Source organism: Pantoea sp. NPDC088449, from assembly GCF_044753225.1.
GTDB lineage: Bacteria > Pseudomonadota > Gammaproteobacteria > Enterobacterales > Enterobacteriaceae > Pantoea > Pantoea floridensis.
Genome location: NZ_JBIVMT010000001.1, coordinates 173,015 through 403,700 on the forward strand (window position 1 = coordinate 173,015; position 230,686 = coordinate 403,700).

Annotated in this window: 216 protein-coding genes, 11 tRNA genes, 1 other RNA gene, 2 pseudogenes and 1 other annotated feature (2 of these 231 cut by a window edge); of the genes and pseudogenes, 120 read left to right on the top strand and 110 right to left on the bottom strand. The window is 52.3% G+C overall.

What is annotated here, in order from left to right:
- Together ampG and ACIP6T_RS00820 are read right to left on the bottom strand one after the other, a co-directional pair.
- A protein-coding gene (gene ampG, locus ACIP6T_RS00815) for a muropeptide MFS transporter AmpG (protein ID WP_400454837.1) crosses the window boundary here: on the bottom strand, positions 1-856 show its 5' portion. Its footprint begins 620 nt before the window's first position; only the first 856 of its 1,476 coding nucleotides appear in the window; the start codon lies at positions 854-856; its stop codon lies beyond the left edge, outside the window.
- Between the two features lie 54 nt (positions 857-910).
- Positions 911-1,489 (bottom strand): lipoprotein, encoded by a 579-nt coding sequence (locus ACIP6T_RS00820; RefSeq protein ID WP_097094715.1) that lies wholly within the window; start codon positions 1,487-1,489, stop codon positions 911-913.
- Positions 1,490-1,752: 263 nt separating this feature from the next.
- Between ACIP6T_RS00820 and bolA the strand changes: the two genes are divergently transcribed.
- From bolA to ACIP6T_RS00865, 9 genes are all read left to right on the top strand, one after another.
- Complete coding sequence (gene bolA, locus ACIP6T_RS00825) at positions 1,753-2,070, top strand: transcriptional regulator BolA (RefSeq protein WP_176519194.1); 318 nt, start codon at positions 1,753-1,755, stop codon at positions 2,068-2,070.
- Positions 2,071-2,371: 301 nt separating this feature from the next.
- Positions 2,372-3,676, top strand: a complete 1,305-nt coding sequence (gene tig, locus ACIP6T_RS00830; RefSeq protein ID WP_097094714.1) for a trigger factor — start codon at positions 2,372-2,374, stop codon at positions 3,674-3,676.
- 335 nt (positions 3,677-4,011) lie between these two features.
- Positions 4,012-4,635 carry an ATP-dependent Clp endopeptidase proteolytic subunit ClpP gene (clpP, locus tag ACIP6T_RS00835; RefSeq protein WP_007886971.1) on the top strand — a complete coding sequence of 208 codons (624 nt, stop codon included), beginning with the start codon at positions 4,012-4,014 and terminating at the stop codon, positions 4,633-4,635.
- Between the two features lie 129 nt (positions 4,636-4,764).
- The gene (gene clpX, locus ACIP6T_RS00840) at positions 4,765-6,036 is read left to right on the top strand and encodes an ATP-dependent protease ATP-binding subunit ClpX (RefSeq protein WP_097094713.1); all 1,272 of its coding nucleotides are present in this window, start codon (positions 4,765-4,767) and stop codon (positions 6,034-6,036) included.
- Between the two features lie 187 nt (positions 6,037-6,223).
- Positions 6,224-8,578, top strand: a complete 2,355-nt coding sequence (gene lon, locus ACIP6T_RS00845) for an endopeptidase La (RefSeq protein WP_097094712.1) — start codon at positions 6,224-6,226, stop codon at positions 8,576-8,578.
- A gap of 213 nt (positions 8,579-8,791) precedes the next feature.
- Positions 8,792-9,064, top strand: coding sequence for a nucleoid-associated protein HU-beta (gene hupB / locus ACIP6T_RS00850; protein WP_036648244.1), 273 nt, complete (start codon positions 8,792-8,794; stop codon positions 9,062-9,064).
- Between the two features lie 237 nt (positions 9,065-9,301).
- The gene (gene ppiD / locus ACIP6T_RS00855; RefSeq protein WP_400454844.1) at positions 9,302-11,170 is read left to right on the top strand and encodes a peptidylprolyl isomerase; all 1,869 of its coding nucleotides are present in this window, start codon (positions 9,302-9,304) and stop codon (positions 11,168-11,170) included.
- A gap of 139 nt (positions 11,171-11,309) precedes the next feature.
- Positions 11,310-11,633: a ComEA family DNA-binding protein gene (locus tag ACIP6T_RS00860; RefSeq protein ID WP_097094710.1), complete on the top strand. Its 324-nt coding sequence runs from the start codon at positions 11,310-11,312 to the stop codon at positions 11,631-11,633.
- Between the two features lie 101 nt (positions 11,634-11,734).
- A complete protein-coding gene (locus tag ACIP6T_RS00865; RefSeq protein WP_097094709.1) occupies positions 11,735-12,142 on the top strand; it encodes a thioesterase family protein in 408 nt (135 codons plus the stop codon).
- 32 nt (positions 12,143-12,174) lie between these two features.
- Here the strand turns inward: ACIP6T_RS00865 and queC are convergent, their stop codons facing one another.
- Positions 12,175-12,870 carry a 7-cyano-7-deazaguanine synthase QueC gene (gene queC, locus ACIP6T_RS00870; RefSeq protein ID WP_097094708.1) on the bottom strand — a complete coding sequence of 232 codons (696 nt, stop codon included), beginning with the start codon at positions 12,868-12,870 and terminating at the stop codon, positions 12,175-12,177.
- A 26-nt stretch (positions 12,871-12,896) separates the two neighbouring features.
- Positions 12,897-14,612 carry an SgrR family transcriptional regulator gene (locus ACIP6T_RS00875; RefSeq protein WP_400454847.1) on the bottom strand — a complete coding sequence of 572 codons (1,716 nt, stop codon included), beginning with the start codon at positions 14,610-14,612 and terminating at the stop codon, positions 12,897-12,899.
- Positions 14,613-14,705: 93 nt separating this feature from the next.
- On the opposite strand from ACIP6T_RS00875, the gene cof reads away from it, so the two are divergent.
- Complete coding sequence (gene cof, locus ACIP6T_RS00880; RefSeq protein WP_097094706.1) at positions 14,706-15,527, top strand: HMP-PP phosphatase; 822 nt, start codon at positions 14,706-14,708, stop codon at positions 15,525-15,527.
- A gap of 34 nt (positions 15,528-15,561) precedes the next feature.
- Here the strand turns inward: cof and ACIP6T_RS00885 are convergent, their stop codons facing one another.
- The gene (locus ACIP6T_RS00885) at positions 15,562-16,596 is read right to left on the bottom strand and encodes a PLP-dependent cysteine synthase family protein (protein WP_400454851.1); all 1,035 of its coding nucleotides are present in this window, start codon (positions 16,594-16,596) and stop codon (positions 15,562-15,564) included.
- Positions 16,597-16,711: 115 nt separating this feature from the next.
- Between ACIP6T_RS00885 and ACIP6T_RS00890 the strand changes: the two genes are divergently transcribed.
- From ACIP6T_RS00890 to amtB, 5 genes are all read left to right on the top strand, one after another.
- Complete coding sequence (locus ACIP6T_RS00890) at positions 16,712-17,173, top strand: Lrp/AsnC family transcriptional regulator (RefSeq protein ID WP_097094704.1); 462 nt, start codon at positions 16,712-16,714, stop codon at positions 17,171-17,173.
- 23 nt (positions 17,174-17,196) lie between these two features.
- Complete coding sequence (locus ACIP6T_RS00895) at positions 17,197-18,966, top strand: SmdA family multidrug ABC transporter permease/ATP-binding protein (RefSeq protein ID WP_400454854.1); 1,770 nt, start codon at positions 17,197-17,199, stop codon at positions 18,964-18,966.
- A complete protein-coding gene (locus ACIP6T_RS00900; protein WP_400454857.1) occupies positions 18,959-20,734 on the top strand; it encodes a SmdB family multidrug efflux ABC transporter permease/ATP-binding protein in 1,776 nt (591 codons plus the stop codon). Before ACIP6T_RS00895 ends, ACIP6T_RS00900 begins: the two co-directional genes overlap by 8 nt.
- 259 nt (positions 20,735-20,993) lie before the next feature.
- Positions 20,994-21,332: a P-II family nitrogen regulator gene (gene glnK, locus ACIP6T_RS00905; protein ID WP_007886947.1), complete on the top strand. Its 339-nt coding sequence runs from the start codon at positions 20,994-20,996 to the stop codon at positions 21,330-21,332.
- Between the two features lie 33 nt (positions 21,333-21,365).
- Positions 21,366-22,655: an ammonium transporter AmtB gene (gene amtB / locus ACIP6T_RS00910; RefSeq protein ID WP_097094701.1), complete on the top strand. Its 1,290-nt coding sequence runs from the start codon at positions 21,366-21,368 to the stop codon at positions 22,653-22,655.
- A 71-nt stretch (positions 22,656-22,726) separates the two neighbouring features.
- Here the strand turns inward: amtB and tesB are convergent, their stop codons facing one another.
- A complete protein-coding gene (gene tesB, locus ACIP6T_RS00915; protein ID WP_400454866.1) occupies positions 22,727-23,590 on the bottom strand; it encodes an acyl-CoA thioesterase II in 864 nt (287 codons plus the stop codon).
- Positions 23,591-23,793: 203 nt separating this feature from the next.
- Here tesB and ACIP6T_RS00920 point away from each other — a divergent pair, with 203 nt between their 5' ends.
- Positions 23,794-24,351, top strand: a complete 558-nt coding sequence (locus tag ACIP6T_RS00920) for a YbaY family lipoprotein (protein ID WP_097094699.1) — start codon at positions 23,794-23,796, stop codon at positions 24,349-24,351.
- 145 nt (positions 24,352-24,496) lie between these two features.
- Here ACIP6T_RS00920 and ACIP6T_RS00925 read toward each other — a convergent pair whose 3' ends face one another.
- Positions 24,497-24,808: an MGMT family protein gene (locus ACIP6T_RS00925; RefSeq protein WP_097094698.1), complete on the bottom strand. Its 312-nt coding sequence runs from the start codon at positions 24,806-24,808 to the stop codon at positions 24,497-24,499.
- Between the two features lie 179 nt (positions 24,809-24,987).
- Here ACIP6T_RS00925 and ffs point away from each other — a divergent pair.
- Positions 24,988-25,084, top strand: an RNA gene (gene ffs / locus ACIP6T_RS00930) — signal recognition particle sRNA small type.
- A gap of 130 nt (positions 25,085-25,214) precedes the next feature.
- Here the strand turns inward: ffs and ACIP6T_RS00935 are convergent.
- The 3 genes from ACIP6T_RS00935 to ACIP6T_RS00945 form a co-directional block, all read right to left on the bottom strand.
- Positions 25,215-25,433, bottom strand: coding sequence for an HHA domain-containing protein (locus ACIP6T_RS00935; RefSeq protein ID WP_007886938.1), 219 nt, complete (start codon positions 25,431-25,433; stop codon positions 25,215-25,217).
- A gap of 24 nt (positions 25,434-25,457) precedes the next feature.
- A complete protein-coding gene (gene tomB, locus ACIP6T_RS00940; protein ID WP_097094692.1) occupies positions 25,458-25,835 on the bottom strand; it encodes an Hha toxicity modulator TomB in 378 nt (125 codons plus the stop codon).
- 146 nt (positions 25,836-25,981) lie between these two features.
- The gene (locus ACIP6T_RS00945; RefSeq protein WP_400454869.1) at positions 25,982-26,335 is read right to left on the bottom strand and encodes a hypothetical protein; all 354 of its coding nucleotides are present in this window, start codon (positions 26,333-26,335) and stop codon (positions 25,982-25,984) included.
- Between the two features lie 339 nt (positions 26,336-26,674).
- Here ACIP6T_RS00945 and ACIP6T_RS00950 point away from each other — a divergent pair, with 339 nt between their 5' ends.
- From ACIP6T_RS00950 to ACIP6T_RS00960, 3 genes are read left to right on the top strand one after another with little or no spacing between them, the layout of a single operon-like run.
- Entirely contained in the window at positions 26,675-27,331 is a 657-nt protein-coding gene (locus ACIP6T_RS00950; protein ID WP_400454872.1) for a metal ABC transporter ATP-binding protein, read from the top strand.
- Positions 27,328-28,167: a metal ABC transporter permease gene (locus ACIP6T_RS00955; RefSeq protein ID WP_345827146.1), complete on the top strand. Its 840-nt coding sequence runs from the start codon at positions 27,328-27,330 to the stop codon at positions 28,165-28,167. The genes ACIP6T_RS00950 and ACIP6T_RS00955 overlap by 4 nt, the downstream gene beginning before the upstream one ends.
- Positions 28,168-28,188: 21 nt before the next feature.
- Positions 28,189-29,067, top strand: coding sequence for a metal ABC transporter substrate-binding protein (locus ACIP6T_RS00960; protein ID WP_097094688.1), 879 nt, complete (start codon positions 28,189-28,191; stop codon positions 29,065-29,067).
- Between the two features lie 43 nt (positions 29,068-29,110).
- On the opposite strand, the gene ykgO is transcribed toward ACIP6T_RS00960, so the two are convergent.
- The 4 genes from ykgO to ACIP6T_RS00980 form a co-directional block, all read right to left on the bottom strand.
- Positions 29,111-29,251 carry a type B 50S ribosomal protein L36 gene (gene ykgO / locus ACIP6T_RS00965; RefSeq protein WP_008103894.1) on the bottom strand — a complete coding sequence of 47 codons (141 nt, stop codon included), beginning with the start codon at positions 29,249-29,251 and terminating at the stop codon, positions 29,111-29,113.
- A gap of 15 nt (positions 29,252-29,266) precedes the next feature.
- Complete coding sequence (locus ACIP6T_RS00970; protein WP_097094687.1) at positions 29,267-29,524, bottom strand: type B 50S ribosomal protein L31; 258 nt, start codon at positions 29,522-29,524, stop codon at positions 29,267-29,269.
- Between the two features lie 147 nt (positions 29,525-29,671).
- Positions 29,672-32,821: an efflux RND transporter permease subunit gene (locus tag ACIP6T_RS00975; protein ID WP_345827143.1), complete on the bottom strand. Its 3,150-nt coding sequence runs from the start codon at positions 32,819-32,821 to the stop codon at positions 29,672-29,674.
- A 17-nt stretch (positions 32,822-32,838) separates the two neighbouring features.
- Entirely contained in the window at positions 32,839-34,029 is a 1,191-nt protein-coding gene (locus ACIP6T_RS00980; RefSeq protein WP_345827142.1) for an efflux RND transporter periplasmic adaptor subunit, read from the bottom strand.
- A 142-nt stretch (positions 34,030-34,171) separates the two neighbouring features.
- Between ACIP6T_RS00980 and acrR the strand changes: the two genes are divergently transcribed.
- On the top strand, positions 34,172-34,810 hold the full coding sequence (gene acrR, locus ACIP6T_RS00985) for a multidrug efflux transporter transcriptional repressor AcrR (RefSeq protein ID WP_097094684.1): 639 nt from the start codon (positions 34,172-34,174) through the stop codon (positions 34,808-34,810).
- Here acrR and rsmS read toward each other — a convergent pair.
- From rsmS to priC, 3 genes are read right to left on the bottom strand one after another with little or no spacing between them, the layout of a single operon-like run.
- Complete coding sequence (rsmS, locus tag ACIP6T_RS00990) at positions 34,797-34,955, bottom strand: pleiotropic regulatory protein RsmS (protein WP_097094683.1); 159 nt, start codon at positions 34,953-34,955, stop codon at positions 34,797-34,799. The genes acrR and rsmS overlap by 14 nt on opposite strands.
- An 8-nt stretch (positions 34,956-34,963) precedes the next feature.
- Positions 34,964-35,209 (bottom strand): GlsB/YeaQ/YmgE family stress response membrane protein, encoded by a 246-nt coding sequence (locus ACIP6T_RS00995; RefSeq protein ID WP_400454878.1) that lies wholly within the window; start codon positions 35,207-35,209, stop codon positions 34,964-34,966.
- 54 nt (positions 35,210-35,263) lie between these two features.
- Positions 35,264-35,776, bottom strand: a complete 513-nt coding sequence (priC, locus tag ACIP6T_RS01000; RefSeq protein WP_400454880.1) for a primosomal replication protein PriC — start codon at positions 35,774-35,776, stop codon at positions 35,264-35,266.
- A gap of 57 nt (positions 35,777-35,833) precedes the next feature.
- Here priC and ACIP6T_RS01005 point away from each other — a divergent pair, with 57 nt between their 5' ends.
- From ACIP6T_RS01005 to htpG, 6 genes are all read left to right on the top strand, one after another.
- Positions 35,834-36,217, top strand: coding sequence for a DUF454 family protein (locus tag ACIP6T_RS01005; RefSeq protein ID WP_345827139.1), 384 nt, complete (start codon positions 35,834-35,836; stop codon positions 36,215-36,217).
- A 149-nt stretch (positions 36,218-36,366) separates the two neighbouring features.
- Positions 36,367-36,918 carry an adenine phosphoribosyltransferase gene (apt, locus tag ACIP6T_RS01010; RefSeq protein ID WP_097094679.1) on the top strand — a complete coding sequence of 184 codons (552 nt, stop codon included), beginning with the start codon at positions 36,367-36,369 and terminating at the stop codon, positions 36,916-36,918.
- A gap of 151 nt (positions 36,919-37,069) precedes the next feature.
- On the top strand, positions 37,070-39,055 hold the full coding sequence (dnaX, locus tag ACIP6T_RS01015) for a DNA polymerase III subunit gamma/tau (protein WP_400454883.1): 1,986 nt from the start codon (positions 37,070-37,072) through the stop codon (positions 39,053-39,055).
- Positions 38,397-38,458 (top strand) — a sequence feature (DnaX frameshifting element). It overlaps the preceding gene by 62 nt.
- Positions 39,056-39,105: 50 nt before the next feature.
- Entirely contained in the window at positions 39,106-39,435 is a 330-nt protein-coding gene (locus ACIP6T_RS01020) for a YbaB/EbfC family nucleoid-associated protein (protein ID WP_097097583.1), read from the top strand.
- Entirely contained in the window at positions 39,435-40,040 is a 606-nt protein-coding gene (gene recR, locus ACIP6T_RS01025; protein WP_008103873.1) for a recombination mediator RecR, read from the top strand. The genes ACIP6T_RS01020 and recR overlap by 1 nt, the downstream gene beginning before the upstream one ends.
- Positions 40,041-40,145: 105 nt before the next feature.
- Positions 40,146-42,014 carry a molecular chaperone HtpG gene (gene htpG / locus ACIP6T_RS01030; protein WP_400454885.1) on the top strand — a complete coding sequence of 623 codons (1,869 nt, stop codon included), beginning with the start codon at positions 40,146-40,148 and terminating at the stop codon, positions 42,012-42,014.
- Positions 42,015-42,069: 55 nt separating this feature from the next.
- On the opposite strand, the gene ACIP6T_RS01035 is transcribed toward htpG, so the two are convergent.
- Positions 42,070-42,939, bottom strand: coding sequence for a LysR substrate-binding domain-containing protein (locus ACIP6T_RS01035; protein WP_400454887.1), 870 nt, complete (start codon positions 42,937-42,939; stop codon positions 42,070-42,072).
- A 187-nt stretch (positions 42,940-43,126) separates the two neighbouring features.
- Between ACIP6T_RS01035 and ACIP6T_RS01040 the strand changes: the two genes are divergently transcribed.
- The 4 genes from ACIP6T_RS01040 (at position 43,127) to ACIP6T_RS01055 (ending at position 47,193) form a co-directional block, all read left to right on the top strand.
- Positions 43,127-43,957, top strand: coding sequence for a DUF6024 family protein (locus tag ACIP6T_RS01040; protein ID WP_400454890.1), 831 nt, complete (start codon positions 43,127-43,129; stop codon positions 43,955-43,957).
- Between the two features lie 151 nt (positions 43,958-44,108).
- Positions 44,109-44,753: an adenylate kinase gene (gene adk, locus ACIP6T_RS01045; protein ID WP_097094673.1), complete on the top strand. Its 645-nt coding sequence runs from the start codon at positions 44,109-44,111 to the stop codon at positions 44,751-44,753.
- A gap of 120 nt (positions 44,754-44,873) precedes the next feature.
- Positions 44,874-45,833, top strand: a complete 960-nt coding sequence (gene hemH, locus ACIP6T_RS01050) for a ferrochelatase (RefSeq protein WP_400454892.1) — start codon at positions 44,874-44,876, stop codon at positions 45,831-45,833.
- A 58-nt stretch (positions 45,834-45,891) separates the two neighbouring features.
- The gene (locus ACIP6T_RS01055) at positions 45,892-47,193 is read left to right on the top strand and encodes an inosine/guanosine kinase (protein WP_097094671.1); all 1,302 of its coding nucleotides are present in this window, start codon (positions 45,892-45,894) and stop codon (positions 47,191-47,193) included.
- Between the two features lie 123 nt (positions 47,194-47,316).
- On the opposite strand, the gene ybaL is transcribed toward ACIP6T_RS01055, so the two are convergent.
- Both ybaL and ACIP6T_RS01065 read right to left on the bottom strand, forming a co-directional pair.
- Entirely contained in the window at positions 47,317-49,005 is a 1,689-nt protein-coding gene (ybaL, locus tag ACIP6T_RS01060) for a YbaL family putative K(+) efflux transporter (RefSeq protein ID WP_097094670.1), read from the bottom strand.
- 221 nt (positions 49,006-49,226) lie between these two features.
- Positions 49,227-50,423 carry an MFS transporter gene (locus ACIP6T_RS01065; RefSeq protein ID WP_400454895.1) on the bottom strand — a complete coding sequence of 399 codons (1,197 nt, stop codon included), beginning with the start codon at positions 50,421-50,423 and terminating at the stop codon, positions 49,227-49,229.
- A 163-nt stretch (positions 50,424-50,586) separates the two neighbouring features.
- On the opposite strand from ACIP6T_RS01065, the gene ushA reads away from it, so the two are divergent.
- Entirely contained in the window at positions 50,587-52,338 is a 1,752-nt protein-coding gene (ushA, locus tag ACIP6T_RS01070; RefSeq protein WP_400454897.1) for a bifunctional UDP-sugar hydrolase/5'-nucleotidase UshA, read from the top strand.
- 269 nt (positions 52,339-52,607) lie between these two features.
- On the opposite strand, the gene ACIP6T_RS01075 is transcribed toward ushA, so the two are convergent.
- On the bottom strand, positions 52,608-53,039 hold the full coding sequence (locus ACIP6T_RS01075) for a multidrug/biocide efflux PACE transporter (protein ID WP_097094667.1): 432 nt from the start codon (positions 53,037-53,039) through the stop codon (positions 52,608-52,610).
- 90 nt (positions 53,040-53,129) lie between these two features.
- On the opposite strand from ACIP6T_RS01075, the gene ACIP6T_RS01080 reads away from it, so the two are divergent.
- On the top strand, positions 53,130-53,999 hold the full coding sequence (locus ACIP6T_RS01080; RefSeq protein WP_400454901.1) for a LysR family transcriptional regulator: 870 nt from the start codon (positions 53,130-53,132) through the stop codon (positions 53,997-53,999).
- Here ACIP6T_RS01080 and ybaK read toward each other — a convergent pair.
- From ybaK to copA, 3 genes are all read right to left on the bottom strand, one after another.
- On the bottom strand, positions 53,996-54,475 hold the full coding sequence (gene ybaK, locus ACIP6T_RS01085; protein ID WP_097094665.1) for a Cys-tRNA(Pro)/Cys-tRNA(Cys) deacylase YbaK: 480 nt from the start codon (positions 54,473-54,475) through the stop codon (positions 53,996-53,998). The two genes, ACIP6T_RS01080 and ybaK, sit on opposite strands and share 4 nt — an antisense overlap.
- A 264-nt stretch (positions 54,476-54,739) precedes the next feature.
- Positions 54,740-55,540, bottom strand: coding sequence for a TraB/GumN family protein (locus ACIP6T_RS01090; protein ID WP_345827132.1), 801 nt, complete (start codon positions 55,538-55,540; stop codon positions 54,740-54,742).
- A 68-nt stretch (positions 55,541-55,608) separates the two neighbouring features.
- Positions 55,609-58,119 carry a copper-exporting P-type ATPase CopA gene (copA, locus tag ACIP6T_RS01095; protein ID WP_400454905.1) on the bottom strand — a complete coding sequence of 837 codons (2,511 nt, stop codon included), beginning with the start codon at positions 58,117-58,119 and terminating at the stop codon, positions 55,609-55,611.
- A 93-nt stretch (positions 58,120-58,212) separates the two neighbouring features.
- On the opposite strand from copA, the gene cueR reads away from it, so the two are divergent.
- Positions 58,213-58,629, top strand: a complete 417-nt coding sequence (cueR, locus tag ACIP6T_RS01100) for a Cu(I)-responsive transcriptional regulator (RefSeq protein WP_400454908.1) — start codon at positions 58,213-58,215, stop codon at positions 58,627-58,629.
- Here cueR and ACIP6T_RS01105 read toward each other — a convergent pair.
- The 6 genes from ACIP6T_RS01105 to tesA form a co-directional block, all read right to left on the bottom strand.
- The gene (locus ACIP6T_RS01105; protein ID WP_370659783.1) at positions 58,605-59,066 is read right to left on the bottom strand and encodes an NfeD family protein; all 462 of its coding nucleotides are present in this window, start codon (positions 59,064-59,066) and stop codon (positions 58,605-58,607) included. The two genes, cueR and ACIP6T_RS01105, sit on opposite strands and share 25 nt — an antisense overlap.
- Positions 59,063-59,977 (bottom strand): SPFH domain-containing protein, encoded by a 915-nt coding sequence (locus ACIP6T_RS01110; protein ID WP_097094661.1) that lies wholly within the window; start codon positions 59,975-59,977, stop codon positions 59,063-59,065. The genes ACIP6T_RS01105 and ACIP6T_RS01110 overlap by 4 nt, the downstream gene beginning before the upstream one ends.
- 64 nt (positions 59,978-60,041) lie before the next feature.
- A complete protein-coding gene (locus ACIP6T_RS01115; protein ID WP_097094660.1) occupies positions 60,042-60,896 on the bottom strand; it encodes a co-chaperone YbbN in 855 nt (284 codons plus the stop codon).
- A 79-nt stretch (positions 60,897-60,975) separates the two neighbouring features.
- Positions 60,976-61,749, bottom strand: coding sequence for an SDR family oxidoreductase (locus ACIP6T_RS01120; RefSeq protein ID WP_400454913.1), 774 nt, complete (start codon positions 61,747-61,749; stop codon positions 60,976-60,978).
- A gap of 71 nt (positions 61,750-61,820) precedes the next feature.
- Positions 61,821-62,897, bottom strand: a complete 1,077-nt coding sequence (locus ACIP6T_RS01125) for an acyltransferase family protein (RefSeq protein WP_400454915.1) — start codon at positions 62,895-62,897, stop codon at positions 61,821-61,823.
- A gap of 238 nt (positions 62,898-63,135) precedes the next feature.
- A complete protein-coding gene (tesA, locus tag ACIP6T_RS01130; protein ID WP_345827128.1) occupies positions 63,136-63,762 on the bottom strand; it encodes a multifunctional acyl-CoA thioesterase I/protease I/lysophospholipase L1 in 627 nt (208 codons plus the stop codon).
- On the opposite strand from tesA, the gene ybbA reads away from it, so the two are divergent.
- Together ybbA and ybbP are read left to right on the top strand one after the other, a co-directional pair.
- On the top strand, positions 63,730-64,416 hold the full coding sequence (gene ybbA, locus ACIP6T_RS01135; protein WP_400454919.1) for a putative ABC transporter ATP-binding protein YbbA: 687 nt from the start codon (positions 63,730-63,732) through the stop codon (positions 64,414-64,416). The two genes, tesA and ybbA, sit on opposite strands and share 33 nt — an antisense overlap.
- Positions 64,413-66,830, top strand: coding sequence for a putative ABC transporter permease subunit YbbP (gene ybbP, locus ACIP6T_RS01140; RefSeq protein WP_400454921.1), 2,418 nt, complete (start codon positions 64,413-64,415; stop codon positions 66,828-66,830). Before ybbA ends, ybbP begins: the two co-directional genes overlap by 4 nt.
- Positions 66,831-66,910: 80 nt before the next feature.
- Here the strand turns inward: ybbP and purK are convergent, their stop codons facing one another.
- From purK to ppiB, 4 genes are all read right to left on the bottom strand, one after another.
- Positions 66,911-67,975 carry a 5-(carboxyamino)imidazole ribonucleotide synthase gene (gene purK, locus ACIP6T_RS01145; RefSeq protein WP_097094656.1) on the bottom strand — a complete coding sequence of 355 codons (1,065 nt, stop codon included), beginning with the start codon at positions 67,973-67,975 and terminating at the stop codon, positions 66,911-66,913.
- The gene (gene purE / locus ACIP6T_RS01150; protein ID WP_400454924.1) at positions 67,972-68,481 is read right to left on the bottom strand and encodes a 5-(carboxyamino)imidazole ribonucleotide mutase; all 510 of its coding nucleotides are present in this window, start codon (positions 68,479-68,481) and stop codon (positions 67,972-67,974) included. Before purE ends, purK begins: the two co-directional genes overlap by 4 nt.
- A gap of 131 nt (positions 68,482-68,612) precedes the next feature.
- Entirely contained in the window at positions 68,613-69,329 is a 717-nt protein-coding gene (locus ACIP6T_RS01155; protein ID WP_345827125.1) for a UDP-2,3-diacylglucosamine diphosphatase, read from the bottom strand.
- Positions 69,329-69,823, bottom strand: coding sequence for a peptidylprolyl isomerase B (gene ppiB / locus ACIP6T_RS01160; RefSeq protein ID WP_097094653.1), 495 nt, complete (start codon positions 69,821-69,823; stop codon positions 69,329-69,331). Before ppiB ends, ACIP6T_RS01155 begins: the two co-directional genes overlap by 1 nt.
- Before the next feature lie 371 nt (positions 69,824-70,194).
- Here ppiB and cysS point away from each other — a divergent pair, with 371 nt between their 5' ends.
- Both cysS and ACIP6T_RS01170 read left to right on the top strand, forming a co-directional pair.
- On the top strand, positions 70,195-71,580 hold the full coding sequence (gene cysS / locus ACIP6T_RS01165) for a cysteine--tRNA ligase (RefSeq protein WP_097094652.1): 1,386 nt from the start codon (positions 70,195-70,197) through the stop codon (positions 71,578-71,580).
- 32 nt (positions 71,581-71,612) lie between these two features.
- Positions 71,613-72,722 carry an AAA family ATPase gene (locus tag ACIP6T_RS01170; RefSeq protein WP_400454929.1) on the top strand — a complete coding sequence of 370 codons (1,110 nt, stop codon included), beginning with the start codon at positions 71,613-71,615 and terminating at the stop codon, positions 72,720-72,722.
- A 145-nt stretch (positions 72,723-72,867) separates the two neighbouring features.
- Here the strand turns inward: ACIP6T_RS01170 and ybcJ are convergent, their stop codons facing one another.
- A complete protein-coding gene (gene ybcJ, locus ACIP6T_RS01175) occupies positions 72,868-73,080 on the bottom strand; it encodes a ribosome-associated protein YbcJ (protein ID WP_007890771.1) in 213 nt (70 codons plus the stop codon).
- Positions 73,080-73,946 carry a bifunctional methylenetetrahydrofolate dehydrogenase/methenyltetrahydrofolate cyclohydrolase FolD gene (gene folD / locus ACIP6T_RS01180; protein ID WP_400454931.1) on the bottom strand — a complete coding sequence of 289 codons (867 nt, stop codon included), beginning with the start codon at positions 73,944-73,946 and terminating at the stop codon, positions 73,080-73,082. The genes ybcJ and folD overlap by 1 nt, the downstream gene beginning before the upstream one ends.
- Before the next feature lie 175 nt (positions 73,947-74,121).
- On the opposite strand from folD, the gene ACIP6T_RS01185 reads away from it, so the two are divergent.
- A complete protein-coding gene (locus tag ACIP6T_RS01185) occupies positions 74,122-74,625 on the top strand; it encodes a DUF1198 family protein (protein WP_400454934.1) in 504 nt (167 codons plus the stop codon).
- Between the two features lie 95 nt (positions 74,626-74,720).
- A tRNA-Arg gene (locus ACIP6T_RS01190) sits at positions 74,721-74,797 on the top strand.
- Positions 74,798-74,920: 123 nt separating this feature from the next.
- Here the strand turns inward: ACIP6T_RS01190 and ACIP6T_RS01195 are convergent.
- The 11 genes from ACIP6T_RS01195 to tssF all read right to left on the bottom strand — a co-directional run bounded on the left by ACIP6T_RS01195 (position 74,921) and on the right by tssF (position 86,489).
- Positions 74,921-75,367, bottom strand: coding sequence for a contractile injection system protein, VgrG/Pvc8 family (locus tag ACIP6T_RS01195; protein ID WP_400454936.1), 447 nt, complete (start codon positions 75,365-75,367; stop codon positions 74,921-74,923).
- Between the two features lie 669 nt (positions 75,368-76,036).
- Positions 76,037-76,726, bottom strand: coding sequence for a glycosyltransferase family 25 protein (locus ACIP6T_RS01200; protein ID WP_400454938.1), 690 nt, complete (start codon positions 76,724-76,726; stop codon positions 76,037-76,039).
- Between the two features lie 13 nt (positions 76,727-76,739).
- The gene (locus tag ACIP6T_RS01205) at positions 76,740-77,339 is read right to left on the bottom strand and encodes a hypothetical protein (RefSeq protein ID WP_345827121.1); all 600 of its coding nucleotides are present in this window, start codon (positions 77,337-77,339) and stop codon (positions 76,740-76,742) included.
- A gap of 58 nt (positions 77,340-77,397) precedes the next feature.
- Positions 77,398-77,868, bottom strand: a complete 471-nt coding sequence (locus ACIP6T_RS01210; protein WP_097094647.1) for a DcrB-related protein — start codon at positions 77,866-77,868, stop codon at positions 77,398-77,400.
- On the bottom strand, positions 77,861-79,495 hold the full coding sequence (locus tag ACIP6T_RS01215) for an OmpA family protein (protein ID WP_345827120.1): 1,635 nt from the start codon (positions 79,493-79,495) through the stop codon (positions 77,861-77,863). Before ACIP6T_RS01215 ends, ACIP6T_RS01210 begins: the two co-directional genes overlap by 8 nt.
- A 1-nt stretch (position 79,496) precedes the next feature.
- Positions 79,497-80,096, bottom strand: a complete 600-nt coding sequence (locus ACIP6T_RS01220) for a DotU family type IV/VI secretion system protein (RefSeq protein ID WP_400454942.1) — start codon at positions 80,094-80,096, stop codon at positions 79,497-79,499.
- Complete coding sequence (locus ACIP6T_RS01225; protein ID WP_400454945.1) at positions 80,093-81,433, bottom strand: GlcNAc-transferase family protein; 1,341 nt, start codon at positions 81,431-81,433, stop codon at positions 80,093-80,095. Before ACIP6T_RS01225 ends, ACIP6T_RS01220 begins: the two co-directional genes overlap by 4 nt.
- Before the next feature lie 28 nt (positions 81,434-81,461).
- Positions 81,462-82,448, bottom strand: coding sequence for a fimbrial protein (locus ACIP6T_RS01230; protein ID WP_400454948.1), 987 nt, complete (start codon positions 82,446-82,448; stop codon positions 81,462-81,464).
- Between the two features lie 2 nt (positions 82,449-82,450).
- The gene (locus tag ACIP6T_RS01235; protein WP_400454950.1) at positions 82,451-83,533 is read right to left on the bottom strand and encodes an ImpA family type VI secretion system protein; all 1,083 of its coding nucleotides are present in this window, start codon (positions 83,531-83,533) and stop codon (positions 82,451-82,453) included.
- Between the two features lie 50 nt (positions 83,534-83,583).
- A complete protein-coding gene (gene tssG, locus ACIP6T_RS01240) occupies positions 83,584-84,609 on the bottom strand; it encodes a type VI secretion system baseplate subunit TssG (RefSeq protein ID WP_097094641.1) in 1,026 nt (341 codons plus the stop codon).
- Positions 84,609-86,489 carry a type VI secretion system baseplate subunit TssF gene (gene tssF / locus ACIP6T_RS01245; protein ID WP_400454952.1) on the bottom strand — a complete coding sequence of 627 codons (1,881 nt, stop codon included), beginning with the start codon at positions 86,487-86,489 and terminating at the stop codon, positions 84,609-84,611. Before tssF ends, tssG begins: the two co-directional genes overlap by 1 nt.
- Before the next feature lie 571 nt (positions 86,490-87,060).
- Between tssF and tssH the strand changes: the two genes are divergently transcribed.
- The 19 genes from tssH (at position 87,061) to ACIP6T_RS01340 (ending at position 111,382) form a co-directional block, all read left to right on the top strand.
- Positions 87,061-89,727, top strand: coding sequence for a type VI secretion system ATPase TssH (tssH, locus tag ACIP6T_RS01250; protein WP_400454954.1), 2,667 nt, complete (start codon positions 87,061-87,063; stop codon positions 89,725-89,727).
- 94 nt (positions 89,728-89,821) lie between these two features.
- Positions 89,822-90,370 carry a fimbrial protein gene (locus ACIP6T_RS01255; RefSeq protein WP_400454957.1) on the top strand — a complete coding sequence of 183 codons (549 nt, stop codon included), beginning with the start codon at positions 89,822-89,824 and terminating at the stop codon, positions 90,368-90,370.
- A gap of 105 nt (positions 90,371-90,475) precedes the next feature.
- Positions 90,476-91,228 carry a molecular chaperone gene (locus tag ACIP6T_RS01260; RefSeq protein ID WP_400454958.1) on the top strand — a complete coding sequence of 251 codons (753 nt, stop codon included), beginning with the start codon at positions 90,476-90,478 and terminating at the stop codon, positions 91,226-91,228.
- Positions 91,229-91,370: 142 nt separating this feature from the next.
- A complete protein-coding gene (locus tag ACIP6T_RS01265; protein WP_400454960.1) occupies positions 91,371-93,932 on the top strand; it encodes a fimbria/pilus outer membrane usher protein in 2,562 nt (853 codons plus the stop codon).
- Positions 93,917-94,513, top strand: a complete 597-nt coding sequence (locus ACIP6T_RS01270) for a fimbrial protein (protein WP_400454962.1) — start codon at positions 93,917-93,919, stop codon at positions 94,511-94,513. Before ACIP6T_RS01265 ends, ACIP6T_RS01270 begins: the two co-directional genes overlap by 16 nt.
- Before the next feature lie 79 nt (positions 94,514-94,592).
- Complete coding sequence (gene tssB, locus ACIP6T_RS01275) at positions 94,593-95,120, top strand: type VI secretion system contractile sheath small subunit (RefSeq protein WP_097094636.1); 528 nt, start codon at positions 94,593-94,595, stop codon at positions 95,118-95,120.
- Positions 95,121-95,138: 18 nt separating this feature from the next.
- Positions 95,139-96,644: a type VI secretion system contractile sheath large subunit gene (gene tssC, locus ACIP6T_RS01280; RefSeq protein ID WP_097094635.1), complete on the top strand. Its 1,506-nt coding sequence runs from the start codon at positions 95,139-95,141 to the stop codon at positions 96,642-96,644.
- Positions 96,645-96,831: 187 nt separating this feature from the next.
- On the top strand, positions 96,832-97,317 hold the full coding sequence (locus ACIP6T_RS01285; RefSeq protein ID WP_400454965.1) for an Hcp family type VI secretion system effector: 486 nt from the start codon (positions 96,832-96,834) through the stop codon (positions 97,315-97,317).
- A gap of 99 nt (positions 97,318-97,416) precedes the next feature.
- On the top strand, positions 97,417-97,977 hold the full coding sequence (gene tssJ, locus ACIP6T_RS01290) for a type VI secretion system lipoprotein TssJ (RefSeq protein ID WP_400454967.1): 561 nt from the start codon (positions 97,417-97,419) through the stop codon (positions 97,975-97,977).
- A gap of 2 nt (positions 97,978-97,979) precedes the next feature.
- The gene (tssK, locus tag ACIP6T_RS01295; RefSeq protein ID WP_097094632.1) at positions 97,980-99,326 is read left to right on the top strand and encodes a type VI secretion system baseplate subunit TssK; all 1,347 of its coding nucleotides are present in this window, start codon (positions 97,980-97,982) and stop codon (positions 99,324-99,326) included.
- Entirely contained in the window at positions 99,326-100,687 is a 1,362-nt protein-coding gene (tssL, locus tag ACIP6T_RS01300; protein WP_097094631.1) for a type VI secretion system protein TssL, long form, read from the top strand. The genes tssK and tssL overlap by 1 nt, the downstream gene beginning before the upstream one ends.
- A 10-nt stretch (positions 100,688-100,697) precedes the next feature.
- Positions 100,698-104,465, top strand: coding sequence for a type VI secretion system membrane subunit TssM (tssM, locus tag ACIP6T_RS01305; protein ID WP_097094630.1), 3,768 nt, complete (start codon positions 100,698-100,700; stop codon positions 104,463-104,465).
- Between the two features lie 19 nt (positions 104,466-104,484).
- Entirely contained in the window at positions 104,485-105,168 is a 684-nt protein-coding gene (locus ACIP6T_RS01310) for a hypothetical protein (RefSeq protein WP_400454970.1), read from the top strand.
- A gap of 76 nt (positions 105,169-105,244) precedes the next feature.
- On the top strand, positions 105,245-108,274 hold the full coding sequence (locus ACIP6T_RS01315) for a type VI secretion system Vgr family protein (RefSeq protein WP_400456999.1): 3,030 nt from the start codon (positions 105,245-105,247) through the stop codon (positions 108,272-108,274).
- Positions 108,275-108,352: 78 nt separating this feature from the next.
- The gene (locus tag ACIP6T_RS01320; RefSeq protein ID WP_097094628.1) at positions 108,353-108,616 is read left to right on the top strand and encodes a PAAR domain-containing protein; all 264 of its coding nucleotides are present in this window, start codon (positions 108,353-108,355) and stop codon (positions 108,614-108,616) included.
- Between the two features lies 1 nt (position 108,617).
- The gene (locus ACIP6T_RS01325; RefSeq protein WP_097094627.1) at positions 108,618-109,424 is read left to right on the top strand and encodes a TagK domain-containing protein; all 807 of its coding nucleotides are present in this window, start codon (positions 108,618-108,620) and stop codon (positions 109,422-109,424) included.
- A gap of 18 nt (positions 109,425-109,442) precedes the next feature.
- Positions 109,443-110,240 carry a type VI secretion system accessory protein TagJ gene (locus ACIP6T_RS01330; protein ID WP_400454972.1) on the top strand — a complete coding sequence of 266 codons (798 nt, stop codon included), beginning with the start codon at positions 109,443-109,445 and terminating at the stop codon, positions 110,238-110,240.
- A 15-nt stretch (positions 110,241-110,255) separates the two neighbouring features.
- Positions 110,256-110,747: a type VI secretion system baseplate subunit TssE gene (locus tag ACIP6T_RS01335; RefSeq protein ID WP_097094625.1), complete on the top strand. Its 492-nt coding sequence runs from the start codon at positions 110,256-110,258 to the stop codon at positions 110,745-110,747.
- A gap of 17 nt (positions 110,748-110,764) precedes the next feature.
- Positions 110,765-111,382 carry a hypothetical protein gene (locus ACIP6T_RS01340; protein ID WP_400454975.1) on the top strand — a complete coding sequence of 206 codons (618 nt, stop codon included), beginning with the start codon at positions 110,765-110,767 and terminating at the stop codon, positions 111,380-111,382.
- A gap of 116 nt (positions 111,383-111,498) precedes the next feature.
- Here ACIP6T_RS01340 and ACIP6T_RS01345 read toward each other — a convergent pair whose 3' ends face one another.
- Positions 111,499-111,669 (bottom strand): hypothetical protein, encoded by a 171-nt coding sequence (locus ACIP6T_RS01345; RefSeq protein ID WP_400454978.1) that lies wholly within the window; start codon positions 111,667-111,669, stop codon positions 111,499-111,501.
- Positions 111,670-112,207: 538 nt separating this feature from the next.
- On the opposite strand from ACIP6T_RS01345, the gene ACIP6T_RS01350 reads away from it, so the two are divergent.
- Positions 112,208-112,834 carry a response regulator transcription factor gene (locus tag ACIP6T_RS01350; protein WP_097094623.1) on the top strand — a complete coding sequence of 209 codons (627 nt, stop codon included), beginning with the start codon at positions 112,208-112,210 and terminating at the stop codon, positions 112,832-112,834.
- A gap of 11 nt (positions 112,835-112,845) precedes the next feature.
- Entirely contained in the window at positions 112,846-116,475 is a 3,630-nt protein-coding gene (locus ACIP6T_RS01355) for an ATP-binding protein (RefSeq protein ID WP_400454980.1), read from the top strand.
- 72 nt (positions 116,476-116,547) lie between these two features.
- Here the strand turns inward: ACIP6T_RS01355 and ACIP6T_RS01360 are convergent, their stop codons facing one another.
- Positions 116,548-117,168 carry a response regulator transcription factor gene (locus ACIP6T_RS01360; RefSeq protein WP_097094621.1) on the bottom strand — a complete coding sequence of 207 codons (621 nt, stop codon included), beginning with the start codon at positions 117,166-117,168 and terminating at the stop codon, positions 116,548-116,550.
- Between the two features lie 41 nt (positions 117,169-117,209).
- Positions 117,210-120,095 (bottom strand): response regulator, encoded by a 2,886-nt coding sequence (locus ACIP6T_RS01365; protein WP_400454983.1) that lies wholly within the window; start codon positions 120,093-120,095, stop codon positions 117,210-117,212.
- A gap of 142 nt (positions 120,096-120,237) precedes the next feature.
- Here ACIP6T_RS01365 and ACIP6T_RS01370 point away from each other — a divergent pair, with 142 nt between their 5' ends.
- Positions 120,238-121,008: a response regulator transcription factor gene (locus ACIP6T_RS01370; RefSeq protein ID WP_320204457.1), complete on the top strand. Its 771-nt coding sequence runs from the start codon at positions 120,238-120,240 to the stop codon at positions 121,006-121,008.
- Between the two features lie 305 nt (positions 121,009-121,313).
- The gene (locus ACIP6T_RS01375) at positions 121,314-122,351 is read left to right on the top strand and encodes a TerC/Alx family metal homeostasis membrane protein (RefSeq protein ID WP_400454986.1); all 1,038 of its coding nucleotides are present in this window, start codon (positions 121,314-121,316) and stop codon (positions 122,349-122,351) included.
- Positions 122,352-122,376: 25 nt separating this feature from the next.
- Here ACIP6T_RS01375 and ACIP6T_RS01380 read toward each other — a convergent pair whose 3' ends face one another.
- The 8 genes and pseudogenes from ACIP6T_RS01380 to yhfZ all read right to left on the bottom strand — a co-directional run bounded on the left by ACIP6T_RS01380 (position 122,377) and on the right by yhfZ (position 129,867).
- On the bottom strand, positions 122,377-123,057 hold the full coding sequence (locus tag ACIP6T_RS01380) for an HAD family hydrolase (protein WP_400454988.1): 681 nt from the start codon (positions 123,055-123,057) through the stop codon (positions 122,377-122,379).
- Between the two features lie 111 nt (positions 123,058-123,168).
- Positions 123,169-124,272 (bottom strand): AI-2E family transporter, encoded by a 1,104-nt coding sequence (locus tag ACIP6T_RS01385; protein ID WP_097094617.1) that lies wholly within the window; start codon positions 124,270-124,272, stop codon positions 123,169-123,171.
- Positions 124,273-124,401: 129 nt separating this feature from the next.
- Complete coding sequence (locus ACIP6T_RS01390) at positions 124,402-125,736, bottom strand: YhfT family protein (RefSeq protein WP_320204456.1); 1,335 nt, start codon at positions 125,734-125,736, stop codon at positions 124,402-124,404.
- 20 nt (positions 125,737-125,756) lie between these two features.
- Positions 125,757-126,119 (bottom strand): DUF2620 domain-containing protein, encoded by a 363-nt coding sequence (locus tag ACIP6T_RS01395; protein ID WP_097094616.1) that lies wholly within the window; start codon positions 126,117-126,119, stop codon positions 125,757-125,759.
- An 18-nt stretch (positions 126,120-126,137) separates the two neighbouring features.
- Positions 126,138-127,386: pseudogene (locus tag ACIP6T_RS01400) on the bottom strand (phosphopentomutase).
- The gene (locus ACIP6T_RS01405; protein WP_400454991.1) at positions 127,379-128,545 is read right to left on the bottom strand and encodes a YhfX family PLP-dependent enzyme; all 1,167 of its coding nucleotides are present in this window, start codon (positions 128,543-128,545) and stop codon (positions 127,379-127,381) included. Before ACIP6T_RS01405 ends, ACIP6T_RS01400 begins: the two are co-directional and overlap by 8 nt.
- A gap of 63 nt (positions 128,546-128,608) precedes the next feature.
- Positions 128,609-128,962 (bottom strand): PRD domain-containing protein, encoded by a 354-nt coding sequence (locus ACIP6T_RS01410; protein WP_400454994.1) that lies wholly within the window; start codon positions 128,960-128,962, stop codon positions 128,609-128,611.
- Between the two features lie 11 nt (positions 128,963-128,973).
- Positions 128,974-129,867: a GntR family transcriptional regulator YhfZ gene (gene yhfZ / locus ACIP6T_RS01415; RefSeq protein ID WP_400454996.1), complete on the bottom strand. Its 894-nt coding sequence runs from the start codon at positions 129,865-129,867 to the stop codon at positions 128,974-128,976.
- Positions 129,868-130,080: 213 nt separating this feature from the next.
- On the opposite strand from yhfZ, the gene ACIP6T_RS01420 reads away from it, so the two are divergent.
- On the top strand, positions 130,081-130,320 hold the full coding sequence (locus tag ACIP6T_RS01420; protein WP_097097575.1) for a DUF1272 domain-containing protein: 240 nt from the start codon (positions 130,081-130,083) through the stop codon (positions 130,318-130,320).
- Here the strand turns inward: ACIP6T_RS01420 and ACIP6T_RS01425 are convergent.
- Entirely contained in the window at positions 130,272-130,784 is a 513-nt protein-coding gene (locus ACIP6T_RS01425) for a DUF523 domain-containing protein (protein ID WP_345827098.1), read from the bottom strand. The two genes, ACIP6T_RS01420 and ACIP6T_RS01425, sit on opposite strands and share 49 nt — an antisense overlap.
- 747 nt (positions 130,785-131,531) lie before the next feature.
- Here ACIP6T_RS01425 and ACIP6T_RS01430 point away from each other — a divergent pair.
- Complete coding sequence (locus tag ACIP6T_RS01430) at positions 131,532-132,005, top strand: RcnB family protein (protein WP_097097574.1); 474 nt, start codon at positions 131,532-131,534, stop codon at positions 132,003-132,005.
- Positions 132,006-132,114: 109 nt separating this feature from the next.
- Positions 132,115-132,942: a Cof-type HAD-IIB family hydrolase gene (locus ACIP6T_RS01435; protein ID WP_400454998.1), complete on the top strand. Its 828-nt coding sequence runs from the start codon at positions 132,115-132,117 to the stop codon at positions 132,940-132,942.
- A gap of 35 nt (positions 132,943-132,977) precedes the next feature.
- Here ACIP6T_RS01435 and ACIP6T_RS01440 read toward each other — a convergent pair.
- A pseudogene (locus ACIP6T_RS01440) lies at positions 132,978-134,287 on the bottom strand (iron-containing alcohol dehydrogenase).
- A 124-nt stretch (positions 134,288-134,411) separates the two neighbouring features.
- On the opposite strand from ACIP6T_RS01440, the gene gntT reads away from it, so the two are divergent.
- Positions 134,412-135,728, top strand: coding sequence for a gluconate transporter (gntT, locus tag ACIP6T_RS01445; protein ID WP_400455001.1), 1,317 nt, complete (start codon positions 134,412-134,414; stop codon positions 135,726-135,728).
- A gap of 39 nt (positions 135,729-135,767) precedes the next feature.
- Here the strand turns inward: gntT and ACIP6T_RS01450 are convergent, their stop codons facing one another.
- The 3 genes from ACIP6T_RS01450 to ACIP6T_RS01460 all read right to left on the bottom strand — a co-directional run bounded on the left by ACIP6T_RS01450 (position 135,768) and on the right by ACIP6T_RS01460 (position 137,762).
- Positions 135,768-136,850: a malate/lactate/ureidoglycolate dehydrogenase gene (locus tag ACIP6T_RS01450; protein WP_400455003.1), complete on the bottom strand. Its 1,083-nt coding sequence runs from the start codon at positions 136,848-136,850 to the stop codon at positions 135,768-135,770.
- Between the two features lie 105 nt (positions 136,851-136,955).
- Complete coding sequence (locus ACIP6T_RS01455; RefSeq protein WP_007890717.1) at positions 136,956-137,201, bottom strand: hypothetical protein; 246 nt, start codon at positions 137,199-137,201, stop codon at positions 136,956-136,958.
- 375 nt (positions 137,202-137,576) lie between these two features.
- On the bottom strand, positions 137,577-137,762 hold the full coding sequence (locus ACIP6T_RS01460; RefSeq protein ID WP_097094607.1) for a hypothetical protein: 186 nt from the start codon (positions 137,760-137,762) through the stop codon (positions 137,577-137,579).
- Positions 137,763-138,161: 399 nt separating this feature from the next.
- Here ACIP6T_RS01460 and pagP point away from each other — a divergent pair, with 399 nt between their 5' ends.
- From pagP to ACIP6T_RS01475, 3 genes are all read left to right on the top strand, one after another.
- Complete coding sequence (gene pagP / locus ACIP6T_RS01465) at positions 138,162-138,734, top strand: lipid IV(A) palmitoyltransferase PagP (protein WP_097094606.1); 573 nt, start codon at positions 138,162-138,164, stop codon at positions 138,732-138,734.
- Positions 138,735-138,884: 150 nt separating this feature from the next.
- Positions 138,885-139,094 carry a transcription antiterminator/RNA stability regulator CspE gene (gene cspE / locus ACIP6T_RS01470; RefSeq protein ID WP_007890714.1) on the top strand — a complete coding sequence of 70 codons (210 nt, stop codon included), beginning with the start codon at positions 138,885-138,887 and terminating at the stop codon, positions 139,092-139,094.
- A 346-nt stretch (positions 139,095-139,440) separates the two neighbouring features.
- Positions 139,441-139,866: a GNAT family N-acetyltransferase gene (locus ACIP6T_RS01475; RefSeq protein ID WP_097094605.1), complete on the top strand. Its 426-nt coding sequence runs from the start codon at positions 139,441-139,443 to the stop codon at positions 139,864-139,866.
- On the opposite strand, the gene ACIP6T_RS01480 is transcribed toward ACIP6T_RS01475, so the two are convergent.
- Positions 139,850-141,205 (bottom strand): PLP-dependent aminotransferase family protein, encoded by a 1,356-nt coding sequence (locus tag ACIP6T_RS01480; protein WP_400455007.1) that lies wholly within the window; start codon positions 141,203-141,205, stop codon positions 139,850-139,852. The two genes, ACIP6T_RS01475 and ACIP6T_RS01480, sit on opposite strands and share 17 nt — an antisense overlap.
- Before the next feature lie 137 nt (positions 141,206-141,342).
- Here ACIP6T_RS01480 and ACIP6T_RS01485 point away from each other — a divergent pair, with 137 nt between their 5' ends.
- From ACIP6T_RS01485 to tatE, 6 genes are all read left to right on the top strand, one after another.
- Complete coding sequence (locus ACIP6T_RS01485; RefSeq protein WP_400455009.1) at positions 141,343-142,302, top strand: nitrate ABC transporter substrate-binding protein; 960 nt, start codon at positions 141,343-141,345, stop codon at positions 142,300-142,302.
- A gap of 2 nt (positions 142,303-142,304) precedes the next feature.
- Complete coding sequence (locus ACIP6T_RS01490; RefSeq protein WP_097094602.1) at positions 142,305-143,099, top strand: deaminated glutathione amidase; 795 nt, start codon at positions 142,305-142,307, stop codon at positions 143,097-143,099.
- An 18-nt stretch (positions 143,100-143,117) separates the two neighbouring features.
- Positions 143,118-144,005 carry an ABC transporter substrate-binding protein gene (locus ACIP6T_RS01495; protein ID WP_097097573.1) on the top strand — a complete coding sequence of 296 codons (888 nt, stop codon included), beginning with the start codon at positions 143,118-143,120 and terminating at the stop codon, positions 144,003-144,005.
- The gene (locus tag ACIP6T_RS01500) at positions 144,002-144,961 is read left to right on the top strand and encodes an amino acid ABC transporter permease (RefSeq protein ID WP_345827093.1); all 960 of its coding nucleotides are present in this window, start codon (positions 144,002-144,004) and stop codon (positions 144,959-144,961) included. Before ACIP6T_RS01495 ends, ACIP6T_RS01500 begins: the two co-directional genes overlap by 4 nt.
- Positions 144,958-145,728, top strand: a complete 771-nt coding sequence (locus ACIP6T_RS01505) for an amino acid ABC transporter ATP-binding protein (RefSeq protein ID WP_097094600.1) — start codon at positions 144,958-144,960, stop codon at positions 145,726-145,728. The genes ACIP6T_RS01500 and ACIP6T_RS01505 overlap by 4 nt, the downstream gene beginning before the upstream one ends.
- 97 nt (positions 145,729-145,825) lie before the next feature.
- A complete protein-coding gene (gene tatE, locus ACIP6T_RS01510) occupies positions 145,826-146,029 on the top strand; it encodes a twin-arginine translocase subunit TatE (RefSeq protein ID WP_345827092.1) in 204 nt (67 codons plus the stop codon).
- A 112-nt stretch (positions 146,030-146,141) separates the two neighbouring features.
- Here tatE and lipA read toward each other — a convergent pair whose 3' ends face one another.
- The 13 genes from lipA to leuS form a co-directional block, all read right to left on the bottom strand.
- Positions 146,142-147,107: a lipoyl synthase gene (lipA, locus tag ACIP6T_RS01515; protein WP_097094598.1), complete on the bottom strand. Its 966-nt coding sequence runs from the start codon at positions 147,105-147,107 to the stop codon at positions 146,142-146,144.
- 170 nt (positions 147,108-147,277) lie between these two features.
- Entirely contained in the window at positions 147,278-147,934 is a 657-nt protein-coding gene (gene lipB / locus ACIP6T_RS01520; protein WP_345827091.1) for a lipoyl(octanoyl) transferase LipB, read from the bottom strand.
- Positions 147,935-148,003: 69 nt separating this feature from the next.
- A complete protein-coding gene (gene ybeD / locus ACIP6T_RS01525) occupies positions 148,004-148,267 on the bottom strand; it encodes a DUF493 family protein YbeD (protein WP_097094596.1) in 264 nt (87 codons plus the stop codon).
- Between the two features lie 97 nt (positions 148,268-148,364).
- Entirely contained in the window at positions 148,365-149,576 is a 1,212-nt protein-coding gene (gene dacA, locus ACIP6T_RS01530) for a D-alanyl-D-alanine carboxypeptidase DacA (RefSeq protein WP_007890701.1), read from the bottom strand.
- A gap of 117 nt (positions 149,577-149,693) precedes the next feature.
- The gene (gene rlpA / locus ACIP6T_RS01535; protein ID WP_400455017.1) at positions 149,694-150,776 is read right to left on the bottom strand and encodes an endolytic peptidoglycan transglycosylase RlpA; all 1,083 of its coding nucleotides are present in this window, start codon (positions 150,774-150,776) and stop codon (positions 149,694-149,696) included.
- 10 nt (positions 150,777-150,786) lie between these two features.
- Complete coding sequence (gene mrdB / locus ACIP6T_RS01540; protein ID WP_097097572.1) at positions 150,787-151,899, bottom strand: peptidoglycan glycosyltransferase MrdB; 1,113 nt, start codon at positions 151,897-151,899, stop codon at positions 150,787-150,789.
- 8 nt (positions 151,900-151,907) lie between these two features.
- A complete protein-coding gene (mrdA, locus tag ACIP6T_RS01545) occupies positions 151,908-153,812 on the bottom strand; it encodes a peptidoglycan DD-transpeptidase MrdA (protein WP_097094594.1) in 1,905 nt (634 codons plus the stop codon).
- Positions 153,813-153,845: 33 nt separating this feature from the next.
- Positions 153,846-154,316, bottom strand: coding sequence for a 23S rRNA (pseudouridine(1915)-N(3))-methyltransferase RlmH (rlmH, locus tag ACIP6T_RS01550; protein ID WP_097094593.1), 471 nt, complete (start codon positions 154,314-154,316; stop codon positions 153,846-153,848).
- A 3-nt stretch (positions 154,317-154,319) separates the two neighbouring features.
- Positions 154,320-154,637: a ribosome silencing factor gene (gene rsfS, locus ACIP6T_RS01555; protein ID WP_097094592.1), complete on the bottom strand. Its 318-nt coding sequence runs from the start codon at positions 154,635-154,637 to the stop codon at positions 154,320-154,322.
- Between the two features lie 91 nt (positions 154,638-154,728).
- The gene (nadD, locus tag ACIP6T_RS01560; RefSeq protein WP_345827088.1) at positions 154,729-155,373 is read right to left on the bottom strand and encodes a nicotinate-nucleotide adenylyltransferase; all 645 of its coding nucleotides are present in this window, start codon (positions 155,371-155,373) and stop codon (positions 154,729-154,731) included.
- Positions 155,366-156,397, bottom strand: coding sequence for a DNA polymerase III subunit delta (gene holA, locus ACIP6T_RS01565; protein ID WP_400455021.1), 1,032 nt, complete (start codon positions 156,395-156,397; stop codon positions 155,366-155,368). Before holA ends, nadD begins: the two co-directional genes overlap by 8 nt.
- The gene (lptE, locus tag ACIP6T_RS01570; RefSeq protein WP_097094589.1) at positions 156,394-156,993 is read right to left on the bottom strand and encodes an LPS assembly lipoprotein LptE; all 600 of its coding nucleotides are present in this window, start codon (positions 156,991-156,993) and stop codon (positions 156,394-156,396) included. Before lptE ends, holA begins: the two co-directional genes overlap by 4 nt.
- Positions 156,994-157,007: 14 nt before the next feature.
- The gene (gene leuS, locus ACIP6T_RS01575) at positions 157,008-159,590 is read right to left on the bottom strand and encodes a leucine--tRNA ligase (RefSeq protein ID WP_400455024.1); all 2,583 of its coding nucleotides are present in this window, start codon (positions 159,588-159,590) and stop codon (positions 157,008-157,010) included.
- 222 nt (positions 159,591-159,812) lie between these two features.
- Here leuS and ACIP6T_RS01580 point away from each other — a divergent pair, with 222 nt between their 5' ends.
- Positions 159,813-160,295 carry a zinc ribbon-containing protein gene (locus tag ACIP6T_RS01580; RefSeq protein WP_097094588.1) on the top strand — a complete coding sequence of 161 codons (483 nt, stop codon included), beginning with the start codon at positions 159,813-159,815 and terminating at the stop codon, positions 160,293-160,295.
- Positions 160,296-160,380: 85 nt separating this feature from the next.
- On the opposite strand, the gene ACIP6T_RS01585 is transcribed toward ACIP6T_RS01580, so the two are convergent.
- The 9 genes from ACIP6T_RS01585 to miaB form a co-directional block, all read right to left on the bottom strand.
- Positions 160,381-161,106 (bottom strand): amino acid ABC transporter ATP-binding protein, encoded by a 726-nt coding sequence (locus ACIP6T_RS01585; protein ID WP_400455026.1) that lies wholly within the window; start codon positions 161,104-161,106, stop codon positions 160,381-160,383.
- On the bottom strand, positions 161,107-161,784 hold the full coding sequence (gltK, locus tag ACIP6T_RS01590; RefSeq protein WP_097094586.1) for a glutamate/aspartate ABC transporter permease GltK: 678 nt from the start codon (positions 161,782-161,784) through the stop codon (positions 161,107-161,109).
- The gene (locus ACIP6T_RS01595) at positions 161,784-162,524 is read right to left on the bottom strand and encodes an amino acid ABC transporter permease (protein WP_097094585.1); all 741 of its coding nucleotides are present in this window, start codon (positions 162,522-162,524) and stop codon (positions 161,784-161,786) included. Before ACIP6T_RS01595 ends, gltK begins: the two co-directional genes overlap by 1 nt.
- Before the next feature lie 161 nt (positions 162,525-162,685).
- The gene (locus ACIP6T_RS01600; protein WP_400455029.1) at positions 162,686-163,579 is read right to left on the bottom strand and encodes a glutamate/aspartate ABC transporter substrate-binding protein; all 894 of its coding nucleotides are present in this window, start codon (positions 163,577-163,579) and stop codon (positions 162,686-162,688) included.
- 437 nt (positions 163,580-164,016) lie between these two features.
- Positions 164,017-165,543, bottom strand: coding sequence for an apolipoprotein N-acyltransferase (gene lnt, locus ACIP6T_RS01605; protein WP_400455032.1), 1,527 nt, complete (start codon positions 165,541-165,543; stop codon positions 164,017-164,019).
- Between the two features lie 4 nt (positions 165,544-165,547).
- Positions 165,548-166,429 carry a CNNM family magnesium/cobalt transport protein CorC gene (corC, locus tag ACIP6T_RS01610; RefSeq protein WP_008103653.1) on the bottom strand — a complete coding sequence of 294 codons (882 nt, stop codon included), beginning with the start codon at positions 166,427-166,429 and terminating at the stop codon, positions 165,548-165,550.
- 82 nt (positions 166,430-166,511) lie between these two features.
- Positions 166,512-166,985, bottom strand: a complete 474-nt coding sequence (gene ybeY / locus ACIP6T_RS01615; RefSeq protein WP_097094582.1) for an rRNA maturation RNase YbeY — start codon at positions 166,983-166,985, stop codon at positions 166,512-166,514.
- Positions 166,982-168,055 carry a PhoH family protein gene (locus tag ACIP6T_RS01620; protein ID WP_345827084.1) on the bottom strand — a complete coding sequence of 358 codons (1,074 nt, stop codon included), beginning with the start codon at positions 168,053-168,055 and terminating at the stop codon, positions 166,982-166,984. The genes ybeY and ACIP6T_RS01620 overlap by 4 nt, the downstream gene beginning before the upstream one ends.
- A 207-nt stretch (positions 168,056-168,262) precedes the next feature.
- Positions 168,263-169,687, bottom strand: a complete 1,425-nt coding sequence (miaB, locus tag ACIP6T_RS01625) for a tRNA (N6-isopentenyl adenosine(37)-C2)-methylthiotransferase MiaB (protein ID WP_400455036.1) — start codon at positions 169,685-169,687, stop codon at positions 168,263-168,265.
- Between the two features lie 180 nt (positions 169,688-169,867).
- On the opposite strand from miaB, the gene ubiF reads away from it, so the two are divergent.
- Positions 169,868-171,040, top strand: coding sequence for a 3-demethoxyubiquinol 3-hydroxylase (gene ubiF / locus ACIP6T_RS01630; RefSeq protein ID WP_400455039.1), 1,173 nt, complete (start codon positions 169,868-169,870; stop codon positions 171,038-171,040).
- Between the two features lie 88 nt (positions 171,041-171,128).
- On the opposite strand, the gene ACIP6T_RS01635 is transcribed toward ubiF, so the two are convergent.
- From ACIP6T_RS01635 to nagB, 12 genes are all read right to left on the bottom strand, one after another.
- Positions 171,129-171,203 (bottom strand) — tRNA-Gln (locus tag ACIP6T_RS01635).
- Between the two features lie 28 nt (positions 171,204-171,231).
- Positions 171,232-171,306, bottom strand: a tRNA-Gln gene (locus ACIP6T_RS01640).
- Between the two features lie 6 nt (positions 171,307-171,312).
- A tRNA-Met gene (locus ACIP6T_RS01645) sits at positions 171,313-171,389 on the bottom strand.
- Between the two features lie 26 nt (positions 171,390-171,415).
- Positions 171,416-171,490, bottom strand: a tRNA-Gln gene (locus tag ACIP6T_RS01650).
- 34 nt (positions 171,491-171,524) lie between these two features.
- Positions 171,525-171,599, bottom strand: a tRNA-Gln gene (locus tag ACIP6T_RS01655).
- Between the two features lie 21 nt (positions 171,600-171,620).
- Positions 171,621-171,705: transfer RNA gene (locus ACIP6T_RS01660), tRNA-Leu, on the bottom strand.
- Positions 171,706-171,711: 6 nt separating this feature from the next.
- Positions 171,712-171,788, bottom strand: a tRNA-Met gene (locus ACIP6T_RS01665).
- 215 nt (positions 171,789-172,003) lie between these two features.
- Positions 172,004-173,671, bottom strand: a complete 1,668-nt coding sequence (asnB, locus tag ACIP6T_RS01670) for an asparagine synthase B (protein WP_097094578.1) — start codon at positions 173,669-173,671, stop codon at positions 172,004-172,006.
- A 315-nt stretch (positions 173,672-173,986) separates the two neighbouring features.
- A complete protein-coding gene (locus tag ACIP6T_RS01675) occupies positions 173,987-174,739 on the bottom strand; it encodes an HAD-IIA family hydrolase (RefSeq protein ID WP_097094577.1) in 753 nt (250 codons plus the stop codon).
- 41 nt (positions 174,740-174,780) lie between these two features.
- Positions 174,781-176,001, bottom strand: a complete 1,221-nt coding sequence (locus ACIP6T_RS01680) for an N-acetylglucosamine repressor (RefSeq protein ID WP_097094576.1) — start codon at positions 175,999-176,001, stop codon at positions 174,781-174,783.
- Between the two features lie 7 nt (positions 176,002-176,008).
- Positions 176,009-177,157, bottom strand: a complete 1,149-nt coding sequence (nagA, locus tag ACIP6T_RS01685; RefSeq protein ID WP_400455043.1) for an N-acetylglucosamine-6-phosphate deacetylase — start codon at positions 177,155-177,157, stop codon at positions 176,009-176,011.
- A 61-nt stretch (positions 177,158-177,218) separates the two neighbouring features.
- Positions 177,219-178,019, bottom strand: a complete 801-nt coding sequence (gene nagB, locus ACIP6T_RS01690) for a glucosamine-6-phosphate deaminase (RefSeq protein ID WP_097094574.1) — start codon at positions 178,017-178,019, stop codon at positions 177,219-177,221.
- 343 nt (positions 178,020-178,362) lie between these two features.
- Here nagB and nagE point away from each other — a divergent pair, with 343 nt between their 5' ends.
- The 3 genes from nagE to ACIP6T_RS01705 all read left to right on the top strand — a co-directional run bounded on the left by nagE (position 178,363) and on the right by ACIP6T_RS01705 (position 182,840).
- Positions 178,363-180,390 (top strand): N-acetylglucosamine-specific PTS transporter subunit IIBC, encoded by a 2,028-nt coding sequence (gene nagE / locus ACIP6T_RS01695; RefSeq protein ID WP_345829917.1) that lies wholly within the window; start codon positions 178,363-178,365, stop codon positions 180,388-180,390.
- Positions 180,391-180,541: 151 nt separating this feature from the next.
- Positions 180,542-182,209 carry a glutamine--tRNA ligase gene (glnS, locus tag ACIP6T_RS01700; RefSeq protein ID WP_345827082.1) on the top strand — a complete coding sequence of 556 codons (1,668 nt, stop codon included), beginning with the start codon at positions 180,542-180,544 and terminating at the stop codon, positions 182,207-182,209.
- Between the two features lie 235 nt (positions 182,210-182,444).
- Positions 182,445-182,840: a hypothetical protein gene (locus tag ACIP6T_RS01705; RefSeq protein ID WP_097094572.1), complete on the top strand. Its 396-nt coding sequence runs from the start codon at positions 182,445-182,447 to the stop codon at positions 182,838-182,840.
- Between the two features lie 60 nt (positions 182,841-182,900).
- Here the strand turns inward: ACIP6T_RS01705 and fur are convergent, their stop codons facing one another.
- From fur to ybfF, 4 genes are all read right to left on the bottom strand, one after another.
- A complete protein-coding gene (gene fur / locus ACIP6T_RS01710; RefSeq protein WP_058962149.1) occupies positions 182,901-183,350 on the bottom strand; it encodes a ferric iron uptake transcriptional regulator in 450 nt (149 codons plus the stop codon).
- Between the two features lie 354 nt (positions 183,351-183,704).
- A complete protein-coding gene (gene fldA / locus ACIP6T_RS01715; RefSeq protein WP_097094570.1) occupies positions 183,705-184,235 on the bottom strand; it encodes a flavodoxin FldA in 531 nt (176 codons plus the stop codon).
- A gap of 136 nt (positions 184,236-184,371) precedes the next feature.
- Positions 184,372-184,647, bottom strand: coding sequence for a LexA regulated protein (gene ybfE, locus ACIP6T_RS01720; RefSeq protein ID WP_007890670.1), 276 nt, complete (start codon positions 184,645-184,647; stop codon positions 184,372-184,374).
- Positions 184,648-184,812: 165 nt separating this feature from the next.
- The gene (gene ybfF, locus ACIP6T_RS01725) at positions 184,813-185,577 is read right to left on the bottom strand and encodes an esterase (RefSeq protein ID WP_345827081.1); all 765 of its coding nucleotides are present in this window, start codon (positions 185,575-185,577) and stop codon (positions 184,813-184,815) included.
- A 248-nt stretch (positions 185,578-185,825) separates the two neighbouring features.
- Here ybfF and seqA point away from each other — a divergent pair, with 248 nt between their 5' ends.
- On the top strand, positions 185,826-186,365 hold the full coding sequence (seqA, locus tag ACIP6T_RS01730) for a replication initiation negative regulator SeqA (protein WP_097094568.1): 540 nt from the start codon (positions 185,826-185,828) through the stop codon (positions 186,363-186,365).
- A 24-nt stretch (positions 186,366-186,389) separates the two neighbouring features.
- Positions 186,390-188,030, top strand: coding sequence for a phosphoglucomutase (alpha-D-glucose-1,6-bisphosphate-dependent) (gene pgm, locus ACIP6T_RS01735; RefSeq protein ID WP_345827080.1), 1,641 nt, complete (start codon positions 186,390-186,392; stop codon positions 188,028-188,030).
- A gap of 39 nt (positions 188,031-188,069) precedes the next feature.
- On the opposite strand, the gene kdpE is transcribed toward pgm, so the two are convergent.
- Positions 188,070-188,744: a two-component system response regulator KdpE gene (kdpE, locus tag ACIP6T_RS01740; RefSeq protein WP_097094566.1), complete on the bottom strand. Its 675-nt coding sequence runs from the start codon at positions 188,742-188,744 to the stop codon at positions 188,070-188,072.
- Positions 188,745-188,989: 245 nt separating this feature from the next.
- Between kdpE and ACIP6T_RS01745 the strand changes: the two genes are divergently transcribed.
- The 11 genes from ACIP6T_RS01745 (at position 188,990) to nei (ending at position 198,283) form a co-directional block, all read left to right on the top strand.
- A complete protein-coding gene (locus ACIP6T_RS01745; RefSeq protein WP_097094565.1) occupies positions 188,990-189,190 on the top strand; it encodes a YbfA family protein in 201 nt (66 codons plus the stop codon).
- Between the two features lie 151 nt (positions 189,191-189,341).
- Entirely contained in the window at positions 189,342-190,298 is a 957-nt protein-coding gene (locus ACIP6T_RS01750; protein ID WP_097094564.1) for a 2-thiouracil desulfurase family protein, read from the top strand.
- 12 nt (positions 190,299-190,310) lie between these two features.
- On the top strand, positions 190,311-191,738 hold the full coding sequence (gene phrB / locus ACIP6T_RS01755) for a deoxyribodipyrimidine photo-lyase (protein WP_345827079.1): 1,428 nt from the start codon (positions 190,311-190,313) through the stop codon (positions 191,736-191,738).
- Between the two features lie 18 nt (positions 191,739-191,756).
- Complete coding sequence (locus ACIP6T_RS01760; RefSeq protein WP_400455051.1) at positions 191,757-192,500, top strand: type 2 GTP cyclohydrolase I; 744 nt, start codon at positions 191,757-191,759, stop codon at positions 192,498-192,500.
- A 215-nt stretch (positions 192,501-192,715) separates the two neighbouring features.
- Positions 192,716-193,372 carry a 5-oxoprolinase subunit PxpB gene (pxpB, locus tag ACIP6T_RS01765; protein ID WP_345827077.1) on the top strand — a complete coding sequence of 219 codons (657 nt, stop codon included), beginning with the start codon at positions 192,716-192,718 and terminating at the stop codon, positions 193,370-193,372.
- Positions 193,366-194,298, top strand: coding sequence for a 5-oxoprolinase subunit PxpC (pxpC, locus tag ACIP6T_RS01770; protein ID WP_345827076.1), 933 nt, complete (start codon positions 193,366-193,368; stop codon positions 194,296-194,298). Before pxpB ends, pxpC begins: the two co-directional genes overlap by 7 nt.
- The gene (pxpA, locus tag ACIP6T_RS01775) at positions 194,288-195,025 is read left to right on the top strand and encodes a 5-oxoprolinase subunit PxpA (protein WP_345827075.1); all 738 of its coding nucleotides are present in this window, start codon (positions 194,288-194,290) and stop codon (positions 195,023-195,025) included. The genes pxpC and pxpA overlap by 11 nt, the downstream gene beginning before the upstream one ends.
- A 58-nt stretch (positions 195,026-195,083) precedes the next feature.
- Entirely contained in the window at positions 195,084-195,812 is a 729-nt protein-coding gene (locus tag ACIP6T_RS01780; protein WP_345827074.1) for a DUF969 domain-containing protein, read from the top strand.
- Positions 195,812-196,828 (top strand): DUF979 domain-containing protein, encoded by a 1,017-nt coding sequence (locus ACIP6T_RS01785; protein ID WP_345827073.1) that lies wholly within the window; start codon positions 195,812-195,814, stop codon positions 196,826-196,828. Before ACIP6T_RS01780 ends, ACIP6T_RS01785 begins: the two co-directional genes overlap by 1 nt.
- 7 nt (positions 196,829-196,835) lie before the next feature.
- Positions 196,836-197,483, top strand: a complete 648-nt coding sequence (gene pcp, locus ACIP6T_RS01790; RefSeq protein WP_345827072.1) for a pyroglutamyl-peptidase I — start codon at positions 196,836-196,838, stop codon at positions 197,481-197,483.
- Positions 197,484-197,494: 11 nt separating this feature from the next.
- A complete protein-coding gene (gene nei / locus ACIP6T_RS01795; RefSeq protein ID WP_345827071.1) occupies positions 197,495-198,283 on the top strand; it encodes an endonuclease VIII in 789 nt (262 codons plus the stop codon).
- A 51-nt stretch (positions 198,284-198,334) separates the two neighbouring features.
- Here the strand turns inward: nei and ACIP6T_RS01800 are convergent, their stop codons facing one another.
- The gene (locus ACIP6T_RS01800; protein ID WP_345827070.1) at positions 198,335-199,618 is read right to left on the bottom strand and encodes a citrate synthase; all 1,284 of its coding nucleotides are present in this window, start codon (positions 199,616-199,618) and stop codon (positions 198,335-198,337) included.
- Between the two features lie 596 nt (positions 199,619-200,214).
- Between ACIP6T_RS01800 and sdhC the strand changes: the two genes are divergently transcribed.
- From sdhC to ACIP6T_RS01910, 22 genes are all read left to right on the top strand, one after another.
- Entirely contained in the window at positions 200,215-200,646 is a 432-nt protein-coding gene (gene sdhC / locus ACIP6T_RS01805) for a succinate dehydrogenase cytochrome b556 subunit (RefSeq protein ID WP_176519120.1), read from the top strand.
- The gene (gene sdhD, locus ACIP6T_RS01810) at positions 200,640-200,987 is read left to right on the top strand and encodes a succinate dehydrogenase membrane anchor subunit (protein WP_049850912.1); all 348 of its coding nucleotides are present in this window, start codon (positions 200,640-200,642) and stop codon (positions 200,985-200,987) included. Before sdhC ends, sdhD begins: the two co-directional genes overlap by 7 nt.
- Positions 200,988-202,754, top strand: a complete 1,767-nt coding sequence (gene sdhA, locus ACIP6T_RS01815) for a succinate dehydrogenase flavoprotein subunit (protein ID WP_097094553.1) — start codon at positions 200,988-200,990, stop codon at positions 202,752-202,754. It abuts the gene before it with no gap.
- A 14-nt stretch (positions 202,755-202,768) separates the two neighbouring features.
- Entirely contained in the window at positions 202,769-203,485 is a 717-nt protein-coding gene (locus ACIP6T_RS01820) for a succinate dehydrogenase iron-sulfur subunit (protein ID WP_097094552.1), read from the top strand.
- Between the two features lie 205 nt (positions 203,486-203,690).
- A complete protein-coding gene (sucA, locus tag ACIP6T_RS01825; protein WP_400455058.1) occupies positions 203,691-206,498 on the top strand; it encodes a 2-oxoglutarate dehydrogenase E1 component in 2,808 nt (935 codons plus the stop codon).
- A 15-nt stretch (positions 206,499-206,513) separates the two neighbouring features.
- Complete coding sequence (odhB, locus tag ACIP6T_RS01830) at positions 206,514-207,737, top strand: 2-oxoglutarate dehydrogenase complex dihydrolipoyllysine-residue succinyltransferase (RefSeq protein ID WP_097094550.1); 1,224 nt, start codon at positions 206,514-206,516, stop codon at positions 207,735-207,737.
- A 61-nt stretch (positions 207,738-207,798) separates the two neighbouring features.
- Positions 207,799-208,965 (top strand): ADP-forming succinate--CoA ligase subunit beta, encoded by a 1,167-nt coding sequence (gene sucC / locus ACIP6T_RS01835; protein WP_345827068.1) that lies wholly within the window; start codon positions 207,799-207,801, stop codon positions 208,963-208,965.
- On the top strand, positions 208,965-209,840 hold the full coding sequence (gene sucD, locus ACIP6T_RS01840; RefSeq protein ID WP_101763214.1) for a succinate--CoA ligase subunit alpha: 876 nt from the start codon (positions 208,965-208,967) through the stop codon (positions 209,838-209,840). The genes sucC and sucD overlap by 1 nt, the downstream gene beginning before the upstream one ends.
- 660 nt (positions 209,841-210,500) lie before the next feature.
- The gene (gene cydA / locus ACIP6T_RS01845) at positions 210,501-212,072 is read left to right on the top strand and encodes a cytochrome ubiquinol oxidase subunit I (RefSeq protein WP_097094549.1); all 1,572 of its coding nucleotides are present in this window, start codon (positions 210,501-210,503) and stop codon (positions 212,070-212,072) included.
- 11 nt (positions 212,073-212,083) lie between these two features.
- Positions 212,084-213,223: a cytochrome d ubiquinol oxidase subunit II gene (cydB, locus tag ACIP6T_RS01850; RefSeq protein WP_097094548.1), complete on the top strand. Its 1,140-nt coding sequence runs from the start codon at positions 212,084-212,086 to the stop codon at positions 213,221-213,223.
- 15 nt (positions 213,224-213,238) lie between these two features.
- On the top strand, positions 213,239-213,352 hold the full coding sequence (cydX, locus tag ACIP6T_RS01855; RefSeq protein ID WP_097094547.1) for a cytochrome bd-I oxidase subunit CydX: 114 nt from the start codon (positions 213,239-213,241) through the stop codon (positions 213,350-213,352).
- Positions 213,352-213,645 (top strand): cyd operon protein YbgE, encoded by a 294-nt coding sequence (gene ybgE, locus ACIP6T_RS01860; RefSeq protein WP_345827067.1) that lies wholly within the window; start codon positions 213,352-213,354, stop codon positions 213,643-213,645. Before cydX ends, ybgE begins: the two co-directional genes overlap by 1 nt.
- Before the next feature lie 180 nt (positions 213,646-213,825).
- Positions 213,826-214,248 (top strand): tol-pal system-associated acyl-CoA thioesterase, encoded by a 423-nt coding sequence (ybgC, locus tag ACIP6T_RS01865; protein WP_370659782.1) that lies wholly within the window; start codon positions 213,826-213,828, stop codon positions 214,246-214,248.
- Positions 214,245-214,931, top strand: coding sequence for a Tol-Pal system protein TolQ (gene tolQ, locus ACIP6T_RS01870; protein ID WP_034829162.1), 687 nt, complete (start codon positions 214,245-214,247; stop codon positions 214,929-214,931). Before ybgC ends, tolQ begins: the two co-directional genes overlap by 4 nt.
- A 13-nt stretch (positions 214,932-214,944) precedes the next feature.
- Positions 214,945-215,376, top strand: coding sequence for a colicin uptake protein TolR (gene tolR, locus ACIP6T_RS01875; RefSeq protein ID WP_097094544.1), 432 nt, complete (start codon positions 214,945-214,947; stop codon positions 215,374-215,376).
- Between the two features lie 25 nt (positions 215,377-215,401).
- Complete coding sequence (gene tolA, locus ACIP6T_RS01880) at positions 215,402-216,643, top strand: cell envelope integrity protein TolA (RefSeq protein ID WP_345827066.1); 1,242 nt, start codon at positions 215,402-215,404, stop codon at positions 216,641-216,643.
- Between the two features lie 116 nt (positions 216,644-216,759).
- Positions 216,760-218,055 carry a Tol-Pal system beta propeller repeat protein TolB gene (gene tolB, locus ACIP6T_RS01885; RefSeq protein ID WP_097094542.1) on the top strand — a complete coding sequence of 432 codons (1,296 nt, stop codon included), beginning with the start codon at positions 216,760-216,762 and terminating at the stop codon, positions 218,053-218,055.
- Positions 218,056-218,119: 64 nt separating this feature from the next.
- Positions 218,120-218,641 (top strand): peptidoglycan-associated lipoprotein Pal, encoded by a 522-nt coding sequence (pal, locus tag ACIP6T_RS01890; RefSeq protein WP_097094541.1) that lies wholly within the window; start codon positions 218,120-218,122, stop codon positions 218,639-218,641.
- Between the two features lie 9 nt (positions 218,642-218,650).
- The gene (cpoB, locus tag ACIP6T_RS01895) at positions 218,651-219,442 is read left to right on the top strand and encodes a cell division protein CpoB (protein WP_097094540.1); all 792 of its coding nucleotides are present in this window, start codon (positions 218,651-218,653) and stop codon (positions 219,440-219,442) included.
- A 166-nt stretch (positions 219,443-219,608) separates the two neighbouring features.
- Positions 219,609-219,684, top strand: a tRNA-Lys gene (locus ACIP6T_RS01900).
- A 53-nt stretch (positions 219,685-219,737) separates the two neighbouring features.
- Positions 219,738-219,813, top strand: a tRNA-Lys gene (locus ACIP6T_RS01905).
- Between the two features lie 25 nt (positions 219,814-219,838).
- Positions 219,839-219,914 (top strand) — tRNA-Lys (locus ACIP6T_RS01910).
- Between the two features lie 83 nt (positions 219,915-219,997).
- On the opposite strand, the gene ACIP6T_RS01915 is transcribed toward ACIP6T_RS01910, so the two are convergent.
- Complete coding sequence (locus ACIP6T_RS01915) at positions 219,998-221,461, bottom strand: AlkA N-terminal domain-containing protein (RefSeq protein ID WP_400455065.1); 1,464 nt, start codon at positions 221,459-221,461, stop codon at positions 219,998-220,000.
- A gap of 158 nt (positions 221,462-221,619) precedes the next feature.
- On the opposite strand from ACIP6T_RS01915, the gene ACIP6T_RS01920 reads away from it, so the two are divergent.
- The 3 genes from ACIP6T_RS01920 (at position 221,620) to pnuC (ending at position 224,079) form a co-directional block, all read left to right on the top strand.
- Entirely contained in the window at positions 221,620-222,126 is a 507-nt protein-coding gene (locus ACIP6T_RS01920; RefSeq protein ID WP_097094538.1) for a methylated-DNA--[protein]-cysteine S-methyltransferase, read from the top strand.
- A 135-nt stretch (positions 222,127-222,261) separates the two neighbouring features.
- The gene (nadA, locus tag ACIP6T_RS01925) at positions 222,262-223,323 is read left to right on the top strand and encodes a quinolinate synthase NadA (protein ID WP_097094537.1); all 1,062 of its coding nucleotides are present in this window, start codon (positions 222,262-222,264) and stop codon (positions 223,321-223,323) included.
- Between the two features lie 36 nt (positions 223,324-223,359).
- Complete coding sequence (pnuC, locus tag ACIP6T_RS01930) at positions 223,360-224,079, top strand: nicotinamide riboside transporter PnuC (RefSeq protein ID WP_400455069.1); 720 nt, start codon at positions 223,360-223,362, stop codon at positions 224,077-224,079.
- On the opposite strand, the gene zitB is transcribed toward pnuC, so the two are convergent.
- The 4 genes from zitB to ACIP6T_RS01950 form a co-directional block, all read right to left on the bottom strand.
- On the bottom strand, positions 224,076-225,041 hold the full coding sequence (zitB, locus tag ACIP6T_RS01935) for a CDF family zinc transporter ZitB (protein WP_345827061.1): 966 nt from the start codon (positions 225,039-225,041) through the stop codon (positions 224,076-224,078). The two genes, pnuC and zitB, sit on opposite strands and share 4 nt — an antisense overlap.
- Positions 225,010-228,096: an ATP-binding protein gene (locus tag ACIP6T_RS01940; protein ID WP_400455072.1), complete on the bottom strand. Its 3,087-nt coding sequence runs from the start codon at positions 228,094-228,096 to the stop codon at positions 225,010-225,012. Before ACIP6T_RS01940 ends, zitB begins: the two co-directional genes overlap by 32 nt.
- A complete protein-coding gene (locus ACIP6T_RS01945) occupies positions 228,078-228,662 on the bottom strand; it encodes a response regulator transcription factor (RefSeq protein ID WP_097094533.1) in 585 nt (194 codons plus the stop codon). The genes ACIP6T_RS01940 and ACIP6T_RS01945 overlap by 19 nt, the downstream gene beginning before the upstream one ends.
- A gap of 104 nt (positions 228,663-228,766) precedes the next feature.
- Entirely contained in the window at positions 228,767-229,132 is a 366-nt protein-coding gene (locus ACIP6T_RS01950; RefSeq protein WP_400455074.1) for a YbgS-like family protein, read from the bottom strand.
- Positions 229,133-229,431: 299 nt separating this feature from the next.
- Between ACIP6T_RS01950 and aroG the strand changes: the two genes are divergently transcribed.
- Entirely contained in the window at positions 229,432-230,484 is a 1,053-nt protein-coding gene (gene aroG, locus ACIP6T_RS01955; protein WP_097094531.1) for a 3-deoxy-7-phosphoheptulonate synthase AroG, read from the top strand.
- A gap of 61 nt (positions 230,485-230,545) precedes the next feature.
- Here the strand turns inward: aroG and gpmA are convergent, their stop codons facing one another.
- Positions 230,546-230,686, bottom strand: partial view of a 2,3-diphosphoglycerate-dependent phosphoglycerate mutase gene (gpmA, locus tag ACIP6T_RS01960; protein ID WP_008109047.1) — the 3' end only. It continues 612 nt past the right edge of the window; only the last 141 of its 753 coding nucleotides appear in the window; its start codon lies beyond the right edge, outside the window; it ends in the stop codon at positions 230,546-230,548.

Sequence of the window (230,686 nt, forward strand, 5' to 3'; positions counted from 1 at the left end):
AGCGCTGCATTAACACTCCGCCATACAGCGCGCCGATAATCGTCGCGAGTAGGCCGAGCGTTTTGTTAACCAGGCCAACGTCACCGGCAGTGAAGCCAACGCCGCGAATCAGGAAGGTAGTGGTAAGTGATGCAGCAAAGGCGTCACCCAGCTTATACAGGATGATGAGGGTGATCAGCAGCCAGGCATTATTGCGCTGGAAGAAATCTTTCAGCGGAAAGGTCACGGCCTGACGTAATGTATGCGGTTCCCGCGCTGGCGTTGCTGGCTCTTTCGCTAGCAGTGTTGCGATGAGTCCCGGCACCATTAACAGCGCCATCAGCCAATAAGTGGCCTGCCAGCCGAGATAACGATCTGCTAGCCACAGCGCCAGTCCGCCCGAAATCAACATCGCCAAACGGTAACCCAGTACGGTTATGGCTGCGCCACTGCCGCGCTCTTCCGGCGGCAGCACGTCGGTTTTCCAGGCGTCAAACACGATATCCTGCGAAGCAGAGCAGAAGGCAACCAATACCGCTAACGCAGCCAGTAGCACTAAATCACGTGACGGCTGCATAAAACCCATGGCGATAATGCCGCCAATCAGTGCCAGCTGCGTGACCAGCAGCCAGCCGCGACGCCGGCCGAGAAACGGCGGCGTATAGCGATCCATCATCGGCGACCACAAAAACTTAAATACATAAGCCTGACCGACAAGGGAGAAGAACCCGATGGTTTTCAGGTCAACATTCTCTACCGTCATCCACGCTTGCAATGTCCCGGCGGTTAACGCCAGCGGTAAGCCGGAGGCAAAACCCAGCAGCAGCAATACCGCCGCATTGCGTTGGGTGAAAATACGTAGATAGTGAGAAGTCATAACCAACCTGAAATGAAGCCCGGCTGAATGTCGCCGGGCAGATTACTGCGGAAATTAGCGGGCGTTCTGCTTAATGAAGTTATGCACGCTGGTGTCCTGCGCCATATCAGCGATCACATCACTCAGCGTTGAGTTAACGGCGTTGGTGATTTTCTCGTTAGTGGCCGTGAATGCCCCTTCTACGCTATAAGTCTGGCGATAGTTTTTCACCTGCTTGTTACCGTTCTTCGCGGTAGCAATAATTGAAATATCAGCCTTGGTGGTGATGCTATAACGCACGTTACCTTGGGTCACGTCTGCATATAAGCCGTTAACCACGATTTGCAGATCAACTGCACCGCTTGGGCCGATCATGTAACCGCGCGACGTCATCTGCTTCTCCAGCACTTCCTGCAGCAGGAAACGCAGATCGCGCGATGGGGTCAGCGTGATCAGCTGACCATCACGGTTGACTTTCGCCAGCGCCTGATCGGAACGTTGATCGGCACCGTTAACGCTGATGGTAATACCCATCAGGCTGGGATCTTGCTGAGGAAGTTGGATCTTCGGTTGAATATCCAGTGTTGTGGTGTTGCTGGCACAGCCGGCCAAAATAAATGCAGCCAGCAGAGGGAATAACAGTTTTTTCAACATACTCATTCTCGTTAGCATATGGGTTGGTTTGCAAAACTGCGGCCATCATAGCATTGCGCAGCGGTGAAAAAAGCCCCGTGCGAATGGAAATTGATTGTAAAGGATTTTTTCAGGTTAACGGGAACGTCGTCCGGTTGACCTGGCAGATAAGCGGGTTACTATGCGCAGCGCGGGGGATTTATTTCCGGCTAACCTGCGGAAGCGGCAAAAAACCTACTAATATTTATACAGATGGGCACAGCGCTCGCCGGAAAGGAGTGTTAATCATGATTCGCGAACAAATAGAAGAAAAGCTGCGTAACGCTTTCGAGCCTGCACATCTTGAAGTGCATGATGAGAGCTATCGTCATAACGTGCCCGCCGGTTCTGAAAGTCACTTTAAAGTGGTGATTGTCAGCGATCGATTTACCGGTCAGCGCTTTTTGCAGCGTCATCGCGCCATTTATGGTGAACTGGCCGCTGAGCTAGCAGGCAGCGTGCACGCGCTGGCACTGCACACCTATACGCAAAAAGAGTGGGATGGATTACAGGATACCGTATTGGCTTCACCAAACTGTCGCGGTGCCGGGACGCTCGCCTGAAACCTTATCACCACGTCATCTAAAAACGGCCAGCAGGCCGTTTTCTTTTCCTTTATTCCCCTTAAACGCGATCCACGGCGCAAAAAAGCAGCAAAACCGCTAAAAAGTGGTGAGTTTGCAGCCTCGACTCATTCCAGCGATGCCGCTATAATGCGGCGTCTATTTTTCCGGAATGTCTTCGGGACGCTTCTGGTGACAGGGATTAGGTTCTGCCTGCAGAGGCCGTCCCGGTTGTTGGATACGGCGCATTTATGTGTGGTGTCTGAAGTTGACCGAGCACGTGATTTTTTGAGGTAACAAGATGACAGTTTCAGTAGAAACCACTCAGGGTCTGGGCCGTCGCATTTCGATTACTGTTGCAGCTGACAGCATCGAAAGCGCAGTGAAGAAAGAACTGGTGGAAGTGGCTAAGAAAGTCCGTATCGACGGTTTCCGTAAAGGCAAGGTGCCGGCACACATCATTTCTCAGCGCTACGGTGCTTCTGTTCGCCAGGACGTGCTGGGCGAGCTGATGACGCGCAACTTCGTTGACGCCATCATCAAAGAGAAAATCAATCCGGCTGGCGCACCAAACTATGTGCCGGGCGAATATAAAGAAGGCGAAGACTTCACCTACGCGGTTGAGTTCGAAGTGTATCCAGAAGTTGAGCTGAAAGGCCTGGACGCTATCGAAGTTGAGAAGCCAGTGGTAGAAGTGACCGACGCTGACGTTGATACCATGCTGGAAACCCTGCAGAAGCAGCAGGCGACCTGGAAAGAGAGCGATGCAGCAGCAACGGCTGAAGATCGCGCTACCATCGACTTCAGCGGTTCAGTTGACGGTGAAGAATTCGAAGGCGGTAAAGCCTCTGACTTCGTGCTGGCAATGGGCCAGGGCCGTATGATCCCAGGCTTCGAAGAGGGCGTTGTTGGCCATAAAGCCGGCGAAACCTTCACTATCGACGTGAAATTCCCAGACGATTACCACGCTGAAAACCTGAAAGGGAAAGACGCGAAGTTCGAAATCGTGCTGAAGAAAGTTGAAACCCGTGAGCTGCCAGAGCTGACAGAAGAGTTCATCAAGCGCTTTGGCGTGGAAGATGGTTCAATTGCCGGTCTGCGTGCTGAAGTGCGTAAGAACATGGATCGCGAGCTGAAAGGCGCTATCCGTAATCGCGTGAAGTCTCAGGCGATCGACGGTCTGGTTAACGCTAACGAAATCGATGTACCGGTAGCGTTGATCGACAGCGAAATCGACGTTCTGCGTCGTCAGGCGGCACAGCGTTTTGGTGGCAACGAGAAGCAAGCGCTGGAACTGCCACGTGAACTGTTCGAAGAGCAGGCTAAACGTCGCGTTGTTGTTGGACTGCTGTTGGGCGAAGTGATTCGCATCAACGAGCTGCAGGCTGACGAAGATCGCGTTAAAGCGCTGATTGAAGAGATGGCTTCTGCGTACGAAGATCCGCAGGAAGTGATTGAGTTCTACAGCAAGAATAGCGAGCTGATGAACAACATGCGCAACGTGGCTCTGGAAGAGCAAGCGGTTGAAGCGGTACTGGCGAAAGCGAAAGTCACCGATAAAGCCACTAACTTCCAGGAACTGATGAACCAAACCTCAGCGGCTTGATTCGTTCGTTAACCGTAAGTGCTAAGCCCGTGACTGAAAAGTCGCGGGCTTTTTCGTTTCTGGCGTTAAGTGCGCAGATTTGTCGTCTATTTGCTTAATTAATCGGCAAATTATCCGCTAAGCTCTTTTTCCGTGTTAGCGAATGGGCAAAAGGTTGTTATGCTTGAAACAACTGGGCAGCATCCCCAGATACAGGGAGAATGCATGAAAACAGTGAGACTGGCTGATTAACCGTCCTGTTATGTCGGAGTGAGAGGACCGCGCATAGTTTTCCCGGCGCGCCTCACGTAAAATCGGTACAGAATGTTGCCAATGAAATTTATCAGGAGACGGTAATGTCATACAGTGGCGATCGTGAATTTACTGCACCGCACATGGCGCTGGTGCCTATGGTGGTTGAACAAACCTCGCGCGGCGAGCGTTCCTACGACATCTACTCTCGCCTGCTCAAAGAGCGTGTGATCTTCCTGACCGGTCAGGTTGAGGATCATATGGCTAACCTGATCGTGGCGCAGATGCTGTTTCTGGAAGCTGAGAATCCTGAAAAAGACATTTACCTCTACATTAACTCGCCAGGCGGCGTGATTACTGCGGGAATGTCTATTTATGACACAATGAAATTTATCAAGCCTGATGTAAGTACCATTTGTATGGGCCAGGCTTGTTCAATGGGCGCGTTCCTGCTGACTGCAGGCACCAAAGGCAAACGCTTCTGCCTGCCTAATTCACGTGTGATGATTCATCAGCCGCTGGGCGGATATCAGGGTCAGGCGACAGATATCGAAATCCATGCGCGTGAAATTCTGAAAGTGAAACAGCGCATGAATGAGTTGATGGCTGAGCACACCGGCAAATCGCTGGAAGAGATCGAACGCGATACCGAGCGCGATCGTTTCCTCTCAGCGGGCGAAGCGGTAGAGTATGGCTTAGTCGATTCAATCCTGACGCATCGCCAATAAGACACATCTGTCTGTCCCTTACGCTATAGTTAACGGGGAACAGGCAGATGGGTTGAATGAATATCGGCCGTTGATGTGCGGCCAGAGCCGTACAACAAATTTGGTCTGAGAAACAAAAGAGGTTAGCTGATGACAGATAAGCGCAAAGACGGTTCAGGTAAGTTGCTGTACTGCTCTTTCTGCGGCAAAAGCCAGCATGAAGTCCGTAAGCTAATTGCCGGGCCGTCAGTGTACATTTGCGATGAGTGCGTTGATCTCTGCAACGACATCATTCGTGAAGAGATCAAAGAAGTTGCGCCGCATCGCGAGCGCAGCTCACTGCCGACGCCGCATGAAATCCGCCATCACCTTGATGATTATGTAATTGGTCAAGAAAGGGCGAAGAAAGTGCTCGCGGTAGCGGTATACAACCACTACAAACGCTTGCGCAATGGCGATACCAGCAATGGCATCGAACTGGGCAAAAGTAACATTTTGCTGATCGGTCCAACCGGTAGCGGTAAAACCCTGCTGGCAGAAACGCTGGCGCGCTTACTGGATGTGCCATTTACCATGGCCGATGCCACTACGCTGACCGAAGCGGGCTATGTGGGTGAAGATGTTGAAAACATCATCCAGAAGCTGCTGCAAAAATGTGACTACGACGTGCAGAAAGCACAGCGCGGCATTGTCTACATCGATGAGATCGACAAGATTTCTCGTAAGTCAGACAACCCGTCGATCACCCGTGACGTTTCGGGCGAAGGTGTACAGCAAGCGCTGTTGAAACTGATTGAAGGCACCGTGGCTGCCGTACCGCCGCAGGGTGGACGTAAACACCCGCAGCAGGAATTCTTGCAGGTTGATACCTCTAAGATTCTGTTCATCTGTGGTGGCGCATTTGCCGGTCTCGACAAAGTGATTTCTCAACGCGTTGAGACAGGATCCGGTATCGGCTTCGGTGCAACGGTGAAAGGTAAATCGCAGAAAGCGAGCGAAGGTGAACTGCTGTCGCAGGTTGAACCTGAAGATCTGATTAAATTTGGCCTGATTCCTGAATTCATTGGTCGTCTACCGGTTGTGGCAACGCTGAGCGAACTGAGCGAAGAGGCGTTGATTCAGATCCTGCGTGAGCCTAAGAACGCGTTAACAAAACAGTATCAGGCGCTGTTCAATCTTGAAGGCGTTGAACTTGAGTTCCGTGACGAGGCATTAACGGCTATCGCCAAAAAAGCGATGTCGCGTAAAACAGGTGCTCGTGGTCTGCGCTCCATCGTGGAAGGCGCACTACTCGAAACCATGTATGACTTGCCTTCAATGGATGATATCGAAAAAGTAGTGATTGATGAGTCAGTTATTGAGGGTCAATCTGAGCCAATGTTGATTTATGGAAAGCACGAAGCCCAGGCTTCTGGTGAATAAATAAACAATCGCACTACGTTGATGTCTTAAAAAAGGGGAAAATCTTTCCCCTTTTGTTTTTCTCTCGCCAGTGACATTGAATGTCGTACAAGCATCCCCATATACTCAATATCCTGTGGGTTTAACTGCAAAACCTCAATTACGCGGTACCCATCACCTGGCGGACATTAAACTAAGAGAGAGCTCTATGAATCCTGAGCGTTCTGAACGCATTGAAATCCCCGTGTTGCCTTTGCGCGACGTGGTGGTTTATCCGCACATGGTAATTCCGTTGTTTGTTGGCCGGGAAAAATCGATTCGGTGCCTAGAAGCCGCGATGGATCATGATAAAAAAATCATGCTGGTTGCACAGAAAGAGGCTTCAACGGATGAACCTGGCATTAACGATCTCTTCTCAGTAGGGACCGTCGCTTCTGTATTGCAGATGCTGAAACTTCCAGACGGCACAGTAAAAGTGTTGGTTGAAGGTTTGCAGCGCGCGCACATCACCACGCTGGCGGATAATGGCGACCATTTCGTTGCTCAAGCCGAATACCTGATCTCACCTGAAATTGAAGAGCGTGAGCAGGAAGTGCTGGTGCGCACGGCCATCAACCAGTTTGAAGGCTATATCAAGCTCAACAAAAAGATCCCGCCTGAGGTATTAACTTCCCTCAACAGCATCGACGATGCGGCCCGTCTGGCCGACACCGTAGCCGCGCATATGCCGCTAAAACTGGCTGACAAACAGTCGGTGCTGGAGATGTCCGACGTCAATGAACGTCTGGAATATCTGATGGCGATGATGGAATCAGAAATCGATCTGCTGCAGGTTGAGAAGCGCATTCGCAACCGCGTTAAGAAGCAGATGGAGAAAAGCCAGCGCGAGTATTACCTGAATGAGCAAATGAAAGCCATTCAGAAAGAGCTGGGCGAAATGGATGACGCGCCTGACGAATACGAGGCGCTGAAACGTAAAATTGAAGCGGCAAAAATGCCGACTGAAGCGCGTGAAAAAGCGGAAGCTGAACTGCAGAAGCTGAAAATGATGTCGCCGATGTCTGCAGAAGCTACGGTAGTTCGTGGTTACATCGACTGGATGGTACAGGTTCCATGGGTCGCGCGCAGCAAGGTGAAAAAAGACCTGCGTAAAGCGCAAGAGACACTGGATATCGACCATTATGGTTTAGAGCGCGTCAAAGACCGCATCCTTGAGTACCTTGCGGTGCAAAGTCGCGTTAGCAAAATCAAAGGGCCGATTCTGTGCCTCGTTGGACCGCCAGGCGTAGGTAAAACCTCGCTGGGCCAGTCAATTGCTAAGGCTACCGGACGCAAATATGTGCGTATGGCGCTGGGCGGTGTACGTGATGAAGCGGAAATCCGCGGACATCGTCGCACCTACATCGGTTCTATGCCGGGCAAACTGATCCAGAAAATGGCGAAAGTCGGCGTGAAAAACCCGCTGTTCCTGCTGGATGAGATCGACAAGATGTCGTCTGATATGCGTGGCGATCCAGCTTCAGCGCTGCTTGAGGTGCTGGATCCCGAGCAGAACATTGCGTTCAACGATCACTATCTGGAAGTCGATTACGATCTCTCTGACGTGATGTTTGTGGCGACCTCCAACTCCATGAACATTCCGGCACCGCTGCTTGACCGTATGGAAGTGATTCGTCTTTCCGGTTATACCGAAGATGAAAAGCTGAACATCGCTAAGCAACATTTGCTGCCGAAGCAAATTGAGCGTAATGCGCTGAAAGACAAAGAGATTACTGTCGATGATAGCGCCATTGTCGGTATTATTCGCTATTACACCCGTGAAGCGGGCGTGCGTAGTCTGGAGCGCGAACTCTCCAAGCTGTGCCGTAAAGCGGTAAAAACGCTGCTGATGGACAAATCGAAAAAACATATCGTGATCAACGGTGACAACCTCAAGGATTTCCTTGGCGTACAGCGCTTTGATTATGGTCGTGCTGAAAGCGAAAGCCGCGTGGGGCAAGTCACCGGGTTGGCATGGACAGAAGTGGGCGGCGATCTGCTGACCATCGAAACCGCATGCGTGCCAGGCAAAGGAAAACTTACCTATACCGGTTCGCTGGGCGAAGTGATGCAGGAATCGATTCAGGCCGCGCTGACAGTTGTGCGTGCGCGTGCGGAGAAACTCGGCATCAATGCTGATTTCTACGAAAAACGCGACATCCACGTGCATGTGCCTGAAGGTGCAACACCAAAGGATGGTCCGAGTGCAGGTATCGCCATGTGCACCGCGCTGGTCTCTTGCTTAACCGGTAATCCGGTGCGTTCTGATGTGGCGATGACAGGCGAAATTACATTGCGTGGTTTGGTCCTGCCGATCGGCGGCCTGAAAGAAAAACTGCTCGCAGCACACCGCGGTGGCATTAAAACGGTACTGATCCCGGACGAAAACAAGCGCGATTTGGAAGATATTCCACAGAACGTGATTGCCGATCTGGAGATTCACCCGGTGAAGCGTATTGAAGAAGTGCTGAACCTGGCACTCGAAAATGCGCCTTACGGCATGCAGGTTGCAACCGCAAAATAGTGATTAGCGGCATAAACCGCTAAAAAGCGAAGCTGGCAGGCAAAATGGTGCTTGCCAGCTTTTTTTTGTGCCGCTAACTTAGTGGGCTGCTGGATCAACGATTAAGATGAATACCGTTGTTTCGGCTCCACAGGCTTGATATAACTTGCTGCGCGTTCGCACCGGGCGGGAAGCACGGGTGCGATGTGAATAATAAAAGAGGGGATGAATAGAGTGAATAAGTCACAGTTGATCGACAAAATTGCTGCAGATGCTGACATTTCTAAAGCAGCAGCGGGACGTGTTTTAGATGCATTCATGGACTCCGTTACCGAAGCTCTGAAAGGCGGTGATGAAGTGGCACTGGTCGGTTTCGGTACTTTCTCTGTGCGTGAGCGTGCAGCTCGTACAGGCCGTAACCCACAAACCGGTAAAGAGCTGACCATTCCGGCTGGTAAAGTTCCGGGCTTCCGTGCGGGTAAAGCACTGAAAGATTCCGTCAATTAATGACCGCTGATACCTCCATTGAAGCATTTTCTTCCATGGATTGAGGACGCAAAAGCCGTTCTCATGTAACATACGGGCACATCATTTTTGATGTGCCTTTTTTATTCTTGATGCGCGGCGATAGCCTATGGTTGTTGTCTCCGCATGGTTGCCAACTGCCAGCCTGAACAGCAGTTGCACGATGATGACATCGTGTCAAAGCTTTACATTCACACTACAGCGGAGTGTTGTCATACCATGATGGACAATTTACGCGCGGCGTCGAATCATGTCGTGCTCAAGATTATTTTGGGATTGATCATCCTGTCTTTCGTACTCACCGGGGTGGGCAACTACCTGATTGGTGGCGGCAATGATTATGCTGCTAAAGTTAATGGTCACGAGATCAGTCGCGCAGAACTGGAGCAGGGCTATAACAATGAGCGCAATCGTCAGCAGCAGATGCTAGGCGATCAGTTCTCGCAGTTAGCCAGCAATGAAGGTTATATGCAGCAAATGCGTCAACAGGCGCTGTCGCAATTGATTGATCAGGCGTTGCTCGATCAGTACATCAAAGATCTGCACATTGGCATTAGCGATGAGCAGGTTAAGCAGGCGATTTTCAATCAAAAAGCTTTCCAGACCAACGGTAAGTTCGATAACGCTAAATATAGCGGTCTGATAACCAGCATGGGCTTTACGGCAGATCAATACGCCGAAGCACTGCGTAAGCAGCTGGCAACCCAGCAGCTGATCAACGCGATTGCTAATACCGATTTCATGCTGAAAGGCGAAACCGGCAAGCTGGTCGATCTGGTTTCACAGCAGCGTGAAATCCGTCAGGCGGTAATTGATGTCAACGCACTTGCGGCTAAGCAGACTGCCAGTGATGAAGAGGTCAGCCAATATTATCAGCAGCATCAAAACAGCTTTATGGCACCGGAGCAGTTCCGCGTAAGCTATATCAAAATGGATGCCGCGAGCCTGCAGGAAAACGCCAGCGAAGCAGATATTCAGAGCTGGTACGATCAACATAAAGCCGATTACTCACAGCCACAGCGTAACCGCTACAGCGTGATTCAGACCAAAACGGAAGCCGATGCAAACGCGGTTGTTGAGGCGCTTAAGAAGGGTGAAGATTTCGCCGCACTGGCGAAAAGCAAATCCATCGACCCCATTTCAGCCCGCAAAGGCGGCGACATGGGTTGGCTGGAACCTAACACTACGCCAGATGAGCTGAAAAACGCCAACCTGACGCAGAAAGGCCAGCTTTCCGGCGCTATCAAATCTTCTGTTGGTTTCCTGGTGGTGCGTCTGGATGACATCCAGCCGGAGCAGGTCAAGCCGCTGGCTGAAGTACATGACGCCATTGCCGACAAAGTGAAACAAGAAAAAGCGGTTGATGCTTTCTACAAGATGCAGCAGAAGGTGAGCGAAGCGGCCAGCAACGATAACGAATCGCTGGCAGGTGCTGCGCAGGCTTCAGGTCTTAAAGTGGCGGAAACCGGCTGGATTACGCGTGATAATCTGCCAGCCGATCTGGATTTCGACCAGGTTAAGCAGGCCATCTTTAACGGTGGTTTAGTGGGACAGAACGGTGCGCCAGGAAACAATTCCGACATCATCTCTGTAGATGGCGATCGCGCCTTCGTCTTGCGTATCAGCGAGCATAAGCCGGAAGCGGTGAAGCCGTTGGATCAGGTTAAAGCGCAGATTGTGGATACCCTGAAGCACGATAAAGCAACGCAACAGGCGAAAGCACAAGCAGACAAACTGCTGGCCGATCTGAAAGCCGGCAAAGCGGATGCACTGCAAGCTGCGGGCCTGACGCTGAGCGCCAGCAAATCGTTTGATCGTAACGCGCAAGATCCAGTGGCACAGTCGGCCTTTAATCTGCCACAACCGACGGATAATAAGCCGTCCTGGGGCGTGAGCGAAGATATGCAGGGCAACGTGGTGCTGGTTGCGTTGGATAAAGTCAGTGCGGGCAATATGCCGCAAGCGCAGATCGATGAGATGGTGAAAGGTGTGACGCAAAATAATGCGCAAATCGCCTTCGAAGCGCTGCTGGAAAACCTGCGTAAAGAGGCGAAGATTAAGTACGGCGCCGCTGCACAAAACCAGTAAGCCTCACAAAAAAAGTTAAATCACTGCAATATCGAAAGGCCGCTTATGCGGCCTTTTCCATTTCTGAAATTGCCCTTTTGAGCCCTGATTTCAGCTGTGACACCCTGCTGTGGCTGTCAAACACAAGGAGAAACACAGCATGGTGAAATCAACGTTTCAAGCCCTATGCATTACGCTGGCGCTGGGTGGCGCAGTTTATACCACCGGACTGGCGGCTGCCGAAAGTCCCAGCGAAACGCAGTCGACCCAGGTCTCAACGCCACAGGAAGGGCAGGTCAGCATCAATTCTGCCACCGCCGAACAACTCGCCGCAGGTATGAATGGTATTGGACTGAAAAAAGCTCAGGCGATTGTCAGTTATCGCGAGCAGTACGGTCCGTTTACTGCCATTGAGCAACTTAAGGAGGTTCCCGGTATTGGCAGCGCATTGATTGAGCGGAATAGCGATCGGCTTAAACTGTGAAGCGACTCGCGACTTTGAAGGAATGAAATAGCCTGAATTCAGGCTGTGCTATGCTCAACAGGTCTTACCAGTTGTCATTCTCAGCCTGAACAGGAGCTACAATGCAAACCACAATTAAAGTGCGCGGTTATCATCTGGATGTTTATCAGCACGTGAATAACGCGCGCTATCTGGAGTTTCTTGAAGAGGCGCGCTGGCAGTGGCTGGAGGATGTCGATGCGTTTCATTGGCTGATGGAGCAGCAGTTGGCGTTTGTGGTGGTCAATATTAATATCAATTACCGTCGTCCAGCGGTGCTGGGCGACGTACTCAATATTGAAAGTGAAGTGTCACAGCTGAGCGGTAAAAGCGGTGTCATTACACAGCGGGTGCTGCTGGCCAGTGATAACTCAGTTGTGGCCGATGCCGCACTGACTTTTGTTTGTATTGATTTGCGCACGCAAAAAGCGGTACCGATGGAAGGAGAATTACGTGAGCGTTTGGCTTCTCTGATGGCGGAAAGTGACTGACGCCAGTGGCGCCAGTGTAAGTCGCGGCCTAATCAGTTGAGGCCGCTTTTTTGTTTCATTGCTGCCATTACGGCTGACGCATTAGCCTGATAATCTGCCAGGCCTCGAGCCCGTAAGTGGCAAGCCGCGCATTCACCACAGCCATCGCCTTTCACGCCGTTATAACAAGTGAGGGTTTCTGCACGCACCAGCGGCAACTGTTGCCAGTAATCAGCCAGCGCCCAGGTTTCGGCTTTGTTCAGCCACATCAGTGGCGTTTCAAAGCGAATATTGCGCGCCATACCAAGGCTCACAGCGTTGTTGAGCGCTTTTACAAACTCATCCCGGCAATCCGGATAGCCAGAGAAATCCGTTTCACACACGCCGGTGATCACGGCCTCTGCTTCAACCTGATAGGCGTAAATTGCGGCCAGCGTCAGGAACAGAATATTGCGGCCCGGCACAAAGGTGCTCGGTAAACCGCTGGCATTAGGATCGTAAGTGGGCACGGGAATGTTGTCGCGCGTTAGGCTGCTGACGGCGAGTTCATTAAGCAGCGTAACATCCAGTACTTTGTGCGCGCGTGCGCCCAGCTGGTGTGACAGCGCTGCCGCAACCTCAATTTCTTCACGATGACGCTGACCGTAATCAAAAGTGACGCAATGCACTTCATCGTAGTGTTGCAGCGCCTGAATTAAACACGTGGTGGAGTCTTGTCCGCCACTAAAAACCACAACAGCTCGTTTCATTTGTTCTTCCCCAAAATTCAGTGTGCCTATGGTACTGGCTCAGGCAAGGGCTGAACAGTGTTGGCAGCCGTTGGCGGTGGGATCCATGCTCGGGTGAAATCAAACCAGCCCAAACTGTTAAGCTGGATACCTTCCACGCCCGGTGGCGCAAATACCTGATAGCGATAGTTAAACAGGGGGAGCAGATAGCCATCGCTCATCAGCTGCTGGAACAGCTGTTGGGTTAAAGCACTGCGCTGCATCGCACTATCCTGCTGAGCAATGGCGCTCAGGGCGGGTTGCAATACTTTTGCGCGCAGCGGCAGCCATAGCGGATCATTCTCCAGCCAGTTTACCAAAGTAAACAGCGGAGCATCGCCAATCAGTCGATCGCCCATCACCACATCGGCCTGACTAAGATCGCTATCATCGCGCCAGCTTTTTACATCATGAAAGACGCAGGTAAGGGCGCAGCCGTATTGCGCTAATAGCGGAACCAATGCCTGTGCCATCACATGCAGTTCAACCGGTAAATGGTAATGCAACGTTAGCGTTTGCGGCAGTGCTATCGCATCACTTGCTGCTAATGGCACCGGCCAGCCAGGCAACAACTCATGACTGGGAGTAATCAACCCTTCAGCCAGCGGTAGCTGCTGAATCACGCCGCTGCGCTGAATTAGGGCAATCAATAATTGGGCCTGTTTGGTGCTGAAATGTGACGAGATACGCGGTGCCAGATAGCAAAATCCCAGGCTGATACTGCGGTCAACCGATCGCAGCTTATCCAGTTCATCCGGATCGCCAATGGCAATTTGTACCGGGTGGCTACAGCTGGTGCCGAGGTCACGATCAAACAGTTGTGGTGTGATCCAATATTCCATGCGCTGTATCAGCGGGCGCTGAAAGTGCCAGCGAGTATGGCTCTCCAGCCGCACCATTTCAGGAGTGAAATGAGTCAGTTTCCAGGGACCGCTACCAATATCAGCTAAGTCTGGATGAGGTAACAAGCAAAACTGATGCGCAAGCCGCTGCGGTAGCCAGTAATCACTTTCATTTAACTGGATGCGAATGGCCAGAGGATGCGGGGCTTCAATCTTTTCAATGGCCGATAGCAGACGTAAGCCGCGCGGAGTTTGCCTGATCTGCATCAGTTGTTCGACCAACTGCGCGGCCTGCATGGGCTCATCGTTATGCCAGCTAAGCTGTGGACGCAGCCAGAAGTACCAATCCCTGCCGCTGGCATCGTGCTGCCAATGATGGGCGATATCACCTTCAACATCATTACCGCGAAACCGCGTTAATCCTGAGAAAATTTGTCGCGCCAAATGCTGTTCAGCGCGTCCGGTTAGTTGCAGAGGGCGCAATGGCTCCATTGGACGGTAGTAGGGGATACGCAGCACCGGAGACTGGTTCTGCCATTGCCCACCCATCAGTGGCCGCAGCATTTTCACCAGCCGTTCAGGATCGAGATCCAACACCTGCAATGCCTGCACCGCTTCGCCGGCGTCAAGCTGTTGAGTTAACAGTTGTTGACGCAGCTGCTCTGGCGATACTAAAAAAGTCAGTTCGCCCTGTTTGCCGCGCCCTGATTCGCCACGCCAGCGCAGCCACCCAATCTCTTGCCATTGTCGTAGTAGCGTGCGCACATGGCGCTCGCTGCAAAAACAGTGCTGCGCCATCGCGGCGACGCTAAGGCGTTGCGTCTCACCGTGACTGAGTTGCCAAAGACGTTGAAATTGATTAACCCGATGAAGTTCGCGCATCGCTAAACCCGGAACAGTTTTAATGAAGTATTCACTATTAGTTCCGTAATTACCAGGTGATAGTAAGCTCCTCACTCAGACAGGAGAATTCGCATGGCACGCCTCGCGGCATTTGATATGGACGGTACACTGCTTCTGCCCACGCATCGTTTAGGGAATGAAACGCTGGCAAGTTTGCATGCGTTGCATGAGCGCGGTGTAACCCTGGCTTTTGCCACCGGCCGACATCTCATGGATATGCAGCGTGTGCGCGATCAAATTACCTTGCCGGCATGGCTGATTACCGGCAATGGCACGCGTATTCACGATTTGGAAGGCAACCAGCTTTACGGCTGTGATTTAACCTCATCGGTGGCAGAAGAGGTGATTCATACCCATTGGCAAACCCCTGCTTCGATTCATATTTTCAACGACGAAGGCTGGTTTACCGATAAGCCGCTGCTCGGCGCGCTTGAGGCGCATGCTATGAGCGGTTTCCATTATCAGCTGCGTGATTTGCGCCAGATGTCAGCGCATGAGGTCACCAAGATCTGTTTTATTGCACCTCACGAGATGTTGCAGGCATTGCGCAGTGAATTGCAGGCAGCGCTGGGCGAGCGGGCGAATATTTGCTTTTCCGCGTGGGATTGTCTGGAAGTGTTACCGGTCGATTGCCATAAAGGCGCAGCGCTGGGGCGTTTGTGCCAGCATCTTTCGCTGTCGTTGGCGGACTGCATGGCGTTTGGCGACGCGATGAACGACCGTGAAATGCTGGAACGCGTCGGCCGCGGGTTCATTATGGGCAACGCGATGAATCAACTTAAAACGTCGTTGCCCCACCTGCCGATTATTGGCCATTGCGAGGCACAGGCGGTGTCTCACTACTTAAATCACTGGATGACCACACCACACCTCGATTATTCCCCCGAATGCTGAGGCTTACAGTGAACCGGACAGGACGTCCGGTTTTTTATTGCAGTTCACGGATCCAGGGCTCGATGTCACCGATATTCAGCTTCACCCAGTCTGCATTGTAATAGGTGTCGGGATAGCGTTCCCCGCTGTCGCACAGCAATGTCACCAGCGAGCCTTGCTCACCTGTTTCACGCATACGTTTTGCCACCTGCAGCATCCCCCAGAAATTAGTACCCGTTGAGGCGCCAGGACGACGTCCAAGGATCTGCTCTAGCTGCAGCATCGCGGCAACAGTTGCGCCGTCGGGCACTTTCATCATTTCGTCAATCACGTCGGGTAAAAAGGACGGTTCAACGCGCGGCCGACCAATGCCTTCAATTAAGCTCCCGCGATTGCTACGCAGCGCAGGATTGCGGCTGTGCCAGTAATCGAAAAACACGGAATGCTGTGGATCCACGACCAGCAGGCGCGTGTTGTGGCCCTGATAGCGGATGTAGCGGCCTAAGGTGGCTGATGTGCCGCCGGTGCCTGCGCTCATGATCACCGTATGCGGTACCGGGAACGGTTCGTGGGACATCTGACGAAAAATGCTTTCAGCGATGTTGTTATTACCGCGCCAGTCCGTAGCGCGCTCGGCATAGGTGAACTGATCCATAAAATGGCCATTGAGATCACGCGCTAACCGTTCCGATTCGCTGTAAAGCTGGCAGGGATCGGCAACGAAATGGCACTCGCCACCATAGAAACGAATCATCTCGATCTTGCGTTTGGCGGTGCTGGCGGGCATCACTGCGATAAACGGCAGGCCAAGCAATCGCGCGAAGTAGGCTTCTGATACCGCAGTACTGCCCGATGACGCTTCGATGATCGGCGTATTTTCACGGATACGACCATTAACCAAACCATAGAGAAATAGCGAGCGCGCCAGTCGATGTTTCAGGCTGCCGGTGGGATGCGTGCTTTCATCCTTCAGATAGAAGTGAATGCCGGGAAAATCATCCAGCGCGAAGCGGATCAGATGCGTATCCGCCGAGCGCTGAAAATCGGCGTTAATTTCATTGATGGCGTGGCGAACCCAGGGCGTTTGCATGTTGCTTTTCCGTGATCATTATTGCGCACAGTGTAAGGCACTGGCAGGAAAAAGAGGTTGCCTTAATCCGGTTATAATGGTGCGATTAGAGAAAATTTTTCTCCGGGAGTGGCCGATGTTAGATAAAACTGACCGCACTCTGCTGTCAATGCTGCAACAGGATTGCACATTGTCGCTGCAGACATTAGCCGATGCGGTAAATCTCACCACAACACCCTGCTGGAAACGCCTGAAAAAACTGGAAGATGATGGCATTATTCGTGCGCGCGTGGCCTTGATCGATGGCGAAAAGATTGGTCTATCTCTTACTGCCTTTATGTTTGTTAAAACCCAGCAGCACAGCAGCGAATGGTTCAGGCAATTCGTCAGCGTGGTGCAGCAAATGCCGGAAGTGATGGCGTTTTACCGCATGGCAGGCGAGTACGATTATCTGTTGCGCATTCAGGTCGCGGATATGAAGAGTTACGACGGTTTTTACAAACGTCTGGTGAATGGCGTGCCGGGCCTGATGGATGTGACCTCCAGTTTTGCCATGGAAGAAATTAAATACACCACCGCCTTGCCGGTAGCGCCTTAACGGGCACATAAAGAGACAGTCTTGTGCGATTATTCAGTCAGTTAAGTTGGTATTTCTTGCGCGAGTGGCGGCGGTATTTAGGTGCCGTCAGCTTGCTGATTGTGATTGCGCTTCTGCAATTGCTGCCACCGCATGTGGTGGGCGTGATTGTCGATGGCGTGACACAGCATACTCTGGACGCAGGGCAGATCTTCATGTGGATCGGCATCATGCTGGTGACGGCTGTTGTGGTCTATTTGCTGCGTTACGTCTGGCGCGTGCTGCTATTCGGGGCCTCCTATCAGCTGGCGGTGGAACTACGTGAGGATTTCTATCGTCAACTCAGTCGTCAGCATCCGGCGTTTTATCTGCGCCACCGCACTGGCGATCTTATCGCGCGTGCCACCAATGATGTTGATCGCGTTGTTTTTGCTGCGGGTGAAGGCGTGCTGACGCTGGTGGATTCTTTGGTGATGGGGCTAGTGGTGCTGGCGGTGATGAGCACGCAAATCAGCTGGCAGCTTACGCTGCTGGCACTGGTACCGATGCCGATTATGGCGTTCGTCATTCAGAAAGATGGCGCCCGTTTGCATCAGCGCTTCAAAGTCGCCCAGGCGGCGTTTTCCAGCCTCAACGATCAAACTCAGGAAAGCCTGACCAGTATTCGCATGATCAAAGCCTTTGGCCTGGAAGTTCATCAGTCGCAACAGTTTTCAGACATTGCCGCGGATACTGGCAAGAAAAACCTGCATGTGGCGCGCGTCGATGCGCGTTTCGATCCCACCATCTATATTGCGGTCGGGATATCCAATCTGCTGGCGATCGCCGGCGGCGGCTGGATGGTGTGGAACGGCAGTTTAACGCTCGGTCAGCTCACCAGCTTCGTGATGTATCTCGGTCTGATGATTTGGCCAATGCTGGCGCTGGCCTGGATGATCAATATTGTTGAGCGCGGTAGCGCGGCATGGAGTCGCATTCGCTCGCTGCTGGCAGAAGTGCCTGCGGTTGAGGATGGACAGAAAGTGTTGCCCGCCGACCCCGGCGATCTGCACGTCGCGATCCGCGAATTTCGCTATCCAGCCAGTTCCGGCGCCGTTCTCAGCCATATTAACTTCCAGCTAAAACCGGGCCAGATGCTCGGTTTATGTGGCCCAACCGGGTGCGGCAAGAGTACGTTGCTGAGCCTGATTCAGCGTCATTTCGATATCGACCAAGGAGATATTCGCTATCACAATACCCCGCTGCAGCAGCTACGGCTTGATAGCTGGCGCAGTCGTTTGGCGGTGGTGAGTCAAACGCCATTTCTGTTCTCCGACACCATTGCCAATAATCTGGCGCTCGGTCGCCCAAATGCCACGCAGCAAGAGCTGGAACAAGTGGCGAAAATGGCCTGCGTGCATGACGATATTCTACGCCTGCCCCAAGGTTATGAAACCGAAGTGGGCGAGCGCGGCGTGATGCTGTCTGGTGGACAGAAGCAGCGCATCTCAATTGCGCGTGCACTGTTGCTGAATGCCGAAATCCTGATTCTTGATGATGCGCTGTCGGCGGTTGATGGTCGTACGGAACATGACATCCTGCATAACCTGCGTCAGTGGGGAAAAGGCCGCACGTTAATTATCAGTGCGCACCGTTTGTCGGCGCTGACCGAGGCCAGTGAAATTCTGGTGCTGCAGCATGGCGCGGTGGCGCAGCGTGGCGATCATGACACCTTAACAGCCAAAGAGGGCTGGTATCGCGATATGTACCGCTATCAGCAGCTAGAAGCCGCATTAGATGAGGATGAAGTGGCAGAAGGAGCACGCCGTGGCTAAATCACAACGTTTATGGCCAACGCTGAAACGATTACTGGCGTACGGCAAACCGTGGCGTAAATCGCTATGGCTGGCGGTAGGAATGCTGTGGATTGCAGCTGCTGCGGAAGTTACCGGGCCCGTGCTGGTCAGCTACTTTATCGATAATCTGGTGGCGAAACATCAGATGCCGTGGGGGATTGCGGCTGGGCTGCTGGTGAGCTTCGTTCTGCTGCAATTGCTGGCGGCCGGTTTGCACTATTTTCAGGCGCTGCTGTTTAACCGTGCGGCCATTGGCGTAGTGCAGCAACTGCGCGTTGATGTGATGAACGCGGCGTTGCGTCAACCGCTCAGCGCTTTTGATACGCAGCCGGTCGGACAAATTATCTCGCGCGTCACTAATGACACCGAAGTGATCAAAGATCTTTACGTCACCGTGGTCGCCACCGTATTGCGTGCTGCTGCGCTGATTGGTGCGATGCTGGTGGCGATGTTCTCGCTTGATTGGCGTATGGCGCTGGTGGCGCTGGTGATTTTCCCGCTGGTGCTGACGGTGATGATGATTTATCAACGCTTCAGTACGCCAATTGCCCGCCGCGTGCGCAGCTATCTGGCCGACATCAATAACGGTTTCAATGAAGTGATCAACGGCATGAGCGTGATCCAACAGTTTCGCCAGCAGGCACGTTTTGGTGAGCGCATGGGCGAAGCGAGTCGTTCGCACTATCTGGCGCGGATGGAAACGCTGCGGCTGGACGGTTTTCTGTTGCGTCCGTTGCTGAGCTTGTTCTCCGCCATGATTCTGTGCGGTTTGTTGATGCTGTTTAGCTTCGCCACGCCGGGCGTGTTTGAGGTTGGCGTGCTTTATGCGTTCATCACGTATCTTGGCCGACTCAATGAACCCTTGATTGAATTAACCACGCAGCAGTCGATGCTGCAACAGGCGGTGGTATCAGGCGAACGCATTTTTGAACTGATGGATGCCGTGCAGCAAGGCTACGGCGCAGATGATCGGCCGCTGGCGTCAGGAGAGATTTCCCTGCGCGATGTGAGCTTTGCTTATCGTGATAACCGCGACGTACTGAGCAATATTAATCTTGACGTGCCAGCGCGCAATTTTGTGGCGCTGGTTGGGCATACCGGCAGCGGGAAAAGTACCTTAGCCAACCTGTTAATGGGCTATTATCCGGTAACACGCGGCACTATCGAACTGGATGGTCGTCCGTTGCCGCTGCTATCACACGCAGCCCTGCGCCAAAGCATCGCCATGGTGCAGCAGGATCCGGTGGTGCTGGCAGATTCGTTGCTGGCCAACGTCCGCTTAGGGCGCGACATCCCAGAAGAGCAAGTGTGGCAAGCGCTGGAAACCGTGCAGCTGGCATCGCTGGCGCGCAGCATGTCTGATGGGATTTACACGCGCCTTGGCGAGCAGGGCAATAACCTCTCGGTTGGACAGAAACAGCTGCTGGCACTGGCGCGCGTGCTGGTGTCATTGCCGCAGATTCTGATCCTTGATGAAGCCACTGCCAATATCGATTCCGGGACTGAGCAAGCAATTCAACACGCATTACGCGCTCTGCGGCAGCACAGTACGTTGGTGGTGATTGCACACCGGCTTTCCACCATCACGGAAGCCGACCAGATTTTAGTGCTGCACCGTGGACAGGTGGTTGAGCGCGGTACGCATGCTGAATTGCTGGCTCAGCAGGGACGTTATTGGCAAATGTATCAGCTGCAGCAGGCTGGCGATGAACTCGCAGCGGGCATTCCCGTACATGCTGAAGGGTGACTTGCACCTTTTTTGCACAGTTTTATCGGAATGTTCTGTATTGATGCACTGCTTTGAGGCTGTAGGCACCATAACAGTGCAACTTTGCAACACCTTACTCTTTCCCTCTGCCAAAGTTGCGTCGCGCTTCACATAACGAAGCGTGATGCAGCGCGCCTATTCTACTGACATTCCACTTTTTTTATTTATGGCACAGCCTTTGCTTATATCCCTACGTGTCCGCGAAGACTCACTCAATTTCTTATCCGGAGGGGAACGTATGAAGCTGGTTACCGTGGTAATCAAACCATTTAAGCTGGAGGACGTGCGTGAAGCCTTATCCTCTATTGGCATTCAGGGACTGACAGTGACCGAAGTTAAAGGTTTTGGTCGCCAGAAAGGTCACGCAGAGCTTTATCGCGGTGCCGAGTACAGCGTTAACTTCCTGCCAAAAGTAAAAATTGATATCGCTATTGCGGACGATCAACTCGACGAAGTGGTCGATGTTATCAGCAAAGCCGCTTATACCGGCAAAATTGGCGACGGCAAGATTTTCGTCGCGGAACTGCAGCGCGTCATTCGTATTCGCACCGGCGAGACCGACGAAGCAGCACTGTAACTGGGGCTCTGAATTGTGATGGGATGGAAAGAAATGAATAAAGTAATGACGAAGTTGGGCCTCACCAGCCTCGCGCTGTTACCCTCGCTGGCCATGGCGGCCGCGCCTGCCGTAGCCGATAAAGCCGATAATGCCTTTATGATGATCTGTACCGCGCTGGTACTGTTCATGTCCATTCCGGGTATCGCTTTGTTCTACGGCGGTTTGATCCGCGGTAAGAACGTGCTCTCCATGCTGACCCAGGTTGCCGTGACTTTCTCGCTGGTATGCGTGCTGTGGGTGATTTATGGCTACTCACTGGCCTTCAGTGAAGGCAACGCCTTCTTCGGGAACTTCCAGTGGGCGATGCTGAAGAATATTGAGCTGAAAGCCGTGATGGGCAGTTTCTACCAATATATTCACGTGGCTTTCCAGGCATCATTTGCCTGTATCACCGTCGGCCTGATTGTGGGCGCCCTGGCAGAACGTATTCGCTTCTCTGCGGTGCTGATTTTCGTTGTCGTGTGGTTGACGCTGGCTTACCTGCCAATCGCACACATGGTGTGGGCGGGCGGCTTGCTGGCACAAGATGGCGCGCTCGATTTTGCAGGTGGTACCGTTGTCCATATCAATGCCGCAGTTGCTGGTTTGGTGGGGGCTTACCTGGTTGGCAAGCGTGCAGGGTTCGGTAAAGAAGCGTTCAAACCGCATAACCTGCCGATGGTGTTCCTCGGTACTGCGATCCTGTACGTCGGTTGGTTTGGTTTTAATGCCGGTTCAGCTTCCTCTGCGAACGAAATCGCTGCGCTGGCCTTCCTGAATACCGTCGTGGCAACTGCGGGCGCTGTTTTGTCGTGGGTGTTTGGCGAGTGGGCGGTGCGTGGTAAACCTTCTCTGTTGGGTGCGTGCTCAGGTTTTATCGCGGGCCTGGTGGCGATTACTCCTGCCTGTGGTTACGTTGGTGTCGGCGGCGCGCTGATCATCGGCCTGGCGGGTGGCTTAGCCGGTCTGTGGGGCGTGACGACGCTGAAAAGATGGCTGCGCGTTGATGACCCGTGTGATGTGTTCGGTGTGCACGGCGTATGCGGTATCCTCGGCTGTATCCTGACGGGTGTATTTGCCTCCTCTTCACTGGGCGGCGTGGGCTACGCAGAAGGCGTGACCATGGGACATCAGGTTTGGGTGCAGTTGTTCAGCGTTGGTGTAACCATCGTCTGGACCGCAGTTGTTGCCTTTATCGGCTTCAAACTGGCGGATATGATTGTTGGCCTGCGTGTTCCGGAAGATCAGGAACGTGAAGGTTTGGATGTGAACAGCCACGGCGAGAACGCTTACAACCAGTAAGTATCGGGCTGAAGAAGAGCAGTGCGCTAAAACTATAAAAAGTACAAGGGGCGATGATTTCGCCCCTTTTTTTATGCGTCGCGTTGGCGCATCACGCCTTCCTGTACCGTGGTTGCCACAAGGGTGCCATCCTGCTTGTAAAATTCACCGCGCACAAAGCCCCGTGCGCTGGACGCAGAGGTACTTACCACGCTGTACAGCAGCCATTCTGATAAGTCGAACGGGCGATGGAACCACATAGAGTGATCGATGGTGGCGACTTGCATATCGGCCTCAAGGAAGCCTTTGCCGTGCGGCTGCAGAGCAACGGGTAAGAAGTTGAGATCGGAAGCATAACCCAGCAAGTATTGGTGAATACGGCGATCTTCTGGCAGCTCGCCGTTGGCGCGGATCCACACCTGGCGAACCGGTTCGTCAACGTGCCCTTTTAACGGGTTGTGAATCTGCACAGGGCGGATATCGAGTGGACGTTCGGCGAGGAATTTTTCTTTCAGCTTGAGCGGCAAGTGCGCGGCCAGCTTTTTCGCTAAGTCTTGTTCCGAGGGGAGATTTTCCGGGCCCAGCACCTGCGGCATGCTGTTTTGATGTTCGAAACCACTTTCTGGCGCCTGGAATGAGGCCGTCATGTAAAAGATCGGCTGACCATTCTGTACCGCACTTACGCGGCGAGCGCTGAAGCTTTTACCGTCACGCAGCGTTTCAACATCATAAATGATGGCTTTATGGCTATCGCCAGGCCGCAAGAAGTAACTGTGAAAAGAGTGGATGATGCGTTCTTCAGGCACCGTTTGTTTTGCGGCGTACAGCGCCTGACCCACCACCTGGCCACCAAACACCTGGCGTAGCCCAAGATCTTCGCTCTGACCCCGAAACAGGCCTTCTTCCAGTTTTTCCAGATTCAATAAATTAAGCAGGTTGTGCAGTGCCTGGCTCATTGCGGATTCCTCAGTGTGTCTTTCGCGTCAGTGTGAAAGATCCGACCAGTTTCCGTCAATGATTTTGCCGCGATTTCAGCAAGCTGCTGGCGGCTTTGGGCGCAATGCCGATTTTTGTGCCAGAATTAAGGACATTCGGCGGCTGAAAAGCTACCCAACATATTCACCGCCGATAATCATATGTTCACAAGGAGACGACATCGATGAAACTCTGGCAAGTTATTAGCGGTATGACTTTGGCGGCAGCGATTACAGGTTGTGCTGATCACAGCAAGCCGGTGGCAACACCTACGCTGGGTTCAGCAGTAGCAGGGCAGCAGGCTGCGATCACGCAGCCTAACGTCAGTGGTTCGGTGTATATCCGCCAACGTATTGCGCTGCCGCCGGATGCGGTGCTAACCGTAACGCTCTCGGATGCTTCGCTGGCTGATGCACCGTCTAAGGTACTTTCGCAGCGCGTGGTGCGCACGGAAGGTAAACAGGCGCCGTTCCAGTTTATCTTGCCATTTAATCCGGCAGACATTCAGCCAAACGCGCGCATCCTGTTAAGCGCGGCGATTGCGATTGATGGCAAGCTGGCGTTTATTACCGATACGGTGAAACCGGTGATTAATGAGGGTGGAACCAAAGCGGAGCTGCTGTTGGTGCCGGTAACTAACGTCGCAATGCCAACCCAGCCGGGCGCAGCGACCACGGTGCCTTCTACTTCACCGACGCAGGTTACGCCATCGGCTTCGGTGCCAGCACCGACGAACTTGTAATCTTACAAATGGCATAGGCCGAGCGCTCAGGCCCGCTGCCGTGGAGTAAAGCGTCACACGCCATGGATGGCGTGTGCCGAGCGATCAGGGACGAGACAGCGGCTTTACGAAACGGTAGCGGGTCTGAGCGCGACATAGAGCACCACTAAATTTGCCACCGATATTTTTCTAATTCGATTTCCCCAGCATCACTCACTTCAATCCCTTCCGCTTCTAGCGCATCACGCTGACGAAACAGGTCATCGCCCTGCAGTGAAATGCGCCCATGGCGATTGATGACGCGAAACCAGGGTAATTTACTGCCTTCTGGCAAACGGCGTAATACGCCGCCCACCTGACGCGCTGCACGTGGCGATCCTGCCAGCTGCGCCACATCACCATAAGTGGTGACTTTTCCCGCCGGAATGGCCGCAATGATCTGCCAGACGCGCTCTGAAAAGTTGTTTTGGTCGCTCATGTGCGCACCTATTTTTATTGAGGAAAGGGCTAAACTTTAGCATGCAGAAGGGTAGACAACAGCGCTTAGCTGTGTGCTTGTGCAAGAAAACAACGGTTGTCCGGCCTGCGCTTGCAATTGCTAGGGGGTTACTTGATAATGCCTGCGCTCTCGAAATGAGGGTTCGTCAATGGGGGCCCTGTTGGTTCTCCCGCAACGCTAACTTGTGAACTCGGTCAGATCCGGAAGGAAGCAGCCGCAGCAGGCGACGCGTGTGCCGGGATGTAGCTGGCAGGGCCCCCACCCATTTGTACCCACCTAAAAACTTCACTGAATGCGACGCACAGAGAAATCTGGCACTCCTTTGCCGGGGAATCACTCCTTGATGAATACAATGTCGTTGCAGAACGGCAGATAGAGGAGAAACTTAGCGGACGAACTTCCAGACAGAAACCGGTACTTTGTCATACAGCTTATTCATCGTCAGTTCAGCCAGACGATGATCGGCTGCCGAATAGAATACTGCGAGTTCATTGTCAGGTAATTCGTACTTGTTCTTTTCGATTACCCGTTCAAGGGTGTCGATTGAGCGACAGCGGCGCAGTCGCATCAAATAGTCTGTTTTTGTTAAGGCTTGGTTGCTCATAAATAAACCGGTCTCAGTCTGGTGCTAAAAGGAATGGCTAGGTTGTTGGAGATAAGCACACTCTTCGGCAAACAGATTAAATAAACGTTTTGCAGAACGCTGCCACCGTTGTAAATCCTGAGTATTGATTCCGTAACTGCTGAACAGCATAAAGGTATCGTCAAGATATTCATCGATTTGCGTTATCAGGGCTTCATCTTCAACGTGCTTAATTTTGTAATTCATCGTGAAAGAAGCGATGTGCTCAATCAAATCGTTGAGCTGTAAATTGCTTTCCGAAGTAGGATCATTAACCCAACCATGATGGCTATCAGTCAATGTTGCCATACTTTCGTCGAACATGTTCTCACACAGGTATTTAAGCTGGGCAATATCATGCCGTTTCGGTGAGTATTCGTCCATCTTTTTCCCCTCCATAGCTAGCACAGTTACCGCAGTGCGGCGAGATTAGGAAAAGCTACCAGGAAGCGATTACGAATAAAAATGTCTTAGCGACTCCTTAAATGTAATCCACAATCATTAGCTTTGCTCACCTCAATTACCAAATATTACAATTCATCGGCAGGAGAGGGGCGCGCATTATCAATCACCGCAAACACCAGTGCGCCGGGCGATACCTGGAACAGCACTTCTTCACGACGCTTAAAAGTTTCATTTAAATCCAGGCAAGGATTAAATAAATTCCAGCTAAAATCGTAAAGCATTTTAAATCGATAATCGTCTGAAGGTTGAATAGAAATAACATGGAAGCTATTGGGAACTAATTGCGCGTTTTGAGAATACCACTGTAAATCACCGGCTAATGCCTCGGCTATTTTGAGAATATTCCCCTGGATAATTCTTTGCAACTTTTCGCAATCGTCCTCATCCATAGCAATATCATAATGAATAATAGACGCCATTTTGTATCCAGTAAAAGAGTCACGTTTCTATCATTGTGCTTCTTACGCAACATTGCAAGTCGCTAATAAACAGAAACAGCAATCGTTGTGATGGGTTTCATAACTTAATCAGGCGAAAGCATTGAATTTCTGCTGATGTCTTCGGAAAAGAACAACTTTTGAAACACTTTTGCTCAGGCATAACACGGGGAGATCGGGTAACGTAATTGTTATGTTATAACATTTTTGGTTGTAGAGTATGAATCACAGTGGATTACTTCTATCCCTTGGCGGGCGTGTGCTGATCGCGCTGTTGCTGATTTCCCTGCTGACGCTTTCAATTTGGTGGGGCCTGCAGTAATGATACATTTCAAAGAATTACAAGCAGGATATCACGGGCGCGCGGTAACGCCGGTCGTCAATGGTGCATTGATGAAAGGCAGCATGACGGCGTTGGTCGGCGCTAACGGCACGGGTAAATCAACCTTATTGAAAACCATTGCGGGTTTACTGCCTCCCATTTCGGGCTGTTGTGAATTGCAGATGCCGCGCAAAGCGCTCGGATGGTTACCGCAACGCAGTGAACTCGAAACACGTTTTCCTCTGACGGCTTATGAGCTGGTTGCCATGGGATGCTGGCCGCGCTGTGGATGGTTCGGTGGCATCAATCGCGCGTTACGTCGGGAAATTGATGCCGCACTTGATGCTGTACACATGCGTGAATTCGCGGATGCTCAGCCCTCAACCCTCTCCGGCGGACAATTGCAGCGCGTGCTCTTCGCGCGTTTGATGCTGCAGCGCAGCCAGCTGTGGCTATTAGATGAACCCTTCAATGGCATTGATACGCAAACCGTCACCTTACTGATGTCGATCCTCGAACAGCAGCAACAGGCTGGCACCACATTATTAGTCGTATTGCACGATCGTCCACTGGTAGCGCGTTATTTCCGCGATGTGTTGTCGCTCGACGTAGCTGGCGCCACGGACACGCCAACCTTGCGCAGGGTAGCGTCGTGACATTAATCCAGCCCTTTATCGAATTTGGTTTTATGCGCCGCGCGCTGGTCGCCTGCGTTGCATTGGCGATCAGCGCTACGCCGCTGGGTGTCTTTCTTTCACTGCGCCGCATGAGTTTGGTCGGCGATGCGCTGTCGCATGCCGTGCTGCCCGGTGCGGCGATTGGTTATCTGGTGTCAGGTTTATCGCTGGTGGCGATGGGCATCGGCGGCCTGATTGCCGGTTTGGCGGTGGCATTACTCTCTGGCGCTGTCAGCCGCTATACACATCTGAAAGAGGATGCCAGTTTCTCCGGCTTTTACCTCGGTTCTCTCGCGCTTGGCGTCACGCTGGTGTCGCTGCGTGGTTCAAGCGTTGATCTGCTGCACGTGTTGTTTGGGTCACTTTTGGCGGTGGATAACGCAGCCATTGTGCTGGTTGGCGGGATTGCGGCTTTCACTCTGCTGCTATTGGCAGTGATTTTCCGTCCGCTGGTCATTGATGCCTTTGACCCCGATTTTCTGCGAGCTCAGGGTAAATGGAGCGCACCGCTGGTACACGGCTTATTCCTGATGCTGGTGGTACTCAATTTAGTGGCTGGATTTCAGGTGCTCGGTACGCTGATGTCGGTGGGATTGATGATGCTGCCCGCTACCAGCGCGCGTTTCTGGAGTCGCCATCTGGCCTGCATGCTGGGTATCGCCATGCTGTTGGCCGTCGTCTCTGCGCTGATTGGCCTGATGCTATCGTGGCATTTCTCGCTACCCGCCGGCCCGGCGGTGGTGCTAAGCGCTGCGGTGCTATTTCTGATTTCTGTTTTGACAGGACCATGTGGCGGCCTGGTGCGCCGTCGATAACCACACTATAAGGGGATAGGAATGAAGAAGTTACCGCTGAGTCTGGCGATTGGTGTAATGCTGGTAAGCCCACTGACGCTGGCTAAAAGCGTCGATGTTGTCGCCAGTTTTACCGTGCTGGCAGATATCGTTAAGCAGGTTGGCGGCGAGCACGTCAATGTGAAGTCTCTGGTGGGGCCTAACGGCGATCCACACACCTTTGAACCTACGCCGCAGGATAGCCAGGCGCTGTCAAAGGCTGATGTGGTGTTTGTCAGCGGTTTAGGGATGGAAGGGTGGATGGATCGCCTAATTAGCGCGTCAGGCTACAAAGGCACGATTGTGGTGGCATCAAATGGAGTGAACACACGCAAGATGGAAGAGGACGGTAAAAGCGTCACCGATCCGCACGCCTGGAACAGTATGCAAAACGGTGTGATTTACGCCACGAATGTGATGAATGCACTCATCAAAGCGGATCCTGAAGATGCGGCGGATATCCGTAAAAGCGGTGAAAGCTACATTCAGCAGCTGCAGAAACTAGATAGCTGGGCGAAAACTGCCTTTAATAAAGTGCCGAAAAGTAAGCGTAAGGTGCTAACCAGCCATGATGCCTTCGGCTATTTCGGCCAGCGTTATGGCGTAAGCTTCCTCGCGCCGGTTGGATTCTCTACCGAAGCAGAAGCCAGTGCCAGCGATGTGGCCTCAATCATCAAACAGCTGAAGGCTGAGCACATCAACACCTACTTTATGGAGAACCAGACCGATCCACGTTTGGTGAAACAGATTGCCAGCGAAACCGGTGCGCAGCCGGGCGGGGAACTCTATCCGGAAGCGTTGTCTGAGGCTAATGGCCCTGCTGCAACCTACGTTGCGGCATTCAAACACAACGTTGACGCTATGCTGCATAGCATGCAATAAAAAAAGGCCGGGGAGCATCCCGGCCAATTATCACGACACTTTCCTACCTTTTTTTCTTTCTTCCCTGAACCGCCTTAAAGCGCGGATTCGTTTTACAAATGACATAAATGCGACCTTTGCGCCGCACGACTTTGCAATCTTTATGGCGAGTCTTAGCAGACCGCAATGAACTTAATACCTGCATGCCTCATCTCCCGTGTTACTTGTTGCGCGTAAGAAAGCTGCCAAAACGCTGGTTGAAACGTGCGGTACTGCCTTCTTTGGCGAAATCTTTCTGCTTGCCGGTGTAGAACACATGAGATTTAGAGGAGACATCCAGCGTCACGTAGGGCAGCACTTCACCTTCATACTCAATAGTCCGTTCAGTTTTGATAGTTGAACCGACCTTAAAGTACTCGTTAGCTGAGGTGTCGTGGAACACAACAGGACGGTAATGGGGATGAATATTCGGTTTCATAATGACCTCGATATGTAATGTTATAATATAACAGTAGTATGAACCTGAAGGATGTCGATTGCAACCGTGTTAAATACAGGGATTCTAAGGGGGAGGAGATAACAATAAAAAAGGCCGCATCAGCGGCCTTTTAGAGAAGGGTAAAACTTAGTGCTTATGTTCCACCGGATGACCCTGCTCCAGCTCAGATTTATTCTTGCTGAAGCGGCGGCGCACCACCACGAAGAACACCGGAACGAAGAAGATAGCCAGCGCTGTCGCGGTTACCATCCCGCCCATAACGCCAGTACCTACCGCATTCTGCGCACCAGAACCTGCGCCAGTACTGATCGCCAGCGGCATTACGCCGAGGATGAAGGCGAGTGAGGTCATCAAAATCGGACGCAGACGCATACGTGATGCTTCCAGCGTTGATTCAACCAACCCCTTGCCCTCCTTCTCCATCAAATCCTTAGCGAATTCAACGATCAGGATGGCGTTCTTCGCCGACAATCCTATGGTGGTCAACAAGCCCACCACAAAGTAGACGTCGTTGCTCAAGCCGCGCAGTGTGGTAAACAGAAGTGCACCAACAACACCCAGCGGTACCACCAACATTACTGAGAACGGAATCGACCAGCTCTCATACAGGGCCGCCAGACACAGGAACACCACGATCAGCGAGATGGCATACAGCGCCGGCGCCTGGTTGCCGGACAAGCGTTCCTGGTAGGACATACCCGTCCAGTCGTATCCGATGCCCGCAGGCAGTTTTCCTGCCAGCTGTTCCATCAGGTTCATGGCATCACCGGAGCTCTTGCCTGGCGCAGCCTGGCCAAGAATCTCCATTGACGGCAAGCCGTTGTAACGCTCAAGGCGTGGCGAACCATATTGCCATTTCGCCGATGCGAAGGCCGAGAATGGAACCATGGTGCCAGTGCCGTTGCGCACATACCATTTGCTGATATCGTCCGGCAACATACGCGAATCGGCCTGGCCCATGACGTAAACTTTCTTCACGCGACCGCGGTCGATGAAGTCGTTGACGTAGGAACCACCCCAGGCCGCGCCCAGCGAGGTATTGATGTCAGACAGCGACACACCCAACGCCTGCGCTTTTTCCTGATCGATGATCAGTTTGTACTGCGGCGTATCTTCCATACCGTTTGGACGTACGCCCACCAGCGTATCCGGATGCTGGGCAATCATGCCAAACAGCTGGTTACGCGCGGCAGTCAGCTTCTCGTGACCCAGGTTACCCTGATCGGTCAACATGAAGTCGAAGCCAGTGGCGTTACCCAATTCGATAATCGCCGGCAGGTTGAACGGGAACACCATTGCATCTTTGATCTGTCCGAGCGCCTGCATAGCACGTCCGGCAATCGCAGGCACTTTCAGGTTGGCATCGCCACGCTCATCCCACGGCTTAAGGCTAACAAACGCGATACCGGTGTTCTGACCACGACCGGCGAAGCCGAAGCCGTTAACAGTAAACACCGAGTTAACGCTGTCTTTCTCTTTGGTCAGGAAGTAGTCACTTACCTGATCCAGTACTTTCTGCGTACGTTCCTGAGTTGCACCGGCGGGTAGCTGTGCCTGTGCCAGTAACAGCCCCTGATCCTCTTCCGGCAGGAACGAGGTAGGCAGTTTCAGGAACAGGTAGGCCATACCGACGACAATAACCAGATAAATCAGCAGGTAGCGACCGGTACTACGCACGATATGGCCAACACTATCCACGTAGTGGTTGGTGCTCTTATCGAACAGCCGGTTGAACCAACCGAAGAAACCGGTGGTTTTACCGTGGTTACCTTTTGCCACCGGCTTCAGCAGGGTGGCACACAGCGCTGGCGTCAGGATCAACGCCACCAGTACCGACAGCGCCATCGCAGAAACGATGGTGATCGAGAACTGGCGATAGATTACGCCGGTTGAACCGCCGAAGAAGGCCATCGGAATAAATACCGCAGACAGAACCAGTGCGATACCCACCAGTGCGCCCTGAATCTGCTCCATCGAACGTTTCGTGGCTTCTTTAGGCGGTAAACCCTCTTCGGCCATAACACGTTCGACGTTCTCTACCACCACGATGGCGTCATCCACCAGCAGGCCGATGGCGAGCACCATCCCGAACATCGTCAGGGTGTTTATCGAATAGCCAAAGGCGCTGATAACCGCAAAGGTACCGAGCAAGACCACCGGAACGGCAATAGTTGGAATCAGCGTTGCACGGAAGTTCTGCAGGAACAGATACATCACCAGGAACACCAGCACGATCGCTTCGAACAGCGTTTTCACCACTTCGAAAATCGAAATTTTAACGAACGGCGTAGTGTCGTACGGATAAACGGTTTTCATGCCTGACGGGAAGAACGGCTGCAGTTTAGCCAGTTCCGCTTTTACGGCATCCGCAGTATCCAGTGCATTCGCGCCGGTTGCCAGTTTGATACCGATACCGGAAGCCGGTTTGCCGTTATAACGTGCGATGATCTCGTAGTTTTCACCACCCAGTTCAATCTTCGCCACGTCACGCAGACGCACCTGCGAACCATCCTGATTCACTTTCAGCATGATATTGCCGAACTCGTCTGTCGATGTCAGACGGGTTTGCGCAATAATCGAGGCGTTAAGCTGTTGGCCTGGTACCGGCGGTGTTCCGCCCAACTGGCCCGCTGCAACCTGGGTGTTCTGAATTTTCAGTGCATTAATGACATCTACTGGCGTCAGCTGATAGTTGTTCAGCTTGTGCGGATCCAGCCAGATACGCATCGCATACTGGGCACCAAACACCTGAGTATCACCTACGCCGGGCGTACGGCTAATCGGGTCTTTGATGTTAGAGGCAACATAGTCAGAGATGTCATTCTGCGTCATGTTGTCGTCATCGCTCACAAAGCCGGCCACCATCAAGAAGCTGCTGGAGGATTTTTTAACCTGAATACCCTGTTGCTGTACTTCCTGCGGCAGTAATGGCATTGCCAGCTGCAGTTTGTTTTGTACCTGAACCTGCGCGATATCGGCATCAGTACCGGATTGGAAAGTCAGCGTCAGCGTCAACGTACCCGACGAGTCACTGCTTGAGGCCATATACATCAGGCCATCAATCCCGTTCATGTTTTGCTCGATAACCTGGGTTACCGAATCCTGCAGCGTCTTCGCATCAGCACCTGGGTAGGTCGCCTGGATTTCAACTGCCGGTGGCGCAACATTGGGATATTGCTCAATCGGTAGGCTGATAATCGACAGCAAGCCGGCCAGCATAATGATGATGGCGAGCACCCACGCAAAAATGGGGCGATCAATAAAGAACTTAGCCATGTATCAGTGGCTCCTGTTTATGACGATGATTTAGCAGACGGTGATTCTGGTGCAGCTTTGGCATCGTCGGAGACTTCTTGTGGCGTCACCTGCGCACCCGGTTTGGCACGCTGGATACCGGTGGTAATCACCCGATCGCCTTCTTTCAGACCGTCCGTGACCAGCCACTTGTTACCAAATGCCTGATTAGCGGTGATGTTACGAGATTCCACTTTATTATCCGCGCCAACCACCAACGCTGTTGCCTGACCGGTTGGAGAGCGCGTTACGCCCTGTTGCGGTACCAGCAGTGCCGTTGGGTTGGTGCCTTCATCCAGACGAGCGCGAACAAACATGCCTGGCAGCAGGCGGTTGTCCGGATTCGGGAAGATGGCGCGCAGGGTAATCGAACCGGTGGTTTCATCGACGCTCACATCAGAGAATTCCAATGTGCCTGTCTGAGCGTATGCGCTACCGTTTTGCATCAGCAGGGTGACGTTGGCCTTACCGTCGTTCTGTTTCAGCTGACCGGATTCCAGCTCTGCGCGCAAACGCAGGAAATCATCACTGGATTGGGTCACATCGACATACATAGGATCGAGCTGTTGCACGGTCGCCAGCGCAGTGGTTTGCCCATTGGAAACCAACGCACCTTCGGTCACTGATGATTTACCAATACGACCGCTGATAGGCGAGGTCACTTTGGTATACGCCAGATTGATGCGTGCAGTTTCAACGTTGGCACGTGCAGCCTGTGCAGCGGCAGCAGTTTGTGCTGCTGTACCTGCTGCGTTGTCATAATCCTGCTGACTGATGTACTTAGTACCCAGCAGCGGCTTGTAACGCGTAATGGTTAACTGCGCAACGCGGGCATTGGCTTCTGCCTGCGCTAAATCCGCTTTGGCACTGTCGTATGCTGCCTGATAGGTGGCGGGATCAATCTGATACAGCGATTGACCGGCTTTGACGTCACTTCCTTCCACAAAATTGCGTTTAAGGATAATACCTGACACCTGAGGGCGAACTTCAGCAACGCGAAAAGCCGAGGTACGGCCCGGCAGCTCGGTAGTAATTTTCAATGGTTCGTTTTTTAACGTGACAACACCCACTTCTGGGGGCTGCTGCTGGGCGGCTTGCTGGGATTTATTATCATCACATCCTGTTAACAAAAAGCTGCCTGAAAGCATCAGGACGGCCGCCAGAGGCGCTAATCCTCTGTTTTTATTCATAAATAAACCTCTAGTGTCCGATATCAAATGATCAATGGATCACAAACCGATAAACCCATTGCTGCGTTAAAACACGGGTCGTGCTATGGTACATACATTCACAAATGTATGTAAACTTACAAGTTTGTAAAAAAAGCCCTTTATGGCACGAAAAACCAAAGCGCAAGCTCTTGAAACACGGCATCAAATTCTTGACGCCGCATTGACACACTTTTCAAAACACGGTGTGGCCGCCACGTCTCTGGCGGATATCGCAGCAGCGGCCGGCGTCACGCGCGGTGCTATCTACTGGCATTTCAAAAACAAAGCCGATCTTTTACATGAGATCTGGCTACGTTGTGACGCTGGGCTGGACGATGTGGAACTTGAGTATCAGACAAAATACCCCGGCGATCCACTTTCTGTTGTTCGCTCGATGTTGATCTATATCCTTGACGCCACAGCAAAGGATCCGCAAAGACGCGCATTAATGGAGATTATCTTTCATAAATGTGAGTTTGTTGGCGAAATGTCCACGTTACAGGATATGCAGCAGAGCTTACTGCAAGAGTGTTACGATCGAATTGAAAACGTACTTCGCCTTTGTATTGAAGCTGGCAAATTACCTGCCGGCCTTAATACACGTCAAGCTGCGCTACTGATGCGTGGCTATATTAATGGCATGATGGAAAGCTGGTTATTCAATCCACAAAGCTTTGATTTAGCTGCAGATGCGCCACAGCTGGTGGATGCGTTCCTGGATATGCTGCGCCTGAGCCCAACGCTGATTAGTCAGCCTTAACCTCCGCCGCTTTTTTTTGCTCATAATCACGTTGAACTATCGCTAATGCCGCCAGCACGGTGGTGGTGGGGACGTGATTCTCTTCAAGCAATTGAATCAGATCGACGGCAAGCTTAATTTCGTCTGGTGCGCTGTCCAGTGACATTGTTTCTCCTAAATACGTAATTTTGCCGCGACCAGCAGCATAAAGAGGGCGCCAGCGAGTGCCGAGGCGAAACCAGCGGGGGCTAAGCTTCCCAGATCGCCGGTGGTAAAGTAGGTGGCAATGTAGCCGCCAATCAGCGCACCAATCACCGCCAGCACCAGCGTGGGCACAAATCCCCCCGGACGACCGGGAAAAATCACCCGCTTTAGCCAACCTGCGGCTAATCCAATCACAATCCAAAAAACCAGCGTCATGATTTTTCTCCTCTTTTTCTGACTAAAAGGAGTATAGAGGAAAACGCGTCGCGTTTAGCGTGGCGTAGATGGCAGCGCCAGTTTATAGATAGCAGCGCGGCAGCGCGCCAGCCGCTCTTGCAGCTGATCGACTTCACGCATCAGTTGCTGCTGAACGCTCAGGGTTTCAGCACGTGCCAGATGCTGTTCGCGTTGCTGAATCATTGCCAGCAATCGCTGCTCGTAGCCTTGGTACTCTTCACGCTTTATTTGACGTGAATCGATACGTGGACGCTCGCGCTGCACGCGCAGCTGTTGGCTCTGACACTCCCGCTGCAACGCGGCGATTTGATCCAGCACTTTATCCGCCAGCCATTGGCGCCGTGCCACATCAGTATTAGCAGCGGTTAACTGCGCGACATTGCCTTCCAGTTCGAGGAGATAATCCGCCAGGCGTGTGCCGGAGGTGCGAAACAGTTGTGAATCAAAGCGTGGCTGACGACAGGCACCATCCGGCTGCTGCGCAATCTGCTGGCGTAATAAATCCAGTGTCGCGCCAAGGCGCTGTTGTGCGGATGGTTGGGGCATCACTCGGTTTCCGACTGTGTTAACGTAACGCTGTTTTGACTCTTTCAGGCATCCGGCATGCAGCGTATTTTACTACTGAGCCTTGGCTGGCTGGCGATTGTGCTAGGTACGCTCGGCATTGTATTACCTTTATTACCTACAACGCCATTTGTGTTGCTGGCGGCCTGGTGTTTTGCGCGCTCGTCGCCGCGCTTTCATGACTGGCTGCTATGGCGATCGCCGTTTGGCCGCTTTATTCGCCACTGGCAGCAGCATCATGCTATGCCGCCCGGCGCTAAAGGACGCGCCATATTGCTGATTGTGATTACCTTTTCGGTGTCCATTTATCTGGTGAACCTGCTGTGGGTGCGCATCCTGTTAGGCGTGATGCTGTGCCTGCTGCTGCTGTTTATGTGGCGAATCCCGGTGGTGGACGAGAATGACAACCCGCCGCAACCTTAGCGTTAGGGTTGCATTTAGCGAGGTATTTGCATAGATTTGGGCATCTTCGTGCGTGGCTTCCCTTATAAACCTCTTCGCTTAACCCGGTTTCCGGTTTTTGGCGCTTGAGAAGTCGCGCGTATTAGATATTTTCTCCAGGCGTAACATTTATGACCGCAACTGCGCAGCAGCTTGAACTCATCAAAAACAGCATCAAAAGCATTCCTGACTATCCGAAGCCGGGCATTCTGTTCCGTGACGTCACCAGTCTGATGGAGGATCCGCAGGCTTACGCCGCGTCGATCGCCATTCTGGTTGAGCGTTATCGTGACAAGGGCATCACCAAGGTGGTGGGAACGGAAGCGCGCGGCTTCCTGTTTGGTGCGCCAGTGGCGCTGGGGTTGGGCGTGGGTTTTGTGCCGGTGCGTAAACCTGGCAAACTGCCGCGTGCCACCTTCAGTGAAAGTTATGAGCTGGAATACGGTACCGACGCGCTGGAGCTGCACAAAGATGCGATCAAGCCAGGTGACGTGGTGCTGGTCGTCGACGATCTGCTGGCAACCGGCGGCACCATTGAAGCCACGGTGAAACTGATCCGCCGCGCCGGTGGTGAAGTGCAAGATGCCGCCTTCGTGATTAATCTGTTCGATCTGACCGGCGAAGCCCGTCTGACCGCCATGGGCGTCAAATGCTATAGCCTGGTGAATTTCCCCGGCCACTAAGGCCTGTGCGCTCCGCTATGTGGCGGGGCGCAACCTCCGTAAAGTTATCGGTTGCTGATCCGGTTGTGGCTGTTAAACTACTGCCAAAATAAACAGGGTTTGCGAAGCTGCATCTTCTCCCTTCTCCTTAAAATCCAGTGATTGAATCCACATGAGCTATCAGGTACTTGCGCGAAAATGGCGTCCCCAGGCTTTCGCTGACGTAGTCGGTCAGGAACATGTGCTGACTGCGCTGGCCAACGGATTGTCACTGGGACGAATCCATCATGCTTATCTCTTTTCCGGCACCCGCGGCGTAGGGAAAACCTCGATCGCCCGTCTGCTGGCCAAGGGCCTAAACTGTGAAACTGGCATCACCGCAACACCCTGCGGACAATGCGATAACTGCCGTGAGATTGAGCAGGGCCGTTTTGTCGATCTGATTGAGATTGATGCTGCATCGCGCACCAAAGTTGAAGATACGCGCGATCTGCTCGATAACGTGCAGTACGCGCCGGCGCGTGGTCGCTTCAAGGTTTACCTGATCGATGAAGTGCACATGCTGTCGCGCCACAGCTTCAACGCGCTGCTAAAAACGCTGGAAGAGCCGCCATCACACGTTAAATTCCTGCTGGCGACCACCGATCCGCAAAAGCTGCCGGTGACGATTCTGTCACGCTGCCTGCAATTCCATCTTAAAGCGCTCGATGTCGAGCAAATTCAGCAGCAGCTGGCGCATGTGTTAGAGCAGGAGCACATCGCTGCCGAACCGCGCGCGCTGCATCTGCTGGCCCGCGCCGCTGATGGCAGCATGCGTGATGCGCTCAGCCTGACCGATCAGGCTATCGCCATGGGGCAGGGCAGCGTCACGCGTGATACCGTGGCGCAGATGCTTGGCACGCTGGACGATGAGCAGCCGCTGGCGCTGATTGAAGCGCTGGTGGAGGGGCAAGGCGAACAGGTGATGGCGCTGCTGAATCAGGCGGCGTCGCGCGGTGTGGAGTGGGAGGCGCTGCTGGTGGAAATGCTGCGTTTGCTACACCGCATTGCGATGGTGCAGCTGTTGCCGAGTTCGCTTAGCGAGGATGATCTCAGCCAGGCCGATCGCCTGCGTGAGTTAGCGCGCGTGCTGCCACCGGCTGATGTACAACTCTATTACCAAACGCTATTGATGGGGCGGAAAGATCTGCCGCTGGCACCGGATCGTCGCCTGGGCGTGGAAATGACGCTGCTGCGCGCATTGGCATTCCATCCGCAGGCGACGATTGCTGAGCCCGTCGCCCGTCCGGTATTAACGCCACAAAGCGCGCCGCAGGTTGCTGCTGCACCTGCACCTGCGGCAGCCAAAGCGCCATCTGCGCAGGCTGCACAGCCACAAATGGCACCACCCGTTAACGAGGCGCCGCCAGTTTCGGATGATTATCCTGACATGCAAACAGCGCCCGATCCGTTACCCGATTCCACCAGCCAGCTGTTACAGGCGCGAACTCAGTTGCTGCGTCAGGGAGCCGGCAAAGCAAAAAAGAGTGAGCCGGCAGCGCGTTCCGCGCGGCCGGCGAATCCGGCGCTGGAGCGTCTCGCGAACGTCACCGAACGTGTACAGCAGCGCGCCTCTGAATCCACGGTAAAAGCGCCGGCTAAACCGGAAGCCTACCGCTGGAAAACGCAGCTGCCATCCGAGGTAAAACCAGAGCCGGTAGCGACGCCAAAAGCCTTGCGTTCGGCTCTGGAGCATGAGAAAACGCCTGAGCTGGCGCTTCGTCTGGCGGAAGAGGCCCAGCAACGCGATGCGTGGGCAGCGGAAATTGCCACGCTGACGTTACCGAAACTGGTGCAGCAAGTGGCGCTCAACGCATGGAAAGAAGTGAGTGAAAAGGGCATTACGCTGCATCTGCGCAGCAGCCAGCGCCATCTGAATTCCGCTTCCGCTCAGCAAACTTTAGCGGAAGCATTAAGTCAGTCTGCCGGCCAGCCGGTTGAATTGACCATTATTGAAGACGATAATCCCACGGTATTGACGCCACTGGAGTGGCGCCAGGCCATTTACGAAGAGAAACTGTCGCAGGCGCGACAGTCGATCGAAAGTGATACCCATATTCAGACATTGCGTCGATTCTTCGATGCCGATTTGGATGAAGAGAGTATTCGACCGGTGTGAACATGCTGCCGCGCGTTGATTGCGCGCAGCCCCAGCAGAGAGAGAAAACTATGTTTGGTAAAGGCGGATTGGGCAACCTGATGAAACAGGCCCAGCAGATGCAAGACAAAATGGCCAAAGTGCAGGAAGAGATCGCCGCGATCGAAGTGACCGGTGAATCAGGCGCGGGCTTGGTTAAAGTTACCATCAACGGTGCGCACAACTGCCGTCGTGTTGAAGTCGATCCTAGCTTGCTGGAAGATGACAAAGACATGCTGGAAGATCTGATCGCCGCGGCCTTTAACGATGCTGCACGCCGTATCGACGAAACGCAGAAAGAGAAAATGGCCTCTGTATCAAGTGGCATGCAGCTGCCGCCTGGCTTCAAGATGCCGTTCTAATGCAAACCAGTCCACTGCTTGAATCTTTGATGGAGTCGTTGCGTTGCCTGCCGGGCGTTGGCCCGAAGTCGGCGCAGCGCATGGCTTTTCAGCTGTTGCAGCGCGATCGTAGCGGTGGCATGCGTCTGGCGCAGGCGTTGACCCGCGCCATGTCGGAAATCGGCCACTGCGCCGATTGCCGAACTTTCACCGAGCAGGAGATCTGCACCATCTGCGCCAATCCGCGCCGTCAGCAAAACGGCCAGATTTGCGTAGTGGAAAGCCCGGCTGATATCCACGCCATTGAGCAAACCGGCCAGTTTGGCGGACGCTACTTTGTGCTGATGGGCCATTTGTCACCGCTGGATGGCATTGGTCCGCAGGATATTGGTCTGGATCGGCTGGAGCAGCGTCTGGAGCGCGAAACCCTAACCGAAGTGATCCTCGCCACCAACCCCACGGTGGAAGGAGAAGCAACGGCCAACTACATCGCCGAGCTGTGCGGGCAATATGGCGTTGATGCCAGCCGCATTGCGCACGGTGTACCGGTTGGCGGTGAGCTGGAAATGGTGGACGGCACCACGCTGTCGCACTCGCTTGCTGGACGTCATAAGATTAATTTCTAATCACTTGCCGATCTCTTCACGGATATCGGCTTGAAATCCTGCCCTTCATCCCCATTTCTCTCTCAACGTATCATCAACCCCGATTCAGTTGAGGTAGCAATGACCATGAAAGGACAAGAGACGCGTGGCTTCCAGTCAGAGGTAAAACAACTTCTGCACCTGATGATCCATTCCCTCTATTCAAATAAAGAGATTTTCCTGCGCGAGCTGATTTCCAACGCTTCAGATGCCGCCGATAAATTGCGCTTCCGTGCGCTGTCGACGCCAGATCTGTATGAAGGCGATGGTGAGCTGCGCGTGCGCATCTCGGTCAATCCGGAAAACCGCACCCTGACGCTTAGCGATAACGGTATCGGTATGCGCCGTGATGAGGTGATTGAGAACCTCGGTACCATCGCGAAATCGGGTACCAAATCCTTCCTCGAATCTCTGGGTTCCGACCAGGCGAAAGACAGCCAGCTGATCGGCCAGTTCGGCGTAGGCTTCTATTCAGCCTTCATCGTGGCGGATAAAGTTACCGTGCGCACCCGCGCAGCTGGCGCAAAAGCCGATGAAGCGGTGTTCTGGGAATCAGCCGGCGAAGGTGAATACACGCTGGCGGAGATTGAGAAAGCCGATCGCGGCACCGACATCACGCTGCACTTCCGTGAAGGCGAGGACGATTTCCTCGATGCATGGCGTGTGCGCAATGTGATCAGCAAATACTCCGATCACATCGCGTTGCCGGTTGAAATTGAAAGCAAAGACGAAGAAACCGGCGAAAGCAAATGGGAGAAGATCAACAAAGCCCAGGCGCTATGGACGCGTAACAAGTCCGAGATCAGCGACGACGAATACAAAGAGTTCTATAAGCATATCGCCCATGATTTTAGCGATCCGGCAATCTGGAGCCACAACCGTGTAGAAGGTAAACAGGAATATACCAGCCTGCTTTACATCCCGGCGCGTGCGCCGTTCGACATGTGGAACCGCGACAGCAAGCACGGCCTGAAACTTTATGTGCAGCGCGTCTTCATCATGGACGATGCTGAGCAGTTCATGCCGAACTACCTGCGCTTTGTCCGTGGCCTGATAGATTCTAACGATCTGCCACTGAACGTGTCGCGTGAAATCCTGCAGGACAGCCGTGTCACTCAGAGCCTGCGTAGCGCGCTGACCAAGCGTAGCCTGCAGATGCTGGAAAAACTGGCGAAAGACGACGCAGAAAAATATCAGCAGTTCTGGAAAGAGTTTGGTCTGGTGTTGAAAGAGGGTCCGGCTGAAGACAACGCGAATCAGGAAACCATCGCCAAACTGCTGCGCTTTGCCACCAGCCAGAGTGAAGGCGCCGAGCAGACCATTTCGCTGGAAGATTATCTGAGCCGCATGGTAGAAGGTCAGGACAAGATTTACTACATCACCGCTGACAGCTATGCCGCTGCGAAGAGCAGCCCGCATCTGGAACTGTTCCGTAAGAAAGGCATTGAGGTGCTGCTGCTCTCCGATCGTATCGACGAATGGATGATGAGCTACCTCACCGAGTTCGACGGCAAAACCTTCCAGTCAGTGAGCAAAGCGGATGATTCCCTGAGCAAATTGGCTGACGAAGAGACTGAAGAGCAGAAAGAAGCGGAGAAAGCGCTGGAGCCGTTCGTTGAACGCGTGAAAACCCTGCTGGGCGAGCGCGTGAAAGAGGTGCGTCTGACACATCGTCTCACCGACACGCCAGCGATTGTTACCACCGATGCCAACGAAATGACCACGCAGATGGCGAAGCTGTTTGCTGCAGCCGGTCAGGACGTGCCGGACGTGAAGTACATCTTCGAGATTAACCCGGATCATACGCTGGTGAAACGTGTGGCTGATACGCAGGACGAAACGCGCTTTGCGGAGTGGGTTGAGCTGCTGCTGGATCAGGCGCTGCTGGCAGAACGCGGCACGCTGGACGATCCGAACCAGTTTATCCGTCGTATGAACCAGCTGCTGACGGCGTAATCGCATCAAACTCGCAGGGTCGCCATTCACATGGCGACCTTTTTTATATCTGCTTTTATATCTGCGCCTGATCGCGCAGCCAATCGCGAAACAGCGTTATCTCCGCATCGTGCTGGCGCGATATCTTGGTCATCATCAGCGTCGCGCGATCAACGCGTACAAAGCCCAACGGTGCGATCAACGTTCCGTCACTCAACTCCTGACGCACCAACAGACGCGGTGCCATAATCACGCCTAAGCCATTTCTGGCTGCCTGAATGCCTAACGTTAAATTATCAAAGTGCTTGCCGATCCAGAAATTACCGCGCGCGCCGCTGGTTTTTGCCCATTCGGCCCACGCATGCAGCCGCGTATCGGCGTGCAGCAGCGGCAGCGCGGCAAGATCCTGCTCATTTCGAAAACGCACGGCAAACTGCGGAGCACATAGTGGGCCGATGTAATCATCGCTAATCAAAGTGGCATCAATATCCTCATCCGGCGATTGCTCTGCGCTGAGAATGAGCACGTCGGTATGCTCGCTGCGCAGTTGGTCAATGTCCACCAGCGGCTGAAACTGCACTTCAATATCAGGATAGCGTTGATAAAAGCTGGCGATGCGTGGAATCAGCCATTGCGCCAGGAAGCTGGGCGCACAGGAGACGCTGAGATGATGGCGCATGCCGGTACGAATACTTTCGCAGCTGGTGGATAGTTCACTAAAGGCTTTTTGACAGCTCACCAGCAAACGTTCACCGTGTGAGGTTAATCTGACGCGTCCGTTGGTGCGCACAAACAGCGGCTTGCCCATCCAGCTCTCCAGCTGCCGCACCTGATGGCTGATGGCGCTGTGGGTGACATGCAGACGTTCGGCTGCCACGCTAAAACTGCAATATAGTGCCGCCTGGTGGAAATAGTGCAGTGCACGTAACGATGGAAGCGCGGTCATACTCGTCCCCTGTGTAAAAACCTAACAGGGATTGTCAGTTTATATCATTTTAATGTCCAGCCGCATTGGCCTAACCTTTCCCCCAGATTCTGGCGGTTGACGGCTAAGCCTCTCTGTGGTTTTGCCAGAAATCGCCGTCACGTTGCACCTCCCGCACACAGCACAATAACAAGAGAAATATCACGCGATGGCTCCACAACTTGCTACTGCCAGGGCGGCGGCGGCGCGCGATAAGCTTCGCGGCTTGCTTTCCCGTCACTACCGGCTTGAAAATTACGACCTCTTCTTTGCACCCTCGTTGCATATTGCCCGGGTGCTGCTTTCCCAATTATTTCTGCGTCAGGAACAGGCGCGTAACCAAACCCGCTACGCGTCGCACTATCCGGTTAGCGAACTCAGCGTGCTGCCGACCTTGCCGATGATGGCGGGCAACATTGCGCTGGTGGAACATATCGATATGCAGCACGGGCGCGTGCGGGCGCTGAGCGAATGCCAGAGTCAGGGGGTTACGGATGCCTCAGAATCCTTTGCCACCCAGCTGCATAAACGTCTTATCAGCGATGCGCGGCTCTTTGTTACGCGTTTGGATCGACACGCCGCCTTGTGTAGCGATCTGGTGCTGATCGCTTTACGTACTGCTGATTTCAGCACCCTGGTACGCAGTGAGCTGCGGTTGTTTGAGCAGGGGCTTGCTTTCGGCGCCGCAGCCGAACAAGCGCTGGCGATAATGGAGAACGACGACTGGCGGCCGTTCAACATCGCAACGGTAGAAAGTATCGCGCTTGAAGCCCCGCTACTGCTGCGATCAATTCAGCAACCGGGGTTGCCGTTCGCCCTTTTTCCCTTACCTATCGGGCTGAATGTCAACACGTTTCCTCAGGATATTCAGGTGCTATCTTCTCCGCAGCGCTTACGTTTGCGTGCTAACGTTCGTGGCAGCGTGAACAAACATCTCAACGTCACTAACACCTTAAAAATACGACTGAAGGAAGCGCTGATACGTAGCCGAAATTCCTAAAAACAGGCACTCTGCTAGTATTCCCTGACAAAGCAGGTCAAAGTAGACCTTTCGTCAGAAGCGTGCCCGTTTCCTTGTGGTGCGCGGGGCATAATGGTATGTTCTTCGCCTTCTCAGATTGAACAATGCGATTCGCAAGGGGAATTACGCAATGCGTATTATTCTGCTCGGAGCACCGGGCGCAGGTAAGGGCACTCAGGCTCAATTTATCATGGAGAAATACGGTATTCCGCAAATCTCCACGGGTGACATGCTGCGTGCGGCAGTGAAAGCGGGCTCCGAATTGGGCCAGCAGGCAAAAGCGATCATGGATGCCGGTAAACTGGTGACTGACGAGTTGGTGATTGCGCTGGTTAAAGAGCGTATCGCGCAGGAAGACTGCAAAAACGGTTTCCTGCTCGATGGCTTCCCACGCACCATCCCGCAGGCTGACGCCATGAAAGAAGCGGGCATCAAAGTTGACTACGTGCTGGAGTTTGCCGTACCCGACGAGCTGATTGTGGATCGTATTGTGGGTCGTCGCGTGCATACGCCATCGGGCCGCGTTTATCACGTCACCTACAATCCACCGAAAGTGGAAGGTAAAGATGACCTGACCGGCGAAGAGCTGACCACGCGTAAAGATGACCAGGAAGAGACCGTGCGTAAGCGTCTGGTGGAATACCATCAGCTGACCGCACCGCTGATTGCCTACTACGGCAAAGAAGCGCAAGACGGCAATACCGAATATCACAAAATCGACGGCACGCGTCCCGTCGCTGAAGTGAGCACGCAGTTGGCCACGATCCTCGGCTAAGGCGTCCAGAGGGCCGGTTGTCCGGCCCTTTTGCAGCAATTGCTTTCTCCTCCCTCGATTTCCGCTACAATTTCCCCTGATTTTGATTTGACCCATTCGTTTCGACATCAAGGAAATACAATGAGGCAAGAAAAGCCCGGGGTTTTACTGGTTAATTTAGGTACACCAGACGCACCCACCACACCTGCGGTTAAGCGCTATCTAAAACAATTTCTCGGCGATCCACGCGTGGTTGATACGCCGCGTTGGTTATGGTGGCCGATTCTCAATTTCATCATCCTGCCGTTCCGCTCGCCGCGCGTCTCGAAACTCTATGCATCCGTGTGGATGGACGAAGGTTCACCCTTGATGGTATTCAGCAAGCGCCAGCGTGAAGCCCTGGCACAGCGCCTGGATATGCCGGTTGAGCTCGGCATGAGCTACGGTCAGCCAAGCCTGGATAGCGCGCTGCAGCGCCTGCTGGCGCAGGGCGTCACTAAACTGATCGTGCTGCCGCTCTATCCGCAGTTCTCATGCTCAACGGTAGCCGCCGTTTGGGATGGGTTAGCCACGAGCTTTAAACCGCTGCGCTCGCTGCCGGAAGTGGCTTTTATTCGCGATTATGCCGAACACCCGGCCTATATTGCTGCCCTGAAAGCCTCGGTAGAACGCTCGTTCGCGCAGCATGGTGAACCGGATCTGCTGGTGCTGTCGTATCACGGCATTCCGCAGCGTTTCGCCAATGAAGGTGATGATTATCCGCAGCGCTGCAAAGACACCACCGCTGCGTTAGCGGCCGCGTTAGGTATTGCGCCGCATAAAATCATGATGACCTTCCAGTCGCGCTTTGGCCGTGAGCCGTGGTTGACGCCGTACACCGATGAAACCATGAAGAGTTTGCCGGCGAAAGGTATCAAGCATGTGCAGGTGATGAGCCCCGGCTTTGCTGCAGATTGCCTGGAAACGCTAGAGGAGATCAGCGGAGAAAACTGCGAGATCTTCCTGCATGCCGGTGGTGAAAAGTTCGAGTACATTCCTGCGCTCAACGATGATGCCGAGCACATTGAAATGATGCTGCAGCTGGTCAACGCACGCCGTTAATGGTGCGGCAGAGAGTGTGATATCATTCTCTGCCTGATTTTCCCTGACGGCACTCTCGATGAAATTTCCCGGCAAACGCAAATCCAAACACTATTTCCCCGTTAACGCGCGAGATCCGCTGCTGCAAGCTACGCAGCAAGAGCAGGAAGAGGGCAGCTGGGTGGTGGGTATCGACCAGACGCTGGTGGATATTGAAGCTAAAGTCGATGATGACTTTTTGCAGCGTTACGGCCTTAGCGCCGGCCATTCGCTGGTTATCGACGATACGACTGCCGAAGCACTCTATAACGAACTGATGCGTGAAGAGCTCATCAGCCATCAATTCGCGGGTGGCACCATCGGCAATACGCTGCACAACTACTCGGTACTCGCCGACGATCGTTCGGTGCTGCTGGGCGTGATGTGTAACAACATCCAGATTGGCGGCTATGCCTATCGCTACCTGTGCAACACGTCCAGCCGCATGGATCTTAATTTCCTGCAGGGCGTGGACGGCGCCATTGGCCGCTGCTTCACGCTGATTGGCGAGCAGGGCGAACGCACCTTTGCCATCAGTCCGGGTTTAATGAACCAGCTGCACGCCAGCAACATTCCGGAAGAGGTGATTGCCGGCGCGTCGGCGCTGGTGCTGACGTCGTATCTGGTGCGCTGCCAGCCGGGCGAACCGATGCCGGAAGCGACGCTGCGTGCTATTGAATACGCAAAGAAACACAATGTGCCGGTGGTGCTAACGCTCGGCACTAAATATGTGATTCAGGATAACCCGCAGTTCTGGCGCGACTTCCTGCGCGATCACGTCTCGATTGTCGCGATGAATGAAGAAGAGGCTTTCGCGTTAACCGGTGAGCAAGACCCTTTGCTGGCATCGAACATGGCGCTGGATTGGGTGGATCTGGTGCTGTGCACCGCTGGGCCAACCGGTTTGTACATGGCCGGCTTCACGGAAGAGGAATTCAAGCGCAAAACCAACCATCCGCTGCTGCCGGGCGCGTTGGCTGAGTTCAACCAATATGAATTTAGTCGGGCGATGCGTCACAAGGATTGCGACCAGCCGCTGCGTATTTTCTCGCATATCGCGCCTTACATGGGCGGACCAGAAAAGATTATGAACACTAATGGCGCGGGCGATGGCGCGCTGGCGGCACTGCTGCATGATATCACCGCCAACAATTTCCACCGCCAAAAGGTGCCTAACTCCAGCAAACACGGACGAGCCTATCTGACGTATTCCTCGCTGGCACAGGTATGTAAATACGCCAACCGGGTGAGTTATCAGGTGTTGAACCAGCATTCACCGCGTCTGACGCGCGGCCTGCCGGAGCGGGAAGACAGTTTAGAAGAGTCGTACTGGGATCGTTGATGATGGCATCGGTGCGCATGAATGCGCACCCTACAAAAAAGGTCACCATTCATGGTGACCGATTCACGCTTAACTGACGAGCATTACGCCATTTATGGCGATCTTAACAATGACCGCGCTCATTTAAATCGGGCACTCGCGCACAATCGGGTTCTGCGCAATCTCTTCTTCCAGCACGTGCAGCATGCTATTGGCGATTTCACGTTCCCCCATCACCACGCGATTGGCGCCGCGCTCCATAATATAGGTCACTTCATCGTCGTAATGCGCACGCGCAATAATCTCAATGTCGGGACGCTTCTCACGCGCCGCCGTAACGACTTCGCCCGCTTCATACCCATTTGGAATCGTCAGCAGCAGCCAGCGTGCGCAGTCGAGCCGCGCCAGCTCCATGGTATCAACGCGAGCTGCATTGCCCAGCACCGCTTTAATACCTTGCTCACGTAGCGCTTCAACGCGTGGGCGGGAATTCTCCACCACCACCAGCGGCACATCCGCATCCATCAGTTTTTGCCCCAGCAGGCTGCCGACGCGACCATAGCCGACCAGCACCGCGTGGTTGCAGATATCCACCGGAATCTGCTTCTCTTCTTCGATAGCTTCTTCCAGCGTCTGCTCTTCCATGGTCTCGGTTTTATCGAGGTAGCGCTCCAGCACGGTAAACAGAATGGGGTTGAGCATGATGGAGAGAATTGCCGCCGCCAGCACCAGATTGCGGCCTTCATCGCTCAACATACCCAGCGAAATACCGAGGCCGGCCAGAATAAAGGCAAATTCACCAATCTGCGCCAGACTCACTGAAATGGTCATGGCGGTGCGGCGTGAATGACCCAGTAGCGTAACCAGCAGCCACGCGGCGATCGATTTACCGAGGACGATAATCGCCAGCGCGCCGAGCACCGCCAGCGGCTGTTCAATCAGAATCATCGGGTCAAACAGCATGCCAACGGAAACAAAGAACAGCACGGCGAAGGCATCGCGCAGCGGCAGGGTATCGTGTGCCGCGCGGTGGCTCAGTTCCGATTCGTTCAGCACCATGCCGGCAAAGAAGGCGCCGAGTGCAAAGGAGACATCAAAGAACTCGACCGCACCAAAGGCGATACCGAGTGCCAGCGCCAAAACCGCAAGGGTAAACAGCTCACGCGAACCGGTAGCGGCACTTTTTGCCAGAATCCACGGCACCACGCGACGTCCTACCACCATCATCAGCACCATAAAGGCGACCACTTTGCCGATGGTGAGCAGCAGATCCCACAGCAGCAGCGTTGGGCTGGCGTTGCCCTGTTCGAGCATGCCGGCGATGGCAGGCAGTAGCACCAGCGTCAGCACCATCACCAAATCTTCAACGATTAGCCAGCCAATGGCGATTTGTCCGCGCTGACTATCAATGAGCTGACGTTCTTCCAGCGCACGCAGCAGTACCACGGTACTGGCGGTTGAGAGACACAGCCCAAACACCAGGCCGGTCATCCACGACCAGCCCATCGTCCAGGAGAGCCCCATTCCCAGCAGCGTCGCCACGGCGATTTGCGCGATGGCCCCGGGAATGGCGATAGACTTTACCGACATCAAATCCTTGAGCGAGAAGTGCAAACCGACGCCGAACATCAGCAGAATCACACCGAGTTCAGCCAATTCAGGGGCAAGATTGGTATCCGCGACAAAGCCTGGCGTGAAAGGGCCGGCCAGCACGCCCGCCAATAAATAGCCGACCAGCGGTGAGATGCGCAGGCGATTTGCCAGCATACCAAGGAGAAATGCGAGGACCAATCCCCCGACAATGGTAGTGATCAACGGTGTGGTGTGATGCATGCCTGTCTCCTTGTGTGCAAATGTATCCGCTTGTAACAACCTAGTGTAATGCACAATCGCTAACCGCGTTTAAACATTTGAGCGGTAAAAAGTCGCTAAATTGAAAAAATGAGATAAAAACGGTGCTGAAGCTGCATTTTCATCACTTATCTCAGGTTATCGGCAGGAAACATGCAGAGCGAGAGGGGGCAAGGAAAAACAGTTGCCCCCGCGAAAGAAGGTCAGGCGTGGCGATTATCGGGGAGGAAAGCGGTTAAAAGGCCGATAAGGGGAAGCCAGGCGCAGATTTGATAAACCCACTCGATACTGGTGTGGTCGGCCACCACGCCGAGCACGGCGGCTCCCAGCCCACCCATACCAAAGGCGAAGCCGAAAAACAGCCCAGAAACCATACCGATACGTCCCGGCATCAGCTCTTGGGCGTAGACCAAAATGGCGGAAAATGCCGAGGCAAGAATCAGCCCGATGATCACGCTCAGTACGCTGGTCCACATTAAGTTGGCATGCGGCAAGAGGAGTGTGAACGGGGCAACGCCAAGAATAGACACCCAAATCACGTATTTTCGCCCAATCTTATCGCCAATAGGCCCACCGATAATGGTGCCTGCAGCCACCGCGCCGAGGAAGGCAAACAGGTGGAATTGCGAAGCCTGCACGGAAAGCCCGAATTTCTGTATTAAATAGAAGGTGTAATAGCTGCTGATGCTGGTGAGATAGAAGTACTTGGAAAAGATCAGCAGCAGCAAAATACTTATGGCCAGTGCGACTTTTTTACGCGGCAGCGGATTCACCGGCGCCACGGTGGTGCTGGATTTGCTCGCACGCTGCTGGTGGCTATACCAACGGCTCACCTGCAGCAGCACGATAATACCCAGCAGCGCTACCAGCACAAACCAGCCAAGATGGCCTTTGCCGTAAGGCGCCACGATCATCGCCGCCAGCAGTGGCCCCAGTGCGCTGCCAAAGTTGCCGCCTACCTGAAACAACGACTGTGCCAAACCGTGACGACCGCCGGAAGCCATACGCGCCACGCGTGAAGATTCCGGATGGAATACTGACGAACCGCTTCCCACCAGCGCGGCAGCCAGCAGCACTTGCGGATAGGTCGTGGAAAAGGTCAGGAGAATCAACCCGCATAGCGTAAAGCCCATGCCCACCGGTAGCGACCAGGGTTTGGGGTACTTATCGGTGTAGTGACCAATCAGCGGTTGCAGCAGCGAGGCGGTGACCTGAAAAGTCAGCGTAATCAGGCCGATCTGTACAAAATTGAGGTTAAAATCTTTCTGCAACATCGGGTAGATGGCTAGCAACAAAGATTGCAGCATATCGTTAAGCAGATGCGCGAGGCTGATGGCGCCTAAGATGCCAAAAGCGGTGCGGCCCGGTGCGCGTACCGGTGATGCGAGTTCACTTGCCATAATAATCCTGAAAAGGGCGGTTATCGTTATCAGATTGTTACTTACTGATTGACTCTATAAGCCTTTCGTCTTGAGTTAAAGTGCCATCTGTGCGACACAGGTGGGCGATAAAGCACATTTAGTCCACAGCTCAGTGGAAAAACGCAGAATAAGGAGATCGGCTTTGTTTTTATTACCGCGAAGAGGGCGCTGGGTGGCGCTGCTGATGTTACTGCTGCCGATGCTGGCGCAAGCATGGCAAACGGATCGCAGCTATCGTTTCAGTATTCTGCATACCAACGATCATCACGGACGTTACTGGACTAATGCACAAGGTGAATACGGCCTGGCCGCTCAAAAAACATTGATGGATCAACAGCGCTATGATGTTCAGGCCAAAGGTGGCGGTGCGCTGATCCTGTCGGCAGGCGATGTGAACACCGGCGTGCCAGAGTCAGATATGCTGGATGCTGAACCGGATATACGCGGCATGAATCTCGTGGGCTATGACGCCATGGCGCTGGGTAATCATGAATTTGATAAACCGCTTAGCGTGCTACAAAAGCAGCAAAAGTGGGCCAAATTCCCCTTCCTTTCGGCCAATATCTACCAAAAAGGCACCGATAAGCGCTTATTTAAGCCGTGGGCGACATTTAATCGTATGGGCTTGAAGATTGCCGTAATTGGCCTGACGACGACCGACACGCTGCGCATCGCCAATCCTGAGAACATCGCGACGATAGATATTCGCGATCCGGTGCAAGAGACCGAGAAAGCAGTGGCTGAGCTGCGTGTCACTGAAAAACCTGACGTTATCATCGCGCTGACGCACATGGGCCATTATGACGATGGCCAGCATGGCAGTAATGCGCCGGGCGATGTGGAGTTAGCGCGCAGCCTGCCGCCGGGTACCATCAACGTGATTATTGGTGGTCACTCGCAGGATGCCGTGTGCATGGCTAAAGAGAATGTCAGCGTGAAAAACTATCAGCCGGGCCAACCTTGCCAGCCGGATCGCCAGAACGGCGTGTGGATTATGCAGGCCAAAGAGTGGGGCAAGTTTGTTGGTCGCGGCGACTTCACCTTCCGTAACGGCGAGCTGACGCTGGATAGCTACCAGCTGATCCCGGTTAATCTAAAGCACAAAGTGAAGAACCTCGACGGTAGCGAATCCTGGCTCACCTGGCAGGAAGAGATCCCGAAAAACAGCGCGATGATGAAGTTGTTAACCCCTTACCAACTGCGCGCAGGCAAGAAGCTGGATGTCAACGTCGGCAGCAGTGACGGTGTGTTTGTCGGTGAGCGCGACAAGGTGCGTTTTGAGCAAACCAATCTTGGCCAGCTGATTTTACGTGCGCAAATGGCGGCGACCAAAGCAGACTTTGCGGTTATGAGCGGCGGTGGCATTCGCGCTTCGCTGGACAAGGGTAATCTTAGCTGGCGCGATCTGCTGCAGGTGCAGCCGTTCGGCAATCAGGTGGTGTCGGTTACGCTCACTGGCAATGAGTTGCTGAACTATCTGGCAACGGTGGCCAATATCAAAGTGGATTCAGGCGGCTTCGCGCAGTTCACCAACATCAGTCTGGTGGCGGATGGCAAAGGCGTTAGCGAGGTGAAGATCGACGGCGCACCGCTGCAAAAGGATAAAACCTACCGTATGGCGACGAATAGCTTTAATGCCAGCGGTGGCGACGGTTATCCGGTGATCGAAAACCATGCCGGATTCAGCAATAGCGGGCTGCGCGATGCGGATGCGCTGCGTGAATTTGTCAGCCAGCATTCACCCTTAAAGGTTGATGATTTTGTACCGACCGGTATTGTGCATCTGACGGAAGCACAGATTGAGCAGCGTAATAAAGCCCAGGAGAAGGAGCGGAAGCCAAGCTATCCGCAGATGATTCTGGCGTGGATTTGGCCGCGCGCGGCACAACACTGAACGCCGATTTCCCGGTGCGCATGAATGCGCACCCTACAAAAACCCGGCGATATCCACGTAGGGTCGCCATTCATGGTGGCCGATTCACGCTTAACTGATGAGGATTACGCCATGAATGCGCACCCTACAAAAACCCGGCGATATCCACGTAGGGCCACCATTCATGGTGACCGATTCACGCTTAACTGACGAGCATTACGCCATGAATGCGCACCCTACAAAAACCCGGCGATATCCACGTAGGGTCGCCATTCATGGTGACCGGTTTATCAAGCCTGGCAATTTTTCTGCGTCACCCAACGTTGACGCAACTTATCCCACACCCAGTTGTAGACCATGGTGTAAGGCAGGAAGAACAGAAAGAACGCCACTTCCAGCACGAAAGCGTCCAGCAGCGAAATATTCAGCATCCAGGCCGCAATCGGCAAGCCGATCAGGATAAAGCCCCCTTCGAAACCCAGCGCATGCATCGCACGCAGACCGAAGCCGCGTTTAACCTGTGGCGGCCAGATGCGATCAAAGCCGGTGTTATAGATCATGTTCCACAGCATGGCGACGGTCGACAGCATTATCGCTAACGCGCCCATCTGAAACAGCGGTTTCTCCATGATCCAGGCAGCCAGCGGCGCAACAGTAATAAGTGCCAACCCTTCAAAGCCTGCGGCATGACAAAAGCGTTCTTTCAGCGAACGGGTACGCATATAAACCTCCTGATTAGTGATGTCGCACATTTTGGCACTCTGTAATGCTAAGATAAAATTATCACCTATCGATAAAAGCGATGGATCACTATGAAGTACTCCCCGGAATCTCTAGAAGCCTTCGTGCAAACCGTGTCCAGCGGATCGTTTTCCGCTGCTGCGCGTGCGCTGGCAAAAAGCCAGTCAACCATCAGCAGCGCGGTCGCTAACCTGGAGGATGATTTGGGTTTTACGCTGTTCGATCGCAGCGGGCGTCAGCCGGTGCTGACCGAGCATGGCCAGCGCGCCTTCGCGCAGGTGCAGCAAATTCTCGCCGCTAGCCAGCGGCTGGATGAGCTGGCGGTGCGTTTGTCGCAAGGCGTGGAACCGCGGCTCAGCCTGGCGATTTCAGATTTCTGGCAGGCCGATCATCACCAAAATCTGCTTAATCGCTTTGACCAACGCTATCCGGATATTGAGTTCGAATGCATGATTGCCGAGGATGCTGATGCACTGGATCTTTTACAGGCCGGGCGGGTGCATCTTGGTGTGGTGCGAGCTCAGCCGCAACTGCCGCCAGATTTGGCGGTTGCGCGCTTGCAGGTGGGGGCACAGATGGCGATCTATTTGCATCAGGATCATGCTTTATCGCAGCTGCAGCAGGTAAGTGAAGGGCAGCTGGGTGAGCTGCGGCATTTGCGGCTTAATACCTGGGTGCAAACGCGTGAGCCGCTGCCCGCAGGGCGTGTATGGTCAGCGCCATCCTATTTGCTGCTGCTGGAGATGGCAGAGCAGGGTTTCGGCTGGAGCGTGTTGCCGCGCTGGCTGGTGGAGCAATTTGGGCATCAGGTGCTAAAAGAGCTGCCGGTGCCGGGCTGGCCGCAGCGTATTGCGGTCGATGTGGTGTGGTCGCGACGTAATCCGCCGGGACCGGCTGGTCGCTGGATGATCGACCAGCTCTGTGCTCAGCAGCCTGATTAGCTTCGACGCGCCACATCGGCCAGCGGTGCATCCAGCAGGCGCGACAAATCCTGCGCGGCCAGCTCAATATCCAGCCCGCGCTTGCCTCCGGAGATAAAGATGGTGGCGAATTCCGCAGCCTGCTGATCGATTACCGTTGGCAGGCGTTTTTTTTGTCCGAGTGGACTAATTCCCCCAACCAGATAACCGGTCACGCGCTGCGCCAGCTGCGGATCGGCCATATCGGCCTTTTTAGCGCCTAGCGCCTTCGCCACTTTTTTTAGATCCAGCTGCGATGAGACGGGCGTGACCGCCACTGCCAGTGCTTTGGCATCACCGTTTAGCGCGACCAGTAAGGTTTTGAACACCTGACGCGCATCCAGATTCAGTTTACGTACCACCTCGTCACCAAAATTGGTTTCATGGCTATCGTGATCGTAAGGGTGCAGGGTAAAGGTGACGTTTTGTTTTTCCAGCAGTTTTACCGCAGGCGTCATATTTAATCCTTGTTAGGAAGATTCTTATTTCATTTTGAATGGAAAAAGAGTGGCGAAATTCTGAACTTTGCGCGAGAATTGGCCCGCGCCAGCAAGAGATTGCTGGTGATAACCAAAATCATAAACAAATTCCTCTTTGACGGGCCAATATTATTATTGGCCTTCTTTTTTTGTGATTTTTATTGTTATTTGCACCCTTCTAACCGCTCGCCATGAATGGCGACCCTACGATGGGCAATGCCAATCCTGGTGCACCGGAATGGCCTAACGCTTCAGCAATCCCGGCAAATTATCGTCGCCATACAGATGCAGCGCCCCTACTGCCACCACATATCGCCCTTTCGGTAACGCCAGCAGCAGCTCACGCCAGTGCTGATTACGATTTCGCATCAGCGTGTCATTCAACTCACTGCTAAAGGTGGTGGGCAGCGCCACCGGCTGCTGCTTTGGCGGGGCATCCAGCCACCAGCTGATCATGGTTTGCAGCAGACGCGCGTTGGTATGCCAATGCTCAAGGGTATCCAGCAGCAGCGGCAATCCATCCTGCGGCAGTGATTTCAGCAGGGCGATCTGAGTTTCCGGACCTTCCAGTTCAATGATGCGTTTATTGGCGGCTTTCGCTGCCTGTAACAGCTGGTAATCAATGCCAAACTGTGGACGCAACCCCAGCCGCTGCGCCTGCTGCGCCTGTAACATAAGCGCGATTTGCCAAAATGGCAGCGTGTCGAACAGGCTAATTGATAGCGATAGCTCATCACACAGCGCCTGCAGCCGCAGCAAAACCTCTGCGTCGAGCCGCGTTGCCAGCGGCGGATATTCATCATCGTTGCTGAAGGGCGATCCGCCTTGAGTGATATCCGCTTCAACAATCAGTGCGTCGGCTTTATTCAGCTGACGCAATAAACCGGCGGGCAAAGGTTGCATGTCACGCGTGCCCATATGAATGCTGCCAGCCAGATGCAGGCGGCGGTTATCCAGATGGATATCCATAGCCGGCCAGCTGTAACTGGCCGGGAAAAGGATCGCGATCCGTTGTTGGATGCTGTGCCACAGACCGTGTCTCATTCCCTGTCCTTTTGAAGTCAAAAATCCATGCTAGCGATTTCACTCACTGAAAAACAGGGCCGGAGTGGCTATTGCCGTTGCGCGGGCTTGAATCGCAACAATCGGTTAGCGTTACTCACCACGGTAATGGACGACAGCGCCATTGCAGCGCCTGCTACGATCGGGCTGAGTAACATACCGGTAAAGGGATAGAGCACACCGGCAGCAATCGGAATACCCAGGCTGTTGTAAATAAAAGCACCCAATAGGTTCTGGCGCATATTGCGCAAGGTAGCGCCCGCTATCGCCAGTGCATCGGCAACACAGTGCAAATCGTTGCGCATTAGCGTCATTGCGGCGGTTTCCACCGCTACGTCGCTACCGCCGCCCATTGCAATGCCGACATCTGCCTGCGCCAGCGCCGGTGCATCATTGATGCCGTCACCAACCATCACCACTTTGCGACCTTGCTGCTGCAGCTGGATAATGGCCTGGGCTTTGCCGTCGGGGAGTACGCCGGCAATCACTTCATCAATCCCCGCTTCGGCGGCGATCGCCTGTGCGGTTTTCTGATGATCGCCCGTCAGCATAATTAAGCGGTAGCCCTGCTGATGCAGGCGCTGTAACGCCGCTTTGCTCTCTGGTCGCAGGCTGTCACGCAGCGCGATTAAACCGAGCAATTGGTGCGTATCCGCTAACAACACCGGCGTAGCGCCTTGCGCCGCGAAGCGCTCGATATCCGCCTGTGCCGCGCTGTAATCAATGTGCTGCTCGTTCAGTAACGCCTGATTACCCAGTAGCAGCGTTCTGTCGGCAACTTTAGCGCTGATGCCTTTGCCGCGTATTGTACGAAATTGCTTAACCGCCTCGGCGCTCTCCGACGGTGCCGCGTCGAGAATTGCTTTGGCCAGCGGATGGCTGGAGCCTTGTTCCAGTTGTGCCGCCGCCTTCAAAACCTGCTGGCGATCCCAGTCGCCGTACAGCACCACATCGCTCACTTGCGGCATGCCGCGCGTCAGGGTGCCGGTTTTATCAAACACGATGGTGTCAACTTCGCTGGCGCGCTGTAGTGCATCGGCGTCACGCACCAGCACGCCGAGTTCCGCCGCCCGACCTACGCCCGCGATGACCGACATTGGCGTGGCTAAGCCTAACGCGCAAGGGCAGGCGATAATCAGTACGGTAGTCACAATCACCAGGGTATAAGCCAGCTGTGGCTGCGGGCCAACCAGATACCACATCAGGCCGCTGAGCAGCGCAATCGCCACCACTACCGGCACAAATACTGCGGAGATGCGGTCCGCAAGGCGGCCAATATCCGGCTTGCTGCTCTGCGCCTGACGCACCAGATTGATGATGCGTGCCAGCGTAGTGTGGCTACCGGTAGCGCGCGCGACAAACTGCAGCGTGCCGTCCTGCACCAGCGTCCCGGCAAAGATGTTGTCTCCGGGCTGTTTGGCCTGCGGTACCGCTTCACCGGTTAGCATCGCCTCATCAAGCCAGGCTTCACCGTTGGCAACCTCGCCATCTACCGGCACACGATCGCCGGTCACCAATTTAAGTCGCATGCCTGGCTGAACATCGCTCAGCGGTAGCAGCGTTTCACCGTGTTCATTAACGACGCGCGCCTGCGCGGGCGTCAAATCCAGTAGTCGTTCCAGTGCTTTTGAGGCGCGCTGCCGTGCGCGCTGTTCCAGCGCATGACCGAGATTAATCAGGCCAACGATCATCACGCTGGCTTCGAAATAGAGATGACGAGCCTGATGCGGAAAAAATTCTGGCCAGACGGCCACGCTCATGGAGTAGAGCCATGCTGCACCGGTTCCCAGCGCGACAAGGGTATCCATGGTGGCGGTGCCGTGACGCAGGCTGCGCCATGCGCTGCGGTAGAAGTGCCCGCCAGCAATCAGCATCACCAGCAAGGTGATGATACCCAGCGTACGCCACAGGGTTTGGTTATCTGCACTCAGCATCATGTTGTCGCCGAGCATGCCCCAAATCATCATTGGTACGCCGAGCAGCAGCGCCAGTGCTGACTGCCAGCTAAAACGGCGCATGGCTTGTTGAGCGCTAACCTGCTGACGCTCCCGGCGGGTCTGTTCATCATCGATCACTTCGGCGGAATAACCGGCCTGATCAACCGCGCTAACCAGCGCTTCGGCCGTCGCATCACCCACGATTAGCGCACTACGCTCACCGAGATTGACGCGAGCCTGACTCACGCCGGGCACTTTTTGTAACGCTTGCTCCACGCGGCTGACACAGCTGGCACAGCTCATGCCGCCAATTAGTAAGTGATGCACGGCAAGATTTTCTTCTGCCGGTTGCGACTCCGTTGTCAGCGCCTCCGGCGGCGGCTCTGTAGCTGTCAACGGATCAGGCTTTGGGCTGGCAGCGCCATCTTTCAGCACGGCGTGGTAGCCAGCTTGTTCCACCGTGGCGATCAGATCGCTGGCACTGGCTGCGCCAATAACACGGGCTTCTTGCTGGGTAACTTCCGCCTGCTCGACATCGCTGCGCTGTTCGAGCGCTTCTTTAACGCGTTTTACACAGTGGCCGCATGACAAACCGTCCAGCGCCAGCAGTTGTGTGTGTGACATGGTTTATTCCTCATGTTGGTTTTGACTGCATGCAAAATTTGCATTAGATATAGAGCCTAAACCTTCCATTCAGGGGAAGGTCAAGAGGTGAATATGAACATCAGCGATGTGGCAAAAAAAACCGGGCTCACCAGCAAAGCGATTCGCTTTTACGAAGAGAAAGGCGTGGTGACGCCGCCAGCGCGCAGTGACAATGGTTATCGCCATTACGCTGCGCATCATATTGATGAGCTCAACCTGCTGCGTCAGGCGCGACAGGTGGGATTTACGCTGGAAGAGTGCCGTGAAATGGTGGCGCTTTTTAACAATCCCGCACGTCACAGCGCCGATGTAAAAGCGCGTACCTTGCAGAAAGCCTCCGAGATTGCCGCACATATTGAAGAGTTACATGCCATGCGCGCGCGGTTGCTGGCGCTAGCAGAAGCCTGTCCGGGCGATGACGGCGCGGAGTGTCCGATTATCAATCATCTGGCGGGGTGCTGCCATCAGGCCGAGGGAAAGCGCGGCTGAATGATTAGCGTAATACCGACGACGCCGGTCACAATCACCGGCGTACCGGCAGGCAGATCGCTCTCCGCCTGCACGCGCCAGCTGCTGTCACCAATGCGCACGTGGCCAAGGCCATTTTTTAGGGTGTTATCCAGCGTGAGCTGCATCCCCATTAATTGGCTGCCGCGCTGATTGAGCGTATTGGGCTGCTGTGACGATTCACGATAGCGCATCCAGCGGTACCAGAAAAAAACGCTCAGCAGCGTCATCACCGCAAACATAATTCCCTGGCTGGTCCATGAGATGGGAACAATCCATTCAATCAGCGCCACCGCCACCGCCGCTAAGCCGCTCCACAGCAAGTAACCGCTGGTGCCCAGCATTTCGGCGGCAAGCAGCAGGCCGCCCAGAGTGAGCCAGAACCAGTGGGGATGCGCAATCAGCTCCATGAGGATCATGGTCTGCGCTCCTGACGGCTCTCCTTCAGCAGTTCACTGATCCCGCCTATCGCGCCAAGCAAGCTACTGGCATCAAGCGGCATCATCACCACTTTGCTATTGTTAGCCTCCCCGATTTTTTGCAGGGCATCGGTGTATTTCTGCGCCACAAAATAGTTCACCGCCTGAATGTCCCCGGCGGCTATTGCTTCAGACACCATGCGCGTAGCATTGGCTTCGGCTTCGGCCTGGCGTTCACGCGCTTCGGCTTGCAGGAAGGCCGAGGTACGTTCACCTTCTGCTTTAAGGATCTGCGACTGTTTGTCACCTTCGGCGCGCAGAATCGCGGCCTGACGTACACCTTCCGCGCCCAGTATGTCGGCGCGTTTAGTTCGTTCCGCTTTCATCTGCGCGTTCATTGCCGCAATCAGCTCCTGCGGCGGACGCACATCACGGATTTCGATACGGGTGATTTTTACACCCCAGGGATTGGTGGCTTCATCGACGATATGCAGCAAGCGGGTGTTGATGTTATCGCGCTGTGACAGCATCTCATCCAGCTCCATGCTGCCGAGCACGGTGCGGATATTTGTCATCGTCAGATTAAGTATCGACAGTTCAAGATTGCTGACTTCATAGGCGGCGCGTGCCGGATCGACAACCTGGATAAAGCACACGGCATCAATCGTGACGTTGGCATTGTCTTTAGAGATGATTTCCTGCGAGGGGATATCCAGTACTTGTTCCATCATATTGATTTTGCGACCAATACGATCCATGAACGGGATGAGAAGATTTAAGCCAGGTGCCAGCGTTTTGGTGTAACGGCCAAAGCGTTCTACCGTCCACTGATAACCCTGTGGAACAATTTTTACTCCGGCCCACACGGTGACGAGTGCGAGCACAATAATGACGGGAATCACCGTTAACATATAACCTCCTGGCTGTCAGATTGTCGGGCCGAGTCGCTTCGGCCCGTTTAACGCGCGGTACCGATCAGTACAGCAGCGAGTAAAGCTGGCGGCGATAGCGGGTGGCGAGCGTATCACCGGTGCCCAGTGCCGCTAAAATTTCCTGAAACATTTTACGCACCTGGCCGTCGCCGGCGCTGAGATCGCTCTTCAGGAAGCTAAACAGCAGTTCTAATGCTTCTTCGTTGCGGCCAACCTGATGCAGCTGTAAGGAGAGTTTAGCAGCCAGCTCAGCATTCGCGGGATCGCTCGCCAGCTGCTCCTGCAACAGCTGAATTTCAGGCGTATCGGCGGCTTGCTTCAGCAGGTCAATTTGTGAAACCAGGCTCTGATAACGCGTATCCTGATCCTGCAGCGGCACCTTATCCAACACCGTTTCCGCTTCATCGCTGCGGTTCAGGGTGATCAGGACTTCGGCCAGCAGGAAGCCAATTTCACTGTTTTGATTGCTCAGCTGCCAGGCATCTTTCAGCAGCGGCAGTGCATCCAGCGGTTTGCCTTCATGCATAAATTGCATGGCTTGCTGCGCTTTTACTTCTTCTTCACGCGGCAAGACCTTTTGCAGCAGAGCGCGAATCGCTTCCTCCGGCTGCGGGCCCTGGAAGCCGTCAACCGGCTGACCGTTCTGGAACAGGTAGACGGTAGGAATGGAACGCAGGCCAAACTGCGACGCCACCATCTGCTCTTTATCGCAATCCAGCTTCGCCAAAATAAACTGTCCGGCATACTCCTGCGCCAGACGTTCCAGCACCGGCGTCAACTCCTGACAGTGCTGACTGCGCTCGGACCAGAAATAGAACAGCACCGGCAGCTGCATGGACTGCTCTAACGTCTGTTGCAGGTTGGATTCGTTGATGTCGATAATCAAAGCGTGTGACATGAGTACGTCTCTTGGCAGAAAGTGTGTTGAGGATATGGGGGCAAGCTGCCCGTGTTCAAGTTCGATTCTGCGTTGCAGCTTAGTTGCTGCGCAAAATGCGATCCAGTATCCAACCTGGCAACAGCCGTTTCAGCAGGCTCATTGCCCAGGCCACCAGCGTCACCGGATAACGCAGGCGCGGATGTTTGCTCTCTAATGCGTGACGCAGTTTCGGCAAAATCGCTTCTGGTGGCAGAGTAAAGCGCGCGGCGATGCCGGGATTACGCACAGGTTTGTCTTGCTCGCCCTGATGCACGTTGTCGGTAAAGCGGGTGCTGATCGGGCCCGGCTCAATCAGGCTGACGCGCACGCCGGCATCGCGCACTTCGAGGCGGAGCGCATCGCTCCAGGCTTCCAGCGCCCATTTGCTGGCGGCATAGGCACCGCGTCCCGGCGTGGAGATCAATCCCAGCACCGAGCTGGTATTGACGATGCGTCCGTTGCCGCTGGCTTGTAGTGCAGGCAGCAGTCGCATGGTCAGTTGATGGGTGCCAAACAGGTTGGTGGAAAACTGCTTTTCCAACTGCTGACGTGATACGCTGCTGAGCGGTCCATACTGGCCAAAACCGCCGTTGTTAAACAGCGCATGCAGGCGATGATCGGTCAGTTCCAGCACGCGATCGGCCGCAGCATCGACGCTGGCGGCATCATCCAGATCCAGCTGCACGCCAATAAATCCCAGCGCTTCCATGCGTGCCACATCTTCAGCGCGACGACAGGCGGCAATCACGCGATAGCCACGCGCCAGTAAATCATTCGCGGCAACCAGGCCAATGCCGCTGGAGCAGCCGGTGATGAGAATTGTTTTTTGCATAGCAATTAAGTCAATGATTTTGATTATTATCAGAATCAATGAATTGCTATGACATAGTCAACCCTTGTCTATTATGTAGCCGATATCTTTTCGCGCCTTTTGCCAATTCTATAGGCGGGTTTTTCAATATAGCGCCACGATAACCATGCTAATAGCAAAGATAACACTATCGAGAGGGTAAAACGCAGCATACCAGGTTCGATACCCGTGCTGTCGAAACGTTTGGCCAATCCGTAATTGAAAAGATTGTGAATAAGATAGAGAGAAAATGAAATATCACCCAGCTTGAGTAACCATTGCGGAACCCAGTTTTCAATAGATCTTTCAGCACCGATAACAAAGAGCAATACTAGCGCGTAAATCCAGCCTGAAGATAATAAGCCATGCGCTAAAAATTTCCCTTCACTGAATTGGCTATAGGCAAAAATTAAGGATGCAAAAGCTAATAGTGCCATCAGTTTGCTATTAATGCGTTGGATATATGAAATGGAAGCACCAATTATCATACCGACGATGAAAAGCAAAATCATCGGATTCGAAATAAGGTTTAACTGCCCGCTAGAGAAGCCATAGCCGGTAGGAGAGAAATTTATAGCGTAGCCATTGAACCATGGAAGAAGTAGCAAAGATGCGATAAACCAAAGAGTGATAAATAGCCAGCGCATTGGTAACATTAATAACAATCCAATTACCAGATAAAAATAAACCTCATAATTGAGTGTCCAGCGAATGCCATACATCCCACTATCGTCGATGTAAAAAGGAGCATGATCGTGATAAGCTGGCTGAAAAATTAAAGAGGTAAAAAAATTAAGCGCTTTATCTTCATAATGGAATGTACTCATGGCGCCGGACAACATAAACGTAATAATAAGAATAGCGTAATAGGCAGGTAGAATACGGAATGCACGGCGTTTGAGGAAATTTACAGCGCCAGAAAAGGTTGCCGGTGTAGTTTTAACGGTTAAAGCGATAACGAAACCACTAATTAAAAAAAAGAGATCAACACCCGTTGCACCCCAACCAAACAGCCGGTCACCCAGGTTCGGGTATGATTCGTTAATGTTCCAGCGAAAATGGAATAACATCACGCTTAAGGCAGCCAGTCCTCTGAGTGCCTGAACACCTTTAAAATAACTTCTGTTCATAAAATAATCTTCGCCAGAATCGCGTCTTGCTAACACGCTGTCTAAAGAGAAGAATTTTACATCATTTTGTTAAGAATGAGACCACCAAAAGTTAAGACTGTAGGCTTATCGAAAGGATATTTGCGATAAATAGTGAGACGATATCCATACGCGCCGCGATTACGCAGCGCGTTGCAAGCGTCTTTCAGTATGCTGGTTTATATTTCATATAATTACCCGTTAAAATTACGCGTCTGGATTAATCATGCTTTACTAACGGAGCCAGTTCCGTCGCCATCAGATTGGCGATAAACGGCTGAGCATCCGGATTGGGGTGAATGCCGTCCTGCTGCATCCACTCCGGCTTCAGGTAGACCTGCTCCATAAAGAAGGGCACCAGAGGAATGTTGTACTGCTGTGCCAGGCGCGGATAAATCGCGCTGAACGCCTCCGTATAGCGACGTCCATAATTGGCAGGTAGACGAATCTGCATCAGCAGCGGCTGCGCCTTAGCGGCTTTCACTTCGTCGATCACTTTGGTCAGATCGGCAGCGATGTTCTGCGGAGGGAAACCGCGCAGGCCATCGTTACCGCCCAATTCGATTAACACCCAGCGCGGTTGATGCTGTTTTAATAGGCCAGGCAAACGTGCCAGCCCAAGGCCTACGGTATCTCCGCTGATGCTGGCGTTCACCACATTGGGCTGCTGTTGCCACGTTTTATTCAGCAGGCTGGGCCAGGCCGTCGTGGCCGACATGCGATACCCGGCGCTCAGGCTATCGCCCAACACCAGCAAGGTATCGGCGGCAGCGATACGCGACACCAGCAGAAGCAATAACAACAGGAAGGGATAATGCCAGCGGAAAACATTGTTGCAGTTCATCATCTTACTAAGTCCGTCGGTCAGGGAGAGCATCAGCTCACCATCCTTACCGGAGTTGAGCTGGTTGTCAAACCAGCCGAGACCATCGCCTTAATTGGTGAATCTGGCTCGGGTAAATCCACGCTGCTGGGTATTCTGGCGGGCCTGGACGATGGCAGCAGCGGCGAGGTGCACCTGCTGGGCCTGCCGCTACACAACATGAACGAAGAGCAGCGAGCGGCCCTGCGCGCGCGTGAAGTCGGCTTTGTCTTTCAATCCTTTATGCTGGTGCCGACGCTCAATGCGCTGGAAAATGTGCAGCTGCCGGCGCTGCTGCGTGGCGATAGCGATCGTGAAAGCCGCAACCAGGCCGTGGAGCTTTTGAGCGTGCTGGGGCTGAAAGATCGTCTGCATCATCTGCCCGCACAACTTTCTGGCGGCGAGCAGCAACGTGTGGCGCTGGCGCGCGCCTTTAGCGGTCGTCCCGGTCTGCTGTTTGCCGATGAACCCACCGGCAACCTCGATCGCAAAACCGGCGATCGTATCGCCGATCTGCTGTTCTCCCTCAACCGCGATTTCGCGACCACGCTAATCCTGGTGACGCACGATGAACAACTGGCGGCGCGCTGCGACCGCCGCTTACGGCTGCGTGACGGCAAATTGTGGGAGGAAGCATGATTTGGCGCTGGTTCTGGCGTGAGTGGCGATCGCCGTCGCTGCTGATAGTCTGGCTGGCGCTCACGCTGGCGGTGGCCTGCGTGCTGGCGCTGGGATCGATCAGCGATCGCATGGAAAAAGGGTTGAGCCAGCAGAGCCGTGACTTTATGGCGGGCGATCGCACCTTGCGCAGCAGCGCACCCGCGCCGCAAGCATGGCTGAGTAAAGCGCGTGACGAAGGTTTGTCTGTCAGCCGCCAGCTGAGCTTTATGACCATGACCTTCGCGCAAGAAACGCCGCAGCTGGCGGACGTTAAAGCCGTTGACGATGCCTATCCGATGTTTGGCACGTTGCAAACTGATCCACCGGGGCTGCGCCCCCAAGCGGGAACGGTGCTGGCCGCGCCGCGTTTGCTGGCGTTATTGAATTTGAAAGTGGGTGACAGCGTAGACGTTGGCGACACCACCTTGCGCATTGCCGGTGAAGTGATCCAGGAGCCGGATGGCGGCTTCAATCCGTTTCAGACTGCGCCGCGTTTGCTGATGAATCTGGCAGACGTAGAGAAAACAGGGGCCGTTCAGCCGGGCAGCCGCCTGAGCTGGCGCTATAAGTTCTCGGGTGAACCGGCACCGCTGGCACGCTATGATCGATGGATCGAACCACAGCTAAACGCCGATCAGCGCTGGGTGAGCGTCGAGAATTCGGAAGATGCGCTAGGGCGATCGATGCAGCGTGCGCAGCAATTTTTACTGCTCTCTGCGCTGCTAACGTTAATGCTGGCGATTGCTGCGGTGGCGGTGGCGATGAGCCATTATTGCCGCAGCCGCTACGATTTGGTGGCGGTGCTGAAAACGCTGGGCGCGACGCGTAAAGCGCTGCAGCGATTAATCATCGGACAATGGCTGGCGGTGCTGTTGCTGGCCGCCATCGTCGGCAGCGCGCTGGGGCAGAGCATTGAAGTTATTCTGCTGTTAATGCTGAAACCGGTGCTGCCCGCCGCGCTGCCGGCCGCCAGTTTCTGGCCGTGGCTGTGGGCAATTGGCGCGATGTTCGTTATCTCGCTGTTGGTCGGTTCGCGTCCTTATCGTCTGCTGATGGCTACTCAGCCCCTGCGCGTATTGCGTCGCGATGCGGTGGCAAACGTGTGGCCGCTGCGCTTTTATCTGCCCGCCATGGCGCTGATCGTCATGGGGCTGCTGGCGCTACTCATGGGCGGGAGCAAAATGCTGTGGGCGCTGCTGGCGGGCGTGGTGATGCTGGCGCTATTGCTGGCGTTGCTCGGCTGGGGCACGCTGCTGCTGCTGCGAAAGCTGGTGGTACGCAATCTGGCGCTGCGGCTGGCGATAAACCGTCTGCTGCGGCAACCGGCAATGACGCTCAGCCAGCTGGCGGCGTTTTCGCTGTCGTTTATGCTGCTGGCGCTGCTGCTGGTGATGCGCGGCGACCTGCTCGATCGCTGGCAACAGCAGCTCCCCGCGGATAGCCCGAACTATTTCCTGCTGAATATCACCCAAGAGCAGGTGCCGCAGGTTCGCGATTTTCTGAATGGGCATCATATTAAGCCTGAAACCTTCTATCCGATTGTTCGCGCGCGCCTGACCGAGTTGAACGGCCAAGAGGCGGATCCGAAGCTGGATAACGCGCTCAATCGCGAGCTCAATCTGACGTGGCAAGCCGATCGTCCGGATCACAATCCGCTGATTTCCGGCAGCTGGCCGCCAAAAGCCGGTGAAGTCTCAATGGAAGTCGAGCTGGCGGATCGTCTTGGCGTGAAGCTCGGCGATACCTTGACCTTCAGTGGCGATACTCAGCAGTTCAGCGCCAAAATTACCAGCTTGCGTAAGGTTGATTGGGAAAGTCTGCGCCCGAATTTCTTCTTCATCTTCCCGCCGGGCGCACTTGATCAACAGCCGCAAACATGGCTGACCAGCTTCCGCATGGATAACAATCCGGCGCTGCTGGCCCAGCTTAATCGGGCGTTTCCTACGCTGAGCCTGCTGGATATTGGCAGCATGCTGCGCCAAATAGGCCAGGTGCTGACGCAGGTGAGCCAGGCACTGGAAGTGATGGTGGTGCTGGTGACGGTATGCGGCGTACTGCTGCTGCTGGCGCAGATTCAGGTGGGCATGCGTCAGCGGCGCCAGGAGCTGGTGGTGTATCGCACGCTGGGTGCCAGCAAACGACTGCTGCGCGGGACGCTGTGGTGCGAGTTTGCGCTGCTTGGTGTGGTGTCGGGCATTGCGGCGGCGTTGGGGGCGGAAGCGGCGCTGTGGGGATTGCAGCGCAAGATCTTTGATTTCCCCTGGCAGCCAGACTGGACGCTATGGATCGTGTTGCCGATCGGTGGTGCGCTGCTGTTATCGCTGTGCGGTGGTTGGCTGGGCGTAAGGTTGCTGCAAGGGAAGGCGCTGTTCAGGCGGTTTGAGGCGGCTTAATGCACAGGGTCAGCTTGAATGCCGACCCTGAAAAATGCTACCGAGGCAGGTAGGGTCGCCATTCATGGCGACCTGGTGACTTAGAGCTTCTCCACTGCCCAGGCAATCCCGCTGGCATACTCTTCCGGCAGCAGCGGCACCAGTGCATTCAGCGCTAAGGCTAAACGCGGGCGATCGCTATCGGTCAGATTCAGATGTCCCACCTTACGACCGGCGCGCACTTCTTTATCGTACCAATGCAAATGCACCAGCGGCTGTTGCAGCCACGCTAGATTCACATCGGTACCAATCAGATTCACCATCACCGACGGCGCAAACACCACCGGCTGCGGCAGCGGCAAGCCGAGCACCGCACGCAGGTGCAGCTCGAACTGGCTGATTGACGCGCCGTTCTGCGTCCAGTGGCCGCTATTGTGCACGCGCGGAGCGAGCTCATTAATCAGTAATCCTGCTGGCGTAATGAAGCACTCCATCGCCATCACACCGACGTAATTCAGCTCATGCATAATGGCGCTGAGCATTGTTTCCGCCTGCTGTTGCTGTGCGGCATCGGCCTGCGGGAAGGCCACGCTGGTGCGCAGAATGCCGTCCTGATGCAGGTTATGCGTCAGCGGATAAAACACCGTGCTGCCATCGTGTCCACGCGCGCCCACCAGCGACACTTCGCCGCTGAAGTTAATGCCTTGCTCAACGATGCATTCACCGTAGCACTCATCCGGCAGCGCGTCGGTTTCATTGGCGCGTAAGCGCCACTGGCCGCGACCGTCATAGCCGCCGGTGCGACGCTTGACAATCGCCAGTTCGCCAAGGGTATTGAACACCTTAGGCCACTCGGCTTTATCGGCCAGCAGCTGCCACGGCGCGGTGGCCAGGTTTAACTGATCCAGCAGCTGTTTTTGCGTCAGGCGATCGGCCAGACGCGGGAAAATATCGCGATTCACAAATGCAGGATGGCTAGCCAGTTCGCGGGTTAACGCGGTTTCCGGCCAGCGCTCGATCTCGGCAGTAATTACGCTTTCAGCGATCGGCAGCGCAGACGGTTCTGCATCCAAACCCACCGGATACACCGCGATGCCGAGCGGTTCACCCGCCTGGCGCAGCATGCGGCCTAACTGACCGTTGCCTAATACACAAACCGGCTTCATGCTTCCTCCCGCGGATCCGGGTTATTCAGCACTTCATCGGTCTGCGTTTGACGCCAGTTGGCGATGCGCACGGCCAGCGCGCTGTCGTGAATCGCCAGGATCTGCGCCGCCAGCAGTGCAGCGTTGGCGGCACCGGCTTTACCGATCGCCAGCGTACCCACTGGAATACCGCGCGGCATCTGCACAATGGAGTAGAGGCTATCAACGCCGCTCAGCGCGGCACTTTGCACTGGCACGCCCAGCACCGGCACCAGCGTTTTGGCGGCCAGCATGCCCGGCAGATGGGCAGCACCGCCAGCACCGGCGATGATCACCTGAAAACCGTTCTCGGCGGCGGTTTCCGCGAAGCTGAACAGTTTGTCGGGCGTACGGTGAGCTGAGACCACTTCAACGTGGAAGGGCACATCCAGGCTGTTAAGAATTTCCTCGGCGAACTGCATGGTAGCCCAGTCACTTTTAGAACCCATGACGATGGCGATACGGGCCGGGGTGGCGTTGGATGACATGCGGTCAACTCCTGTGAATATGCAAACGAACCTGGCCGGGCGGGCAGGTGAAGAAGGGCACAGAGAATAGCATGAGATGGCAGCAAGGAAAACGGTTGCGTAGGCGGAAAACGGGCATTTACGCCCGGATGTTAGAAGGGGAATTCGATTAGGCTTACGCCGCTGGCATCAAGCTGAATCATCGAGCCATTCTCATGCCAGGCACCGAGCACCGCGCGCTGGGCGTTTTCGCCATGCAGCGGGAAGTGATGAATCGCCGGGCGATGCGTGTGGCCGTGAATCAGTATCCGCAGCTTGTGGCGCGTCATCGTTTCCTCAACGGCCTGCTGATTGACGTCCATAATGCTGACCGACTTGTGCTGATTAGCCTGCTTGCTGCCATTACGCATGCGCGCAGCAATGCGCATGCGCATGCGCAAAGGCAATGCGAGGAACAGGCGCTGCAGCCAGCGCTGATGCACTTTGGCGCGAAAACGCTGATAGCCTTCGTCATCGGTGCACAAGGTATCGCCGTGCATGATCAACACGCACTGACCATATAGCTCCAGCACCTGTTCTTCTGGCAGCAGCGTCATGCCACAGGCACGCGCAAAGCGCTGGCCGAGCAGGAAGTCGCGATTACCGTGAATGAAGAATGTTGGCACCGGTAGCGCTGTGAGCGCTGCCGCAATTTGCTGATGCAGCGGATTCGGATCGTCGTCGCCGATCCAGGCTTCAAACAGATCGCCAAGAATGTAAAGCGCATCGCACGAACGCGCTTCACCCTGCAAAAAATGCAGAAAACCGGCAGTAATTGCCGGTTCTTCATTACACAGATGCAGATCTGCGATAAACAGCGTGCGCGACATTACTCGCTAACGGTCACTTTCTGGATGACAACGTCGTCAACCGGAACGTCCTGATGCATGCCGCTACGGCCAGTTTTCACCGCTTTGATTTTCTCAACCACGTCCATGCCTTCAACCACTTCAGCAAACACGCAGTAACCCCAGCCCTGCAGGCTTTCGTCACGGAAGTTCAGGAAGTCGTTGTCTGCTACGTTGATGAAGAACTGGGCAGTGGCTGAGTGTGGAGCCTGAGTACGCGCCATCGCCAGCGTGCCTTTGGTATTCTTCAGGCCGTTATTCGCTTCGTTGCGAATGTCTGCTTTGGTATCTTTCTGCTTCATGCCAGGCTCAAAACCGCCGCCCTGAATCATGAAGCCGTTGATTACGCGATGGAAGATAGTGTTATCGTAAAAACCTTCCGCGCAGTATTCCAGGAAGTTCTTTACGGTAGCCGGCGCTTTGTCATCGAAGGTTTTGATTACGATATCGCCATGGTTCGTCTGGAAAGTGACCATTATATTCTTCCTGTAAAGGTTGTCGTCAGTATCAGCTGCCGCGCCAGCGAGGCGGCGGGGCATTTTTGTAGACGCTCCTTATATCACAATTTCCAATAACGCGTCAGTAACCCAACGGCAGTTGGCAAGCGAGCGATGCACAACTGAGAAAAATACGGCACAATAACCGGCTTGACGTTGGTCAGTTAAGCGATGAAAACAGATCATACAGAGCGCAGACATCGTAGCGGCGCAATTTATTGCGCGATAAATCGCGCCGCTACGGAATGTGCGGTCATTGAATACCATGCTTAACCGATCAGCTGACGCAATAAACAGCTAGATTTTTGATAGTTCTATTCCCGCACACGTAAAACAAACGGAACCGTTCAATGCTAAAGATTTATAACACCCTGAGTCGACAGAAAGAGGAATTCAAACCCATCCATGCCGGTGAAATCGGTATGTACGTGTGTGGTATTACGGTTTACGACCTCTGTCATATCGGCCATGGGCGTACCTTTGTGGCATTCGACGTGGTGGCGCGTTATCTGCGTTACGTGGGCTATCAGCTGAAGTATGTGCGCAACATCACCGATATTGATGACAAAATCATCAAGCGCGCCAATCAAAACGGCGAAAGCATTGAAACGCTGACCAACCGCATGATCGCCGAAATGCATAAAGATTTCGCTGCACTTGGCATTCTGCCGCCGGATCTGGAACCGCGCGCCACGCGCCATATCGATGAGATTATCGAGCTGGTCGGCACGCTGATTGAACGTAATCACGCCTACGTCGCCGACAACGGCGACGTGATGTTCGACGTGCTGAGCGACAAAGCTTATGGCGTGCTGTCACGTCAGGATCTGGAACAGCTGCAGGCCGGTGCGCGCGTCGAAGTGGCGGACGTGAAGCGCAATCCGATGGACTTCGTGCTGTGGAAAATGTCCAAAGCCGACGAACCAGCATGGAATTCGCCGTGGGGCAACGGTCGTCCAGGCTGGCACATAGAATGTTCGGCGATGAACTGCAAACAGCTCGGCACCCATTTCGACATTCACGGCGGCGGCTCGGATCTGATGTTCCCGCACCATGAAAACGAAGTGGCGCAATCCACCTGTGCGCACGATGGCCCTTACGTGAATTACTGGATGCACTCCGGCATGGTGATGGTTGATCGCGAGAAGATGTCGAAATCGCTGGATAACTTCTTCACCGTGCGCGATGTGTTGCAGCATTACGATGCCGAAACCGTGCGCTACTTCCTGATGTCGGGCCACTATCGCAGCCAGCTCAACTACGGCGAAGATAACCTTAATCAGGCGCGTGCGGCGCTTGAGCGTTTGTACACCGCGCTGCGTCACACCGACGCCAACGCTACGGCGGCGGGTGGCGAAGCGTTCGAAGCGCGTTTCCGCACCGCGATGGATGACGACTTCAACACGCCGGAAGCCTATTCGGTGTTGTTCGATATGGCGCGTGAAGTGAATCGCCTGAAAACTGAAGACAAAGCGGCGGCCGATGCGCTGGCGGCAAAACTCCGCCAGATCGCCGATGTGCTCGGCATTTTGCAACAGGATCCGGAGCTGTTCCTGCAGAGTGGTGCGCAGGTTAATGACGACGAAGTGGCGGAAATCGAGCATTGGGTGAAAGCCCGTTCCGACGCGCGTGCAGCCAAAGATTGGGCGCAGGCGGATGTGGCGCGCGATAAGCTCAACGAGTTGGGCGTGATCGTTGAGGATGGGCCACAAGGTTCCAGCTGGCGACGCAAATAACCGGAGAGGGCGAGAAATCGCCCTTTTTTATTATGGCGATTGAACAGATTCAGATTCACGGCTTCCGCTCGGTACGTAACCTGACGCTGCAGCTACAACAGCTCAACGTGGTAAGCGGCCCCAACGGCTGCGGCAAATCAAACCTGTATAAAGCGGTGCGACTGCTGCACGAAGCCGCCAGCGGGCGCTTAGCGTTGGCGCTGGCGGAAGAGGGCGGCATCCAGAAAGCGATGTGGGCGGGCGGCTTGCGGCGCGGCGATCGTCGCCACGATCCGAAACGTCTTTCATTGGCAGTGGTAATGGACGACATGGATTACCAGCTCGATGTTGGGTTCCCTGAGCCGTTGGCCACCAGCATGTTCAACCTCGATCCGCTGGTGAAAGAGGAACGCTTGTGGATGAGCGGCCAGCGGCGACGTCCCTCTTCCTGCATTCTGCAACGCAGCAATCAAACGGCTTTTCTGCATAACGTTGATGGCGAGCGCGTGAGTTATCCGGCGGTGCTGCATCCGGAAGAGTCGCTATTTGGACAACTGGGCGAACCGCATCTTTATCCCGAGCTTTCGCAGGTGCGCGAACGGCTGCGCCAGTGGCGCTTTTATCATGAGTTTGCCGTGTGGCCCGGTTCGCCGATTCGTGCGCCACAGATTGGCGTGCGCGCGCCGGTGCTGAGCCACGATGGCAGCAATCTGGCGGCGGCGTGGGCCACCATCGTCGAGCGTGGCCATCACGAGTTGTTGTTTCAGGTGATGGAAGAGGCTTTTCCGGATACGGAATTTCACGTGGATGTGCAGAACGGGCGTTTTCAGATGCTGATGTCGCGACGCGGGATTTTGCGTCCGCTGGAGAGCGCCGAGTTCTCTGATGGCACGCTGCGATTTCTTTGCTTAGTGGTGGCGCTGCTCAGCCCGCGTCCGCCCGCGTTTATGGCGCTGAATGAACCGGAAAACAGCCTGCATGAAGATCTGCTGCCGGCGCTGGCGCGCCTGATCGCTGAAGCCAGCCAGTTTAGCCAGCTGTGGATCACCAGCCATTCACCGAAACTGGCAACGCTGATTGCTGAACATACCGCGGTGAATCATATCGAGCTGGAGCAAATCGAAGGGGAAACGCGCGTGGTGGGTGATGAACGGCTTTTGTAGGGTCGCCATGAATGGCGTAATGCCGCTCACTTGAGTAAAAAAATGCCTGTTTATGCAGGTGCGCATGAATGCGCACCCTACGAAAACCCGGCGATATCCACGTAGGGTCGCCATTCATGGCGACCGTATCAATTACTGCACTTAATTACGCGACAACCGTAATCTTAAAACCCGCAAACTCAACCTTCTGGCCTTCCACAATCTTGCAGCGCTTACGCGTTTCCACTGCGCCATCTACGCGCACTTCGCCTTCTGCAATCACCGCTTTCGCCTGCGCGCCGCTCTGCACCCAACCTTCGAGTTTCAGCAGGTCACACAAATCAACGTGGGCATGTTTACCGAGAGAAAAACTGGCCATTATGCCTCCTCAATGTCGTGAAATTCTTCGCACGCCGTCAGCGTGTTTTGGATCAATGTAGCGACCGTCATTGGACCGACGCCGCCTGGAACTGGCGTGATGTACGAGGCGCGCTCAGCCGCCGCATCGAACTCCACATCACCCACCACTTTACCGCTTTCGAGACGGTTGATACCGACATCAATCACCACCGCGCCCGGCTTGATCCAGTCGCCCGGAATAAAGCCCGGCTTGCCAACCGCTACGACCAGCAGATCGGCGTGCTCAACGTGATGACGCAAATCTTTGGTGAAACGGTGCGTGACGGTGGTGGTGCAACCGGCGAGCAGCAGCTCCATGCTCATCGGACGGCCAACGATATTGGATGCGCCAACCACTACGGCGTTCAGGCCGTAAGTATCAATATTGTAGCGCTCCAGCAAAGTGACAATACCGCGCGGCGTACACGGACGCAGCTTCGGCGCACGCTGGCACAGACGACCGACGTTATACGGATGGAAACCATCCACGTCTTTATCCGGCACGATGCGCTCCAGCACTTTGACGTTATCGATGCCCGCTGGCAGCGGCAGCTGCACCAGAATGCCATCGATATCGTTGTCGTTATTTAGCTTATCAATCAGCTCCAGCAGCTCTGCTTCGCTGGTGGTGGCCGGCAGATCGTAGGAGCGGGAGATGAAGCCCACTTCATCACAAGCGCGACGTTTGCTGGCGACATAGATCTGCGAAGCCGGGTTTTCACCCACCAGCACCACTGCCAAACCGGGCGCACGTTTACCGGCCGCCAGACGCTGCTGTACTTTTTCGGCAACCTCAAGGCGCACCTGCTGCGCAATCGTTTTACCGTCAATAATTTTTGCTGCCATCAGAGAGGAAATCCATCTGTAGAGGGTTAAATCGGGGATGGCGCCTATTCTGTCAGAAGCGCGTGCGGCTGTCAGGTAGAGATTCGCCCTCTACGGTGCTTTCCCGACTTTTCGCCGTGGCGCCAACCCGCGTTAGCGCTTATCATGCCCGACAGTGAATGAGATGGATGACGTGATGATTTGGTTAATTCTCGCCACGCTGGCGGTGGTGTTCGTGGTAGGTTTTCAGCTGCTGACGGCCAGCTCGCGCCATGCGGTGCAGGCGCTCAATAAACGGTTGCAGCTGCCGCCGGTGCATATCGAATCGATGCTATCGCTGATGGGCAAAGAAGCGGCAAAAGAGTTCACCGATTACATCGCCGGCGATAATGACGCGCATCTGCACAACGGCGCGGCGGTGCTGCTGATTTGGCAGGTGCTGATTGTCGATGGCAGCGACGAAAATATGCAGCGCTGGCATGGCATTTTGAGCCGCGCGGGGTTTTCAGCGTTGATATCGAGGCAGCAGTTGTTGTTGGCGTTGGGGTTCTTGCGCCAGCTGGAGCCGGACAGCCAGGAGCTGCATGCGCTGCGCGACCAGTATAATGCGCGCTTCACCCAGCAAGGGATTGAGATGGAAGGCGAAACGGAAGCAGGCGGCAATCTGGTGTCGTTAAGCGACTGGCGCAAGCGGCATTAAGGGGTTTTGGTTAATCTGGCAGCACTTCGTTGCTGTGGAAGGGCAAAAACGTTGACGCGCGAGCCGCTGGACGTATAATCCGACCCAATCACTATGCGCCCTTAGCTCAGTTGGATAGAGCACCGGCCTTCTAAGCCGTAGGTCACAGGTTCGAATCCTGTAGGGCGTGCCATATTTTCTTCCATTCAGTTCTTTTAAATTCTACTTTTCCTATAAAATTCAGCAGATAACACTCATTTATGCTCCATAGCGGTCCATAGTGATCTATTGCGTACTACACATGGTTAGGAGCACGTTAAGGGGCACTGTCAGGTTCAACGAAGTGGATTGCGACAACGCTGTCATTCTGGTAAATCGCGTTGTTGCAGCCCTGATTTAAGCGGGTAACGCGGTGTTCGAGCGTCGCGACGTAGCGGGTTTCATCGGCTGATGTGCCGCACTGACGAAACTGCGTCATGACGCCGGGAACAATGCGCGGTTTGACTGACTCGTAAGGCTTGCCGTCGGGATACATCAGAAACAGGGCGGAATAGTTAATGATGTGGTGGGCGGGGAGATCCTTCACCGCGCTGGTGAACGCTATGTGGTAGCAGGGAATGTCGCTGATGGCTTCGCTGCCGCTGAACCTGAGCACAGAAATATCTACGCCGGGCAGCTGAGATTCCAGTCGGGTTAATCTGAGATGATAATGGTTATGGAACGGTAATTTACTGCCGGCAATAATGTATTCCTGACTGCCCATCGTTTAATTCCCTTTGAACGTTAATCCTGACTTACCCGGCGATTATCTTTGCGGAGCAAAATCGACATTAAGCCAGCGGCTTCAATCCGTCACATTCCTTTAGTCGTTAAAGCCTTTATTGCACTAGGCCAGCTGCGCCCGGCCAGCTGCGCCCGGAAGCAGTAATAATGAATGTTGCTCCTGCAACTTATTGATTTAATGCGTATATTAATTCATTGTTAACACTGTGTTTACCGGAGTATTCATAACTTAACCGCACTACTCTTTCCCGATGCTGCAGAACGTAGCATAATTCCAGGAGGGATTTAAATAGGGGTTTATCACATAAAAGCGTAATTAAAACGTTTGCAAGATCAGCTGGAAATTTTATTAAGATAGTTCAAGAAAATGTTGACAGGATATTTCTGAGAGAAATTTCTTAGTGATTAAGTGGCATTCGCTTTATGTTAATTATTTTAACTGGCCGTCCATCCGCTGATTTTCATTTGGTTTAAGTAATCTACTCCTGATTTGTAGGAGTTATCCTTCAAAAGCGTATTTGGGAAAATGGTAGAATCACAGCAAGGAGAGAGTAGTTCTGTCATTCGAGTGTTCAATGTTGATGCTAAAATATGAATCTACGTTTAGTAGGCCATAGTCCTTAAGTTTAAAAAGTATGACCTTAAAACATCAATATGAACCATATATCTTTATATCATCAATTTTTCGCGTAAAGGTTCCTGTATGATCAATATTTCTACTCTCAATATCGCTAAAACCATTCGATTGATAGCCCAGACAGGGGTAAATGGCAAACCAGTTATCTTTCTCCATTATTTTAATCCAATTGGCGTCAAGATGGAGTTTTTTATTCGTTAAATCCTTCTCCAGGTTCTCTTTGGTTTCGTTTAAATTTTCAATTAGCCTGTCATAATAATGTGCATTGACCATATAACAGTTACTACAATACGAAAATTTAGTCCGGGTAAATCCCGGGGTAATTGTGTTAAGAATGTAATGATTACCTGAGAGCATCGCCACATCCCAGCAGGCTTGCTGTGCCAGATGATTAATAAACGCTAACCAGCGCTCGGGGTCTTCTGGGGAATTATTGAAAACCATATCATCTTCGATAATTAAAATGTTTCTCCAGCCATTATTTTTTGCTTCATTTAGCACGGCTATGTGAGAGAGTACACAACCATATTGTCCAACTTCATGTGAAATGGCTGCAAAACGATGATATTTTTCTTCTGGAATGCCAATGAGTTTAAAATTATCCCGTAATTGTGCATCACGATCCTTGCGAACATCTAAGTTAATATAAACTATCCTGTCCACAAAGCTCCAGTCCCATGACTGAATATCATTGTTATTCATCTGATTTCTCGTCTTAAAGGCATATGAATATATTGTTATGCTTTTCAAATTTATTCAAAATCTGTACGTATTTATAAAACTGTAGTCGATTATCCATTCCTAGCTTTTTTATAGCATTACGCCGATAGGTATAAGAACTGTTGGTTGAGCAACGCATAATGTGCGAAATGTTTCGAATATCATGCCCATGCCCACTGAGCAATACCAGCCTCTTTTCTGGTTCAGACAATTGTGCGTTTTTCCGTATTTTGAAATGTCGATAAAAATCGCTCTTTTCCACTCCGTCATGTGGAAGTGTTGCAGCAGTAAAAATACGTACGATGAAGCTGTGAATATCTTCAATAAATAATCCGGAAACGTTAAATGTAATGTGAATGGCGGACGGCTGTCCGCTCTTTTTTCCGGGTTGAGTAATAGTCTTGTCTTTGCTGAATATATTTATTATTACTGCATTGTCGGTGAAGATGATGTTCGCCGTTTCGTTAAAGTTCTTCACATCGGCGTCAAGGATTTTATAATCATTCAACGATTTACTCTGCTTGACGTAGTCAAGCATGCTAATCATCCCCTGGCGATAGAAGACATTTTGCGACTCAACGGCGACGGTTAACATTCTTATTATCCTTATTGTTTTAAAAAGACTGCAACTCCGGCGTCTCTTTTTCGTTATGTCAGACGGCAGGTGAATAGCTATTGATGATTTGAACGTAGTGCTTACGCTGATATTCAGTAAATTCTTCGTTAGCCTGAAGGGTAAATACCAGTACATCACGTTCAATCGGGTTATAACGCGAGTGCTTGGGAAGTTTGACTACCGATTGAACCTGTCGCACAATTTCACCGTCATCCAGATAGCGATTAGCAACCTGGATAACGTCAAGTTTTGCCGGACCGATTTGATGTCTCAACATTTTTCCTTCAGTTTGAAAACCAGGCAGACGGAAACGTAAATTTTCCATCTCTTTTTCTACCCACTCTTCCTGAGTTTGTTCTTCTGCTAAACCCGCGCGAGTAATGATGACGCGGTATTCTTTATCATCTGGATCACGAAACATCAGCAACTGAATAGAACGATCCATAACCGGAGGTGCCGTCATAAAGACTCCCTCAGCAATATGATACATAGTATTTTTATTATCCATTGAGAATGGTCTCCTTTGTATTTTCTATAGGTATCAGCAACATTTCGACGCGCCGATTTATTTGTCGCCCTTCCGCTGTCACATTGCTGGTCATTGGTTCGGTTGCACCAACACCTCGCACTTGAATCAGCGAAGGATCGATATTTTTTTTGATGAGCCAGTGGCGAACAGCATCCGCTCGCTCCAGAGATAAAGAGGCGTTAAGTGCGTCGCCTCCGGTACTATCTGAATGGCCAATAATCAGAATCCGGTAGCCTGGCGCTTGCGCGATTTTGTGTGCCATCTCTTCCAGCGGAGGCGTGGCTTTTGCTGAGATGTCAGATTTACCCGGATCAAATAAAGGGATGACTCCTGCAGACGTCACTACTTTTACCGCCTGCAAATTTGCCATCTTTTTATTCAACGTTCGGCTAATGGCTTCGCATGGGCTGAGTCCCCAATTTTGCAGGGACACTTCAGCGGAACAGCGCTGCGATTGCTCATCAAGCTGCTGTAGTTGAGCAATTTTTTGATTCAACCTTGCAACTGATAACTCACGTTGTTCTTCGAGTAGCGCTATCTCATGCTGGTAGGTTTTTTGCTGCTGCAAAGATTGCCAGCCAGCAACTCCTATCTGGGTTAATAGCAGCAAAGTAATTAAGCAAATACTCCAGAGTAAAGCCGGCTGCTTACCGTAAATAGGAATAACGGGAACCACTGCGGGCTTGGGTATATAAAGCTGTTTGATGGCGGGCAACGGCGGCATCGGCATTCTGTTACCCAGCGCAGGAAGAATGGCGTAACGTTCTTCCAGCCATATCGACCATGCGCCATGCCGTGTAAAGCCATGACCATAATCACACAATAGCAAAGCGCTCAGCTTAAGCGTGGAATGGGTAAATATCTTAGTCAGCGCGGCACTAATTTCTTGTTCTTCTAGCCAGCAGAGTAAGTCATAGCCCAGCGCAGCACGTTGGATATCACTTGCGGAATTATCCTGATTTTTAAGATAATTTTTTAGCCGATTGATTTCGTCCGGCATATTTTGCGCCTGCAGACGATTGAAATCGAGTTCACCACTCCAGCTCGCGTTAGATGAGGAATGTTTGCGGAGTTCAGTGCTGATATGCGCATAAATCCCTATTGTGCAGGGGATTTTAATATCAGATATGACCCCGGAAAAATCTCTCAGCCAGTTGAGAAGGTGGTGATTCAATAATGCTGACGTTTCATGTCCATCTGGCAGAAATGGAAAAAAAGCGGCAACCGGCGTATTTGGAGAATGCTGCTTAATATAGTCAAGGCGACAGGCTAATTCATCGGGATTTTTGATTAATAGCCAGGTCGACTTTTCACAGTAGCGAGTACTGTCTGTGTAATTGCTTTCGGTAAACCATTTCTCTGCATAAGGTCCCAAAATCAGGACAACAGGGGAGAGCTGCTCGGGTTCCGGTTGTGGTTCTTTGGGCGGTTGAGGTAATTCACGCGTTTCCCAGCGCAATTGCTTGATGATGAGAAGTACAGCGAGCACGGCAAATCCGAACATAAGCAGTTCGCCGGTGAGCTTGTCTTGTTGCAGCCAGGAAAGCGCTGAAGTAATAAGCAATGCGACTGCAACCAGCATCATATTTAATTTTTGATAGCTCATGTTACAGTCCTCCACTCTGAAACATTCGGCATCCGTACCAGAATATCCCCAGTAAAAATCCTGCGATGGCGAACTGGCACATTAATGACATCCAGCGAATAGTTGGACCCTGGGCTTCAACCTGAATGGCAAGTGGTTCACTTTCGTCATCTGCCGTTTCAATGACATCAGATTCAGTCACAGTGACTTTTTTCTCAATACGCTCCTTACCGGGTAAAGATAAGGGTGATAATGCGAACATTATCAACGTGGTGTTTTTTATTTCCTGGTGTACGGAGTTGAACAGCAAGTCGCTGTGCGCAGGGTTAAACAGTTCGTCATGCTGGTAACCAAAAAAATGGTGGCCTAGCTGATAGTTCGCCCAGCTGATTCCTTGTGTGGAGAAGCTGCTCATGGCGAGACTATCGACCACGCGGCAAAGTAGCCGCTGGATGGCGATAATCTCTTCGTGCGGATAGGCTTCATCAGATAGGTGCTGGCAATAAAGTATAATTTGCTGCTGCAACTGCTGCTGAAAATCCAGAAGAGAGGGGACGACACCTTTCATTGCGAGCAGCGTGCAGCTGGAGATGAGTCCTTGAAGTGCTGAATGTCCGCTCACCACGCGCGCTCCTTGATGTCACCCCAACCTTCACCATCTATATACGGACAAAGACGTACGCAGTGAGGAGCCACCGGGCGTTGGGTGTCAAAATACACGCGAAGATCAAATTTTTCGCCATTATCATTACTCTTAAGTTTTAAGAGTTCTTCAGGCGAAAGCTGCTGATTTATAAGCGGGGTGTTGTCAGCTTGATACACGCTGAGCTGCCACCAAAGCACATCCTTACGAAGGATATCGACATCCGCATGCGTCAACTGCCACATGCGCAGATGGGGGCTAACCAGTTGTTGTTGCCAAAGTTCATGCTCTTCCGGTAAGTGATCAAACCAGGTTAGTTTTTCTTTGGCTTTAATTAATGGATGAATCCGTTGCTGGCGAAAATCGACCCCAATGCGGTACTGATACTCTTGCAGGGTGCGATGCGTACCTAAACACCAGTGCCCGAGATCCACTTGCTTATCACTGATCCCCAGCAGGCTTTGAATGCGTTGATAAGAGATATTATCGCGCTCCCACCATACCTGATCCACCTGACCACTTTTTTTCGCTTCGTTGGTATGATCGCTCCAGAATTTCGGTGATTTTGCGCGGCCGTAGTAGTGCCAGAGCAGAACTTTGTGAGGTGTATACAGATCGTAACCGTGGGTAAAGGCCCTAGCGGCTAAAGAAATTTCTTCACCGATAAAGAAAAGCTGAGGATCGTACGGGACGTTTTCAATGAAATGACCGTCGCTAAAAAGATAACCTGCGGCCAGATAACCACTTCTCCGTGGCTGCTCTTCGACCATGTCTACTGAATTGAGAGACACAACGCCTTTATCATTAAACTGACTAAATATCAGGCGACTCACCTTATTACTACGCTGTTCTTTTTTTTGTTCAGGGGTATAAGGTGGCGGATAATGCGTGAGTATTGGCCGAGGACTTTGCGATCGTAAGCTTTCCAGCATAGCGATCATTTCACTGTCCCAGTGAGCAGTGAAACGGCTGTGTGAATCGATCTGCAGATGATAGCTCTCACCGTTGTAAAGCGTATTACTCATATGTCTCGCCCAGCAGGCACCCTGACTTTTTAAGTAATCCACGGCTAAGAGTTGAATCTGAGCATTGCCTTTAATTAATCGGTAAAGCGTGTGCCCATGATGTTCACCCACGAGCTGGGGGATAAAACCGCTGTCAATAAATGGGTGAAGTTTACCATTGTCCTGCCAGCAAATAGCGATGTGTAGTCGTTCAGCGTGCTGCGCTCGAGCAAGTATGTCGAGCAGCGTTGGCACTAATTCAGCATCCCGGTAGCTGGCGATGCCGATGAAAATTGTTTTATTGTTATTCATGGTAACTGTATCAATTCCTTTGATAAAATCAGTTCACAACTAATAGAATCTCCGCCTTGGCGGTAAAATTCCCTTCCTCTGGTAATACATTGCCATTTTTCATTAAGGTGGCTTTCCAGCTGTAATTCACTGGCACTTCATCGGCAACCTGGGCGCGATCCTCTTTTGCACTGTCATCTGCAGGCATGTTGCGATTGTTACTGTCGGTAATCTGAATTTTTAAACGGTCATTATTACCAGCACTATCCGTTACCGGGATGGTGCCATCGGCATTCGGGGAGGCCGTGATTAATGATGCGGATGCACTGTAGCTACCGTAATCCGTGGCACACCTCAGGCTGAAATCTAGATTTTTTTCTACGCCGCTTATTAGGTCTCGCTCTCCCAGCTGGCCAAAGTTCACCGTTTTTGGGCCATCAATAGTGCAGTTGGGGATACTGATAACTCTGATTTCGCCTATGTTAAGAAGTTGGCCGTAATTGGCTGCGGTATCACTGGTTACCCAGTTCCTCAAGATGGTTCCTGGGGACAACACTACATCTCCGTTAGGGTCGGTTAACTTTAAACGTGGAGATGTTTTGACAAACTCAAGCTGGAAAAACGACGCTGGAGGGTAGTTAAAACGATTCTCAGTCATAACGGCGTTTGAGGGAAAATGTCCAAATCTATCGCCATTATTCCAGCGAGGACGAACGCTGATGCCCTCAACGCTAGTGGTGAAATAATTTGTCCTCCCTGTTGGAGCCAAAGGAGGCAATGCCGTTTTGCCATAAGCCTCGCCAATTTCACAATCTTTGAAGCTGAGCGTAACATTCTGCGTTGTTGAATTTTCGTAATTAAGCGGTGTATCGCTTACTGGTGCTCCCGCATCAACATAAAAGGTATATCCCGGGATGGTCAGCGTGGTGCGGTTTGCCCCACCAAATTGCGAGTCTGGATCCACCGTACACACTGCAAGGGCTGACTGGCTAAGAAATGCACCCGTGACGAACAAAAAGCTATTGCGTAATCTCATACTCAGGACTCCTGTCCATTACTCAGTCTGGCGATGAGATCCTGCGGCAGAATCTGCATCAATTCGGCAAAACGTTTACCTACCATTTGTTCCGTCAATGTCAGCAAATCACCCACTGGACTGCTAGGTTCGTAGCGCACAAACCACTGCTGAATCTCGCGTAAGCGCATCAGCGCATCCGTACGATCCTGAATATTGCGAACGGGCAACATGGTCAATGTTTCTATCGTGGGCGTCGTCACCAACCTTGCTGCTACCTGCTCTGACTCCGGCAAGCTCACATCTAAAGGCTGGACTGCAGGTGTTTCGATAGTCACTTCTGGCAGCTCTGCCTGATCTACAACGGGCGCCGGGGGGGCTCCAGCAAAGCCAAAAAGAGCGAGCACTTTAAATAAGCCGCTAAAATCAGGCGCATCATCAGACAGCATCTCTATCAGCAGCAGCCGCAATTGATTGAGATGTTGCTCCGCATGCCTTAAGGAGAAGATGACGTCTGCTTGCTGCTCCTGCCATCCCAATCGGGCCAGTGAAAGCGCATTCTCATCAAGAGATTGTTCAGCTTGTGGGTTTAGGGTGGCCCGCTCAACGTCGCGCACGTTCAGTTGCAAGCCCGACACTTTTGGCAGAGGCTGCATTCTTAAATCTGCGAGAATGCCATTCGATGACTCTAATTCTGCCAGCACGTTGGCGCGCATAAGGGGCTCAAAAGATCCCTCATCATATAGCTGTGGATGCACCTGCTCTGGCCACTGTTTAAGTAGCCAGAGTAGGGCGCACAAGCCTTCATCCAGGGCTGGAATGCCAATTTTTCGGAAACGGCAGCGGATTAATACCAGAACCAGTCTTAGATCCAGGCTACGCGTGAGCAGCGTTTTGACCTCACGCTCGATTTCACCCCAGTTAATGGGATCAACCGTTTCAACGAAGTCGCCATACTCCGCACCCATTCTCGGCTGCATGCGGGTCTCCAGCAGGAGAAACGCCGCGTCATCTTCCAGATTTTCTCCGCATGGCAACGTGTCTGTGACGGGCATCAACAGGGGTTGATACCATTCAGGGCACATCGGTGTCATAAGGTCACTCACAATCATTCCTTAATAAGCTAGCGTTAATGGCATTCAGATCAGGTCCTGCTTCATGAAGCATTGTGATACGTCTCCGGTTCAAAACTCATTCCTGGCAGTGGCGAATCGTGGTTTTCGCGTTCAAGCCAGCTGGTGTAACCGAGCTGGTAGGCATCGCCGAGGGTTGCGCAGGGTACGTCGCTGGCATTGAGCACCAGGCTGACTTCCCATGCATATTCAAAACCGACGAACTGCCGAATCCATTCACACAGCACCGGTAAATCCTGACCCCATGGGCTAAAGCGGATGTATTGCTTCAACGTCAGTGGGCCAAAAATGAGCTGAAACTTATGCTGACGATCCAGAACGGTATCACCAAGCATGGCGCCATCACCGAGCAGTGCACTCTCCTGACCAAAGCCCAGTTGAGTTTGATCGTCACGCTGTAGCGTTATCCATTGGCCGACGTATTCTCTGATTTGTACCGGCAGTCCAAAGTAGTAATTCAGTGCGCCGAGCAGACCTTCAGGATTACGCGCTTCACGCACAAGGTGCGAGGCTGCGGAGAGACGAGGGTGCTGTGGCAGGACACTTTCTGCTAGCTCCTGAGGATCGATACCCATCAGACTGCCGGTATAAAACGAAAAGCGTTCCTCATGTGGACGATCAAGTGCCGCAGTGTCCTGAGAAACAGCCCATGCCCGGTAGAGTTTGGAAAGCGCACGATGATGAAAAAGGTCTACGAAATTCGTTAGCGTCGTATCATGCTGTTCATTCCGTATGTAGGCCATTTCGGTCTGATGGAGCGGCATTGCACCCTGCGGTCCCCAGATCCCCAGGCTAAACAACTTCAGGTGTGTCTTATCATCTTGCTGACTAACGCTTTCAATTTCTCGTGGGGCAAACACCATATGTGGTGACTGGCCAATGATGAAATTTTCATTATCGGGCAGCGCAGACGTACCGGGAGCGGGCAGTTCAGGTGAACGCGCTGCCAGGGTCCGCATTAAACTGATAAAACCGCTATCCCAGGGTTTGGACTCATCAAACCAATTTTCAAGCCCCAAAGGGAGTGGAGCCGGATGCTCTGCAGGCATTACAACACTCCCCTGCGACCGTGACGCGGTTGCCAGAGACCAATTCGGCCACGTTGCATCGTCAGCAATTCGGTTTCTGTGAAAACATTTATGGCGGCATGACGCGCCAGATAGTTTTCCATGATCATGCCGAACAAATAGGGGCTAATGCCGGAGAAGCCCTCTTCATCAATAGTCAGTGAACAGCGAATCCCCCGGCCATATACCAACAGGCCATTGCCCGGTAAACGACGAATAACCGGTTCACTTTTGCACCCTACCAACGCATCAATCTGGGTATTTGCTTCATGGTCCGCGCTGTTAACAAACAAGCGAAGCATGTTACGCATCGCTTCGCCCCCTTCACTGTGAGGCATATCTGAGAGAGGGAGATAGTTGTAGCTAAGTTGCCTGATCAGGCGCCAGGCCGATTCACCTTTAGCAAAGGGTGGGCGAGGTGCACTTGGCTGAAACAGAAAACGAGCACCGCTGACAGGAGCCGATTCAGTCATCGTGAGTGTGAAATTGCCGTCTGCCGTAATCAGGCAAGGTAAATCGCGGTTTGTCACCAATGCTTCAATGGAAAGGTAACGAATATCATCGCTAAAGGGCGCGTTCTGCTGATCAACTAATGACAGGAACACCTCAGTGCCGGCATACGCGGTACGGGTATCGTATTTACGCGTGTTGCGCTTACCCGTGTGATTTTTCCTGATGGTCGAAAAATAGCGGCCGTAGTTGCCTTTATCGCTATGGCGGGTTTGGAAAAGAGGATTGAAGTTGATCTCCTGACTTGTTTCAGCCTTTTGACCAAATACTTTTTCAATGGAATAAATTTCAAAATCCAGTGGCCGACTCCGATCGGGTAGCACGTGAAATTCATTCAGTTTGCGATTGATTTCCAACTTATCCATGCGGCGTGGCAGCAGATTAATCACCGGGGTGCAATGCAGTAAAAAGCGAGATGCCGTGACATGGCTGGCCAGCGCTTGTGACTGGCGATCAAGCAGGAAGATGATTTCCATTTCATCTGAAGTGTTGTACTTCGCCGCCGCGGCCAGTTGCGTAACGGTAAAAAAGTAAAAACGCTGACGGCAGGAGAAGTACTCATGTACCAGATTGTGACCATGGAACATGTTCCATGCGACAGGCAATAAGCTCTGCTCGGGTTTGAGGCTATCGAAGCTCAATGCATCTTTGCTGATGACGGTATCATGTACCTGGCCATCATGTTTACCGCGAAGAATAGTGGCAACGTGGTTGCTATACAGCAACTCGAAGATATGTGACACCACACGTTCATCACCATTGATATAGATCGGCAGACGATCAAGCCCTTCGAGCTGCGAGAAGGACAAACCCGCAGGCAGTTTTAGCTTGATGCGGAGCGTTTCTTTAAGTCGCTGCGCCGAAATTCGATGGCGCTCAAGTGAGGGCATATCAGGTGGCAGACTGGTCAGGCGTGCATCTGTGACTTCAAAGGGCCATAGCTGGACGTCCTGGCCACTTCGAAACTCACACCGCGTAACTTCTCCTGGCGCAATTGGCGTGAGAAAAGCGCTATTGCGGGGAACGGTATAACCTTGAGTGAGATCGCCTTCTTTCAGGCTGGGCTGCAGCTGCACAACACCCATTGAAGGAGTAGGCGCCGTATAGTTCGGGTAAACAATATCCAGCAGTCGACGTGTAAAGAGGGGAAATTCAGCATCCAGCTTAATTTGCGTACGCGCCGACATAAAGCAAAAGGCTTCAATTAAGCGCTCGACAAAAGGATCGGCGACTTCAATACCATGCATGCCAAGACGTTTGGCTATTTTAGGATGCTGCGTAGCAAATTCACGCGACATCTCACGCATGAACGTAAGCTCTTTGTTGTAATAATCGAGAAAATTATGTTCCATTTGCGTTCTCTGAATTACTGTCTTGACGGTTTAGATAGGACAGCCAGCGTTTTTATCTTGTGTGTAATCTTTTCATTAAACTGGTCTGTCTCACTCCGTGAAGAGTTCATTATTTTTATTAGTTTAATACCCACCTTAGAGTGAATTTATTCTAAGGATTAATTTGATGAATGAAATAGTCGATGGATTACGAATTTGTAGGTTTATGCTTATTGGTCTTTTCTCTTTGCAATATTATAAAAATAAAAGCAATAGATGATTGTCTTTTATGTAATTGATTTTATTGATTATTTTTAATGTATGTTAGTTATTTTTGTTAGTGACTTTAATGTTTTATCTTCAGGTTTAAATAGCGTTTTCAACGTGAGCCTTCATCTTTTGTGATAATTTCAACACCTAGGAATTTTGTTGATTTTATTCCTAATGTGCATTTTAGGTCTTCACAAAAATAGTTTATGGAGATAAATTTCTTCGCATTGAGTGCTTAGGGATTGCACTTCACTACACACAGATAGCATAACAACATAACAAAGTGGTTCATCCACTTAAAATAGAGTTAAAGGTGACAAACGTGGCTATTATCAGAAAGAACTTATTTGGAAAGCTGGATAAAACCTTATTCGCCACTATTGAGAGCGCAACCACCTTTTGCAAATTGCGCGGTAATCCATATGTTGAGCTAGTTCATTGGATAAATCAGCTTTGGCATAGCGATGATAACGATATTAAGCATATTGTCCGTTACTTCGATATTGATGGTGAACAAGTTGAGCGAGGGATTGCCCAGGCTCTGGGGCGCCTGCCAACGGGAGCCAGCTCAATTTCGGATTTCTCATATCACATTGAGCTAGCGATTGAACGCGCATGGGTATGTGCAAGCCTCGAATGCCTCGATAACCGCATTCGTAGCGGCCATTTAGTCCTCGCACTTCTGAGTAATATGGAACTTCGTCGCACGTTGCTGGGCATTGCTCCCGTGCTCGATAAAGTCGCGCTAGACGTGCTGAGTAGTGATCTGAAATACATTACTCGTGAGTCGCCAGAAGCAACGGAAGATGCGAGTGATGGCACCGCATTTTATGAAGGCTCCATGCCGGGCGAAGCGAGTCAGGCGATGGGGCAGAGCAGCACTGCTTCGTTAGCGCAATACACCACAGATCTGACGTCACTGGCGCGTGAAGGAAAAATCGATCCTGTTCTTGGGCGTAACCAGGAAATTACCACCATGATCGACATCCTGTTACGTCGTCGCCAGAACAATCCGTTACTGACGGGTGATGCAGGCGTGGGTAAAACGGCTGTCGTTGAAGGGCTGGCACAGGCGATAGTGTCAGGCGCCGTTCCCCCTGCGCTTGAAGAAGTACGCTTATTAACGCTGGATGTTGTCGCACTCTCAGCGGGTGCGAGCATGAAAGGGGAGTTTGAGGCACGCCTGAAAGCTGTCATTGATGAGGCGATGGCCTCAGTGCAGCCCGTAATTCTTTTTATAGATGAAATTCATACCCTTGTTGGGGCGGGCGGAAATGCCGGGACGGGTGATGCGGCGAATTTACTTAAACCCGCCCTGGCGCGTGGTCAGCTGCGAACCATTGGCGCAACCACCTGGAGTGAATATAAGCGGCATATAGAAAAAGATCCGGCATTGACTCGTCGCTTCCAGGTGTTGCAGGTGAGTGAACCTGATGAGGAAGTGGCAATGTCGATGCTGCGTGGGCTCGTGCCGGCGCTGGAAAAACATCACGGGGTTTGGATCACCGACGAAGCCGTACAGGCTGCAGTCAAGTTGTCGCACCGTTACATTCCGGCGCGTCAGCTACCCGACAAAGCGATCAGCTTGCTGGATACCGCCTGTGCCCGTATCGCGGTAGCGCAATTTGCCGCCCCAGCCGAGCTGCAGAAATTGGTATGGCAGCAGGAAACCGCACGAACAGAGCTTAAATCTTTAGAGAAAGCTCATCAGTTTGGTCGCGAATCTTCAGAGCGAATGAACTCGCTGACCGCTTCTTTAAATGAGTGGGCTGAATCAGGTGAGGCACTTGAGAAGCGTTGGCAGAACGAGCGTGAGACTGTCAACCGTATTGTGGCGTTACGTCAGCAGATTGCCCAGTCTCTGTCGCAGGAAGAAGAAAGCTCAGTTGAGCTGGCCATATTCCGAGAACAGCTTCAGTACGAAGAAAAAAATCTGAGACTAATCTCGGCTGATGAGCAAATGGTTCAGGCTGAGGTGAATGAAGAGGTCATTGCGCACATCGTTGGCGACTGGACGGGGATTCCCGTAGGCCAGATGCTGAAAGATGAACTCAAAAAAGTGATGGAGTTGCCTGCGCGTCTTAATCAGCGCGTGATTGGACAATCCGCCGCTCTGGATCAACTTAGCGACTGCATTATGACGGCTCGCGCAGGACTGGCCGATCCAAGAAAACCACTAGGCGTGTTTATGCTGGTGGGGCCATCAGGTGTCGGTAAAACCGAAACTGCACTGGCGATTGCGGAAAGCATGTATGGCGGCGATCAGAATTTGATCAGCGTAAACATGAGCGAGTATCAAGAGTCGCATACCATCTCTTCGTTAAAAGGCTCACCTCCTGGTTATGTCGGATACGGCGAGGGTGGGGTGTTAACGGAGGCTGTGCGCCGTCGACCTTATAGCGTGGTGCTGCTGGATGAAGTAGAAAAAGCGCACCCAGATGTTCATGAACTTTTCTACCAGGTCTTTGATAAAGGCCAGATGGAAGATGGTGAAGGACGCAGCATTGATTTCAAAAACACGGTATTGCTGCTAACCAGCAACACCGGAAGCGAATTGATCAGCCAGCTGTATGCAGATGAAGAGACTGCACCGGATCAGGAAGGCTTATTAGCCGCATTGCAGCCGGAATTATTGAAGGTATTCCCGGCGGCATTTTTGGGCCGAGTCAATGTGGTGCCTTATTTACCGCTGCAACAAAGTTCATTAGATAAAATTGTCAGACTGCACCTTACTCGTATTCAACATCGTGTAACAACGCAATATCAGTGTGAATTGCATTATACCGATGCTGTTGTTGCACATGTGGTTTCACAGTGCCGAGTTGCGGAAACAGGGGCTCGTCTGATTATTCGAATTATTGAGCAAACTATCACAACGCTACTAGGTAAGGAAATTTTGGCTCATCACGCGAAGCTGAAAAACAATCTCATTACCTTAGACAGAATAAGTGATCAGTATGTGGTGACATTAGCAAAAGCGTCATCATAGCTCAGAAAAAATATTTCATTGCTCAGGTGATACCTGACATGGGATGTCAAAGTAGTTTTAATTTTAACGGAATATCTATTTGAGGATAGTAATAATGCGCATGTTGAAAACTTCAGTTGCAATTTTGGCTCTGATCGCAGCAGGTAATGCAGCAGCAGCTACCAGTGGTGATATCACCTTTAAAGGTAAAGTTATCACCGCTACCTGCTCGATCGTTCCTACGGACGTAAATAAAGTGGTTACTCTGCCAACAGTGAATACCACATCATTGGCGAACCCAGGGGATCAGGCTGGCTCTAAAAACTTTACTATTAGCGTAGAAAACTGCCCACAAAATGCAGATCCAGCAAACCCGACAGAGGTGGCTGTCCATTTTGAAGCGATTGGTAGCTCTGGTTTTGATGCAAAAACAGGTAACCTGACAAACGCTGCTCTGACCGATCCGGCTGGAGAGGTTCAGGTCCGTTTGTATAACTATGGTAGTAGCAGTGTTATTAAGCTGGGTGATACTGGTACCTACTTCCCAATCGATGTTGCTACCGGAACCGCGACTACAACTTACGTAGCGGGTTATTATGCGAGTGGTCGTTCCACTGCGGGTAATGTTGAAGCGAAAGTCCTGTACTCACTGGCATACAACTAAGAAAAATTAAAGTAGGTGCCCTTAATGGGCACCACTTTTTAAAATCAGAAAATTAATAAATTAAAGTTTGTTTGCTCATGAAATATTATGCGGCTGGTAAATATTATGTTTAAAAAAATCCTTTTAGCTTCACTATTACTTAGTGCGGTGTCACCGGCATTTTCTTCCATTATAATCAGTGGAACGCGCGTCGTTTTTCCAGGTGATCAAACTGAAGTCAATGTTCGCACTATTAATCGAAGTGATAAACCCGCGTTGGCCCAGGTTTGGGTTGATGACGGAGACACCAAGGTTGACGTGCAAAATACCAAAGTTCCCTTTATTGTTACGCCCCCGGTCTTTCGCATAGAGCCTAATAAAGGTCAGAGTATTCGTATGATTTACAACGGTATGGCGCTTCCACAGGATCGTGAATCTATTTTCTGGTTCAACTTGCTGGAAATACCGCCTAAGGCCAGTAACGATAGTGGTGGGCAAAAGTTGGAGCTGGCGTTTCGTACGCGAATAAAGATTTTTTATCGTCCCAAAGCCCTGCTTAAAGGCTCCGTCTCAACTGAGCTTGATAAGCTGGAGTGGTCACTAGTAAATGATAGTAATCATGGTGCAGGACTAAAATTAAAGAACCCTACTCCTTACTATTATTCTTTCAATAACATCAATGCCTTCTCTCAAAATAAAAAAGTGAGAATGACATCAGATATGATTGCACCAAAATCTGAGAAGGTTTTTTATCCAGAAAACAAGTCTAAGTTGTCATCCATTACCTCTATGGATTTTCAGTATATTAATGAGTTTGGTGGAATTGTCTCCGAGAAATTTAAGTCACAGGGTGGTGGTTTCATAAAAGATAAAAAGTGAGTTTTTTGAAAAAAAGATCTCTATGAATGCTTAGCCGCAAGCCTTAATTAATGGATTATAAAACCCCTTAAAAGGAGTTTACACTGTGGTGCCTAGTAAATATTCAGGGAATGGACCTCTCAGTAAGTTTAAGAAGATTAGCGTGCTAATAAAACTGGCGCTCTGCTTCCCATTGATTGCTGAAGGTCAAACAAATGTGCAGGAAGTTCCACAGGTCTCAGATAGTGCAGTTACGCCAGAGAAAATAAATTTCAATAGTGGTTTTTTGCACGGTTCGAACATCGATATTTCCCGTTTTACTGATGGGAATATGACGTTTCCTGGTGTTTATAATGTTACTACCAATGTGAATGGAAGGGCTCGCGGCTATCTGAAATTAAGCTTTATCCAATCAAACACTAGCGACAATGCGCAACCCTGTTTCACTCAAGGACAGCTGAGCCAGTTAGGATTGGAGCCTGATGAGAAACGCGCAAAACAACTCAGAATAATACGCCCAGATGGCGCGGATCATTGCTATTTCATTGACCGCTGGATTGAAGGCGTCAGCAGTAACTATAATAGCGGCGATTTTGAACTCAATATGCAAGTGCCTCAGCTCTATGTGCGCCATCGCAGTGATGATTATGTTGATCCAAGTTTATGGGAATCTGGTCAAACCGCTGGTTTTATCGATTATGCCGCTAACTTTTGGCAGGTTAATCAAGGTGTAGGAAAAGGGAATAGTAATAATACTGCAAACTTAGGTGTGACGGCTGGGTTTAATGCGGGGGAGTGGCGCGTACGTAAAAGAAATAATTTTAGCTGGAGTAACCAATCGCCATTTACCTCGCAAAATAGTTATACCTATGCGCAGCGTGATATTACGCCCTTAAAAGGCGTTCTCACTGTTGGTGAAACCAGCAGTAATGGCCAGCTGTTTGATAGTTTCAGTATGCGTGGCGTAATCCTACAGACGGATGAGAGGATGTTACCCACTGAAATGCGTAACTATTCGCCTATTCTGCGTGGTGTGGCTGAAACTAACGCCAAAATCACCGTTCGCCAGCGTGGGCAATTACTGTATGAAACTATCGTACCTCCTGGACCTTTTGCTATTACCGATCTCGGGGCAATGGGGTACGGCGGTGATTTGGTGATGACAATAACCGAAGCCGATGGAAGAACCAGACAGCAGCTTATACCGTTCTCAGCACCACCTATGCTGTTGCGTGAGGGTTCGTCGCGCTTCTCTTTAGCTCTTGGTCAGTTAAAAGAGGAGCAAATAAATGCACATCCCGATCTCTTTCAGGCGACTTATCATCGTGGCCTAATGAACTTCTGGACCATGTACGGCGGCGCGCTGATTGGTGAGCATTATAAAGCTTTTGGCGCAGGACAAGCGTTCAATACGCCAATAGGGGGACTCTCGTTTGATGTCATCAATGCCCGTAGCGTTTTGGCAAATAATACTCAGCGCTTAGGAAACAGTTACCAGGTTAATTACAGTAAATATTTAGGACCAACCGATACCAACATTACGCTGGCGGCTTATCGCTACTCTTCTCGTGGCTATTACAGCTTTCGTGAAATGGCGCTGGCTCGGGAGGCAGTAAACACGCAAGAGCGTAATGGATATGACTCACCATACGTTAATTATCGTACGCAGAATCGCTTTACAGCCAGCGTCAATCAGAAAATAGATGATAATAAATCGCTATGGTTTAGCGGGAGTTTGGCGAGTTATTGGGGATCCCAGACCGAATCACGTCAGTACTCAGTGAGCTTTAATCACTCACTCGAGAAGTTTAGTTACTCAATCTCCGGGTCACGCTCGCGTGCTGGTAATGGTAGTGATGAGAATGTTATTCAACTGGCAATTAATATACCGATTGGTGGAAGTTATACCAATAAGCCATTGTTTAATTCTTTATACAGCACGGTGAGCAAAAGTAATCTAAGTGGTACGAAGTTCCAAACTAATGCTACAGGTTCTCAAGGTGACCAGAGTGAGTTTACATATAGTGTAGGTGCGAATACCGGCAATAAATCAAGTGATAACGCGGTAAATGGAAATATTCAATATCAATCTTCTGTTGGCCAGGTTGGCCTGAGTGCAACAGCAAATGATTCGAACACGCAATTTTCTGGATCAATGAGGGGGAGCGTAGTCGCCCATGCGGGTGGAGTAACGCTGGGACCTCCAATTAACGATGCACCGTTTGCCATTATTGAGGCAAAAGGCGCAGCAGGGGCAAGAATATTTAATGGACAGGGGGCGAAGATTAACCGTTTTGGTTATGCCATTCAGCCTTCTCTTTATCCATACCGTGAGAACGCAGTTCAACTCGATGCGAAAGGTTTACCCGATACAGTTGATGTTCTTGATAATGAAAAACGCGTGTATCCGCGCCAGGGAGCGGCATTATCTGTCGTGATGAATACGATCACCGGGACCCCAATGATTCTGACATTACGCGACAGTTCTCATAGTTACCTGCCTATTGGGACCGATCTTATGGATGCGAACGGCAAGAGTCAAAGCGTGGTAGGGCAAGGTGGTCAAGCCTTTATCCGTGGCTGGGATCCGGCGCAAGGGCCGCTATTAGCAACGGTTGGTGAAGAGAAGCTTAAATGTATAGCGAAAGATGCTGCACCTGTGAATAAGGCTGTTTCTGAGGATCTGAATATGGTCCAACTGGAGGTGACATGTTTACGCAACTAGGTGGGAAAACTTCATTAAACGTGCTGCAACCTTTACTTGGCATGACCTTAATGCTGATTGGTTTTTCCGCGGCTGCAGAGAGCTGCGCAATCAAAGGCAGCTGCAATATTGATGTGACATTTTTGGGAACGTTCTTGGCGCAGACTTGCGACGTTAGCGTTAATAATGGTGGTGAATCAGGAACGGTGGTATTGCCCACGGTATCATCGCAATTATTACAAAAAAGTGGAGATGAGATAGGGAGCACGCAATTCCCTATTTCTCTGAGAAATTGCCCGGTTAACCGTACCATTGAGATGCGTTTTACCACCAGTGGTGGAAATACATCAGACAGTGAGACGGGTAACCTGGTGAATAGCACCGGCAACGATTACAGCAATGATGTTCAAGTGCGGGTGCGGAAAATTGACGGTACACAACTGAGTATCGACGATAATAACAGCTTTCAGGAGTATTTAATTCCTGCAAGTGGTGATGAAGTGACACACAACTTTATCGCCAGTTATTATGCTAAGAGTAATGGAGCAGTGAGTGCGGGGCTTGTGCAAACTCGCTCCACCATTGACCTGACTTACAAGTAACTGCAGTAAGAAATGAGTGATTAATGATTCCGGATTAACATTCGGGTACGTTTAAATAATAAAATGCAGAAAGGTTATCATGGTTAATAAAAATAATTCGCAGAAGTTTATTGCGCGAAATCGAGCGCCTCGCGTTCAAATTGAATACGACGTTGAAATATACGGTTCTGAAAAGAAAGTTGAACTTCCATTTGTAATGGGTGTACTTGCAGACTTATCGGGTAAACCACTTGAACCGTTGCCACTGGTTGCCGATCGTCAATTCCTGGAAATTGACATCGATAATTTCGATGAGCGTATGAAAGCAATGCGTCCACGTGTGGCATTTGCGGTACCGAATACGCTGACCGGTGAAGGTCAGCTGATGATTGATGTAACTTTTGAAAGTATGAGTGACTTTGAGCCTGATGCAATTGCTCGAAAAGTTGATTCTCTTTCCCAACTACTAGAAGCACGTACTCAACTTGCCAACCTGCAGACCTATATGGACGGTAAAGCGGGAGCGGAAGAGTTAGTGATGAAACTTCTGCAGGATAAAGCGCTGTTAAATTCTCTGGCCTCTGCGCCTAAAAAGAGCAATGACGGCTCTGAAGCGAAACCTGCGTAGAGTAAATAAGGAGACATGATGTCAACTTCACGAATGATGGAAAAACAAAATGCGGCAGCACAAGCCGCTTCTCAGGCAAGTGCATTTAGTTCTTTGCTGAATAAAGAGTTTAAAGTTAAATCCGAACAGACCAAAGCTGCAGTTGAAGGCGCAGTGAGAACGCTGGCTGAACAGGCCTTGGTAAACTCGGTGACGGTATCTGACGATGCTTATAAAAGTATCGCCTCAATTATTGCCGAAATTGATCGCAAGCTGTCAGAGCAAATTAACCTGGTTCTTCACCATGAAGAGTTTCAGTCGTTGGAAAGTGCTTGGCGAGGTCTGCATCACTTGGTAACCAATACCGAGACCGATGAAAAGTTAAAGCTGCGCTTTATGGATGTATCCAAAGAAGAATTACGCCGCAGTATGCGACGCTATAAAGGGACATCATGGGATCAAAGCCCACTCTTCAAAAAGATCTATGAAGAAGAGTATGGCCAGCTCGGCGGTGAGCCATACGGCTGTATGGTGGCGGACTATTTCTTCGATCACTCTGCTGCCGACGTGGATCTGCTGTCATCGATTGGTAAAGTGGCCGCTTCTGCACACATGCCATTCATTGCAGGTGCATCGCCGAACGTATTGCAGATGGATTCCTGGCAGGAACTTTCTAATCCACGCGATCTAACTAAAATCTTTACTCAGAATCTGGAATACGCGGCCTGGAACAGTCTGCGTCAGTCTGAAGATTCTCGTTATATTGGCCTGGCAATGCCGCGCTTCCTGGCTCGTCTGCCATATGGCACCGTTACCAACCCGGTTGAAGCCTTCCATTTCGAAGAGAACACCGACGGCGAAAACCACAGCAAGTATGTCTGGTCGAATGCTGCCTATGCGATGGCGGTAAATATCAACCGTTCCTTTAAAGAGAACGGCTGGTGCACCATGATTCGTGGTGTTGAGAGTGGCGGTGTAGTTGAAGGTTTACCGTGCCATACCTTCCCGACCGATGATGGCGGCGTAGACATGAAATGTCCGACCGAAATCGCTATCTCAGACCGTCGTGAATCTGAACTGGCTAAAAACGGTTTTATCCCGCTGGTGCATCGTAAAAATACCGATTTTGCCGCCTTCATTGGCGCCCAATCACTGCAGAAGCCAGCAGAGTATTATGATGCTGACGCAACAGCTAACGCCACGCTTTCAGCGCGTTTACCTTACCTGTTCGCTTGTTCACGTTTTGCACACTATTTGAAATGTATTGTGCGTGACAAAATCGGTACGTTTAAAGAACGCGACGATATGCAGCGCTGGTTAAACGACTGGGTAATGAATTACGTCGATGGTGATCCGTCTAACTCCTCAATTGAAATTAAAGCTCGCCGTCCACTGGCTGCTGCTGAAGTTATTGTTGAAGATGTTGAAGGCAACCCTGGCTATTACCAAGCCAAATTCTTCCTGCGCCCGCATTTCCAGTTGGAGGGTTTAACCGTATCTCTGCGTATGGTAGCCAAACTTCCTTCTGTTAAAGGCGGAGCCTGATTTAACTATTCGGTTTGACAATGGACATTAAGGACAATGTCTGAATCGAATATTTAAGACTCAAAGTAAATGTAATTACTTTGAATTAATTGAGAATACGTGCTGGATATATTCAGTGCAGTAGTCTCGTATCATTCAATGCATCGCATTGAATAATCTATACACAACTAGTCCATGAGAGGAAATTATGGCCCAAGATATGTTTATTAAAATTGATGGCATCGAAGGTGAATCTTTAGATGCTACTCATAAAAACGAGATCCAGGTTCTGGAATGGAAATGGGACGTATTGCAGCCTAAGAATATGCACAGCGGTTCAGGCGGTGGTTCTGGTCGTGCTACTGTTGCTGACTTCGTGTTCCAGCATTATACCGACAAAGCAAGTCCAAACCTGTTGAGCTACTGTCTGACTGGTAAGCATATTAAAAATATCGCTTTCACCGTGCGTAAAGCTGGTGGCGATCCACTGGAATACATGATTCTGAAGTTCACTGACATAATCATTACTAAAGTTGGAATGGGTGGCTCTCATAAAGACGAAACTCGTCCACGTGAAGAAGTTAGCTTCTCCTTCACCAAAGTAACTGAAGATTATGTAATGCAGAATGCTGAAGGTCATAAGTCTGGTGTTATCTCTGCGACTTATGATGTAAAAGCAAACCAGCATAGCTAATTAAGTTCTTGTTACAAGCCCTGCCACATTAAGTGTGGCAGGGTTAAGGAACGCTCGCCTTAATTTTACTTTTACTTATTCATATTAAAGGAGGACGTAATGATTACTAAAATAATGCATCATGCTGCCGCCTCCCATCGGCGTTGGCTAACGATGTTAATCATTTTATCGATGACCAGTATGCTAACGTCTTGCCAAAGCACGCCGAATAATGATTCGAGTGCACATACGGAATCCGTAAAAATTACTTTTGATGCATCCAACACTATAAATAAAAATGACGCAGGAGAAGCAAACCCTCTTCGTATTACGGTGTATCAATTGAATCAACAGCAAGCATTTATGGCCAGTGATTTTATTACTCTTACTGAGAGTAGGGATCCTGAACTTACTAGTCAGATTTCGCTTATTTACGACACAATGATTGTCCCCGGTGAGAAAAAAGATAAAGTTATTGAGACGCCTAAAAATGTTACTGCTCTGGGTGTGATAACGGCCTATCGAGACATATCCGACTCGGAATGGAAGGTGATTTATATTATTCCTGAGAAACCCAAGCGCAGTTGGTTTCAACGTTATTTTAAACGAGACAAAGTTTGGCAGCCTCATATTCAAGTCAGAATGAATAATCTGACAACTTCAGTTAAACCGGTAAATTAATTATGAGAACAAAAAAAGTCGTCTGGAGTGAAGGTCTTTTTCTGCGCCCTCAACTCTTTCAACAGCAAGAGCGTTACCTGGAATATTACTCTCATAAGCGAGCTCTCACCCTTACGCCCTTTTTTTGGGGTTTTTCAGCTTATGAAATTGATCGTGAAGCGCTTTCATATGGAAAACTGGTTCTCCGCGCTGCGAGCGGTGTTCTGCCGGATGGTACGCCATTTGATATTCCAGGACATGCCGATCTGCCGCAGCCATTAACTATCGCACCTGAACATCTTGGCAAGATGATTTATTTGGCTGTGCCGCTGCGCCTGGATAATAGTAATGAAACTATTTTCGATGAGTACGATAGTGGTTCTCTGGCGCGTTTTTACGGCAATGAAGCTGAGCTGAATGATACCAATGCCATTCACCAGGGACCTAAACCTGTGCAGCTGGCGCAGTTGCGCCTCCGTTTGGTGTCAGAAAGCGAAATGACGGAGTCGTGGATTGGATTACCGCTGACGCGCGTACGCGCTATCCAGCCTGATGGCAGCGTATTACTGCATGTTGATGATTACATCCCACCCGTGACAGGTTATGGCGCGAACCAGTTGCTCAGCGAATGGCTGACGCATCTGAACGGTCTGGTAAAAATGCGTGCGGGAATGTTGGCAACGCGATTATCAAACAGTGACGGTAAAGCGAGTGCGAGTGCAGAAATCGTTGATTATCTTTTACTGCAAATCTTTAATAAATATGAGCCATTGCTCGACCATCTGCGCACCATTCCTGAGTTACCACCCATCATGCTCTACCAGGAACTGGCCAAATTTGCGGGCGAACTTTCTACCTTTATACGGGTGAAAACACGCAGACCACGATCGGCGCCAGGCTACAAGCACGCTAGCCTTTATGCCTCTATCCGCCCCCTGGTTGATGATATTCATGAACAGCTCAACCAGATTCTGGTGCGTGCGGGCCAAATGATCACGCTGGAATCACGTGGTAACGGTGTCTGGTCGGCGAATGTGCTGCCAAATGAACTGCGCGGTTTCAGTAATCTGGTTGTCGCGGTATCTGCGCAGCTACCTATGGATATTCTGCAGCATCAATACCTGGCTCAGGCAAAATTCAGTGCACCGCAGCAATTGCATGAACTGGTACGTTCGCACTTGCCTGGCCTGGAAATCCATCCTCTGCCTGTCCCTCCGCGTCAGATTCCCTACAGCGCCGGCCACGTTTACTTTGAACTGGCTAAGAGTGGTCCATTCTGGGATCGCATTGCCAGTAGCGGCGCTATTGCATTGCACATTGCCGGTGATTTCCCTGACCTGAAAATGGAACTGTGGGGGATTCGTGACTAATGAGCGAGCATGACAATTTTAACCTGAACAGCACGTTTTTTGATAACCAGGCGGATACCGATAGTAACGGCCAGGAGTTGGGACATTTCCTGCTCGATGAATCGACCAGCTTTTCAGATTTCAAGACCAATCCGGCGATAAATCATGACGCAATAAATGAACGTTATGACAGCAGTCGTCTGCGAAGTGAAAGCATTCATGAGCGGGTTAATCGCGTTAAAAATGCGTCCCTGCCATTACTTGAAGCGGCGCAGCCATTACTGCGTGCGTTAAGCGAAATGCCCGAAAAAGTGAACGGGAAAGATGAAGCTAATTTGCTGAAGGAGACGCTGAAAAAAGAGATCACGCTCTTCAGCGTCGTCTGCGATGAGGCAGATATTTCCTGGAAGAAGATGGCCATTGTGCGCTATTGCATGTGTACCGCACTGGACGAAGCCGTTCTGGCGCGTTCGTGGAGTAAAGATGTCAACTGGTCGCAAGGCAACCTGCTTAATCACTTTGAAGGCGATAACGATGGCGGCATAAAATTCTTCCTGCTGGTGGGCCGCTTGTCCATGTCACCTCAGGAATATGCCGACGTTCTTGAAGTTCAGTTGATTATTCTCGGCCTTGGCTTCGAGGGGCGTTATAGCATTATTGAAAACGGTGAGCGCCAACTTAATCGCATTCGCCAACGTCTATTGACACTATTACAAAGCTCTCGGGAAGACCGAGGCATGGCTCTGTCACCGCAAGGCGTTCCGGTGCGCAGTGGCAAAAAACGCTATCAGTTTTATGTTCCTGTCCGTATCTCCATGCTTGTCGCCGGAGTATTGATCGCCGGTAGTTTTATCTATGCCAAATATCACTTGATGATCCCGCTTAGCGATATCGTCACTCGCATTGATGCTTCTGCACGTTCACCCATAACCCTGCCTCCAGAACCGGCAGTTGGAAAGCTAAGGTTAGCCGAATTACTTAAGGAAGAGATCGCCCGCAAGCTGGTTACTGTGGACGAAACGCCTGAGCGCAGCCTGGTGATATTCCGCGGTGACGGCATGTTCAAAACCGGCACATTTGATGTGCTGGAAAGCATGCAAAGTATCCTCAAGCGTGTGGCTGAAGAGATCCATCGCGTAAATGGCAAGACGCTGATTGTCGGTTTCACCGACTCGCAACCCATCAATAAGCCTGGCCTTCCGAGTAATCAGGTCCTCTCGGAAAAACGCGCTGCCAGTGTGGCGCAATGGCTGCAACAGGCCGGCATCCCTGCTGAAAATATTCGAGTTGAAGGAAAAGGGGATAGTCAGCCCGTTGGCAGTAACGCCACGCCTGAGGGACGAGCACAAAACCGTCGCGTCGAAATATTAGTTAATTATTAATGGATGAAACATGTCAGTGTTTAATCGAATTTTCTCAGGAACAGGATTAAGACGCTTTTCTCTGATCGCTGTTTATTGCGTGCTGGCGGCGGCGGTTTGGTACCTCGGCCCCTGGTTTGGTTTTGGTGAGGCTACCCCTTGGGCGGGTGCTGAAAACCGCATCATTATGTTGGTGATGCTGTTTGTGATGCTGCTTCTGCGCTGGAATCGTCTGCCACTGTTTTTAGATCTCTCGCTCTTTGCGATGGCGATGGTTTGGACTCTGGGTCCCCATATCATGATTGGGGAAAACTATCCGCTCAAAAGCAATATAAACCGCGGTGCAGTCATTGCTGTGCTGCTGGTATTGACGGGGCTGTATGGACTTTGGCGGCTGTTGCAGGCGCTGGCTGTAAACCCGGCGTTACTTAACTCACTGATGAGTAAAAGGTCAGCTGCGGTAGAAGCTAAACCAGACATGAGCGCTATCACGCAGATCATTGCAGCGGGTGTGAAACATACCCAGCGTGTTCATCGTGCCTTGCCATTGTGGCGCCGTTTTTTCAGCTTCAGCGACAGTAAAACACGGTTACCGTGGTTCATGATAATTGGACCTAAAAACGCCGGTAAAACCACCATGCTGTTCTCATCGGGACTCGATTTCCCATTGCCAGAACAGCTGAATCGTCAGGACCGTGAAAATCCTTCTACCGATAATATTGAGTGCCTTTACACCAATGACGCGCTTTTCCTGGACACCTCAGGTAAATATCTGCAGGAAGCAGAGCATGTTCAGCAGGAGTGGCGTGGCATCTTAGGCGCATTGAAAAAGTACCGTCCTAAACACAGTATTCATGGCGTGGTTGTGACGCTCTCGGTTGAAGATATTTTGCACCGTACTCAGTCTGAGCGCCTCGGTATCGCCGCGGCATTACGCTCAAGGCTCAGCGAGGCGCGAGAAACTCTGGGATTACGTTTTCCGGTATACGTCAATATCACCCGAATGGATATGTTGACCGGTTTTAGCGCCTATTTCCGTAATCTCACAGCGATTGAGCGTGAACAGGTTCTTGGTGTAACGCTTCCCTTTGAACGTCAATCACACGACAGCGGAGCCGAACTGGGTAAGCAGATCAGCGAAACGCTGGCTCAGTTGGAAAGCCGTCTTGGTAGTACGCTTTGCCAGCGTCAGCTGGAAGAATATGACGTCACCGATCGCAAACAGATGTATGCCGTACCGCAGGATTTTCGTTTATTAGCGCAGGGCGTGACCGAAATGCTGCAGCATATTTTCCTGTCATCGCGCTATGACGAAACACAGTTCAATACCACATTGCGTGGCATCTACTTTATGAGTAGCTGTCAGCCAGCCGAAAAGGGGTTGCTCAACAACAACACGGTTGTTCAGCGCTGGCGTAATGTTGTGGAACATCAATATCCTGAAACAGCAGCATCATATGGTCTTCAACAAGCAGAGGGCGGAGTTATCGATAACTCTCCCTGGGGAAAACATTACTTCCTGCGTCAGCTTTTCAGTGATGTGATCAGTGCCGATCGTGATTTAGTCAGTTCCAGCCTGCGCATGCGTACGCGCGATCGCTTGCAGAACTTCGCAGGCCATCTTGCGGCAACGATGCTCGCTGTCTGGCTGATATGGGGAATTGTTACCAGTTTCCACCTGAATGACGATTATCTGGCGACTATTGGTGTTCGTACGACTCAACTGACTGAAAAAGTTGTTGAATATGTTGATCATCCTGAACAGCAGCTGTTACCGGGCGTCCTGTATAGCACGTTGGCATTGAAGCAGTATTTGGGGCTGGATATCAGTAATCCTCCGCTGAACTGGCGCTATGGTCTTTACACACCTGCCACCGTTGAACGTCGTGCGGACAAACTCTACACCTTCTTTTTACAGAATGCGTTGCTGCCAAAATTGCAGTTGCAGGCAGCCATCTCTCTGAACAAAGCCGTAGTCGATAATGATCCACTTGCTGCGTGGGATGCGCTGAAACTTTACCTCATGCTGAATGGTGAGGGAGATGCCGATGCCGGCTTCCTGATTGCCCAGATCAACCAGCAATGGAAAGCCTCAGGCATGATCGATGCTTATGGTGAACAGGAGACGTTTGACAGTCATCTGAATGCTCTTTTCTCCTCGAAAGGATGGCGAGAAAAATCATCGCCAATCGATCAACCGCTGGTTAAGCGCGCCAGGGATATGCTGGTGCAGATCCCGCAAACCACCAGAATTTGGCAGCATTTAAAGCAGAAACTGCAGCTGGTAGCACCGCCAAGTGTCACCCTGCAGGCGATGGTTGACCCTCAGGCGCCGATGATTTTTAAGCAAAATGCTATCGAAAATCAGCCTGAGGGTGTACCCGGCATTTTCACCCGTGACGGGTGGCGAAACCTGGTAAAGAAGCAGCTCGCTACGTCGTTGATCGGCTTACAGCGTGAGGATAGTTGGGTACTGGGAAAGACGGGGCGCGTGGTAAATCCTCTCACGCTGCGTGATGAGGTACTGATTCTTTATCTGCAGGAATATGCGCATCAGTGGCAGCAATTCCTCTCGAGTATTCGTCTGATACCGATGGGGGGACAGCAGAATCTCAGTATGGATGTATCGCTGTTAAGAACTCTGGTCGCAGATAATTCGCCACTGCGCGGTTTGCTGGAACGTGCCGTCAGTGAGACGACTCTGGCGGAAACCAAGGATAAAACGCTGCAAACAGCTTTACAGACTGAGCTGAGAACCGGCCGACTGGTACAGCAAGCTACGCGATTAAAAGACAGTGTCGATTTCCGTGAACAACGGCTTATTCATCAATATGTTGATTTTCCGTTCAGTTCACTACGACTTTTCGTGAAAGGCGATCAAGACGGCACGGGATATAACCCGAACCAAACCGTTGGGCTTAACCGGCTGATGAATCTGCTCACCGATCAGTATACCCGCTATGTGGTTTACAGCAGTGCGCTTGATGAGGGTGACATCCCGGTTATGGGAATGGATAGTTCCCGCCTGGCGGCGGAATCGCGGACGTGGCCTGAGCCAGTGAAGGGGATTTTGATGCCTCTGCTGGGACGATCCAATGAAAGCATCCAAAAGAGCATTGTAAAACTGAGTGTTACAGCCATTGATAATGGCATTGGCCAGGTTTGTCGTAAAACGCTGCAAGGACGCTATCCCTTTGCTAAAAGCCAGCAAGAGGTATCACTCAATGATTTTGAGCGCTTCTTTGCAGTGGATGGTGTGGTTGATAGCTGGTTCAAACAGAACATGGCCGACAAGGTTGATACATCAACTTACCCATGGCGCTATAAAGGCAATGGCGGCGGTGAAGGACTCTCCTTCTTCCAGCAAGCTGCCGCCGTCCGTGATGCATTCTTTGACGCGGATGGACGCAAAGTGTCATTGAATTTGTCTACCCGCGTGCACTACCTCTCTCCGGACATAGCGCAACTGATGCTGAGCGTTGGCGGAGAGACGCTGCGTTACTCACATGGCCCGGTCATGCCGATGGCGTTTCACTGGCCATCAGGTGGATTGACCTCTTCCGTTACGATGACCGGCCAGAGGCTCCCATCATCGGCACTGCCAGATCTGACATTCCACGGTGCATGGTCGGTTATGCATTGGCTGGACAGCGCCGAACGCGTAACGAGCCAGGGTGCAGACAGTCGAATTTATCGCTGGTCACTGGGTGGCAAGCCAGTAGAGCTGGAAATTGGTGGGCTGGGTAATGGCAATCAGAATCTGCAGGGCATGTTGCGCGGATTCCGCTGCCCGGGATGATAAGGGAGGAAATATGTGGATGAAACGCAGCAAGCAGCATGCGCATTTGCTGAGTTTTTTGCCTGAACTTTCCGGGGAAAAGAGTCAACGCAAAAAAGGAGAGATGCAGCGGGTTAAGGCAGAAGTTGCCTCTTTAATTTCGACGCTTGCTCCTGCAGAACCTTCGTTATTAACGCAACCAGAACTGTGTCGTTACCCATGGTGCTTTGTTATGTCTGCAGATGGCATATCGGCGGATCATTATCTGACCGGTGCCCTTGTATTCGATGACAACACTGAAACGCCACATGGCGTTTGTATATTGCTTCGGGCCTCAGAGATGGTGCGGCTGTTGGCAATAGAAGACAGTCTACCGTTTTGGATGATGCGCTCGCTGTCCACGCTAGCGCAACATGACAACCCTCGCCATATTTGCGAACAAATAGAGGCAGATTGCCGTGATTTGGTGGCATCGAGTTTGTCTTCCGGCTGGCGGTCAAAACTATCGAATTCAGCACAGCTTTCACACATTCATACCCGCCTCAGTGACATGCGATGCGATGCGGATTTTGAGCTGGAAGGGAAACGATGTGTTGATGTCATGCCATGGAGGAGTTGGCCTGAGTGCGTTTCGGATTCAGAGTTTCTCTGGCTCTGGAGGCAGAACAGGCATGGAAAAATAATTGAATCACAACGGAAAGCAGTTGTTAACCCGGTGACCTGAGTGCAACGCGCTCAACGTTACTTTTCTGATATCAGGAATGACTATGTCTAGGACGATAACACTAAGCAGTCCAGCGATGCCCATGTTACTGGGTGAACCTGCTCTGGTACTGAATAGAATAAAGGGGGAAGAAACCTTCTCCACTTTATACAGCTATACCTTGCTGGTAAAAACGCCCGCAAATCCGCTTATTCCATGGCAATCTGCCTCGAATGTGGATATCAAGGCGTTAATTGGCAAAGAGATGACCGTCTTCATCGAACTGGATGGAAACGGTCTCGATCACCTCATCGGGATTGGACGCGGTCAACGCGAGATTTCAGGATTGGTTGAAAAAGCGCGCTTTAAAGGGCGCGATGCCAATCAGGCACTTTTCGAGATTGTTATCCGCCCCTGGCTATGGCTGACCACGTTAACCACTGACTACAAAATTTTCCAACAAAAATCAGTGGTCGATATTATCGATGAGGTGCTGGCTGACTACCACTTCTCTTATGAGAAGCGGCTGACAACCAGTTATCCGACGATGGACTATCAGGTCCAGTATGGCGAGACAGACTTCAATTTTATTGAGCGTCTGATGGAAGAGTGGGGGATCTATTGGTTCTACGAACATCAGGACCAAAAGCATAAGTTGATCCTGGTGGATCACGTTGGTGCACACAAAGCCAGCCCAAGTGAAGCTTACCATGTTATTGATTATCAGCCTGAAAATCCTAAAGCCGATGCCGAGTATATCTCTGTATTTGAACATCAGGAGATGTTAACCAGCGGTCGCTGGGTAACCAACGATTATGACTTCACTAAGTCGCGCGCCGATATCCTTTCCATTGATGTCAAAGCAAGAAAAACCAGCTTCAATGAGATGGAGGTATTCCACTGGCCTGGTGATTACGAGCAACCTGCTATTGGTGAGCAGTTAGCGCGTATTCGTACCGAAGAGCGTGGATCAAAGGGCTCACGCGCGGTCGGGAGTGGCGAGCTAAGAGGGATTGTTTGCGGAACGCATTTTGAGCTGGTCGGTTATCCGGTCAACAAAGTCAACCGCGAATATATGGTGATCTCCAGTGAACTGGACATCCAGGAGATCAACGAAGTCACCAATAAAGATATGTTCAGTATTCACTGCAAATTTACCGTGCAGCCGACGACAAAAATCTATCGTCATCCCCAGATAGTTCCAAAGCCACGTACTTATGGTCCGCAAAACGCGATTGTAGTGGGACCGCCAGGTGAAGAAGTCTGGACCGACGAATATGGCCGGGTAAAAGTGCGTTTTACCTGGGATCGTTACGGCATTAACCGTGAATCTGACTCTTGCTGGTTGCGCGTTAGCCAGGCGTGGGCAGGTAATAGCTTCGGTGGTATTTATATTCCACGCGTCGGTCATGAAGTGGTGGTGGACTTTATCAATGGCGATCCCGATCGTCCAATGATCACCGGTAGCTTGTATAACAACGTCACCATGCCGCCCTGGGATCTTCCGGTAAATGCTACACAAAGTGGGCTTATCAGCCGCACTATTGGTGGTGGTAAAAGTAATTACAACGGTGTGCGTTTCGAAGATAAGCCTGGCCAGGAATTGTACTGGGAACAGGCGGAACGCGACATGGATCGCCTGACCAAGAATGATGAAACGCAAACCATCGGTGTTAATTCTGATATTAGCGTCGGTAAGAATCGCACTCTGGTGGTGGGAACGGATTACACCAAGAACGTAGGTGCGAATGCTACTTATGCTATCGGTTCCAATTACAACCTCGAGGTGGGTGCTAATCGCGACATCATCGTTGGGGCCGATTACAGCAAAAATGTGGGGGGCAGTTACTCCAAATTAATCGGCAGCCAGGCAAGCATGGAAATTGGTTCTGGCTACAACATGATTGTGGGAGGAATGCATAAAACGAGTGTTGCCGGCGCAGTTAAGACGGATATTGGCGGTGCGCACAATACCAATGTTGGCGGTGCCGTTAACACCAACATTGGTGGCACCGTTATCACCAACATCACCGGGTCAGTTGAAAAGAACGTCGCCTGCACAGTCAAAAATTATGTAAAAGGCGCCATCATCACCAACGTAGGCGGAGCCATTAATACCAACGTAGGCGGGGCGATCCTGACCAACGTTGGCGGTGCGCAGTTGATTAACGTCGGTGGTGCGCAGATGACCTCCGTTGGGGGCGCCGCCACGCTGTTTGGTGGTGCAATAGTCAGCGTGGGTACGTTAGGTGAGCTGATACTGTCGGGCGATACCGTCAAAATTATTGGTAAATCGCGCGTGGTCATTGAAGGGGGCATCGTTCAGATTAACCCAGGTGATGGGGCGGGTTGTGCCGGTGCAGGCATTGCCGCCGCCGCCGGTGCCGTTGGCGGTGGATTAGGGCTGAGCGCATTAGCAGGGCTTAAAGGTGTAGGCGGGCTGATGTCACCGAAAGCAATCATGGGTGGCATGGCTTTACCTATTCCACTGCCAGTCTTGCCTGTATGGCCGCCTGTTATTGATCCGCCGGTACCACCGCCAATCATTGATCCACCAATCACGCAGCCGCCGATTACGCAGCCGCCGATCACAGAGCCGCCGATTACGCGGCCGCCGATTACGCCGCCGCCAACGGACACGCCGCCGCCGACGGATACGCCGAAGCCGACGGATACGCCGAAGCCGACGGATACGCCGAAGCCGACAGATACGCCGAAGCCGACGGACACGCCGAAGCCGACGGACACGCCGAAGCCGACGGACACGCCGAAGCCGACGGACACGCCGAAGCCGACGGACACGCCGCCGCCGACGGACACGCCGCCGCCGACGGACACGCCGCCGCCGACGGACACGCCGAAGCCGACGGATACGCCGCCGCCGACGGACACGCCGCCGCCGACGGACACGCCGCCGCCGACGGACACGCCGCCGCCGACGGACACGCCGCCGCCGACGGATACGCCGCCGCCGACGGATACGCCGCCGCCGACGGACACGCCGCCGCCGACGGACACGCCGCCGCCGACGGACACGCCGCCGCCGACAGACACGCCGCCGCCGACGGACACGCCGATGCCAACCCCAACGCCGACGCCGACGGATTCGCAGACGCCAGAGCCGTAATGGGACTGGTTAGGTAGATAAACCTTGGGGGGAGAACTCTCCCCCCATTTATAGAGCGCTAAATAAAGGAATAGTGAAATGAAACCAGCAGCTCGGATAAGTGACTCAATAAGTCATGGTGGTAGCATTATTAGTGGTTCAGGGAATGTGATGATAAATAGCTTGCCGGCTGCAGCTGTCGGAATAAGTAATGCGGTGTGTAGCATTGATGGTTCAACAGTCGTCGCTTCGGGGTCTGGTACGGTATTTATCAATAATCAACCTGCGGCTCGTATTAGTGACTCAACAGCCTGTGGAGCAACGATTGTGAGTGGCTCAGGCAATGTCTTGATCGGCGGTTAACATGCAGATTCAGATCATCTGGCCGGAGCTGCATAATGATATTACGTTAGATGAACACCATCAACGTGATAGCCCTGTATGGTTTAGCCCGTCGACAGGCGGCTTTAATGATCAAGCTGTTGAACAAGAAGATCAGGTTATTTTCTGGCTTCAGCAGCAGCAACTGATGTTATGTGTTGAAGCCCATGACTATGTTTGCCTTATAGACGGGCAGCCATTTGAAAACGGTACAACTCGCCTGCTACGAGGAGGGATGCTAATACAGATTGGGCATTACCTGCTTAAGGTCATTGCTCCACCTGCAGATGAACTGGCAAATAGCCTATTACCGGCTGAGGGGGATCTTCCTGAGCTAGAGTTACTGATCAACCACGGCGGCCATTACACGCCCTATGGTGATGATGCAAAGCAAGAGAGCCATCACGCTGAAGAAATTGATCCTCTAAAATCATTAACGCAAGAATATAAGCATTATCTCTTATGGGGCGAGCAACATCACACGCCGCGAGATGTTGAGAAAAAGAATGTCTATTCAAAGCGCGAGCGTTTAAGTGATAACTTAAATGTGAACGAATGCCTTAAGAATAAGACCGTTTCCGAATGTGTCGTCGAAGCAGAAGTCATGATGGAGCGGGTATTTAGAGAGTTAATGATTGATCACGATGATATTTTTGAAACTGAGCAGGATATTAAGATTGAGCTACTGCGAGAAATTGCACCAGAACATCTTAAGCAGATTGAAAAACGTGTCGTTTCAGAATTACTGTATCGCGAACTTTATAAAATGGGGCTGGATAGCCACTTGTAAAAATAATCAGGAAGAGAAATGAAAATTAATCTGAACACTAATAACGAATTTACCGGCATTGATAGTTTGCCTCAGGCCATTGCTCAGGCTGTCGCTGCTGTCAAATCACAGCCAGCTAGCAGTGATTTACGCATGAGGCTGTTCAAACTTTATTGCTTACAGGCTGATTGGGATCGCGCACTACGCCAGCTTGATATCGTAGAGAAGACCGATGACGATACTCAACGCCAGTGTGAACTTTTTAAAAATCTTATTCTCAGTGAACGTTTGCGTCAGTTAGTGTTAGCAGGACAACGCGAGGCCGGCAATCTGGGGGATGCATTACCTGAATGGTGTGAGCTGCTGAATAAAGCGAATGCCTTTTATCACGAGGGAGAAGCCACGAAGGGTGAGGAGTATCGTCACCGAGCGCTGGCAGCGGCTACCGCCATGTCAGGAAAAAGTGAAGGATTAGAAACATTTGATTGGATTGCCGATGGTGACGACCGCCTGGGCCCAGTGTGTGAGTTCATCTTTGCTGGCGGCTATCGCTGGGTACCGTTCTCTGACATTGAAGTGCTCAACGTTGAGAAGCCTACCAGCCTAACCGATCTGATCTGGGCTCCAGCTACAGTGGTGGTAAAAGGTCAAACGCATAAGGGTTATATCCCTTCGCGCTATCCACTTAACAGTGAAAGTGACGTGAGTTTACTGACTGGCTCTCGCACGGAATGGCAGGAAAGCGAAAGCGACCGTTATATCGGGCAGGGCCGTAAAATGTGGGTAAGCAGTAGTGGTGAATGCTCACTGTTTGAAGCGGGCGAAATTAGCATTTAATATGGCAGTCATCTTATGAAAGAGAAAAAGCCCTTTTTACCCTGTCTGCTTGAGCGTTTACTCGATGACGAGCCAAAAAGAGTGGATGAGCCATGGGATAAATTTCACTTCGATCAGCGGATGATGAAAACACTGATTCTGCAAAATATTAGTGAAATTTTAAATAATGCAAATATTGAGCCTCAGCTCGAGCCCGCAAAACATAGTGAAGTTGCACGTTCGGTCATTAACTACGGCGTGTCACCTCAAGTAGGAAGTTATACCAATACGCATAACTGGACGAGACTCGAGTATCTAATACGTGATGCTTTGATTCGTTTTGAACCCCGGCTCATTCCGGAAAGTATTATTGTCAGTCTGAATGGGGAGCGTCGCTCTCCCATTAAGCAGGGGATAATCAGTTTCAATATTCATGCACTGGTGGCATGGTCGCCGCATCCTTTTGATTTAAGCTTAGGGGCTCGCTATGAAGTTGAAACGGAAAGCATTAACTTACAGTTGGTCTAAAGGAAGGGGGGTAAATAATGAGATTAGAAACCATAGAAAACATACCTCCTGTTAAATGCAAAAGTGTTATGGATAAAATAAATTACTTCTTTGATTGGATGGAGGTAGTGCCAAAATATAAGAATATATTTGTTATCGCTAACTCTTCAAAGGTACGTTCTGAACACATTGTTACCGGTTCTCAGGACCTGCTTATTGTATTTAATTATTTTAAACATGAAATAGTGGCGCAACATACTGGAGACACGGTGGTTATTCGTCGTCAGTTCTCCGCACAACCTCTTTTTCATGGTCATTATAGCCCTCTGAATAGAGAAGAAGGTCGCCTTCGATACTTCGCTCTCTCTGATTATTATGATTTTGTGAATGTCGATGATGTAAAATTCCTGGATCCCTTCGACGCTGTTTTCTGTACGGATTTTATCCCCTATGTTTCAGGGGATAAAATGGCCTCCTCAGGATATACCTTACTTTATATTCTCAATCATTATCTTCAGTTACCTATTGCCGGTCCCGATGTCCATATGATTGGCTTTGAATTCGCTGGTTTATCAATGCACGACTGGGAGTACGAAAAACAGCAAGCTGAACGCTTTATTTTCAGCAAGAAAAGGATTGAAGAAGAAAAAGAATAAAGCAGGAGTGAGTATTTTCTGACACAGCTACCGTCATTTGCTGACATTATTTTTATAAAAAATACCGTACCTTGTATCACGTAGCAAAAATTACCATCCCGGTGATAACTACAAGCCTATAAATATAAAAAAGAACGATTTACCTCTTGCCCCGGCTCTCCATCGGGGCTTTTATTATCCACATAGTAATTTTCCAAAAAATGTAGCGCTAATTTACTGGCGGGAAATAACGTCTCGTAAAAATTAAATAATTGTTTTAAAACAATAATTCCGCCGTTCATCTCCATGGTTACTGCCTGTGGCATATCCGTTGTTCTGTGCTCGAAAAGCGGTAATCTCAAACAGTCTTCTGCAAATCAGTAATATATTTGTTGAAAAAATCATTGGCGCAAAGAGCGATTATGAGCGGCAAAGTATAACGTTAGTGTGCAAGCGCTTAGCGAATCAAGTGATCGAACGTTTAGGAAAGCATGGATTTTACCCTCCTCACACAAGGCTACCGCTTAATTGCCATCGGCATTCACAGATACTTTTTCTAAACAGTGATTTAGCTAATGCAGATAACCCTGGAGTGGCTTTAGTTATGTCCGTTTAATTGCCGATTTTTATCCGAAAAAGTTGCGAAAGGTCTTGGGGTTTATTTTTTTACCTTGGGATTAAAAAGCCCCGTAATTTACGTCGCTATGTAATGGCGAGTCGTACTGACTGGCAACAGGATAAGCAATCTCCTACAGATTCATCTGTATTGAACCGCTATCTTAGCCAGCCTCTGTACGGCGTTACGTTCGTGATTTTTAACCCTATTTTCCAGGACATCTGACGAAAATGAAAAAAGTGATCATCGTTGACGATCATCCTGTGATTCGGTTCGCAGTGAAAATGCTACTGGAGCGTACCGAGATGATTGTGGTTGGTGAGACCGATAACGGCGTGGATGCTGTACAAAAAACACGCGACCTCTCACCTGACTTAGTGCTGCTGGATATTGGCTTACCTAAAATAGATGGGCTGCAAGTTTTGGAACGTTTGCGCTCACTTGCGCTGCCGCTCAAGATTCTGGTGTTGACCTCACAGGCTAGTGCGCATTTTGCTCAGCGCTGCCAACAAGCTGGAGCCGATGGTTTTGTAACAAAAACAGATGATCTTAGTGAGCTCACTGACGCTATTCGCGTCGTCATGCGTGGCTACAGCTATTTTCCTCGTTATGACCAGTACTCGCCACTTTTACCAGCAGGTGCTGGCGATGATAATAAACTCTTGGGCGATCTCTCCGATCGTGAGCTCAGCGTGCTGATCCTTATTGCTAAAGGCTTGGGTAATAAGCAGATTGGTGACCAGTTGTTACTCAGTGAAAAGACCATTAGTACCTATAAGCATCGCCTGAAGCAGAAGCTGAATGCGCAGACGCTGATTGAATTGATTGATTTTGCCCGACGTAATGAATTGCTGTAAACGACGGACAAATGCGTACCTTTTGCCTACTCTTCGCCTTCTTGCTCCTCTTGTCCAGCATGCCGCTGGCAGCACATGATTATAAGTTACTCGCGCGTGCCCCCCTGCAGGAGCTGAAGCCGCTTAGTTTTTCAACTACTGAACAGGCCTGGCTATTGCACAAACAGCAGTTGGTGATGGGCATCTTTCGTTACGATCTTCCGCCGTTTGGTATGAGTAATCCGATAGGCGAATACGAAGGATTGAGTGCTGATTATGCCGCCATTGTAGAGCACCAATTGGGTCTGCCATTGCGGGTCGAGATGTTTGAAACCAGAGAGCAGGCATGGAATGCGCTAGCTGAAGGAAAAATTGATTTTCTTCCTTCAGTTAGCCTCTTTAATAGCCACGGTAATTTTGTGCTGACGAAGCCTTATGCCACTGAAAAGCCGATCCTGGCCATTGAGCGGGTAGACGGGCTGCCATTGCCAGACGATCTGGCCGGCGTTAGTGTCGCGATGGTGCGTGATTATTTGCCACTTGAAGAGGTACAAGGTTTCTATCCGAAGGCCAATTTCCGTCTCTACGATAATTTTCAGGATGCGCTTAATGCCGTAAATTTCGGTCAAGCCAGAGCATTTCTTGGGAATCGGTATGCTCTCAATCGTAATTTACTGAGTGATTTGAATATCACCCGTTTTAACTCTATTCCCACCAAAGAAATCAGTTTTGCCCTGAGTCGTCGTAACCCTCAGCTGCTGGCTTTAATGAACAAAGCGCTTGATAGCGTCTCGGAATATGAATCTCTTGAGCTGCTGCGACAGTGGCGCCCTGATTTAAGCAGCTTTGATTACTGGAACCAGCCGCTGCAGTTTACTCTCGCTGAGCGAGCATGGATGAAAGCGCACCCTATCGTCAAAGTTGCGCTTTACAGCGGCAATATGACAGCCCCGATCTCATTTATTGATGGCAACGGTATTTTACGTGGCATGGTAGGCGATTTGCTTACGGTCGTGGGCGTTCAAACCGGTATGCGTTTTAGTTTCGAAGCCGTCGATACCACCAGTGAAATGATGAAACTGGTCAATACCTCAGCTGTCGATATGATCACCACGCTTTCAAGTAGCGTTAAGCGGGATAAGCAAATTTTGCTCACCCGCCCTTATTTGCGTACTCCTTATGCGCTGGTCGTCCGTGGCGATCGAAATGACATTCGCGCCTTGCCAGATTTACGCGGTAAAACGCTGGCTATTCTCGAAGGGTCGGCGGTAGAGGATATGCTGCGTAAGCGTTATCCAGAAATCAACATTCTGGAGCTCGAGAACGGGCAGGAGATGCTGCAAAGTGTTCTGGACGGAAAAGCGGATGCTGCGACCAATGTTCTTTCAATGGCAGAGTACCAGATTAAAACGACTTACGGCTCCAAGCTAAAAATCGTTGGCACGCTTCACGATCATCCTGTGTGGCTGGCTTTTGCTATTGGCCGGGCTGACCCGGAGCTACGCGATGTGCTTAACAAGGTTCTGCTGTCCATTCCTCCCGTTGAACTGGAAAATATGGCCAACCGCTGGCGCCCCAGCGATCTGGTGGTTGTGGACACCACATGGACACGCTTTCGCCCTGTGATTTTTACCTGTGCCATTGGGGGCGGCATCATGATGATTTTGCTGGCGAGCTGGGCTTACTATTTACGCCTTGTGATACGCCGCAAAGCGGCGCTCCGTCGCCAGTTGAATGATCAGCTGGGGCAACTGGAGAGCCTCGTGACCAGCATGCCTTTTCCGGTGTCGTTACGTGATCGGGAAGGACGCCTGACCTACTGTAATGAGCGCTATCTGATTGAAACCGGCGTGGCCTATGAAGAAGCGCTGGGAAAAACCATCAAAGAACATCCGGGCTTACGTACGACTGAACAAGCCGCCTTTTATCATCATCAAATGATGGAGGTGATTGCGAGTAATAAGCCGATATTCGAAGATCGCCGTTACGACTTGTGGGATAACCCGAATAGCTCCATTGGCATCACTGTTTATCAGTGGATCCAGCCCTATCACAATAGTAAGGGGGAGGTGATCGGTATTATCGGAGGATGGCTTGATATCTCTGAACGTGAGGCTCTGTTCGCAGAACTTCGCGAAGCTAAACAGCGAGCAGAAGATTCAAATCGCGCCAAGTCCGTGTTTCTCTCTACCATGAGCCATGAAATCCGCACGCCGATGAACGCGATTATTGGCATGCTGGATATGGCGCTCAAAAAGGGTCGCCGTGACGAACATGATTTACAGGCGTTAGAGGTTGCGTATGAATCGGCCGAAAGTCTGGTGGGTTTGATTGGTGATATTCTCGATCTGTCGCGTATTGAAGGCGGACATCTGGAATATCATCCGGAACCCGTGCATCTGGGAAAATTGATAGACAATTTGATGAAGGTATTTCAGGGGCTGGCTCTGGATAAAAATATCAGCCTTACCAAGCATTTCCCCTCAGAACCCCTTATCCGCGTAATGGTGGATCCGCTGCGTATTAAGCAAGTACTATCCAATCTATTAAGCAATGCGATTAAATTCACTGATTTAGGTGGCGTGACGCTAACGCTCCACCAGACACATGATGAAGCTACCGATATGGTGCACTATCGCATCGAGGTTCAGGATAGCGGAATTGGCATTGATCCGGTCCAGCAATTAAATCTATTCCGTCCGTTCAGTCAGGCTGAAAATCGTCGTTCCGGGACTGGGCTTGGGCTCTATATCAGTCGCAGTATTTGTGAAAATATGGGGGGAACCCTTACGCTCAGTTCTGATAAAGGGGCGGGGACCTGCGCCAGTGCGACCATGACGCTGCCACGCGTGCGTGAAGAAAACAGCACTATTGAAGAAGAAGTTGAGTGTGAGCAGGAAAAGAAACTGCCGGCGATGCGAATATTGGTGGTTGATGATAATGCTGCAAATCGGTTGTTACTGGCTCGTCAATTAAGCTGGTTAGGCCAAGAGGCAGAGGTCGCGGAAGACGGTTATCAAGCGCTGGACCTATGGCAAAAGCAGACTTTCGATATCATCATCACCGATTGCAACATGCCTAATTTGAACGGTTATCAACTGACGCGAATTTTGCGTGAATCAGAAGAGGAACTAAACCGGAAACGTGCGTGGATTATTGGTTTTACTGCCAGTGCCATGCATGAAGTGATGCAGCGCTGTCTGGAAGCGGGTATGGACAGTTGTTTGTTTAAACCCTGCTCAATTACCAGCCTGACGCGCGCACTGCATCTGCATCAGTCGGGGGATGAACTTCCGCCGTTGATACAGGAATCCAAAGAGGTTGAAATGCAAAAAGCAGATCGAGAAATGGAAGCGACCATGATTGAATTGATGGTCACCACGCTGCAGGAAGATCTCACTAAGATGAAGCGGTTGAGGCTGCCGAAAGATAAGTTCAAAATAGCTGACCTGGCGCACCGCATTACCGGTAGTGTGCGAATTGCTCGACAAAACGCCCTGGCGGAGGCGTGTTTGCAACTTGAAGCTGATTGTCGTAATGAATCTTTAAATAGTGAAATGCTGGATTCAATGCTCAGGGACTTGATAATTCGCCTCGAACATTATTTGACTCGCTTACACAGTGCGAAGAAATTGGCAGATGTTTCAGAGGAACATCTTTAAAATAGCTTTTTTAATAATGCCAGCATCTTTAACCATTTCTGAGTAAGAATGTTGGCGTCATTATGCGGAAGATTAAAAGCCATTGCGTCGGGCAAAATCAATAAGCTCACTGAAATTACTGGTTTTCATCTTATGCATTATATTGCGTTTGTAGGTACTGATAGTTTTATTACTCAGTTCCATCTCTTCAGCAATCATTTTATTTGATTTTCCGGCACCTAATTGACGCAGTATTTGTAGCTCACGTCGCGTCAGTCCATTCAGTAAACGCTTATCCGCACGTCTGCGATCGCTGTTATCTGGTTGTAGCGAGGAGAGGGGCAATGAAACCAATTTTCCTTTCGCCAATCCATCCAGCGCTTCGTTCAGCGCTTCTGCGCAGTACTTTTTACTCAGGCATCCCTGGAGTGCAACGCTTGCACCGCGCAGGAGATAGGCTGCACTTTCCGAAGCGGTGTAAACCAAGCAGCGTAGATAGTCTTCTCGCTCACCCGGTTGGCGCAGGTTATCCAGCACGGTTGCAGGCAGCGTGACCGGGTCGATCAACAATAAATCAGCTTCGCCTGAACACGCGGCGGCAAGCAATTGATCCGCGTCGGAGGTAGCCGTTACCACCACATCTCCCCGATCGGTGATCAATCGTTTGAGTCCATCACGCATCAGTGGGTGACCATCATAAATGATTATTTTCATCGGTGAGACCTCCTTGCAATATTAAAAAATGAAGTGCGATTTTAATAAGTCGTGGCATCGACAAGCCCCTCGGATAGTGGTGTTAATAACGACTTAATCTGTTCTACTGAAATGGGTTTGGTGAGACAGGCATTCATGCCTGCGGCCAGGCAGGCTTGCTCAGCATCTTGCAGGCTCATGGCTGTCAGTCCAAATATGGCTAAAGGTAAGCGTGTGCTTTCACTCTCCCGCTGGCGAATCGCCTGAGTTAGCGTGAAACCATCCATTTCTGGCATTGTACAATCGGTGATAACCGCCTTTATTTTTTGACGATGCTGCTGCCACAGCGCTAGCCCATCACGGCCATTGCTGGCGGCCAGCACGCTATATCCCAACTTATTCAACTGCTGCCTTAGAAGCATGCAGGCGGGAGGGTAGTCATCCACAATCAAGATCAGGCCTGGCTTAGCCGGCAATACCAACGGTTGAGAGGAGGTTAGGCTGACTGAAGCAGCACAAAATTGTAATGAGACGAGTGTCCCACCTTGATCATTACGATCGATACTGAGCGTTGCACCTGCGCTCTGCGCCAGAAGCTGACAGTCGGCAAGACTAAAGCCCGACTCAGCCCACGCTGCTACCTGCTCGGAAGTGGCCGGTGAGTGGGTGAGGGTGAAATGTTCGGGCTGACCGTTTCCCTGATCTCCCACTTCCAGCACCATACAAACTCGCCCCTCAACCGGTTCTGTCAGCTGACACAGCAACACTTTTATTTCGCCCTGTGTTGTATGTTTGATGGCATTACGCAGCAGACTGGAGAGCATACGTATTACCAGCAATGGATCGCACTCAACCAGCGGCGTGCTGGTTTCAACATCGGTACTGATTTTCAGCCCCTTTTCTTCGGCTTGCTGGCGATAAAGTGCAACCGTGCTGTTAACCAGCGAGGGCAGGTTGACAACACGCGGGGCAGGTTCGAAATCATCATTTTCGGCGCGGAAAATATCGAATACATCACTGGTTAGCATTTGTAGCGAACAGGCCGACTCATAAGCAGCCTGCAGATTTTCATTATGCTGGCCTTTATCCTGATATCTTGTCAGCTCTACTTCCAACAAACCCAACAGTGAATTTAGCGGTGTTCGCACCTCGTGGCCCATACTCTTCATAAATACACCGTGAGATTTGACGATTTTCACATTCTCTTCGCGCGCGGACTGCAACTGTTCAATCAAGGTTTGCCGGCCGTGCAAATTCCTGACTAGTTCGCGCAGTCTTTGGCGCAGATAACCGATCCATAGCGCTGCCGCCAGCGCTGTCAGCAGCACCGCGCTAAAAATGATTTGCAATAAGCCAAACGAGGGAGACCAGTTTGAATCGTCATTTAACGGTCGTGATACGTTGCGCCAGCGCTGTGCCATCTCAAGAAAAGTGATTGGCGGGGTTTGCTGCAGCGCAAGATCGAGAATAGAAAGAACCATAGAATCACTGTCTGCAACGGCAAAGCTGGCATTTAGCGCTCTGATTGGCAGTACCAGTGAAAAGCGCTCGCCATGCTGGCGGTAGCGATAATAGTGTGCGGTAAATTGATTGGTAATGACGCCCCTTACCTTGCCCTCTTCTAGCCAGGCCATTGCCTGTGCTGTGCTATCGCTCAATTCTAATTGCAGCAGTGGAAACCAGGTCTCAAGCCAGGGGCGCAAAGGACTGTAATGCGGCAATGCAATATGTTCACCACTCAGGTCGTGCAATGAACTGGGGCGCATAATATCCGTTTTCATCAACAATACAGCGGGTGTCATTAACCATGGCGTACTGTGTTGCGGTGATAATGTCGCCGTATCCTGGTAATCGGGAAGGGTAAGCTCACCGGCAATAATGGCTTCAGGATGGCGCTTTATTAGCCTGGTCTTTTCACGATCGCTATGTACGATTTTGTAGTCAAACTTCAGGCCGTAGTGCTCAGTAAAAAACCGTAATATACCGATGGCCAAACCATCGGGTTGCCCATGAGCATTCACGTAGTTAAAGGGGGCACGGCGTGAATCGACGATGACGATCATTTTTGGATGGGATTGCAGCCAATCTTGCATGGGTTTCGTTAGCCCAAGCTGGCTGGGAATAGGTGATGGGATATCGCCCAGTCCCCAGCCCTGTGCAATACGTAAGCGGCTAGCGGCCGGTAAGTGCTGCAAAACTTCATTAATTGCAGCCAATAGTTCGGGTGAAGCCTTATTCACGCCAAAGCTAAAATTAGTGTCACTCTGCAGAGGATGGGGCACTAGCCAAATATGATCGGCCTGCTGATTTCGGGTCAGAATATGGGCTGGAGCAGGATTAATCAGCAAGCTGCTGGTTTGGCCGGGAAGGACATCGTTAGCAACGTGATGATCATTTTTAAAGGGGAATGGCGAACTCACGGGCAAATCCTGAGGCACAACGGCGACGTTATCAAGCTTTGCCAGAATATCCTCTTTTAACGTTTGCGAGTTCAACTCATTATTAGCAGCGGTTATTAGAACATTGTAATCGTATAACCATGGCAATGATGATCTCACATCCTGCCAATTATTAATTGCCGGATTCCACACTGCCAGCAGAGTAATTGCCCCTTTACTTAATGCCGCCAACGCCTGCTCTTTGTCTTCATAGTACTGCAGACGAAAATGGACTTTCAGCGCATTTTCCAGGACCTGCAGATAATCCGCATCTATTCCAGTCAGTACGCCACGTTCGATACCAAAACTGAGCGGAGGAGGCGACATTCCCCACACGCCGACATTAATTACCGGATGTATTTTCAGCCAGGTGCTCACCTTGGGAGAAAATTCCACTATAGGGGGATCGACTTTCATGCGAGGTAATAGCTGCAGCGTTTGAGGAGTTGCAATGAGCATAAAAGGAAGAAAAAGTAGCAACAAAGAGATTATCGGTGCAATGAATTTCATGTTTAGGATGCAGGCATTACTTTTTAAGCGAATTTGTATTTATTATTTTGCCTATTATTGATGAATAAACCTCCAAGGTTAGTCTTGTTTACATTATCTGCTGAAAAGTGTAAGTCATTACTTACAAATGCATAAGCATAGGATGAGCACGGATTATCAGGGTTATCGGTATCATCTGAACGCATTACAGAAGCTGATGTGTGTGAAACCAATGAAATACTCCATTATACCCACCAAGATTTCTGTCATTCTCTTGGATGATCATCCGATGATACGTTATTCGTTCGAATATATGGCATGTCAGCATCCAGATATCGTAGTGCTGGGCTGTTTCAGCAGCAGCAGCGAATTAATGAATTCACTTTTGGTTGAAAAGCCAGATGTTCTGGTGCTTGACTATATTTTGAATGAAGGCGAATTGGATGGCCTTTCTCTGATCCGTAAGATTCTTGCCCATTACCCGGATATGCGCATTCTGATGGCTTCTTCTGTGGAAACACTGGCGCTTATCCGTGCGGCTTTTCAGCTTGGTGTTAGGGGGTACATTAACAAGCGAGAGGAGAGTGCCAATTTTTTCGAAGCGATACGAACGCTTGCTGCAAATAAGCTCTACATTCCCACTGATCTTGACGTAGAATTATCACAACTGTCGGGTTGTAAACGGCGCGCCGCTGGGCTAACAAACGACGATAAGCCCTCGCTACCGATGCGTGAGCGTCTGAATTTACTCCTGACCCCACGCGAAGCTGAGGTTATTTACTGTTTTCTGAACGGCATGACCGTACTGGAAATTGCAAAAAAATTAAAGCGAAGCCGCAAAACCATCAGCGGGCATAAGCAGGCTGGCATGAAGAAATTGGGTATCAATTCAGATCCCGAGCTTTTTAAAATTCACGACGAGTTATTTAAATGACTCCTGAGTTTCACTGAAAGTTACTATAATTCACCGCCATGTTTTTAAGGTGCTCCGCGAGTTTTTGGTTGGATTAATTAATTCAAAAAAGTAACGCTCTCACTTCACAGCAAGCTTTCGGCTTCTGCACGAATATCAGCGAGGCCATTAGCGTTTCCTTCCGCTATCATGAGCGGCGGATCATTTTCGCAGTGCTGATTTTTGCTATCACACGCGGCAAAATGCGCTGCGTGAAATTGCCATTACTCTTGGCTTTTATCCTGTAGAATTTGGCCGATAAGTTTTTGGTCTTCTAAGGGTTACTCATGGTATCTACGCACATTGGATTCCCACCAGAGACAGTGATTGTTTTTCTCGCACTGTCCGTTGGGGCTATTTTTATCGACCTGTTCATGCATCGTAACGACAAGCCCATTACGCTGAAGAGCGCGGCATTATGGTCTGTATTTTGGGTGATTGTCGCCATGACCTTCGCCGCTTTCCTCTATCTTCATCACGGTGCCGAAGTTGCCAGCCTGTTTATAACCGGCTACGCGCTGGAGAAAGTGCTATCGGTCGATAATCTGTTCGTGATGATGGCGATTTTCTCCTGGTTCGCCATACCGGATCGCTATCGTCATCGCGTGCTCTATTGGGGCGTTATTGGTGCGATTGTTTTTCGTGGCATCTTTGTTGCGATTGGTACCGGATTGCTAAGTCTTGGCCCCTACGTCGAGCTTGTGTTTGCAGTGATTGTTGCCTGGACGGCGGTGATGATGCTAAAAAGCGGCGGCGACAGTGATGAGATCGAGGATTACTCACAGCATTTGGCCTACCGCCTGGTTAAGCGCTTCTTTCCCATCTGGCCTAAAATGCACGGCAACGCTTTTCTGCTTCATCAAAAAACAATCGATGCTGAGTTGCAAAAGCCAGAAAACCACGACGTGGTGATTGGACGCGGGAAGAAAGCGGCACTGTATGCCACGCCGTTAATGCTGTGTGTGGCGGTAGTTGAGCTCTCTGATGTGATGTTCGCCTTCGATTCCGTTCCTGCCATCATCGCGGTTAGTCGCGAACCGCTGATCGTCTACAGCGCCATGATGTTCGCCATTCTTGGCTTGCGCACCCTCTACTTTGTGCTCGAAGCCTTGAAGCAGTATCTGGTTCATCTTGAAAAAGCCGTTATCGTGCTGCTGTTTTTCATTGCGGTGAAACTGGGGCTCAACGCCAGCGATCATCTCTGGCACCACGGTTATAGTCTCTCTGCCAACGCCAGCCTGTTTGTCGTACTGGGCGTGCTTGCGGTGGGAATTGTGCTTAGCGTCATGTTCCCGGCTAAACCCGAGGGAAAAGCAGGTCACTGAAACTCTTCTGACGACGCCTGCGTCGCTAAGGATCAAGCCGCAGCATGCGCAGTTTTTCCAATGGCATACGGCGTTTTTTCCACGTTGGGTGGAAATGGCGCCAGTGTGGATCTTGTGCAGCGGCCAATAATTCAAAATCACCGCGTGTGTCGCCCCAGGCGCGCAGGTGATAGTTATGCAGCGGGCCATAAACATGCTCCAGCCGCTTGACCTTTTGTCCACAGCGGCAGTTATGGCCGGTTATCTTTCCGGTAAGAATGCCGTCAACGACCTCTAATTGGGTACCGATAAGATTGATGCCCAAACGTTCTGCGAAAGGGGCGAGCACCATCGCCGGTGAGGCTGAGCAGATGGTCACTTCCGCGCTGGCATTAACCTCCGCAGCAACCGCCAGCAATCCAGCTGGGCGCATCAATTTATGCCAGTTTGCTTCGCAGAAACGTTGTGCCTGCTGGCGTAGCCACTGCTCCTCAACCCCGGTTAAAAATGTCTTAATCAACACTTCTTTTAATTCGTCACGCGTGAGCTTTTTTCGCATACAGCGCAGGGTTGGCAGCATCAGTTTCGTCAATTTACGTGCAAATACGCGCTTGCCAAAACTGAAGCGTAGAAAGGGGATGAAGCTATCGTGGATGGTCAACGTGCCGTCAAAATCGAACACGGACAGGACCTGATTTGCACGCGGCAGGGGGGAATCCATGGACATAATTTTCTCGTTTCGTCGCAGGCTGTACTCGATGCAGCGATGATAACAAATGGCTGACAGATATTCTCATGCACCAACGTGGCTACCGATGAAGGTAGCCACGCTCAACGCTTACTCGCGAGTTTTTCCCTCTTCGATAAACTCTTCGTCAATCTCTTCGGAATTCTCACGGTTATCGCGACCGGAAAGCAGATTCCAGCAGGCAATGAACAGCGCGGCAATCAGCGGACCAATCACAAAGCCGTTAATGCCGTAAACTTCCATGCCACCTAGCGTGGAGATCAGGATGAGGTAGTCAGGCATTTTGGTGTCTTTGCCTACCAGTAGCGGACGCAGAATGTTATCCACCAGGCCAACGACCACCACGAAGAAGCCAATCAGGAACAGCGCTTTCCATATCGCGCTGGTGGCGAAAAAGAAGATGGTCGCCGGTACCCAAACAATCGCCGAACCCACCGCCGGGATCAGCGACAGAAACGCCATCAAGGTTCCCCACAACAAACTGCCATCAATGCCGGTGATCCAGAAGGCGATGCCGCCAAGCACCCCTTGCACGACCGCAACGACCACCGTGCCTTTTACCGTGGCACGCGATACTGCCGCGAATTTCATCATCAGGTGATGTTTCACGTAGGTAGAGAGCGGCAGCGCTTCCAGCATTAAATTCACCAGCCAGGCGCCGTCTTTCAGCAGGAAAAACAGCAGATAAAGCATCACGCCGAAACCAACGGTAAAGGTAAATGTGCCTTTACCAATAAGGAATACGCTGCCCGCCATGTATTGACCGCCTTTCAGCGCAAAACCTGAGAGCTTCTGCTGAATTTCCTGCGCATTGTTCAGATTGTTTTCGGCGAGATAGTTGCGCGCCCAGGAGGGCAGATGCTGCAGCAGATCGGCAAACACCGCCGGGAATTGCGCGGAGTTATTTTGCAGCTTGGTGTAAACCGTATTGACCTCTACCACCATCGATGAAGTGATTAGCGCCAACGGTGTAAACACAATCAGGCAGATAATCAGCAGCGTCGCGAACGAGGCTAAACCATTACGATCGCCCATTTTGTTTCGTAACAGTGTCTTCAACGGATGGAAAATGACCGCCAGAATTGCGGCCCAGAAAATGGCAGAGAAATAAGGTGTTAGCACATCAAAAAAGGCGAAAGTGACAATCGCCAAAATTACGATAAAGAAGCCTAAATTAAGTCCTTTAATACGCATTACATAGTCTCGTCAGTAGATATGGCGACTGAACTATAGAACGCCTGACGCGGAATGTAATGTTTTTAGGAAAGATGGTTCGCTTGAACGACAAAGCGACGTGCCTGAGCACGTCGCTTCAGCGCTCAATCAGGCAACGATATGCAATCCCAACACGGCAAAAATATTGGCCAGCACACCGACGATAATGGCAGCAATCGGGCCTGCCGCTAACTTCATCACCGGACGTCCACTGATTTCATTGAGAATATAGAGGCTGACCACCACAAACATGCCGGTTCCAGCCCAAATCTGATTACCGGCATTTACGCCGCCTACCAGCAGAGCGATCTCCAGAATCTGCGTCATAGACGTGCGGATGTTATCGCCGGACATCTTTAACGCCGGGAAGCGGTTCATGGCACGCCCGATTCGGCTCAGGCTTTTTACTTCAATGCCCATCGCACTGGCACCGAGAATACCGGCCACCAGCGGATTAGGCGCCAGATAGCCGAGGCCAAGGAACCAGTCGCACCAGCCATTGGTGCCATAGACGCCGCTGATCATCGCAGTGGTAATGATTAACGGCATAAAGGCAAGTGCCTGGACGATAGCGACAATCGCTGCCGAAGTCATGCTGCCTTTGCCCACGAGTGCGGCGGCAATCGGTTCGCCTGCCAGCCAGTGATAGTGCGCGGTGATGGCGATCAGCGCTGCCATCGGCATCAGATAGAAGATGTTTTTGCGGATACGTTTGATGTTGTCATCAAACATGCTGTGCTCAATCTCTTCGCTGCGAGATTTATCACGAGAGGCAAAGAAAAGCAGGCAGATCATGCCGACCAGCATCGCAATGCCTTCCGGACTCAGTGATATTTCGTTGCCGGCCACGGTCAGCGGATTGATGCGTTCAATCACCACGCGGCCTAAGAACGAGAAGATGATGGTGATCAGGCCGGCTTTTTTACCAAACTGATAACCAACGGCAATAGCCGGGAATGCTACGAAGGCATAGATAATCGGATCGCCCACCGCCGCCAGCGCGTCCAGGAAATTCACCGGCAAATAGGCAAAGCCTTTGATAATACCGTCCAGCGCTACGGTCACTAATGCGCCATAAATTGTGCCGAGCAGCACCGCCAGCTTGGTGTTGTTGAACGATACGCCGATGATATCGGCGGTTAATAACACAATATGGATAACAATCACCCCGGTGGCCAGCGTGATGGGCATGGCGAAACCGGTAATGAAGCCGATGCTGATCGCAAACGAGATACCCGCCAACTCTTTGCGGCTCATATTGCCATTGATAAACTCCGGCATAATCGGACGCAGACCGTCGTGATACACCGCGATTGAGCGATTCGCGAGAAAAGTGGCATAGCCTCCCATCATCGCAAAGAGGAGGATTTTTATAAGATTGATGGATTCCATGGTGTCACCCTGTAAAAAGCTGCGTGGTGCTTTAGCTGGAACTGACGTCATCGCGACGCCGGCCCCTGTTTTTATGCGTTTAGTAGTGCCGCAACGAACGCTTTCACGGCGTTTTCGGCGCGATCGTTGGTAAAACCAAAGGCTTTGGTACCACTCGCCAGCAGCTGCGCAACTTTCTCTTCGCTGGGCTGTGTGAGGGCATTGGCGATGGTGGCGCATTTATCGCGGCCAAGCAGCGCATACGCCATGGCCAACGCGCCACCTGCACCGCTCTGACAAGCACCGAGGTAGTAGTCATAGCTACCGATTTTTACCTTCATCGCTGCATCCATGTCGGTGAAGATATGGGCGCTGAACTTGTCCTTTCCGAACTTCTCCAGACACTCTTTGATTTCGTTTTTGTTTAACTGTCCGCCAATGGCAATGTTGATCATGGTTGTCACCTGGTTTGATTAAGCTGATAGAAGTCTGGTGGCATTAAGCGCCGCCAGAAACGCGCGGCCGTTTTGCGGTGCGCGAGCATGGAAAAATTCACACACGGTGGCACCGACATCAGACAAGGTGCTGCGTATACCGAGCGCGCAAGCCTGCTGGCCTGGGCGATAAACTAAAAGCGGGACTTGCTCGCGAGTATGTTTGCTGTGGCCGACGGTGGGATCGTTGCCGTGGTCAGCCATCACCACCAGGCAGTCGCTGCTATCCATCTGCATGATTAGGCTGGTAAGGGCGTTGTCGACCAGTGTCAGCCGTTCCGCATAGCGCGCCGCATCCTCGGCGTGCTCTGCAAGATCGGTTTCCTGAATGTTGGTGCAGATAAAAGCAGCTTCTGGGCGCTGCATCTCTTCGGCGGTGATATCCAGAATGGTTTGTGAATCGACCAGACGCTGATAGTTGCGACCGTGCGGGTTCTCAACGATGTCCGCCACCTTGCCCACCAACACGGTGGGGATGCCTTGCTGATGTAATTGCTGTGGCACTTGGGTACTGGCATCCACACCGTAACCGAGATGCACCACCTGGAAACCGTGCTGGTAAACCCCCGCCTTCGGGCTGTTGATACCAATGTAGGTATCTTGCTTAGTTTCAATGGCTGCGAGGATCTGCGCGCTGCTCTCCAGCAATCCGCCGTAGGCAATAACGCGACCCACTTCCACCTGTGCCCGAACAATGCGGCCAATGCTTTCTACGTCGCTAAAAGATATTGCGGATAGATTTGCGCAAATATTAAACACCTGACCTAAATCAGCTTCGAGTTCTGTCACCAATCGCGACAGCATCATTAACCCAAAGCAGAGATAAACCGCTGACGCGTTGCTGCTCAACCTGATACCCCGCGTGGATTAACGCTGCTTTCACATTGTCGATGACGCTGGAGAAAGGCATGCGCACCGGCGGCAAGGGGAGCGTGCCCATGATCTCCTGATGACCCATGAAAGTGTCGCCGCCTTCATGCTGCAACTGCGCCACACCGAACGCTGCCGCGGGATTGGCCCGCATAACGCTATCGTTGAAGTCAGGCGCAGCCATATGCAGCGCGTTAATCAGCCCCAGTTTTTCCAGCGCCGGCAGACGCAGCGCGGGAAAAGTTTGCAGAATGTGGCCGCAGGTATTTGCGCCGATATCTTGTGGACGTACTTTGGCGACATCTTCCATGGCACCCACGCCAAAACTGTCGATAACCAGCACCAAAAATTTATTCATTTGTCGCCTCTTGCAGTGCGTTGCCAAGGCTGTCGAACAAGCCGAGCAGCCGGGGGTTGCCGTGGCTAATTCCCCCGATTAACGCTACGTCGCTGCGTGTCACAAATATCTGGGTGCGGAAGCACATCACGACGGCGCTGCCAATCGGCCAATGACCGGCCAGCGGTAAGGTGTAATCAATGCTGTCACTGTCAATCGCTTTCACTGCGCAGTGCTGCCAACCTTGATGCCATACCGCAGCGCGCTGCATATGACTGCGACGATAGTGGCCGCCGCCGTAGCAATAGCTGCTCTCCTGATGGTTATGCGAGATTTCGGAGAGATAGAGCATGGCGATTTTCTCCGCGCCGTCGCCGTGCTGATTGGCCGGCAGCGTGCCGGTAAGCGCATGGCCCGGTTCGGCATGCGTTACGCCGTGAGCGGCAAGCAGCGGCAACGTCGATACGCTACTGGCGGAAGGCGCGTTAACATGCTGCACGGCAATGCCGTGTTGCTTTAGCAGCGTTTTGGCGGTCAGTAAGGTTTGCAGATTGGGAGTGGGGCGCGTTTGTTGCGCCGCATCGCAGAATGCCATGCAGGGGAAATGGGTAACGCCGATGATGGTGATCCCCTCAATCGCCTGCAGGTGCGTCAACACGGCTGGCAATTCGGCTAGCGTAAAACCGGCTTCCTGATTGGGATAAACCACATCACCCTGATCGACCACTTTTAGGAGCAGCGGCTGGATATGATTATGGCGACGTGCGGCGGCGGCAATGCTCTCTGCCTTCTCGAGGCTGTAAACAGTGATGACCTCTGGGCGTTGTGCCACGGCATAATCAATCAGCTGTTCTGGCAACTGCACCAGATGACCCACATGGGCTACCGGTAAACCGTGCTGCCACAGTTGCTGGGCCTCCTTGAAATCCACGGCGACAATGCCGTGAAAGCCCTGTTGTAAAATCAGCTTGCACAACAGTGGATTACGTCCAAACTGCTTGCTCATCAGATAGAGTTTAAGACCATAGTGTGCAGCGGTAGCGTGCAACAATCTGGCGTTTTCCAGCACCTGATCGACATCAATCACATAACTGTCGGGGCGGATTTCGCCGCGCTGCCAAAAACGTAGCGCGGCTTCCATCAGGGCTGGATTTTGTTTTTCCAGCGCATTAAGGAACATCAATAACGTCCTTTATTTTCATTTTTTTGAATATTTATGGTGTAAATAACATCACGCTGCGCTTTATTGTTGCGCCAGTACCAGTCCATAGAGGTTGGCAAGCAGATAGCCTTGCTCATACTCTGGAACGGTAAAAGCAAAGAGGCTGAGCAAATCGTGATGCATTTCCTGGATGTTGGCGTGAAAGTCGGAACGGGTGATCTCCGCTAAAATCTCAGCGTCGATCGCCGGGATAATATCGCCCTGGCGTGCTCGCATCATGGCGTTGGCCATGTGCGTAATCATCATTTCTCCCTGCGCATGGCGGATATGCAGATTCCAGTGCTGCTCCAGTCGCGCAATTACCGCCAGCATGCCGTGATAGACATCCTTATCGATAACCTGCGCGTCGTGTAAAATCTGTAAACGTGTTTCCATTTTGATACCTGCTAATAACTCGGTTCCCTGATGCCAAGCGCGACATCTTGTTGATGACGCAGCAGCTGTGGAATATCAATCAGCGACTGCACTAAATGTTGAATCACTTTTGCCTCGTTATGAATCAGCAGCACCGCTTCAGAGGCTTTCATTGCATCGGCACACTCAATCGGTTCCTGCACTAATCCTTCTGCCGCTTCGTCTGTTATATTCCAAATCGCGGCATCAATATCGCCCCGCTGTAGCGCTGCCAGCGTCAGGTTATAAGGCAGCGAAACGCGTTCAAATTCTTGTCCTGCAAAGACGCGTTCAGTGAGCAGGCGCTGATCCGGCGAGCGTGGATCAATGCCGACGCGGCGAATGCTGGCTTTACTGCCTTTGCGGTAGAGCAGCTGGTGACCGGCCACGTAGCTACCGGAACCAAAATTCAGCACCGCCGTGACGTCGCCCTGTTGCAAATAACTTTCCGCTGCCAGATGTGAAACTACCGCCATGTCGTAGACGCCATCGATTAAGCAATCGATACGCACTTCAGCACCACGCATGTGAGCAAAATAGAGCGGGTAACCACTGAACTGCGTTTTAATGGCGCTGGCTAACCCTTCGTAGAGTCGGGTATAAGGCAGCGGCATTGCACACAAAATGTTGCCGATATCGGCCTGCTCAAGCAGCAGAGGAAAATCCATCTTGCTAAGCACCGTGCCGTTGCGTCCGCGGCGATCCAGCGTGACGCACTGGGCCGCTTCAAGACTCTTCAGCGCGTTCTGCACTACGCCCACAGAGAGCGCCAGTTCACTGGACAGCACATCAATGGTTTTCAAACGGTCGCCGGGTTTGAGCCTGAATAAATAGCGAGCCAGACTGACTAAGGCGAGACCTTCTTTTTTGATAAAACCTTTACTCATGCTTAATCTTCATTTTTGTGAACATTTAAATGATGTTTTATTCTACCTCGAGCAGCAAGCAGGGAAGAAGCGGAGTGCGAGACAGGTCACAAATGTTTTGTAGCGATAGCGGACACCTGATGTCCCAATTTGGCTATCTGATGTCTGTACGCTGACTGGTACCTAAGCGTGATTCTAGTGAAGATAGAGGCTGGAAATGAACGGGAGAAAATGATGCTGGAACTACGCCCTAACTGCGAATGCTGCGATAAAGATCTGCCGCCGGATGCATCTGATGCACGCATCTGTTCGTTTGAATGCACCTTCTGCGTGACGTGTGCGGAAGGGAGGCTGGCGCAGCGCTGTCCTAATTGCAGCGGTGAACTGGTGCGGCGCCCCATTCGGCCTGCCGCGGCATTGGTACGTCATCCTGCATCGACAACGCGACATTTGTCCGCATCATCCACACGATGAATGAGTTCAGCAAGCTGTGATTCAGCGAAGACTTCAATGCCGTACTGGCGCAATAATGCTGCCGCAACACCCTGACCGGCTAGCTGCTGGCCGCTAAAGCTACCGTCATAAATGCGTCGACTACCGCAAGTCGGGCTGCCATCGGTAAGCAGAGCAAAACGACAGTTCGCCTCCTGCGCTGTGCGCAGCGCTAACCACGCCGCCAAAATATAGTGTTGGGTGACATCATGACCATCTGATTCAACAATGCGCGCCGCTCCGGATAAAACGTGCGCTGCGCTACCACCCCGAATTTCGGCGGGTAAACGTGGCGTGTTCAAACCGGCGGCCAGCTCTGGGCAGTGAATGATCAGGCGCTGTTCAGCACGCCAGCGCACTAGCGTTTCTGATATCAAGGCTTTATCACTGGCATTATAACGGACTGCATATCCCATGAGGCAGGCGCTGACTAATATTCTTTCCATGAGATCTTTCTCCTTAAATAAGGTGGAAAATCACGTCGACGTATTAAAGCACTGCACAACATACGTAATATTAAGTGCGATAGTAATCACTGTTGTGCATTAATCTTTCTTAGGAGTGATTCTATCTTATTAATACTGAGTTCATTAATGAATAACGCTAAACTTTGAAAGGGGAAAGCGAAGGTAAGTGATGGCTTACATTCATTTTGTTGATTTTATTGTTTTTTATCTTATGCTGGCACCAGCAGTCTAATTTGGTTTTCTTCATGCACGAGGGGCTGGTCAGAGCACAGACCTTATTTGATGCCGATTCTCTCGCGATAAATGTTATTTCTTACCTTTGATGAGTTTTTGCGTATTTTTCTGAAAATCAGCACGTTTCAACAGAGTTTTTCAATTTTAAATGATATTATTTATCGGCAATGCTAGTGATGTGGCGTTGTGTGCTTCAGTTTTACCCTCATGTTTGCAGGGTTTACCCTTTTATGTCATTTACGGAAATGAATTATCCTCCCGATCCTTGTGGTCGGGATTTTTTATTCCACCGGCTATTACGATTACATGCCTGCGTACTTCATTTAATGAATTAATGTCAAAGAATACACAATCGTTAAGAAAGTGATAATTTGACGTAATTTCTTGTAAGTCTTCGTTTTTTAAGAATTTTGGAAATGCTTTTCCGCCTCCATTTAATCAATAGTAATGCTCAACGGCACAGCAACCGCCGTTATTATTGGAGGCAACACCATGAAAAAAACAACATTAACTCTTATTGCGTCACTTATTACATGCAGCACACTGTTTTCTGGCGCCTCATGGGCGGATGGCCCTGGCGATCAACGCTGGCAGTCACACGGCGGCGATCAACATCAGGATCACGGACGCGGTCCCGATCGTGGCGATAACCGTGGACCGGATCGTGGCGACCATCACGATCGCGGCCCGGGCCCCGATCGTCACGATCATTATGCTGAACATCGCATGCCGGAAGGCCATCATGGCGGCGATCGCTTTGCCTGGGGCGGTCATGACTTCCGTCGCGGCTACCCTGCGCCACCAGAGTTTCGCGGACCGCACTATCGCGTAGATGACTGGCGCAATCGCGGTCTTTATGAGCCGCCACGCGGCGAACATTGGGCATATATCGATGGTAATTATGTGTTGGTAGCGGCAGCAACTGGCATCATCACTGCCATTTTGCTCAACGGCGCTTTCAACTAACGTTTGCAAACGGATGGCCGCGGCCATCCGTGTTTCTCTCCGCTTTATCCGCTCACCAGGTTATTCTCTATCCGACCCGTTTTTCCTTTCTATACGTTAAGGAGTGATGATGACCGTGGTAAAAATGGTGGCGGTGGACAAAGACGGCACCTTCCTCAATGACAAAAAACAGTTCAACCGCACGCGTTTTAACGCCTGCTATCAGGAAATGAAACGGCGCGGTATCAAATTTGTCGTGGCCAGCGGCAACCAATATTACCAACTCAAATCCTTCTTCCCTGAGATTGCCAGTGAAATAGCCTTTGTGGCGGAGAACGGCGCATGGATTATCGATCGTGATGAAGAGTTGTTCTGCGGTGCTTTCTCACGACAGGACATTGATGCGGTGCTGGATACGCTGCACAACGGCAATTATCCCGAACTGCGCTACATCCTGTGCGGACGTGAAAGTGCGTACTACTTCGATGGTCTTGATGAATCATGGCTGGTGAAAATGCGTCACTACTGCCATCGGCTGAAGCCTATCCGCAGTTTGGATGAAGTGGCCAATGATAAGCTGTTCAAGTTCGCGCTAAATTTGTCAGATGATTATGTGGAACCGCTGATGGCGGACATCGAACGCCTGCATCATGGCGCAGCCGCCGCGACCTCAAGTGGACACGGTTCGGTGGATTTGATTGTGCCCGGCAACCATAAGGGCCACGGGCTTGATCTGCTGGGCAAGCGCTGGGGCATCGAACGCAGTGAAATTTTGGTGTTTGGTGATGGCGGTAACGACCTCGAAATGCTGCAGCAGTCGGGCTTTAGCTTTGCGATGGCGAATGCGCCACAGAAGGTGAAAAACTCGGCACGCTTCGAAGCGCCCAGCAACAATGAAGAGGGGGTTTTACAGGTGATTGAGCAAATGCTGGCGGGCAAAGCCCCGTTTACCGGCTAATGATTAAACGGGCAGCATCGGCTGCCCGCTATCACTTAAATAATGCGCCAGGCTGCGGCGATCATCTCCATTAATGTGGGGGCATCGTAGCTGATCCAGCCGTTTTTGCTGTTGGCGCGCGTCACGATCCATTCAACGTCGCTGGCAGAGAGCGTTGGTCCATCAAGCCAGAAAGGCACAATCGCGTGCTGTTGAATCCAGGCTTTCAACGCTAATGCCGGCGGAGCCGGATCGTCTGGAAGCAGCAGCTGACCGAGTTGTGCCATCAAACGCTGCTGTTCAGCATGTTCGGTTTCCGCCAGCACATCGAGGAATGGGAAGAGTAAGCGTCCGCAGACTTCGCCGTGATGAAAGGGTTTAATCGCTCCCAGTTCACCAGCAATACCGTGGATCACGCCCAAACCGGCACTGCTCAGACACACGCCACCCAACCATGATGCCATCATCATCGCCTCGCGTGCAGTATCCCCACGCTCATCGTCACGATTCAAATCCGGCCAGGCTTTGAAGAACAGCTGCAGCCCATTTAACGCGGTTTGCTGGGTAAATAAATTACCTTTGCGTGACAGATAAGCTTCAAATAAATGGGTAAAGGCATCAATAGCGCAGGTTGCCAACACGCTATCCGGCGCGCCCTTTAGCAGATCGGGATCGAGAATCGCCACCTGTGGCACAAATACCGGATGACGCAGCGAGGCTTTGACCTGAATGTGTTGCTGATCGGTGACGACGGCATTTTGCGTGGCTTCGCTGCCGGTGCCCGCGGTGGTGGGAATGGCGATCAGCGGTAAGGTTACGGCTTGCACCGGGGTATCACCGACTTTCTCCAGATAGCGCGCCGTGTTGAGTGGATGTTGCATCATCGCGCTGAAAGCTTTGGCGGCATCCAGTACGCTGCCGCCGCCAATCGCCACCACACGATCAACGTGACCGCGCCAGCGCCGCACCCAGGCGTCGATCTCATCCGGCGAGGCTTCATGGCTGACAATCTCATAGCCGATAATCCGATCGTTCAGCGCAGCGCCCAGGCGCGCCCAGGCCGGACCGTTGAGGAAAGAGCGACCGCAAAACAGCAGCGTTGGCTGAGTATCGGCTGCCAGCAGGGGAATTAACTGGTCGATACTGCCGCGACCAAACAGGGTTTGTTGATTACTGTACAACGCGATCAGATTCTCACTCACCTGCATGTCCTTCTTAAATGGCGAAAGACCCTAGTGTAACGAAAAGCCGTGACACTCCCGCTGCAAACATTCTGATAACGCACAGGCAAAAAGTTGATCACCTTCGCAAAACAGAAATTCCGCCGCTGCGCCAGGTGCTTTGTGCACAATGTTACCCTTAACATGATACCCGTAACATCGTGGCCGTGGTGATTATTCATCCCGCACGCTGCTGTATCCAACATCCTCTGGGATAACCAAAATAAACCGCTGCCGGTAGATTACCGTGCGCAAAAGTGGAGAAAAATTATGCCATTACTCTATGTGGCGATTGGCGTAGCGTTACTGCTGCTGCTGATGATCCGTTTCAAACTGAACGGATTTATTGCGCTGATTCTGGTCGCGCTGGCCGTGGGCGTGATGCAGGGCATGCCGGTCAATAAAGTTATTATCTCGATTAAAAACGGGGTAGGCGGTACCCTGGGCAGTCTGGCGTTGATCATGGGCTTTGGTGCGATGCTGGGAAAACTGCTGGCAGATTGCGGCGGGGCGCAACGTATTGCCACCACGCTGATTGCCAAATTCGGGCAGAAGCATATTCAGTGGGCGCTGGTGCTAACGGGCTTCACCGTGGGCTTTGCATTGTTCTATGAAGTGGGCTTTGTGCTGATGTTGCCGCTGGTATTCAGCATCGCCGCCTCCGCGCGAGTTCCTTTACTGTACGTGGGGGTACCGATGGCGGCGGCACTCTCCGTCACGCACGGTTTCCTGCCACCGCATCCGGGTCCAACAGCGATTGCCACACTGTTTAACGCAGATATGGGTAAAACGCTGCTCTACGGTACGCTGCTGGGTATTCCTACCGTGATTCTTGCTGGTCCGGTTTATGCACGTTTCCTGAAAGGAATTGATAAACCGATCCCGGAAGGATTGTGGAATCCGAAAACTTTTACCGAGGCAGAGATGCCAGGATTTGGCGTCAGCGTCTGGACAGCATTGATGCCCGTAGTACTTATGGCATTGCGTGCGGTGGCGGAAATGCTGTTGCCAAAAGGTCACGTGCTGTTGCCTTATGCGGAGTTTTTCGGCGACCCGATTATGGCTACATTGATCGCGGTACTGATTGCCATCTTTACCTTCGGGCTAAACCGTGGACGCAGCATGGATGAGGTGATGGCTACCATTACAGATTCCATTAAAATTATCGCCATGATGCTGCTGATTATTGGCGGCGGCGGGGCGTTTAAACAGGTGCTGGTGGACAGCGGTGTGGATAAATACATCGCTAATATGATGCATGCAACCAATTTGTCGCCGATCTTTATGGCGTGGTCGATTGCCGCCGTGCTGCGCATTGCGTTGGGATCGGCTACCGTTGCGGCGATCACCGCAGGCGGGATTGTCGCACCGCTAATTGTTACCAGTGGTGCCAGCCCAGAATTGATGGTGATTGCCGTTGGCTCAGGCAGCGTCATTTTCTCGCATGTGAACGATCCGGGTTTCTGGCTCTTCAAAGAGTATTTCAACCTGACCATCGGCGAAACCTTCCGCTCATGGTCAGCGCTGGAAACCATCATTTCTGTGTGTGGTTTGGTGGGATGTTTGCTGCTGGCCAGCGTTATATAAGCATTCAGGCTGAGGCTGCGCGCCTCAGCCTTGCGCCGTTTACTGCGTTAGCGCACGGAAAGCCGCGAGTTCTTCCTGAGGCATACCCGCTTGCAGCGCCGCTGCACAGATTTGCTGCCAACTGTTGTTATCAAGCGGAATACCGTCGCGATAGCGCGCCACTCTGTTATGTTCTTCCCATTCACCGGGCACCTGAATGGCTTCATTGCCACTTTGAGGTGACTGTTTCACCCAATCGAGGAATGATTCAGCCTCTTCTTGCATGGCTGGTGCATCAAACGCCTCCGGGTTCACAATAATGGTTGTCATGCAGTTGAAAATGGCATCATGACTGGTGACCAGCGTCGCATCATGCGTGGTGCGACCGCCCGACAGCGCGCCGCCGAAAATTTCACACATCGTCGCCAGCGCATAACCTTTGTGCAGACCAAACGGCATCAGCGAACCATAAGGTGCCTGGTGCATTACGCCCGGTTCCGTGGTCGGTTTGCCCTGATGATCGATCAGATAACCCGGCGCAACCTGCTGCTCTTTGTTCCACGCCACCCGAGTCTTACCGAAGGCGATACCGCTGGTGGCGAAATCGAGCAACAGGGGTTTGGTATTACGGCGCGGGAAAATTGCACAGAAGGGATTGGTGCCAAAACGTCTATCGCTGCCGTTATAAGGGGCAACCATCGGATCGCCCATCACGTTCACGAAATGGAAAGAGACAAAACCCGCTGCGGCGCACTGTTCCGCCCAATGACCGATGCGACCAATATGATGCGAATGATGGAGTCCCACTGCTGCGATGCCCAATTTGGCTGCACGCTCAATGCCAAGCTGCATCGCCTCATATGCAGCAACCTGACCAAACCCGTTGTTAGCATGAAGCGTCAGTACCGCGCCAGCATCTTTTTCGACAGTTGGGTGTTGGTTCAGCTGCAGGAAGCCTTGCGCCAGCGAGTTCATATAGCTTGGGATCATGCCGATGCCGTGCGAATCATGTCCCGCCAGGTTTGCGGCAACCAGGTGTTCAGCCACTAATTGAGCTTCTTGCGCGCTGCTGCCAGCATGGAGCCAAATGGCTTGAACAAACTGATGCAGGTGGGAAGGGGGAATGCGATGTTGAGTACTCACGCGGTTAATCTCCTTATCATGGTCAATAACGCATCCTGCGACGAAAACGGCGATAACCGCAAGTCAGCAAATTAAGTAAAGGGCCACAAGCTGTGGCCCAAAAACTCAGTGCGGCTGTTCGAAGCCCGCTTTGACCATTTGATCGCGCAGTGCACGCGTGATTTCACGGTTCCCACCCGTGATAGGGTAAATGACATTGTTGACGACATCGTCAAGATAATGCTCTTCAAACTCCTGCATGGTGAGTTGCGTACCACCTTCGTCGTTGATGGCAATGCTGCCACTTATGTGGTTGCCGTAATCCTTTGCCTTAAGGCTATAACGCCCCATGCTGGTATTAATTGTGCTCATAATCATCTCCTTGTTACGTAGGCATTGATAACAATTGAGGCCTCTTCAGGCGCTATAAGTTTAGACTGTGGATAGGCGGTAAATGCACTAACAAGGCGGATGAAAATTGAACGCTGCGACCTGTCTCGCAGAAATTAATTTTCAGACAAGCGCAGCGGCGTTAATAGGCATGGGCACGTTTAAGGCGGGAAGCGAAACCAGAATCATCATCTATACTGGATAACAGATACCTTATTTTTCATACAAGAAGGAGCGAACAATGAAAATAATCCTGTGGGTCATAGCCATCATCTTCATCGTTGGGTTATTAACTTTAACCGGCGTATTTAAACTTATCTTCTGATATAGACAGGCACCTTCGGGTGCCTTCATGCTTTATTCGGCACAGGCTTTAGTGGCATTCTGATCGTCCATCACCAATTCACAGATATCGGCGAGATTCAGCGGCTTATAACATTGTGCACAACAGGCCCCATGATGGTCTGGCAAATCCACCTTTTCACGATGGTATGAAGTGTAAAAGAATTTAGCGCAACCACAGCGGCTGCAACGAATCGTCATCTTTGTTCCTTCCCTCTCCGTCCTGGAAAGTCGAGATTTATCTTATTCGTGCGCTGAGTTCAAATGGTAAATTTTATTAATTTATTCTGCGCGTGAATAATTCTCTCTAACTTGTTGAATACAATATGGTTGCACCATGTGACCGTTTCTCAGAGTTTGCATTTTTTGTACATAAAGCCACATCACTCATTCGTTTACCTGCCATTTCAAATCACTTCTTCTTCTTAAGGCAAAATTAACCGCTCGAATGTTTAAGAAACAAGAAAAGGCCTGGAGAGAGTGGCGTCTTTTTTTTAATACACTTTCAGCACATTAAAATAAAAACTCAGTTCTGCATGTAGACGAAAACCTCATCGCTGTGGGGCTGAAGTTTTAGAATGACCCATAGGAAATATCGTTGTGAATCGGCAAATTTCTGCAGCCCTGTTGGGTTGTATTTTGACCTCATCGGTCTCGTTTTCGGCATCAGCAGAAACCACATCGCAAGCCGTTAAATCTGGCTGGAGTACTTTCAGCGACAATGTTTCCCAAACATGGTCACAACCGCAGAATTACGATTTTTATTTACCTGCAATCACCTGGCATAATCGTTGGACTTACGACGACAGACACATCAAAAAATACAATGAACGTCCCTGGGGCGCGGGTGCTGGTGTATCGCGCTGGGATGAAAAGGGTAATTGGCACGGCATCTATGCCATGGCATTTAAAGACTCTTTTAACAAATGGGAGCCGATAACCGGCTACGGCTGGGAGGCCACCTGGCGCCCCTTAAACAATCAAGATTTTCATCTGGGCGCAGGTTATACCGTAGGCGTGACGGCGAGGGATAATTGGAAATATATTCCCGTTCCCTTTATTTTACCTTTGGCATCAATCGGATATGGACCTGCGACGTTCCAGATGACGTATATTCCTGGAACGCACAATAACGGCAACGTTTACTTTGCCTGGTTGAGGGTGGAGTTTTAAGCGTTAGCGATGCGCAGAAAGTGTGATCAGGACGCAAAAAATCAATATTTATCACTTTTTCATCAAATCGCACTGGACAAATGTCACCGCAATTGCTGTACTAGACGTCGACACAGTTTAGTGTCCTTTTTTCATGTAAAGGTAATATAGATGTCTAAGATCAAAGGTAACGTAAAGTGGTTTAATGAGTCGAAAGGCTTCGGTTTCATTACTCCAGAAGATGGCAGCAAAGATGTGTTCGTACACTTCTCTGCTATCAACAGCAACGGTTTCAAAACTCTGGCTGAAGGTCAACGCGTTGAGTTCGAAATCACTGACGGCGCTAAAGGCCCATCAGCTGCTAACGTTATCGCACTGTAATTAACAGTTCGAATTCTGAAAACCCGCCTAATGGCGGGTTTTTTTTTATGCCTGCCACCAGAGAATCATCCATGCAACCACGGCGAGCGTACTGACGCTGAGCGCCATTAACTCGTTAAAATCATGTGGAACCAGATTCTTCATTTTCTTGCCTCAGAGAGTGATTTTCCACAGCATGGCAGTCCCAGATTAAGCCAGCCTTAAGCCGACATGACGTTACTATGACAAGGCAGATTCTGCGGCGCATCTCACAGATAATTCCCGTAACAACCCTACAACAATCCTTACTTGCAGATTTTTCGCTGGCAACGCTATATAACTGCTCAGGGAAATGTCAGGAGGCAGGATGAACATACGTCAGGCAGAGGCAAAAGACAGTTTTGCGTTGAGTGCGTTGCTAACCGAATTAGGCTACAGCGCGACGGAAGGGTTTATTGATAAGCGTCTGGAGCAGCTTTGTCATCATCCAGACGAAATATTGCTGGTCGCTGAACATGGCAGCCAGGTCTTGGGTTTTCTTTCACTTCATTTTATTCCTCAACTGGCATTGGCCGGCGATTTTGCCCGCATTAGCTATTTCTGTATTGCCGAAGGCGAGCGCAGTAAGGGGAGTGGCCAGCAGTTGTTGAATCATGCTGAACAGCTGGCGCGTTCGCACGGCTGTGACCGTATGGAAGTGCATTGCCACTCTTCACGCCTTAAAGCTAATCAGTTCTATGCACGCGAAGGCTATGTGGAGTCTCCGCGCTACCACATTAAAGCTCTGAGCTAAGATTGAGTTCACGGCCGCTGGCAATCACGATGGCGTCGGCGATACTGTCAAGTTGTGCGAAAGGTAGCAGCGCCGCGCTGACGCGAATGAATTGCCTGCTATTGATACTACAGCGTTCGCCTGGCAGCACGGCAATGCCACGTGCTGCCAGCGTGATCATCGCGTACTGTTCAGATTGCACGGGGATCCACACGCTCAATCCATCGCGTTCCTCGAGGAGAAGTCCTCGTTTCGCCAACGCGGCCAGCAATTGTTGACGACGCTGCGCATAGGTGAGCTTCGCATGCTGAACACGCTGCTGAGTATCTTCATCATTGAGCATCCACGCCACGGCATCCTGCAGAATACGGCTGGTCCAGCTAACGCCAAAGTTACGCCAGGCCTGTAAACGTTTCACCATTTCTGAAGTACCAGACAGCACCGCCAGACGCAAATCCGGGCCATACGCTTTGGAAAACGAGTGTACGTGCAGCACGCGCTCGGGGTAGTGGAAGCCAAGGCTCCATACTGGCCATCTCGATAGATCGCCAATTCCATCGTCCTCCACGATGATAGTTGTGCTGTTCGCCAGCACGCGGGCTAACTCGGCGCTACGCCGCTGGCTGACGCTGTGTCCGGTGGCTGAATGGGTACGGGGCTGATAGATAAACATCGCCGGAGATTTTTGCAGCAGCGTAGCGAGAGCGGTGGCTATCGGTCCTTGTTCATCGCACGGCAGCGGCAGAATTTCCGCACCGATATTGTCGAGAATATCCAGCAGACGTGTGGCGGTAGGATCTTCAATGACCACGCGATCTCCTGGTGATAGCAACGTTTGCACAATCAGATTCATGGCATCAAATCCGCCATCGGTTGCCAGCCAGGCTTCAGCGGGATAAGGCCAACGTGGCGTAATCGCGGTCTGCAACTGGGGGGAAATCGCCTCACGTTGATAGCTGTTCAACTGAGGGGAGGCAAGGCCTGCCAGCATCGCCTGACGCAGATCTGGCAGCAGGGACGGATCGGGCGAAGCCATTGCCAATGATGCCCGAACATTTTCACCGTAATTGCCAATTTTCTCAAAACGTATAGGGCGCGGCATCACACTATTGCCGCTCACCCATACGCCGCTGCGGCCTTTCCCCGCCAGCACTTTCTGCTTTTTTAGCTGCGCCCAGGCCGCCGACACGGTGGCCGGACTCACCCCCAATCGTTCTGCCAGCTCACGCACGGCTGGCATTTGCATGCCCACAGCAATCTCGCCATCGCGAATCAAGGTTGATGTGGCATGCGTAATGCCTTTCACCGAAGCGTCAGTGATGTGCTGACTCAGCCACGGCAAATCCACAATTTGCGTCATAAGAAAATCCTTTGTTCAGTAACAAATAATAGATTGTTCAGATTAGTATTCGCGTTTTAGACTCAAATTCAAGCACTATTTGCTGCAAAAACCATCACAGCTGTAAGGCTGGCAAAACAGACGGGGAAAGCATAACTATGGTAACCATTAGACTGGCGGTGCGTGACTGGGACTACTTCACCCCGCTGGCACTTGGCGACATCAAGCCAGAAGGGTTTTCGCTGGAAATTGATCGCGTGGGCACATTGGTTGATAACCTGGCAACCAGCGATCAATATGATGCGGGTGAAGTGTCGTTCAGCCGCTTTGCTCAGGCCCGCGCGAAAGGGGACTCCTCATTGCTGGGACTACCCCATTTTCTCATGCGCGGTTTCCGTCAGCGCTGCATCATCACCACGCGTGAAAGCCCGCTTACTTCGCCTGCACAGTTGAAGGGTAAAAAGATTGGCGTGACGGGATGGCAGGATTCCGGCAACACCTGGACGCGCACCGTACTGCGTGAAGCGGGTGTTGAGATCGATGATGCCTACTGGTTTGCCGGGCGTTTGACGGCGGAACATCCGATTGTCGATCGCCTGGCCGGTTTTGGTCGTCCGGGTCGCATCGAGCCAGCGCCGGGGGAGCGTCCACTGATCGACCTGCTGAAAACGGGCGAGCTGGATGCGGTATTCACGCCGTTTATGCCTGAAGGTTTTTTCCTTGCCGATTCAGGGCTGCGCCAGCTGCAGCTAGATTTCGCCGCTGCTGAGCGTGACTACTTTAATCGTGTTGGTTACGTGCCAGGCATTCATATCCTGGCAATAAAACCTGCATTGGCAGACGCGCATCCCTGGCTGCCCCAGGCACTGAGCGAGATTATCGATCGCTCCTACCATATGTGGATGAAGAAGCGCGAAAAATACGCGGATACCACGCCGTGGCTGCTGGATGATTTGCGACGTACCGCGCAGGAATTACCTGCCGACTGGAATCAAAACGGCTTTGCCGCTAACAAAAAGATGATTGCCGACTTTGCTAATGAGCTATTCCAGCAAAGCCTAACGAAAACATTGCTAACGCCAGAGGCGATCTTTCCGGCGGCGGCACGAGGAGAATAATCATGAAAGTCGCAATGGGGCAATTTGCCGTCAGCCGTGAATGGCAAGAAAACACCGATATTTGCATCGGATTGATGAATAAGGCGCTGGCGGGTGGCGCGGATCTGCTGGTACTGCCAGAGGGCGTGCTGGCGCGCGATATCGCCGATCCCGATCTGGTACTGAAAGCCGCGCAGCCGCTTGATGGTCCTTTCGTTACGCAGCTGCTGGCTGTCAGCAAAGGCAACATGCTCACCACCATGATGAGCGTGCATGTGCCGACCGAAGGAGAGAAAGCGCTCAACGTGCTGATCGCCATCCGCAACGGTGAAATCATCGCAAAGTACGTCAAGCTGCATCTGTACGATGCTTTTGCCATGCAGGAGTCACAGCGTGTTAACCCCGGACGAGAAATTCCGCCGCTGGTCGAAGTAGCCGGCATGAAAGTGGGCCTGATGACCTGTTATGACGTGCGCTTCCCGGAGCTGGCGCGCCGTTTAGTGCTGGATGGCGCCGAGGTGTTGGTGCTGCCGGCCGCGTGGGTGAAAGGCCCGCTGAAAGAGATGCATTGGGAGTTACTGACCACAGCGCGGGCGCTGGAAAATACCTGTTACATGGTGGCGGTGGGCGAATGTGGTCCACGCAATATCGGTAACAGCCTGGTGATCGATCCCCTCGGCGTAGCGATAGCCAAAGCACCTGAATCGGCCGCACTGGTGTTTGCCGATCTCGATCCACAGCGCATCGCCTATGCGCGCAGTGTGCTGCCGGTGCTGGAAAATCGCTGTTTTGCGCGTCCTGAACTTAAACCACTTTGAATGCTGGGGAATCGACTGATGAAAACTTTTGCTACCGCCATCGCGCTTTCATTAGGTCTGACGGCCTGTTTCGCTCAGGCCGCGGAGGCTATTCCTGCGCAAAAAATGGATCAGGCACTGCACGATCGCCTGCCAGCGGAAATTAAGCGCAGTGGAAAGATGATCTCAGTAAATAACGGATCTTTTCCTCCGTATGAAATCGTTAATGGGCCGCACACAATGGACGGCGCATCCGCCGATCTGACCGAAGCGCTGGCGCAGCTGTTGGGCGTGAAGATAGAGCATGCAACCGTGAGCGGGCTATCCGGTGTGCTCACCGGCATCAATTCTGGCCGCTATCAAATGGCGATTGGCCCCATTGGTGATTATCCGGATCGTCAGCAGAAGGTCGACTTTATCGATTTTGTGCAGGAGTTTGTGGTGTTTGGCGTACAGAAAGGTAATCCGTCAAAGATCAACGGGCTGGAAGATACCTGCGGCAAGCGCATTGCGGTAATGGCAGCCGGTTCAGCTGAACAGGTGATTCGCAAGCAGTCAGATGCCTGTGTTGCGGCGGGTAAACCGGCAGTGGTCGTGCAATCGTTTACCGATCAGCCTTCGTCGATTTTAGCCGTTCGGTCTAAACGTTCCGATGCGTTCTTCTCATCACAGGCGCCGCTGACTTACTTTATCGAGCAGGCTAACGGTCAACTGGAATTATCGGGCAAAGGCAAGAAAAACGGCTTTGGCGATATTTTCCAGGGCACCGTGGTGCCGAAAGGTTCGGAACTGGGGAACGTGGTACTGGACGCGTACAAAGAGCTGTTTAGCAACGGCACTTACGCGGCGATCATGAAGAAGTGGAAACTAGACGGTAACGTATTACAGCAACCAGGTCGTAATCTGGCGCAAGGGGCAGCAAAATGAGTCTCATCACCAACAATTCGCGAGCCAGGGATAAGGCCGACGTGCAGCAGCGCGATGTGGCTTTCGCCCGCAGTGCACCCACGTATGGGCGCTGGATCTCATGGATTGTGGTGCTGGTTATCGCCGCTGATTTCCTCTGGCTGGTGGCGACTAACCCCAATTTCGAATGGAAAGTGGTGCTGCAGTGGTTTACCGAAGGTTCGGTAATGAAGGGGCTTCAGGTCACGCTTGGCTTGACGGTGGTGTCGATGATTCTCGGCACGCTACTGGGATTGTTACTCGGTGTCTGGCGACTATCGGAAAACAGATTGCTGAGTGGCATAGCGTCGCTCTATATCTGGTTTTTCCGCGGTACGCCGCTGCTGGTGCAACTGATTTTCTGGTACAACCTGTCGACGCTATTTCCTACACTTTCAATCAGTGTTCCCTGGACGGATATCACCTTTGCCAGCTGGAACACCAACGATCTGATTACGCCACTCACCGCCGCGATTGCCGGGCTGGCGCTCAATGAAGCGGCGTACATGGCCGAAATCATTCGCGCGGGCTTGCTATCAGTGGATAACGGTCAGGTGGAAACCACGCAGGCGTTTGGCATGAGCCGCAGCCGTGCGTTACGCCGGGTCATTATCCCACAGGCGATGCGTTCGATTATTCCACCGACGGGCAATCAGCTGATCAGCATGATCAAAGCCACGTCGCTGGTGAGCGTGATCGCCATGGGCGATCTGCTGTATTCGGTGCAGGCTGTCTATAACCGCACCTTTGAAATTATCCCGATGCTGATGGTGGCGGTGATTTGGTATCTGTTTATCACCTCTATTCTCAACGTGGGCCAATCCGCGATTGAACGTTACTACGCACGCGGCACTACGCGCAGAGTGATGAATAAACGCCGCAGCGTGGCAAACGATCAAACCCCGGCCGTCGCACAGCGGTTGAAGGAGGATGTATGAATCAGGTTCAGCCGCTGGTGCGAGCACGTAATGTGCAGAAGAGTTATGGCGATAATGAAGTGCTGAAAGGCATTGATCTCGATGTGTTTCCTGGCGAAGTGGTGGTGATTCTGGGGCCGTCAGGTTCGGGTAAATCGACTTTCCTGCGCTGCATTAACCATCTGGAGGACATGAATGCCGGTTCGATCATGGTTGGTGAGGATCAGATCGGTTACGAACTTAAACGTGGCATCTTGCACCGTTTATCGGCGCGTAAAATTGCGCATCAGCGTCAGAAAATTGGCATGGTATTTCAGCAGTTCAATCTCTATCCGCATATGACGGTGCTGCAAAATATCATTGAGGCGCCGATTGGCGTGCACAAGTTTCCACGGCAAGACGCGCTAAAGCATGCACGCGAACTGCTCGCTACGGTGGGACTGAGTGATAAAGCGGATGCCTGGCCGCGTCATCTTTCAGGCGGGCAGCAGCAGCGCGTGGCCATTGCTCGTGCGCTGGCGATAAAACCGGCGCTGATGCTATTTGATGAGCCCACCTCGGCGCTCGATCCTGAGTTGGTTGGCGAAGTGCTAGCCACCATGCGGACCTTAGCCGATCAAGGCCTAACCATGATTGTGGTCACGCATGAAATTGGTTTTGCGCGTGAAGCAGCCGATCGTGTGGTATTTATGGATGGCGGCGTGGTGGTGGAGCAGGGCGCGCCAGAACAGGTGATTGGCAATCCACAGCATCCGCGGACGCAGGCCTTTCTCAGCCGCTTTATCTAGCCCGTGGTCTCACTCTGTTACAGATTGCAGTTGAGGCCGGCTATAAACTGCGCGTTAATAGGCAGGTCCGTTTTTCACAATGGTTGAAAGGTAAATTATGGAAGGTATCAGTATTGCCAAACTGCTGATCATCGGTGCGCTCATCGTACTGCTTTTTGGCACCAACAAGTTACGTTCACTGGGTGGCGATCTGGGTTCCGCAATCAAAGGCTTTAAAAAAGCCATGAAAGATGATGAATCCGGCGCATCCAAAAGTAGCGCTGAAGAAGTGCCCGCCGATCGGGTAAGCCACAAAGAGTAATTACTGCGCTGAAGGTCAATAAGTGTAAGTATTTATTACGTTGATAAAAAACCAGGCTGTTGCCAGTCTGGTTTTTGTTTTTTATCTCATAGCGCGTTTTGAAGACGCAATATTATTTCACTTCCAGGCCTTTTGCCTGCATGTCAGCGTGATACGAAGAGCGTACAAACGGGCCGCAGGCCGCATGGGTGAAGCCCATCGCCATCGCTTCTTCTTTCATCTCGTCAAACTCAGCTGGACTGACATAACGTTGCACGGGCAAGTGATGACGGCTTGGCTGCAAATACTGTCCCAGCGTCAGCATAGTGACGCCGTGGCGACGCAAATCGCGCATCACTTCAATGATTTCGGCATTCGTTTCGCCAAGGCCAACCATCAAACCTGATTTGGTTGGAATTTCCGGATGCGCTTCTTTAAAACGCTCCAGCAATTTCAGTGACCAATCATAGTTCGCACCAGGGCGTACCTGACGGTAAACGCGCGGTACGTTTTCCAGGTTGTGGTTGAACACATCCGGTGGCGTGGCATTAAGAATTTCCAGCGCACGATCCATACGACCACGGAAGTCAGGCACCAGCGTTTCAATTTTGATGGTTGGGCTTTTTTCGCGAATGGCCGTGATGCAGTCGGCAAAGTGCTGTGCACCGCCGTCACGCAGGTCATCACGATCCACAGACGTGATAACCACATAACGCAGCGCCATATCGGCGATGGTTTGTGCCAGTTTCAGCGGTTCGTTGGCATCCGGCATATTTGGACGGCCATGTGCCACATCGCAGAAGGGGCAGCGACGGGTACAGATTGCGCCGAGAATCATAAAGGTTGCGGTACCGTGGTTAAAACACTCTGCGAGGTTAGGGCAAGAGGCTTCTTCGCACACCGAGTGCAGACCATTTTTACGCATCGCGGCTTTGATGCCCTGAATGCGGCTTGAATCCGCAGGCAGTTTGATCTTCATCCATTCCGGCTTACGCAGAATTTCTTCACGCTCAACCACCACGGTTTTCACCGGGATGAGCGCCATTTTGTCGGCATCGCGATACTTGACGCCACGTTCCATCTGAATTGGTTTACTCATAAATCTGCAGGTTCCGGTCGGGATTGCGATTTGAAAGCTTCCTCACTCAAACTGAGAACCAGGCTTTCAACTTTTTTTGAAAATATGGCAAAAATTATATCATCTCGTCTGCTCATAAGCAGCCGATTAGCCGGTGCAAAAGTTACAATTTTGTAAATTCGCACGTACAGTCAAGGTTGAATCGCGTCCTCACTGCGCCATTCCAGCTGGCTAAATCCGGTTAAACGCGCAAAATGCGCGACCAGTGGCGGCTGTACATCTGCGGGCGTAACGCCTGGCTGGAACTGGCTGAGTTGCGTCATCTGCATGCCCGCATATCCGCAGGGATTGATGCGTAAGAAGGGGGCTAAATCCATCGCCACATTGAGCGCCAAACCATGAAATGAGCAGCCTTTGCGAATGCGCAGACCGAGCGAGCAAATCTTGTCATCGCCAACATACACGCCCGGCGCATCCGCGCGAGCACGAGCGTTAATGCCATAGTCGGCCAGCGTCGCAATTACCGTCTCTTCTAACGCTGTCACTAATTCACGTACGCCCATCTTGCGGCGTTTCACGTCAATCAGCACATACATCACCTGTTGGCCTGGCCCGTGATAGGTGACCTGGCCGCCACGATCGCTTTGTACCACCGGAATATCGCCCGGCATCAGCAAATGTTCCGCTTTGCCTGCCTGGCCTTGAGTAAACACGGGATGATGCTCAACCAGCCAAATTTCATCGGCCGTGGTGCTGTCGCGCCGATCGGTGAAGTGATGCATCGCATCTGAGATGGGTTGCCAATCGCGCTGGCCGAGTTGACGAACAAGAAGCGTATTAGCTGACAAAGCGAAGATCCGATAGAGAGTGGAGGGCAGAGTATAACGCTGGCAAAGTGGACTTTGCCAGCGCCAGAATTACAGCACCATACGCACGATTTCGATATTGCCCAGCTCTTCGTACAAGGTTTCAACTTGCTCAATGTGGGTGGCGGTGATGGTAATCGACACTGAGTGATAGTTGCCTTTGCTGCTTGGTTTAACGTCAGGTTTGTAATCGCCTGGCGCGTGGCGCTGCACCACTTCAACCACTTGATCAACCAGCTCCGGCTGCGCCAAACCCATCACTTTATAGGTAAAAGGGGTAGGGAATTCGAGCAGTTCATTCAATTTGGTTTTCATAGATTCACTCCGGTGCTTAAAAAAACAGGCTCCCGCCGGGGCGGGAGCAAAGATAGTAACTTATTTGGGGGCAAATTGGCGTTTTTTCAAGCGCGCCTTAGCCGAACCAGTGATGGAACATTAATTTGATGTAATCAATAATGCGGCCGAAGAAACCGCCTTCCTGTACTTCGTTCAACACCACCAACGGACGCTGCTCAACGGTTTTGCCATCAAGCTGGAAGTTGATGCTGCCAACCACCTGATTTTTCTGCAGCGGTGCGTGCAGTTCGGTGTTGTTCAGCACATAGCTGGCTTTCAGATCTTTCATGCGGCCACGCGGGATGGTCAGATAGGCATCTTTTTCCACGCCGAGCTGCACACGATCGCTATTACCAAACCAAACCGGTTCAGAGGCGAACTCTTTGCCAGCTTTCAGTGGCGCCACCGTTTCGAAGAAGCGGAAGCCCCATGTCAGCAGTTTTTTACTTTCGGTTTCACGACCTTTATAGGTACGGCCGCCCATTACCGCTGAGATCAAACGCATCTGGCCTTCTGTTGCAGAGGCCACCAGGTTGTAGCCTGCTGCATCCGTATGACCGGTTTTGATGCCATCAACGTTCAGGCTGGTATCCCACAACAAACCATTACGGTTGGTCTGGCGGATATTATTGAAGGTGAAATCTTTTTCACGGTAAACCGCATACTCATCCGGTACGTCACGGATCAGCGCCTGACCGATCAACGCCATATCGCGCGGCGAGCTATATTGGCCTTCTGCATCCAAACCATGCACGGTCTGGAAGTGGGTGTTTTTCAGGCCCAGCGCACCAACGTAGTTGTTCATTAGGTTGACGAATGCATCCTGGCTACCTGCGACGTAGTCAGCCATGGCTACGCAGGCATCGTTCCCCGACTGCAGCACGATACCGCGCGTTAGCTGTGAAACCGGTACGCGATCGCCCGGTTTGAGGAACATCAGCGATGAACCTTTGAATACGGGATTACCGGTAGCCCAGGCATCTTTTCCCACGGTAACGATGTCATCGTTATGGATTTTGCCCGCCTTGACCGCCTGACCAATCACGTAGCTGGTCATCATTTTGGTCAGGCTCGCCGGATCGCGACGTGCATCCGCGTTCTTTTCGGCCAGCACTTTACCGGAGTTATAGTCGATCAGCACATAAGCTTCGGCATCAATGTCCGGCACGCCCGGAATCATAGTCTTAAGGTTCACATCGTCCGCAAAAGCGACGTGGCTGAGAGAAAGGGCGATCAGTGATCCCACTGTCAGGCGTTTCAGAAAACGAGAAGGTTTCAGCGTATTCATGTTCAGGACTACAACATCCGTGGGTTTAGAGTGAAAAAAGTGCCTAACTATAGCAAACGTCCGATCGGGCGACATCTTGCTTTGCAAATCAGTTTCAGCAGGAAATGTCACTGTCCGTTACATCGAAGGACGGGCAGTGGTAATAAATGAGCTCATTTGCGCTTCCGTGTTCAGGCGCTGCTGCAACGCAACTGCATCGGCGCGGCTTTTAAAGCCACCAAGCTGGATGCGATAGACGTTGCCATTGGCTTCAACTGCACCCGGTACGCCAAAGCGTTTGCCCAGGCTATCCGCCAGCTGACGCGCACGCGTGGCATCGTTAATGGCACCAACCTGCACCACATAGCCGCTGCCTGCATGGGCATTTTGGCTGCTGGCGGGTGCGGCACTTGCTGCTGCTGCTGGTGACGAGGGAACCGGTGCCGCTGGCGGCGGTTCGCTGCCTTCCAGCACGCCGTTGGCTAAGGGCTGCGGTGCGCCAAGAAAACCACTGCTCTGCACGGGGGCGCCCATGTTGCCATTACTTTGCAGCGTACTGTTATCCACGGGGCGTACATCTTGCGGTGCAGGCGCGGGGGCACTGCCACCGGTCATGACCCCGCCACCCAGGTCTGGACGAGCGGGCAGGGCGTAGCTCTGTTTGGCAACGGTAGTGCCAATGGTTCCGGGCCCGGAGACGGAACCATCGGGTGCCACTTTAATGTAATCAACACGCACGCGGGTGTTGTTGGAAATATTCAGGCGATCGCCTGCGGCTCGCGACAGGTCAATAATACGTCCCGGCGTGTAAGGACCCCGATCGTTAACCCGTACCACAATTTGGCGGCCGTTAGCGAGGTTGGTCACGCGCACATAGCTTGGCAGTGGCAGCGTGGGATGCGCGGCGGTCATTGCTTCAGGGTCGTAAGATTCACCGATAGCGGTGCGATTACCTTGTGCTTCATCGCCATACCAGGTCGCCAAACCCACTTCGCTGTAGTTCGACGGATCCTTAATCACGCGGTAACTTTTACCATTGACGCTGTAATCCTGGCTGGTAGAAGGATTGATCGGTTCATAACGCGGTTCTACGCCGGGGATTTCCACCACCGGGCCGTTATAGGCCGGTTGCGGTGGCGCAGTGTTATTCTGCGGTTCCGGTGTGGAACAGGCAGCCAGTACCAATGATGCCAGTGCAACCCCAAGCCAGTCCTTACGCATGTGCAGCCTCTTAAACGCTTTTAGATAACATTTTTCGATGAGTATGGATCGACATCACGATGCCAAACCCAGCCATTAACACAATCAATGCCGATCCGCCGTAACTCACCAGCGGCAGCGGTACGCCAACCACCGGTAAGATACCACTTACCATGCCAATGTTAACGAAAACATAAACGAATAAAATCAGCATCAAACCGCCAGCCATTACGCGGCCAAAGGTCGTTTGCGCGCGAGCGGCGATAATCAGGCCGCGCATAATCAGCAGCAAATAGAGTACCAGCAATAACAATACGCCAACCAGGCCGAGCTCTTCCGCTAACACCGCAAAGATAAAGTCGGTATGGCGCTCAGGCAGGAACTCCAGCTGAGACTGCGTACCGTGTAGCCAGCCCTTACCGCGCAGGCCGCCCGAGCCGATGGCAATTTTCGACTGAATGATGTGGTAACCAGCGCCAAGCGGATCGCTTTCCGGATCCAGCAGCATCATCACGCGGTCACGTTGATAATCATGCATCAGGAAGAACCACAGAATGGGGATGAAAGCTGCCACTAATAGCACTGCCACGCCAATCAGCTTCCAGCTCATACCGGATAAGAACAGGACAAACAGACCGGATGCGGCGATCAGAATCGAGGTGCCGAGGTCAGGTTGCGCCGCCACCAGCAGCGTGGGCATGAAAATCAGCACCAGTGCGATGCCGGTATTTTTCAGCGTTGGCGGGCACACATCGCGGTTGATAAAGCGCGCCACCATCAGCGGCACGGCAATCTTGGCAATTTCCGAGGGCTGAAAACGCACGAAACCGAGATCGAGCCAGCGCTGCGCGCCTTTACTGATATGGCCAAAGGCATCGACCGCGACCAGCAAAATCACGCAGACAATGTAGAGGTAGGGCGCCCAGCTTTCATAGACGCGTGGCGGCACCTGCGCCAGCACCAGCATGATCACAATACCCATGGCTATTTGTCCGAACTTGCGCTCAGTCATGCCCGGGTCCTGTCCGCTGGCGCTCCAGATGACGACGGCGCTATAGGCCAGCAGGCTGAGAATGATCAGCATAAATAACGGGTCAATATGGATACGCGTCCAGATCGACCTTTTCTGCGGATTATCGTTCATGGACATCTTTATTCACCTTCGTAGCCGGGCGGCGTCGGTGCGGCTTCTGGCAGCACGGTATTGTTGTCGCCTAACATAATGTGGTCGAGAATCTGGCGCATCACGGTGCCCACTGCCGGGCCCGCACCGCCGTTTTCCAGAATCATAGTGACCGCCACGCGCGGCTTATCGTACGGTGCGAAAGCCGTCATCAATTTGTGGTCGCGTAAACGTTCAGCAATCTTGTGTGCGTTATAGGTCTCATTCTCTTTCAGGCCGAAGACCTGCGCTGTACCGGACTTGGCGGCGATTTTATACGGCGCATCGGCAAAGCTTTTATGCGCCGTTCCGTTGGCGCGGTTTGCGACGCCATACATACCGTCTTTGGCAATTTCCCAGTAGCCAGAGTGAATGTCGCCAATCGGCGCATCCGGCGGCTGGCGATAAGGCACCATGGTCTGCCCTTCACGAGTGGCGCGCAGCAGATGCGGCACCTTAATCACGCCATCGTTAATCAGAATCATCATCGCTTTGTTCATCTGTATCGGCGTGGCGGTCCAGTAACCCTGACCGATGCCAACGGGAATGGTGTCACCCTGATACCAGGGTTTTTTGAAACGCTTAAGTTTCCATTCACGCGTCGGCATGTTGCCCGCGCTCTCCTGCGGCAGATCGATGCCGGTACGATGGCCGTAACCGAACTTGGTCATCCATTCTGAAAGGCGATCGATGCCCATGTCATATGCGACCTGATAGAAGAAGGTATCCGCTGACTCTTCTAGCGATTTCGTCACGTTCAGACGGCCATGACCCCATTTTTTCCAGTCACGGTAGCGCTTTTCCGAACCCGGCAACTGCCACCAGCCGGGATCGAACAGGCTGGTATTGCGATTAATGACGCCCGCGCTTAACGCCGAGACGGCAACGTAAGGTTTAACGGTGGAAGCCGGTGGATAGGAGGCCTGCAGCGCACGGTTATACAGCGGACGGTTTTCGTCGCTTAGCAGCGCTTTATAATCTTTGCTGGTGATGCCGTCGACAAACAGGTTCGGGTCATAGCTGGGCGTTGATACTAACGCGAGGATTTCGCCGGTACGTGGGTCGCTCACCACCACCGCCGCGCGGCTGCCGGTCAGTAACGTTTCGATGTACTGTTGCAGCTTGAGGTCTACCGTCAGATAAATATCGCGTCCGGCCTGCGGCGACTGCTCGTGCAGCTGACGGATCACGCGGCCACGGTTGTTAACCTCAACCTCTTCGTAGCCGGTTTTGCCGTGCAGCACATCTTCGTAGTAATTCTCAATGCCGAGCTTGCCGATATCATGCGTTGCCGCATAGTTTGGCCATTTTCCTTCCTGATCGAGACGCGTCACATCACGATCGTTGATTTTAGATACATAGCCGACCACATGGGTCAGCGTCTGGCCGTAAGGATAGTAGCGGCGTTGATAGCCTTTCACTTCCACGCCAGGAAAACGGTATTGATTGACGGCGAAACGTGCTACCTGCACCTCGTTCAAACCGATTTTTACCGGAATTGAGGTAAAGCGACGCGAGCGTTTGCGCTCTTTTTCAAAGGCATCAATGTCGTCATCGGTCAGATCCAGTACCGGTCGCAGATCCTGTAAGGTCTGCTTCAGGTTTTCGACCTTTTCCGGCATCAGTTCAGCCTGGTAGATAGTGCGGTTCAACGCCAACGGCACGCCATTCCGATCGAAAATAATGCCGCGGCTGGGCGCAACCGGCACCAGTTTGATGCGGTTTTCATTCGAACGCGTACTGTAGTCGTCAAAGCGCAGGATTTGCAGGTGGTACAGATTGACCACCAGTATGCTGGAGAGCAGCAGAATGCCAAAGAAGGCCACCAACGCTCGGCGGACAAAAAGTTTCTGTTCGGCAGTGTAATCGCGAAAGGCGTTGCTCTGTAATTTCATCCGCTACATTTTTTGTCTGGGGTTGTCAGGCGTTTATTCACGATGATAAGGATGATTCGTGGTGATGCTCCACGCACGATACAGGCTTTCTGCTACCAGCACACGCACCAACGGATGTGGCAACGTGAGTGCGGAAAGCGACCAGCTTTGTTCGGCAGCGGCTTTGCATGCGGGCGCCAGGCCTTCCGGACCGCCGATCAACAGGCTGACATCACGACCATCCTGCTTCCAGCGTTCGAGCTGCTGCGCCAGCTGCGGCGTTTCCCACGGTTTTCCTGGAATATCCAGCGTGACGATGCGATTTCCTTTACCTACGGCGGCCAGCATCGCTTCACCCTCTTTTTCCAGAATGCGTTTGATATCTGCGTTCTTGCCGCGTTTCCCGGCAGTGACTTCTATCAATTCAAACGGCATATCTTTGGGGAAGCGGCGCAGATATTCCATGAAACCGGTCTGAACCCAATCGGGCATTTTGGTGCCGACGGCCACAAGCTGCAGTTTCAAGGCTTAGCTCCAGAGTTTTTCCAGCTCATACAGCTGGCGGCTCTCTGCTTCCATCACGTGCACAATCACGTCACCGAGGTCAACCACCACCCAATCGGAGGCCGTTTTACTGTCTACACCTAGCGGTTTCAGGCCCGCAGCGCGTGATTCCTGCACCACGTGATCGGCGATTGAGGAGACGTGACGCGTCGAGGTGCCGGTGCAAATAATCATGCAATCGGTGATGCTGGATTTGCCTTGAACATCGATAGCAATGATGTCCTGGCCTTTGAGATCATCAATCTTATCAATAACGAAGTCTTGGAGTGTTTTACCTTGCAAAAGGTTCCCCTTAAAAACAGGTGATTACGGACGGGCTAGCGATTGGAAAAAAGTAGCCGAAAATGAAGCGGCGCAGTATAGCATGCTGCGATCAACCGCGATATAAGCCAACGCTATCGATATAGTCGATGACTGCATCAGGCAGCAAATCAGCGCACGAGGCGCCCGCGTGGCGGCGCTGACGGATCTCTGTGGCGGAGATATTGAGCAGCGGCGTATCGGCCAGCCAAATCCGTCCAGCGGATGAGTGATGCAGCTGCTGCACGTCATCGGCAAGATGCTCATCAAGCCAGCGCTGCATCTCTGGTGTATCCATCTGCGTCGCATAGCCGGGACGTTTACACACCAGTAAATGACACAGCGACAGCAGATCTTGCCAGCGATGCCATTTGGCTAACGTTAGCAGAGAATCCTGACCAATGATAAACGCGAGGGGCTGTTCTGCGCCGCGCTCGGCACGCAATGCTTCCAACGTGGCGACCGTCCATGAGGGCGTGTCACGTTCCAGTTCGCGCGTATCAATCTCAAACAGCGGACGATCGGCGATAGCACAGCGCAACATTGCCACGCGCTGCTGGGCACTGGCTTCGGGCTGCGGGCGATGGGGTGGCACATTATTTGGCAGCAGCGTGACTTTTTTCAGGCCCACCTGCTGCGCCAGCGCTTCTACCGGGCGCAGATGGCCATAATGAATAGGATCGAAAGTGCCGCCAAAGAGGGCGTAAAGTTTAGACATCGGTAAAGCTTATGGGGAAATCACGATGACAGAGCAGCAGCGACAAGGTCTCAAGCTGCGGCCAGAGATTTTGCCCGTAATCCTGCTTCATGCTCAGCTCCAGCTCTGCCAGCAGATGGACCACGCGTTGTAGACGGCGCGCATCAAGGCGCTGCAGTGCTTCGGTAAACAGTGCGCGGCGATTTTGCCAAATACGCTGCTGGTCCATTAACGTGCGCAGTGCTTGTTTAGCCTGATTACGCTGCAGATGGAGCAACGTGAGCAAGTCGCGTTGCAGCGTACGCAGCAGAATCACCACTTCGCTATCCTCTTTTTCCAGCTGATGCAGGATGTGCAGGGCACGTTTGCTTTTACCCGCCAGCAATGCATCAACCCAGTGGAATGGCGTAAAGTGCGCAGCGTCGTTAACGGCGGCTTCTACGCGCGGCAACGTCAGTTTGCCATCTGGCCACAGCAGCGACAGGCGCTCTAACGCCTGGGCCAGCGCCAGCAGATTACCTTCATAGCAGTAGCAGAGCAACTGAATGGCGGCGTCATCAACGTTGAGTTTCATCGCTCTGGCGCGGCCGGCGACCCAACGCGGCAGCTGAGCCTGTTCCGGCGTCTGACAGGGAACTAACACCGACTGCGCACTCAGTGCTTTGAACCAGGCGCTGTTCTCCTGGGCTTTGGTTAACTTCGCCATGCGAAGCACTAGCAGAATGTCGCTGTGCAGTAGCGTAGCCAGTTTTATCAGCTGGTCAGCAATGGCCGCGTTTGGCCCATTTTCTGGCAGTTGCAGCGTTAAGGTTTGGCGTTGGGTAAAAAGGCTAAGTGACTGGCAGCTGACAAAAAGGGCATCCCAGTCAGTTTGCGCATCCACGGTGACGCTAAAATGTTCTTCAAACCCCTGCGCAATGGCCGTTGCGCGGATAGCATCGGCGCTTTCCTGAATCAGCAGCGGTTCATTACCGGTGAGAAAATAACAGGCGCGCAGCCCCTCACGAAGCTGCGCGCTCAGTTGTTCAGGATAAATCCTGATCATTGCAGACTGGTAGCTGACGAAGAAGACACTTCCGGTGAATTCTCTCCCGGTGCAATCGTCTCAGGCTGCGGTAAGGTCTCTTTGTTGCTTTCCTGCGCGGCGTGAACGGTAAGCAATTTACGCACTAGCTGCTCGGCCGCGCGCTGGCGCATCTCCTGCACAATCATGTCCTGCTCCGCATCCTTGGCCAGTGCGGCGTTCGGGTTGTCGAAGAAAGAACGATACACGGTAGTGCTGATTGGATAGATTCCTTTACCCGGCAGCAGAACCTGGGCGGTTACCGTCATCACCAGTGAGTATTCCGCGGTGGTTCCGCTGATAAACACCGATGCGGTATCACGTCCCTGGCCTTCCGCACCCAGGCGCAGCGTTGGGTACTTAGCGCTGGCCGCTTTGCTGTCTTCAATGATGTTCACATTGTTGATGCGTAGCTGCTGGCGCACGGCACGTGACAGTGGACCATACGGGTCGCCACTTTGGACGATGAGTGTTTTCATCTCGGCCGGCACCGATGTGGTGCCGCGCGGGTGAAAACCACAGCCTGCGGTAATCATTACCGCAAGCAGGACAAACAGCCTGATAATCAGTTGTCGCACAGTTCCTCCTGAACTTAACCCACGACCAGGTTAAGCAGTTTGCCAGGGACATAAATCACTTTACGAATGGTGACGCCATCCAGATATTTCGCCACCAAATGCTCCTGCGCAGCGCGCGCCTGCACCTGTTCCTGCGTGGCATCAGTTGCAACGGTAATCTTACCGCGCACTTTGCCATTCACCTGCACCACGACCAGCAGAGAATCTTCCTCCATGGCCGCTTCATCAGCCACCGGCCAGCTGGCTTCATCAATGCTGCCTTCGCCGCCGAGCGCCTGCCACAATACGTAGCTAGCGTGCGGGGTGAACGGATAGAGCAGACGCGTTACAGCCATCAGCGCTTCCTGCAACAGTGCACGATCCTGCTCGCCTTCCTGCGGGGCACGAATCAGCTTATTCATCAGCTCCATGATGGCGGCGATAGCGGTATTAAACGTCTGACGACGACCCACATCATCCGCCACTTTAGCGATAGTTTTGTGCAGATCGCGGCGCAGTGCTTTCTGGTCGTCATTCAGGCTGTTGACATCGAGCGCCACGGTCGCGCCTTTGGCAACGTGCTCGTAAGCCAGTTTCCACACGCGCTTCAGGAAGCGGTTAGCCCCTTCAACGCCTGATTCCTGCCACTCCAGCGTCATCTCTGCTGGAGAAGCAAACATCATGAACAGGCGAACGGTATCTGCACCGTAGCGCTCAACCATCAGCTGTGGATCGATGCCGTTGTTTTTCGACTTCGACATTTTACTCATACCAGCGTAAACCACCTCACGGCCTTCGGTATCGGTGGCTTTTATGATGCGGCCTTTCTCATCACGCTCAACGGTGACGTCAACCGGAGATACCCAGTTACGCTCGCCATTCACGCCGTGATAATAGAACGCATCAGCCAGCACCATACCCTGGCACAGCAGGCGTTTGGCTGGCTCATCCGAGTTGACCAGGCCTGCATCACGCAGCAGTTTGTGATAGAAGCGGAAGTACAACAGATGCATGATGGCGTGTTCGATACCACCAACATACTGATCGACCGGCAGCCAATAGTTTGCCGCCGCCGGATCCAGCATGCCTTCGTGGTAGTTTGTGCAGGTGTAACGCGCGTAGTACCACGATGACTCCATAAAGGTGTCAAAGGTGTCGGTTTCACGCAGCGCTGGCTGGCCGTTAACGGTGGTTTTTGCCCACTCAGGATCGGCTTTAATCGGACTAGTGATGCCATCCATGACCACGTCTTCTGGCAGGATGACCGGCAGCTGATCTTCTGGCGTTGGCATTACGGTGCCATCTTCCAGCGTCACCATTGGAATTGGCGCGCCCCAGTAACGCTGACGAGAAACACCCCAGTCGCGCAGACGGTAATTTACCTTACGCACGCCCACACCTTTTGCGGCCAGCGCATCAGCAATAGCGTTGAAGCCTGCCTGATGATCCAAGCCGTTGTATTCGCCAGAGTTGAACAGAGAACCTTTCTCGGTCATTGCTGCGGTGCTGATATCTGGCTCTGAACCGTCCAGATTCAGGATCACTGGCTTGATGTTCAGATTGTATTTAGTGGCAAATTCCCAGTCGCGCTGATCGTGGCCTGGAACCGCCATGACTGCGCCAGTGCCGTACTCCATCAGTACGAAGTTGGCTACCCAAACCGGAATTTCTTCACCGGTCAGCGGATGGATGGCAAACAGGCCGGTGGCTACGCCTTTCTTCTCCATCGTTGCCATGTCGGCTTCGGCCACTTTGGTGGTGCGGCATTCGTCGATGAACTCAGCCAGGCCAGGATTGGTGGCGGCAGCCTGCTGTGCCAGCGGATGACCGGCGGCGACAGCGACGTAAGTCGCCCCCATAAAGGTGTCAGGACGCGTGGTGTAAACTGTCAGCTTCTCAGCACTGTTGGCGACGTCGAAGGTGATCTCTACGCCTTCAGAGCGGCCAATCCAGTTGCGCTGCATGGTTTTGACCTGCTCTGGCCAATCTTCAAGATTGTCGAGATCGTTCAGCAGTTCTTCCGCATAGGCAGTGATTTTGACGAACCACTGTGGAATTTCTTTGCGCTCAACTTTGGTGTCACAGCGCCAGCAGCAGCCATCAATAACCTGTTCGTTGGCCAGTACGGTCTGATCGTTCGGACACCAGTTCACGGCTGAAGTCTTTTTATAGACCATGCCTTTTTCATACAGCTTGGTGAAGAACCACTGCTCCCAGCGATAGTATTCTGGCTGACAGGTTGCCAGTTCACGGCTCCAGTCATAGCCAAAGCCCAGCAATTTAAGCTGGTTCTTCATGTATGCGATGTTGTCGTATGTCCACGGCGCAGGCGCAGTGTTGTTTTTCACTGCGGCACCTTCTGCTGGCAGTCCAAACGCATCCCAACCGATTGGCTGCAGCACGTTTTTGCCGAGCATACGCTGATAGCGCGCAATCACATCGCCAATGGTGTAGTTACGCACGTGGCCCATGTGTAGGCGGCCAGAAGGATAGGGCAGCATGGAAAGGCAGTAGTACTTCTCTTTGCCTTCCTGCTCGGTCACTTTAAAGGTTTCGTTTTCGTCCCAGTGTTGTTGGACGCGGGTTTCTATCTCTTCCGGGCGGTATTGCTCTTGCATGGCTGCCTGTGGTCCTTTGTGAAAATCGCGAAGCATACTTTTAGATCCGCATAGCATACCCATAAGGTTGCCCCTCAACAACTTTTCGCGCCCCTACCAGCATGATTTCTCCTGAATGCGCCACCGCTTTCACCCTTTTGTGATTTCTACTGCAGCTGGCAATGCAAATATGACAAAACAGCTAAACTTAACAGCAGTATCCGCAGCGGAAAGGAGAATAAAATGAATAACGTGGCGCAGGAATACCGTGCAACGATTGAAGCATTATCCCAGCGACTGGACCATGGCGAACGCGATGTTGATGCGTTAGTGGCTGAGGCGCGGCAAACATTGCTGGCGAAAAAAACGCTCTCGCCGGCCGAGGTCAATGAAGTGATGCGCGCGGTGCGGCGTGATTTACACGAGTTTGCGCTGAGCTATCAGGAGTCTTCCGATGTGGTGGGCGATTCGGTGTTTCTGCGCGTGATCCGTGAAAGCCTGTGGAAGGAGTTGGCGGATATTACCGATAAAAGTCAGCTGGAGTGGCGTGAGGTATTTCAGGATTTACGCCATCACGGCGTCTACCAGAGCGGTGAAGTGGTGGGGTTGGGGAATCTGGTGTGTGAGAAGTGCGGCTTCACGCGGGCAATTTATACGCCAGAAAGTTTAACGCGCTGCCCAGAGTGTGGCCACGACCAGTTTCAGCGTCAGCCGTTTGAACCCTGATTATGTGAATGAATAAACCCCGCGCGATGAATCGCGCCGCTGCGGATACGCGCACATACCGTAGCGGCGCAATTTATTGCGCTAATCAGTGCAGTATCTTCGCCAGGAAGTCTTTTGCACGGTCAGATTGTGGGTTGTTAAAGAAGTCATCTTTATTCGTGTCTTCAATAATTTTCCCTTCATCCATAAAGATCACCCGGTTGGCAACCTTACGCGCGAAGCCCATTTCATGGGTCACCACCATCATGGTCATCCCTTCGTGAGCCAACTCAACCATGACGTCTAGCACTTCGTTGATCATTTCTGGATCGAGCGCCGAGGTGGGTTCATCAAACAACATCGCGACGGGATCCATGCATAACGCACGTGCGATGGCCACACGCTGTTGCTGACCACCCGAAAGCTGGCCCGGGAACTTATCGGCATGCGCAGAGAGTCCTACGCGCTTCAGCAGGCTTTGCGCTTTCTCACGCGATGCTGTCTTGTCGCGCTTCAACACTTTCACCTGTGCCAGCGTCAGGTTCTCAAGGATGCTCAGATGCGGGAAAAGCTCGAAGTGCTGAAACACCATGCCCACTTTGCTACGTAATTGCGCGAGGTTGGTTTTTTTGTTGTTCACCTCGATGCCAGTTACCTCAATGCTGCCCTTTTGAATCGGCTCCAGACCGTTTACGGTTTTAATCACCGTTGATTTTCCTGAGCCAGACGGACCGCAGACCACCACCACTTCACCTTTTTTCACTTCAGTGGAGCAGTCGGTCAGCACCTGAAAGTGCCCATACCACTTAGAAACATTTTTCAGGCTAATCATTTAAACCGTCCTTTTTCTTTTCAGATAGCTAACCAACAGCGAAGCGCTCAGGCTGATCACGAAGTAGACCAAACCGGCAAACAAAATCATTTCAACCTGGGTTCCGTCACGCTCACCGATGGTTGAGGCGGTACGGAAGAAGTCGGCCAGGCTCAACACATACACCAGCGACGTATCCTGAAACAGCACAATGCCCTGTGTCAGCAGCAGCGGCACCATGGCGCGAAACGCCTGCGGCAGGATGATGAGCTTCATTGATTGCCAATGCGTCATGCCCAGCGCCAATGCGGCGTTGGATTGGCCGCGCGCTATACTCTGAATACCGGCACGAATGATCTCCGAGTAGTACGCGGCCTCAAACAGTGCAAATGCCACCATGGCTGAAATCAGGCGGATATCCGATTTAGGCGATAAGCCCAGCACCTGCTGCAGGAACGCAGGGACAACCAAATAGAACCATAGCAGCACCATCACCAACGGTACGGAGCGGAACAGGTTGACGTACAGCTTGGCAAACCAGCGCACCGGCGCAATTGGCGATAAGCGCATCACCGCCAGAATCGTGCCCCAGATAATGCCAAACACGACGGCGATTGCGGTGATCTTGAAGGTAATGATCAACCCATTCCATAAGTAAGGCAGGCTGGGACCAATCGAACTCCAGTCAAATTCGTACATTATTTGCCTCCCATGTTGCCAGGCAGGCGGATTTTGCGCTCAACCAAACTCATAATCAGCATGATGACCAGGTTAATGCCCACATATGCCAGGGTGATGGCCGTAAAGGATTCATACGCATGCGCGGAATAATCCAGCAGCTTGCCCGCCTGCGCGGCCATATCCACCAGACCGATGGTTGAGGCGATCGCCGAGTTTTTTACCAGGTTGAGCATCTCCGACGTCATCGGCGGCACAATTACGCGATAAGCATTCGGTAGCAGCACATAGCGGTAGGTTTGCGGCAGCGTTAGACCCATCGCTAAGCCGGCATTTTTCTGGCCACGCGGCAGTGACTGAATTGCCGCACGTACCTGCTCACAAACGCGGGCCGCAGTGAACAAGCCAAGACAAATAGTGGAGGAGAGGAAGAACTGAATGTTCGGATCCAGCTCAGACTTAAACCACATGCCGAGCTTTTCTCCCACCAGTTCAGGTGCCACCAGATACCAGAAGAAGAATTGTACGATCAGCGGAATGTTACGAAACAGCTCCACGTAGCAGGTACCAATCGTCGCCAACAGGCGGTTGGGCACGGTACGCAGAATGCCAAAGAGGGAACCTACCAGGAAGGCGATAATCCAGGCACAGCAGGACACCGCAATGGTGACCTGAAATCCGGACCACAGCCAGCCAAGGTAAGTCGTATTGCCGAACGGAGCCTGCTCTAAAAAAATGCCCCAGTTCCAATCGATACCCATAACGAGCTCCGGTAAAAAAAGGGTAGCGAGGCTACCCATAAGATTGTTGAGCGGTGTCTTGCATCCTGCTTCAGGGGAACGGCCTGTTACAGTCTGTCTGTCCGCACCGCATGTTCAGCAATCGAGAGGGCAGCGGGGCTGCCCTTGTTGTCGTTGTTAATTCAAAGTGCTTTATCGTTCGGTGCTTTGAACAGGGCCTGCATATCTGGAGACAATTCGAAGTTGAGGTTCAGATTCTTCGGTGGAATCGGCTGTTTGAACCAGGTTTCAAACCATTTTGACGCTTCGCCTGAGGTTTGCGCTTTGGCGATGGTTTCATCCATCAGCTTTTTGAACTGCGGATCTTCTTTACGCAGCATGCAGCCGTAGGCTTCTTTCGATTGCGGTGTACCAACGATATCCCAGTTATCCGGCTTCTTGGCTTTGGCTCGTTCACCCGCCAGCAGCGCGTCATCCATCATAAAGGCCACGGCACGACCGGTTTCCAGTGTACGGAAAGAGTCGCCATGGTCTTTGGCGCTGATGATGCGCATATCCATTTTCTTCTCGTCGTTCAGCTTGTGCAGCAGAATTTCAGAGGTGGTACCGGAGGTGACAACAACGGTTTTGCCTTTCAGGTCAGCGAAATCTTTGATGTCCCCGCCTTTCTTCACCAGCAGACGCGTGCCGATGATGAATACGGTGTCAGAGAATGCCGCTTGCTGTTGGCGCTCAAGGTTGTTGGTTGTCGAGCCACATTCAAAATCATACGTCCCGTTCTGCAACAGTGGGATACGGTTTTGTGAAGTAATCGGCAGCATTTTGATCTGCAAATCGGGTTTATTCAGCTTGGCCTTAATGGCAGCCACGATAGCGTTGGAATAATCCTGTGAATAGCCAACCACTTTTTGCTGGTTGTCATAGTAAGAAAAGGGAACTGATGACTCACGATGCCCAACGACGATCACGCCGCTATCATTGATTTTTTTCAGGGTACCGGTGAGATCTTCCGCCTGGGCCGCTCCCGCTGCTGCTCCCAACAGCAAAAGAGATAATGCCACTTTGCGTATCTGCATGTTCCAACTCCTTCGTATGGATGTCGCGCAGAACATAAACTGCGCAGATTGTGATGTTGTGTGTATTTCGTGCTGCTTTTTTAGTTATCCCATAGCGCAACTGCGCGCAGGATAGTGATTAACATAGCGAATTGTTAACGCAATGAAACAAAAAAGTTTCTTTTTTGCGAGCCGCTCCGCACCAATAAAAGGCAAAAATCCACGGTTGCGCCAATGCAGTGCGCGCAATTGCCTTAAAGTAGTGCGTAAAAGTTGCATTACGCTGACAAAAGCCGATGTTTGCGAAAATCACTGAAATAAATAGCAATGATCGTGCCAGTACGATGAATAAGTGTAAAAAGGCAGCAGAGAATCGGGAAAAGCACAGCGCAGGGAAGAGAAAGCAGCGTATAAAAAAGGCGAAGTATTCACTTCGCCTGTTTGGAGAGGGGCTCGCGTTAGCGATGACGACGGAGAATCGCCAGCACAATACCGATTAATGTCAGAATCCACACCGGCCAGATGCCTGCTTTGGCATACGGCGTTTCGCCGGTGGTTGGCGTCACTTTGGCTTCCAGCACTTCACGCGTGAACTGCGGCAGCTCCTTCTCCACTTCGCCGTTGGCGTTTACCACTGCGGTAACGCCATTGTTGGTTGATCGCAGCAGCGGACGTCCCAGTTCCAGCGCACGCATGCGCGCCATCTGGAAATGCTGCCATGGCCCGATCGAATGGCCGAACCAGGCATCGTTGGAGACCGTGAGCAGGAAATTGGTATCCGGACGGAAGTTGGCTCGCACCTGTTCTCCCAGCACGATTTCATAGCAGATGGCGCTGGTCAGGTTATAACCCGACACCTTCAGCTGCGGTTGAACGTAGGCGCCACGGCTAAAGGAAGACATCGGGAGATCGAAGAACGGGGCCAGCGGACGCAGCAGATCTTCCAGCGGAACAAATTCACCAAACGGTACCAGATGGTTTTTCTGATAGCGATTCTGGCTTTGATAGCTATAAGGTTGTTCACCACCCAGCACAATCACTGAGTTGTAATCGTGATAGCGATTATCGCCTTCCACGCGAGAATCCACGATACCCGTAATCAGCGAACTGCCGCGCGCGCGCAGTTCTGCATCCAGCGCCTGCAGAAACGGCTGCTGATTGCTCTCTAAATCGGTAATTGCCGATTCAGGCCAGATAATGATGGGAGCCTTGCCCATAAACGGCTGGCTGGAGGAGGTATAAACGCGCAGCGTGTTAAGCAACTGCTGGGGATCCCACTTCATTGACTGCGGTATGTTGCCTTGCACCATCGCGACATCAACGCTGCGCTCCGGCAGCGGTTGGTACCACTGCACCATACGCAACGGCAAGGGCAGCACCAGTAGTAGCGCGGCGGCAACCAGACTTTTTACCTTACGATGATGTAATGCATGCACCAGCAGCCCCGCGATGACCATCATCAGGAGGGTGATGGTTTCCACCCCGGCCAACGGTGCTAAACCTTTTAGCGGTCCATTGATCTGGCTGTAGCCGAACTGCAGCCATGGAAAGCCGGTAAGCACCCAACCGCGCAGGAATTCGCTAATTTGCCATAACGCCGGCGCCGCTAGCGCCAAACGCCATAGCGAAGCGCGTGGCCAGAAGCGGTTGAGCAGAGTGGCGAATAATAGCGGATAAAGCGACAAATACGCCGCCAGCAGGATCACCAGGAAGATATTGACCGGGCCCGGCATGCCGCCAAAGGTGGCGATACTGACGTACACCCAATTGATGCCGCTGCCAAACAGCCCAAAGCCCCAGGCGAAGCCGATCGCCGCCGCCTGCGGAGTACGACGCTCCAGCAACACAAGCTGCAGGCCAAATAGCGAAATTATTGCAGCAGGCCAGAAATCGTAAGGGGAAAAGGAAAGGGTGCCAATGGCACCCATTATTAACGCCAGCAGCAGTCGAACCCGCTGCTGCGAGTATAGAGAGGCTAAAGCCATAGAATTATTCGTCTTCCAGTTGCGGTTGTGGTGAGTCTTCCGGAATTTTTACATGCACCTGGATAATACGGCGACTGTCAGCCATAGCGACTTTGAATTGGTAACCATCAATGACGATACTTTCACCGCGAGCGGGAAGGTGGCCGAATCCCTGCATGACCAATCCGCCAATGGTATCGACTTCGTCATCACTGAAATCGGTGCCAAAGACTTCATTAAAATCTTCAATTTGCGTTAAGGCGCGCATGGTATAGGTGTAACGGTTGAGCTGGCGAATATCACGATCTTCTTCATCGTCATACTCATCTTCAATTTCACCGACAATCAGCTCAAGAATATCTTCGATGGTCACCAGACCAGAGACACCGCCAAACTCATCAATGACAATCGCCATGTGATAACGCTGCGAGCGGAACTCCTTCAGCATACGATCAACGCGCTTGCTTTCAGGTACGACTACGGCAGTACGCAGGACTTTTTCGATGCTAAAAGGTTCAGATGCGCTGGCCATAAACGGCAGCAGATCTTTAGCCATCAAAATACCTTCGACGTGATCTTTGTCTTCACTGATCACCGGGAAGCGGGAGTGCGCGGATTCAATAATCACCGCAAGGCACTCTTCCAGAGTTTGATTGCGTTTCAGGGTGATCATTTGCGAGCGTGGGATCATGATATCGCGCACGCGCTGTTCGGCAATATCCAGCACCCCTTCGAGCATGTCGCGCGTGTCCTGGTCGATCAGCTCTTTCTGCTCAGAATCGCGGATTAACCCCAGCAGTTCGTCACGGTTTTTGGGTTCACCGTGGAACAGTTGGTTGATTAGCAGGGAGAAAAATCCCTTTTTACTACTGGGTGCGTCGCTGTTTTGAGAATGGTCGTCGCTCATGGCGTTTTAATTTCGTTCTCTCTAATGAGGGATTGGGGCTGCCGGCATCCGCGCCAGCAGCGCAATAACCTGAACCAACGGCTCAGGCGTCTTCTTTCTCCGAAATGTACGGATCAGGATAACCAAGAGCAAGCATTATCTCGGTCTCCAGCGCCTCCATCTCTTCGGCTTCGTCATCGTCGATATGGTCGTAACCCAGCAGATGTAACGTACCGTGCACCACCATATGCGCCCAGTGAGCTTCAACGGTTTTGCCTTGTTCAGCAGCCTCTTGCTCAACAACCTGACGACAAATGATCAGATCGCCAAGCAGCGGCAGTTCAATTCCCGGGGGGGCTTCAAACGGGAATGAGAGCACGTTAGTCGGCTTATCTTTACCGCGATAAGTCAGATTAAGCTCATTACTCTCCGCTTCATCCACCAGGCGAATAGTGACTTCGCTTTCCGGCTGAAATGGCGTTACCGCCGCTTCGAGCCAGCGCTGAAAATCGCTCTCCGCAGGCAGATGGCTTTCATCGGCGCAGGCCAGTTGTAAATCTAAAATCACCGCGCTCATGAACGCTCCTGCGGGCTGGTTTGAGTGGCAAGCTGAGCCGCGATAGCTTCGCGTTTACGCTCTTCTGCCTGTTGGTCACGGCGTTTCTGATCGGCGGTTTCCCAGGCTTCATAAGCATTTACGATGCGCGCGACAACCGGATGACGCACCACGTCTTCGCTGTGGAAAAAGTTAAAGCTGATCTCATCAACTTCCGCTAACACCTCAATGGCGTGGCGCAAGCCGGATTTGGTGCTGCGCGGCAGGTCAATCTGCGTTACGTCACCGGTGATTACCGCTTTTGAATTAAAGCCGATACGCGTCAGGAACATCTTCATCTGCTCGATAGTGGTGTTCTGGCTCTCATCAAGTATGACGAAGGCATCGTTCAGCGTACGTCCGCGCATGTAGGCCAACGGGGCAACTTCAATTACGTTACGTTCAATCAGCTTTTCTACCCGCTCAAAACCGAGCATTTCGAACAGGGCGTCATACAGCGGACGCAGATACGGATCCACTTTCTGGCTCAGATCGCCGGGCAGGAAGCCAAGTTTTTCACCCGCTTCTACCGCCGGACGCGTTAGCAGAATACGGCGAATTTCCTGACGCTCCAGCGCATCGACGGCCGCGGCTACCGCAAGGTAGGTTTTACCGGTACCGGCGGGACCAATACCAAAGGTAATGTCGTGCCCAAAGATGTTAGCAATGTATTGCGCCTGATTAGGCGTACGCGGTTTTATTACGCCACGCTTGGTCTTGATATTCACTGCTTTGCCGAATTCCGGCACGCTCTCAGCGCTTTGCTCCAGTACACGGCTCTCTTTGATCGCCAGATGGATTTGGTCCGGCTCAATGTCTTTGATCTGGCCGCGCATCGGTGCGGTATCAACATAGAGTGTACGCAGGATATTCACGGCGGCATCGACGCACATTTCGCGGCCGGTCAGCGTGAACTGGTTATCGCGGCGTTTGATTTCGATACCCAAACGGCGCTCCAGCTGCTTCACATTGTCATCCATTGGACCGCACAAACTCATCAGTCGTTGGTTATCTGCCGGTTCAAGGGCAATTTCACGCGTTTCGATATTCAAATGAATCCTTAAGGTCACTCAGGGCCAGTTGAAAAGGTGTGCCGGATACTGAGGAGTGATTCTTCAGCATCTTTATGGAATTATTTATGGCGCTGCGCAGAGGCGCAAGCTTCAGAAACGATATTTGGGCAGTGCTTGCGGAAAGCAAGGGCGATAGGATGAAACAGGCGACAACGCTTTGTGCGCTGTCGCTCAACGTTCGAGGTTTCAAGGCTGGAACCGTCCGACGCCGATCTCGTTCTCTTTGCGGGTACGGGCAATGACCGAGGCCGGGCTTTCAGCTACGCGCAGCGCCATCTGCTCTTCGGTGCGCACCAGAACGCCACGCAGTGAGTTAGCATAAACATCGACAATCTCGACATCGGCAAACTTACCAATTAGCTCAACCGGCGCTTCAAAGTTCACTACGCGGTTATTATCGGTACGGCCGGTCAGCTCCATCACATTCTTACGGGAAATTCCTTCGACCAGCACGCGCTGCGTGGTGCCCAACATGCGGCGGCTCCACGCCATTACCTGTTGATTGATACGGTCCTGCAGGATGTACAAACGCTGCTTTTTCTCCTCTTCTGACACATCATCAGGCAGATCGGCTGCTGGCGTGCCGGGACGCGCAGAATAGATAAAGCTGAAGCTGACATCGAAATTCACTTCACCCACCAGCTTCATGGTCTGCTCGAAATCCTGCTGCGTTTCACCGGGGAAGCCGATGATGAAATCAGAGCTTAACTGGATATCCGGACGCGCCGCTTTCAGCTTGCGGATGATGGCTTTATATTCCAGTGCTGTGTGCGCACGCTTCATTAATGTCAGGATGCGATCCGAACCGCTTTGTACCGGCAGATGCAGGAAGCTCACCAGCTCTGGCGTATCGCGGTAAACATCAATGATGTCGTCGGTAAATTCAATTGGATGGCTGGTGGTGAAGCGAATACGATCAATACCGTCAATCGCCGCCACCAGGCGCAGTAACTCGGCAAAAGTACAGATATCACCATCAAAAGTCGCACCGCGATAGGCGTTGACGTTTTGGCCGAGCAGATTAACTTCACGCACGCCCTGAGCCGCCAGTTGGGCGATTTCCAGCAAGATATCGTCACTTGGGCGACTCACTTCCTCGCCGCGGGTGTAAGGCACCACGCAGAAAGTACAGTATTTATTGCAGCCTTCCATGATGGAAACAAAAGCGGTTGGCCCCTCTGCACGCGGTTCTGGTAGGCGGTCAAACTTTTCGATTTCCGGGAAGCTGATATCAACAACGGGGCTTTTACTGCCGCGCACGGTATTGATCATCTCCGGCAGGCGATGCAACGTTTGCGGACCAAACACGATATCAACGTAATTGGCGCGCTGGCGCAGACGTTCACCTTCCTGCGAGGCTACGCAGCCGCCCACACCGATGATCACTTCTGGGTTGTCCGCTTTCAGCTTTTTCCAACGGCCTAACAGAGCAAAAACCTTCTCCTGCGCTTTTTCACGAATAGAGCAGGTGTTGAGCAGCAGAACGTCCGCCTCTTCAGCTTCCTCTGTGAGGATGTAGCCGTGCGTACTGTTCAGCAAATCGGCCATCTTCGATGAATCGTATTCATTCATCTGGCAGCCCCAGGTTTTGATATGCAGTTTTTTGGTCATCGAACTAGCCATTGATTAAAGCGGAGTGCAGGGCGCGTATTGTAATGCCTCGCTGCTGCTGTGACCAGCTAACCCTGCATACTTCACGCATGTACATCGCATCGTGTGATGAATTTCCGGTACACTTTAGCTATCAACGTGATGCTGTAAGGTTTCACGACAAAAGAAGGATTAGAGTCGATGCAGGATTCACATTTTGATGTGGTAATCGTGGGCGGTGGCATGGTGGGTGCAGCACTGGCATGCGGTTTGGCACAGCAGCAGTTTCGCGTGGCGGTTGTTGAGCGTTTACAGCCTGCAGCCTTTGATGCCAACAGCGATCCGGACGTACGTATTTCTGCGATTGGAGCCTCTTCGGTGGCCTTGCTGCAGCAACTGAACGTATGGCCGCGAGTGCAGGCGATGCGATGTGCACCTTATCGCCAACTGGAAACCTGGGAATGGCAAAGTGCGCATGTGCGGTTTGATGCGGCGTCGCTGGGCTTGCCTGAGCTGGGATTTATGGTGGAAAACAGTGTTCTGCAACGTGCGCTGTGGGAAAAGATGCAGGAAGAGGGCATCACGTTAATCTGCCCTGCCACTTTGCAGGATTTACGGCCGCACAGTGCAGGCTGGCATGTGCAACTCGACAACGGACAAACGCTGGATGCGCGTTTAGTGGTTGGTGCGGATGGCGCCAACTCGCGCGTGCGGCAACTGGCGGGAATTGGCGTGCGTGGCTGGCACTATGCGCAATCATGCATGTTGATAAGCGTAGAGTGCGAACACGATGCCGGAGACTCAACCTGGCAGCAGTTTACGCCACAAGGCCCCCGTGCTTTCCTGCCGCTGTTTGATCGTCGTGCGTCGCTGGTGTGGTATGACGCACCAGCGCGTATTCGTCAGCTGCAAAGCTTGCCACTGCCACAGCTGGAGAAAGAGATTTATGCGCATTTTCCAGACCGCGTGGGGAATGTTAAGGTCAAAACTGCCGCTTCGTTCCCGCTGGTGCGACGTCATGCTACGCGTTATGTGATGCCGGGGTTGGCGCTGGTGGGGGATGCGGCGCACACCATTAACCCATTGGCCGGGCAGGGCGTCAATTTGGGCTATCGGGATGTGGATGCTTTGATCACTACGCTAGTTGAGGCGCGCAGCCAGGCACAGCGTTGGTCATCTGATGCCGTGCTGCAGCGTTATCATCGTCAGCGTTATAAAGACAACTTACTGATGCAGGGCGGCATGGATCTGTTCTACTTCGCGTTTAGCAATAAACTGCCACCGTTGCGTTTTGCACGTAATCTGGCGTTGATTGCCGCGGAGAATGCCGGCGCATTGAAGCGCAAGGTGCTGCGTTATGCATTAGGTTTATGATGTGTAGGGAGCGCAATCATGCGCTCCTGATTTAAACCCGAACGCAGAAAACAATAAAGCCCGCAAAAGCGGGCTTTATTGTGCAATTTGGCTGGGGTGCAGGGATTCGAACCCCGGAATGCTGGTATCAGAAACCAGTGCCTTACCGCTTGGCGACACCCCAATAGGTGTTTAATCAAATTGTCTTTTTATGGCTGGGGTGCAGGGATTCGAACCCCGGAATGCTGGTATCAGAAACCAGAGCCTTACCGCTTGGCGACACCCCAATAATTTGGTGGCTACGACGGGATTTGAACCTGTGACCCCATCATTATGAGTGATGTGCTCTAACCAGCTGAGCTACGTAGCCTTTTTACTGCTTACTGCATTCAACGATGGCTGGGATACCTGGATTCGAACCAGGGAATGCCGGTATCAAAAACCGGTGCCTTACCGCTTGGCGATATCCCATTCGTCGAGTTTGTATCCACAACATTTTCCGGATTGGCTGGGGTACCAGGATTCGAACCTGGGAATGCTGGTATCAAAAACCAGTGCCTTACCGCTTGGCGATACCCCATCCGGCTGCCGAAGAATGAAATGGTGCGGGAGGCGAGACTTGAACTCGCACACCTTGCGGCGCTAGAACCTAAATCTAGTGCGTCTACCAATTTCGCCACTCCCGCAAAATATGGTGGCTACGACGGGATTTGAACCTGTGACCCCATCATTATGAGTGATGTGCTCTAACCAGCTGAGCTACGTAGCCATCTTTTTCGCGTAACCTTCATCGGCGTTGCGGGGCGCATTATGCGTATTGAGTCTTGTAGCGTCAACAATTTTTTTGTCGTTTTTTGCCTTAAAACGCCTGTTTGTCTGGCTTGTGACCAGGCTGGTGCTTTATTCGGCAATTTTCAATCATTGCAGGGTGAGTTGCACAAAAAAAGGGCTCGGTTGAGCCCTTTATCTTATTGAGTAAAAACCTTATTTATACGCAGACTGATGTACGCCAACAGCACGGCCTGATGGGTCATCCATCGATTTAAATGCTTCGTCCCACTCGATCGCTTTAGCTGAAGAACAGGCCACCGATGGACCGCCCGGCACACACTCTGCCGCGCTGGCAATTGGGAACAATTCTTCAAAGATTTCGCGATACAAATACGCTTCTTTCGAGTTTGGCGTGTTGTACGGGAAGCGGAAGTGGGCAGTAGACAACTGTTGGTCAGTAATTTGTTTCGCCGCCACTTCTTTCAGCGTATCGATCCAGCTGTAGCCAACGCCGTCGGAGAACTGCTCTTTCTGGCGCCACGCCACGCTTTCCGGCAGATAGGAAGAGAAGCATTCACGCAGGATGTGTTTTTCCATCTTGCCGTTGCTGCCGCACAGTTTATCTTCCGGGTTGATGCGCATCGCCACGTCGAGGAACTTTTTGTCCAGGAACGGTACACGTGCTTCCACGCCCCATGCGGACATCGCTTTGTTGGCACGCGCGCAGTCAAACATGTGCAGAGCCAGCAACTTACGCACGTTCTCTTCGTGGAATTCTTTTGCGTTTGGCGCTTTGTGGAAGTAAAGGTAGCCGCCGAATACTTCATCAGCGCCTTCGCCGGACAATACCATTTTGATGCCCATCGCTTTGATCTTACGCGACATTAAATACATCGGTGTTGAAGCGCGAATAGTGGTTACATCGTAGGTTTCGATGTGATAAATCACGTCACGAATTGCATCCAAACCTTCCTGAACGGTGAAATGGATTTCGTGGTGCACGGTACCCAGGTGTTCAGCGACCGATTTCGCGGCCTTCAGATCCGGAGATCCTTCCAAGCCCACGGCGAAGGAGTGCAGCTGTGGCCACCAGGCATCGCTCTTGTCGGCATCTTCTACACGTTTTGCGGCGAAGCGCTTGGTCACCGCTGAGATAATAGAGGAGTCGAGGCCGCCAGACAGCAGCACGCCATAGGGCACATCTGACATCAGGTGGCTTTTCACTGACTCTTCCAGCGCATGTTTCAGTTCTGCCGCGTCGGTTTTGTTGTGCTCAACGGCGGAATATTCCATCCAGTCACGCTGCCAGTAACGATGGATTTCACCATCGGCACTCGACATATAGCTTCCCGGCGGGAACTCTTTGATGCTGCGGCAAACTGGCACCAGCGCTTTCATTTCCGAAGCCACAAACAGGTTGCCATGTTCGTCGTTACCCATATACAGCGGGATAATGCCGATATGGTCGCGGCCGATCAGATACTGTTGCTTAACGCTGTCCCATAAAATGAAGGCGAACATACCTTGCAGTTCATCAAGGAAATCGACGCCTTTTTCCTGGTACAGCGCGAGGATCACTTCGCAGTCGGAACCGGTCTGGAATGCATAACGATCGCTCAGCTCCGCACGGAGCGCCTGATGGTTGTAGATCTCACCGTTAACAGCCAGTACGTGGGTGTGATCGGCGTTATACAGCGGCTGGGCGCCGTTGTTGACGTCAACAATTGATAGGCGCTCATGCACCAGAATGGCTTTGTCATCCGCATAAACACCTGACCAATCTGGGCCACGGTGACGCATCAAACGAGAAGATTCCAGCGCTTTCTTGCGCAGCTCAACAGGATCGCTTTTCAGATCCAGCACACCAAAAATTGAACACATAACTGACTCCTGATCTCACCTTGTGGTGACGTTATTTCTGTTTGTCCGGCAGCCTTGACTGCGTGATGTATAAGAAAATGCGCTAAGTGGTAGTGTTAACGCAAGTGAAAATGCGATTCTTTGATAAAAAGAATGTTGAGTTGTCGGTAATATTGAATTTTATTCAATTTAAAGGTGGTTATTTTAGATGTTGTCTAATCTATTTGTAGTGTTGCTCATCTTGTGAGCAGAAGATAAGTGACAGGGAGGTGGAGCCGTGTAATAAAAACAAAAGCCCTGCGGGTGCAGGGCTATAAGAGGACGTAATGGCTGGATTCAGAAAAGATCGATATCCGCGACTGACGGATAAATCCAATCCGGGCGGAATGGCATGGCATCAATGTCACTCAACGTTGAAACGCCGGACAGCACCAAAATGGTTTCCAGGCCGGCCTGGAAGCCAGCCAAAATGTCAGTACGCAGATTATCGCCAACAATCACCGTCTCTTCCGAATGTGCATGCATTTTGTTTAAAGCGGCGCGCATGATGTACGGGCTGGGTTTGCCCACATAAAACGGTTTGCGGCCAGAGATGGTTTCAATCCCGGCACATAGTGCACCGCAGGCAGGCACAAAGCCGCGCGCGTGCGTGTCAGGATTGGTGGCAATAAAGCGTGCGCCGTTGGCGACGAAAAAGGCGGCTTTATGCATCATATCCCAATTAAACGAGCGTGTTTCCCCTACGATGACGAAATCGGGATTGACGTCGGTGATGGTAAAACCGGCTTTATAGAGTTCGTGAATGAGCGCGCCTTCGCCAATCACGTAGGCTTTTTTCCCCTCCTGACGCTTGAGGAAGTCAGCCGTGGCCATCGCCGAGGTGTAAAACACCGAATCGGGCACTTCAACGCCTGCGTTGGCAAAGCGGTTAGCCAGATCCAGCGCCGTTTGCGACGGATAGTTGGTCAGCACGACCAGCGGCATCTCCTTCGCCAGAATACGCTGCAGAAACTCATTTGCGCCGGGAACGGCGGTATTGTCGTGCATCAACACGCCGTCGATGTCACAGATTACGCTTTTAATCGTCATAGATTGCATCCGGTCGGGCCTGCCAAAGGGCAGGCTGGTGATTACTCTTCCAGAAGATGTTGCAACAGAATGCCATTCAGCATAGCGCGTTTTGCCAGCGCAAAAGCGCCAATTGCTGAGCGATGATCGAGCTCAGAACGCACCACCGGAAGATTCTTACGGAAGGCATTGAGCGCTTGCGTATTAATGCAACCTTCAATAGCGGGGAACAGCACTTTATCGGCTTCGGTGATTTCACCGGCCAGTACCACTTTTTGTGGGTTGAACAGGTTAATGGCTATGGCAATTGCCTTGCCCAGATAGCGGCCAACATATTCAATCACTTCGCAAGCCAACGCATCGCCATGATTAGCTGCACGGCAAATTTGTGGCATCGAACAATCGTTCAGTGTGAGCGAGCTGGGATAGCCTTGATTAAGCAGGTGTCGCACCCGGTTTTCAATCGCGCCGTTAGCAGCAATGGTTTCCAGACAGCCAAAGTTGCCGCAGTGGCAGCGCTCGCCTAATGGATCAACCTGGATATGGCCAATCTCACCAACGTTACCATTACTGCCAAGAAAGATATGTCCGTTGGCGATAATGCCGGCGCCAGTACCCCGATGTAAACGCACCAGAATGGAGTCTGCGCAATCGCGACTTGCACCAAAGTAGTGCTCGGCAAGTGCCAGACTGCGGATATCATGACCAACAAAACTCGTGACGTTAAAGCGTTTCTTCAGGTTGGAGACCAGCGGCCAATGGCTTACCGCGATATGCGGCATGTAACGAATGATGCCGTTAATCGGATCGACCAATCCTGGGAGAATAACCGCGATGGCGATCAGCTCATGGATTTTACGCTGATGTGCTGCCATAAAAGCGCTGATGGCATTGAATAACGCATTTTCCAGCGTTTCCTGAGTGCGTTCTGGCAGGGGATAATCTTCCTGCGCCAATGACTTTCCGCTGAGATCAAATAACGTTAAGGTCGCGTCATTGCGCCCCAGGCGCACGCCGATAGTATGAAAATGACGGGTTTCGGTGATGATGGAGATTGCGCGGCGTCCACCGGTGGAGGCTTGTTGCTCCACCTCTTTGATGAGCCCGCGCTCAATGAGCTGACGAGTAATTTTGGTGACACTGGCGGGCGCAAGTTGACTGTGTTCGGCAATCTGAATGCGCGAAATGGGCCCTTGTTGATCTATTAACCGATAAACGGCTGCACTGTTGAGTTGTTTGACAAGATCGACATTTCCTATTTGAGACTGGCCGCCAGTGGTCATTCAATACTTACTCGCTGAGGACGTTGTCTCCATTGACTAACGTCTTAGTGATTTGATAATCGCGGGTAAAGACAGTCAGGTTAGCGACTTTTCCTGCTTCAACTGTACCTAACTGTTTCTCCACACCCATCGCCTGCGCCGGATAAAGCGTTGCCATACGCAGCGCTTCATCAAGAGCGATACCACAATGTTCCACGCTATTTTGTACTGCTTCAATCATGGTTAACGCAGAACCACTGAGCGTACCGTTTTCATCAACGCACAGACCATCACGATAGTATATTGTTTTGCCTGCAAAAATGAATTGATCAATCGAAGCGCCTGCTGGTGCCGTTGCATCGGTCACTAACACCAGCTTGTCGCCTTTGATGCGTTTTGCATTGCGCACATTAGCGTAATGGACATGTAAACCATCTGCAATGATGCCGCAGTATACATCAGGTGAATCAAACAGCGCACCGATCAGACCGGGTTCGCGCCCCGCAAACGTCGGCATCGCATTATAAAGATGCGTAGCAAAACTCACGCCTGCGCTAAAGCCCGTTTTGGCTTCTTCATAGGTGGCATTTGAATGGCCAGCAGAGACGATAATGCCTGCATCGCGCAGTTGACGGATCACCTCGCTACCTGCATTTTCAGGAGCCAATGTCACTTTAGTGATGACGTCGGCATTCGCACAGAGGAAATCCACCAGCGCGGTATCCGGCAGGCGAATCAGTTCAGGATTGTGCGTGCCTTTCTTGGCTTTATTCAACCACGGACCTTCAAGATGCAGGCCCAGCGCCTGATGCTGATGTTTTGCCAGGTAGGCGCGCATGGTTTCAATTGCGCGTTTCATCAGCGCATCGGTACTGGTAATTAACGTTGGTAAATAACTGGTGCAGCCCGATTTTTCATTGGCACGCTGCATGATCTCTAACGTCTCAACGCTGAGTGCATTGATATCATCGTTAAACTGCACACCGCCGCAGCCGTTAAGCTGCAGATCAATAAAACCAGGAGCGATACACGCACCAGCCACATCCTGCTGTGCAATTGACGCGTCCAGGGCAGCGCGTGGGCACACGCGCTCAATCAGGCCATTCGCAATCACGACCGCATGATTGTCCAGAATCTCATGACCAGTAAAAATCCGGCCGTTTACTAATGCGTACATCGTTTATCTCTCCCGGCTAGGCCTGCCGCTTATCAGCAGCAGGTTTTAATACAATGTGTTCTCACACACCTTTCATGTTTTCCGCTTCCATTTCGCGGAAATATTTCACGGTTTTTACTTTAAGTTCCATGGTGGCTGGTTCGTCACAGACCACGACAGATTTGGCATGCAGCTGAAGGCAGCTGATGGTCCACATATGATTAACGTTACCTTCAACAGCGGCCTGCAGAGCCTGTGCCTTCAGATGACCCGTAACCAGAATCATCACTTCTTCAGCATCCAGTAATGTGCCAACACCCACGGTCAGCGCATATTTTGGCACTTGATCCACATCACCGTTAAAGAAACGAGAGTTTGCGATGCGCGTGTCGTGCGTCAGGGTTTTGATGCGAGTACGGGATGAAAGGGAAGAGGCCGGTTCATTGAAAGCGATATGACCATCGTTACCTACGCCGCCCATAAACAGGTTAATTTTACCGTAGGAGCGGATCTTCTCTTCGTATTGGCGACATTCTGCGTCAATATCTTCCGCATTGCCATTGAGCAGATTGATATTTTGCTCTTGAATATCAACATGATCGAAAAAGTTGCGGTACATAAAGCTGTGATAGCTTTCTGGATGCTCTTTGGGCAGACCTACGTATTCATCCATATTGAAGGTCACAACATGTTTGAAACTGACCTGGCCCGCTTTGTGCATGTCAATCAGGTGCTTGTAGGCTTCCAGCGGCGTTCCACCGGTGGGTAAGCCCAACACGAAAGGACGTTCTGCGCTAGGCTTAAACGCATTAATGCGGTTAACAATATGGCGTGCAGCCCATTTACCCACTTGGGTCGGTGTGGCCAAAGGGATCAGTCTCATGTCTTCACCTCAGTTAAGATTGGAAATGTGGAGTTGCCTTTTCGCTGACAGTTACCTGTCCTTAAGCGTAATGCGTTTAAGCGTAGCCATCCGGGAAAAGTGCGCCTCGATATTTTTCATCATAAAATAAGTTTGTGGTGCTGGCTAGCATTTCGCGTGATCAAACCACCAATTTGGTGATTAAAGTCACAGTTGTAACGGTTTTAATTTGCGAGGCGAATTAATTTATCTTTACACTGCGCATCGTGGTGAAAAGTGTCATCAAGGTACCGGGCGACGGGATAATAAAATCAACCTGCGCTACGGCAAAACGCCAGTCTCATAGGGGGAGAATAAGGTGAGTATTCTAGGATATCTGCAAAAGGTCGGCCGCGCGCTTATGGTGCCGGTAGCGACTTTGCCGGCAGCGGCAATCTTGATGGGCGTTGGGTATTGGATTGATCCAGACAGCTGGGGCGCAGGTAATGCGCTGGCGGCACTGCTGATTAAATCCGGCTCAGCTATCATCGACAATATGTCAGTGCTGTTTGCCATTGGTGTGGCATACGGTATGTCTAAAGATAAAGACGGTGCAGCAGCATTAACGGGCTTTGTAGGTTTCCTGGTGGTAACCACACTCTGCTCGCCGGCTGCGGTAGCAATGATTCAGAAAATGCCGGTGGAGCAGGTTCCTGCCGCCTTCGGTAAAATTAATAACCAGTTTGTCGGTATCCTTGTGGGTATCCTCTCTGCTGAAGTCTATAACCGCTTCAGTCACGTTGAGCTGCCAAAAGCGCTGTCGTTCTTTAGCGGCCGCCGTCTGGTTCCAATCCTGGTCTCATTCCTGATGATCGTGGTTGCGTTCATCCTGATGTATATCTGGCCGCTCATTTTCGGTGGACTGGTGAGCTTTGGTGAACACATTCAGAAAATGGGGTCAGTGGGTGCGGGTATCTACGCCTTCTTTAACCGTCTGCTGATTCCTGTTGGCCTACATCACGCACTGAACTCTGTATTCTGGTTCGACGTTGCAGGTATTAACGATATTCCTAAGTTCCTCGGCGGCGCGCAGTCTATCGCTGAAGGTACCGGTATTCCGGGTATTACCGGTCGTTATCAGGCGGGCTTCTTCCCAATCATGATGTTTGGTCTTCCTGGTGCTGCGCTGGCAATTTATCACTGCTCACGCCCTGAAAACCGCGCCAAAGTCGGCGGGATCATGCTGGCAGCGGCATTTGCAGCCTTCTTTACCGGTATTACCGAACCGCTGGAGTTCTCCTTCATGTTCGTGGCACCGGTACTGTATGTGATTCACGCAGTACTGACCGGCATCTCGGTATTCATCGCCGCAAGCATGCATTGGATTGCCGGTTTCGGCTTCAGTGCGGGTCTGGTTGATATGGTGCTGTCAACGCGCAACCCGCTGGCCGTACATTGGTGGATGCTGATTCCGCAGGGCCTGGTATTCTTCGTTATCTACTATGCAGTGTTCCGTTTCACTATCCAGAAATTCAACTTGTTAACACCGGGCCGTGAACTTTCAGCCGGCGATGAAACCGATGGTTATGACGTTAATGTCGATACCACTGGCAACGGTGAAAGCCAAACTGAGTCTCTGGCGCGTCGTTATATTGCAGCGGTAGGTGGCTCTGAAAACCTCACCAACATTGATGCCTGCATTACCCGTCTGCGTCTGAATGTGAAAGATTCCGCTCAGGTGAATGAGGGCGTCGCTAAACGTCTGGGTGCATCTGGCGTGATTCGCCTGAACAAGCAGAGCGTACAGGTTATCGTTGGTACTCAAGCTGAAAGCATTGCTACGGCAATGAAAACAGTATTGAGCAAAGGCCCGGTTGCCGCATCGGTGGTGACATCAGCTGCAGCACCTGCTCCAGTGGCAAAACCACAGGCAGTGTTGAACTCTGAGAAGGCGGTAATCGCCACGCTGCTGGCGCCGGTAACAGGCGACATCGTTGCGTTGGAAAATGTGCCGGATGAAGCCTTTGCGAGCAAAGCGGTCGGCGATGGCCTGGCAATCAAGCCAACGGACAAAACTGTCGTTGCGCCAACCGCCGGTACCGTGGTGAAAATCTTCAATACCAACCATGCGTTCTGCCTTGAAGCGGAAAACGGCGTTGAGATTGTGGTGCACATGGGGCTGGATACGGTAGCGCTGGAAGGTAAAGGCTTTACGCGTCTGGTAGAAGAGGGGGCAACGGTAACTGCAGGTCAGCCAATCCTGGAAATGGATCTGGATTTCCTCAACGCCAATGCACGCTCGATGATCAGTCCGGTCGTTGTAAGCAATAGCGATGATTTTGCCGGTCTGAATATCCTTGCAACAGGTTCAGTGGTTGCAGGTCAGACCCCGCTGTATGAGGTTAAAGGCTAAGTCCTTGTGATTGGTCAGAAGGCAGGAAGCAATTCCTGCCTTTTTTGTTTTAAAACGACCAACAAACGGTTGTTTCCCGCCTGCGCTTTGTGGATCATACTCCGTTACTTCGTGGTACAAATCACCCGCTATAGTTTTTGAGGATTTTGAGATGAGTGAGGCTGAAGCCCGCCCAACGAACTTTATTCGTCAGATCATCGACGAAGATTTGGCGAGCGGTAAGCACAATAGTGTGCATACCCGTTTCCCGCCTGAGCCCAATGGTTATCTGCATATTGGCCATGCGAAATCAATCTGCCTGAACTTTGGTATTGCGCAAGACTACCAAGGCCAGTGCAATCTGCGTTTCGACGACACCAACCCAGTGAAAGAAGATCTGGAGTTTGTCGAATCCATCAAGCATGACGTGCAATGGCTGGGCTTTGAGTGGAGCGGCAACATTCGTTACTCCTCAGATTACTTCGACCAACTCTTTAACTACGCCGTTGAGCTGATCAATAAAGGTCTGGCCTATGTCGATGAATTATCGGCAGATGAGATCCGTGAATACCGCGGTTCGCTGACTGCACCAGGCAAAAACAGCCCTTATCGCGATCGCAGCGTGGAAGAGAACTTAGCGCTGTTCCAGAAGATGCGCGACGGTGGTTTTGAAGAGGGTAAAGCCTGCCTGCGTGCCAAAATTGATATGGCCTCTAGCTTCATTGTGATGCGCGATCCTGTGCTGTATCGCATTAAGTTTGCCGATCACCATCAGACTGGCAGCAAGTGGTGCATCTATCCAATGTACGACTTCACGCACTGCATTTCGGACGCCATTGAAGGCATTACGCATTCACTCTGCACACTTGAATTCCAGGATAACCGACGCCTGTACGATTGGGTGCTGGATAACATCACCATTCCTGTGCATCCGCGCCAGTACGAGTTCTCCCGTCTGAATCTGGAATACGCGGTGATGTCGAAGCGTAAACTGACGCAGTTGGTGAGCGAGAAGGTTGTGGAAGGTTGGGACGATCCGCGTATGTTGACCGTTTCTGGTCTGCGTCGTCGTGGCTACAGCGCCGCATCAATCCGCGAATTCTGCCGTCGTATCGGTGTGACTAAGCAGGATAATATCGTCGAGATGGCATCACTGGAGTCGTGCATTCGTGACGATCTCAATGAAAACGCGCCGCGTGCGATGGCAGTTATGGATCCACTGAAAGTGGTAATTGAGAACCTGCCAGCTGGGCATGAAGAGATCATCAGCATGCCGAATCATCCGAACAAACCGGAGATGGGCACGCGTGAAGTACCGTTCAGCCGCGAAGTGTGGATTGATCGCGCAGACTTCCGTGAAGAAGCCAACAAGCAATACAAACGTTTGGTGCTGGGCAAAGAAGTACGTCTGCGTAACGCTTACGTGATTCGTGCTGAACGCGTGGCGAAGGATGATGAAGGTAATATCACCTGCATCTACTGCACATGTGATGTAGATACGTTAAGCAAAGATCCTGCTGATGGTCGTAAAGTGAAAGGCGTTATTCACTGGGTGTCTGCGATTCACGCGCTACCGGCGGAATTCCGTCTGTACGATCGTCTGTTCAGTGTGCCAAATCCGGGAGCGGCAGAGGATTTCCTCACCACCATCAACCCGAACTCGCTGGAAACTAAACAGGGCTTCGTTGAGCCAGGCTTGCGTGCTGCTGAGCCAATGGCGCCATATCAGTTTGAGCGCGAAGGCTATTTCTGTGCTGACAGCGTCTATTCGCAGCCGTCCAAATTGGTGTTTAACCGCACCGTAGGTTTGCGTGACACCTGGGCAAAAATCGGCGAATAATCTTTTTTGCTGATAGTACGATAAGATCATGAAAGGGCGAGCAATCGCCCTTTTTTATTGTCTGCATTTGGCAATGGGTAATCAATTATTCTGCATGCCAGTTAATAGGTTTCTTTTGTCGTTTACGACTATTCTGACTTTAGAAAAATTAATCCATTTGGCCGTGTGAAAAACTTTTTTTCAGGTAGGCTATGCGCTCTTAGACGTTGCTTCGCGGGTTACCAAAGGAAAAAAAATGACAAGTCTCGCTCTGGAAGCCAAGCACAGTGTGGTTGTTTTACATCAACTTATCGAACGTATTTTCAATCAGGTCGAAGGCAGTGATGACAGCATCGACCTGTTTTTGTCGCACTTTCATCCCGAATTTAAAATGGTGACACCGCAAGGTAAACAGTTGGATCTTAATGAGATGGAAGCGCTGTTTCGCCAGTTAAATGGTCAACGCGAAGGTATGCGGATTGCGACCAGCGAGCACGCCATCATCTCGCAGCAAAGTGAGGAAGTGACGATTCAGTATCGTGAATTACAAATGATGAATGGCATCAATCAGAGCCGTATTTCACTGGCGGTTCTTGATTGCAGCACCAGCATTCCACGCTGGCGTTACCTGCAAGAAACCCTCATTGCCTGAATTCAGGTATAAAAAAACCGGCTCAAGCGCCGGTTTTTTTATACTGCATAGCACACTTAATTACTTATCGTGGAGCGTCTCGTCTTCGCGGCAGTCTCCCAGAGCACAGTGACCGTACAAGTACAGACTGTGGTTGCTGAGTTTGATACCGTGGCGAGTGGCAATTTCACGCTGGCGCGTTTCGATTGATTCATCGCTGAATTCGATAACCTTGCCACAATCCAGGCAGATCAGGTGATCGTGATGGTGCTGCTGGGTCAGTTCGAATACGGATTTACCGCCTTCGAAGTTATGACGGGTTACGATGCCCGCGTCGTCAAACTGGTTAAGAACGCGATATACCGTGGCCAGACCAATCTCTTCGCCCATATCAATCAGGCGTTTATACAAATCTTCCGCACTGACGTGATGGGACTCGGGTCCGGGTCCCTGAAGCACTTCCAGAATTTTCAGTCTGGGGAGCGTGACTTTCAGGCCAGCCTTCTTCAATGCGGAGTTGTTGTCAGTCATGCGGATATTGTCCTGTTACTTTGCTAGTCACTTGCGGCGCAGGGGCCTTGAATGTTTAGGTCAACGCGCATTCTCATTTGCGTCTCATTATAGAACTCAAGCAGTGAAATGAAAACCAAGGCAACGTCCTTAATCAATAAAGAGGGTAAGGATAATGTCACTAACGTCTTCAAGACCGGTAAGTTTTGGATTCCATTTCACTCAGCCTCATTCTACAGCCAGAGGAATAAGCGGATGACCATTGCGGGTATTCTACAGATTTGCGGGGAAAAGTTAAAAAACCGTAGCTATTATTTTTATAGGAAATTCCGTTACCCGATGTGAGATAGCGCCCACATCGGGCAGAGAAGGGGATTAGGCTTCAATAATCTCTTTCAGCTGCAGCTCATCGAAGATCTGTTTCACCCATTTCTCAACGCGTTCATTGGTCAGTTCGGGTTGACGATCTTCGTCAATCGCCAGACCGAGGAAGTGTTTATCATCGGCCAAACCTTTAGATGCTTCAAAATGGTAGCCTTCGGTAGGCCAGTGGCCGACGATAACGGCACCATTTGGCTCGATGATGTCGCGAATGGTACCCATCGCGTCGCAGAAGTATTCGGCGTAATCCTCCTGATCGCCACAGCCAAACAGTGCTACCAGCTTGCCATTGAAATCAATCTCTTCCAGCGTTGGGAAGAAATCATCCCAGTCACACTGCGCTTCACCATAATACCATGTCGGGATGCCCAGCAGCAGGATGTCGAATGCATCGAGATCTTCTTTGGTGCTCTTAGCAATGTCATGCACTTCGGCGACATCTTTACCCAGTTGTTTCTGGATCATTTTTGCAATGTTTTCAGTGTTGCCGGTATCGCTGCCGAAGAAAATGCCTACGATTGCCATGGGTTAGGTAACCTCTTAAATCCTGATTGTGAAAGTAAGTCAGTTGACTGCACAGTTATGCGAATAATAGCAGACCGGTAAAAAGTGCGGAACTTGTAAAGCCGTGACTTTTGTTCCAGCGTGCGGTTTGGGCACGCTACGACAGTTTGAGCTGTGCTAGCAGCATTTGTTCAATCAATTCGCTGCGACTGATGTTTTGCTGATCGGCCAGCGTACTGAGCGCGTCAACCGCCTCGCTGGACATTTTCAGCTCAACACGACGCAACCCACGCACTTTATCGCGCTTGAGCTGATTACGTTTATTGATGCGTAGCTGTTCATCACGCGTCAACGGGCTAGTTTTCGGGCGACCAGGACGCCGCTCGTCTGCGAAGAGATCAAGCGTGGTGCGGTCTGTCTGTTCTTTTGCCATGGTTTGTAAAACTGAGTGGGCGCGAACGGCGGAAAGGCGCTGCGCGATTAAAACATTATCGGCCCGACCACGGTAAAAATATCCGTGGCAAATTTTTAGCGCGACATCATACTCCAGCGCCTTCTCTGACGCCAACCCTAAAGCACGCGCGGCAAGCTTTTGCTTTTACAGATTAAAAAACCGCCGAACCGCGCGCAAAACCGCATCAGGTTTCTCGGCATGCACCCAATGTCCGGCCCCGCTGATAACGTGCGCATGTGCCTGAGGGAATTGACGCAGCAGCGCATCGCGATGCTGATTATCCAGATAAGGCGAGTCACCGCCGCGAATAAACAGCGCCGGATGCGGCCAGGCAGGCACCTCTTCCCAACCGGAAATGGTGGTGTAATTATCCCACAGCACCGGCACGTTAAAGCGCCATTCACCTTCGACGAATGACTTGAGGATGAACTGAATCACGCCGTCCTCATTAATATGCTGACGCATCACCTCTGCCGCTTCACTACGACGTGTGACGCCAGCGGTAGTAACGGCTCGGATGGCGGCAAAAATTTCGTCATGGCGGCGCGTTTGATAATCAACGGGCGCGATATCGATCATCACCATTTTCTCAATGCGTTCAGGCGCAATAGCGCTCAGCGCCATAGCAACTTTTCCTCCCATCGAATGACCGATAACGCCAGCGCGATCAATGTTGTGCGCATCCAGCGTTTCAACAATATCCTGTGCCATAACGTGATAATTCATCACGTCGCTGCGTGCGGACAAACCATGGTTACGAACATCAACCTGCAGCGTTGGGCGGGCATCACGTACGCCACGCGCCAGCACGCCAAGGTTATCGAGGCTGCCAAAAAGACCATGAATTAACAGAATCGGTATGGCAGCGGGAGCAGATTGTTCAGTTTGCAGACGAGCGTTCAAAATCATGGCTAAAGTTCTTACGGTTGTGACCTTGGCTTAGGTTATCATGGATTCACCTGTCCAGCAGTCAGGCCGGTGGGCATTAGGGCATATTCCGACTTTTGCCCGTAAACGTTGCCAACGCTATCGGCTGCCACGGATTTAACTTTATAATCCTTATGTTAGAACCCGCTCACATTTTGCACGACTGGATTTTGCTAAGGCCGTTGCACTACTGCGTGGTTCTGTCATTTGCCAGAATCGTACGGAAAAAGATGAAAACGATTGAAGTTGACGAAGAACTCTACCGTTATATTGCCAGCCACACGCAGCACATTGGTGAAAGCGCCTCCGACATTTTGCGCCGCATGTTGAAGTTTACCGCCGGCCAGAGCGCACCGGCTGCGCCTGCCGTTGGTACGTCAGGGAAAGATGCACAGCCAGCCAGCCGCGAAGCGCGTCCTCAGGATCGTGTCCGCGCCGTGCGTGAACTGCTGCTTTCCGACGAATATGCCGAGCAAAATAAGGCGGTTAACCGCTTCATGCTGGTACTGTCAACGCTCTATCGTCTTGATCCGGCTGCGTTTGCTGAAGCTACAGCTTCGCTTCAGGGCCGTACCCGCGTCTATTTCGCGGGGGACGAGCACACGCTGCTGCAAAATGGCACCCATACCAAGCCGAAGCATGTTCCCGGCACGCCGTACTGGGTGATCACGAATACCAATACAGGTCGCAAATGCAGCATGGTGGAACACATCATGTTGGCTATGCAGTTCCCACAGGAACTGACAGAGAAAGTTCGCGGCACCATTTAACTGAAGCGTCAGGGAGAAGCGCCAATGGCCAATCACCCCCGTGCCGGGCAGCCTGCCCAGCAGAGCGATTTGATTAACGTTGCACAATTAACCTCGCAGTATTACGTCCTGAAGCCCGACGTGGCGAATCCGGATCATGCGGTGAAATTTGGCACTTCAGGCCACCGCGGTAGCGCGGGACGCCATAGCTTCAACGAACCGCACATTTTGGCGATTGCCCAGGCGATTGCTGAAGAGCGCAAAAAGAATGGCATCACCGGGCCGTGCTACGTCGGTAAAGATACGCACGCGCTGTCTGAGCCGGCGATTTTGTCAGTGCTGGAAGTGCTGGCAGCCAACGGCGTTGATGTGATCGTGCAGCAGGATAACGGCTATACGCCGACGCCTGCGATCTCTAACGCCATTCTTGAGCACAACAAACGCGGTGGCGCGCAGGCGGACGGCATCGTTATCACGCCTTCGCACAACCCACCGGAAGATGGCGGTATCAAATACAATCCGCCAAACGGTGGACCGGCAGATACCAACGTCACCAAAGTGGTGGAAGACCGTGCTAACCAACTGATTAAAGGCGAGCTGAAGGACGTTAAACGTCTGCCGCTGGATCAGGCGTGGGCAAGCGGTCACATCGTCGAGCAGGATCTGATCCAGCCATATGTTGAAGGTTTGGCGCAGGTGATCGATTTCGCGGCCATCCAGAAAGCGGGCCTGAAAATCGGCGTCGATCCATTAGGCGGCTCGGGTATTGCATACTGGCAGCGCATTGCTGAGCACTACAAACTCGATCTGACCATCGTCAACGATGCGATTGATCAAACTTTCCGCTTCATGCATCTGGATAAAGATGGCGTGGTGCGTATGGACTGTTCGTCCGAATGCGCGATGGCCGGTTTGCTGGCCTACAAAGACAAATTCGATTTGGCCTTTGGTAACGACCCCGATTACGACCGCCACGGCATTGTCACGCCAGCCGGTCTGATGAACCCGAACCACTATCTGGCGGTAGCGATCAACTACCTGTTCCAGCATCGTCCACAGTGGGGCAAAGAGGTTGCCGTGGGTAAAACGCTGGTTTCCAGCGCGATGATCGACCGTGTAGTCAACGACATTGGCCGTAAGCTGGTGGAAGTGCCGGTTGGCTTCAAATGGTTCGTTGATGGCCTGTTCGATGGCAGCTTCGGTTTCGGCGGTGAAGAGAGCGCAGGTGCTTCCTTCCTGCGTTTTGACGGCTCAGCCTGGTCAACCGACAAAGATGGCATCATTCTGTGCCTGCTGGCCGCAGAAATCACGGCAGTAACCGGTAAGAACCCGCAGCAGCATTATGATGAACTGGCTGCGCGCTTTGGTGCGCCAAGCTACAACCGTCTGCAGGCACCCGCAACCTCAGCTCAGAAAGCAGCGCTGTCTAAGCTCTCGCCTGAAATGGTAAGCGCGGATACGCTAGCGGGTGATCCAATCACTGCACGCTTGACTGCTGCACCGGGTAACGGCGCGTCAATCGGTGGTCTGAAAGTGATGACGGAAAACGGCTGGTTTGCCGCACGTCCGTCAGGCACGGAAGACGCCTACAAAATCTACTGCGAAAGTTTCCTGGGTGCTGAGCATCGTCAGCAGATCGAGAAAGAAGCGGTTGAGATTGTTAGCGAAGTATTGAAGAACGCCTGATTGAGCTTTGCAGAAAAAGGCCGCTTAGCGGCCTTTTTTTTATGGCATAAATCGGTAACCAATGCCGGTTTCGGTGAGTAAATGGCTGGGCTGCGTGGGATTGGTTTCCAGCTTCTGACGCAAATGTCCCATGTAGATGCGCAGGTAGTGGCTATGCTCCACGGCGTTTGGCCCCCAAACCTGATTAAGCAATTGACGTTGTGTCAGCACTTTTCCGGCATTATTCAGCAACAAGCTAAGCAGGCGAAACTCGATGGGCGTTAGATGTACTTCCAGCTCATTGCGCAATACGCGCCGCGCGGCCAAATCAACACTTACCTCGCCAAATTTCACCACCGGCTCTGGCTGGCTGCTTTGATGACGTCGCAGCGCCACGCGCACGCGCGCCAGTAATTCGCCAATGCCAAACGGCTTGGTTAAATAATCATCAGCTCCCGCATCCAGCGCATCAATCTTATCTTGCTCGTCGCTGCGGGCCGAAAGGACAATAACCGGCATGCTGCTCCACTGGCGCACTTCACGAATAAAGTCGTTGCCATCGCCATCGGGCAACCCGAGATCAAGAATAACCAGATCGGGCTTACGCGTTGCCGCTTCAATCAGGCCCCGCTGAAGCTGTTCCGCTTCCACAATCTTTAGGCCTTCGCTCTCCAGCGCCAGGCGCACGAAACGGCGAATTTCTTTTTCATCTTCCACTATCAAGATGGTCGTCACGCTGCCTCCAGCGGCAAAAAAGTTAACGCATCACTTTACCAATAAAGCGGCCCGGCGTCCGTCATGATGTTTTTAACTCATTTGATTCTAAATTTTCACAATTATGTAACTAACTTTCACCCCTAGGGAAATTGACCGAAAAAAGATCAAATAAAGTGGTCGGATGAGTAGTAAAATTACACAATCAGGCGTAATATCTGCGTTAGATCACATTTCAACGCAATATTTACCACGAGGGGGCAAAGATGTATCAGGCATATCCACTCTATAAAATCATGCTACGCCGTGTGCTGGTGGTATCAATCGGTTTGCTGGCGCTACCCGTTATGCTGTTCCGTCAGGATCGGGCGCGCTTTTACAGTTATCTGCACCGCATGTGGTGTAAAACCAGCACCAAGCCTGTTTGGCTAGCCCAGACGGAAGCCGCGGCAGGTATTCACTGGTAAGCGGTTTGTACACTCAATAACCCGACGACTTCGCCTGAAGCGTCGGGTTTTTTTTATCGTAAATTTTCACCTCTCCTTATCTCTGACGCTGTTATCCCATCTCATTTCAGCTACACTTAAACCTCTACAAGATTTACGAGGTTGTACAAGTATGAGCGAGAAAATTCCTGTTGGTATCAGCGCTTGCCTGCTCGGGGATAACGTCCGATTTGATGGCGGCCATAAACGCTTTGCCTTCGCCACAGATGAACTCGTGCCATTTGTGCGCTTTGAGCCAGTATGTCCTGAAATGGCAATTGGCTTGCCTACGCCACGTCCGGCATTACGGTTGGTAAAAGAGGGCGACGACAACATTCATCTTTGTTTCAGTAAAGATGGCGGAGAAGAAGTCACCGCTGAAATGCAGCGCTGGTCCGCTGAGCGTGTGAAGTCTTTGCATCATCTTTGCGGCTATATTCTTTGCGCCAAATCGCCAAGTTGCGGGCTGGAGCGCGTGCGGGTTTATGAGCCTGAAACCAATAACAACCGTAAGGCTGGTACCGGTATGTTTACTGCTTTCTTGCAAAAAGAGATGCCGTGGCTACCTTTGGAAGAGGATGGTCGCCTGCACGACGATGCCATCCGAGAAAACTTCATCGGACGCGTTTATGCGCTGCATGAATTTAACCAGATGTGGCGCAGTGGCCTTTCGCGCCACAAGTTGATGGCATTTCACAGCCGCTACAAATTACTGCTGCTTTCGCATGCGCAGGATGAGTACCGTGAAATGGGGCGTTTTGTGGCGGCCATGGATCAGTGGGATTCGCTGGAAGATTACGCCTTCGAGTATCGCAATCGCCTGATGCATCTGATGTCCCACCAGGCATCGCGCCGCAATCACACCAACGTGCTGATGCACGTGCAAGGCTATTTCCGTCCGCAGCTGAGTTCGCCGCAGCGTCAGGAGTTGGCGCAGTTGATCGATCGTTATCGTCTCGGCGTGCAGCCGTTGCTAGCACCAATCACCATGTTGAAACACTACATGGCGGAATATCCGCATCCGTGGCTGGCTCAGCAACGTTACTTTGATCCCTATCCAGAAGCGCTACGTTTGCGCTACGGGCAATAATTTCGGGGTTTTATGACCACCCACTTAGTTTGGTTGCGTAACGATCTGCGCATTAACGATAACAGCGCGCTAGCTGCTGCCTGCCGCGACGGCGATGCCAGAGTAGTGGCGCTGTTTATCGCTACTCCGAAGCAATGGCAACAGCATCACATGGCGCCGAAGCAAGCGGAGTTTATCCATAAAAATCTCTGTTTGTTGCAAGCGTCATTGGCTGAGCGCGGCATCCCTTTGCATTACCATCAGTGTGATGACTTTGCTGCCTCGGTTAAGTATTTGGCTCAATTTTGTCAGCAGCAGCAAGTTGATGCGCTCTATTACAACTACCAGTATGAAATTAACGAACGCGAACGCGATGCGCTTGCTGAAAAACGGCTTGATGCGCAGGGTGTGATTTGTCAGGGTTTTGACGACAGTTTGCTATTGCCGCCGGGAAGTGTACAAACCGGTAACGGCTCCATGTTCAAAGTGTTCACCCCGTTCAGCAAAGCCTTTGTACGCCGCCTGCATCAAGGCCTGCCGGAATGCTATCATGCGCCGAAAGCGCGATCGGGTGCGCCTATCAGTATCGAAAAGAAGATTCCTGCCTTTAACTACCCCTGTGAAGCCTTTGATGAAAGCGGGTTTCCGGCGGGAGAAGAGGCGGCGTTAAACCAGCTGCGCCATTTCGCCAAACAGGCGGTGCAACATTATCCCGAACGACGTGATCTTCCGGCCATCGATGGTACCAGCCGTTTATCGGCTTATCTGGCGATTGGCGTGCTGTCGCCGCGTCAGTGTCTACATCGCGTACTTAAAGAGCATCCTGATGCGCTCAACGAAGGCAAGGCGTTTACCTGGTTAAATGAGTTGATCTGGCGTGAGTTTTACCGCCATTTGATGGTGGCCTTTCCAGCGCTGTGCAAGCATCAGCCTTTTGTTGACTGGACGCGCAACGTAGGTTGGCAAAACAACCAAGCGCATTTAACGGCGTGGCAGCAGGGAAAAACCGGCTATCCCATCGTAGATGCAGCGATGCGCCAGCTCAACACGCTCGGCTGGATGCACAATCGCCTGCGCATGATTACCGCCAGTTTTCTGGTGAAGGATCTGCTGATTGACTGGCGTGAAGGTGAACGTTACTTCATGCAGCAACTGATCGATGGTGATCTGGCGGCCAATAACGGCGGCTGGCAATGGGCGGCGTCAACCGGAACCGATGCCGCGCCTTATTTCCGCATTTTCAATCCCACAACCCAAGGCGAGCGCTTCGATAAACAGGGCGACTTTATTCGCCAGTGGCTGCCAGAGCTGAGCGCGGTGCCAGACAGTGATATCCACCAGCCGCAGCTTTGGGCGCAGAAAAACCATAAGAAACTCGATTATCCCGCGCCAATCGTGGAACATAAGGACGCACGTAAAAAGACACTAGACGCCTTTGAGCGCGCTCGCAGCGCGGCTTGAAGCGATCAGGGAGCCGTAATGAACAATGTTGAATTAGAACAAATCGTCAACCAGCAGCTTAACACTAGCGCCTTCAGCGATTACGCACCGAACGGTTTGCAGGTTGAAGGACGCGCCGAAGTAAAAACCCTCATCACCGGCGTTACCGCTTGTCAGGCGTTACTGGATGAAGCGGTGAAGCGTAATGCTGATGCGGTACTGGTGCATCACGGTTACTTCTGGAAGAGTGAAGCACCGGTGATTAAAGGCATGAAGCGCCAGCGCTTGCGAACGCTGCTGGCCAATGATATCAACCTGTACGGCTGGCATCTGCCACTGGATGCGCATCCCGAGTTGGGCAACAACGCGCAGCTGGCGCGTCTGTTTGATATTGAAGTTAAAGGCGACATTCAGCCGCTGGTGCCGTGGGGCGAATTGGCTGTACCGCTGAGCGGTGCGGCACTGGCGGAAAAGATTGCCCAGCGTTTAGGCCGTACACCGCTGCACTGCGGCGATAATGCGCCAGCGCTAATTAAACGCGTTGCCTGGTGCAGCGGCGGCGGTCAGGGCTTTATCGATAGCGCGGCGGCATTCGGCGTCGATGCTTTCATCACTGGCGAAGTTTCTGAACAAACCATCCACAGCGCACGTGAGCAAGGATTACACTTCTTTGCTGCCGGACATCACGCGACCGAGCGTGGCGGAATCAAGGCGCTGGGCGAGTGGTTAGCCGCACACCATGGTCTCGATGTGACCTTCATCGACATCGATAATCCTGCCTGATTCTTCTTTTCTCACGCCCTTAACACGCGTTAAGGGCGCAAATCTGTTGACACAACTCTGTCACTTTCGCATAACTTATTGCCTTTACGCATAAACGCGTACCCGGTCGCCATCATGGTACCCCTATAACTAAAGGGGGAAGGTTGTGCAGGGCGCGCATTAATGCGCACCTTAATCATCTGTTTTTTTGAGATATTTTTACCAGGAGGTCGTTTTTGCAACGAGCACGTTGTTATCTGCTAGGTGAACGCGCGGTGGTGCTGGAGCTGGAACCTCCTGTTTCCCTCACCAGCCAGCAGCGCATCTGGGGATTGTGTCAGCGACTGCAGCACAATGAGCAGGTGGAAGAAGTCATTCCCGGCATGAATAACCTGACGTTGCTGCTGCGCGATCCGCAACAAAATGCGCTTGATGCCATTGAACGCTTGCAGCAATGGTGGGAGGAGAGCGAAGCGCAGCTGCCAGAATCGCGCCGGGTAGAAATCCCGGTGGTGTACGGCGGCGCGGGTGGCCCGGATTTGCCGCTGGTGGCGGATCGCGCCAGCATGACGCCCAAACAAGTGGTGGAACTCCATAGCAGCATTGATTACGTGGTTTATTTCATCGGCTTCCAGCCTGGTTTTCCTTATCTCGGTGGACTGGATGAGCGTTTACATACGCCGCGCCGCGCCGAGCCGCGTGTGGTTGTGCCGAGTGGCTCCGTGGGCATTGGTGGCAGCCAAACCGGTATTTATCCGTTGGCTGCACCTGGCGGCTGGCAGTTGATTGGTCATACGCCGCTCAGCCTATTTGATCCCTTGCAGCAGCCGCCAACGTTGTTACGTCCCGGCGATAGCGTGCGCTTTGTGCCGCAGCAGGAGGGCGTATGTTAAGAATTCTTCGCGCGGGCATGATGACCTCGCTGCAGGATCAGGGGCGCACCGGTTTTCGGCAATATGGCATTAGCGTAGGTGGCGCACTGGATCAACCGGCGATGCGCACGGCCAATATGCTGGTGGGCAATCCGCAGCAGAGTGCGGTGCTGGAAATCGTGCTTGGCCAATTCAAAGCGCAGTTTACTCGCGATGGCTGGTTTGCCCTGACGGGGGCTGGCTGTAATGCCGATCTGGATGGCAAACCGGTCTGGACCGGCTGGCGACTGCCGGTGAAAAAAGGTCAGGTGCTGTCGCTGGCAACGCCCACACGCGGCATGCGCAGCTATCTGGCGGTAAACGGTGGCTTTGCCGCGCCGGAAATGCTCGGTTCGGTCAGTACCGATCTCAAGGCGGCCTTTGGCGGCTGGCAGGGACGAAAATTACAAGACGGAGACGAATTGCCTTTAGGTAAACCCACGCGTGACTTTAAAGACAAAGCCGGCGTGCGCCAACTGCTGTGGGGCAATCGCATTCGCGCGCTGGCGGGCCCGGAATACAGCGAGTTCAGCCGTGAAGCGCAGCAGGGTTTTTGGCGCAGCCCGTGGAAGCTTAGCCCACAAAGCAACCGCATGGGCTATCGCCTGCAGGGGCGCGAGCTGAAGCGCGATGCGACACGCGATTTGCTGTCACACGGATTGGTGCCAGGCGTGGTACAGGTCCCGCCCAACGGTCAACCGATCGTATTGATGGCAGACGCGCAGACCACCGGCGGCTATCCGCGTATTGCCTGCATCATCGAAGCCGACCTCTATCATCTGGCGCAAATTCGCCTTGGGGAACCTATCCACTTTATTCATTGCACGCTGGAAGACGCCATCAGCGCGAAGCAGCATCAACAACGTTCGTTCGACCAAATAGCCTGGGGGCTGGGACATGAAGATTGATCTTAACGCCGATCTTGGCGAGGGCAGTGCCAGCGATCGGGAGCTGCTGACGTTGGTCAGTTCAGCCAATATCGCCTGCGGCTTCCACGCCGGCGATGCACAAACCATGCTGCAATCGGTGCGTTGGGCGAAAGCCTCAGGCGTGGCGATTGGCGCACACCCGAGTTTCCCCGACCGTGAAAACTTTGGCCGTACCGCGATGCAGCTGCCGCCAGAAACCGTATATGCACAGCTGATTTACCAGATTGGTGCACTGAAAAGTATTGCCGAAAGCGAAGGCGAGCGTCTGGTACACGTTAAGCCACACGGCATGCTGTACAACCAAGCGGCGAGCGACCCGCAGCTGGCGGATGCTATTGCGCGTGCGGTAAAAGCGGTAGATGACGGATTGATCCTGGTTGGGCTGGCGGGCAGCGCATCTATTGCGGCGGCTGCCCACCATGGTTTGCGCACCCGCGAAGAGGTGTTTGCTGACCGAGGCTATCTGGCGAGCGGGGCGCTGGTACCCCGCAGTCAGCCCAATGCCATGATTGAGGATGCTGACCAGGCGCTGGCACAAACGCTGGCGATGGTGCAGCAGCGCCAGGTGCAAAGCATCAGCGGCGAATGGGTGAGCGTGAATGCCGAAACTGTCTGTCTACATGGCGATGGTGCACACGCACTGCAATTTGCCCGCACCTTGCGCGCGGCATTTGCGACAAATCAGATTGCGGTGACGAGCGCATAACGATTTTACTCATTGCCCGGCATCACGCCGGGCTTTGTATTTTTGACGAGGGAACAAGATGGACAACGTGGTAAATCTCTGGCCGTTACTTGGCATTGCCGCCATCATTCTGGGTTTTATGCTGCGCTTTAACCCGGTGCTGGTAGTCATTGTCGCGGGTTTCGTCACCGGCCTGGCGGCGCATATGCCGTTAACGGATATTCTGGAAAAGCTCGGCTCCGGCTTCCTTAATACACGCAATCTTCCGCTAATTTTGCTGCTGCCGCTGGCGGTTATCGGTTTGCTGGAGCGTCATGGCCTGAAGGAGCGGGCGCAAAGCTGGATCGCGCAGATCAAAACGGCCACCGCAGGTCGTTTGCTGATCGTCTACCTGTTTGTGCGTGAAATTACCGCTGCGTTAGGCTTAACCAGCCTTGGCGGCCATCCGCAAATGGTGCGCCCGCTGCTGGCGCCGATGGCCGAAGGCGCAACGGAAAACCGTTACGGTGAGGTCTCGCCGGAGGTGCGCCATCGCCTGCGCGCGATGTCCGCCGCCACCGATAATATTGGTCTGTTCTTTGGTGAAGATATCTTTGTTGCCTTCGGCGCGATCATCTTTATGCACAACTTCATGCAGGAGTCTGCGGGAATTAGCACCGAACCGCTGCATATCGCACTGTGGGGCATCCCCACCGCACTCTGCGCTTTCCTCATCCATTCGGCGCGTCTGGTGCGTCTTGACCGTCAGCTTTCGCGTGAACTGGGCGCGTTGAACCAGCAAGCTCTTAATGCCAAAGGAGGGCAGTAATGTTCCAGCAACAATATTTGATGTGGCTGGCAGGCGTGATCCTGCTGGTGGTTGCCGTTCTCTCCTGGCGTGATAGCGCCAACCCGCGCCGTTTTACTACCGGGCTGTTCTGGGCATTATATGGCCTGATTTTTTTGATTGGCGACGGTGCTTATCAATTGATGGGACAGTGGGCGGGTGATGCCGAACTGGGCCGCCGCGGGTTGCACATCGCCGTAGGCGTTGCCGTGGTGGTGATGGCGCTGATTGCCGGTTTCGGTGGCGTACGGCTGGGGCGTTACCATCAGCGCAGCGATGAGCAAAAACAGGAGAGCGCCAAACGTCTGCGCAATAAACTGTTCCTGCCAGCGCTGGCGATACCTTTGGTGACGGTAGTGGGTGTGCTGGCGTTCAACCATATTCCTGGTTTGCAGGAAAAAGTATTTGGACCCGGCAATCACTCCACGCTGGTGACGTTGTTCTCAATGATGATTGGCTGTCTGCTCGGTTGGCTGATTGCGTTGAACATCACCCACGAAAAACCGCTGCAGTCGATGCAGGAAACCCGCCGTCTGCTGGATGCGGTCGGCTGGGCGTTTATTCTGCCGCAGATTCTCGCCACGCTCGGCCTGCTGTTCACCAGCGCCGGTGTCGGCAGCGCGATTTCACACCTCACAGAGCAGTATCTGGCGGTGGATAATCGCCTGATTGCCGTGGCCGTGTATGCCATTGGCATGGCATTGCTAACCATGGTGATGGGCAATGCTTTCGCTGCGTTCCCGATTGTTACCGCCGGGATTGGTATTCCGATTCTGGTGCTGCAACACGGTGGCAATCCGGCGGTGATGGCAGCAATCGGCATGTTCTCCGGTTACTGCGGTACGTTAATGACACCAATGGCAGCCAACTTCAACATTGTACCGGCGCGCCTGTTAGAGTTGCCGGATCGTAACGCGGTGATCAAGGCTCAGGTACCAACCGGTGTGCTACTGTTGTTGGTAAATATTTTCCTGCTCTACTTCCTGATGTTCTTGTGAGGTCACAATGAAAACGGTGTTAATGACGGCGTTCGAGCCGTTTGGCGGTGAAAACATTAACCCTTCATGGGAGGCTGTACGCTCTTTTGATGGCAAAGAAATTGCTGGTGCGCGCATTGTGGTGCGCCAGCTGCCGGTGGTGTTTGCCACCTGCGGTGAAGTGCTGACGCGCGCGCTGGAAGAGATTCAGCCCGATCGCGTGCTCTGTGTTGGTCAGGCGGGGGGACGATCCGACATTACCGTTGAACGCGTCGCGATTAACGTTGATGATGCACGCATTCCGGACAACGACCAGCAGCAGCCAATCGATCAATCCATCGTGGCGGATGGCCCGGCGGCCTATTTCTCCACGCTGCCAATCAAAGCCATGGTTGCGGCCTTGCGTGAAGTGGGGGTGCCGGCTTCGGTATCGCAAACCGCCGGGACCTTTACCTGTAATCACGTGATGTACAGCCTGCTGCACTGGATTCACACCACGAACAGTAAGGCGCGCGGCGGTTTTATTCATATTCCGTATATGCCGGAACAAGCGGTGCATCATCCTGGTGTGGCAAGTATGGCAACCGCCAGCGTGATTAAGGCGCTGGAAACCTCGCTACAGGTGGTTTTGAGTACCGAAAATGATATCCGCGTCGTCGGTGGCGCCACCCACTAACAGGAGTTGTTATGCCAGAGGGACCGGAGATCCGCCGCGCGGCGGATCAGCTGGCAGAGGCAATGGAAGGCAAGCCACTCACCGATGTGTGGTTTGCTTTTCCCGAGCTGAAAACCTACGAACCGGCGCTGATGGGAGCCACCGTCAACGCTTTTGAAACGCGCGGCAAAGCGCTGCTAACGCACTTCTCAAACGGCCTGACACTCTACAGTCACAATCAGCTATACGGCGTCTGGCGCGTGGTGCCAACCGGTACGCAGCCGAATACCACGCGACAGCTGCGCGTGCGGCTCGCCAATGCCGATAACACCATTTTGCTCTACAGCGCCTCAGACATTGAGTTGCTCAACGCTGATACCTTAGCGGCACATCCCTTTTTACAACGGGTTGGACCGGATGTGTTAGATGCCAGCTTAACCGTGGATGACGTGCGCGAGCGCCTGTTATCGCCGCGCTTTCGACGTCGTCAGTTCAGCGGCCTGCTGCTCGATCAGGCTTTTCTCGCCGGCTTGGGCAATTATCTGCGCGTGGAGATTTTGTGGCACGCCGGATTGCTGGCGTCGCATCGTGCGCAGGATTTAAGTGAGCAGCAGCTCACGGCGCTGAGTGAAGCGATGCTGGCGGTGCCGCGTTTGTCTTATCAGATGCGTGGCAGCATGAAGAAATATCACGAAGATGCCGCGTTTCGCTTTGAGGTGTTTCATCGTCAAGGCAAAAAATGTCGGCGTTGCGGGGCGGTGATTGAGAAGGGGGTATTGTCATCGCGGCCATTTTATTGGTGTCCGGGATGCCAGGTGTAGCGGTGCGATCTCGCGCACAATAAAAAAGGCGGCCATGTGGCCGCCTTTTGTTTATTTGTCCAGCTCCGAGGTAAATGGACGCTCGGTGTAACCGGTATACAGCTGACGCGGACGGGCAATTTTCATGCCTTCGTCGTGCATCTCTTTCCAGTGTGCAATCCAGCCCACGGTGCGCGCCATGGCGAAGATGACGGTAAACATGGAAGACGGAATGCCCATCGCTTTCAGGATAATGCCTGAGTAGAAATCGACGTTTGGATAGAGTTTACGCTCGATGAAGTACGGGTCGTTCAGCGCAATATGTTCCAGCTCCATCGCCACTTCCAGCAGGTCATCTTTCATCCCCAGCTCGTTCAGCACTTCGTGACAGGTGTCGCGCATTACGGTGGCACGCGGATCGTAATTCTTATAAACGCGGTGGCCAAAGCCCATCAGACGGAACGAATCGTTCTTGTCTTTCGCACGTTTTACAAACTCTGGAATGTGCTCAACGGTGCTGATCTCTTCCAGCATGCGCAGCGTCGCTTCGTTGGCACCGCCGTGTGCCGGTCCCCACAGTGAAGCGATACCTGCGGCGATACAGGCAAACGGGTTCGCGCCGGAAGAGCCTGCGGTACGCACGGTTGAAGTTGATGCATTCTGCTCATGGTCGGCGTGCAGAATCAGAATACGGTCCATGGCGCGTTCCAGCACCGGGTTAACTTTGTACTCTTCGCACGGCGTGGCGAACATCATGTGCAGGAAGTTACCGGCATAAGAGAGGTCGTTGCGTGGATACACAAACGGCTGGCCGATGGAGTATTTGTAGCACATCGCTGCCATGGTCGGCATTTTCGATAGCAGGCGGAAGGCGGCGATTTCACGGTGACGCTCAATGTTGACGTCTAAAGAGTCGTGATAAAACGCGGCCAGCGCGCCAGTCACCCCACACATCACCGCCATTGGATGTGAATCGCGGCGGAAGCCGTGGAACAGTCGGGTGATTTGCTCGTGGATCATGGTGTGGCGGGTAACGATGGTGCGGAATTCTTCGAACTGAGCCTGAGTCGGGGCTTCGCCATTCAGCAAAATGTAACACACTTCAAGGTAATTAGAGTGGGTTGCCAGCTGGTCAATCGGGAAACCGCGGTGTAACAGAATGCCTTCATCACCATCAATGAAAGTGATTTTGGATTCGCATGACGCCGTAGAGGTGAAGCCGGGATCGAAGGTGAACAGGCCTTGTGAGCCAAGGGCGCGGACATCAACAACATCTTGTCCCAGCGTGCCTTGCATCACATCCAGTTCAACAGAAGTATTATCTTGTAGGGTTAGCGTCACTTTTTTATCTGTCATTATTTCGTCTCCATAGCGCCTTAGTAGGTAAGGATCTTAGACACCAGAATAGCCTTCATATTGCATAAAACCACAATCTTCACAGCATCACTCTGCGGTAACGTTTGTCGTGCAGGGTTACAGTGTGAACGCTGAATTTGGGCCATTCGGTGGCGTCGGGGCATGACATGCTGCACATCGCGGATGTTAAAGATCCTGTCACGACATAACTTCTTGGTAACCAATAACCTGATGCTTTGCATTGCTTGTAGTGGCAATGTTACATAACTTGAGCTTAGGGGAAAGTGTATCCCCATAACTTTTGTGCATCATAGGGCTTTAATGCGATTGTTTGTAACTGAAATGTTGATCTTTTGTCAAATCAGATAATTAAAAATGTATGAATTGTGAAATTCGTGAGGATGATCACTGTTCAGCCTAAATGTGACCAAAGAGATTGTAGGGGAATTGTAATCAGAATGTGATCCTCCTATACTGCGGCCAGGTCTCCGGAACACCCTGACACCAGGAGCCACCCAGCGTTTTACCCGCTTTATTTAACACTGGATGTTGCTATTTTGGTGGCGGTTGCAGTCTGAACACACGCTGTGTCTCTGATGCAACTCAGGACCGGAGGAAGCAAAATAAAAAAGAGCTGTGTGGGCAAAACCGTGAAAAAACAAAGACCTGTTAACTTGGATCTCTCGACGATCCGGTTTCCCGTTACTGCAATATCGTCCATTCTCCACCGCGTCTCCGGCGTGATCACCTTTGTCGCTCTCGGAATTCTGCTCTGGTTACTGGGTCTCTCTCTCTCCTCTCCAGAAGGTTTCCTGCAAGCGGCATCCATCATGGATAGCTTCTTCGCCAAATTCATCATGTGGGGCATTTTAACTGCGCTGGCGTATCACGCCGTGAGCGGTATTCGTCATATGTTGGCTGATTTTGGTGTGACGGCAGAAACCCTGCAGGTGGGAACCCGTTCCGCGCAAGCGGCTTTTGTTATCACTGTCGTGCTCTCAATTTTGGCTGGAGTCCTCGTATGGTAAGCAATGCTTCTGCATTAGGACGCAACGGTATTCATGACTGGCTGTTACTGCGTGCTGCTGCAATCTTAATTACGCTCTACATTCTCTACATCCTCGGTTTTGTCGTGATGACAGGCACGCTGACGTATGACGTCTGGCATGGCTTCTTCTCTTCTGCTTTCACCAAAGTGTTCACCATGTTGACGCTGTTCTCGATTCTGATCCACGGCTGGATTGGGATGTGGCAGGTGCTGACTGACTACGTGAAACCAGTAGCAACCCGTTTGCTGCTGCAGTTTGTGATTGTGGTTGCGCTGTTGTCATACGCGATTTATGGAACCGTTGTAGTGTGGGGTGTGTAAATGAGTTTGCCAGTCAGAGAATTTGATGCCGTGGTGATCGGCGCGGGTGGGGCAGGAATGCGTGCCGCTCTGCAAATCTCCCAATCGGGCCAGACTTGTGCCCTGTTATCCAAAGTTTTCCCAACCCGTTCCCATACCGTATCGGCGCAGGGCGGTATTACCGTTGCGCTGGGCAATACCCATGAAGATAACTGGGAATGGCACATGTATGACACCGTCAAAGGTTCCGACTATATCGGTGACCAGGACGCGATCGAATATATGTGTCATGTTGGTCCAGAAGCGATTCTGGAGCTGGAACATATGGGTTTACCATTCTCTCGTCTTGATGACGGCCGCGTGTATCAGCGTCCGTTTGGTGGCCAGTCGAAAAACTTTGGCGGTGAGCAGGCAGCGCGTACCGCTGCGGCTGCCGACCGTACTGGCCACGCCTTACTGCATACGCTGTATCAGCAGAACCTGAAGAACAAAACCACCATCTTCTCCGAATGGTATGCGCTGGATCTGGTGAAAAACGAAGACGGTGCGATTGTCGGCTGTACCGCTATCTGCATGGAAACCGGTGAAACCGTCTACTTCAAAGCCAAAGCCACCATTCTGGCCACGGGCGGTGCGGGACGTATTTATCAATCCACCACCAACGCACACATCAACACCGGTGACGGTGTCGGTATGGCGCTGCGCGCAGGCGTTCCGGTGCAGGATATGGAAATGTGGCAGTTCCACCCAACCGGCATTGCTGGCGCGGGCGTGCTGGTCACCGAAGGGTGCCGTGGTGAAGGCGGTTACCTGCTGAACAAGCACGGTGAACGCTTCATGGAGCGTTATGCACCGAACGCCAAAGATTTGGCGGGTCGTGATGTCGTTGCACGTTCAATGATGGTGGAAATTCGTGAAGGTCGTGGTTGCGACGGCCCATGGGGCCCGCACATCAAACTGAAACTCGATCATCTTGGTGCTGAAGTGCTGGAGTCGCGTCTGCCGGGTATTCTTGAGCTGTCGCGTACCTTTGCCCACGTTGATCCCATTAAAGAACCGATCCCCGTCATCCCAACTTGCCACTATATGATGGGCGGCGTGCCGACCAAAGTAACCGGTCAGGCGCTGCGCGTGAATGAGCAGGGCGAAGATGTGGTGATTCCGGGTCTGTTTGCCGTCGGCGAAATTGCCTGCGTATCGGTACACGGCGCTAACCGTCTTGGCGGTAACTCGCTGCTCGATCTGGTGGTGTTCGGCCGCGCAGCCGGTGTGCATCTGCTTGAGTGCATTGAAGAGCAGGGCGAGCTGCGCGAGGCCACGCAAGAAAATATTGATGAAGCGATGGCGCGCTTTAACCGCTGGGAAAACAACACTACCGGTGAAGACCCGGTCGAAATCCGTAAAGCGCTGCAGCGCTGCATGCAGAACAACTTCTCGGTATTCCGCGAAGGTGATGCGATGCGTGAAGGTCTGGAAGAGCTGAAAGTGATTCGTGAGCGCCTGAAATCGGCGCGCCTTGATGATCGTTCGCCCGATTTCAATACTCAGCGTATCGAGTGCCTTGAGCTGGATAACCTGATGGAAACCGCTTACGCCACAGCTGTTGCCGCCAACTTCCGTACCGAAAGCCGTGGTGCGCACAGCCGCTTCGACTATCCGGAGCGCGATGATGAAAACTGGCTGTGCCACAGTCTCTATGTTCCGCAGACGGAAAGCATGACGCGCCGTGAGGTGAACATGCAACCGAAACTGCGTGCGGCCTTCCCGCCGAAAGCGCGTACTTACTAATTGCGGAGATCATCATGAGACTCGAATTTTCAATCTATCGTTATAACCCGGAAGTCGATGCCAAGCCGCGTATGCAAGAGTACACGCTGGAATCGGAAGATGGTCGCGACATGATGTTGCTGGATGCGCTGATCCGTCTGAAAGAGAAAGATCCGACGCTGGCTTTCCGTCGCTCATGCCGTGAAGGCGTGTGCGGTTCAGATGGTCTGAACATGAACGGTAAAAATGGCCTGGCGTGCATCACACCGATTTCTGCACTCGGCAACGGTTCGAAGAAAATTGTCATCCGTCCATTGCCAGGTTTGCCGGTGATCCGCGACCTCGTGGTAGACATGGGACAATTCTACGCACAGTATGAGAAGATTAAACCTTTCCTATTGAATAATGGGGAAAATCCACCGGCGCGCGAGCATTTACAGAGCCCGGCCGAGCGTGAGCATCTGGATGGATTGTACGAGTGTATTCTCTGCGCCTGCTGCTCCACTTCGTGCCCGTCGTTCTGGTGGAACCCGGACAAGTTCATCGGTCCGGCTGGCCTGTTGGCCGCTTACCGTTTCCTGATTGACAGCCGCGACACGGAAACCAATGCGCGTCTCGACAATCTAAACGATGCTTTCAGTGTTTTCCGCTGTCACAGCATCATGAACTGTGTGAGCGTGTGCCCGAAAGGCCTAAACCCAACGCGCGCTATCGGCCATATTAAGTCGATGCTGCTGCAACGCGGGGCGTAACAGTAAGTCACTGTCCGGGAACTGAGGTTCCCGGATGTTTACGGAAGCCTCTATAAGCGCGGTACTGACCACGCTTATAAAGGTTCCCTTACGAGCCAGGCGCCGGTAGCGCACAGGTTCGTATCGCTGAACTCACTACGGCAAGCCGCGTAAGCGGTAACAAATGAAACCTCATAAAAAGCAGATTAATGCTTAAGGGATCACAATGCAGAACAGCGCGATGAAACCCTGGCTGGACTCCTCCTGGCTGGCCGGCGCGAACCAATCTTACATAGAGCAACTCTATGAGGATTTCCTGACCGATCCTGACTCAGTTGATGACATGTGGCGCGAGCTGTTCCAGCAGCTGCCGGGCACTGGCGTGAAACCTGAGCAATTTCACTCCACCACGCGTGATTACTTCCGCCGCCTGGCAAAAGACGCTACGCGTTACACGTCAACCGTGACCGATCCGGCGACCAATTCTAAACAGGTTAAAGTGCTGCAGCTGATTAATGCGTTCCGCTTCCGCGGCCATCAGCATGCAAACCTCGATCCTCTTGGCCTGTGGAAGCAGGAAACCGTAGCGGATCTCGATCCGGCTTATCACGATCTGACCGACGCCGATTTTCAAGAAAGCTTTAACGTAGGTTCTTTTGCTATCGGCAAAGAAACCATGAAGCTGGCCGATCTGTTCGCGGCGCTGCAGCAGACTTATTGTGGCTCGATTGGTGCAGAGTACATGCACATTAACAACACCGATGAGAAGCGCTGGATTCAGCAGCGTTTGGAATCGGTGGTGGGCCATGCGTCTTTCAGCAGCGACGAGAAAAAAGGTTTCCTGAAAGAGCTGACCGCGGCAGAAGGCCTGGAAAAATATCTGGGTGCCAAATTCCCGGGTGCGAAACGCTTCTCGCTGGAAGGTGGCGATGCGCTGGTACCGATGCTGCGTGAGATGATTCGTCACGCAGGTAAGAGCGGCACGCGCGAAGTGGTGCTGGGTATGGCGCACCGCGGTCGTCTGAACGTGCTGATTAACGTCCTGGGTAAAAAACCGCAGGATCTGTTCGACGAATTCTCCGGCAAGCACAAAGAACATCTCGGCACCGGCGACGTGAAGTACCACATGGGCTTCTCGTCTGACGTGGAAACCGAAGGCGGCCTGGTGCATCTGGCACTGGCGTTCAACCCGTCGCATCTGGAAATCGTTAGCCCGGTCGTCATGGGTTCGGTGCGTGCGCGTCTGGATCGTCTGGCTGAACCAAGCAGCAATAAAGTTCTGCCTATCACCATACACGGTGATGCTGCAGTAATCGGCCAGGGCGTGGTGCAGGAAACCCTGAACATGTCGCAGGCGCGTGGTTACGAAGTGGGCGGTACCGTTCGCATCGTCATCAACAACCAGGTTGGTTTTACCACCTCCAACCCGAAAGATGCGCGCTCTACGCCGTACTGTACTGACATCGGCAAGATGGTGCTGGCGCCGATTTTCCACGTCAATGCGGACGATCCAGAAGCGGTGGCGTTTGTCACTCGCCTGGCGCTGGATTATCGCAACACCTTCAAACGCGATGTCTTCATCGATCTGGTGTGCTATCGCCGTCACGGCCACAACGAAGCCGATGAGCCAAGTGCCACTCAGCCGTTGATGTACCAGAAAATCAAAAAGCATCCAACGCCGCGTAAACTCTATGCCGACCAGCTGGAAAGCGAAGGCGTAGCGACTAGCGAAGATGCCACCGAAATGGTGAATCTCTACCGCGATGCGCTGGATGAAGGCGAATGCGTGGTGCCAGAATGGCGTCCGATGAGCCTGCATTCCTTCACCTGGTCGCCGTATCTCAACCACGAGTGGGATGAGAGCTACCCAGCAACCGTGGAACTGAAACGCCTGCAGGAACTGGCGCGCCGCATCAGCAGCGTACCGGAATCGGTAGAAGTGCAGTCACGCGTCGCCAAGATTTACAACGATCGTAAAGAGATGGCCGAAGGCAACAAAGCGTTCGACTGGGGCGGTGCAGAAAACCTCGCCTACGCCACGCTGGTTGACGAAGGCATTCCGGTGCGTTTGTCCGGTGAAGATACGGGTCGCGGCACCTTCTTCCATCGTCATGCGGTGATTCACAATCAGACTAACGGCTCAACCTACACGCCGCTGCACCATGTCCATAACGGTCAGGGTCAGTTTAAAGTGTGGGATTCCGTGCTGTCTGAAGAAGCGGTACTGGCCTTCGAATACGGTTACGCCACCGCCGAGCCGCGCGTGCTCACCATTTGGGAAGCGCAGTTCGGCGACTTCGCCAACGGTGCACAGGTGGTCATCGATCAGTTCATCAGCTCCGGCGAGCAGAAATGGGGCCGGATGTGTGGCCTGGTGATGTTGCTGCCACACGGTTATGAAGGCCAGGGCCCTGAGCACTCCTCGGCGCGTCTGGAGCGTTATCTGCAACTCTGTGCTGAGCAGAACATGCAGGTGTGCGTGCCTTCAACGCCAGCGCAGGTTTACCACATGCTGCGTCGTCAGGCGTTGCGCGGTATGCGCCGTCCGCTGATCGTGATGTCGCCGAAATCTCTGCTGCGTCATCCGCTGGCAATTTCCACGCTGGAAGAGTTAGCGACCGGCAGCTTCCAGCCAGCGATCGGTGAGATCGACGATTTGGATCCGCAGCAGGTTAAGCGTGTGGTGCTGTGTTCGGGCAAGGTTTATTACGATCTGCTGGAGCAGCGCCGTAAGAACGAGCAGACCGACGTGGCCATCGTACGTATCGAACAGCTCTATCCGTTCCCGCACAAAGTCGTGCAGGACGTATTGAAAAACTATGCTCATGTGCAGGATTTCGTGTGGTGTCAGGAAGAGCCGCTGAATCAGGGCGCATGGTATTGCAGTCAGCATCATTTCCGCGAAGTGGTTCCATTTGGTGCGTCACTGCGTTATGCAGGCCGTCCGGCTTCTGCTTCACCGGCCGTGGGCTACATGTCCGTACATCAAAAACAGCAGCAAGACCTGGTTAATGACGCGCTGAACCTTGGTTAATAAAAAGGAAAGAAAATGAGTAGCGTAGAAATTCTCGTTCCCGATTTGCCTGAATCCGTAGCGGACGCAACGGTTGCAACCTGGCACAAAAAACCTGGCGACTCTGTGAGCCGCGATGAAGTACTGGTTGAAATTGAAACCGACAAAGTGGTGCTGGAAGTGCCTGCTTCAGCGGACGGCATTCTGGAAGCCGTGCTGGAAGAGGAAGGGGCTACCGTGACTTCGCGCCAGATTCTGGGTCGCCTGAAAGAGGGCAACAGCGGCGGGAAAGAGACAGCGGCAAAAGCAGAAAGCAACGAGTCTACTCCGGCTCAGCGCCAGACTGCTTCGCTGGAAGAAGAGAGCAACGATGCGCTCAGCCCAGCGGTACGCCGTCTGATTGCTGAAAACAACCTTGATGCCAGCCAGATCAAAGGCACGGGCGTTGGCGGCCGTCTGACGCGTGAAGATGTGGAAAAACATTTGGCGAAGAAAGCCGACGGCGGCAAAGCTGCATCAGCGCCAGCCGCTGCCGCGGCACCGCAGGCTGCTGTGGCTAACCGCAGCGAAAAACGCGTACCGATGACGCGTCTGCGTAAGCGTGTGGCCGAGCGTCTGCTGGAAGCGAAAAACAGCACCGCTATGTTGACCACTTTCAACGAAATCAACATGAAGCCAATCATGGATCTGCGTAAGCAGTACGGTGATGCGTTTGAAAAACGTCACGGCGTGCGTCTGGGCTTCATGTCCTTCTACATCAAGGCGGTGGTTGAAGCGCTGAAACGCTTCCCGGAAGTCAACGCGTCTATTGATGGCGAAGATGTGGTTTACCACAACTATTTCGATGTGAGCATTGCGGTTTCTACCCCGCGTGGCTTGGTAACGCCTGTGCTGAAAGATGTTGATGCGCTGAGCATGGCCGACATTGAGAAGAAGATTAAAGAGCTGGCAGTGAAAGGCCGTGACGGCAAGCTGACGGTTGAAGAGCTGACCGGCGGTAACTTCACCATCACCAACGGTGGTGTGTTTGGTTCGCTGATGTCCACGCCAATCATTAACCCTCCGCAGAGCGCCATTCTGGGCATGCACGCCATCAAAGAGCGCCCAATGGCGGTCAATGGTCAGGTGGTGATTTTGCCAATGATGTATCTGGCGCTCTCTTACGATCACCGTCTGATTGATGGTCGTGAATCCGTTGGCTATCTGGTCGCGGTGAAAGAGATGCTGGAAGATCCAGCGCGCCTGCTGCTCGACGTCTAATTTCGCCGGGTGCGCGGTGATAAAGGCGCACCCAAAATCTTACCTGAATGGATAGAACATCATGAACTTACATGAATACCAGGCGAAGCAGCTGTTTGCACGCTATGGCATGCCAGCACCGACAGGCTACGCCTGCACCACGCCACGTGAAGCCGAAGAAGCCGCGTCTAAAATTGGCGCCGGTCCGTGGGTAGTGAAATGTCAGGTTCATGCCGGTGGCCGCGGTAAAGCGGGCGGCGTGAAAGTGGTTAACAGTAAAGAAGATATTCGTGCTTTCGCTGAGCATTGGCTGGGCAAACGTCTGGTGACCTATCAAACTGACGCGCACGGCCAGCCGGTAAACCAGATTCTGGTTGAAGCCGCCACTGATATCGATCAGGAGCTGTATCTGGGCGCGGTGGTTGACCGTGCAACCCGTCGCGTGATCTTCATGGCCTCGACGGAAGGCGGTGTTGAGATTGAGAAAGTGGCAGAAGAAACGCCACACTTGATCCACAAGATGGCGCTGGATCCTCTGGCAGGTCCTCAGCCGTATCAGGGGCGCGAGTTGGCATTCAAACTGGGCCTGACCGGTAAGCAAGTCAGCCAGTTCACCAAAATCTTCATGGGTCTGGCGACCATGTTCCTCGAGCGCGATCTGGCAATGGTTGAGATCAACCCGCTGGTGATCACCAAGCAGGGCGACCTGATCTGCCTGGATGGTAAATTAGGCGCAGACGGTAACGCACTGTTCCGTCAGCCGGAGCTGCGTGAAATGCGCGATCCAAGCCAGGAAGATCCACGTGAAGCGCACGCAACACAGTGGGAACTGAACTACGTTGCGCTGGATGGCAACATCGGCTGCATGGTGAACGGCGCCGGTCTGGCGATGGGCACCATGGACATCGTGAAACACCACGGTGGTGAGCCGGCAAACTTCCTTGATGTTGGCGGCGGCGCAACCAAAGAGCGCGTGACTGAAGCCTTCAAAATCATCCTGTCTGACGATGCCGTTAAAGCGGTATTCGTTAACATCTTCGGCGGCATCGTGCGTTGCGACTTGATCGCAGACGGCATCATTGGTGCGGTAGCAGAAGTGGGTGTGAGCGTGCCAGTGGTGGTACGTCTGGAAGGTAACAACGCCGAGCTGGGCGCTAAGAAACTGGCGGACAGCGGTCTGAATATCATTGCAGCAACCAGCCTGACAGACGCAGCACAGCGTGTTGTCGCTGCAGCGGAGGGTAAATAATGTCCATTTTGATCGACAAAAACACCAAAGTCATTTGCCAGGGTTTCACCGGTGGTCAAGGGACATTCCACTCTGAGCAGGCGCTGGCCTACGGTACGCAGCTGGTTGGCGGTGTCACGCCAGGCAAAGGCGGCACCACGCATCTTGGCCTGCCCGTGTTCAACACCGTGCGCGAAGCGGTAGAAGCGACTGGCGCAACCGCCACCGTGATCTACGTTCCGGCGCCGTTCTGCAAAGACGGTATCCTGGAAGCTATCGATGCGGGTATCAAGCTGATCATCACCATCACTGAAGGTATTCCAACCCTGGATATGCTGACCGTGAAAGTGAAGCTGGATGAAGCAGGCGTACGTATGATCGGCCCGAACTGCCCAGGCGTGATCACCCCAGGCGAATGTAAGATCGGTATTATGCCGGGCCACATTCACCAGCCGGGCCGCGTAGGTATCGTCTCGCGTTCAGGAACGCTGACCTATGAAGCCGTTAAGCAGACTACGGACATCGGCTACGGCCAGTCTACCTGCGTCGGTATCGGTGGTGACCCGATCCCAGGCTCTAACTTCATCGACATCCTGAAACTGTTCCAGGAAGATCCACAGACCGAAGCGATCGTGATGATCGGTGAGATCGGTGGTAGCGCGGAAGAAGAAGCGGCTGCCTACATCAAAGCACACGTGACCAAACCCGTTGTGGGCTACATTGCCGGTGTAACTGCACCGAAAGGCAAGCGTATGGGTCACGCAGGTGCCATCATTGCCGGTGGTAAGGGCACTGCTGATGAGAAGTTTGCTGCACTGGAAGCGGCCGGTGTGAAAACCGTTCGTAGCCTTGCCGATATTGGTGATGCGGTTAAAGCGGTTCTGCCCATTAAATAAGTCATCGGTCAGATGTAAAAGAGCCACCTTCGGGTGGCTTTTTTTATGTGATAACCCATCAAACCGCAGGGAAAAAAATCCTAACAACTTGAAAAACTGCGGCTATGCTTACTCTGTCATCCAGGTAAAGAAGGGAAAATTCGCTGGATTTAAGCCAAAAAGTTGAAAGATAGATTCCCGCAATGAGGTTAAATATTTGCGGGAAAGGTAATTATATTCTTAATTAAATTTTGTGGTTTTGACAATTAATTAACAACGACTTTATCAATACATATTTGGAAATTTATTGTCTTAATCCAGATCAATAATTTGCGACTTAAAGGAAACTTTACCGCTGGCAAAGCGCAACCTAACCAGTATAAATTGCGCTGCATCAATTCAGTCTTCTTCATAATTTTTCAGGAGTTTGTGTCAGGCGTTGTCATATCAATTCTGCCGCCTCCCCATATCACTCCTGCTCGAAATTGACTGAAATGATCGGATTTTCAGGGAATTTCGTCACTGTTACTCGCTCTCTTCGGGCAGCAGGTTTCTCTGTTCTATCAGTAACAAAACTGGAATCAATAATCAGTCGTTCCTGAATCTTATTCTGCGCGTCAATGTCTGTTGTTTGCCGTTGTCATCCGCAGAGCGAGTTCATGCGAGGAGCAAGGAGTCATCATGTTAGATATTGTCGAGCTGTCGCGTTTACAGTTTGCCCTAACGGCGATGTACCATTTCCTGTTCGTGCCTTTAACGCTAGGTATGGCGTTTTTGCTGGCGATCATGGAAACCGTATATGTCCTGACGGGGAAACAAATTTATAAAGATATGACCAAGTTCTGGGGCAAGTTATTTGGTATTAACTTTGCGCTAGGCGTGGCTACCGGTCTGACAATGGAGTTTCAGTTCGGTACTAACTGGTCATATTACTCCCACTACGTCGGCGATATTTTCGGTGCGCCGCTGGCCATCGAAGGCTTGATGGCGTTCTTCCTCGAATCCACCTTTGTCGGCCTGTTTTTCTTCGGCTGGGATCGCCTGGGCAAGGTTCAACACCTTGCGGTGACCTGGTTGGTGGCACTCGGTTCGAATATGTCGGCGCTGTGGATTTTGGTGGCGAACGGCTGGATGCAAAATCCCATCGCATCAGAATTTAATTTCGAAACCATGCGCATGGAGATGGTGAGTTTCTCCGAGCTGATCCTCAATCCGGTGGCGCAGGTGAAATTCGTGCACACCGTAGCTGCGGGCTACACCACCGGAGCCATGTTCATTCTTGGTATTAGCGCATGGTATCTGCTGAAAGGGCGTGATATCGCTTTTGCTAAACGCTCTTTTGCTATCGCAGCAAGTTTCGGCATGGCAGCGATTTTGTCCGTTATCGTACTGGGTGATGAATCCGGTTATGAAATCGGCGACGTGCAGAAAACCAAACTGGCCGCAATTGAAGCGGAGTGGGAAACCCAGCCGGCACCGGCCGCGTTTACCCTGTTTGGTATCCCGGATCAGGACACACAGCAAAATAAATATGCCATTCAGATCCCGTATCTGCTTGGCCTGATCGCGACGCGTTCAGTTGATACGCCGGTTACTGGGCTGAAAGATCTTTTGGCGCAGCATGAAGTGCGTATCCGTAACGGCATGAAAGCCTATGCATTGCTGAACGAATTGCGTGCAGGTAGCAAAGATCCGGCGGTGCGTAGCCAGTTTGAAGGCAGCAAGCAAGATCTCGGTTATGGTCTGCTGTTAAAACGCTATACCTCGGATGTGGCTAACGCTACTGAAGCGCAAATTCAGAAAGCAACTCAGGACTCTATCCCGCGTGTGGCGCCGTTGTACTTCGCCTTCCGCATCATGGTGCTGGGCGGTGTGTTGATGCTGGGAATCATCACTCTCTCCTTCTGGAGCGTTATTCGCAACCGTATTGGTAAATCTCGTTGGCTGATGAAAGCGGCGCTATACGGCATTCCGCTACCATGGATTGCAATTGAGTCCGGTTGGTTTGTTGCCGAATATGGTCGTCAGCCATGGGCGATTGGTGAGGTGCTGCCAACAGCGGTAGCCAACTCTTCATTGACCGTCGGCGATCTGCTGTTCTCGATGATTCTGATTTGCGGTCTCTACACCTTGTTCCTCGTGGCGGAAATGTACCTGATGTTCAAGTTTGCGCGCCTCGGTCCAAGCAGCCTGAAAACCGGCCGCTATCATCATGAAACGCTGAAATCATCATCTCAGCCGGTGCGTGGATAAGGAGAGCTACCATGTTTGACTATGAAGTTTTGCGCTTTATCTGGTGGCTGCTGATTGGCGTGTTGCTGATCGGTTTTGCGGTTACCGACGGCTTTGATATGGGCGTGGGCATGCTAACGCGTGTGCTTGGCCGCACCGATACCGAGCGCCGTATCATGATTAACAGCATTGCGCCGCACTGGGACGGAAACCAGGTTTGGCTGATCACCGCCGGTGGTGCGCTGTTCGCGGCCTGGCCGATGGTGTATGCCGCCGCCTTCTCTGGCTTCTACGTAGCGATGATTCTGGTGCTTGCTTCACTGTTCTTCCGCCCGGTGGGTTTCGACTACCGCTCGAAGATTGAGGATATGCGCTGGCGCGGCATGTGGGATTGGGGCATCTTCATTGGTAGCTTTGTGCCGCCGCTGGTGATTGGTGTAGCGTTCGGTAACCTGCTGCAAGGCGTGCCGTTCCATGCCGATGAATATCTGCGCCTCTTCTATACCGGTAACTTCTTCCAGCTGCTGAATCCGTTTGGCCTGTTAGCGGGTGTGGTGAGTGTGGCGATGATCCTGACGCAAGGGGCCACGTACCTGCAAATGCGTACAACCGGTGAATTACACCTGCGCACCCGCAGTACCGCACAGATCTCAGCGTTGGTAATGATGGTGTGCTTCGTGCTTGCCGGCGTGTGGGTGAAATATGGTATTGACGGTTATGTACTGAAAAGCGTCATCGATCATCACGCCGCATCCAACCCGCTGGGTAAAGATGTCGTGCGTGAAGCCGGTGCATGGATGGTGAATTTTGAGCAGACGCCGGTGTTGTGGCTGTTCCCGCTGTTGGGCGTCGTGCTGCCACTGCTGACCGTTCTCTGCTCGCGTTTGGAGAAAGGTGCCTGGGCATTTATCTTCTCTTCACTGACACTGGCCTGCGTCATTATGACCGCTGGTATCGCGATGTTCCCATTCATCATGCCTTCCAGCACCGTGCCGGGCATCAGCCTGACCATGTGGGATGCCACGTCTAGCCTGCTGACGCTGAAAGTGATGACCATTGCCGCCATCATCTTTGTACCGATTATCCTGGCGTACACCGCCTGGTGTTATTACAAGATGTTTGGCCGTATCACTAAAGAACACATTGAGAGCAATACGCACTCCCTGTACTGATTAAGGAGATTGAGCATGTGGTATTTTGCCTGGATTCTTGGCACCTTGCTGGCCTGTGCGTTCGGTGTGATCACGGCGCTGGCGCTGGAGCATGTTGAAGAGAGCAGCGCGAAGGATAAACAAGCCTGATGCGCGCAGTGATTCAGACACTCTATCGTCTGATGGACAAGGGCCCGTTACGGGCCCTTTCGTTGATCCTTGCGCTGTGGCTGGCGGGCTGTGTTATTTGGCAGCCCTCACGCTTTGCCGCGCGAACCAGTGATTTAGCGATATGGCATGGACTTTTGCTGATTTGGGCCGTCTGCGCTGGCGTTATTCACGGCAGCGGATTCCGTCCGCAGCGTTTACGCTGGCAGGCGCTGTTCTCTCCGCTACCGGCGGTGCTGGTACTGCTGATCGGTATCGTCTGGTTCTATCATTAAGTTCTGAATCAGGACTTAAAAATGCTGCTTTTTCAGGCGCTGACGTGAGGTTTTGTCAGCGTCAGGTCAAGAAACATCCTAAAAATCCTTCCAGTTGTTAACCTGTGATAATTATTTTCTCCTGGCTCTGGCGGACCATTCCCAAGCCAATCTCTCTTGCGTATAGTAGCAACGTTTAAAATGAGACCGGGATGTAGAGTGAGTACTACGCTGTTTCGCTGGCCGGTTCGGGTCTATTACGAAGACACCGATGCTGGTGGTGTGGTTTACCACGCCAGTTATCTTGCTTTCTATGAACGAGCACGTACCGAAATGCTGCGCCAGCATCATTTCAATCAGCAAGTCCTGTTGGAAGAGCAGGTCGCTTTTGTGGTACGACGCATGACGATTGATTTTGTTGCGGCCGCACGTCTTGACGACCTTCTGGAGATTCAAACAGAAGTCACCGCAATGACCCGTGCAACCATGACATTCTCACAGCGTATCGTGAATGCAGAAGGCAAAGTGCTAAATGAAGCAGAAGTCCTGATTGCCTGCATCAACCCACATCTAATGAAGCCAATTGCGCTTCCCAAGTCTATTGTCGCGGAGTTCAAGCAGTGACTGACATGAATGTTCTTGATTTGTTCCTGAAGGCAAGCCTTCTGGTCAAACTTATCATGTTGATTTTGATCGGCTTTTCCATTGCCTCTTGGGCAATCATTATTCAACGCACGCGCATTTTGAATGCTGCCGGGCGTGAAGCCGAAGCATTTGAAGATAAGTTTTGGTCGGGTATTGAGCTTTCACGCCTTTATCAGGAAAGCCAGGGGCGCCGTGATGAACTGGGCGGCTCTGAGCAGATTTTCTATTCGGGTTTCAAAGAGTTTGCGCGCTTGCATCGTGCCAATAACCATGCACCGGAAGCAGTGGTGGAGGGTGCGAGCCGTGCAATGCGTATTTCTATGAATCGTGAACTGGAAGCGCTGGAAAACCACATTCCTTTCCTTGGCACCGTGGGTTCCATCAGTCCGTATATTGGTCTGTTTGGTACGGTGTGGGGGATCATGCACGCCTTTATCGCCCTCGGGGCGGTAAAACAGGCAACGCTGCAAATGGTTGCACCCGGTATTGCCGAAGCGTTGATCGCTACCGCCATCGGTCTGTTTGCGGCCATTCCTGCCGTTATGGCGTACAACCGTCTGAACCAGCGCGTGAATAAACTGGAACAGGGCTACGACAACTTTATGGAAGAGTTCACGGCTATCCTGCATCGTCAGGCTTTCTCCACCGACAACACGAAGTAAGTCGAGGTTAACGATGGCCAGAACCCGTGGTCGCGGTGGACGCCGCGAACTTAAGTCGGAAATCAACATTGTTCCTCTTCTGGACGTGCTGTTGGTGTTGCTGCTCATCTTTATGGCAACGGCGCCGATTATTACGCAGAGCGTGGAAGTGGACCTGCCGGATGCAACAGACTCGAAAACCGTTTCGACCGATGATAATCCACCGGTGATTGTTGAAGTGGCGGGCATTGGGCAGTACAGCCTGGTGGTGGATCACGATCGTATGACGCAATTGCCGCCGGAACAGGTGGTAAGTGAAGCGCAGCGCCGGATTGAAGCCAATCCGAAAACGGTCTTTCTGATCGGCGGTGCGAAAGACGTCCCTTACGACGAAATCATCAAGGCGCTGAACCTGTTGCATCAGGCTGGCGTGAAATCTGTCGGTTTGATGACGCAGCCGATTTAAAGCCAACCGTTTTTGGGAACCGAGAGTGTCGAAGGCAACCGAGCAGAACGACAAGTTAAAGCGCGCGATAATCGTGTCGGTGATTCTGCACATTGTGCTGATAGCCTTACTGATTTGGAGCTCGTTTAACGAGAAAATCGAATCCAGCGGCGGTGGCGGTGGCAGTGATATTGACGCAGTAATGGTCGATTCCGGCGCCGTGGTTGAACAATATAACCGCCAGCAGAATCAGCAAAGAGACAGTCAGCGTGCCGAGCAGCAGCGTCAGAAACAGTCGCAGCAGCAGGCCGAAGAGTTACAGCAGAAACAGGCCGCCGAGCAGCAACGCTTGAAACAGATGGAAAAAGAGCGTTTGCAGGCTCAGCAAGAAGCGAAAGAGCAGGCGAAACAGCAGGCTGAGCAGCAGAAAGCCGCTGAGGCTGCCGCGAAGCAGGCGCAGGAACAGCAGAAAACTGCCGAAGCAGCTGCCGCAAAAGCCAAGGCCGATGCCAAAGCAGAAGCGGATGCGCAGGCAAAAGCTGCCGCTGATGCCAAAGCCAAAGCGGTAGAAGAGGCTAAACAAGCTGCGGCTGACGCGAAGAAAAAAGCGGAAGAGCAAGCGAAGGCTGCTGCTGCTGAAGCGGCAAAAGAGAAAGCGGCGCAGCAGGCAAAAGCCGCCGCCGAAGCGAAAGCCAAAGCGGACGCTGAAGCGAAAGCCCAGGCCGCTGCCGATGCGAAGGCTAAAGCGGCTCAGGAAGCGAAAGAAGCTAAAGAGCAAGCGGCGGCGGAAGCGAAAGAGAAAGCGGCAGCTGAAGCGAAAGCTAAGGCCGATGCGGCAGCCAAGGCAAAAGCAAAAGCGGCGGCTGATGCAAAAAAAGCCGCTGCTGAAGCGGCTAAGAACGAAAATGCGGTTGACGATCTGTTGGGTGGTTTGTCTTCTGGTAAGAATGCACCGAAAAGCGGTACCGCTTCTGGTGGCGCGGCAGGGCAGGGCAATCAGAAGAAGGCCGGAGCGTCAGGCGCAGATATCAATAATTACATGGGGCAAGTAGTCGGCGCGATTCAGAGCCGTTTCTACGATGCTGATTTGTATAAAGGTAAAGAGTGCAACCTGCGCATTAAGCTGGCACCGGATGGTTTGCTGATTGATGTTAAATCGGAAGGTGGTGATCCAGCCTTGTGTCAGGCGGCTATCGCTGCTGCGAAGCAGGCTCGTATTCCTAAACCGCCTTCTCAGGCAGTGTATGAAGTGTTTAAAAACGCACCTATGCGTTTCAAACCGGAATAATGCAGTAACGTATGGCAGGTTGAACTATGGTTAGCTTGCCGTACTCTATGAGTACTCGTGTTTTTCAGGAACTGTGCGAATTATCATGAACCTCTGGTTCAGGTAAGGGAGATAAGATGAAGCAGGCACTTCGTGTAACCTTAGGTTTTTTTGTACTGCTGTGGGCAGCTATGCTCCATGCAGAAGTACGTATTGAAATTACGCAGGGCGTTAACACCGCACGTCCTATTGGTGTGGTTCCGTTCCAATGGGCAGGCCCTGGTGCGGCACCAGAAGATATCGGCGGTATTGTAGGTGCCGACTTACGTAACAGCGGCAAATTTAACCCGCTGGATCGTTCCCGTCTGCCGCAGCAACCCGCGAGTGCGCAGGAAGTCCAGCCTGCTGCATGGAGCGCCTTGGGCATTGATGCGGTTGTAGTGGGCCAGGTAACGCCAAACGCTGACGGCAGCTATCAAATTGCCTATCAGCTGGTGGATACCGGTGGCGCACCAGGCACTGTATTGGCGCAGAACTCTTACAAAGTGACGAAGCAGTGGCTGCGCTATGCCGCGCACACCGCCAGTGACGAAGTGTTCGAGAAGCTGACCGGTATCAAAGGCGCATTCCGTACCCGTATTGCATATGTGGTTCAGACCAATGGCGGTCAGTTCCCGTATGAGTTGCGCGTGTCGGATTACGATGGCTACAACCAGTTTGTGGTTCACCGTTCACCGCAGCCATTGATGTCGCCAGCCTGGTCACCAGATGGCAGCAAAGTGGCTTACGTGACCTTTGAAAGTGGTAAATCTGCGCTGGTGGTTCAGACGCTGTCTAACGGTGCAATTCGTCAGGTCGCTTCTTATCCGCGCCACAACGGTGCGCCAGCCTTCTCACCGGACGGTTCTAAACTGGCCTTCGCGCTGTCGAAAACCGGTAGCCTTAACCTGTATGTGATGGATCTGGCTTCTGGCCAGACGCGTCAGGTAACGGACGGCCGTTATAACAGCACAGAACCGACGTGGTTCCCGGACAGCCAGACGTTGGCTTATACCTCGGATCAGGCCGGTGCGCCTCAGATTTATAAAGTTGGAGTTAACGGCGGTGCGCCACAACGTATTACCTGGGAAGGTGCGCAAAACCAGGATGCGGATGTGTCTACCGACGGCAAAACCATGGTGATGATCAGCAGCGCCGGTGGCGCGCAGCACGTCGCCAAACAGGATCTGGTAACGGGAGCCGTTCAAACAATAACGGATACGTTCCTGGATGAAACGCCAAGTCTGGCGCCAAACGGCACAATGGTAATCTATAGCTCTACTCAGGGGATGGGTTCCGTGTTGCAGTTGGTTTCAACCGACGGGCGTTTCAAAGCGCGTCTTCCGGCAACTGATGGACAGGTCAAATTCCCTGCCTGGTCGCCGTATCTGTGATGCATAGGTCCCCTGCACGGCGGGGGATTAAAATGTATGGCAAACAAAATAATAGGATAAAGAAATGCAACTGAATAAAGTGCTGAAGGGTTTGATGCTGGCTCTGCCGGTTATCGCAGTAGCTGCATGTAGCTCACACAAAAACAACAACAACGATCAGACTGGTATGGGCGCTAACGACGGTGCTTACGGTGCTGGTGCGGGCCAGAACGGTAACATGTCTTCTGACGAGCAAGCGCGCCTGCAGATGCAGCAGCTGCAGCAGAACAACATCGTTTACTTCGGTCTGGACAAGTATGACGTGCAGTCTGATTACGCTCAGATGCTGGATCAGCACGCTGCATTCCTGCGTAGCAACCCGTCTTACAAAGTGACCATCGAAGGTCATGCGGATGAGCGCGGTACCCCAGAATACAACATCGCCCTGGGCGAACGTCGTGCAAGCGCCGTTAAGATGTATCTGCAAGGCAAAGGCGTTTCTGCTGACCAGATGTCTATCGTTTCTTACGGTAAAGAAAAACCAGCTGTACTGGGTCATGACGAAGCGGCATACGCTAAAAACCGTCGTGCCGTACTGGTTTACTAAGATAATCGTATGATGAGTAACTTCAGACTTCATCTATTGAGTCTGTCGTTACTGGTTGGTTTAGCGGCCCCCTGGGCCGCTAATGCCCAGGCGTCAATCAGTAGCGTTGGCTCAGGCTCGGTCGAAGACCGCGTCACCACTCTTGAACGTATCTCTAATGCCCAGGCTCAGCTTTTGCAGCAGTTGCAGCAGCAGATGAGCGATAACCAAAGCGATATCGATTCGCTGCGCGGGCAAATCCAGCAAAACAGCTATCAGCTTAACCAGGTTGTTGAGCGCCAGAAACAGCTCTATCAGCAGATCGATAGCCTAAGCTCCGGCAGTAATGGTGCGCAGGCGAGCGGTAGTGCAGATGCGGCGGCAGGCGCAGCAGCTGCGAATAGCGCTAGCAGCGATAATGCCAGTGCGGCAGCGCCAGCTCAAACCGGCGACGCCAACACGGATTACAATGCTGCGGTTGCATTGATTCTGGAGAAGAAGCAGTACGATCAGGCCATTACAGCCCTGCAGGCTTGGGTGAAGAAATATCCTGATTCTACCTATCAGCCGAATGCCAATTACTGGCTCGGTCAGCTGTTTTACAACAAGGGTAAAAAAGACGATTCGGCCTATTATTTTGCCACTGTGGTAAAAAATTATGCGAAATCGCCAAAAGCCCCGGAAGCGCTGTTTAAGGTTGGCGTGATCATGCAAGAGAAGAACGACACGGCGAAAGCCAAAGCGGTCTTCCAACAGGTGATCAAACAATTCCCAAATAGTGATTCTGCTAAGCAGGCGCAAAAACGCCTTGCCGGGTTGTAATTTGTGCATAAAAGACCGGATTTCGTGTGATTTCTGGTCTTGCAGCATGAAAGGTAAGCGATTGAGTGATTTGGTGATAAATAAGGGTTGCGCCGCCCCGCTAAATCAGTAATATATGCCGCCGTTGCCGGGACATATCTTAACAAGTATCGGCAGCACTGAAGATGGGTCGTTAGCTCAGTTGGTAGAGCAGTTGACTTTTAATCAATTGGTCGCAGGTTCGAATCCTGCACGACCCACCATCTCAACCCGTTGTTAGTGAGATGATTTCTTCAGTAAGCTTCACAACCTTGATGGGTCGTTAGCTCAGTTGGTAGAGCAGTTGACTTTTAATCAATTGGTCGCAGGTTCGAATCCTGCACGACCCACCATCAAATCAGGTTGTAAGCCCCCAGCGGGTCGTTAGCTCAGTTGGTAGAGCAGTTGACTTTTAATCAATTGGTCGCAGGTTCGAATCCTGCACGACCCACCAGTTATGTAGAAAGGCGCCCTAAAGGCGCCTTTTTGCTTTTCTATGTTTTTTAAATGTTAGGTCCTTTCGGCTGTTGACTCGGTTTACTTGCTCTTAACCGGCGTCAGACTTTTCCAAATATGCAGCACCGCATAGCTGCGCCACGGTCGCCAAACCTGCGATAACTGCTCCGCCACTTTGGCACTCACGCCGCCGAGATTATTACGAATCGCAATGTCCTCTTTGGGAAACGCATCAGGCCAACGCAGCGCGCGCATCGCAATATAACTCGCCGTCCACGGCCCAATCCCTTTCAGCGCCAGCAACTGCTGCTGAACCACATCAGGATTCACCGCTCCGTTAAAGCGCAAGGCACCAGAAGTACACGCCTGCGCCAATGCCTGAATAGCATGAGAACGCGCACTCACAATCCCAAGGCTAGCGATATCATCAATGCTTGCCGCCGCCAGCGCCTCGGCATTGGGCGGCAGACGAGACAGCTCTGGCCACGGCGTTGCCAGCGGTTCGCCAAAGCGTTGTGCCATGCGACTACTCAGCGTCGTTGCGGCTTTCACCGTCACTTGTTGGCCGAGTATCGCCCGAACACCTAGCTCGAAGCCGTCAAACGCACCAGGAACGCGTAAACCGGGAAAGCGCGATAAACTCTCCGCCAGCAGCGCATCGTGGCTGAGGTGCTCTGCTATGCGCTGTGGCTGCGCATCCAAATCAAACAGATCGCGCAGACGACGTAACAGGGCGGGCAGTACCGGCGTTAGCGAAGTCGTGAATTGCACGTTCAATGACTGTTTCTCTGCGAGATGGCTCACGCGCACCCAACCGCGACAGCCGCCCAGCGCCACGGTGCGGTGATACAGGCCGTCGTTGACCCATTCCACCTCTTTCATTACGCGCTGCTGCAGGAAATCGAGCATCGCATCCCAATCGTAAGGCGGCCGATAACTGAGGCGCAGTTCGGCGCTTTCCTGCACCGAAGTAGTAGAATCGGGCTGACTCTGCTTGCGCAGGCGGGAAGGTGTCATGCGGTAGCGCGCCTGAAACACATCATTAAAACGTCTCAGACTACGGAAGCCGCTGGCGTAGGCAATTTCCGTTACCGGTAGCGAGGTTTCCGTCAGAAGCTGCTTAGCGAGCAGCATACGGCGCGTCTGACGCAATTCTAAGGGCGAAACACCGAGCTCCTGCTGCACCACACGCCGTAATTGACGTTCGCTGAGGTTGAACTCGCTGGCGATCTCTGCGAGCGTCTCCTGCTCTTCCAGCAAGCCCTCTTCAATACGGCGGATCAAACGATCGGCAATGCGATGATGACTATCCACCGGCGCAAAACCGGGCGCCAGTTCCGGGCGACAGCGTAAGCATGGTCGAAAATGCGCTTTCTCGGCGGCTTCTGCGCTGCTGAAAAACAGGCAGTTCTTCTGCATCGGTGCTTTCACCGGACAGATCGGTCGGCAATAAATGCCGGTTGACGTTACGCCGACAAAAAACAGCCCGTCAAAGCGACTATCGCGCGAGGTTAGCGCCTGGTAAGCAATTTCAGGATCAAACATCATCATCTCCAGCAAATAAACGGCATGGTCGCGCAAGCTCAACCGGAAAACTCGCTGCTTTCGGACAGCTAACCAGTTTATGCTGATGACCGAAAACAGCCAGTTTCTTGCGGCGGAAATGCGATAATCGCTAACAGAGATTACGCCGGAGGTGCACTATGTATCATGCCAAAATTATCGCCACCCCTGTTGGGGAGCTCACGCTTATTGCTACTGACAACGGATTGTCGGCCATTCTGTGGGAAAACGAAGGTTCGCAGCGCGTGCCGTTAACGCCGATCAGCCGTAACGATCAACACCCGATACTCTGTGAGGCAGAACGCCAGCTGCGCGAATATTTCGCCGGTGAACGCCAGCAGTTTGATATGCCGTACGACACGGTAGGCACCGAATTCCAGAAAAAAGTGTGGCAAGCGTTACTCACTATTCCGTTTGGTGAAACCCGTAGCTATCAGCAAATCGCCGAACAAATTGGCAATCCCAAAGCGGTGCGCGCGGTAGGGGCGGCGAACGGTAAAAACCCGCTTTCGATTATGGCGCCGTGCCATCGCGTGATTGGCAGCAACGGAAAACTGACCGGCTTTGCGGGCGGTCTCAGCGTTAAAGCGTTCCTGCTTGAACTGGAAAGCCCACAGAAATCTATCGGCAGCGTATTGTTGCTATAGAGCGCGCAAAAAAGAGACGACACTCTCGTGTATTTCCGCTATCGTGTTTAGCATATAAAACACGATGGCGGTTTTAATGCCGCATCATCGCCGCAGTAGGCGATTTTGTTAAATTGAGAAAACGAGAGCCGTGTCATGAGTCTGATGTTTGATCCTGAAAACGCGATCTATCCTTTCCCGCCGAAACCGGCGCGTCTCAGTGTGGATGAAAAATCCTACTACAAGAACGAAATCAAACGCTTGCTAAAAGAACGTGATGCGGTGATGGTGGCCCATTATTACACCGATCCAGAGATTCAGGCGCTGGCGGAAGAGACCGGTGGCTGCGTATCAGACTCGCTGGAAATGGCGCGTTTCGGCAGCACGCATCCAGCAAAAACCTTGCTGGTGGCGGGCGTGCGTTTTATGGGCGAAACAGCAAAAATCCTCAGCCCGGAAAAAACCGTGCTAATGCCTACGTTGCAGGCGGAATGTTCGCTTGACCTTGGTTGCCCTATTGAAGAGTTCAACCGCTTCTGCGATCAGCATCCCGATCGCACCGTGGTGGTGTATGCCAACACCTCGGCGGCGGTTAAAGCGCGCGCCGATTGGGTGGTGACGTCGAGTATTGCGGTTGAACTGATTGAACATCTGGATAGTCTCGGCGAGAAAATCATCTGGGCGCCGGATCGCCATCTTGGCCGTTACGTCACGCAGAAGTCCGGTGCCGATGTACTGTGCTGGCAGGGCGCGTGCATCGTGCATGACGAATTCAAAACCCAGGCGCTGCAACGTATGAAAGCGCTCTATCCGGATGCGGCGGTGTTGGTGCATCCTGAATCACCGCAGGCGATTGTCGATTTAGCCGATGCGGTCGGTTCCACCAGCCAGCTGATTCAGGCGGCGCAGAGCCTGCCGCATCCGCAGATGATCGTCGCCACCGATCGCGGCATCTTCTATAAAATGCAGCAGGCGGTACCGAATAAAGAGCTGCTGGAAGCGCCAACCGCCGGTGAAGGCGCCACTTGCCGCAGCTGTGCGCACTGTCCGTGGATGGCGATGAACGGCCTTAAAGCTATTGCCGAAGGATTAGCACGCGGCGGCAGCGAGCATGAAATTCATGTTGAAGACGCGCTGCGTGAGGCTGCGTTGATCCCACTCAATCGCATGCTATCTTTCGCTGCAGATCTTAAACTCAAGGTAAAAGGGAACGCATGACGCGTACCCTGCATATTTAGGCTATAGGTACCTCACATGGACTTCTTTAGCACACAAAATATTCTGGTTCACATTCCGCTGGGCGTTGGCGGCTACGATCTGTCGTGGATTGAAGCCGTCGGCACCGTCGCGGGCCTGTTGTGTATCTGGCTAGCCAGCCTCGAAAAAATCATTAACTACTTTTTCGGCCTGATCAACGTCACGTTGTTTGCGGTGATCTTCTTCCAAATTCAGCTTTACGCTAGCCTATTGCTGCAGCTGTTTTTCTTTGTCGCCAACGTCTATGGCTGGTATGCATGGAGCCGACAAACCAGCAATAACGAAACCGAGTTGCGAATCCGCTGGCTGCCGCTGCCGAAAGCGATGGGCTGGGGCGTTGCATGCGTGTTAGCGATAGCGCTAATGACGGTTTACATCGACCCGGTTTTTGCCTTCCTGACCAAAACGGCGGTGGGCATTATGCAGAGTGTCGGCCTGAACGTCGCGATGCCACAATTGCAGCCGGATGCGTTCCCGTTCTGGGATTCATGCATGATGGTGCTGTCGATTGTGGCGATGATTTTGATGACGCGTAAATACGTCGAGAACTGGCTGCTTTGGGTGGTCATCAACGTCATCAGCGTGATGATCTTCGCGCGCCAGGGCGTGTATGCGATGTCGCTTGAATACGTCATTCTCACGCTGATTGCGCTTAATGGTTCGCGGCTGTGGATGCAAAGCGCACGCGAACGGGGCTCGCGTGCGCTGTCACATTAATGATGATGGGCGTGGCCTTCCAGCGCGGTATGATCATGATGATCGTGCTGCGCGGAATGGCCATCTAAACCGAGCTCACAATCTGTTCCGCTACACGGCTGATACTCCATCTGTACCGTGGCATGGGCAATCTGATAATGCTGGTGCAAAAAGTGATGTATACGCTGTAGCAGGCCGTCGTGATCGTAAGGCGGAATGACCTGCACATGTAACGTCAACACCGGTTTTTCGCCCACTTGCCAAAGATGCACGTGATGCACATTACGCACTTCATCAATAGTGCGTGTGAGCTCGCGTGAAAGTTTATTGGCATCAATATGGGCTGGCGCGCCTTCCAGTAACTCATGCAGACTTTCGCGCAGTAACGACCAGGCGCTCCGCACCACCAGCAATGACACCAGCAGCGACAAAATCGGATCGATTGGCGTCCAGCCGGTCAGCATAATGATCACGGCGGCGACAATCGCACCAACCGAACCGAGTAAATCGCCGAGCACGTGCAGCGCTGCAGCGCGCACGTTGAGATTTTTCTCTTCACTGCCGCGATGCAGCAGCCAGAATGACAGCAGGTTAGCCAGCAGCCCGGCAATGGCGATACCGAGCATCAAACCGCCAGCAATCGGCTGTGGCTGATAGAAGCGACGTAGCGCCTCCCAAACAATCAGAACCGTAATCACCAGCAGCGCAATGGCATTGACGAACGCCGCCAGCGTGGTCAGACGCAGCAAGCCAAAGGTATGACGCGCGTTAGGTTTGCGTTGGGCAAACTGTACGGCCAGTAATGCCATTAGCAGCGCAGCAGCATCGGTCAACATATGTCCAGCATCGGCCAGTAGCGCCAGCGAGCCGGAAACGATCCCGCCGACCACTTCGGCCACCATAAACAGCGCCGTTACGCCGAATGCAGCCGCCAGTCGCGTGCGGTTGCTGTTAGATGCGCTGTGCGAGTGAGTGTGTGCCATAATTTTCCAGTTGTTTAAGTAACCTGTTTGTTAATGATATCAGTAAATTGAGATCATCAACGTTCAACTGCTGCTGTCTAGCCTGTGCGATCAGCTGCTGGCACTGCTCGGCAACCTCATCAATGCCCAGCATTAGCCAGCTTCCTTTCATCCGGTGCGCAGCGTGCTCCAGCTCGGCCCAATTCTGCGTATGGTGGGCTTTTAACAGCGCATCGCGATCCTGTTGCAGCGTGCGCTGCAATGTTTGCCCGATACGGGGGATAAAAGCTGGATTGTTTTGCGCCAGAGTCAGCAGACTGTTTGGCAGCACTTCCAGGGGATCCTTTACCGCGCGCGCCAGCAGCGGCGCCAGATGATCGAGTTCGATGGGTTTAAGCAGCAACGCTTCATCGTTCCGCAGCGCCATTTTCAACAGCTGCACATCGGCGGAACAGAGCACGCGTAGCATGGTTTTACCACGCTGGCGCTGACGACGGCGCAGGATGCGCAGCAGGGTCAAACCATCGGGACGTGGCATCATTTGATCAATAAACAGAAGGTCAAACGGCATCCGGGCATCGGCCTGCAGCAGCCTGCGGCCATCTTCAAACACCTCAGCCTGCACCCCAAAGTTCGCCAGCTGCTGCTGCATCACTAAAAGATTGGTGGGATGATCGTCAACGATTGCGACACGTAATTGGGGATAATGTGGCCAGCTTTCCGCACGTTCAGTCAACGGCTCATCACTTAATACCAGCGGGAGCTGCACGCTTACCGTGGTGCCGTGGCCTGGCGCTGAGGTAAGCGCCAGCGAACCGCCCATGCGTTGCACGATTTCGCGACAGATAAACAGACCTAGCCCGCTGCCTTGTACCGCATGACTTTTGCCGGACGGCGCCTGATACCACGGCTCGAACAGCTGCGCCTGCTCGCTGAACGGAATACCGCTACCACTGTCGGCCACGGTAAGCTGGATATGTTGATCAACGGCCAGCGTAATGCGCACTTCTCCCTCGCGGGTAAACTTCAGCGCGTTAGCCACCAGATTATTCGCCACCTGCTGCAGGCGATCGCCATCCAGCAGCACGCAGGTCGGCAGCGGCGTGAGCGCATCAGCGACCAAATTCGGTCCCGCATCCCGCATTAAAGGGTGGTAGAACTGCTGCTGCTGGTGCAGCCAATGCGCCAGGTTAAGCGGACGTGGTGCGAGGCGGAAACTTTGGCTTTCAATCCTCGCGTGATCCTGTAAATCGTTAAGCAGCGCCATCAGCGATCGCGCGCTGCTGTGCATCAGCGTTAATCGTTCACTCGGATGCTGCTGCTGTTCCAGCTCCAGCAAGCCGAGGATCGCCTGCATCGGCGTGCGCAATTCATGGCTGGCGGTGGCGAGAAATTGGCTTTTGGCGGCATTGGCGCGCTCGGCCTGCTCCCGCTGCAGCCTATCGCGGCGCTGTTGCCAATAGCGCCGCAGCAGGAGCGCCAGCAGCAGCAGGATAGTAATGCCAGCCGCAATGAGGATCATCAGCGGGATATTACGCATCGCCATAGTGGTGCCCGGCTGCGGAGGCTGCGACCAGCTCAGGCGCATTTGGCTCAGCGTATCAGAGGGGATCTGCTGCAGCGCGTGATCGAGCAGCGCACGCAGTTCCGGCTGCGCAACGCTAACCTGTGGCGCCAGTGGCCAGGCAATATCGCTGGCGGCGAAAGCCAAATGAATACGATTGTCGGCATGGCTCGCCATACGCCAGCGGGCGGAAAGGACATTATCGACTAACGCATCAATCTGGCCGTTATTTAGCGCCTGCCAGAGCTGTGCACGATCGTCAAAAAGCTGTGGCGTGATGCTGGAGGGCAGTAAACGCTGCGCCAAATCGCCACGCAATACGCCCACACGCTGTCCTTGCAGGGATTGCCAACTCATTGGTGGATGCGTTGAGAGCGTGTAAATTCCCCAAATCGCACGCCACACTGGCAAGGTATTGCTGCTGGCATCGTCGCCGAACAGCGGCTGCAACAGGTTTAGCATGACCTGCTGCTGCTGCAATAACGTGGCGGCCTGTTGCGCATTGTTAACCCAGCGCGGCGTAAAATGCAGGCCGGTACTTTGGCTTAGCGCATTGAGTAAATCGATGCCAAAGCCTCGTGCATTGCCGCTGCTATCGCGGTAGCTCCATGGTGCATTATCGGCTTCGACCGCGTAAGGAATCTCTCTATGCTGCGTTAGCCACTGTTTCTCGCTGGTGGAAAGCATCAGCGTTTGCGTGTCCTGATAACGCAGCAGCGGCGGACTCCAGCGCTGCTGCACGCGATTGCTAAACTCGGCAGGCAGCAAACGAAGCTGGCCGTTAAGCCAGTGAATCAAGGCGGCGTCTTTGGCCAGTGCGCGTAACGTCAGCTCACCCGCACCGGGATCGGCAGCAATCTGGTAAATTTGTCCCTGTTGCAACTGGTCAAGCAGAAAACCTGCGCTGGCGTCATCGGCAATCAGATAATCACTTTGTTGGTTAAGCAGCGCGTATAGCGCCTGCAAATCGCCCGGTAAGCTATGCCAGCGATGCTGCTGCACAAACGCGGTTGGCAGCTGCGCGAGCGTGGCATCGGCAATGGTGAGCTGTGCGGTATCGCTGTTGAACATCACCGCACGCTGATTATCGCGATTGCGATAGATGCGAATCGGGCTGCTGTACCAGCTATCGCTGAGAAGCACCTCAGGAGGTGAGGCGGCGTGCTCGGTGCTTAACACGAAATCCACGTCGCCGCGCTGTAGCGCCGCCAGCTGCTGCGCGCGATCCGCATAGCTTTGCAGCGTAAAGCGAGTGCCGGTGAGCTGACTGAGTGCGCTGAGATAATCGGCATCAATACCCCAGATGCGATCGCCAATACGCATCGCCCAGGGGGCGCTATTCTGCGCTGGTACCGCCACCCGTAATGTCGCGCCAGACCATGGCTCGGCATGCGGCGCGGGCATCATCGCGGGTAACATCACGCTGCTGGCGGGTAGCAAATCGGCTCTCGCTGGCAGACTCAGCAATAGCAAAACCAATAGAAACAGTTTTCTCACTGCTGCGCTTTCCACAGCTCGGCCAGCTCAACCACCGAGTGCACGCCGGTTTTTTCCAGGATGTTCTTCTTATGGGTGCTGACGGTTTTATTGCTGATATGCAGCTGTTCGCCTATCTGCAAATTTGACAGTCCGCGTACCAATAGCGCAACGATCTGCTGCTCTTTCTCGGTCAGCGGCAGTTCGATACGTTCAGGTAGCGGTGGAAAAGCCTGTTGACCGCCCAGCACCGCCAGAATCGCACTCAATAATTGCGCCATACTTTGGCTTTTCACCACGTAACCGGCGGCGCCGAGTGAAACCGCAGTGAGCAGCGTGTGGCGGCTCTGCTGTGCTGAATAGATCAGCACGGGGCAATGCGGATGGCGCATGCGTAAACGGCGAAGCAGCTCCAACCCGTCGCAATCCGGTAAGCCGATGTCGAGCACAATCAAATCGATGGCGTGACGCTGCAACAGCTGCCGCGCCTGAGCTTCATCGCCAGCGGCATGGATGTTGAGCGTAATGGGGGCGTTGACGCAGGCCGCTTCCAGTGCGACTTCGACTAACGGGTGATCATCAATAAGCAGCAGTGAAGCCATGAACCATTTCCTGTGAATTTCATTGCTTCAGCATAGCGGAAAAGGGCACCGGGCAAAATAAAAGGGAGAGCCGAAGCTCTCCCTTATTAAAACTGCGGGTAAGCTTATTGAGAAGTACCATCAGTTTTGTGTTTAACGTGGCCGCCACCTTCTTTAGTGTCGACTTTCTTATTCATATCCGGGCATTTGCCATCTTTACACATGCTGTTTTTGTGAACCTGGCTTGCTGACATATTGCTTGAATCAGTGCCTGAGGTTGTCGCGCTATTAGTATTGGTGCTGCCGTTGTTGATTTTACTGTTATCAACGTTATTCGGTGGCAGGTTCTGTTTTGCATCGCCTGCTGCTGCGCCCGCTTCAGCTGCAGCATTAGCTGCGCCATTATTGTCTGAAGAGTTATCTGCAGCCATGACCGCACCGCTACTTAAAGTCATCGCTGCCGTCAGAAAGATAATTGCAAACTTATTCATCATTATGCTCCGGTAATTAATGGATAGTTGCCGTCTAACACCGGCTGGTGTTGATTGACGAAAATAGCGTGCCGCGATGGAATAAAATTCCACCTTATACGCTTCGCTTAAATATTAAATTTTGCAAACACATCGATCCTTAGTGCTTACATTTAAAAAGCTTAGCGCAGGGATGGGTAAATGCAAATTTGAGATGTACATTTAACCTCCGCGCGTAATTTACACCCGACGCACGAAGGGCTAAAGTGGGCGGGTTGCGCCCGGCGGACGTTGGGCCAGAAATTTGAATGGAATTATGTATGGATTACCAGAACGACGATTTGCGCATCAGAGAGATCAAAGAGTTACTTCCTCCTGTTGCCTTGCTTGAAAAATTCCCCGCCACCGATAAAGCTGCCGAAACCGTTGCCCAATCACGTCAGGCGATTCACCGCATTTTGCACGGTCAGGATGATCGTTTGCTGGTGGTCATCGGTCCTTGCTCAATTCATGATACTAAAGCGGCGAAAGAGTATGCGGCGCGCCTGCTGCAACTGCGTGAAGAGCTCAAAGATGATTTAGAAGTGGTGATGCGCGTGTATTTTGAAAAACCGCGTACCACGGTCGGCTGGAAAGGGCTGATCAACGATCCCTTTATGGATGGCAGCTTCCAGATCAACGACGGTCTGCGCCTGGCGCGCAAGCTGCTGGTGGATATCAACGATATGGGTTTGCCGGCGGCGGGTGAGTTCCTCGATATGATCACACCGCAATATATGGCCGATCTGATGAGCTGGGGCGCGATTGGCGCGCGTACCACCGAATCACAGGTGCATCGTGAACTCTCTTCTGGCCTTTCGTGCCCGGTTGGTTTCAAAAACGGCACCGATGGCACCATTAAAGTGGCGATTGACGCCATTGGTGCGGCCAGCGCGCCACACTGCTTCCTCTCCGTCACCAAGTATGGCCACTCGGCCATTGTCGAAACCAGCGGTAACGAAGATTGCCACATCATTCTGCGCGGCGGCAAAGAGCCGAACTACAGCGCTGAACATGTAGCCGCGGTGAAAATCGGTCTGGAGAAAGCGGATCTGCGTCCACAGGTGATGATCGACTTTAGCCATGCCAACAGCAGCAAGCAGTTCCAGCGTCAGATGGTGGTTGCTGACGACGTGGCGCAGCAGATTGCGGGCGGCGAGCAGGCGATTACCGGCGTGATGATTGAGAGCCATCTGGTAGAAGGTAACCAGAGCCTCGAAAGCGGTAAAGCGCTGGTGTATGGCCAGAGCGTGACCGATGCGTGCATCGGCTGGGCAGATACCGAGAAAGCATTGCGTCAACTGGCGCAGGCGGTTAAACAGCGTCGCGGTTAATCGCGGCGTGCAATAAAAAAGGCCAGACGCGAGTCTGGCCTTTTTGCGTTTCAGCGTTCGCTTACTTGGCTTTACCCTGGTTGGCAACGGCTGCTGCTTTCGCAGCGATCTCGTCAGCATCACCCAGATAGTAACGTTTGAGCGGCTTGAAGTTTTCGTCGAACTCATACACCAACGGCACGCCAGTTGGGATGTTCAGTTC

Bases quoted from the DNA above. Each gene is read 5' to 3' on its own strand.
- ACIP6T_RS00885 (WP_400454851.1), bottom strand. From the start codon at position 16,596: ATGCAAACGCCCTGGGTTCGCCACGCCATCAATGAAATTAACGCCGAT.
- ACIP6T_RS01285 (WP_400454965.1), top strand. From the start codon at position 96,832: ATGGCCCAAGATATGTTTATTAAAATTGATGGCATCGAAGGTGAATCT.
- purE (WP_400454924.1), bottom strand. From the start codon at position 68,481: ATGTCATCCAACGCCACCCCGGCCCGTATCGCCATCGTCATGGGTTCT.
- mrdA (WP_097094594.1), bottom strand. From the start codon at position 153,812: ATGAAATTACAGAGCAACGCCTTTCGCGATTACACTGCCGAACAGAAA.
- ACIP6T_RS00935 (WP_007886938.1), bottom strand. From the start codon at position 25,433: ATGAGCAACCAAGCCTTAACAAAAACAGACTATTTGATGCGACTGCGC.
- ACIP6T_RS00970 (WP_097094687.1), bottom strand. From the start codon at position 29,524: ATGAAACCGAATATTCATCCCCATTACCGTCCTGTTGTGTTCCACGAC.
- yhfZ (WP_400454996.1), bottom strand. From the start codon at position 129,867: ATGAGTAAAGGTTTTATCAAAAAAGAAGGTCTCGCCTTAGTCAGTCTG.
- tesB (WP_400454866.1), bottom strand. From the start codon at position 23,590: ATGAGCCAGGCACTGCACAACCTGCTTAATTTATTGAATCTGGAAAAA.
- lon (WP_097094712.1), top strand. From the start codon at position 6,224: ATGAATCCTGAGCGTTCTGAACGCATTGAAATCCCCGTGTTGCCTTTG.
- ACIP6T_RS01115 (WP_097094660.1), bottom strand. From the start codon at position 60,896: ATGTCACACGCTTTGATTATCGACATCAACGAATCCAACCTGCAACAG.
- ACIP6T_RS01105 (WP_370659783.1), bottom strand. From the start codon at position 59,066: ATGATCCTCATGGAGCTGATTGCGCATCCCCACTGGTTCTGGCTCACT.
- ACIP6T_RS01325 (WP_097094627.1), top strand. From the start codon at position 108,618: ATGCAGATTCAGATCATCTGGCCGGAGCTGCATAATGATATTACGTTA.
- ykgO (WP_008103894.1), bottom strand. From the start codon at position 29,251: ATGCAGGTATTAAGTTCATTGCGGTCTGCTAAGACTCGCCATAAAGAT.
- ACIP6T_RS01075 (WP_097094667.1), bottom strand. From the start codon at position 53,039: ATGCGTACCCGTTCGCTGAAAGAACGCTTTTGTCATGCCGCAGGCTTT.
- ACIP6T_RS01375 (WP_400454986.1), top strand. From the start codon at position 121,314: ATGGTATCTACGCACATTGGATTCCCACCAGAGACAGTGATTGTTTTT.
- ACIP6T_RS01255 (WP_400454957.1), top strand. From the start codon at position 89,822: ATGCGCATGTTGAAAACTTCAGTTGCAATTTTGGCTCTGATCGCAGCA.
- ACIP6T_RS01065 (WP_400454895.1), bottom strand. From the start codon at position 50,423: ATGGCAAGTGAACTCGCATCACCGGTACGCGCACCGGGCCGCACCGCT.
- ACIP6T_RS01345 (WP_400454978.1), bottom strand. From the start codon at position 111,669: ATGGAGATGAACGGCGGAATTATTGTTTTAAAACAATTATTTAATTTT.
- ybcJ (WP_007890771.1), bottom strand. From the start codon at position 73,080: ATGGCCAGTTTTTCTCTCGGTAAACATGCCCACGTTGATTTGTGTGAC.
- sucC (WP_345827068.1), top strand. From the start codon at position 207,799: ATGAACTTACATGAATACCAGGCGAAGCAGCTGTTTGCACGCTATGGC.
- ACIP6T_RS01355 (WP_400454980.1), top strand. From the start codon at position 112,846: ATGCGTACCTTTTGCCTACTCTTCGCCTTCTTGCTCCTCTTGTCCAGC.
- ybfF (WP_345827081.1), bottom strand. From the start codon at position 185,577: ATGATTTTGAACGCTCGTCTGCAAACTGAACAATCTGCTCCCGCTGCC.
- sdhA (WP_097094553.1), top strand. From the start codon at position 200,988: ATGAGTTTGCCAGTCAGAGAATTTGATGCCGTGGTGATCGGCGCGGGT.
- ACIP6T_RS01820 (WP_097094552.1), top strand. From the start codon at position 202,769: ATGAGACTCGAATTTTCAATCTATCGTTATAACCCGGAAGTCGATGCC.
- pxpC (WP_345827076.1), top strand. From the start codon at position 193,366: ATGTTAAGAATTCTTCGCGCGGGCATGATGACCTCGCTGCAGGATCAG.
- ACIP6T_RS01005 (WP_345827139.1), top strand. From the start codon at position 35,834: ATGCAGCGTATTTTACTACTGAGCCTTGGCTGGCTGGCGATTGTGCTA.
- odhB (WP_097094550.1), top strand. From the start codon at position 206,514: ATGAGTAGCGTAGAAATTCTCGTTCCCGATTTGCCTGAATCCGTAGCG.
- ACIP6T_RS01230 (WP_400454948.1), bottom strand. From the start codon at position 82,448: ATGAGATTACGCAATAGCTTTTTGTTCGTCACGGGTGCATTTCTTAGC.
- ACIP6T_RS01760 (WP_400455051.1), top strand. From the start codon at position 191,757: ATGAACAATGTTGAATTAGAACAAATCGTCAACCAGCAGCTTAACACT.
- cof (WP_097094706.1), top strand. From the start codon at position 14,706: ATGGCACGCCTCGCGGCATTTGATATGGACGGTACACTGCTTCTGCCC.
- ACIP6T_RS00925 (WP_097094698.1), bottom strand. From the start codon at position 24,808: ATGAGCGACCAAAACAACTTTTCAGAGCGCGTCTGGCAGATCATTGCG.
- cydB (WP_097094548.1), top strand. From the start codon at position 212,084: ATGTTTGACTATGAAGTTTTGCGCTTTATCTGGTGGCTGCTGATTGGC.
- tolB (WP_097094542.1), top strand. From the start codon at position 216,760: ATGAAGCAGGCACTTCGTGTAACCTTAGGTTTTTTTGTACTGCTGTGG.
- ACIP6T_RS01410 (WP_400454994.1), bottom strand. From the start codon at position 128,962: ATGGAAACACGTTTACAGATTTTACACGACGCGCAGGTTATCGATAAG.
- pnuC (WP_400455069.1), top strand. From the start codon at position 223,360: ATGGACTTCTTTAGCACACAAAATATTCTGGTTCACATTCCGCTGGGC.
- gltK (WP_097094586.1), bottom strand. From the start codon at position 161,784: ATGTACGAATTTGACTGGAGTTCGATTGGTCCCAGCCTGCCTTACTTA.
- recR (WP_008103873.1), top strand. From the start codon at position 39,435: ATGCAAACCAGTCCACTGCTTGAATCTTTGATGGAGTCGTTGCGTTGC.
- ACIP6T_RS00995 (WP_400454878.1), bottom strand. From the start codon at position 35,209: ATGACGCTGGTTTTTTGGATTGTGATTGGATTAGCCGCAGGTTGGCTA.
- adk (WP_097094673.1), top strand. From the start codon at position 44,109: ATGCGTATTATTCTGCTCGGAGCACCGGGCGCAGGTAAGGGCACTCAG.
- ACIP6T_RS01425 (WP_345827098.1), bottom strand. From the start codon at position 130,784: ATGGAAAGAATATTAGTCAGCGCCTGCCTCATGGGATATGCAGTCCGT.
- ACIP6T_RS01320 (WP_097094628.1), top strand. From the start codon at position 108,353: ATGAAACCAGCAGCTCGGATAAGTGACTCAATAAGTCATGGTGGTAGC.
- ACIP6T_RS00945 (WP_400454869.1), bottom strand. From the start codon at position 26,335: ATGGCGTCTATTATTCATTATGATATTGCTATGGATGAGGACGATTGC.
- ACIP6T_RS01110 (WP_097094661.1), bottom strand. From the start codon at position 59,977: ATGTTAACGGTGATTCCCGTCATTATTGTGCTCGCACTCGTCACCGTG.
- ACIP6T_RS01040 (WP_400454890.1), top strand. From the start codon at position 43,127: ATGGCTCCACAACTTGCTACTGCCAGGGCGGCGGCGGCGCGCGATAAG.
- ACIP6T_RS01745 (WP_097094565.1), top strand. From the start codon at position 188,990: ATGTATCAGGCATATCCACTCTATAAAATCATGCTACGCCGTGTGCTG.
- ACIP6T_RS01580 (WP_097094588.1), top strand. From the start codon at position 159,813: ATGAATAACGTGGCGCAGGAATACCGTGCAACGATTGAAGCATTATCC.
- ACIP6T_RS01185 (WP_400454934.1), top strand. From the start codon at position 74,122: ATGATTTGGTTAATTCTCGCCACGCTGGCGGTGGTGTTCGTGGTAGGT.
- ybbP (WP_400454921.1), top strand. From the start codon at position 64,413: ATGATTTGGCGCTGGTTCTGGCGTGAGTGGCGATCGCCGTCGCTGCTG.
- ACIP6T_RS01500 (WP_345827093.1), top strand. From the start codon at position 144,002: ATGAGTCTCATCACCAACAATTCGCGAGCCAGGGATAAGGCCGACGTG.
- ACIP6T_RS00980 (WP_345827142.1), bottom strand. From the start codon at position 34,029: ATGAATAAAAACAGAGGATTAGCGCCTCTGGCGGCCGTCCTGATGCTT.
- glnK (WP_007886947.1), top strand. From the start codon at position 20,994: ATGAAGCTGGTTACCGTGGTAATCAAACCATTTAAGCTGGAGGACGTG.
- ACIP6T_RS01950 (WP_400455074.1), bottom strand. From the start codon at position 229,132: ATGAATAAGTTTGCAATTATCTTTCTGACGGCAGCGATGACTTTAAGT.
- cydA (WP_097094549.1), top strand. From the start codon at position 210,501: ATGTTAGATATTGTCGAGCTGTCGCGTTTACAGTTTGCCCTAACGGCG.
- htpG (WP_400454885.1), top strand. From the start codon at position 40,146: ATGAAAGGACAAGAGACGCGTGGCTTCCAGTCAGAGGTAAAACAACTT.
- ppiB (WP_097094653.1), bottom strand. From the start codon at position 69,823: ATGGTCACTTTCCAGACGAACCATGGCGATATCGTAATCAAAACCTTC.
- ACIP6T_RS01315 (WP_400456999.1), top strand. From the start codon at position 105,245: ATGCCCATGTTACTGGGTGAACCTGCTCTGGTACTGAATAGAATAAAG.
- ACIP6T_RS00950 (WP_400454872.1), top strand. From the start codon at position 26,675: ATGATACATTTCAAAGAATTACAAGCAGGATATCACGGGCGCGCGGTA.
- ACIP6T_RS01430 (WP_097097574.1), top strand. From the start codon at position 131,532: ATGAAAAAAACAACATTAACTCTTATTGCGTCACTTATTACATGCAGC.
- ybbA (WP_400454919.1), top strand. From the start codon at position 63,730: ATGCCAGCGGAAAACATTGTTGCAGTTCATCATCTTACTAAGTCCGTC.
- tssL (WP_097094631.1), top strand. From the start codon at position 99,326: ATGAGCGAGCATGACAATTTTAACCTGAACAGCACGTTTTTTGATAAC.
- ACIP6T_RS01365 (WP_400454983.1), bottom strand. From the start codon at position 120,095: ATGAAATTCATTGCACCGATAATCTCTTTGTTGCTACTTTTTCTTCCT.
- ybeD (WP_097094596.1), bottom strand. From the start codon at position 148,267: ATGAAAACCAAATTGAATGAACTGCTCGAATTCCCTACCCCTTTTACC.
- ACIP6T_RS01370 (WP_320204457.1), top strand. From the start codon at position 120,238: ATGAGCACGGATTATCAGGGTTATCGGTATCATCTGAACGCATTACAG.
- tssM (WP_097094630.1), top strand. From the start codon at position 100,698: ATGTCAGTGTTTAATCGAATTTTCTCAGGAACAGGATTAAGACGCTTT.
- ACIP6T_RS01155 (WP_345827125.1), bottom strand. From the start codon at position 69,329: ATGTCGCGCACGCTGTTTATCGCAGATCTGCATCTGTGTAATGAAGAA.
- leuS (WP_400455024.1), bottom strand. From the start codon at position 159,590: ATGCAAGAGCAATACCGCCCGGAAGAGATAGAAACCCGCGTCCAACAA.
- ACIP6T_RS00820 (WP_097094715.1), bottom strand. From the start codon at position 1,489: ATGTTGAAAAAACTGTTATTCCCTCTGCTGGCTGCATTTATTTTGGCC.
- ACIP6T_RS01495 (WP_097097573.1), top strand. From the start codon at position 143,118: ATGAAAACTTTTGCTACCGCCATCGCGCTTTCATTAGGTCTGACGGCC.
- nagB (WP_097094574.1), bottom strand. From the start codon at position 178,019: ATGAGACTGATCCCTTTGGCCACACCGACCCAAGTGGGTAAATGGGCT.
- cpoB (WP_097094540.1), top strand. From the start codon at position 218,651: ATGATGAGTAACTTCAGACTTCATCTATTGAGTCTGTCGTTACTGGTT.
- ACIP6T_RS01490 (WP_097094602.1), top strand. From the start codon at position 142,305: ATGAAAGTCGCAATGGGGCAATTTGCCGTCAGCCGTGAATGGCAAGAA.
- tolR (WP_097094544.1), top strand. From the start codon at position 214,945: ATGGCCAGAACCCGTGGTCGCGGTGGACGCCGCGAACTTAAGTCGGAA.
- ACIP6T_RS01475 (WP_097094605.1), top strand. From the start codon at position 139,441: ATGAACATACGTCAGGCAGAGGCAAAAGACAGTTTTGCGTTGAGTGCG.
- tssK (WP_097094632.1), top strand. From the start codon at position 97,980: ATGAGAACAAAAAAAGTCGTCTGGAGTGAAGGTCTTTTTCTGCGCCCT.
- ACIP6T_RS01210 (WP_097094647.1), bottom strand. From the start codon at position 77,868: ATGGATAATAAAAATACTATGTATCATATTGCTGAGGGAGTCTTTATG.
- rsmS (WP_097094683.1), bottom strand. From the start codon at position 34,955: ATGTCACTGGACAGCGCACCAGACGAAATTAAGCTTGCCGTCGATCTG.
- asnB (WP_097094578.1), bottom strand. From the start codon at position 173,671: ATGTGTTCAATTTTTGGTGTGCTGGATCTGAAAAGCGATCCTGTTGAG.
- holA (WP_400455021.1), bottom strand. From the start codon at position 156,397: ATGATCAGGATTTATCCTGAACAACTGAGCGCGCAGCTTCGTGAGGGG.
- ACIP6T_RS01340 (WP_400454975.1), top strand. From the start codon at position 110,765: ATGAGATTAGAAACCATAGAAAACATACCTCCTGTTAAATGCAAAAGT.
- mrdB (WP_097097572.1), bottom strand. From the start codon at position 151,899: ATGAACGATAATCCGCAGAAAAGGTCGATCTGGACGCGTATCCATATT.
- ACIP6T_RS01090 (WP_345827132.1), bottom strand. From the start codon at position 55,540: ATGAGACACGGTCTGTGGCACAGCATCCAACAACGGATCGCGATCCTT.
- tssJ (WP_400454967.1), top strand. From the start codon at position 97,417: ATGATTACTAAAATAATGCATCATGCTGCCGCCTCCCATCGGCGTTGG.
- ACIP6T_RS01390 (WP_320204456.1), bottom strand. From the start codon at position 125,736: ATGACGTCAGTTCCAGCTAAAGCACCACGCAGCTTTTTACAGGGTGAC.
- ACIP6T_RS01395 (WP_097094616.1), bottom strand. From the start codon at position 126,119: ATGATCAACATTGCCATTGGCGGACAGTTAAACAAAAACGAAATCAAA.
- ybaK (WP_097094665.1), bottom strand. From the start codon at position 54,475: ATGACGCCTGCGGTAAAACTGCTGGAAAAACAAAACGTCACCTTTACC.
- ACIP6T_RS01785 (WP_345827073.1), top strand. From the start codon at position 195,812: ATGTTCCAGCAACAATATTTGATGTGGCTGGCAGGCGTGATCCTGCTG.
- apt (WP_097094679.1), top strand. From the start codon at position 36,367: ATGACCGCAACTGCGCAGCAGCTTGAACTCATCAAAAACAGCATCAAA.
- lnt (WP_400455032.1), bottom strand. From the start codon at position 165,543: ATGGCTTTAGCCTCTCTATACTCGCAGCAGCGGGTTCGACTGCTGCTG.
- ACIP6T_RS01215 (WP_345827120.1), bottom strand. From the start codon at position 79,495: ATGAGCTATCAAAAATTAAATATGATGCTGGTTGCAGTCGCATTGCTT.
- tesA (WP_345827128.1), bottom strand. From the start codon at position 63,762: ATGATGAACTGCAACAATGTTTTCCGCTGGCATTATCCCTTCCTGTTG.
- ACIP6T_RS00960 (WP_097094688.1), top strand. From the start codon at position 28,189: ATGAAGAAGTTACCGCTGAGTCTGGCGATTGGTGTAATGCTGGTAAGC.
- ACIP6T_RS01200 (WP_400454938.1), bottom strand. From the start codon at position 76,726: ATGAATAACAATGATATTCAGTCATGGGACTGGAGCTTTGTGGACAGG.
- ACIP6T_RS01195 (WP_400454936.1), bottom strand. From the start codon at position 75,367: ATGGGCAGTCAGGAATACATTATTGCCGGCAGTAAATTACCGTTCCAT.
- ACIP6T_RS01335 (WP_097094625.1), top strand. From the start codon at position 110,256: ATGAAAGAGAAAAAGCCCTTTTTACCCTGTCTGCTTGAGCGTTTACTC.
- miaB (WP_400455036.1), bottom strand. From the start codon at position 169,687: ATGACCAAAAAACTGCATATCAAAACCTGGGGCTGCCAGATGAATGAA.
- ACIP6T_RS00890 (WP_097094704.1), top strand. From the start codon at position 16,712: ATGTTAGATAAAACTGACCGCACTCTGCTGTCAATGCTGCAACAGGAT.
- ACIP6T_RS01945 (WP_097094533.1), bottom strand. From the start codon at position 228,662: ATGGCTTCACTGCTGCTTATTGATGATCACCCGTTAGTCGAAGTCGCA.
- tatE (WP_345827092.1), top strand. From the start codon at position 145,826: ATGGAAGGTATCAGTATTGCCAAACTGCTGATCATCGGTGCGCTCATC.
- ACIP6T_RS01380 (WP_400454988.1), bottom strand. From the start codon at position 123,057: ATGTCCATGGATTCCCCCCTGCCGCGTGCAAATCAGGTCCTGTCCGTG.
- ACIP6T_RS01485 (WP_400455009.1), top strand. From the start codon at position 141,343: ATGGTAACCATTAGACTGGCGGTGCGTGACTGGGACTACTTCACCCCG.
- ACIP6T_RS01385 (WP_097094617.1), bottom strand. From the start codon at position 124,272: ATGCGTATTAAAGGACTTAATTTAGGCTTCTTTATCGTAATTTTGGCG.
- ACIP6T_RS01595 (WP_097094585.1), bottom strand. From the start codon at position 162,524: ATGGGTATCGATTGGAACTGGGGCATTTTTTTAGAGCAGGCTCCGTTC.
- ACIP6T_RS01435 (WP_400454998.1), top strand. From the start codon at position 132,115: ATGACCGTGGTAAAAATGGTGGCGGTGGACAAAGACGGCACCTTCCTC.
- ybeY (WP_097094582.1), bottom strand. From the start codon at position 166,985: ATGAGCGCGGTGATTTTAGATTTACAACTGGCCTGCGCCGATGAAAGC.
- zitB (WP_345827061.1), bottom strand. From the start codon at position 225,041: ATGGCACACACTCACTCGCACAGCGCATCTAACAGCAACCGCACGCGA.
- nadA (WP_097094537.1), top strand. From the start codon at position 222,262: ATGAGTCTGATGTTTGATCCTGAAAACGCGATCTATCCTTTCCCGCCG.
- ACIP6T_RS01020 (WP_097097583.1), top strand. From the start codon at position 39,106: ATGTTTGGTAAAGGCGGATTGGGCAACCTGATGAAACAGGCCCAGCAG.
- amtB (WP_097094701.1), top strand. From the start codon at position 21,366: ATGAATAAAGTAATGACGAAGTTGGGCCTCACCAGCCTCGCGCTGTTA.
- sucA (WP_400455058.1), top strand. From the start codon at position 203,691: ATGCAGAACAGCGCGATGAAACCCTGGCTGGACTCCTCCTGGCTGGCC.
- ubiF (WP_400455039.1), top strand. From the start codon at position 169,868: ATGCAGGATTCACATTTTGATGTGGTAATCGTGGGCGGTGGCATGGTG.
- lipA (WP_097094598.1), bottom strand. From the start codon at position 147,107: ATGAGTAAACCAATTCAGATGGAACGTGGCGTCAAGTATCGCGATGCC.
- folD (WP_400454931.1), bottom strand. From the start codon at position 73,946: ATGGCAGCAAAAATTATTGACGGTAAAACGATTGCGCAGCAGGTGCGC.
- dnaX (WP_400454883.1), top strand. From the start codon at position 37,070: ATGAGCTATCAGGTACTTGCGCGAAAATGGCGTCCCCAGGCTTTCGCT.
- sdhD (WP_049850912.1), top strand. From the start codon at position 200,640: ATGGTAAGCAATGCTTCTGCATTAGGACGCAACGGTATTCATGACTGG.
- ACIP6T_RS01270 (WP_400454962.1), top strand. From the start codon at position 93,917: ATGTTTACGCAACTAGGTGGGAAAACTTCATTAAACGTGCTGCAACCT.
- pxpA (WP_345827075.1), top strand. From the start codon at position 194,288: ATGAAGATTGATCTTAACGCCGATCTTGGCGAGGGCAGTGCCAGCGAT.
- ACIP6T_RS01480 (WP_400455007.1), bottom strand. From the start codon at position 141,205: ATGACGCAAATTGTGGATTTGCCGTGGCTGAGTCAGCACATCACTGAC.
- ACIP6T_RS01705 (WP_097094572.1), top strand. From the start codon at position 182,445: ATGACAAGTCTCGCTCTGGAAGCCAAGCACAGTGTGGTTGTTTTACAT.
- tssB (WP_097094636.1), top strand. From the start codon at position 94,593: ATGGTTAATAAAAATAATTCGCAGAAGTTTATTGCGCGAAATCGAGCG.
- ACIP6T_RS01330 (WP_400454972.1), top strand. From the start codon at position 109,443: ATGAAAATTAATCTGAACACTAATAACGAATTTACCGGCATTGATAGT.
- ACIP6T_RS01800 (WP_345827070.1), bottom strand. From the start codon at position 199,618: ATGACAGATAAAAAAGTGACGCTAACCCTACAAGATAATACTTCTGTT.
- acrR (WP_097094684.1), top strand. From the start codon at position 34,172: ATGGCACGAAAAACCAAAGCGCAAGCTCTTGAAACACGGCATCAAATT.
- ybfE (WP_007890670.1), bottom strand. From the start codon at position 184,647: ATGGCAAAAGAACAGACAGACCGCACCACGCTTGATCTCTTCGCAGAC.
- rlpA (WP_400455017.1), bottom strand. From the start codon at position 150,776: ATGCGTAAGGACTGGCTTGGGGTTGCACTGGCATCATTGGTACTGGCT.
- ACIP6T_RS01035 (WP_400454887.1), bottom strand. From the start codon at position 42,939: ATGACCGCGCTTCCATCGTTACGTGCACTGCACTATTTCCACCAGGCG.
- hemH (WP_400454892.1), top strand. From the start codon at position 44,874: ATGAGGCAAGAAAAGCCCGGGGTTTTACTGGTTAATTTAGGTACACCA.
- ACIP6T_RS01680 (WP_097094576.1), bottom strand. From the start codon at position 176,001: ATGACCACTGGCGGCCAGTCTCAAATAGGAAATGTCGATCTTGTCAAA.
- cueR (WP_400454908.1), top strand. From the start codon at position 58,213: ATGAACATCAGCGATGTGGCAAAAAAAACCGGGCTCACCAGCAAAGCG.
- ACIP6T_RS01455 (WP_007890717.1), bottom strand. From the start codon at position 137,201: ATGAGCACAATTAATACCAGCATGGGGCGTTATAGCCTTAAGGCAAAG.
- ACIP6T_RS01915 (WP_400455065.1), bottom strand. From the start codon at position 221,461: ATGTTTGATCCTGAAATTGCTTACCAGGCGCTAACCTCGCGCGATAGT.
- ACIP6T_RS01460 (WP_097094607.1), bottom strand. From the start codon at position 137,762: ATGACGATTCGTTGCAGCCGCTGTGGTTGCGCTAAATTCTTTTACACT.
- ACIP6T_RS01750 (WP_097094564.1), top strand. From the start codon at position 189,342: ATGAGCGAGAAAATTCCTGTTGGTATCAGCGCTTGCCTGCTCGGGGAT.
- cydX (WP_097094547.1), top strand. From the start codon at position 213,239: ATGTGGTATTTTGCCTGGATTCTTGGCACCTTGCTGGCCTGTGCGTTC.
- gntT (WP_400455001.1), top strand. From the start codon at position 134,412: ATGCCATTACTCTATGTGGCGATTGGCGTAGCGTTACTGCTGCTGCTG.
- sdhC (WP_176519120.1), top strand. From the start codon at position 200,215: ATGCAACTCAGGACCGGAGGAAGCAAAATAAAAAAGAGCTGTGTGGGC.
- ACIP6T_RS01420 (WP_097097575.1), top strand. From the start codon at position 130,081: ATGCTGGAACTACGCCCTAACTGCGAATGCTGCGATAAAGATCTGCCG.
- nagA (WP_400455043.1), bottom strand. From the start codon at position 177,157: ATGTACGCATTAGTAAACGGCCGGATTTTTACTGGTCATGAGATTCTG.
- seqA (WP_097094568.1), top strand. From the start codon at position 185,826: ATGAAAACGATTGAAGTTGACGAAGAACTCTACCGTTATATTGCCAGC.
- ybgE (WP_345827067.1), top strand. From the start codon at position 213,352: ATGCGCGCAGTGATTCAGACACTCTATCGTCTGATGGACAAGGGCCCG.
- ACIP6T_RS01055 (WP_097094671.1), top strand. From the start codon at position 45,892: ATGAAATTTCCCGGCAAACGCAAATCCAAACACTATTTCCCCGTTAAC.
- clpP (WP_007886971.1), top strand. From the start codon at position 4,012: ATGTCATACAGTGGCGATCGTGAATTTACTGCACCGCACATGGCGCTG.
- ACIP6T_RS01360 (WP_097094621.1), bottom strand. From the start codon at position 117,168: ATGAAAATAATCATTTATGATGGTCACCCACTGATGCGTGATGGACTC.
- ACIP6T_RS01120 (WP_400454913.1), bottom strand. From the start codon at position 61,749: ATGCAAAAAACAATTCTCATCACCGGCTGCTCCAGCGGCATTGGCCTG.
- copA (WP_400454905.1), bottom strand. From the start codon at position 58,119: ATGTCACACACACAACTGCTGGCGCTGGACGGTTTGTCATGCGGCCAC.
- ACIP6T_RS01920 (WP_097094538.1), top strand. From the start codon at position 221,620: ATGTATCATGCCAAAATTATCGCCACCCCTGTTGGGGAGCTCACGCTT.
- ybgC (WP_370659782.1), top strand. From the start codon at position 213,826: ATGAGACCGGGATGTAGAGTGAGTACTACGCTGTTTCGCTGGCCGGTT.
- ACIP6T_RS01600 (WP_400455029.1), bottom strand. From the start codon at position 163,579: ATGCAGATACGCAAAGTGGCATTATCTCTTTTGCTGTTGGGAGCAGCA.
- glnS (WP_345827082.1), top strand. From the start codon at position 180,542: ATGAGTGAGGCTGAAGCCCGCCCAACGAACTTTATTCGTCAGATCATC.
- ACIP6T_RS00865 (WP_097094709.1), top strand. From the start codon at position 11,735: ATGCAAACCACAATTAAAGTGCGCGGTTATCATCTGGATGTTTATCAG.
- phrB (WP_345827079.1), top strand. From the start codon at position 190,311: ATGACCACCCACTTAGTTTGGTTGCGTAACGATCTGCGCATTAACGAT.
- ACIP6T_RS01080 (WP_400454901.1), top strand. From the start codon at position 53,130: ATGAAGTACTCCCCGGAATCTCTAGAAGCCTTCGTGCAAACCGTGTCC.
- tssF (WP_400454952.1), bottom strand. From the start codon at position 86,489: ATGGAACATAATTTTCTCGATTATTACAACAAAGAGCTTACGTTCATG.
- ACIP6T_RS01170 (WP_400454929.1), top strand. From the start codon at position 71,613: ATGGCGATTGAACAGATTCAGATTCACGGCTTCCGCTCGGTACGTAAC.
- ACIP6T_RS01780 (WP_345827074.1), top strand. From the start codon at position 195,084: ATGGACAACGTGGTAAATCTCTGGCCGTTACTTGGCATTGCCGCCATC.
- dacA (WP_007890701.1), bottom strand. From the start codon at position 149,576: ATGAATACGCTGAAACCTTCTCGTTTTCTGAAACGCCTGACAGTGGGA.
- fldA (WP_097094570.1), bottom strand. From the start codon at position 184,235: ATGGCAATCGTAGGCATTTTCTTCGGCAGCGATACCGGCAACACTGAA.
- ppiD (WP_400454844.1), top strand. From the start codon at position 9,302: ATGATGGACAATTTACGCGCGGCGTCGAATCATGTCGTGCTCAAGATT.
- pal (WP_097094541.1), top strand. From the start codon at position 218,120: ATGCAACTGAATAAAGTGCTGAAGGGTTTGATGCTGGCTCTGCCGGTT.
- nadD (WP_345827088.1), bottom strand. From the start codon at position 155,373: ATGTCTAAACTTTACGCCCTCTTTGGCGGCACTTTCGATCCTATTCAT.
- ACIP6T_RS01205 (WP_345827121.1), bottom strand. From the start codon at position 77,339: ATGTTAACCGTCGCCGTTGAGTCGCAAAATGTCTTCTATCGCCAGGGG.
- fur (WP_058962149.1), bottom strand. From the start codon at position 183,350: ATGACTGACAACAACTCCGCATTGAAGAAGGCTGGCCTGAAAGTCACG.
- ACIP6T_RS00920 (WP_097094699.1), top strand. From the start codon at position 23,794: ATGAAACTCTGGCAAGTTATTAGCGGTATGACTTTGGCGGCAGCGATT.
- ACIP6T_RS01505 (WP_097094600.1), top strand. From the start codon at position 144,958: ATGAATCAGGTTCAGCCGCTGGTGCGAGCACGTAATGTGCAGAAGAGT.
- ACIP6T_RS00975 (WP_345827143.1), bottom strand. From the start codon at position 32,821: ATGGCTAAGTTCTTTATTGATCGCCCCATTTTTGCGTGGGTGCTCGCC.
- ACIP6T_RS01405 (WP_400454991.1), bottom strand. From the start codon at position 128,545: ATGTTCCTTAATGCGCTGGAAAAACAAAATCCAGCCCTGATGGAAGCC.
- corC (WP_008103653.1), bottom strand. From the start codon at position 166,429: ATGAGCGACGACCATTCTCAAAACAGCGACGCACCCAGTAGTAAAAAG.
- cysS (WP_097094652.1), top strand. From the start codon at position 70,195: ATGCTAAAGATTTATAACACCCTGAGTCGACAGAAAGAGGAATTCAAA.
- ybaL (WP_097094670.1), bottom strand. From the start codon at position 49,005: ATGCATCACACCACACCGTTGATCACTACCATTGTCGGGGGATTGGTC.
- tssG (WP_097094641.1), bottom strand. From the start codon at position 84,609: ATGCCTGCAGAGCATCCGGCTCCACTCCCTTTGGGGCTTGAAAATTGG.
- priC (WP_400454880.1), bottom strand. From the start codon at position 35,776: ATGCCCCAACCATCCGCACAACAGCGCCTTGGCGCGACACTGGATTTA.
- ACIP6T_RS01350 (WP_097094623.1), top strand. From the start codon at position 112,208: ATGAAAAAAGTGATCATCGTTGACGATCATCCTGTGATTCGGTTCGCA.
- ACIP6T_RS00875 (WP_400454847.1), bottom strand. From the start codon at position 14,612: ATGCGCGAACTTCATCGGGTTAATCAATTTCAACGTCTTTGGCAACTC.
- tssC (WP_097094635.1), top strand. From the start codon at position 95,139: ATGTCAACTTCACGAATGATGGAAAAACAAAATGCGGCAGCACAAGCC.
- ACIP6T_RS00860 (WP_097094710.1), top strand. From the start codon at position 11,310: ATGGTGAAATCAACGTTTCAAGCCCTATGCATTACGCTGGCGCTGGGT.
- purK (WP_097094656.1), bottom strand. From the start codon at position 67,975: ATGAAGCCGGTTTGTGTATTAGGCAACGGTCAGTTAGGCCGCATGCTG.
- ACIP6T_RS01585 (WP_400455026.1), bottom strand. From the start codon at position 161,106: ATGATTAGCCTGAAAAATGTTTCTAAGTGGTATGGGCACTTTCAGGTG.
- queC (WP_097094708.1), bottom strand. From the start codon at position 12,870: ATGAAACGAGCTGTTGTGGTTTTTAGTGGCGGACAAGACTCCACCACG.
- cspE (WP_007890714.1), top strand. From the start codon at position 138,885: ATGTCTAAGATCAAAGGTAACGTAAAGTGGTTTAATGAGTCGAAAGGC.
- aroG (WP_097094531.1), top strand. From the start codon at position 229,432: ATGGATTACCAGAACGACGATTTGCGCATCAGAGAGATCAAAGAGTTA.
- nei (WP_345827071.1), top strand. From the start codon at position 197,495: ATGCCAGAGGGACCGGAGATCCGCCGCGCGGCGGATCAGCTGGCAGAG.
- pcp (WP_345827072.1), top strand. From the start codon at position 196,836: ATGAAAACGGTGTTAATGACGGCGTTCGAGCCGTTTGGCGGTGAAAAC.
- tig (WP_097094714.1), top strand. From the start codon at position 2,372: ATGACAGTTTCAGTAGAAACCACTCAGGGTCTGGGCCGTCGCATTTCG.
- tomB (WP_097094692.1), bottom strand. From the start codon at position 25,835: ATGGACGAATACTCACCGAAACGGCATGATATTGCCCAGCTTAAATAC.
- ACIP6T_RS01310 (WP_400454970.1), top strand. From the start codon at position 104,485: ATGAAACGCAGCAAGCAGCATGCGCATTTGCTGAGTTTTTTGCCTGAA.
- ACIP6T_RS01225 (WP_400454945.1), bottom strand. From the start codon at position 81,433: ATGAATAACAATAAAACAATTTTCATCGGCATCGCCAGCTACCGGGAT.
- ACIP6T_RS01260 (WP_400454958.1), top strand. From the start codon at position 90,476: ATGTTTAAAAAAATCCTTTTAGCTTCACTATTACTTAGTGCGGTGTCA.
- pgm (WP_345827080.1), top strand. From the start codon at position 186,390: ATGGCCAATCACCCCCGTGCCGGGCAGCCTGCCCAGCAGAGCGATTTG.
- ACIP6T_RS01675 (WP_097094577.1), bottom strand. From the start codon at position 174,739: ATGACGATTAAAAGCGTAATCTGTGACATCGACGGCGTGTTGATGCAC.
- sucD (WP_101763214.1), top strand. From the start codon at position 208,965: ATGTCCATTTTGATCGACAAAAACACCAAAGTCATTTGCCAGGGTTTC.
- clpX (WP_097094713.1), top strand. From the start codon at position 4,765: ATGACAGATAAGCGCAAAGACGGTTCAGGTAAGTTGCTGTACTGCTCT.
- ACIP6T_RS01125 (WP_400454915.1), bottom strand. From the start codon at position 62,897: ATGAACAGAAGTTATTTTAAAGGTGTTCAGGCACTCAGAGGACTGGCT.